The organism is Janthinobacterium sp. GW821-FHT03C08 (genome assembly GCF_059420905.1).
On record NZ_JBWKUP010000001.1, the window covers coordinates 114,508 to 342,403 of the forward strand.

Here is a 227,896-nt window from a genome sequence, read left to right on the forward strand (position 1 = left end):
GGCATGGTGGCGACCACCCTCGTCAACCTGTCGGACAGCTACCTGAAGGAAGGCGATTACGCGCGCACCCTGCGCTACGCGAACGAAGCCATCACGACGGCGCGCCTGGTCAACAACGAGCAGGTAGAGGCGACGGCGCGCCTGAACATCGGCCAGGCCCTGATCGGCCAAGGTCGCCTGCAGGAAGGCAAGCAAAGCGTGGCCACGGGCCTGGCCTACTATGAACGCACGGCCAACCAGCCGGACATGCAGGCCGTGCTGCTGGAATACGGCATGGCCCTGGAAAAGGCGGGCGACATGCGCGGCGCCGTGACGGCATACCACCGCGAACGGGGCATTTCCAACCAGCTGTTCGAGCAGCAGCGGCAAAAAGCCGTGTACGAATTGCAAGAAAAATATGAGGCAGAAAAGAAACAGCGCCAGATCGAGCTGCTCAGCCGCGAGAACCAGCTCAAAAGCACGGAAATCGACAACCGCCGCCTGCAGCAGCGCGTCTGGTGGCTGCTGGCCCTGGTGCTGGCCATGGGTTCCGCCATCGTCGGCTTGCTGTACCGCAAGGTGCGCCACGCCAACGTGCAGCTGAAGGTGAAGAACCAGGAACTCAAGCGCCAGAGCTCGCGCGATCCGCTGACGGCCCTGTACAACCGCCGCCATTTCCAGGAATTCATGCGCAGCCAGGCGGGCAAGCCCCAGCAAGCCTATGCGGGCAGCGACGTCGTCAGCGCCCTGTTCCTGCTCGACGTCGACCATTTCAAGCACATCAACGACCGCCACGGCCATGCGGCAGGCGACCTGGTGCTCACCACCATCGCCGAAACGCTGCACGACGTGCTGCGCGAAACGGACATGATCGTGCGCTGGGGCGGCGAGGAATTCCTCGCCTTCCTGCCCGCCGTGGCACGCGACGGCCTCGACGATATCGCACGGCGCATCCTGGACGGCGTGGGCGCGCAAGTCATCGAGTACCAGGGACAGGCCATACGCGTGCACGTGTCCGTGGGGTTCGCACCGTACCCGCTGGCACCGCTGGGCCAGCCGCTCAGCTGGGAGCGCAGCGTCAACCTGATCGACATGGCGCTGTACCTGGCCAAGTCGCACGGACGCAACCGGGCCTATGGCTTGCGCGGCTTCCAGCACGTGGAACGCACGACGCTCGAAGCGGTGGAACAGGACCTGGAACGGGCGTGGCGCGACGGCTACGTCGACTTGAGCGTGGTATTGGGGGAAACGGATGGCACGGGTGGCGCGGGAACGGTGGCGCAGGGCCGCCAGGCGGGGAACAGCGGTGGCTATGGAGCGGCGGCCGTCACCTGACGGCGGCCGTCCGGGACAGGCCGGCGGGGCCGGCCAGTCACCTTGTTACTTGTGTGCGGCGTCCTGGATCTTTTCGCCCGCTTTTTCCACTTTCTTGCCCACGGCATCCGCCGCTTCGGTCATTTTCTTGTCTGCATCGGCAGCGACCTGGTCCATCTTGGCGCCCGTCTCGGCAGCGGCGCTGCTCACGGCGGCATCGGCTTTTTCAGCAGCGGCCTTGATGTCGGCCTGCGCCTTGGCGGCGGCGGCATCGATTTGCTGGCCCGCTTGCTCAGCCGGGCCGGCAGCAACGTCCTGCTTCTTCTGGCAGGCGGCCAGGGCCACGACGATCATCCCGGCGGCGCACACGGTCATCCAATTTTTGCTTACTTTCATGATTATTCCCTTTCATTGTTATCAAAAGACACAGATCAGTTCGCAATATACACCTGGATAAAATTTTCGAGCGTTCGCTAACGCACATAAAATCGGGCTTTTGTAGCGTATTTGTAAGCAATGGTATCTTGATATCTTTTTAGCCAGTCTTGCCCTGCGCCTTGCCCAGCGCGGCGCCTGGCGCCTGGTAGCCATCCGTCAGGGTGCGCAGGAAAACAATCACGTCGGCGATTTCCCGCTCGTTCAGCGCCGGCGCCTGGCCCGGCTGGCGGTCGAAAGGCGCTTCCACGTTCACGTTCGCTTCCAGCCCCGGCGGCAGGTCGTCGTACTTGCGCACCTTGCCGTTCTTGTCCTTCGGATACCATTTTTGTGGTGCCGTCTCGCGCTGCACGTAAAAACGCAGCACCTGCTCCAGGCTGGTGAAGCTGCCATTATGGAAAAACACCTTGCGCAGCGCCACGTTGCGCAGGGACGGCGTCTTGAAGCTGCCGCAATACTCCTGGTGCGCCGTCAGATCGGTGCGGTCCGGGCCGCACAGTCCCATGTCGAAGTACGCGGGGTCCGCATTGGCCGGCAGCTTGCCATTGCGCGGCACGCCGATATTGATCAAGCCGTAGTCCGTAAACTGCGGGAAGGCGCCGCCGGGCGTGATCCGGCTGATATGGCAGGAGGCGCAATTGCCCTTGTTTTCATCGTTGAACAGGGCCAGGCCGCGCGCTTCCTGCGGGCTCAAGCTGGCCTGCTTGCGCAGGAAGGCGTCGTACTTGCTCGTGTAGGGATAGAAGTCGGCGGGGCTTTCCTGGAACACCTCCAGCGACATCAGCGCCCAGCGCAGCGCCTGGACCGGCTGCTCGAAAATATCCGCGCCATACGTCTGGCGGAACTGCGCCGCCAGGGGACCGGCGCGCAATTTGGCGACGACGGCGGCCGCGTCGCGGTTGCCCATCTCGCGCGGCGACAGCAGGGGCGCCAGCGCCTGTTCATGGCCCGACTGCGCGCGGCCATCCCAGTTGCGACCGCCCGTGGGTCCCGCGTCGACGCTGTCGTCGCCGTCATCGTCGTGATAGTGCTCGGTGAAGGCGGGCGCGTTCTGGAGGTAGCGCAGCGAGGGCGCCGCGCGCGTGCCCGCATCCTTCAATTCGGGGCCGCCCAGCTGCACCGCCAGGCCGTTCGGCGGACCGTAGGCGTGATCGGGACTGTGGCAGCTGGCGCACGCCAGCTTGCCCGAGACGGACAGGCTGGGCGCAAAGAACATGGCCCGTCCCATGGCCGTCATCTGCGCCACGGAAGGCTGGCGTTGCAGGGTGGGCGCATACGCGCCGGACAGATAGGCGGGCGCGGAGGCTGGCCCGGCCTCCTGCCGCGGCGCGGGCTGGCAGGCGGCCAGCAGGCCGGCGTACGCCGCCAGCAGCAGGGAAGGCATCGGTTTCATCATGGGCAAGGGGCGCGGCGAGGGAACATGGTCGGGCAGCGTAGCAGCGGCATGTGACCGCTGCATGACAAAACCCTGCGAAAAATCATGTATCAACACCGTACATTACGTCATGTAACAGGGGCTGACATGTCACGCAGCGGACATATTCGGTGCCTAGCATGCGACGTTTTCCACCCAGAAGGCATGAACATGAACTTGCACGCCAAAATCGCATTGCGTCCCGCCTTGCGTCCCCTCCCCTTGCTGCTGTCGCTGGGCCTGGCCGCCTGCGGCAGCGACTACGCCGTCACGCCGCACATCAACGGGCAGGTGATCGGCAGCTACTATGAAAACGCCCAGGTCTGCGTGGAAAGCAGCAGCGCCAAGCTGACCTGCGACAGCGCCTTCGCCACCGTGCGCACGGCCGCCGACGGCAGCTACAGCCTGGAAGGCCAGGGTCCCGTACTGGTGACGGTGGGCACGGACGCCATCCGCCATGAAGCCATCGGCGACGCCGGCACCAAGGTCACGCAAAAACTGCTGCTGCGCGCCCCCGCCGGGCATGGCGCGTTCGTCAGCGCCCTGTCGACGGAACTGGTGCAGGTCATGGAGAGCAATGGCGGCGACTTTGCCGCCGCCAGCAGCAAGCTGGCGGCGCGCCTGGGCGTGTCCGAAGCGGGCCTGGCATCGGACTTCAACAAGGCCAGCGGCGACGAGCTGGCGAAACTGAAGGCGGAAAACGCCAGCGTGACGGCGCTGATCGCCAGCGCCAGCGCCCAGGCGGCGCCGGCCGACGCCCTGGCCGCCCTGAATGGCAGCCTGGCGCTGAACAACATCCAGACCATCGTCGTCATCTACGCGGAAAACCGCGGTTTCGACAACCTGTACGGCCTGTTCCCCGGCGCCAACGGCGTGCCGGGCGTGAACCCCACCTCGACCTCCTCCTACGTGGCGCAGAAGGACATCGACGGCAGCACCCTGCCCGTGCTGCCGCCCACTTGGGGCGGCATGACGGCGGCCGGCCAGAGCACCGTCATCACGCAGGCGCAGTCGGCCAACCTGCCGAACAAGCCGTTCCAGATCGACGACGCCAGCAGCCCCCTGTACCTGCCGCAATCGGTCATCACGCGCGACCTGGTGCACCGCTTCTACAACAACCAGATGCAGATCAACGGCGGCGCCAACGACAAGTTCGCGGCGTATTCCGACGCGGGCGGCCTGACCATGGGCTATTACGACGGCAGCAAGATGCAGCTGTGGGACATCGCCAAGCAGTACGCGCTGGCCGACAACCTGTTCATCGGCGCCTTCGGCGGCTCCTTCCTCACGCACCAGTACCTGATCTGCGCCTGCGCGCCCACGTATCCGAACGCCGACACCTCGGTGGCGAAAGGCTCCATCGCCAAGATCGACGTCGATGCCAAGGGCAACTTCGTGCGCCTGACGCCGTCCGCCACGGCGCCAGCCACGGTGCTGAACGGCGCGCCAGCCTACGCCAACGATGGCGCGCTGACGCCGGCCGACAGCACGGGCATGTTCTACGCCGTGAACACCATGCAGCCGCCGTTCCAGCCGAGCAGCAACGCCCCGGCCTCGGGCGACAGCAGCAAGCTGTATGCGGACACGGGCAAGGCCACCACACTGCCGCCGCAGACGCAGACGAATATCGGCGACTTGCTGTCAGGCAAGAACATCGACTGGGCCTGGTATGCGGGAGCCTGGAAAGACACGACGGCCCTGGCCACGGCCAGCGCGCGCGGCAGCAGCTTCCCCAGCCCGCCGAACTTCCAGTTCCACCACCAGCCGTTCAATTACTTTGCCAACATGGACCCGGTGAAGGCGCCCGCCTACCGCGCCGCCCACCTGCGCGACTTCGACAGCCAGTTCCTGGCCGACGCCAGCGCCGGCAAGCTGCCGCCCGTGGCCTTCTACAAGCCGCAGGGTAACCTGAACCAGCATGCCGGCTACGCCAGCGTGGCCGATGGCGACGCGCATATCGCCAGCGTCATCGCCCAGCTGAAAAAGAGTCCGCAGTGGAAGAACATGCTGGTCATCGTCACCTACGATGAAAACGGCGGCTTCTACGACCACGCCGCGCCGCCGAAGGGCGACCGCTGGGGTCCGGGCACGCGCGTGCCGGCCATCCTCGTCTCGCCGTACGTGAAAAAGGGCCTGGTTGATCATACGCAATACGATTCGGCCTCGATCCTGCGCGCCATCACGCACCGCTTCGCGCTGCCCGTGCTGGACGGCTTGAGCACGCGCGACAAGGCGCTGGTGGCCAACGGCGGCAAGCCGATGGGCGACTTCAGCGCCGCGCTGGCCCTGGTACCGCAAGAGTAAGCGCCGCTTCCGACGGCGTCACGACGCCCGCCCGGCCTGGCCGCGGCGGGCGTTTTTCATCCTGGCGCTATTGCCCCGATGGCGCGTCCAGCAGCGAGCGTTCGAGCAGTTGCGACAAGGCCGCGCGCAGCGCCTGCGTGCGCGCCGCCAGTTCCGGGCGCTTGTAGCGCTCGGCGGCGATCAGGCTGTTTTCCAGGCACACGCGGTCGCCTTTCGCCAGGCAGGCGTCGGCCGCGTCGAGCTGGGCGCTGGCTTGCGCCACTTTCACCGTGGCATCGAGTTCCAGGCTGTCCGCATCGTCGCCCCAGCGCTTCACATGGGCGGCCAGGCGCGTGGCGGCCACGTCCGGCTTGCCCGCATCGAGCGCCTGCCGGACGGCGGCCTGCGCCGTCGTCCACGCCTGTTCGCGCCGCTGTTTCTTCTCGCACGTGGTGGCGGCGGTCGTGATGCTCGCTTGCAAGCGTTTCAGCTGCGCCGCCGGCGCCTTGGCGCTTTTCAGCACGGCCAGCGCGCTGCGCGCCCCGTCCAGGTCGCACTGGGCCGCCAGGGCCGTGGCCGCCGCCACCTGCTCGGCCACGCTGGCCGGCTTGTCGGCCGGCTTGTTGACAAACCAGATGCCCGCCAGCGCCACGGCTGCCGCGATCCACGTGCGCAGGCGCACGGGCGGGCGCGGCGGCGGCACCGAACCCCTGGCCGCCGGTTTCGCGGGCGGCGCCTTGGCTGGCGCGGACGCCGGGGCGGCCGGCGGCACGGCAGGCGCCGAGGCGGGAGGAGGCACGGCAGCCGGTGCGGCCTGCGGCGCGGGCGCGGGAACATGGACGGGCAGCGGCGGCGGCACGGGGTCCGGCATCACCGGGGCCGGCGCCGCCACCTTCGTCAAAACAGGCACCGCCCCCGCCTGGCGCGTGCCGCAAAACGGACAATGCACCACGCGCAGCGGCAAGACCCGGCCGCAAGCGGCACGGATGCAAACTTCATTCACTTTTTCAGACACGTTCCAACCTTTTCCTGGATTTACCCTGCTGCGTTCTGCCGCAATATTACCCCACGCAAGCACCGCCACGGCGCGCCCGCACAGTCATCCGTGGACTTGATACCGATCAAGAGGCCGGCGCCGCCACGGCCTAAGCTACAAGCACAGGCCACCACAAGGAGATCGCCATGCCAGCCCACCTGATCATCGAAGACGGCAATCCCTGGTGGTGGGACAGTGCCGATATCTGGGTCGTGCCGGGCAATGATCCGAATGGCGCGCCCGGTGCGCCCATCGCCGGCACCAGCAATTACCTGTGGGGCCGCGTGCACAACACGGGCAACAGTGCGTCGAACGGCGTGCGCGTGGATTTCTACTGGGCCGATCCTTCCGGCCAGATCGCCGTCGGCGCCGCCACGCAGATCGGCTCCGCGTTTGCCGACCTGCCGCCGGGCGCCACGCAGGAAGTGCTGTGCCTGGTGCCGTGGATCCCCGTCATCGTCAATGGCGGCCACGAATGCCTGCTGGCTGTGGCGCACGGCGCCGGCGACATCAACCCGCTGCCCGATCCCCTGCCGAACGGCTTCCTGTTCCAGCCCACGCAGCACGACCAGATCGCCCAGCGCAATGTCACCGTGGTGCTGGCCGCGCGGCGCGCGCAGCTGCTGGCCATCCGGGTGGCAGCCCTGCCGCGCCAGGCCAGGAAGGTGGCGCTGCACCTCGAGTATGGCGGCGAAGTGCCGGCACGCCTGTTGGACACCCTGGGCCTGGGCAAGCTGCGTCCGGCCAAGGCGGGACTGGTGAAGGCGGGCCTGGCGCTGACGCCCCATTGCAACGGCGAGGCGCCGGACGCGCAGACACTGGAACTGGAGGTGCCGCGCGGCCAGGCCGTGCCCGCCTACCTGAACCTGCGCCCCGCGGTGCTGCCCGAAGGCGAATACGCGCTGCTGCGCGTGCTGGAAAGGCAGGACGGCAAGGTCACGGGCGGCATCACTTACCTGGTCGTTGAGCAGGACGGACAGCACCATGCCGGTCAGGACAGTCAAGAGGAGCAAGCATCATGAGCGACACGCCCATGCAGGTGCTGACGCGGCCATTCGCGATCGAGCCCGTCACCAATATCATGCTGCCGGACGGCATCTTCGACAATGCCATCTACGGCTTGCGCATCGCCGCCCACGTCACGAACATGTCCAGCAGCCCGCTGACGAACGTCACGGTGTACCTGGAAAGCGTGGGCGACCCGGGCATCGCACCCGTGGCGCGCACCTTCTTCTTCGCCAGCGTGCCGGCCGGCGCGGCCATGCTGGTCATGTGGGATGCCGACTTCCAGCACGCCACGCCCGGCAAGCGCCTGGTCAGCTTCGTCGCCAAGGCTGACGGCTACACGCCGCGCCGCTCGATCCAGCAGATCTTCGTCTCGCAGACGCGCTTTGACAGCACGACCAATACCTATACCTGCACGGTCGAGGAAGGCACGCTGGAACTGTCCAAGCCGCAGGGCCACCTGCCCGGCAAGCGCTGGGGCAGCACGGGCGGCGACGGAAAGGAATGCCGCTGCCCGCCCGATTTCGGCCCCGTCGTGCCCACCGGCATGACCCTCGTCTGGACGCCGAACCCGGCCTATGCGGGGCCGCATGGCGAGCTGCCGTTTTCCGACCCCTGGTGGAAGATACTGGCCATCATCATCGCCATCATCGCCGCGCTGGTAGCCATCATTGCCGCCGCGCTCGGTGCCGGCAAGGCCAGCTTCAGCGTGGGCGGTACCTTCGAGGAAACGGACCCCAGCGTGCACTGCTGCACGCCCAAGGGCGCCGCCTCGGGCAAGCCGGAATTCACGGTGGCGGGGGTGGCATCGGCCATCGCCTCGGGCGCCATCGTTGCCGCCTGCTCCGATATCGCCGATCCCTTCTGGCGTGGCCAGGAAGCCACACCGCCGGCCGACGGCGAGCTGACCCTGGCCGAACGCGTCGTGGCAAAGTGGGTCTTGCCCGAAGCGCCGAATGCGGGCCTGCCCTACACGGCCGACATCAGCTGGCAGTACGAACGTTTCACCACGGGCGCCAGCTACCAGCACGCCGTGAGCGAAACGCAGGTCAACGTGCACGTAGCCGGCCCCGTCGAAACGGACAGCCCGCCCGTGGTGCAGGCGTTCGACCCCCTGTGGCTGCGCGCCAGTTTCAAGCGCGACAATGGCGATGTCTTCCGCGGCACGGAGCTGTATGCCTTCGTGCTGTTCCAGGCGCCGCAGGGCCTGTTCTTCGTGGAACCGCTGACGGACGATGGCCTCGGCTTCGATCCCGGCGCCAACGACGGCGTGTACGCTGCCAGCCTGGACTTGAAACTGGCGTACCGGACCCTGCTGCAATTCGACCAGGACGTCTACGGCACCTGGCGCGTGTTTGTCTTCGCGCAGGACGTCAACCTGACCAAGCCGGGCACGCCGCCGGAGATCGCCGCCCAGCACATCGGCGGCATGTTCGTCGCCAGCGCCATCGAGATCACCTTCGACGATACCCTGCCCTGCCCGCTCAAGGCGCAGGCGAACATCATCGTCGTGTAAGGCAAGGGAGCAGACCCAGGCGCGGGCAGAGCAGCGGGCGCCGAGGTGCAGCCCGCCTGAACGGCAACTGTCCGACAGCCGGCACACTGCTGGTGCCGGCCAGGTGAGCGGATTGCCGTGCCTTCGCACAGCGCGAGCGGCCGGGAACATGCCAGGGGCAGGCGCTGCCGCGACGACAGGAGGGCAAGGTAACAACGGGGCAGGCAACGACGCCCCTGGCGCTCTGCCGGCCGCTTTAAACTTTGACGCTTTCGGGTTTCGCGATGACCGTGCGCGGGATGATGTCCGTTTCCGGGCACGTCGCCATGGCATCCGAATACGCGAGCCAGCGCTGCAGGCTTTCCATGCGGCGGATGGTGATGCCCTTGCCATTGATGTAGCCGATCTGCTCGAAATTGGCGGGGCTGGTGGTCAGTTTCGACACCGTGGGCGCATTGTCGACGAGGCGGTCGTAGGCCTTGCGCGCCTTGTGCTCCCACTTGGCCAGCACGGGGTCGTCGAAACGGTTGCTTTCAAAATACACGGTGATGGTGCGGTCGTGGTTGGCAAAGCCGACGATGGCCGCACCTTTGCGTATGGTCAACAGGACATCTTCCTTGACGCCCGTCACGGGCACGAACACGGCGGCACGCCCATCCGTATCGGGCCGCTCCATGGGAATATCTTGTCCAATTATGCTCATCGCATCACGCTCTTTGTCATTGCCTGTTGGCTTGTCATATGTATGCCATCCATCGCTGAAACCGCGCCAGGCGTGCGCGGGTCCGGCCATGGCAGCAGGCCGCTTCCCGGCCCGCTGCCATGCTGGCAATCAAATAATACATTGCTGTAGGGCACTACACAAGAAGATCAGGGCAGTGGCGCCATGCGCGCCTCCGCCGGACGGGGAATGGCGACGCAAGCGGCGATCGCCTTATAATGCCCCGCTTATCGACTCCATCCGCATGACGACCCCGCCACCATGACGCTACCCGAAAATGACACCAGCCGGCTCGACGCCATCAGCGCCGCCGCCACCGAAGTGGCCGCGCAAAACGTGGCCGACCTGCTGGCCATGGCCATCTGCCACCGCCCCGACGAACCGGCCCTGGTCGTCTGCGACAAGCGCAGCTGGCTCAATGTCGTGCTGACGGACGCCTATCGCCAGGCCTTGCCGGACGCCGCCTTCATCGACTTCGACGACGTCACGCCCGACGCCGTGCTGGCCGCGTTTGCCGAACTGCCGGCCGGCAGCCTCGTCGTGCTGATCCAGTCGACCAGCTTCCGCCTGGAAGCGTTCCGCATCCGCATCGAGCTGTTCAAGCGGGGCCTGAAAGTGATCGAGCACGTGCACCTGTCGCGCATGCCCGGCGTGCAGGGGCTGCACTACATCGCCTCGCTGGCCTACGACCCGGCCTACTACCGCGGCGTGGGCCATGCGCTGAAGGCGCGCATCGACGGCGCCCGCCACGGCATGGTCGACAGCGGCGGCGAACGGCTGGTCTTCGCCTCGCCGTTCGAATCGGCCAAGCTCAATATCGGCGACTACCGCGGCATGAACAATATCGGCGGCCAGTTCCCGCTGGGCGAAGTGTTTACGGAAGCGCAGGACCTGGAAGCGGTGAACGGGCGCGTGCGCATCTTCGTCTTTGGCGACACGCACTTCATGGTCAACCGCCCCGATACGCCGATCACGCTGATCATCGAAAAAGGCCGCGTCACGGGCACGGAGCACGCCACGCCGGAATTCCTGGCCATGCTCGAGATCATCCGCGCGCACGAAGGCGAAGTGTGGGTGCGCGAACTGGGCTTCGGCATGAACCGCGCCTTTTCGCGCCAGCAGCTGGTCAACGACATCGGCACGTATGAACGCATGTGCGGCATCCACCTGTCGCTGGGCGCCAAGCATGGCGTGTATACAAAACCGCAGTTCAAGCGCAAGGATGCGCGCTACCACGTGGATATCTTCGCCGTCACCGAAGCCGTCTACCTGGACGACGAGCGCGTGTACGCCGATGGCGCGTGGACAGTAGAACCCGTCGCGCTCAGCTAAAAAAGCCGGCCGCCGCCAGCTCGCGGTCCCACGGCGGCACGGGCTGGTATTCCGCCACCAGGAAATCGATCAGCGCGCGCACCTTGGGCGACATCTGGCGGCTGGCCGGATACAGGGCGCTCAAGTGATTCAGCGGCAGCTCCCAGTTAAATAGCACGGGCAGCAGGCTGCCATCGAGCAGATTGCGCCAGGCGAGAAACGTGGTGCTGTAGACGATGCCCAGCCCCCGCTGCGCCGCCTGCTGCAGCACCAGCCCGTTATTCGCCGTGAAGCCAGCCTGCACGCGCACGCTCACCTGCTCGCGATCTTCCCCTTCTCCGCGCTGGAAATGCCAGTTCGTGCCATCGGTCAGGTGGCTGAAATGCAGGCACTGGTGGTTCAACAAGTCTTGCGGCGTCTGCGGCATGCCCCATTGCGCCAGGTAGGCGGGACTGGCGCACAGCACGGCGCGGCATGGCGCCAGCGGACGCATGGCCAGCGCGCTGCTGTCCGGGATGCCGCCCACGCGGATGGTCAAGTCAAAGCCGTGGCGTATCGGGTCGAGCAGGGCGTCGTCGACAAACAGCTCGGCCCGCACCTGCGGGTGCTGCAAACTGAAACGGGCGACGGCGTCCGCCAGCCACGCGCTGCCAAAGCTGGACGGCGCCTGGATGCGCAGCGGCCCGGCCAGTTCTGCCCCCGCTCCCGCCTGCGCCACGTGCGCCACCATGCGCGCTGCCTCCTGCGCCTGGCTGACGGTGGCCATGCACGGCGCCAGGTAGGCGCGGCCTGCGTCCGTCAAGCTCACTTCGCGCGTGGAACGGTGCAGCAGGCGCGCAGCGAGGCGCTCCTCCAGCTGCATGATGGTCTTGCTGACCATGGCCCGCGTCAGGCCCAGGCGCTGCCCGGCCGCCGTAAAGCTGCGCAGGCGCGCCACCTCGACAAAGATTTCCATCGCTTTCAATTGATCCATGTCAAAGATTGTCTGCGTTTTGGAGACAATCTGTCAACCGCCTGTCGATTGTTTGCGTCCATCGTCCCACCTACAATGGCGCCTTCTACCTACTTACGGAGCCGCCGCCATGCTGACAATTTCTCAACAAGAACAATATCAACGCGACGGCTACCTCATCCTGCCCGATTTCAAGGGCGCGGACGAGATCGCCGCCCTGCGCGCGCGCGCCGAGCAGATTGTCAACGAATTCGATCCCAGCCAGAGCCAATCGATCTTCACCACGCGCGACCAGGCGAAGAACACCAACGATTACTTCCTCGCCTCCGACAACACCATCCGCTGCTTCTTCGAGGAAGAGGCCTTCGGCCCGGACGGCCAGCTGAAACAGGCCAAGTCCCTGTCGATCAACAAGATCGGCCACGCCATGCATGACCTGGACCCCGTCTTCCGTGCCTTTTCCGCCGACCCGAAGCTGGCCGAGGTGGCGCGCGACCTGGGCCTGGCGCAGGCGCAGGTATGGCAGTCGATGTACATCTTCAAGCAGCCCGGCATCGGCGGCGAAGTGCGCTGGCACCAGGACGCCACGTATTTCGAAACGACGCCCGTCAGCGTGACCACCTTCTGGTTCGCGCTGGAAGACGCGACCTTGGACAACGGCTGCCTGTGGGCGGAACCGGGCGGCCACCGCGGCCCCCTGCGCGAACGCTTCATCCGCAACGGCGACCAGGTGCGCGTGGAAAAAATCGACGCCATGCCCTGGCCCGATGACAGCACGGCCGTGCCGCTGGAAGTCAAGGCGGGCGCCCTCGTCTGCTTCCACGGCTTGCTGCCCCACTACAGCGCGCCGAACCGCTCGCCCGTCTCGCGCCACGCCTACACCCTGCACGCCACGGACGGCCAGACCGCATACGCGGCCCACAACTGGATCCAGCGCGACGCGTCGTTCCCCGTGCGGGGCTTCGTCTGATGCGCATCGAAGTCTACGCCGCCCACTGGGGCAATAACGACCTGGCGCCCGAAGTCTTCATCGACAGGGTAGCGGCGGCCGGCTTCGACGGCATCGAAATGTCGCTGCCGCTGGACGCCGCCCTGCGCGAAGAATGGACGGACCGCATCGCCAGGGCGGGACTGCAGCTGATCGCCGCGCAGTGGGAAACCGTCTTCCACAGCGATTTCGCGCTGCACCGCGCCGCCCTGGCCGAACTGCTGGAAAACGCCTGCCTGGCGCGCCCCGTGCTGGTCAACACGCACACGGGCAAGGATTTCTATACGCCGGCGCAAAACGCGCAACTGCTCGACCTGGCCGCCGCCATCTCGGAAAAGCACGGCGTGCCCATCGTGCATGAAATCCACCGCAGCCGCTTTTCCGGCCACCCGATGCTGCTGCTGCCCTATCTGGCGCAGTATCCCGCGCTGCCATTGACGGCCGACCTGTCGCACTGGTGCTGCGCCTGCGAATCCTTGCTGGAAGACCAGCCGCAGACCCTGGCGCAAGTGCTGCCGCTGGTGCGCCACGTGCATGCCCGCGTGGGCCATGCGCAAGGCCCGCAGGTGGCCGACTTCCGCGCGCCGGAAGCAAAGGCAGCGCTCGACGCCCACCTGGCCTGGTGGGACGCCATCGTCGCCCTGCGCCGCGCGGCCGGCGCCGAACGCATGACGTTCACGCCCGAATTCGGCCCCGCGCCGTACACGCAAACCCTGCCCTGGACGCAGCAGCCCGTGAGCGACGCCTGGGAACAGAACGTCGCCATGCTGCAGCTGCTGCGCGCCCGCTACGCCGCATAAGGCCCGCCGGCCCGGCAGCGGATGGCCCGACCGCGCCGGGAGCGGCAGGCATGCGGGCTTCCCGCTTGCACCTCGTTTGCAATTGAGTAGCGCACTATATATACTGTGCCCATGGATACCACCACCGCCCCCAACCCGCTGCACCAGGTGCCGCGCCTGGACAGCCAGCTGTGCTTTGCGCTGTACTCGACCTCGCTCGCCATGAACAAGCTGTACCGCAAGCTCCTGCGCAAGCTGGGCCTGACCTATTCGCAATACCTGGTGATGATGGTGCTGTGGGAACGCGACGGCCTGACCGTGTCGGAAGTGGGCGAGCGCCTGTTCCTCGATTCGGCCACCCTGACGCCCCTGCTCAAGCGCATGGAGCAGTCGGGCCTGCTGACGCGCGCGCGCGCCGCCAGCGACGAGCGCCAGGTCATCATTTCCCTCACGGAGCAGGGCGACCAGCTGCGCCACGAGGCGGCCCTGTTGCCGGAAGCCATACTGACGGCCAGCCACTGCAGCGTGGAACAAGTTGTGGACATGAAACAACAGCTGAACCAGTTACGCGACAGCCTGATGAAAAGTGAGTAAATACACGGCTTTTCCGAGCAAAATCAGGTGAAATATCCACCTGACAGCGCCAGGCAAAAGCTGGCGCGAAATCCGCCTTTCTTTATTACAAATCGATACAAGGCTGGCCCCACCCTGCGTATAGAATAGTTGCCACTATTTCCTTACAACAATATCTGGGTGACCATGCGCATTTCCTTCGGTTCCGTAGCCTCGCTGGCTCTTTGCTTTACCGTCTCGGCCTTCGCCGCCGAACCCTTCGACGACAAGTTCCGCCAGCTCGAAGAGATACTGCCCACCCCGAATACTTACCGCACCGCTTCCGGCGCCCCGGGCCACGCCTACTGGCAGCAGCGCGCCGACTACGCCATCCGCGCCACCCTGGACGAAGCCAAACGCGCAATCACCGGTAGCGGCACCGTCACCTACCATAACCAGTCGCCCGACACCCTCGGCTACCTGTGGGTGCAGCTGGACCAGAACATCTACCAGCCCGATTCCGACGCGCGCCGCATGGCCACGGCGCCATCGCGCCAGGCCTGGGCCAGGACGGCGGGCGACGACACGATGAAGTTCGAAGGCTTGCGCGGCATGCTGGCGCGCGGCGACTTCCAGGGCGGCCTCCATATCCGCGCCTTGAAGGGCGCCGACGGCCAGCCTTTGAAATACGTCATCAACCGCACCATGATGCGCATCGACCTGCCGCAGCCATTGAAACCGGGCCAGGACTTCGTCTTCCAGATCGACTGGGATTACCGCATCAACGAGCAGAAGGTGCTGGGCGGGCGCGCCGGCTATGAAGTCTTCGACGACAAGAACGCGCTGTTTGAGGTGGCGCAGTGGTTCCCCCGCATGGCGGCCTACTACGACGCGGCCGGCTGGCAGCACAAGCAGTTCCTCGGCTCGGGCGAATTCACGCTGGAATTTGGCGACTACGACGTGCAGCTGACCGTCCCCGCCGACCATGTCGTCGCCGCCACGGGGGAGCTGCAAAATCCGCAGGACGTGCTGTCCGCCGCGCAGCGCCAGCGCCTGGAGCAGGCCCGCACCAGCGACAAGCCCGTCGTCATCGTCACGCAGAAGGAAGCGGAAGCGGCCGAAAAATCCGTCAGCCGGGCGCAAAAGACCTGGCACTTCAAGGCGTCCAACGTGCGCGACTTCGCCTGGGCCTCGAGCCGCAAGTTCATCTGGGATGCGCAGGGCTACAGCAAGGGCGGCAGCAAGCTGATGGCCATGTCCTACTATCCGAAGGAAGGCAATCCGCTGTGGGAAAAATACAGCACGCAAGCCATCGTGCACACCATCGAACAGTACAACAAATACAGCATAGCCTACCCGTATCCGACGGCCATTTCCGTCAACGGCCCCGTGGGCGGCATGGAGTATCCGATGATCTCCTTCAACGGCCCGCGCCCCGTGAAGGACAAGAAAACGGGCGAATTGACTTACTCCAAGCGCACCAAGTATGGCCTGATCGGCGTCATCATCCATGAGGTGGGCCATAACTACTACCCGATGATCATCAACTCGGACGAACGCCAGTGGACGTGGATGGACGAAGGCCTGAACACCTTCGTGCAATACCTGGCGCAGCAGGCATGGGAAGAAAACTACCCGGCCTCGCGCGGCGAACCGCGCGAAATCGTCGACTACATGCGTAGCCGCGACCAGGTGCCCATCATGACCAATTCCGAATCCCTGCTACAGTTCGGTAACAACGCCTACGCCAAGCCGGCGGCGGGCCTGAACATCCTGCGCGAGACCATCCTCGGACGCGAACTGTTCGACTACGCCTTCAAGGAATATGCGCAGCGCTGGAAATTCAAGCGCCCCACGCCCGCCGACTTTTTCCGCACCATGGAAGACGCCTCCGGCACGGACCTAGACTGGTTCTGGCGGGGCTGGTTCTACACCACCGACCCGGTCGACATCAGCATCGACGGCATCACGGAATATGGCGTGAGCTCGAAGAATCCGGACACGGAAAAGGCGTGGAAGAAAGCGCAGAAGGACGCCCAGCCGGAATCCGTCACGAGCCGTGCCAACAAGGGCATGCCGCGCCGCGTCGATGCGCATCCGGAACTGAAGGATTTCTACAACCAGCACGACGACTTCACGGTGACCAACAAGGACCGCAACGCCTACGCCGAAGCGCTGGCCGGGCTGGAACCGTGGGAAAAGGACTTGCTGAAACAGGGCAAGCACCTGTACCTGGTCGACCTGTCGAACCTGGGCGGCATGGTCATGCCGTTGATCCTCGAGATCGAACTGAAAAGCGGCAAGAAGTACGTGGAGCGCGTGCCGGCCGAAGTATGGCGCTATTCGCCGAAGAAGATCACCAAGGTCGTCATCACGGACGAGCCGATGGTGGGCCTGGTGCAGGACCCGTACTGGGAAACGGCCGATATCGACACCAGCAACAACGCCTGGCCGCGCAAGATCACGCCATCGCGCCTGGAGCTGTTCAAGAGCGAAAAATCGCCGAAGGATAACCTGATGCGCGATTTTAATACGCCGTTGAAAGGCAAGAACGGCGGCGCGGACAAGGGCGACGAGGCGTGATGCGCTGGCGCCTCCTCGCGGCCAGCCTGCTGGCCTGCGCCAGCATGGCGGCAGGCGCGCATAACTTCCACATGGGTATTGCCGACGTCAGCTACAACGCGGCCAGCGGCAGCACGGAAGTCGTGCACACCTACACGGACCACGACGTCGAGGCGCTGCTGACGCAGCTGTACCAGCGCCAGTTCGACCTGGGCCAGGAAGACAGCGAGGCGGCGCTGCGCCGCTACGTGGACAAGCAGTTTTATATCGTCGGCGCCGACGGCAGGCGCCTGCGCCTGAACTGGGTCGGCATGAAGGTCAACGCGGACAACGTGGTGATCTTCCAGGAAATCGAGCGCACGCGCCTGGCGCCCGCCACGCGCATCCACAACCAGCTGCTGATCGACTTCCTGCCCAGCCAGAGAAATACCCTCAACGTGCAGGACGGCGGCGCCATCCAGACCCTGTTCTTCGACAGCCAGCACGCCGAACTGCCGATCCGCTAAACACCGGCAGGCAGCCCGCCGCGGGCCGCGCCACGCCATCTCCACAGAACCATGACGCCACGCCATCTCCCCCTCCTCCTTGCCGCCCTGTTTTCCCCCGCCGCCCACGCCGACGACATCTTCCAGCGCGTGCTGGTCGACGGTTCGCGCCTGAACCAGCTGGGCGTGGCCGATTCGGCCAACGCGGGCAGCGTCACGCAAAAGCAGCTCGACGCGCGTACCAGCTACCGGCCCGGCGAACTGCTCGAAGCCGTGCCGGGGCTGATCGCCAGCCAGCATAGCGGCGAGGGCAAGGCCAACCAGTTCTACCTGCGCGGCTTCAACCTCGACCACGGCACGGACTTGCGCACCACCGTCGATGAAATGCCCGTGAACCAGCGCAGCCATGGCCATGGGCAGGGCTGGACGGACCTGAACTTCCTGATCCCCGAACTGGCCATGCGCCTCGATTACAAAAAGGGGCCGTATTCGGCGGCGCAAGGCGATTTTTCCTCGGCGGGCGCGGCCTCCGTCGTCTACGCGAACCGCTTGACGCAAGGCATCGCCAGCGTGGGCATCGGGCAAAACGGCTTTCGCCGCGCCCTGCTGGCCGACTCGCCCGAAGTGGGCGACGGCAGCCTGCTGTACGCCCTCGAAGCGCAGCACAACGACGGCCCGTTCACGCAGCCGGACCGCTACCACAAGCTCAATGGCGTGCTGCGCTACAGCGAAGGCTATGCCAACAACGGCTACAACGTCACGGCCATGGCGTACGACGCCAGCTGGAACGCCACCGACCAGATTCCGCTGCGCGCCGTGCACGATGGTAGCTTGGGCCGCTTCGACGCCATCGATGCCAGCGACGGCGGCAAGGCGCAGCGCTACAGCCTGTCCGGTGCCTGGCGCCAGACGACGGACGACCTATCGTCCAGGGTCAGCGCGTACGTGATCGCCAACCGCCTGGCCCTGTTCTCGAATTTTACGTATGCGATGGAGGACCCCGGCAACGGCGACCAGTTCGCCCAGCCCGACCGGCGCGTGACGGCCGGCCTGGACGCCAGCCATACCTGGCACCGCCACACGGAGCGGGGCAGCAGCGACACCACCATCGGCCTGCAGTTGCAGAACGACAACATCCACAATGGCCTGTACAACACGCGCCAGCGGCAGGTCCTGTCGACCACGCGGCAAGACCATATCGTCGAAAGCAGTATCGGCGTGTATGGCGAAAACAGCACGCGCTGGTCACGCTGGCTGCGCACCGTGGCCGGCCTGCGCGCGGACGCCTACCGCTTTGACGTGCGCAGCGACCGCGCCGCCAATTCCGGCACGGCCAGCGACCATTTGCTCAGTCCCAGCCTGAGCGTGATCGCCGGCCCGTGGCGCGACACGGAAGCGTATGTCAACCTTGGCAATGGTTTTCACAGCAACGACGCGCGCGGCACGACGATCACGGTCGACCCGAAGACGGGCGAAGCGGCCGACAAGGTCACGCCCCTGGTGCGTTCGCGCGGCCTGGAACTGGGCTTGCGCAGCGCCGCCATCGCCGGCCTGCAAACGTCGCTGTCGCTGTACCGCCTGGACTTCGATTCCGAGCTGCTGTTCATCGGCGACGCCGGCGCCACCGAGGCGGGCCGCCCCAGCCGCCGCTACGGCATCGAGTTCTCCAGCTACTACAAGGCGGCCAGCTGGCTGTCGCTGGACCTGGACCTGGCGTATGCGCGGGCACGCTCGCGCGGCAGCGACCCGGCGGGCAACTACATCCCCGGCGCCGTCGAAGGCGTGGCCCAGCTGGCCCTGACGGTGACGCCGCCGGGATCGTGGTCGGGTTCCCTGCGCCTGCGCTACTTCGGTCCGCGCCCCCTGGTGGAAGACAACAGCGTGCGTTCCGCGGCCAGCGTTGGCCTGAACGGGCGCCTCGCCTACCAGGTCGACAAGACCTTGCGCGTGGCGCTGGAAGGCTACAACCTGGCCAACCGGCGCGACTCGGCCATCGATTACTACTATGCCTCGCGCCTGCCCGGCGAGGCGCAACCCGTCGACGATATCCACTTCCATCCGGTGGAGTCGCGCTCGCTGCGCCTGACCCTGGTAAAGAATTTTTAACTCAACAAGAATAATTCCTATCGGACGTAGCACAAGAGTTGCCGCGAAGTCGTAGAATGCCAGGCTGGATAAACTGATACCGGCCGCGTTGCGGCCCGCACCGCCATGAGCACTTCCGCACCGATCTTTACCGACCCGTCCCACGTCAAGGAAGCCTTGCGCGATGACGGCTATGCCGTCCTGCGTCCGCAGGACGTGGCCGCGCTGGCCGGCTGCCCGCTCGCCGCGCTGCGCGCGCTGGAAGGCAGCTGGGACACGCTTGCGCTGGACAACTACCTGAAGGATGGCGGCCGCTATCGCCGCCGGCGCCACTCGTGCTTCGTGCAGGATGGCGAGCGCCTGACGCAGACGGCGCACCGTCCCCACTGGCAGCCGGTCGAATACAACGCCCTGCACGGCGGCATGCACCGCCTGTTCGAGCCGATCGAGCCAGCCATCTTGGCGCAGGCGGCCTGGCAGCAGCTGATCCGCGCGCTGGGCGACGCCTGCTCCCAGGTCAAGGGGCAGCAGCCGTGGTTCATCGAGGCGCACCAGTTCCGCATCGACACCACGGACGGCATCGGCCGCCCCACGCCGGAAGGCGCGCACCGCGACGGCGTCGATTTCGTCGCCGTGCTGCTGATCGGGCGCGAGCAGATCAAGGGCGGCGAGACGCGCATCTTCGAAGCCGATGGCCCCAACGGCAAGCGTTTTACGCTCACCGAGCCATGGTCGCTGCTGCTGCTCGACGATGCGGCCGTGATCCATGAATCGACGCCGATCCAGCCTGTGGGCGAACATGGGCACCGCGACACGCTCGTGCTGACCTACCGGGCGGGGCAATTCCAGGGCGAAAATTGACAAGCGGCCACATCATTCCCTTGGGGCCAAAATAGTTACTTGGAAGTTACTTTTACAGACCTAAATCCGATATAGTCACATGATGTCGATATTGCGCGCCCACTGCGTCCAGCATCATATACCCTGAATTCTAGGAGAGGTCTGTGGACTCCAACAACCAAATCAAGCCGGATGAAATCGAGATCCTGATCGTCGAGGATAGTCCGACCCAGGCGGAACGCTTGCGCCGCCTGATCCAGTCCCTGCACTACAATGCGCGCGTGGCGGCCAACGGCCAGCTGGCCCTGGCCGCCATCCGCGAACGCAAGCCGCACCTGGTGCTGTCCGATATCGTCATGCCGGAAATGAATGGCTACGACCTGTGCCGCGCCATCAAGTCCGATCCGACCCTGCGCGACATTCCCGTGATCCTCGTCACCTCGCTCAACGACCCGAAGGACATCATCCGCGGCATCGAGTGCGGCGCCGACAATTTCATCCGCAAGCCGTACGCGGAAGACTACCTGCTCAACCGCATCAGCCACATGCTGATGAACCAGAAGCTGCGCAAGAACCAGAATGTCGAAATCGGCATCGCGCTGTACCTCGGCGACCAGAAGCACTTCATCAATGCGGAACGCCAGCAAATCCTCGACCTGCTGATCTCCACCTATGAACAGGCGGTGCAGGTCAACGGCGAACTGCAGGCGCGCGAACGCCAGGTGATCGAGCTGAACATGCGCCTGGCGCACCATGCGGCCGAACTGGAGACGATCAACCGCGAAATCGCCCTGAAAAACCTGGAACTGGCCGAAGCGAGCCGCATGAAATCGGCCTTCATCGCCAACATGTCGCACGAGCTGCGCACGCCGCTCAACGCCATCATTGGATTCACCGGCGCGCTGCTGATGAAACTGCCCGGTCCCCTGACGTCGGACCAGGACAAGCAGCTCAACACCATCCGTGCCAGCGCGCGCCACCTGCTCTCGCTGATCAACGACATCCTCGACGTGGCCAAGATCGAGGCGGGCAAGCTGACCCTGTCGATCGAACCCGTGCACTGCCAGGAACTGATGGCCGAAGTAGCCGACACCCTGCGTCCGCTGGCCCAGCAAAAGGGCCTGGCGCTGGAAATGGCGCTGGGAGAAGCGGACCAGCCGCCCGCCATCATCGACACGGACCGCCGCGCGCTGACGCAAATCCTCATCAACCTGCTCAACAACGCCATCAAGTTCACGGAACAGGGCACGGTGCGCATCAGCCTGGCCCAGCGCGAGGAAGATGGCGTGCAGGTGACGGAAATGAGCATCGCCGACAGCGGCGCCGGCATCAAGGAAGAGGACCAGGCCAAGCTGTTCCAGGCCTTCTCGCAACTCGATTCCACCTCCACGCGCCACGTGGAAGGGGCGGGACTGGGCCTGTACCTGTGCCAGAACCTGGCCAACGCCATCGGCGGCGCCCTGTTCTTCAACAGCGACTATGGCTCCGGCAGCACGTTTACCCTGGCCTTGCGCAGCAAGTCCTGAGGCCGAGCGCGCGCAACATGATTTTTTGACATCCTGGACGGATCGACACCGTAGTTCTACTGTATTGCACTGCACCATTTTTAGCGCTATAGTGGAACTGTCTCCTCCAATTCGTTCTCCGAACATTGGATTCAGCCCGCGCCGCAAGGTACGCGGGCTTTTTTTTGTCTGGTGGACATCGAACCCAAGCTGCTGCGCGGTGCGCCTTGCGGCCGGCGATGCTGATCGGCGTGCTGTGCATCTACTGCGTGCTGGTACTGCTGTTCAAGGACTTCATGCAGCCGATGACCATCCTGGCGGCCCTGCCGCTGTCGATCGGCGGCGCCTTCGTGGCCCTGCTGATCACTGGCAGCGCGCTGTCGATGCCGTCGATGATCGGCCTGATCATGCTGATGGGGATCGTCACGAAGAACTCGATCCTGCTGGTCGACTATGCGATCCTGGCGCGCCAGGCGGGCATGAACCGCTTCGACGCGCTGGTCGACGCCTGCCACAAGCGCAGCCGGCCGATCCTGATGACGACCATCGCCATGGGCGCCGGCATGATGCCGTTAGCGCTGGGCTGGGGCGCCGATCCCAGCTTCCGCTCGCCGATGGCCATCACCGTCATCGGCGGCCTGATCACCTCGACTTTACTCAGCCTGCTGGTGGTGCCGGCCGTCTTCACCTACATCGACGACCTGGAGCACCTGCTCAAGCGCGGCATGGCGAAACTGCGCCGACACAAGGCGCCGGCGCGGCGCGATGACGCGGTGGTGCTGGAAAAGTAAGCGCCACGGCAAACTGCAAAATCGCCCCCCGCGGGCAAGGAAGCGAAGGACCGGCCGGCAGGCCGCGCTCCCTCGCTTCCATCTATCTGGCATACTGCGCCCATTCTCCATGAACGCAATCTGCCCTGCCTATGAATTACCGCAACCCGCTCGCCCTGATACTGGCCTGTACCCTGCTCGGCGCCTGTTCGGACAAAACCGCTTCCGCCCCCGTGGCCGACACGGCAGCCGACGTGGCGGCCAGCGCCCCTGCGGCCGCTGACGACAGCGCCTCGGCAGACGCCGCCCCGCCGCCGTCCGCCACCGCGCCGAAGACGGAAGAGATGAACACGCCACAGGCGCGCGAACGCGAAGCGGGCATGATGCGCGCCGTCTTCGGCAAGGACTACCGCGGCGACAGCGACGATGCGCTGGCCGACCTGTCCGATCCGGACAATCACATCGACAAGCTCAGTTATGTCGTCAGCGCCGTCAGCCACAAGCTGCTGCCCGACGGCCGCGCCATCCTCGTGGCGAATGCGGAAACGGCCAATACGGAAGGCACGGCCGAATCGGCGCATGCTTCGTCGGGACTGCTGAATGTCTTTTTCCTGGCGCCCAAGGGCCAGCCGGGCGACGGCCAGTGGAAGGTTGAAAAACGGCTGGAAAACATCGCCGCCCTGGGTTCGTCGGGCCAGCTCGGAGAAATCCACTGGGTCACGCTGGGCGCGAACAAGCCGGGCCTGGCGATCCGCCACGGCTACACGGGCCAGGGTTACACGATCACGCAACTGGCGCTGTTCGAGGTCGGGGACGGCAAGGTCACTGCGCTCGACGGCGGCATCGACCTGTACTCGGACAATATGGGCGCCTGCACGCCGGAGATGGATGAATGCTGGATGGTTGAAGGAAACTGGCGCTTCGCCCGCGCGCGCGATGGCGGCGCCTACGACGACCTGCTGATCGATTTCAAGGGAGCGTCCGAAAAGATCAAGCTCGGTGCCACCGTCAAGCCGGACCAGGACCCGCCGCGCGTCGCCACGCCCTTGAACGGCCACGCACGCTATGCCTTCGATGGCAAGGGCTATAAGCTGGTCGAAGGAAAGAATCCCGTGCCGGGTATTTAATGGGGCCAGACCCTGGGGTCAGCCCCGCCGGGGCTGCCCCCACGCAAGCGAGCTACTTGCGCGCCGCCTCCAGGCGCGCCAGCAGCGGCGCATACATAGCCCGCGTATGGCTGCTCCAGCGGGCCATGGCGCTGTCGATATCCGCGCACAGGCGCTCGGCCAGCACCTTGTCGCCCTGCTGCAGCGCCCAGATCGCGTACTCGGCGCGACACTCGAAACTGCCATGGCGCGTCAGCGCATCGTCGAATTCCGCCTTGGCCTCCGCCTGGCGCCCGCTTTGCGCCAGCGCGCGCGCCGTCAGCAAGGAGACCATCTCGGGACGGAAATGGATGTCGCAGCGGCGGATGAATGCCAGGTGCGTCAGCGCTTCGGCGCCTCGTTCGCATTCCAGGTAGGCGCGCGCCGCACCGAGGCGGATTTCCAGGTCCGATGAAAACGCGCCCTGCAGACACGCTTCATACGTCGCCGCCGCCTCCTGCGGATTGCCCGCTTCCAGCTGCGCGCTGGCCAGGCGCATCTGGTTCTGCGCCGTCGGCGTGTATTCGAAGGCTGCTTTCGCCTCGCGCAGTTCGCGGTTCGGGTCCAGCACCTGCACGGCTACCGATGCCACCTTGCGCGCCCCTTGCGGCAGGCGCGAGTTGGGCAGGTAGATGGCGAAGAAATACACCACGCTGCCCAGCAGCGGGAACATGAATAAAATGAGCAGCCAGTACAGCTGCTGCCCGTTGCGCACCACGTGAACCGCAAAGAAAACTGCGATCAATATGTGGATGCCTATGCCAAAAATCGTCATGCCGCGACCTCGTTCGTTCGTGATGGGAGCAGCTGGCACCATGCCGCCGCTTTCCCAGGTGAGGATATTACACTGGCCGACGCTACGGCGCGCTGGCTTGCCAGCCGCCACCCATGGCGCGGTACAGGTCAACGGAGGAGACGAGGATGCGCGTCTTCAGCTGCAGCAGGCCCACGTCGGCGCTATACAGGGTGCGCTGTGCATCGAGTTCCTCCAGGTAGGAGGCATAGCCGTTGCGGTAGCGGTTATGCGCGATGCGCAGTGTTTCGGCCGCGGTGGCGCGGCGCGCGTCGTTTTCCACGGCTTGCTGCTGCAGGCGGTAGATGGCACCCAGGCTGTTTTCCGTTTCAGCGAAGGCATTGCGCACCACGTTTTCATATGCGTACGCGAGCTGGTCGCGCTGCGCGCCCGCTGCATCCGTCTGCGCCTGCACCCGGCCGCCATCGAACAGGGGGCCTGCCGCCAGTGCCGTCAACTGCCACAGGGCAGTGGGCGCATGCAGGAAATCCGTCAGGGTCGTGGCCTGGCCGCCGCCTGCCGCCGTCAGCTTGAACGAAGGCAGCAACTGGTCGCGCGTGGCCGCCAGGCTGGCATTGGCCGCCGCCAGGTTGCGTTCCGCGCGCGCGATGTCGGGCCGGCGGCGCAGCAGCTCCGACGGCAGTCCCGCCGGCACGGCCGGCGCGCTCAGCTGCGCCAGCGGTATGCCGCGCGCGATGGGCCCGGGATTGCCGCCCACAAGCACGGCCAGCGCGTTTTCCTGTTCGAAGATCTGCCGCTGCAACTGCGGCACCTGTTCGGCCGCCGCATGGTATTCCGACTGCGCCTGCAGCCATTCCAGGCGCGAGCTGTAACCCACCTCGAACTGCTTGCGCGCCAGCTCGCGCGACTGTTCGCGCAGCTGCAGGGTCGATTGTGTCAGCTCCAGCTGCGCATCGAGTCCGCGCAGATTCAGGTAGGCCGTGGCCACGCTGGCGGCAATCGACAGGGCCGCCGCATCGAGGCTGGCCTGCTCGGCGCGGTAGCTCTCGCCCGCCGCGTCGCTGAGTTTCGCCAGCCGGCCCCACACGTCGATTTCATAACTGGCCTGCAGCTCGGCCTGGAAGACATTCGTCACGTAGGGCACGCCGTTGTAGGCCAGGGTGCGCGTGCGCGTGGGCGAGCCGTCGAAAGACAGGTTCGGCGCGCGGTTGGCATCGGCCTGCGCCAGGCGTGCGCGGTACTCCTGCACGCGCGCGCGCGCCACGCGCAAGTCGCCATTGCGCGCCAGCGCCTCGCCCACCAGGTCGCTCAGCACCGGGTCGCCGAAAGCCTGCCACCACAGCTGCTCGACATGCGTGCCGCTGGAAGCGGCATCCGGCGCAGGCGCGCGCCAGCCGGACGGCAGCTGCAGGGTCGACGCCGGCTGCGGCGGGGCCTTGGCGGCGCAGCCTGCCAGCGCCAGCGCAGCGGCCATCAGCAAGTGGCGGCGTCTCATGGCTTGGCCTTCGCGGGCGTCTTCTTCGGCAGGGGCGGCGGCGGTGCGGGATTTTCCGCCGAATCATTCAGCACGGCGGAGGTATCGACGCTGACCACCACCGACATGCCCGGCACCAGGCGGCGCGCATTCGCCTGGCCCGGATCGATGCGGATGCGCACGGGGATGCGCTGGGCAATCTTGAGATAGTTGCCCGTCGCATTATCGGCCGGCAGCACGGAAAACTCGGAACCCGTGGCCGGCGAGATGCGCTCGACCTGGCCCGTCAGCACGGCGCCATCGAGGGCGTCGACGTGGAAGGTGGCGCTCTGCCCTTCCTGCACGCCATTCATCTGCGTTTCCTTGAAATTGGCGATCACCCACATCTGGCGCGGCACCAGCGCCATCAGCTGCGCGCCCGAATTCACGTAGGCGCCCTGGCGCACCGTCACCTGGCCCAATTGGCCATCGGACGGCGCCACGACGCGCGTGTTATCGAGGTCGATCTTCGCCGCCTTGACAGCCGCCTGCGCGTTCGCCACGGCCGCTTCCAGCGCCTGCTTGTTGACCACCACGGAATGCGCGCTTTGCTGGGCGATGTCGAGGTTGGCCCGCGCCTGCGCCAGCGCGGCGGCCATCTGCGCCTGCGCGGCGCGCGACTGGTCGTGCTCGCGCTGCGACAGGGAACCGTCAGCCACCAGCTGCTCCACCCGGTTCAAGTCGGCGCTGGCCTTGCGCGCCTGCGCTTCCGCATTCGCCAGCGCCGCCTGGCTGACGGCGATGCTGGCCTCGGCGCTGGCCTTCTGCTGCGCCCAGTTCGACAGCGCCGCCTGCTGCGCCGCCAGCTGGGCCTGCGCCTGCTCGTAGCGCTGCTGGTAAATGCGGTCGTCGATGCGCACCAGCAGCTGCCCTTCCTTGACGTCCATGAAATCCTGCACCGTCACTTCCACCACGTAGCCGGACAGCTGCGTGCCGATGATCGTCACCTGGCCCCGCACGGTGGCGTTTTCCGTCGTCACGATAGGGCTGGTAAACGGCGGCAGGCGCCACGCGTACAGCACGATCAGCACGCCCACCAGGGCCACGGCGGCAAAGGCCAGCGCGGACAGCCACTGGTGGCGGCGGTCCGGCTGCGGCGGCGTGGATGCCGGCGCAGGTGCCGGCGCGGATGGTGCTGCGGGGGCTGGCGTGGCGGCGGGAGGCGTGGTGTTATTGTCTGTCATTGCTCGGTTCCGAATTGGTAATGGGGACGATGGACATGGCCGTCTGGGCGTCGCGCACGGGGCCGACCAGGCGCCGCGCGCCGGTGGTGATGCGGGTCCAGAACTGGCTGACCAGCATCCACAGCAAGGTGGCGAGGGCGACGCCGGCGATCATCAGAAAAACATCGTTGTAGGCGAGGACATTGGCTTCGCGCGTGGCGATGGCACCCAGACGGGCCACGCCCTGGGCGCTGCGCTGCGCCGGGTCGGCCAGCACGCCGCCGTAGGCCGCCGCGCCCGACTGCGCGCGCGCGGCCACCTGCGGGTCGAGCATGGTGAGGTGCTCGACCAGGTAGCTGGAATGGTATTTTTCGCGCGCCGTCTGGATGGTGCCGACGATGGCCGAACCGAGCAGGCCACCCAGGTTCTGCGTCATGGTAAACATCACGGAAAAGCTCACCAGGTTGCGCGGTTCGGCAATCACGGCACCCATGCCGGCCACCATGGTGGGGCCGAGAAAATACGTGCCGCCGAAGGCCAGCAGGAACTGGCTGACGTACATGTTGACGGGGCGCGTCTGGCTGGTGGCGTGCGCGTCGATCAGGGCGCCGGCCGCGATCAGCAGCAGCGCGAACATCAGCGAGCGGTTCAGGGTCGCCGGGTTGATCGTCAGGGCGCTGACCACCAGGCCCGCCACGCTGCCCAACAGCACCACGATGAACAGGTTCTGCATCTGGTCCGTATTCAGGCCCAGCGCCTGCAAAAAGCCCACGGCGCCCGTCGATTCGGACAGCACGACGCGAAACAGCAGCACCGACAAAAACAGCTTGGCGATCTTGCCCGTGGTGAGCCAGCGCGTGTTGAGCAGCGGGCGCGCGCGGTTATGCTCGATCGCCAGCGCGGCGGCGATCAGCGCGATGGACGCGGCCAGGCAAACGCCCACCCATTCGGAATCCATCCACCACGCCGTGCGTCCCTGCGCCAGCACGGCGCACAGCAGGGCCATGCCGGGGGCGAACAGGATGAAGGTGAGGAAGTCGAGCGGCTCGAAGGTCTGCATGCGGTCGCCGGGCGGCAGTTTCAAGGCCAGCACGCAGCCCAGCGCCAGCAGGGCCAGCCCCAGTTCGAACAGGTACAGGCCGTGCCACTCGCCGATCTGCAGCAGTTCGGATGTGAAAATGCGCGCCAGGGGCAAGGCCAGCTGGGCAAAGCCCAGGCCCAGCACCACGCCCTTCAGGCGGTGCCTGGCGGGGAAGGCTTGCAAGGTGTAATACAGTCCCAGCACGCCCAGCGCGCCGCCCACCATGCCATGCGCGGCCCGCACGGCAATCGCCGACGACAGGCTGTTGGCATACAGGTGGGCAAACGTGACGAGCGCATACAGCACCAGGAACGCTTCCGTGAACAGGCGCAGGCCGAACTGCTGGCGGAATTTCACTAGCAGCAAATTCATGGACACGATGGTCATCACATAGGCGGCCGGCAGCCACTGCATCTGATAGGCATACGCGCCCAGCGAACCTTGCAGGTTCAGCAAGTTGGCCGTCACCAGGCCGTTGCCCAATCCCCCCGTCAGCGCGACGATCAGGCCGACGATGAAATACGCGACGCGCCTGGGCGTCGGGTGTTCAGGCATCGATGGCGACCCGGGCAAGGTCGGGCGTTCGCCCGGCCCCCAGGTCCGTGGTGTGTACTTGTCCATGCGGCAATCGCGATCTGGTTTGCTGAAACCGTTCTCTGCTGCTTTGCTGCTGTTAAGCAAACAGTTGCAAATGAACAGTTCTCATGCGCAGCATATCACCGCAGGAGGTTTTCAATGTTTACATTGTTGCGAGGCGTCGTCCAGCCGTTCACGTTCCCGGTTTCGCGGTACCGCTGCGCTCGCGCCTGCGCGAAAAGTAGCAGTCGGCCAGGTAGCGGATGACACAGGCGAACAGCGTCATTTGCAGGCTGGCCACGGCGAAGGCGCGCGGCGTTGCGCTGAAGCTGGCAAACAGCAGGGCCAGGGCGCCAAAGACAAAGCCGAATTGCACCGTGCGGCGGGCAGGCGTCGCCAGCGCAGGCTGCCCGGAAAAATACCAGTCCAGGCTCGCATACAGGGCGGCGGCAATGGCCAGCATGCATGCCAGCGGCATGACCACGGGCGGGAGCAAGCCCGAGGCGGACAACAGCGCGGCGCCCGCCGCCAGCAGGGCCAGCCAGGCGGCGGCGCGATGGCGCACGGAAGCGGCGCCAGAGAAGGCCGCCACCGGCACCGGGCTGTCTTGCGGCGCCGGTTCACGCAGCGACAATGCACGCACGTCGATGCCGAACACGGCGGCGAGCGCCATGCGCGTCTCATTGGATGCGCTGCCGTCGGCCTCGACCCGCTGTATCGTGCGCAGGCTCACGTCGGCGCTGGCCGCCAATTGCTCCTGCGACCAGGCGCGCTCCGTGCGCAGCCGCCGGACGGTGCTTGCATCAATTTTCATGTCGTCATCCATGGTAAGGCTCCAAGAGAAAAGAAAGGAAGCCAAGGATGCCGAGTTTACAACAAAAATACGACGACATGATGCCGCCAGCGGGGCGACAGCCGGCCGCCACCGCGCCAGGACAGCACGCCAGCACGCTGCATCACACCCTGGGCGGGTCCGTCTCGCGCGCAAACGCCCGGTGCGCCGCCAGCGCCTTCTTGAAGGCAGCCACGGCTTTCACGACCTCGCCGGACGGCACGACAAAGATGGCAGGGTCAGGTTTGCCGTCCGGCAAGGTCGTCGGCACGCCAGCCTGGTCCAGCAAGCCCTTGCCCGCGCCGACGGCCAGTATCGGCTTGCAGTGGCGGTACTGCAGGCGCAGGAAGTCGAGCGCATTGGCATCGCTGCCCAGCTGCTGCACGGCGCCCTGCCCGTCGGGAATCACGACGGCATCGAACAGCACGGACGGCCCGGTTTCCAGCGATATCTCCACGGCCAGCGGCGCGCCGCCGCTCGTGTCGACCTTGCCCAGGTGGCTGCCCACCAGGCGCGGCACGGCGCCGTCGGCCAGCAGGGACGCATAGATATTTCGCGCCTGCGCGCCATCGCTGCCCGGCCCCACGAGGATGGCCACGCGCAGGGTGTGGATGCCCGTCTTGCCGGGTCGGAAAAACAGCGACAGTTCCGGCGACGGCGGATAGCTGGGCATGGGCAGCATGGAAGCGAGCGGCATGGCCGGCGGCAAGGCCAGGCCCAGGCCATCGGCCAGGCGCTGCGCCAGGGTTTCATCGACGTTGCGCAGCATGGCGACGACACGCTGGCGGATGGCCACCGTCTGCACCTTGCTCAGCTCAAAGCGGAAGGCATGCACGATATGGTCTTGCTCGACGGGCGTCTGGCTGATCCAGAACAGCCGCCCCTGCGCATAGTGCTCGGCGAACTTCTCGGGCTTGCCGCGCACCTTGTCGCCCTCGACGGGGGCGGGAAAGCTGTTGAAACCCTTCGCCCCGGCCTGGAACGGGCAGCCGCCCGCCAGCGAGTTGGGTTCATACGCCACCCTTCCGCGGTTGATGGCCTGGCGGTGGATGCCGTCGCGCTGGTTGTTGTGCAGCGGCGCCAGCGGCGCGTTGATGGGGATTTCGTGGAAGTTGGCGCCGCCCAGGCGCGTGATCTGCGTGTCCACATACGAGTGGATGCGGCCTTGCAGCAGGGGATCGTTGGAAAAATCGATGCCGGGCACGATGTGCGCCGTACAGAAGGCCACCTGCTCCGTCTCGGCAAAGAAATTGTCCGGGTTACGGTTCAAGACCATTTTCCCGACGGGGATCAGGGGCACGAGTTCCTCGGGAATCAGCTTGGTGGGGTCGAGCACGTCGAAGGGGAAGGCCTCCGCCTGTTCTTCCGTGAAGACCTGGAAGGCCAGCTCGTATTCGGGATACTCGCCGCACTCGATGGCTTCCCACAGGTCGCGCCGGTGGAAATCGGAATCGGCGCCGCTGAGCTTGACGGCTTCGTCCCACACGAGGGAATGCGTGCCGGCCATGGGCGACCAGTGGAACTTGCAGAAGACGGACTGCCCCTTGGCATTCACAAGGCGGAAGGTATGCACGCCAAAGCCCTGCATCATGCGGAAACTGCGCGGGATGGCGCGGTCGGACATGACCCACATCAGCATGTGCGTGATTTCCGGCGACAGCGAGGCGAAGTCCCAGAAGGTGTCGTGCGCGCTGGCCGCCTGCGGAATGCCGTTGTTCGGCTCGGGCTTGACGGCGTGGATCAGGTCGGGGAATTTCATCGCGTCCTGGATGAAGAAGACGGGAATATTATTGCCGACCAGGTCCCAGTTGCCTTCGTCCGTATAAAACTTCACGGCAAAGCCGCGCACGTCGCGCGCCGTGTCGGTCGAACCGCGCTCGCCGGCCACCGTGGAAAAGCGCACGAAGACGGGCGTGCGCTTGCCCGCCTTGGCGAACGGCGCGGCGCGCGTCAGCTTGCTTTGCTCCTTGTAGCATTCGAAGTAGCCGTGCGCGGCGGAACCGCGCGCATGCACGACGCGCTCGGGGATGCGCTCGTGGTCGAAATGCGTGAGCTTCTCACGCAAGATAAAATCTTCCATCAGGGTGGGGCCGCGCAAACCCGCCTTCAGCGAATTCTGGTTGTCGCCCACGGGCACGCCCTGGTTCGTCGTCAGCACGCAGCCGCCGTCGTCCACGCGGACATGGTCCAGCGAGTTATTCAGCGCATTCTCGCCCAGCGCGGGCTGGCCATCGCCCACCTTCGGCGAAGGCGTCGCCTCGCCCGTCGTGCTGGCCGTGGCCAGTGCCTCATCCGACGCCACATGCACGCCCTCGGCCGGCGCACGCGCCGCTTCGCCGTACTGGCCGGCGACGTTCGGATTGTCGGGCATGGCGGCCGACAGCGCCTGGCCGGCGGCCGCTTTCTTCAGCAGCGCCTGCGCCGCGGCATGGTTGCTGCCCAGGCTCTGCGGCGGATGCGTCTCGGATGGGCCGGACATGCTGCTCAATACGGAACCCGCACCGTCCGTGGACGGCGTTTTCTTGTTGGTAGCCATTACATCTCCTGTGAGTAGTCTGCCCCGGGAAGTAACGCTACAACTCCCTCATTCAGCGCACGAACAGGGCAATCAAAATAATGATGGGAATAGGTACACCGATCAACCACAACAAAATGGAGCGCATTTTCCACCCTCCCACTGCGTGCTACACCTACCTCGTACGCGTGGGCGCTGCTCCGGCCCGCCGTGATGGCAGACCGGGCCAGCGCCCACGACAAAGACCTTGCGGAGCCGCGTAGAAAGGCTTACTTGCGCGAACCCAGCAGCTTCGACAGGCCATAACCGGCCGCTGCCGCAATCAGCAGCGATACGGCCGGGCGCTCGCGCACATAATCGCGGCCCGTTTCACCGGCACGCTGGCAGGCGGCACCCAGCTGCTTGCCGCGCGCCACCAGGCGTTCGGATGCCTTGGACACGGTATCGCTGACCTGGTCGATGCGTTCACCCACCTGGTCCACGCTGTCGTGGGCGCGCGTGGCGACCTTGTCGACGAGCGGCTGGGCCTGGTCGGCCACCTTGTCGATGGTGCGGTGCAAATCCTGGCGGGTATCCTGGGCCGTGCCGTTCAAGTCGGAGCTGGCTTTTTCAATCGCGTTCATGATGGTTTCCTTTAATGGTGAATAAATCCAACCATGCTCGATGCCGTGACCGAATCATGATTCTCCTCGCTTCCGGGACAGAAGAAGCGGCTAAACGCTGCCGGGCTGAGCCATATCAAACATGGGATCAGCAGCAAGCTGTTGTCACCACCTTAACCGCACCCGCCGTGCGCCACCGTGCGCTGCCACACCTTGAAGGCCAGACTTAAATTCCTGTTGGAAATACCATCCCCGCCAGCCGGGCGGGTCGGGTCCGCAGCAGCAGCGGAGGCGCCGCCAGCGCAGGCGGACCATGACAAAGCGACAGACGAAAAAAAACCACCGTTTGAGCGGTGGTTTTTTTCTACTACGAATACTTGGTGCCGTTGGCCGGAATAAAATTACCATAATAATCAATTACCTATAATCAATTTTGGTAAATTTATGTCAAAAATTATCAAGTCACGATCATTAAAATACCAGATAAAACCGCAAGATACCGACCGTGTAAAAACTTCAGTGGACTAGCAGACCTTGCGTGTTTTATGCACAGTATCGCCAGAACTAACGCAAAAGTGTGCGTGAAAGATAAGACAGAAGACACCAATAAGCCATGACTATAGCTACCTCCATTATTCTGCAGTAGTTCCCAGGCAATTTATCGACGGGATGCCGTATTGTGGATAGAATTGTGCCTTTAGCTACTTATCAAGATTCCATGCAACGTTATTTATTCACCAGCTTGGTATTAGTTTTTTTATATCTAAAGGAAACTGCACCGCTTCAGCGGTTCAAATTTCTCTGGTGGATTCTCTGCCCAGTACTCAGCCTGCTTCCGTGGATTTCATGGAAGCCTGTTGCCTGGGGGAATATGTACGTCCCTTACTGTATTTTTCCAGGCTATCGTAGAAAACAAGATCGCAGCCTAGAACTAATTAACAATGGGAGAGCGGGCGCGGCCACTAGTGGCAGGTTGACCAAAGAAGAAATTGCCAACAGTTACGTAATTCCGGCAGCGACGCACTATGCGGCTAGATTACATATTAGCCCGAACGGCAAGATTGCGATCAAGGTAGTGGCGAAAAAGCACGGACAGCACCTGATGTATTGTGAGAGAGAGTTGCACGTTGCAGAACGGCGTGTAGTGCACAATTTCATGGTCCTGGAGATAAAGGGGGGGGCGTCTCTCGCATTGTCATTAGAACAATCAATTCAACTGTACTCACAATTGGGCATTAAGCGCATCGAGTTAACCGCCGGACTGTCCGTAGGTGGTTCGTTTTGGCCTAAGCTGGGCTTTATTCCGAAAGATAAAGCCGCTCTAGACAGTGCAAAAAAAACAATCTTCCGAAATTTGGAAAAAATTCCTGATACAGTCAAAGTTTCTTTTGAGAAAGAAACTGGAAGACCTTTAAAGAAAGTGGTCAGCGACCTCCTAACATCAGAGGAAGGACAATGCCTCTGGCTTATCCGCGACCTTAAGATCGAAGGCGCTACTACGGACACTCTCCCTTTAGGGGCTACGCTTTTGAAAGGAGCACGCTGGGAGGGGTACTTGTCGCTTGAAGACCCTTCGATGATGAAAAGATTGAGCGGTTACATTGAAAAGAGTAAGAAACCAAAGTAAGATTTTTTGGTAGACTAAGGCATTGCTAACGTTTAGCCCACTCCATAACCTGTTATTGCTGTGTTGACACGACTAAAACGCCTCCTTAAGCGACTTGCAATTGCTGAAGATCCATGGGCTCCTTGGGAGCAAGAAATGGAGGCACACTCGCGCTCTGACCCGAGCTGGGATAAGGATACAAGGTTAGCTGCGGCACAATGGGCTCTACAACAAGGCATACCCCCGTCAACAGTTGAGGCAGTCTACGGAAAGGATGGGACTAGTGCGATTTCCAGTTCTGAAAAAGCATCTTTCGTCCGCGCTCCGAAGGCAGCAGTGATGGTAGGAGAGCGAATAACCGTCATCGGTTCGGGGAATTTTTTCATTCGCGACTCTGTGGCGGGAGAAATTGAATGGCATGTAACAAAAGCTTACTACGTACCGTTCAAGTCCTCTACGGGTACACAGCTGAAAGTTAACTACCCAAAAATGTACTTAGCTGACTCATTGTTTAGATCATTGAGCTACCACCACCCTCTGAAACTGAGACGCTAACGCTATGGATGCATGCACCTTATTGGCCTAGACAAGTCCTTGCGAATCGACGCCAAAAACTTTACAACGACTGGCTCAAAAAAACCGGAAACAGGCAGATTTCGATGATATTTCGCTGCAACAGAATTACCCTAAGTCTATGATTTAATTGAGTAAAACTAGACTTTTCCGCTGGATTGTGATTCCTGTTGTCGTGGGTTCGAGCCCGGTAATCCCCCCACCAAATGATCGCGTTTAAAAGTAGAATTTTCCAAACTCAGATTTTTTGAAAGTTCTGCATGAAGACGTCCCGTTTTACCGATAGCCAGATCATCGCCATCCTCAAGCAAGCCGAGGGCGGCTCGCCCGTCCCTGAGCTGTGCCGCGAGCACGGCATCAGCAACGCCACGTTCTATAAATGGCGCTCGAAGTTCGGCGGCATGGACGCCTCGCTGATGGCCCGCATGAAGGAGCTGGAGGACGAAAACCGGCGCCTGAAGAAGATGTATGCCGAGGAACGCTTGAAAGCCGAGATCGTCGCGGAAGCCCTGACAAAAAAGTGGTAACGCCATCTCAGCGGCGGGAGATGGCGCAATGGGCCGTGGCCCAGCGTTCAGCCACAATTGGACTGGCCTGCCAGGCGTTCGGCATCAGCCAGACCTGCTATCGCTATCGCGCCAAGCTCGATGCCGAGAACGCCCTGGTGGCCGACTGGCTGGTGCGCCTGACCAACAACCAGCGCAACTGGGGCTTCGGCCTGTGCTTCCTGTATTTGCGCAACGTGAAGGGTTTTAAATGGAATCACAAGCGCGTCTACCGGATCTATCGCGAGCTGGAACTGAACCTGCGGATCAAGCCGCGACATCGCCTGGTGCGCGAAAAACCGCTGCCGCTGGCCGTGCCTACACAGATCAATGACACCTGGTCGATGGACTTCATGCACGACCAACTGGCCGATGGCCGTAGCATCCGCTTGTTCAACGTGATCGACGACTACAACCGTGAGGGACTCGGCATCGAGATTGATTTCTCATTGCCGTCTGAACGGGTCATCCGGTCCCTCGACAGGATCATCGAATGGCGTGGTACACCCCAGGTCATTCGCTGCGATAACGGCCCGGAGTACATCAGCGCTGTGACGCTGGCCTGGGCCGCCAAGCGCGGCATACGCATCGACTTCATTCAGCCTGGCCAGCCGCAGCAGAATGCTTATGTCGAGCGCTATAACCGCACGGTGCGCTACGACTGGCTGGCCCATCACCTGTTTGAAACGCTCGATGAGATCCAGAATTTTGCAACCCGCTGGCTGTGGACTTACAATCACGACCGGCCCAACATGGCACTTGGCGGCATCACGCCAAAACAGAAGCTTGCCTTGGCCGCTTAACCTCTACTTTTAGTGCAATCTAAAAATGGGGGGATTACCGGGCCAGTTCGGGCGGCGGCCGCTTTTTCCAGGTCCGCTTGAGAGGTGATCACTGAAATCTCTGTTTGTTGATTTGCAGCGAAATCTGACCCATTTCACCGCATAATTTGCAAACCGAACTGACCCACGTATAAGACACAATCCTACTCATGACATTGAGTGAGGAATTGGAGTGATCGACGTGGCATTACTAGGCATTATTCGACGCTGGCACATTCGCGACCAGGTCCCATTGAGAGAGATCGCCAGGCGTTTGGGCATCCCCAGAAACACCGTCCGACGCTACCTACGCTCGGAAACCATAGAGCCGGCCTACGCCGAGCGGCGTTCCACCCGCGCCATCGACAAATACGCGTTCCAGCTTTCCGCGCTACTCAAGACTGAAGCAGCGCGGACGCGCAAGCAACGGCGCACGCTAAAACAGATTCATGAGGACCTAAAGGAATTGGGGTTCGAAGGGTCTTACGACAGGGTCGCGGCGTTCGCGAGGGCATGGAGGGCGGGTCAATCTGACCAGGTCAATCCTGCTAGCAAACGAACACTATCGATTCAAAAATAGTTCAACCCAGCAGACAGGAAAGGAGGTTAGGCATAACTTAGTCCCCTTGTAACCCCCAAGACATCAATTGAAGAGCGGGTCAGAATTCGATGCAAATCACGGGTCAGAATCAAATGCAAACCAACAACAAGGCCACATCGCGAGGCAATCCGTTTTTCGTCATCCGCAGCCGCGCCACGCGACCATTCACATCTTCCGCCTGCAACGAGCATATTTCTCCAGCACGCATCGCAGTTTCAGTGGCGAACAGGAAAGCTATTGCGATACGCTGCTGCTTGGTCTTCGGGACCACACCGGCCGCCTGGTGATCCCAACCAAGAGCGATACAAATCTTTTTGATCTCCTCAGAGCTAATAAGGCGATCTCGGGGCGGCTTTGCCTTTGGCCGCGCGACGTCGGCCGTAGGACTGGCCTATATCCATTTCCACTCCTTGCGAGCGACGGAGAATACGTGCGACAGCAGGTTCATTTCTCGGGTTACAGAACCGCCCTGGACAGTCTGCAGCCGCTCATCGCGCCAAGCGGCAATATGGGTAGCATCCAAATCGCACATCCTGACGGAGCCAAGCGACATCTCGGCAAAGAACGCCAGGCGAAACGCTTCCCAGCGGTGACCACGCTTCAACTTAGATACCTCAAGCTCGTACTTGCGGAAGGCATCGGCGCAGGTCTTCGTATTGACCACTGCTTTTTTGCCGCCAGCATTGATTCGCTGCTCAGCCTCCAAAGCCAAGGCAACCGCCTTCGTGTCAAATGTCCCGCTGGACCGTGTCCCAGCTACCATTACCCTGTGGCGCCATACCTTGCCGTCTTTTATTGGTGCTGCCATTTTTGCCAAACCATTTGCCAATTTTTGGCAAATGGTAGCAGGATTTAACCGTTTTATACCGGAGTACACCGAAAACGCGGACGTAAAAAAACCCAGCCTCCCCCTATGAAAACGGGTTAATCTGGGTTTTTCCGTACTACCTCTTACGAATACTTGGTGCCGTTGGCCGGAATCGAACTGGCGACCTTCACATTACGAATGTGCTGCTCTACCAACTGAGCTACAACGGCGAAGACCCACATTCTACAAACAATGCACAAAATTTGCTAGTGTCAACTCGATCTTTTTTCATTTTTTTTAGCGACCCGGCTGCGGACCGCCAAAAATCATGGAAAAGTGCGGGGTTTACTCCGCGTGGTAAGCCGTCACGCGGGCCACTTCGTCCTTCGAGCCGAGGAAGACGGGCACGCGCTGGTGCAGTTTGTGCGGGGCGATGTCCATGATGCGCTGCTGGCCGTCGGTGGCGGCGCCGCCGGCTTGCTCCACGATGAAGGCCATCGGGTTCGCTTCGTACATCAGGCGCAGCTTGCCCGGCATGGAGGTGTCGCGCAGGTCGGCCGGATACATGAAGATGCCGCCGCGGTTCAGGATGCGGTGCACGTCGGCCACCATCGAGGCGATCCAGCGCATGTTGAAATTGGTGCCGCGCGGGCCCGTGTCGCCGGCCAGCAGTTCATCAACATAGCGCTTCACGGGCGGATGCCAGTGGCGCGCGTTCGACATGTTGATGGCAAATTCCTTGGTGGTGGCAGGAATCTGCATATTGCTTTGCGTGAGCACCCACGAACCCATCTCGCGGTCCAGGGTAAAGCAGTTCACGCCATTGCCGAAGGTCAGTACCAGCATGGTTTGCGGGCCGTACACGGCGTAGCCGGCCGCCACTTGCTTGCTGCCGGCCTGCATGAAGTCCTGCTCCGTCGGCTGGCCCATGCCCTCCGGCGCCTTCAGCACCGAGAAGATGGTGCCGATCGAGACGTTGACGTCGATGTTCGACGAGCCGTCCAGCGGGTCGAACAGCAGCATGTATTCGCCCTTCGGATAACGGTTCGGGATCGGATGGATCGATTCCATCTCTTCCGACGCCATGGCCGCCAGGTGGCCGCCCCATTCATTCGCTTCGAGCAGGATCTCGTTGGAGATGATGTCGAGCTTTTTCTGGACTTCGCCCTGCACGTTTTCCGTGTCGGCCGTGCCCAGCACCTCGCCCAGCGCGCCCTTGCCGACGGCGTGGCTGATGGTCTTGCAGGCGCGCGCGACGACTTCGATCAGCAGGCGCAGCTCGGCCGGAATGCTGTTGTTCGAGCGCTGCTCTTCAACCAGGTATTGCGTAAGACTGATGCGTTTCATGAATTCCCTTTTGTTTTGGTGATTATTTTTTCTGGCCCGACCCAACAGCACAAAGCTGGGGTCGGGCCCGGCGGGTCTGACCCCGGGATTAGTTGGCCAGCGCCTTGCTGACCACTTCCATCACGTCGTTCGACAGGCTGGCCTGGCCGGCGACCTGTTCCAGCGCGCCGCGCATATGGCCTTGCAGCCCGGGCACGTAACGGCGCCAGCGGTCCATCGAACGGGCCAGGCGCGCAGCCACTTGCGGATTCAGGGCGTCGAGGGCGATGACTTGCTCGGCCCAGAAGGCGTAGCCGCTGCCGTCCGCCGCGTGGAACTGCGATGGATTGCCATTCGTGAAGTTGAAGATCAGGCTGCGCGCGCGGTTCGGATTTTTCAGGGTGAAGGCCGGATGCGTCATCAGCTGGCGCACGGCCTGCACGTCCGTCGATGGCGCCGCGGCCTGCATGGCGAACCACTTGTCGACCACCAGCGCTTCGTTCTCGAAGTCGGCATAGAAGCTGGCCAGCGCCGCCTGCGCGTGTGCCGTGGAACCGGAATGGATCAGCGCGCCCAGGGCGGCCGCGCGGTCCGTCATGTTGCCGGCGCTGTCGAACTGCTGCTGCGCCAGGGCCAGCTCCTGCTCGCCCGGAGCGATCAGCAAGTAGGACAGGGCCAGGTTTTTCAGCGCCCGCTTGCCGGCGGAGAGGGCGTCCGGGCTGTATTCGCCCGGCGTCTGATTGGCGTGGTATTGCGCCAGCAATTCGGGCTTCAGGGCTGCGGCGATGGTGCGACGCATGAACTGGCGCGCCGCGTGGATCGCCTGCGGATCGACTTGCGCCATGCGCTCGGCGATGATGGTTTCCGACGGCAGAATCAAGGCCAGCTCGCGGAAGGCCGCGTCCAGGCTGTCGTCGACCAGCAAGGCGCGCTGCGCTTCGATGAAGGTGTCGTCCAGCCCCAGGGTTGCGCCGGCGGCGACCGCGCCCGTCAGGTTCAGCAAGCGATCCATGGCCAGGCGCTGGCCCGCTTCCCAGCGGTTCACGGGGTCGCTGTCATGGCGAAACAGGTGCAGCAACTGGTCGTCGCTGTAGTCGTATTCCAGCACCACGGGCGCGGAGAAATCGCGCAGCAGCGACGGCACGGGCGCTTGCGTCACGTTCGTGAAGCGGAAGGTCTGCGACGCCTGCGTCAATTCCAGCACGACGCTGGTGGCGCCATTGGAGGCCACGCCATCGACGTGCAGCGGCAGGTCGCGGCCATCGGCGCCCAGCAAGCCGACGGTGACGGGAATGTGGAAAGGCAGTTTCTTCGGCTGGCCCGGCGTGGGGGGACAGCTTTGCGCCAGGGTCAGCTCGAAGGTCTGGCTGGCGGCGTCGTAGTGCGTGGATGCTGTGACGACGGGCGTGCCGGCCTGGCTGTACCAGCGCTCGAACTGGGTAAAGTCGCGGCTATTCGCGTCCGCCATGGCGGCGCGGAAGTCATCGCACTGCACCGCCTGGCCATCGTGGCGCTCGAAGTACAGGTCCATGCCCTTGCGGAAACCGTCGCGGCCCACGAGGGTCTGGTACATGCGCACCACTTCGGCGCCCTTTTCGTAGATCGTGACGGTATAAAAGTTATTGATCTCGACGAAGGAGTCGGGACGCACGGGATGGGCCATCGGCCCTGCGTCCTCGGGGAACTGCGCCTGGCGCAGGGTGCGCACCTGGTCGATGCGCGTGACGGCGCGGCCCGTGTCCGTGCCGATCATGTCGGCCGAAAATTCCTGGTCGCGGAATACCGTCAGGCCTTCCTTCAAGGACAGCTGGAACCAGTCGCGGCACGTCACGCGGTTGCCGGTCCAGTTGTGGAAGTATTCGTGGCCCACCACCGCTTCGATGCCCGCGTAATCGATGTCGGTCGCCACGCGCGGATTGGCCAGCACGTACTTGGTGTTGAAGATGTTCAGGCCCTTGTTTTCCATGGCGCCCATGTTGAAGTCGCCCACGGCGACGATCATGAAGCGGTCCAGGTCCAGCTCCAGGCCGAAGCGCTCCTCGTCCCAGCGGATCGAGTTTTTCAGCGACTGCATGGCGTAGTCGGTCTTGTCGAGGTTGCCGTCCTCCACCCACACCTGCAGCAGCACTTCGCGGCCCGATTTCAGGGTATAGCGCTCCTCCTGGCACACGAGGCGCGCCGCCACCAGGGCGAACAGGTAGGATGGCTTCTTGAACGGGTCTTCCCACTTGGCGTAATGGCGGCCGTCGCCGAGGTCGCCCTCTTCGATCAGGTTGCCGTTCGACAGCAGCACGGGATACTTGTCCTTGTCGGCGCGCAGCATGACCGTGTACTTGGCCATCACGTCCGGGCGATCGGGGAAGAAGGTGATGCGGCGGAAGCCCTCCGCCTCGCACTGCGTGAAGAAGTTATGGTTCGACACATACAGGCCGGAGAGAGAGGTATTGTCCTGCGGCGCCAGCACGGTCTCGATATCGAGCGTCACATCGTCGGGGGCCTTGGGAATCGTCAGCATGCTGGCCGTCAGCTTGTATTGCGATGGTTTCAGCACCTTGCCATTCAGGCGCACCATCACCAGCTCGATATGTTCGCCATGCAGTTCGATGCTGCGGCTGGAGCTGGCGGGATTCTGGCGCAGGCGGATCCGGCTCGCCACCACTGTGCGGGCGGGATCGAGATCGAAACCAAGTTCGACGCTGTCAACCAGGAAACTGGGCGGCGTGTAATCTTTGCGGTAAATCGTCTGAGGGCTGTCTGTGCGCATAGGGATTTGGGTGGGAGCGGAGGCAAAAGCCTATTTTACCAACACCGGCCCCTGATAGTCGCGATTCCCGCGCCAATTGCCGCGATTCGGATCAGGAATGTTGGATTCCCTTACACGCCGACATGCTAGGTAACATTCTGTAATAATGAATGGAAACAAATAGAACTATTCTTATAATACTAAGCGATGAATTGCGTCTACCAACAATGAATTGCAGCTAATCTAAGGAGATCATGCAATGAAACGATATCTCACCATTATGATGGCCGCATTGACCGTGTTGCTGACCGGATGCGCCACCACCATACGCAGCGATGTGACGGCATTCCATGAATGGCCCGCGCAATTGCAGGACAAATCGTATGTTTTTGAAGCCCCGGCACCTGAAACCGACACGCTGGAGTACCGCAACTATCAAAACCTGGTGCGTGCGGAACTGGCCAAACATGGTTTTGGCGAAGCTTCCGGCCCCGCGGCAGCCAATTTGCGCGTGGCGATGAATTTTTCCACGGTCGATTATCCTGAGCGCGTGCTGCAGGCAACCGACCCGTTCTGGTACGGCCCCGGCTACTGGCCCGGCCGCTATGGCTACCGCTACGGCGCATGGCCAGGCTATGGCCGCTTCGGCTATAACCCCTACTGGTACGGCCCCATGGAAGTGGAAGAAAGCGTGCGCCATAAATACGAGCGCGAACTGCGCGTGACGATCAATGACCGCACCGGCAAGAAACTGTACGACGTGACCGTGCAATCGACCAGCAACAAGCGTGCCACGTCGCAAGTGATGCCCGCCATGGTCGCCAGCGCCTTTGCCGACTTCCCCGGCCAGAGCGGCGTGCCCCGGAAAGTCGAAGTCAAAATCGAGTAATGACGTTGCAATATAAAAAAACCGGCTGGTGCAGCGATGTGCCAGCCGGTTTTTTTCATTCAAGAATAATACGCTTCAGCGGCAAAGGTCAGCGCGCCGATCAGCGCTACGGCCAGCAGCAGCACGATCAGCAGGCGGCCGAACTTCGGCGTGCCGTCATGTGGGCCGCTCATGGCACGATGATGGTCGAACCGGTGGTCCTGCGTCCTTCCAGGTCTGCATGGGCCTGGGCGACGTTGGCCAGGCTGTAGCGCTGGTTGATCTCGATTTTGACTTCGCCGCTGCTGACGACGCCGAACAGCGAAGTGGCCATCTCTTCCAGGTTGGCGCGGTTCGAGGCATAGCTGAACAGGGCCGGACGCGTGAGGAACAGCGAACCGCGCGAAGCCAGCTCGCTGAGCGTGAACGCCGGCACGGGGCCGGAAGCGTTGCCGAAGCTGACCATCATGCCCAGCGGCGCCAGGCAGTCGAGCGAACCGATGAAGGTATCCTTGCCGATGGAATCGTAGACGACGGAGACGCCCTTGCCGCCCGTGATCTCGCGCACGCGCTCGACGAAGTTTTCCGTGTTGTAGTTGATGACGTGGGCAGCGCCGTGCGCCTTGGCCAGCGCCGCCTTTTCATCGGAACCGGCCGTGCCGATCAGGTTCACGCCCAGCACTTTCGCCCACTGGCAGGCGATCAGGCCCACGCCGCCTGCGGCCGCGTGGAACAGCACCGTATCGCCCGCCTTCAGGGCCACCGTGCGGTGGAACAGGTATTGCACCGTCAATCCCTGCAGCATCATGGCGGCGGCCGTGTCGAAACCGATGCGCTCGGGCAGCACCAGCAGCAGGGCCGCCGGCAGGTTGCGCTGCTGCGCGTATGCGCCGTTGATGCGCGCCGCGTAGGCCACGCGGTCGCCCACCTTCACTTCCGTGACGCCCTCGCCCACCGCCTCGACGATGCCCGCGCCCTCCACGCCCAGGCCATTGGGCAGCGGCTGCGGGTACAGGCCCGTGCGGAAATACACGTCGATGAAATTGAGGCCAATGGCCTCATGTTTCACGCGCGCTTCGCCGGGGCCGGGCGGCGGCAGTTCCACATCCACATATTCCATCACGTCCGGGCCGCCCACGCGCTGTACGCGGATGGCTTTGGTGGTAATCGTTGCGCTCACAATATGCTCCTTGAAGAAGAATCGGAAAAAACGTCAGGCGGCGGCTTGGGCGCGCGCCTGCAGCTGCGACAGCACCAGGTGCGCCGACGACAGATTCGTCGCGCACGCCACGTTGTGCACGTCGCAGGCGCGCACCAGGGCGTTGATATCCGGCTCGTGCGGCTGCGGCGTCATCGGGTCGCGCAGGAAGATCACGCAATCGATCAAGCCTTCCACCAGCAGGGAGCCGATCTGCAAGTCGCCGCCGAACGGGCCGGAATGCTTGCGCTCGACCGCCAGGCCCAGCTCGTTGATCAGGCGCCCGCCCGTGGTGCCCGTGGCCGACAGTTCGCAGCCCTTGAGAAAGTCCAGGTATTCGCCCGCCAGGGTAATCATGTCATCTTTTTTCTTGTCGTGGGCAATGAGGGCGATGCGTGTTTTCATGGTGGGAACTTTTCAGTGGGTGGGTGGAATTATTTCTTTTTCGACAGCAAGTAAATACCGGCCAAGACCAGGCTGGTGCCGGCCAGTTGCCAGTTGGTGATCGGTTCATCGAGGATCATGGCGCCCAGGAACAGGGTCGATACGGGGCCGATCATGCCCGCCTGCGACGCGACGGGCGCGCCGATGCGCTCGACGGCGATCATCGTCATAAAGACCGGCATCACCGTGCAAAAGATGCCATTGAGCAATGACAAGCCATACACGGGCATGGGCTGGATCAGCAATTCGACGGGGCGCAAAATAAAAAACTGGGCGATGCAGGCAAAGCTGGCCACGCACATCGCGTAGCTGACCAGGCGCATGGAGCCGATGCGCTTCACCAGTTCACCCGAGCCCAGCAGGTACACGGCATAGGAACAGGCCGAGCCCAGCACCAGGGTCGAGCCCAGCGCCACATTGCTGGCACCGCCCTGCAAGTCATGCACGAACACCAGCACGATGCCGCAATACGAGGTGAACAGGGCCAGCCATTGCAGGCGGCTGATGCGCTGCTTGAAATATACCGTGGTAATCAGGAGCACGAAAGTGGGCGTGAGGAACAGGATCAGCCGCTCCAGGCCCACGGAAATGTATTGCAGTCCGAGAAAGTCCAGATAGCTGGACAGGTAGTAGCCGACGAGACCCAGGCCCACCAGACGCCAGCGGTCGCTGTTTGATAACGGCGGCTCCGTGCGCATCTGCCAGTACGCGATGACGGCGAACACGGGCAGCGAAAAGATCATCCGAAAGGCGATCAGGGTGACGGCATCGATCTGGTAGCGGTACAGCAGCTTGGCGACGATGGCCTTGGTGGAAAACAGCACCGCCCCGCCCACGGCGATGGCCAGGCCACCGAGGTAGACGGAACGGGGAATCGAAGGAGGCGTTGCTTGCGGGGAACTGGAGCTCATGCCCAGATTGTAATGGATAAGCACAAGTTTGCCGGGCCGGCCCTTCCAGGCCGGCCGCCAGCCCCGACTCCAGCGACAGGTCAGGAAATACTCACTCCCACCGTACCGGCCGCCACCGTGGCCGTCGTCACGCGTGCGATCACGTTCGCCGGCGCCGCCGTGCCGACCAGCTTGTTCACCTGCTTGAACTGCGCCACCAGCTTGCCCGGCGTCAAAGTGACCACCGTGTAGCCCTGCGCATCCGTGTTCAGATGCTTGATCCACGGATTGTTGCCCAGGCCGGACAATTGCTGCGCCAGGCCCAGCAGGGTCACGCTGAAGTCAGTGCTCGCTTTCAAGCCGGCCTGCACGGCCGTCACCGTCGCATCGAGCTGCGCTTCCGGCACGCCCTTGGCGGCCAGGGCGCCGCGCAGCTGCACGCGCAACTGCTCCAGCAGGCTGTCGACGGTCGGCACGGCCTTGCCCATGGTGTAGTCGAGCAGGTTGATGTCCAGATTGACCGTGCCCAGACCCGTGACGGGGATGGCCAGCGGGTAGCTGACGAGGGTGCCGATGTCGCCCATGGTGCCGGCCGCCGACTTCAGGTAGCTGAAGAAGGAATCCGAGCTGACGCCCGCCGAGACCAGGTCGACCATGACGGGCGTGCCGCCGCCCGCCGCATCGAAATCGTCGTTCACGGTACCGGCGAAGAAGGAGTGGATATCGCCGGTCATCGCCACCACGTTGCCGATGGCATTCGTCTTCAGGTGCGCCATCAGGTTCTTGCGCTCGCTGTTGTAGCCATCCCACTGGTCGCAATTGAGCAGGAAGCGCGTGAAGAACGGCGCCAGCGCCGCCTGCTGGCCGGAAGCGGCGACAAAGCCCGATGCCGCGCCCTTGGCCTGCACGTCGGGCTTGATCCAGCCAAAGGCGATTACCTGCGCGGCGGCCGTGGGTGAGCCGCTGTTGTAGGCGGCCACCGTGATGCCGGCCTGCGCGGCAGAGAGGCCGGCGCCCACGGCCGCCGCACCCTGCGCGCTGGCGTTGGCTGCTGCGCCGGCGATGGCCATGGCGGCGGCCTGCGCCAGGGGCGTCGATGCGCCCGCCGTCGAGGCGGCCACGATGGCGGACGCCAGCGGCACGCTGCCGCCCACCAATGGCAAGGTTGTGGCGATGGCCTTACCCACGTTCGTCATGGCGTTCAGGGCCAGCAAGGTGGCGATGGCATCCGTGCCATTCAGGCCCATGCGCAGCAGCGATACCTCATTGCCCCACAGCTTCCACGTTGACGTGGCCGCCTTCATCTTGCCCTTCCACCAGTCGCGCTGCGTGCTGCCCAGCATGCCGACGGCGGCCAGCGGGTCCGTGCCGGCCTTCGTCGCGGCGGCCATTTTCTGTCCTTCCACGCTGTCGAACAGCGCTTGCGGCACGAGGTAGCGGCTGCCGATGCTGCCCATGGGCTTGCCCGTCGCGGGGTTGATGGTCGATTCGGCAATCGCATGGTCGGCGCGGTACAGGCGCTCGTCCGTCATCACCAGTTGCATCAGTTTGCCGAACTGGAAATCGCGGTAGATCTGGATATTCTGGAAGGTCGTCGCGGCGCTATCGAAGGTGACGTCGGCCGGCATGTATTCGAACCACGCCTGGTTGGCGCTGCGGCGGCGGGCCGGCTGGTGCAGATCGCTGCCGTCGGCCGCCACGATGCCTTCGTAGGTGGACGCATCCTGCCAGGCATCGTCCGTGAATTCGTGGTCGTCCCAGATGGCGATGAAGGCAAAGCGCTCGTGCACGGCCTGCAGGCGCGTATCGGTGCGGTATTTCTTGTACAGGTAGCGGTAATCGGCCACCGTGGTGGCGTATTTCGCGCCGGAGGTGCCGCTCTTGAACGTGCCATCGGGCAGCTTCAGCTGGTCATGGCGGCTCTCCACGGCGCCGCTCTGGAAGGCTTCGCCCACCGTTTCATAGATGTAGTCGCCCAGGTGGACGATGAAGTCGAGCGATTCGTTGGCGGCGATGTGCGACAGCGCGCCCCAGTGGTTGATGCTCCAGTCCTGGCACGTCAGGTAGGCGAACTGCAGCTGGCTCACGTCGGCCGTGGCGGCGGGCGCCGTCTTGAAGCGGCCCACGTTCGAGCGCACGTCGCCGGCAATGAACTGGTAGAAATACACCTGCCCAGGCTGCAGGCCCGTCACCTTGTGGCGCAAGGTATTGTCGAAATCGGCCTTCAGCGGCAGTTTCGCATCGACGACGGGCGTGCCGGCCAGGGCGGTATTGCCGCCCAGCGCGGCCGTATTGTCCGCCGCGCTGACGATGAGGCGCACGGCGACGTCCGACTTGCCGGCCACGGCAGGCGCGACGGCATCAGAGCTGGCGGGCACGACGCGCGTCCACAGCATGACGCTATCCGGGCGCGGATCGCCCGAGGCCACGCTTTGCGGGAATTTCCAGTCGCTGCCCGAGGCCAGCGACACGCCGGGGTCGCTGTAATCGGTACTGCCGCAGGCGGCAAGCCCGGCGGTAGCCACCGAGACGGTGATAAAGCCACCCAATTTCAGAAATTGCCGCCTGTCCATTTGACTTGCCATGATGTCGCGCCCTCAACTATGGTGAAAGCGCGTCACTTTAACAACAGATTATGTCCGCTTGATGACGGGGCCATGCCGCTTGGCAGGGGGCCGATATGCTAAAATGTCGGCCACAATTGAACACCCGTCTAAGGAAGATTCGACATGGCAGGACATAGCAAATGGGCCAACATCAAGCATAAAAAGGCTGCCACGGATGCCAAGCGCGGCAAAATCTGGACTCGCCTGATCAAGGAAATCACGGTCGCGGCCCGTATGGGCGGCGCCGACATCGCGGCCAATCCGCGCCTGCGCCTGGCGGTCGACAAGGCGGCCGACGCCAATATGCCGAAAGACAACGTCCAGCGCGCGATCAACCGCGGCAGCGGCGGCGTCGATGGCGCCAACTACGAAGAAGTGCGCTACGAAGGCTATGGCGTGGGCGGCGCTGCCGTCATCGTCGAATGCATGACGGACAACCGCGTGCGCACGGTGGCCGAGGTACGCAATGCCTTCAACAAGAACGGCGGCAACATGGGCAACGAAGGCTCCGTCGCCTTCATGTTCCAGCACTGCGGCCAGTTGCTGTTCGCGCCCGGCACCGACGAAGACAAGCTGATGGAAGCGGCCCTGGAAGCGGGCGCCGAAGACGTCATCGCCGACGAGGAAGGCGGCTTCGAAGTGCTGACCCCCGTGCACGATTTCGCCGCCATCAAGGAAGCGCTGGAAGCGGCCGGCTTCAAGGCCGAAGTGGCCGAAGTCATCATGAAGCCGGCGACGGAAACCGTGTACACGGGCGACGACGCCATCAAGATGCAAAAGCTGATCGATGCGCTGGAGCTGCTGGACGACGTGCAGGAAGTATTTACGAATGCCCTGATCGAAAACTAGGCACGGGGTAAAAAAGTCCATGGCGGCGTTGCATGGCCTCGCCGTACTAGCCGTACTGTCTTCGGCCATGCGCCTTGCCCTGAACATTTTTACCGCGTGCCAGGCAATATGTTAAACAAGGGCGGCACTGCCGCCCTGCAACCCACACTGAACGAACGGTCCCTATGAAAATTCTGGTAGTCGGCTCTGGCGGCCGCGAACACGCCCTGGCCTGGAAACTGGCCCAGTCCGAACGCATACAGATGGTGTATGTCGCGCCGGGCAATGGCGGCACCGCGCGCGATGCGCGCCTGGTCAATCTCGACATCAGCGACCCGCAATTGCTGGCCGACTTCGTTCAGCAGGAACACATCGGCCTGACCGTCGTCGGCCCGGAAGTGCCGCTGGCAGCGGGCATCGTCAACCTGTTCCGCTCGCGCGGCCTGAAAATCTTCGGCCCCACGAAAGAAGCGGCGCAGCTGGAGTCGTCGAAGGACTTCGCCAAGGCCTTCATGCAGCGCCACGGCATCCCCACGGCCGCCTACCAGACCTTCTCCGACGTCGCCCCCGCGCACGCCTACGTCGATGCCATGGGTGCCCCCATCGTCATCAAGGCCGACGGCCTGGCCGCCGGCAAGGGCGTGGTCGTCGCCATGACCCTGGAAGAAGCGCACCAGGCAGTCGACATGATGCTGGCCGATAACCAGTTCGGCGACGCCGGCGCGCGCATCGTCATCGAGGAATTCCTCGCCGGCGAAGAAGCGAGCTTCATCGTCATGTGCGACGGCAAGAACATCCTGCCGCTGGCCACCAGCCAGGACCACAAGCGCCTGAAGGACCACGACCAGGGCCCGAACACGGGCGGCATGGGCGCGTATTCGCCCGCACCCATCGTCACGCCGGCCATGCATGCGCGCGTCATGCGCGAAATCATCGTACCGACCATCCAGGGCATGGCCAAGGATGGCATCACGTTCACGGGCTTCCTGTACGCAGGCCTGATGATCGACGACAAGGGCACGCCAAAGACGCTGGAATTCAACTGCCGCATGGGCGACCCGGAAACGCAGCCCATCATGGCGCGCCTGAAGACCGACCTGGTCACGGTCATGGAACACGCCGTCAACGGCACGCTCGATGCCGTGGAACTGGAATGGGATCGCCGCACGGCCGTCGGCGTCGTCATGGCCGCCGCCGGCTACCCGGACGATCCCGTCAAGGGCACGCCGATCGGCGACATTCCGGCCGAAACGACTGACTCCGTCACCTTCCACGCCGGCACCCGCATCGAAGGCGAGCGCCTGGTCACCAACGGCGGGCGCGTGCTGTGCGTCGTCGGCCTGGGCGACAGCATCAAGATGGCGCAGAAGCAGGCCTATGAAACCGTGGAAAAAATCCACTTCGACGGCGCGCAATACCGCCGCGACATCGGCTGGCGCGGCCTGAAGCATTAATCTGCAGCATTAATTCAACGCTTTTGACACGTCCGGCCTCCCCGCGCCGGCGGCACTGATGGCATACTGCCGTTTTGCCACCAACGCAGGGAAACCATGGCCTGGAATGAAGGATACGTGTCGGATATCGAGTACACCAACGGCTTTTACAGCGACCTGAGTCCGCATCACCTCAATTTCAGCTGCATCCTCAACGGCGTCGAGCCGGTGCCGCTGGATCAGCCTTACACCTATTTTGAACTGGGCTTCGGCCGTGGCCTGACACTCAATGTGCTGGCCGCCACCAATTCGAATGGGCAGTTCTATGGCAACGATTTCAATCCAGCCCATGTCGCTGGCGCGCGCGCCCTGGCGGCAACGGCCCAGCTGGGCAACCTGACCCTGCTGGAAAACAGCTTTGAAGAACTGGCGCAGGGCTGCGTGGCCGGCCTGCCGCAGTTCGATTTCATCACCCTGCACGGCATCTATACCTGGGTCAGCCCGGAAAACCGCCAGCATATCGTCGATTTCATCGCCCGCTACCTGAAACCGGGCGGCATCGTTTCGCTCAGCTATAACGCCATGCCCGGCTGGAGCGCGGCCTTGCCCCTGCAACGCCTGCTGCTGGAATTTTCCGCCAGCTTCCCCGGCCGCAGCGACTTGCAGATACAGGCCGGAGCAGCCTACGTGCAGCAGTTGCAGAACCTACAGGCCGGCTACATCACTGCCAATCCTGCGCTCGCGCCGCGCCTCAATGCGCTTGCCGACAGCGATCCCCATTACAGCGTGCATGAATACCTGAACCAGGACTGGGAACCGCTGTACCACGCCGACGTGATGCGCGATGTGGCGCGCGCCAAGCTCGATTTCGCCGGCTCGTCCGACCTGCCTTTCGCCTTTCCCGAGCTGTACTTGAACGCGGACCAGCAGGCCACCATCGATCTGCTGCCCGACGCCGCCATGCGCGAGACGATGAAGGACTATTTTCTGAACACCAGCTTCCGCAAGGATGTCCTGGTGCGCGGCGCGCGCCGCATGGGGGCGGTGCGCCAGGCCGAGTGCCTGGCCGGCGTACACCTGGCAATGCTGGTGCCGCGCGCGCAGATGGCCTTCACCTTCCAGACCAAGGCCGGCACAATAACAGGCAACGAGCAGGTCTACGGCGCCGTCTGCGACGCCCTGGCGCTCCGTCCGCATAGCCTGGCGGAGCTGGCAGCACTGGAAAGCCTGCAGGGACAGAGCCTGCAAAGCCTGGCGGAAGTGGCTGCCATGCTGGTCACCGGCAGCCAGGTCGTCATGTATTTCAGGGGCGAGGCGCAGGCCGACAGTGGCGGCATCACGGCGCACCGCCTGAACCAGGCCATCGCCGCGCAACTGCGCTATGGCGACGACTACCGCACCTTGTGCTGCCCACTGACGGGCAGCGGCATCGAAACGGAATTCATCGACCGGCTGCTGTTTTCCCTGCTGACCCAGGACCGCGGACAGCCGGAATTGGCGCACCTGCAGGCGCAGGCCGCCGACGCCATGGCGCGCTGCGGGCGCAGGCTGCTCAAGGACGGTGCCGCATGTGCCGACGATCAGGCGCACCAGCTGCTGCTCGATGGTGCCATTGACGCATTCTTGCGCGACAAGCTCCCCGTGCTGAAACAGCTGCGCATGCTGTGAAGGAGGCCGGCGAGGACTGGCCGCCGGCAGCCCCCGCGGCCAGAGTCAAAACCACAGCGCAAGCGCTGGCCTATCACAAAAACGCGTAACAGGGTACAATCCGTCCTTACTTTTTTATTTCGGCCTCGTCGGCCCACGCGATGTCGTCAACTCCCTCTCCTTCGGCCGTCAAGGCCTATTTGCTCGATTTGCAAAGCCGTATCGTGCAGGCGCTCGAAGCGCAGGACGGCAAGCCGTTCCTCACCGATACCTGGCAGCGTCCCGAAGGCGGCGGCGGCATTTCCCGGCTGATCGAGGAAGGCAACGTATTCGAGCGGGGCGGCGTGAATTTTTCGCACGTCACCGGCGCCGCATTGCCGCCATCGGCAGCGGCCGCGCGCCCTGAACTGGGCGGCAAGGCGTGGGAGGCGATGGGCGTGTCGCTGGTGCTGCATCCGCGTAATCCGTATGCGCCTACGGTGCACATGAATGTGCGCTTTTTCACCACGGTGAATGCCGGTGGCGAACCCGTATGGTGGTTCGGCGGCGGCATGGACCTGACGCCATATTATGGCGACGCGGACGACGTGAAGCACTTCCACCAGGTGTGCCATGACGCGCTGGCGCCGTTTGGCGAAGAGCTGCATCCGAAGTTCAAGCAGTGGTGCGACGATTATTTTTACCTGAAGCACCGGCGCGAAGCGCGCGGAGCCGGCGGCATCTTCTTCGACGACTTCAACGCCCTGGGCTTCGACGACAGTTTTGCCATGATGCGCAGCACCGGCGACGCCTTCATCGACGCCTATGTGCCGATCCTGGCACGCCGCAAGGACACGCCCTACGGCGAACGCGAACGCGATTTCCAGTGCTACCGGCGCGGGCGCTATGTCGAGTTCAACCTGGTATTCGACCGCGGCACCCTGTTCGGCCTGCAGTCGGGCGGACGCACCGAGGCGATCCTGATGTCGATGCCGCCCGTGGTCAAATGGCGCTACGACTGGCACCCGGAAGCGGGCAGCCCCGAAGCGGCGTTGTATACTGACTTCCTCGTGCACCGCGACTGGCTGCAGGCGTGACAGGTAGTACGGCGGGAAGCACAGCGCGCAATGCTCCATGCGTGGCGCTGCTGGGCGGCAGCTACGATCCGGTGCACATGGGGCATGTCGCGCTGGGCACGCTTTTTTCCAGCCTGCTGTGCGCCGACGAACTGCGCGTGATTCCGGCCGGCGCACCATGGCAAAAAGGCAATCTTGGCGCCAGCGGCCCGCAGCGCGCCGACATGGCCAGCCTGGCCTTCGCCGGCCTGCCGCTGCCGGTGGTGATCGACCGCCAGGAAATCGCGCGCAGCGAGCATGGCCAGGCCAGCTACACCATCGATACCTTGCGCCAGGTACGCGCCGAACTGGGGCCGCGCGCGTCCATCGCTTTCCTGATGGGCGCCGACCAGCTGCAGCGGCTCGCCACCTGGCGCGAATGGCAGCAACTATTTGAATACGCGCATATCTGCGTCGCGGCCCGCCCCGGCTTCGCGCTGAATGACACAGCAGTGCCACGAGTGGTCGCCGACGAATTTTCGCGCCGCCTGGGGTCACTGGAAAGCATCCGCAACACGCCGCACGGTCTGACTTATCTGGCACAGGACTTCGCGGTGGATATCTCCGCCACCGAAATACGTGCGGCATTACAACGGGGGGATCGGGCAAACCCGCTTGTTTCCCCGCTAGTGCTAGACTATATTGAACAACATAATTTATACAAAAGCTAAATGGACATCAAAAAACTGCAAACCCTCGTCGTTGACGCCCTTGAAGACGTCAAAGGCCAAGACATCGCTGTCTTCGACACGGTACACCTGACCAGCCTGTTCGACCGCATCGCGATCGTCTCCGGCACCTCGAACCGTCAGACCAAGGCGCTGGCCGCCTCGGTGCGCGACAAGGTGAAGGACGCCGGCGGCGAAATCATCGGCATGGAAGGCGAGGACACCGGTGAGTGGGTGCTGGTCGACCTGGGCGACATGATCGTCCACATCATGCAGGCGCCTATCCGCGCCTACTACCGCCTGGAAGAAATCTGGGGCGACAAGCCGGTCAAGCTGGGTGCCGCCAAGCGCGCGCCGAAAAAAGCCGCCGGCGACGAGCCGAAAAAGGTCAGCGGCCACCTGGCGGCAAGCAAGGCCAACGTGGAAGCGACGCCCGTGATCGAGAAAAAGGCGCCGGCCAAGAAAGCTGCGGCCACCACCGCCGCCAAGAAAGCCCCGGCGAAAAAAGCCACCGCGTCCAAAGCCGTCGGCAAGACCGTGAAAGTCGCGCCAACCAAGACCGAAACGGCCGCCGTCAAAGCCTTGAAAGCCCTGCCGGAGAAAAAAGTACGCGCCCCACGCGCGGCCAAGCCGGCAGCCGATGCGGCACCGGCAAAAACCGTGATCAAGCGTATCAAAAAAGTCGAAGCGTAAGCCTCGATGCAGCTCATCATCGCTGCGGTCGGCCATAAAATGCCGGCCTGGATAGAGACGGGCTTCGCGGAATACGCGAAGCGCATGCCGCCGGAATTGCGCATCGTGCTGAAGGAAATCAAGCCGGTGGAACGTTCCGGCAGCAAGACCGCCGCCACGGCGATGGCGCTGGAACGCGAACGCATCGAAGCCGTCCTGCCCAAGGGCGTGCGCATCATCGCCCTCGACGAACGCGGCAAGGACCTGACCAGCGTCGGCCTGTCGCAGCAGTTGATGGCGTGGCAGCAGGATGGCCGCGACACGGCCTTCCTGATCGGCGGCGCCGACGGCCTCGATCCGCAACTCAAGGCCCGTGCCGAAGGCATGCTGCGCATCTCCAGCATGACCCTGCCGCACGGCGTGGTGCGCGTGATCCTCGCCGAGCAACTGTACCGCGCCTGGTCGATCACGCAAAACCATCCCTATCACCGCGTCTGAACTCCCGCCATGAAACCGGCCGATAACAAGATTTATCTCGCCTCAAAGAGCCCGCGCCGGCGCGAACTGCTGCGCCAGATCGGCATCGATTTCGAATTGCTGCTGCTGCGCAGCGAAGGGCCGCGCGGCGCCGACGTCACCGAGGAAGTCCTCCCTGGCGAGTCGGCGCTCGATTACGTCGCGCGCGTGGCGAATGAAAAAGCCGCCTTCGCCTGGGACCTGGTGCGCCGCCGCCACCTGACCCCGCGGCCCGTGCTGGCGGCCGACACCACCGTCAGCATCGACGGCGTCATCCTCGGCAAGCCGGCCGACCGCGCCGAGGCCGTGGCCATGCTGCAGCAGCTGTCGGGCCGCACGCACCAGGTGCTCACGTCGATCGCCGTGCACTACAAGGATTTCGCCGAACAGCGCACGCAGATCTCGCAGGTGCGCTTCGGCGTGCTCTCGCCCGCCTCCATCGCCGCGTATTGCGCCACGCCGGAACCGTACGACAAGGCCGGCGCCTACGGCATCCAGGGCAGCGCCGCGCTGTTCGTCGAACATATCGAAGGCAGCCATTCCGGCATCATGGGCCTGCCCCTGTACGAAACTGCACAGTTGCTAAGGCTGGCAGGTTTGCCCCTGCCCTGATCCCGGGTATGATGTCATTCGTTGCCTCCACTCCCGCGCCTCCATGAACGAAGACATCCTGATCAATATCACGCCGCAAGAAACGCGCGTCGCCCTCATCCTGCAGGGCGCCGTACAGGAATTGCACATCGAGCGCACGCTCACGCGCGGCCTGGCCGGCAATGTGTATTCCGGCAAAGTGGTGCGGGTGTTGCCGGGCATGCAGTCGGCCTTCATCGACATCGGCCTGGAACGGGCCGCCTTCCTGCACGTGGCCGACATATGGGAAGCGCGCGGCCACGACGGCCAGAACGCCACGCCCGCCCCCATCGAGAAAATCCTGTTTGACGGCCAGGTGCTGACGGTGCAAGTGATCAAGGACCCGATCGGCACCAAGGGCGCGCGCCTGTCGACGCAGATTTCCATCGCCGGGCGCATGCTGGTGTACCTGCCGCAGGACAAGCACATCGGCATCTCGCAGAAAATCGAAAAGGAAGCGGAACGCGAGCAATTGCGCGTGCGCCTGCAAAGCCTGCTGCCGCCCGATGAAAAGGGCGGCTACATCGTGCGCACCATGGCCGAAGACGCATCCGACGCGGACCTGAAGGCCGACGTCGATTACCTGCGCAAGACCTGGAGCACCATCACGCACGGCGCGCGCACGCGTCCCGCCACCAGCCTGCTGCACCAGGACCTGAGCCTGGCCCAGCGCGTGCTGCGCGACTTCGTCGGCGATGAAACGGCCACCATCCAGGTCGACTCGCGCGAAAACTATGTCAAATTGCGCGAATTTGCGGAAATCTACACCCCCAGCGAACTGACGCGCCTGCAGCACTACACGGGCGAGCGCCCCCTGTTCGACCTGTACGGCGTGGAAGAAGAGATCCTGCGCGCCCTGGGCCGCCGCGTGGACCTGAAATCGGGCGGCTACCTGATCGTCGACCAGACGGAAGCGATGACCACCATCGACGTCAACACGGGCGGCTTTGTCGGCGGGCGCAATTTTGCCGACACGATTTTCAAGACCAACCTGGAAGCGGCGCATGCCATCGCGCGCCAGCTGCGCCTGCGCAATTTGGGCGGCATCATCATCCTCGACTTCATCGACATGGACAATGCCGAGCACCGCAACGCCGTGCTGGCCGAGCTGAAACGCACGCTGTCGCGCGACCGCACCAAGGTTTCGGTGAGCAATTTCTCGCCCCTGGGCCTGGTGGAAATGACGCGCAAGCGCACGCGCGAATCGCTGGCGCACATCCTGTGCGAACCGTGCCCCGCCTGCGCCGGCAAGGGCCAGGTCAAGACCTCGCGCACGATCTGCTATGAAATCCTGCGCGAACTGCTGCGCGAAGCCAAGCAGTTCAACCCGCGCGAATTCCGCATCCTCGCCTCGCAGGAAGTCGTGGATTTATTCCTGGAAGAAGAATCGCAGCACCTGGCCATGCTGGGCGACTTCATCGGCAAGAAAATCTCGCTGCAGGTGGAGAACGCCTACCACCAGGAGCAGTACGACGTGATTTTGATGTAGCCATGCCGGGCGATACCGCCTTCTGGCGCGATCCGTTGCTCCCCCACGTGGAGAGCCGGCGCGCCTGCCGCAGCCGCGCGTGTTACAAGCCGCACAGCCATCCCTCGTATTCCATCGGCGCCGTCGACGCGGGCGGCAGCGTTTTTACAGGCAGCCATGGCCGCCAGAGCGCACTCAGTCCCGGCAGCCTGGTGCTGGTGCCGGCCGGCTGCGTACACGCCTGCAATCCCCTGTCCGGCGCGCACTGGAGCTACCAGATGCTGCACCTCGACGCGCATTGGCTGCAAGGCCAGGTGCCGCGGTTGCGCACGGATAACGCCACGGTGCTGCATTCTCCCGCACTGTACGCGCAGTTCTGCAGCATGAATGCGCTGCTGTTCTCGGGCGCCCCCGCGGCGGACAAGCAGGCAGCGCTGCTGGCCTTCCTGCATGCCTGCGCCGGCGCCGGCGAGGCATGCACCCTGCCCTCCGCCGCCGCCCGCATCCCCGCGCAGTTGCAATCGGTGCTGCAGGCGCTGCAGGCGCAGCCGCTGGCGAGCCTGGAACAGCTGTCCCGCCTGGCCGGCATGAGCCGCTTTCAATTGATCAGAACCTTCCGCGCCGCCACCGGCATGACGCCGCATGCGTATCAGCTGAACCTGGGCGTGAACCGCGCGCGCGACGGCTTGCAGGCGGGCAGCGCCCTGGCCGATATCGCCTGCGAGCTGGGCTTTGCCGACCAGAGCCATCTGCAGCGCGTCTTCAAGGCCCATGCGGGCATCACGCCGGGGCGCTATCGCCGCTAGCACGGCTGCAATATTCTTCAATACACGGGGGCGGCGTTCCTCGCATACTCGCGCATCGCCCTTACCGGAGCCGCGCCTCATGCAGGATTTTCTCCTCGTCGCCATCGCCCATTTTCTCGCCCTGCTGTCCCCAGGCCCCGACTTTTTCCTCGTCGCCCGCAGCGCGCTGGCGCAGGGCTGGCGCGGGGCGGTGGGCGCCTGTCTCGGCATCACGCTGGCCAATGGCGTGTTCATCGTGGCGGCGTTCGGCGGCGTGGCCGTGCTGCGCCCGGGCAGCGCCCTGTTTATCGCCGTGCAGCTGGCCGGCTGCGCCTACCTGCTGTACCTGGGCTGGCTGTTTTTACGCCATGCGGGCAAGAGCACGCTGGAAGCGCTACCGGCCACAGGCAAGGCGCATTGGCGCGCCGGCATGGGCATGGGATTTCTCTCGGCGATATTAAATCCGAAGAATGCGCTGTTCTATGTCAGCCTGGCATCGGCCGTCGCCAGCCGGCAGCCGGGCGGCGGCTGGGTGCTGTTCTACGGGGTATGGATGGTATGCGCCGTGCTGGCGTGGGATATGGCGGTGGCGCTGGCGATTGGCAACGCGACGCTGCGGCAGCGCTTTGCGCGCGCCCTGCCGGGGCTGGAACGCCTGTCCGGCATCATGCTGATCTTGCTGGCGGCGGCGCTGCTGGCGAATGTTGCCAGCAGCGCCCGTAAGGCGACCCAATCAGGCAGGCAGCGGGTCCAGGTAGAACACGGCATACACTTTCAAGGGCGACGTCTCGGTCGCTTTTTCCGAGCGCACGACGGAACAATCGTCGGCGGCCAGGCTGCGCCAATTCTGGATGCCGGCCTTGGCAAACATGGCGTGCGCGGGAGCATTGGCGGCCAGGTCCAGCACCAGGCAGGCATTACGCGGACCGGCGCCATAGTTGACGGCGCGGATCTCGATGCCGAAGGTCGTCATCCACGGCTCCCACAGGCCCTTTTCCTTGCCAGCGGCAATACGGTCCAGCATGTCGCCAAACGTCAGGCCTTTCTTGACGGTGCTGCGCAAGGCAGCCAGCGAGGGCGCCAGGCGGGGATCAGGCTGCTTGTTGCCGGCGCGAATCTCGGCGATCGCCTTCAATTCCTTGATGATGGCCGCGTCGCGTTCCGTGTAATCGCGCATGCGCGCATAAAATTCAGCGTCCAGGAAGGGATTGACGGTCAGCTTGGCGACGCCCTCTTCGCGGCGTTTGGGTGTAGGCGTGTTGGTTTTAGTCATGGCGATAGAGGGCAAGAGAAACAATGAGGGGCGCCAGTGTACCACCTTGGCGCGGCCGGGTCCCGGGCGCCGTCAGCTGCGGGGAGGCGCCGTCGATTCGCGCACCACCAGTTCCGGCTTGAGCCGCACATCCAGCACTGCCGTGTCGGGAGAATCGATGGTTTGCAGGATCAGGCGGGCCGCTTCCGTGCCGATGCCATGGTGGCGGATGCGGATGGTGCTCAAGGGCGGACGGATCATGTCCATATACGGCATGTCATTGTGTCCCACGACAGAAATATCTTCAGGGCAACTTAATCCCAGCTCGCGGATGGCATCGTAGCAGCCGATGGCCACCAGGTCGCTGCCGGCCACCACGGCCGTCGTCTGCGGCGACTGGCGCAGCAGTTCCAGCAGGGCCGCCTTGCCGCATTCGCGCGAATAGCCGCTGCTTTCGAAGACGAATGCTTGCGACGGGTCGAGTTCACTGGCCTGGATGGCGGCCAGGAAGCCCAGGCGGCGCACGTGGCCCGTCGACAGGTTTTCCGGCCCCGCGATGTGGGCGATGTGCCGGTGACCCAGCGCCAGCAAGTGTTCGACGGCCAGGCGCATGCCCACCACGTCGTCGCTGACGACGCAGGAAGCGACGCCCGTCTCGTCGCTGCGGTTGACGGTCACGACGGGCACGTTCTGGTCGATGCACATCTTGATGACGGGATCGTCGCGGCGCGCCGTGGCCAGGATCAGGCCGTCCACCTGCTGCCCCAGCAGGCGGTTGATGACAAACAACTGCTCTTCCTCGTCGGCCCCCACGTTGGCGACGATGGCCAGGTAGCCATGCTTGCGCAAGCCTTCCTCGATGCCCAGCAGGATGGGCGGGAAAACGGCGTTGGTAATATCGGGCAAGACCACGCCGATGATGCGCGACTTGCGCGTGACCAGGGTGGAGGCGGCGCGGTTGGGACGGTAGCCGAGCCGGCTGGCCTCGGCCAGCACGCGTGCCGCCACCTCGGCACTGACCATTTGCCGCGTTGCCGGATTCATCACGCGCGAGACGGTGGAAAAATGCACGCCGCTGGCCCGCGCGACGTCGCTTAAGGTGGGGTTCTTGTTTGTCATGGGCTTCCCGGATTGCAATACCGTGATTTTATCGCAAAAAAATCCCTTTTCGTCAAAAACCGAGCAAACGCTTGCATTGAATTTCTCCCACGTTCCAAAGCGGTTTTCATGGAATTGTCACAAATAGAGCCTTGACAGCGTGCAAACGCTTGCATACCATGGCTCGGACTTACCACTCGGGCCTGGTTGCCCCTCCCAGAATTCCTATGTCTACTTCCCACAGCAAGCACGCCGAACCGAACGGCGAAACCTTCAACCTGAAAGAAGCCGCCCTCGCCTATCACGCGCAGCCCCGCGCAGGCAAGATTTCCGTCACGCCCACCAAACCGCTGGGCGACGCCCGCGCCCTGACCCTGGCGTACTCGCCCGGCGTGGCCTTTGCCTGCGAAGCCATCGTGGAAGATCCGCGCACGGCCGGCACCTACACCTCGCGCAGCAACCTGGTGGCCGTGATCACCAATGGCACCGCCGTGCTGGGCCTGGGCGACATCGGCCCGCTGGCCAGCAAACCGGTGATGGAAGGCAAGGCCTGCCTGTTCAAGCAGTTCGCCGACGTCGACGTGTTCGACATCGAACTGGCCGAAAACGACCCCGACCTGTTCATCGACACCGTGGTACGCATGGAGCCGACCTTCGGCGGCATCAACCTGGAAGACATCAAGGCGCCCGACTGCTTCTACATCGAACAGCAATTGCGCAAGCGCATGAACATTCCCGTCTTCCATGACGACCAGCACGGCACGGCCATCATCGTCGCGGCCGGCATCCTGAACGGCCTGGAACTGGTGGGCAAAGACATCGGCAACGTGAAAGTGGCCGTCTCGGGCGCGGGCGCGGCCTCGATCGCCTGCCTGGACCTGCTCGTCTCGCTGGGTCTGAACAAGTCCCTTCTGAAGGTCTGCGACAGCCAGGGCGTGATCTATCCGGGCCGCGACGCCAGCATGGAAGAGAACAAGGCGCGCTACGCGAACGACACGAGCGACCGCGACCTGGCCGACGCCATGGTCGGCGCCGACATCTTCATCGGCGTCTCGAAGGGCGGCGTGGTGAGCGCGCAGATGGTCGAATCGATGGCCGCCAAGCCTTTGATCTTCGCCCTGGCCAATCCGCATCCGGAAATTGCCCCGGAGAAAGTGCACGCCGTGCGCGACGACGCCATCGTCGCCACGGGCCGCTCGGACTACCCGAACCAGATCAACAACGTGCTGTGCTTCCCGTACATCTTCCGCGGCGCGCTCGACGTGGGCGCCACCACCATCAACGAGGAAATGAAGCTGGCCTGCGTGCGCGCCATCGCCGCACTGGCGAAAGAACCATTGCCGGGCCACACCACCAGCGCCCTGACGCCGCTGCAGCTGATTCCGTCGCCATTCGACGAGCGCCTGCGCAGCTGGGTTGCGCCGGCCGTATCGCAAGCGGCGATTGCCACCGGCGTGGCCACGCGCGTGCCGGCCAGCGCCTGAACACGCAGAACGCTTGATTTTCATGCAATGAAACAGCAATAGTTACCATTGCTTACAAAAAAACCATGGCTGAAAACCATGGTTTTTTTTGTTTTGCCCTTGGGAAGGGTCAAGTAGTATCAAAAAACAAACTAATCGCCGGCGTATTTCGCAACGACCTTCGATTACAATGACGCGTACATTATATTGCCACAGTTATCACACTGGTGTTGGCGCGCGTTACCCAAGGATACTCATGCTCGGCCTGACCACTGTTTGCGTTTTTCTTTTCTTCGCCCTGTCATTGGCGGTGACCAGCGGCTATTCGTTGGGTGCCCTGATAATGGTTTTGGCCAGCATGGTACTGATCTGGAAACGCCCCCGACTGAACTTGCAACGTCATGACTATCTGATCATTGCCACCCTGCTCGGATATTTCTGCATCTATACCCTCAACATGCTGTACCACGGCGACCAGACGCGCGAGCTCGACATGCCTTCACGCGCCCTGCTGGCCGTCCCCGTACTGCTGCTGCTGCTGGCCTATCCGCCGCGCCCAGCCGCCTGGTGGGCCGGCATCCCCATCGGTGCCATAGCCGGCGCGGCGCTGGCCGTATGGCAATTCTGCGTTCAGCACATGGAACGTCCGCAGGCAGCCACCAGCAATGCCATTCACTACGGTAACGTCAGCATCTTGCTGGGCATGCTGTCCCTGTGCGGGCTGGGCTGGGCACGCCAGCAACGTCATCGCGGTGCCTGGACGCTGCTGCTGATCGCCGGCAGCGTGGCTGGCCTGATCGGCTCCATCGTCAGCGGCAGCCGCGGCGGCTGGCTGGTCCTGCCCGTCTGCGTCTGTCTCTTCGCCTTTCATTACACCCAAGGGCGCGGCAAGCACTATATTGCCGCCGTGCTGGCGGCCTTTTTGGGGCTTTCTGTCCTCGCCTACGCCTTGCCCGAGTCCCCGGTGCGAGCGCGCGTTGCGTTCGCTGTCGATGATCTGCAGAAATTCCAGCAAAGCGACAACGTTACGACGTCGCTCGGCCAGCGCATTGAAATGTGGCGCACGGCGCTGGAATTGTCGACCGAACACGTTTGGTTCGGCCTGGGCACCAATGGCTATCTGGCGGCAAAACAACTGCTGGCGAACGAAGGCGAGATGGACAAAAACATCCTCAAGCACACCAATGCGCACAACGATTACATCGACGCCCTGGTCAAGCGTGGCCTGACCGGCGTGGCGACGTTGCTGCTGTTGTTTTTCCTGCCACTGAGCCTGTTTGTGAAAGCATTGAATCGCGGCAATGCCGAATCCCGTCCATTTGCCCTCTCCGGCGTGGTGCTATGCACCTGCTATCCGATCTTTGGACTGACGACCAGTTCACTGACCCTGAACATCGGCATCTTCATGCTGGTCTTCCCCATGGTCATGCTGTGGGCACAACTGCGTCATCAAGAACGCCGCAGCTGACACGCCCGGGTCGCGCGACAACGCATTGCCGACTGCGATTGTTTATCAACAATTGAGCGGCCGCACTGTATCATGGTATTGTCACACGGGAAAATACTAAAAAGCGGCAATCACGGACAACAAGGCGATGCGCATGGCGTGCATGCCTGTTGTATTGTCTGGCATTTTCCCGCCGAGTGGCCAGCCACATCGAATGCATACCTGAAACCGTACTGATACATGACGCCTTTGATTCCCCCCGAACTTCTGCAAAAGTCGGACAAGATTCTCTTTATCGCCCACCTGGCACTGGGTGACTTTACTTACTTGCAAAACGGCTTCCGCGCCTTTGCCAGGGCCTACCCGCACATCAAGGTCCACCTGTGGATCGATGAAGTCCGCCGCACCTCCGATGCCACGCAGTGGGAAGGCTTGCGTAACTATTCGCTGTACGACTGGGTCGAGCAATCGGGCCTGTTCGCCAAGGTGTACCGCAAGACCTACAGTCCGGCACTCTACGAAGAGTCACTGCGCGAAGCCAGGGCGGAACACTATCCGGTCGTCGTGTCGCTGGCCCACGTGCGGCCGCAGCAGTATGCGGACCTGGCCCGCGCCATCAGCCCCGACGGGCTGGTGATCGGCACGCGCAAGCCGTTCAGCCCGCTGCGCCCCTGGCATTACCTGGCCTACCGCAAGATCGACGCCGTACTGGCGTCATATGCGGGACAGGATGCGGGCGAGCACCACATCAGCAGCGTCTATGCGGACTGGTTCCACCAATTGACGGGTCTCGACATTCCTGTCGCCGAGCGCTACCCGTTCGTGCACATTCCCGAGCAGGCCTTGCAGCAGGCGCAGGAGCAATTGGCCGCCTGGAACTTTACGCCGCGCCAGGGTCCCCTCGTCCTGTTGAACCCATTCGCCAAGTCGCACAAGCGCGGCTGGCCGCTCGAGCGCATTGCCGAACTGATCGCGCGCATGCAAAAAATGCCGAAGTGGGCAAATGCCTGTTTCCTGATCAATGCCATGCCGCAGGAACTGGCCAAGGTCAATGCCGTGGTGCAGGCCCACAAATTACCGCGCACGCAAGCCTTCAGTGCCGTCGACAACTTTTTCCAGCTGCCGGCCATGTTGGCGCAATGCGACCTGATCATTTCAGTGGAAACATCGATCATGCACCTGGCGAATGCCGTGCATGTGCCCGTGGTGGCGCTGATGCGCAAGAAGAACCCGGAATGGGCCCCCTTCGACAGCGACAACAGCACCGTCATCACGGTGGCGCGGCGCAGCGACTGGGTCAAGGCTATTTCAGTCGAGCAAGTATTGAAGGCGATCGCCTAGCCAGCGCGACACTGCTTACGTGCCGCCCAGCATGCTGATGCGCACCAGGTCGGCCACGTTGTCGACGCCCAGCTTGTCCATCAGCCGGGCCTTGTGCACCTCCACCGTCCGCACGGAAATCCCCAGCGCCGGCGCGATATCCCGGTTGTGCTGGCCCGTCACCACCAGCTGCATCACCTCCCGCTCGCGCGGCGTCAGGGCGCGCAGCAGGGCCTGTCCCTCCACCTGGCGCATCAGCTGGCCGCGGGCATGCGCCTCGCGCGAGAATGCTTCATCGATGGCCGCCAGCAGCTTGTCATGGTCAAACGGCTTTTCCAGGAAATCGCTGGCCTGCGCCTTGAACGCCTGGCGCGCCAGCGCCACGTCGCCGTGGCCCGTGATGATGATGACTGGCAACAGGCAGCCCAGCTCCTGCAGGCGCGCTTGCAGGCTCAAGCCATCCATGCCCGACATGCGGATATCGATCAGCAGGCAGCCGGCCCACTCGCGGCGCCAGCCATGCAGGAAATCCTCGCCACAGGCAAACAGGGCCGTACGATAGCCGCGCACGCCCAGCAGCAAGCCCAGCGCATCGCGCACGGCCGGGTCGTCGTCGACGATAAACACGGTCAGATTACTTGTCACCAGACTCTCCTGTTGCGGCCGCACTGGCGCGCGCCAGGGGCAGGACAAAACGAAAAATGCCATGCTGGCCCACTTCGGCCCACAGCTGGCCGCCATGCGCCTCGACAATGGCACGGCTGAGCACCAGCCCCAGCCCCAGGCCACTGGCCTTGGAAGACACGAAGGGCTCGAACAGGCGCGCCGCCAGGCTATTCGAGATGCCGGGGCCGCTGTCTTCCACGGACAGCCGCAGCCGCCCCCCTTCCAGCTGCTCGGCCGACACCGTGATGCGCCGCTGGCCGCGCGGCTGGCCCAGCACTGCATCCTGGGCATTGGCCAGCAGGTTACGCAACACCAATTCGATCTGCAGGCGGTCGGCGTTGACGGCCAGGGGCGATGGCGGCGCCAGCACCAGTTCGATGCCATGTTCATGGAACAGCGGCGTAAACTGGCGCGCCATGCCGTCGATCAAGACGCCCGCCTCCACCGCCTCGAGCTGCATCGCGCCCGTGCGGAAGAAATCGCGCAGGCGGCGCACCACTTCGGCGGCACGCCCCGATTCGACGATCATATGGCCGATGGCGCTTTGCAGCAAGGCCCCGCTCTCGCCCCGCTCCAGCAGGTATTCGCACGCCTTGCCATAGGTCGACAGGGCCGTCAGCGGCTGGTTCAGCTCATGCGCCAGGGCGGCGGCCATCTCGCCGGCCGCCGCCAGGCGCATCGTATGCTTGAGTTCATCGGCCACCTGGCGCATTTCATCGACGACGATGCCGATAAAAAAGCCTACCAGCGCCAGCACGGCATCGAGCAGCTGCAACTCATAAAACTGGATATTCACCGCATGCGACCATTTCACCAGGGTAATGATGCACAGCTGCAGCACAAATACGGCCACCACGGCGCCATACAAGCCCTGGCGCGACGCGGCCCAGATCACAGGGAGAAACAGGAAGTAGAAATGCTTGTACTCGGAGCGCACGATGGAACCGAACACGCTCCACAGCACGAAGCTGGCCAGGGCCAGATACGCCAGGGTTTCCCAGCGCCAGACGGCCGAGCGCAAGCGCTCGCGCCCCCGCTCGCTAACCAGCACCCAGATCAGCGGCATCGACACGACGATGCCGACCGTGTCGCCTATGCCAAAACGCAACGCTGCCGTGGCCCATTCGCCGGCCGGGATGCGTCCTGTCAGCGACAGCAGCGAAATATAGCCCAGCGCATTGAACATCGTGCCCAGCAGCACGATGGCGACCCAGCTGCTCAGGCGGCGCCGGTTGTCGAAGATGTCGCTGCTGGTGAATCCGCGGCGCAGGGCCGCGCCGATGCCGCCATAGCCCAGCACCAGCCACGCCGAACACAGCAGGGTCAGCGGCAGACCCGCCGGCATGCCGCGCACGAACACTTCGCCGGCCAGCAGGGCAATAAACCAGGGCAAGGCGGCCTTGCGGCCGTGAATCAGCCAGAAGACCAGGCCCAGCGAAGGGTCGGGATTCCACGGGGTGATGTTCAGCCCGTACATCGGATCGATGTACGTGGCCCAGTCGAACAGGAGGTACAGGCCGACGAAGGCGGGATACTGCAGGTAGGAAGAGAGGGATGGTCGCATGTACGGTGTTTTCTGACTGTTCCGCATTATGCATCGCAGGCGCGCGCCACGCCATGACGTATTGCGCTATATGCACACATGATGCTCTTCATGCAACACTCACACCCCTCTGCCGGGGCTAGCCGCCCGGTGCCAGCGGCAGCCGCACTTCCACCAGCAAGCCCACGCCGCCGTTGCCTCGATGCAACTTAATCGAGCCGCCATGCTGGCGTACCACCGAGGCGACGATGGACAGGCCCAGGCCGCTGCCTGGCTGTCCCTGCTGCGGGGCGCGGAAGAAACGGTCGAAGACGCGCTCGTACAGAGCCGGCGCGATCCCCGGCCCCTGATCCGCCACGTGCAGCACCGCCTGGCCCCGTTCCGCATGCAGCGACACCGTCACGCTGCTGCCGCGCGGGCTGTACTTGATGGCGTTTTCCACCAGGTTGTCGATCAGCGAGACGAGGCTCTCGCGCTGGCCCGGCACGCACAGGGACACGCTGGCCTGCAATTCCAGTTCGATATCGCCGCCCTGCGCCAGGCCGGACAGGGCGGCCAGCCGGTCCTGCAGCAAGACGTCCAGTACCTGCGGCTGGCGCTCGCCCGCCTCCGCCTGCACCTCGTTGCGCGTCAGTTGCAGCAACTGCCCCACCAGGCGCGCGGCGCGATTGCCACTGTTCAAGATTCCATCCAGCAACTCCTGCTGGCGCGGATCGTGCGTCTGGCCCTGCAAGGCTTCGACATTTACGCGCATGGCCGCCAGCGGCGTGCGCAATTCATGCGTGGCATCGGCGATGAAGCTGCGTTCGCGCGCCGCGCTGGCATCGACGCGCTGCAGCAGCGCATTGATGTTGTCGACCAGCGCCGCCAGCTCGCCGTGCGGCGGCTTGAACGCCAGCGGGCGCAGGTCCTGCGGTCCCCGCGACGCCACTTCCTGCGCCACCTTGCGCCACGGCCGCATGGCCAGGCGGATCGACAGCCAGGCGGGCAACAGCAGGAATGGCAGGCTGATCAGCAGTGGCAGCAGGTAATAGCCGCGTGAGTTGATCGTAATAAAGAATTGCCAGGCCCCGCCCACTTCCAGCACCGTCACGCGCGTGCTTCCTTCGGCCAGGCTGCGGCTGCGCCAGGCCTGGCCCTTGATATAGATCACTTCCATCTGCTCGGGACCGGCGCTGCGGATGCCGCTGGGCGCATCGGGCGACTTGTAGACCAGCTTGCCCTCGCGCCAGACCAGGATGCGCGGCGCCAGTTCCGGCACCTGTCCCGTTTCGAATTCCTCGCGCAGGGCTTCATCGATGGCGCGCAGGCTTTGCTCCTGGCGCTGCGGCTGCTCAGCCAGGTTGTCCGTCACGCTGATAATGGCGTGCAGGACGCCGCGGCTCACGGTGCTCGCTTCGCCCGTGCCCTCGAACAGCACATACGCCACGGCCAGGCTCCACAATATGCTCAGCATCAGCATCTGCGCCATCATCAGGCGGCGCACCAGCGTGGGCCGGCGCAGCATGGCCCAGAAACGCCCCATCATGCGCCAGGTCCCGGCTGGGCTGACGCCTCGCCCTGCTGGTCGATCACGTAGCCGACGCCGCGCACGGTGCGGATATAGCCTTCGCCTATCTTGCGGCGCAAATTACCCATGTGCACGTCCAAGGTATTGCTGGCATTGGCCAGGCCGCCAGGCAGGATATGCTCTTCCAGCACGCGACGCGTGATGACCCGGTTGGCGCGCATCAGCAGGGTTTTCAGCAAGGCATATTCGCTGGCCGTCAGTTCCACGGGACGGCCGTGCACGCTGACCCGGCGCGTGGGCACCTGCAGCAGCAGGCCGCGCAGCTCGATGGTGTCGCCATCGAAGCCGTAGCTGCGGCGCGCCAGGGCACGCACGCGCGAGAGCAGCTCGGCCAGCACGAACGGCTTCACCAGATAGTCATCGGCGCCGCCATCGAGGCCCCGCAGGCGCTGTTCCAGCGTATCGCGGGCGCTGAGGATGAGCACGGGCAGGCGCGCCGCGCGCAAGCGGGCCAGCAAGTCGAGGCCGTCGCCATCGGGCAGGCCCAGGTCCAGCAGCACCAGTTCACAACTGTCGTGCTCGATGCTGCGCGCCGCATCTTCCAGGCTGCGTACCCAGACCACCTGCATGCCCTGGTCGCGCAGGGCGATGCGCACGCCATTGCCCAGGTCCATATCGTCTTCTATCAGCAGTATTTTCATGCACACTATTAAACCACCGCAAGCTGAAGAATGGGTAAAGACGGCTTCTTCATGCAATCTTAATAAAAGGCTCATTTTTCCTTCATGGCACAGGCCGATACTGTCGGCAGTCAATCGAGCCACTCCGGACTCGGTTCTCCACCTGACGGAAAAGCCATGCACACACCCACAACCCTGCTGACCTCGCTGGCCCTCGCCTGCGGCCTGACTCTCAACCCGCTGGCCGCCGCAGCCGCCGACCCCGCCTCGGGCAATGTCTTCACCATCGGCGGCGGCGTCGCCGCCATTTCCAGCTATTCCGGCTCCGACAAGCTGTCCGCCTCGCCGCTGATCATTGCCGACTATGCCATGGCCAACGGCCTGTTCATCAGCACCTCGCGCGGCATCGGCTACGGCGGCCAGGCCGGCCCCTTCAGCTACAGCGCGGCCCTGGGCTACCGCGGCAACCGCGAAGACCACAAGCGCAAGGGCATCAATGGCTGGGGCGGCAGCGATTTCCTGAAGGGCATGGGCGAAGTCAAGGGCAATGCCAGCGCCCTGCTGAGCGCCGGCTATGCCCCACTGCCCGGCCTGTCGCTGAGCGTCACCAGCGACATTCCCCTGTCGAACCGCGAAAATGGCGCGAACGTGCATTTCGGCGCCAGCGGCCAGATCTACGGCCGGGCTGATGCGCGGGGCATGCAGCAGGACAGCGTGTCCATCGGCGGCCAACTGGGCTGGGGCGAGCGCAAATACGTGCAGACCATGTATGGCGTGACGGCGCAGCAGGCGGCAAATACCTCGTTCAAGCAATACACGCCGAAGGGCGGCTTCTACGAAGCCCAGGCCACCGTGAGCTGGGAACACCGCATCGACGCCAGCTGGGCCGTCAACACCCTCGTCGGCGTCGAACGCCGCATGGGCGACGCGGCCAAGAGCCCCATCGTGCAGCGCAAGACGGCCCCGATCGGTGCGGTGTACGTCACTTACCGCTATTAAAGACAGGCCGGCATAAGGGAAACCCGTACGCTGTTTCGCGAATTTACACGGACAAGCGGCGTAGATAAGATGGCACGGTTTTCCCTCCCATGACCAGCACGCCCATGCATGCATCGCGCCCTGCCCCGCAACGCCACCGCGCCCCAGACAGCGCCGCGGTCGCCTGCAGCCAGGATACCTTGCTGCTATTGCTGCCCGTCAAGCACGCCAGCGACATCATCTACGGTGCCCGCTACGCCAAACGCTTGCAGGAATGGGGCATCAAGGTGGGCGTTCGCCTGCTGCACGTGACGCCCGCACCGCTCCAGCCCGCGGACGGCGTGCCGCAGCAGAGCGCTGGCGACGGCGATACGCTGGACCCGGCAACGCAGCAGATGATGCACGAGGCAGGTCTGTACCTGAGCCGTTCGCATATTGCCTTCAGCACCCACATTTTCGCTGGCGAACTGCTCTTCACGATACTCGACACGGCTGAATTGCTGGGTTGCCATGAAATCGTCCTGCCTGCCCTCAAGCACAGCCCGTGGCAGCGCCGCTTTTCCGGCACCCTGGCGCGCAAGCTGGCGCGCGCCACGCGCTGCGCCACCGTGTTGCTGGCCGACACGGACGGCATGAGCGGGCCGCCTCCAGCCTGAGCCATTACCGCCTGCATCCGATGCCGGCCCTCCCCTCATCCTCACTCACCTTGGAAAGTGCCTGATGACACAAGCAATTACCCTGCATGCTGGCCTCACCAACATGTCCCCCGGCTTCTCCCGCGTGCGTGAGCTGCTCAAGCTGCAGCTGCGGGCCCGCCTGCAGCAGCGGCAGACGCGCATCTGGCTGCAACTGCTCAATTCCCATCCCGTTTTTGCGGATCTGCTGCAAGCGTATCCCCGCCTGATGCACAAAATCTACCGCCATTACCTGAGCAAAAACCTGTCTTGCCAACAGCGCGTCACCTTGCTGGTCGAACACTATCATTTCATCCTGCAGCAAGGCTGGGGCAAGCTGATGGCCCAGGCGGCCCATGCGCCAGTACGGCTGGGGACGGTAGCGGGAAAATCGGGCGCGCCCTACCATCTGCAGCTGTGCTCGCTGCAACCGATGGACCGCGAAGGCGAGATGGTCCTGCAACTGGCGCACGGCAATGACGTGATCTATTCCGTGGCCTTCACCTTCTTCGGTTCCCGCGCCCGCGCCAGCATGGGCGTGGGCATCGGCTGCCTCCAGGGTCCGCGGGGCGCGGAAGGCTTGCGCCGCGTGCGCGACGCCACGCGCGACCTGCATGGCATGCGTCCCAAGGCCCTGATGGTGCGCCTCGTGCGCCAGCTGGGGCATGAGCATGGCTGCCGCAACATGATTCTGGTAGGCAACGCCAACCGTACCGTGCACCATTCCGCCAAGAAAGGCCGTTTGTTCGCCGATTACAATACCCTTTGGCAAGAACTGGGTGCGCAGGCACGCCCGGATGGCGATTTTGATTTGCCATGCGAAAACCTGCCCTTGCCCGCCATGGAAGACATTCCCTCGAAAAAACGCTCGGAAGCGCGCAAGCGCCATGAATTGACGCTGGCAATGATCAGCAGCCTGCGTAGCGGCCTCGACGCCCATCGCAACCCGGCCCAGGTCGCCATGGCCAACGCCACGCCAGCCGCCAACGATCTGCGCCAGTCGCCCGATCTCGAGGACGACTACGCTTCCGCCATCGCCTGACGTCCCCCGGCAAGCACACGACGCCCCGCCCCCGCGTCATCGCCAGCCACCACTTCCGCACCGCCCCGTTTCCCCCTGCAGCACACGCCTGAAACCCGCCCGTCCCACAATCCTGTTACGCTAGCGCTATCGGACAGCACGTCCCGTGCGCCGGTTCCCCCAACGCTTACTAGGAGGCATACATGCGTGTAGATATCTACCGCCGGGCCGAGCACGACGGCATTTTTTCCTACCTCGCCGTGCCGGAAGGAAAGCTCATTCCGGAAGAAGTGACCAATACCGACTGGCAACTCGAAGTGCGCGCCAGTGAAGTGGCCGACGATGCCGAAATCTTGCCCGACTACCATATCGAACAGCCGCACCAGCAGATCGCCGCCAAGGGCTATGCGATCACGGGCCTGAAAGACATGTAAACGAAAAAAGCCAAACCAGCATGTCTGCGGTTTGGCTTTGATCCATGCGCGGGCGAAGCCGGTCAGTATTCGACCGCCACCTCCTGCGCGCCCAGCACCTGCTCGAGTGCCGTCTGCAATTCATCCGATGGCGCCACCCTCCACGCGTCGCCAAACTGCAGCACGCAGCTGACGCCCTGCGGACTGACCTTGGCGGCGATCGGCAAGCCATCCTCGGCCCGGTGCGGCATGATGACATCGCTGATGCGTTTCATGTCCAGCGTCGTGGGCAGGGTCAGGCCCAGCTGGCGGCCATACTGCACCCGCGCGGCGATGATGTCGAATGCGCTCTCGGCCGTGATGCGCAGGCCGCCGGAAAAGCGGTCTTCCGACACCTTGCCCACGACGGCGAGGAATTCATCTTCCTTGAAGATTTTCTTGTTGGCCTCGAACAATTCGCCATACACCGTCACTTCCACCGTGCCGCTCTTGTCGTCCAGGGTGACGATGAGGATCTTGCCGCGCTGCGTCATCTGCGTGCGCAAGCCCGTGATGACGCCGGCCATCATGCGCGGCTCGCGCGATGGCGACAGTTCCGACAGTTTCGTGCGGGCAAAACGGCGCGCCTCGGGCGCATACGAATCGAACAAATGGCCGGACAGGTAGAAGCCCAGGGCGATCTTTTCTTCCGTCAAACGCTGCTTGTCCGTCCACACGGGCACCTTGACGTACTCGGGCGGCGCCACCATGTCGCTGTCGTCGCCGCCAAACAGGCTTACCTGGTTGGCCGCCTTGGCCGCCTGGTCGGCGCACTCCATGGCGAAGGCCACGGACGCGAGCAGGATGGCGCGGTCGACCTTCAGGCAGTCGAAGGCGCCGCTGCGGATCAGGGATTCGATGGTGCGGCGGTTGATTTGCTTTTTATCAACACGCTTGCAGAAATCGAACAGGCTCGTGAACGGCCCGCCCGCCTCGCGCGCGGCGATGATGGCTTCGATGGCATTCTGGCCGGACCCCTTCACGGCGCCCAGGCCATAGCGGATCTGCGTGACTTTCTTACCGCTGACGGATGGCGGCGCACCGCTCGGCGTGAAGCGGTAGTCCGATTCGTTGATATCCGGCGGCAACAAGGTCAGCTTGCAGATTTCCAGCGAGTCTTCCACCAGGATCTTGATCTTGTCCGTGTCGTCCATGGCCAGCGACAAGTTGGCGGCCATGAAGGCGGCCGTGTGGTGCGCTTTCAAATAGGCCGTGTGATACGACAGCAAGGCGTAGGCGGCGGCGTGCGATTTGTTGAAACCGTAGCCGGCGAACTTTTCCATCAAGTCGAAGATCTCGTCGGCCTTTTCCGCCGTCAAGCCGTCCTTTGCGGCACCGGCGCGGAAGATCTCGCGGTGCTCCGCCATCTCTTCGGCCTTCTTTTTACCCATGGCGCGGCGCAGCATGTCGGCGCCGCCCAGCGAGTAGCCGCCGACGATCTGCGCCATCTGCATCACCTGCTCCTGGTACACCATGATGCCGTAGGTTTCGGACAGAATCGATTCCGTGCGCGGATCGGGATAATCGAAACGTTCGCCGTGCTTGCGCTTGCAGAAATCGGGAATCAGGTCCATCGGACCCGGACGGTACAGCGCCACGAGCGCGATAATGTCTTCGAAGCGGTCGGGACGCGCGTCTTTCAGCATGCCCTGCATGCCGCGCGACTCCAGCTGGAACACGGCCACGGTCTTGGCCTTGGTCAGCAGGTCGTAGGACGGCTTGTCGTTCAGCGGCAAGGTCGCCAGGTCGAAGTTCGCTTGCGCAGGATCAAGCTGCTTGATGTAGCGCACGGCGCGGTCGAGAATCGTCAGCGTCGTCAAGCCCAGGAAGTCGAACTTCACGAGGCCGACGGCTTCCACGTCATCCTTGTCGTACTGCGACACGACGCCCGAGTCGCCGCCCTGCGTGTACAGCGGGCAGAAATCCGTCAGCTTGCCCGGGGCGATCAGCACGCCCCCCGCGTGCATGCCGATATTGCGCGTGATGCCTTCGACCTGCTGCGCCAGGTCCAGCAGCTGCTTGACCTCTTCCTCGTTTTCCAGGCGTTCCTTGAGCAGCGGCTCTTCTTCGATGGCGTCGGCGATCGACACGGGCTTGCCCGGCTTGAACGGGATCAGCTTGGAAATGCCGTCGCAGAAGTTGTAGCCGAAGTCCATCACGCGGCCCACGTCGCGGATGGCGCCCTTGGCCGCCATGGTACCGAAGGTGGCGATCTGCGAGACGGCCTCCTTGCCGTACAAATCCTTGACGTGCTGGATGACTCTGTCGCGCCCTTCCTGGCAAAAGTCGATATCGAAGTCGGGCATCGAGACGCGTTCGGGATTCAGGAAGCGTTCGAACAGCAGGTTGTATTGCAATGGATCAAGATCCGTAATCAGCAGCGAATACGCCACCAGCGAACCGGCGCCGGAACCGCGGCCCGGGCCGACGGGCACGCCGTTTTCCTTGGCCCACTGGATAAATTCGGCCACGATGAGGAAGTAGCCGGGGAATTTCATGTTGCAAATCGTGTCCGTCTCGAACTTCAGGCGCGACTCGTAGCGCGGGCGCTCCTTTTCGCGGCGCTCGGCATCGGGATACAGCTGTAGTAATCGTTTTTCCAGGCCCGCCTGCGATTCGGCGACGAGGAACTGGTCGATCGTCATGCCGTCCGGCGTGGGGAAGTTCGGCAGTTGCGGCTTGCCCAGGGTCAAGGTCAAGTTGCAGCGCTTGGCGATTTCCACGGAATTGGCCAGCGCGGCCGGCAGGTCGGCGAACAGTTCGGCCATGTCGGCCTGCGACAGGAAGCGCTGGCTGTCATTGAAGCGCTTCACCCGCTTGGCATTGGCCAGCATTTCGCCCTCGGCGATACAGGTGCGGGCTTCGTGGGCAATGAATTCTTCTGGAGAAATAAATTGCACGGGGTGCGTCGCCACCACGGGCAAGCCAAGCTTGGCCGCCAGGGCCACCGCGTGGCGCACCTGCGCTTCCTGGTTGGCCTGGCCGCCGCGCTGGATTTCGATATAGAAATGGCCAGGGAAAATCTCGGCCCAGCGCTGTGCGTTGCGCTCGGCCAGGGCCAGGTTGCCATTTTCGATGGCGATGCCGACATCGCCGAAGTGCGCGCCGGAGAGCACAATCAAGCCATTCGCCGCGCTTTCGCCCGGGTACAGGTCATAGGTATTCGTCGCCAGCGCCTGCAGCCACTCGATGCGCAGTTCGGCGCGGCCCTTGTACTGGTTGGTCAGCCAGGCCGTCGACAGCAGTTCGCACAGCTGCAGGTAGCCCATGCGGTTCTTTGCCAGCAGCAGCAGGCGCGACGGTTTTTCGCGGTTGTCGTCATTCGTGATCCACACGTCGACGCCGACGATGGGCTTGATGCCCTTGCCGCGCGCTTCCTTGTAGAACTTGACCATGCCAAACAGGTTGGACAGGTCGGTGACGGCCAGCGCCACCTGCTTGTCCTTGGCCGCCGCCTTCACCACGTCGTCGATGCGCACCAGGCCGTCGACGATCGAGTACTCCGAGTGCACGCGCAGGTGGACAAATCCCGGCCCTTGCGGGGCCTGCTGCATCGCTTGCGGTGAACCTGCCGGAGCGCCGGCCTCTTGCATTACCATTTCCATCCTGTGTACCGTTTCGTGCAAAATTCAATGGGGTCTATTCTACCGCGTCGCGGCCCCGGACCGGCGACGCGGCCCCCAGTTGCAGGCAAGAAATTCCTGCCGCGCACAGCCCGCCGGCACGGCAAAACGTGGCTTGGCGGGTATCCCGCCTGGCCCGCCGGGCTTATAATATCGGCTGTTCAGTCTAAGCCGATCGCCATCATGCAAGCCAACACCCAAGCAGCACCAGCCGTTTCCGCCGCCGCCAGCCCGCTGGCCGCCACGCCCGCCACCACGTTTGTCAATATTGCAGCGTATAAATTCATTACGCTGGACGACACGGAAGCCATGCGCCCCTTGTATCAGGAGCAATGCCTGGCGCTGGGCCTGAAGGGCACGATTTTGCTGACGCCGGAGGGCATCAACATGTTCCTGTCGGGCACGCGCGAGCATATCGACAGCTTCCTCGCGTGGGTGCGCAGCGACGCGCGCCTGGCCGACCTGGAATGGAAGGAAAGCTTGTCGAACGAGCAATCGCACAAGCGCATGCTGGTGAAACTGAAAAAGGAAATCATCACCATGCGCATGCCGCTGATCAAGCCGGAACTGGGCCGCGCCCCGTCCGTCGACGCGCACACGCTCAAGCGCTGGCTCGATGCCGGCGTCGACGACGCGGGCAAACCCGTGATCATGATGGAAACGCGCAACGCGTTTGAAGTGGACGTGGGGACGTTCAACAACACGCTCGATTACCGTATCGACAAGTTTACGGAATTCCCGGCCGTGGCCGCCGCCCATAAGGACGAACTGGAAGGCAAGACCGTCGTCACCTTCTGCACGGGCGGCATCCGCTGCGAAAAGGCCGCCATCCACATGAAGGAAATCGGCTATGACAGCGTCTACCAGCTCGACGGCGGCATCCTGAAGTATTTCGAGGAAGTGGGCGGCGAGCACTACACGGGCGACTGCTTCGTCTTCGACTACCGCACGGCCCTGAACCCGAAGCTGGAACCGACGGAAACCGTGCAGTGCTTCGTCTGCCGCGCCGTCGTCACGCCGCGCCAGCAACTGGCGCCGGAATATGTGTATGAGGTGTCCTGCCCGCACTGTTTTAAGAAAAATCAAGAATAAACAACATACATACCGTGCGACGGGCCATACCTGTCGCATTAGTTAGCAAATCGAATCTTATTCGCTTATACTGCCAAACCAACCCACAATAACGAGTGCTTAATTTTTCATTTTGAAATAATTAATCGCCAGCAGATTATTATATTCAGGATATAAAAGAGAATGCTACCGCAAGTTATCACCGCAGAAAAAGGTCTGGAAAAGCGCCTTGTTTTTCTGGATTACCTTCGTATTTTCTCTTTCATCAGTGTTTTAATCGGGCATAAATTCTACAGCCAGCTCAGCCAATGGGTCGATAGCCCGACGCTGCATGCCACTCCAAAACTCCTGATGCAACTTGTCCTGCCTGCATTCTGGAATGGCGGAACCGGCGTGGCCGTTTTCTTCATCATCTCGGGGTATATCATAAGTAATGTGTTAATCACGGAATCCACCAGCACATTCCTGTTCAAGAGAATTTTCCGGATCTACCCCCTGTACATCGCGGCACTGCTTTGCCAGCTGGCCGTAGACCATTTTTTATTCCATCAACCCTTTCCAGGGATGCGCGTAGTTCTCGCGCAAATGACATTGCTAGGTGACTTTCTACAAGCGCCCTATGCTCTGTCCGGTGTCGAATGGACCTTGCGGATTGAAATTGCCTTCTATCTCTTCATGGCTGCGCTGAAATCCATTGGCATCCTGAACCAGTACCGCCGGCTGCTGCCATGGGCCATGCTCGCCGCCACTTGGGGGGTGGGCATGATGGAACCGATTCCATCTTTCAATGGTGTATTCCTCGGCTACTTTACAATTTATGCACCGATTTTATTCATTGGCGTGTACGTCACTCTTTTTGAACGAAAAGAGATCAATGTCTTCTGGTTCATCCTGTTTATTGGCACCATCCTGTATCAGTATTTTGAGATGATCGCCTTGTATTGGCCCACTTGGCTCGGTTCGCACTTCATTGGAATCGCCTTCGCCATCTTTACCGCAGCCTGGATAGGCCGTAAACAATTCCAAGCAACACCACTCGTCCTTTTGCTATCGAATTTGACTTTTTCAGTTTATCTATTTCATAACTGGGCATGGAATCCGATCAAAATTCTTTTTGAAAAGCTATCACTCAGCATCCTTCCAGCAGACATCCAGGCTCTCTTTGGACTGTTTATCATCTGCTATATCATGCATAAAACAGTAGAGCGCAAAGGAATTCAGCTTGGAAACAAGCTACTCAAGAACTGGAAAAACCGAATGTCCGTGACACTTCCGGATAGCGCAAAGGAGATGGTGTAACGCATCAACTAGCTTCCCGGCGCAGACACCCCATGAGCCTTTGTTGCGCTCATGGAGGAGCTGGATTAATCAGAGTATGTCCACCGAATCGAAACGCGCAGACCAGGAATTTTCGCTGCGAAACTGCGCAATCTGTGCAGCATTATCCTTATGCATCAGCGCCAAACCAACGATATTGGCCAGATTAGCCAGCCCATCCGCCAAAAATACTCCTGTCGCGTTTTCCCGCGTGGCCATCTCCCCGAATGGCGTCGACAGGACCGGTAAACCAAGCGCCCGGTATTCATAATACTTGATAGGATCGACGGATTCGGTCAGGAGCGTACGCTTGAAAGGAATCAGGCCTATGGAAAATTGTTGCATATGATTGATTGCCTGTTGGTGCGAACAAGCGGGCAACAATTCAATATTCCTGGGTAATCCGCTGGGGATCGCACCAAACACTGGGCCAATCAAACGAACCAGCATTTGCGGATTGGCTAGCGCCAGTGCAGTGACCATTTCCCAATCGAACCATTGGGCGATAGTGCCAACATAACCTAGTACGTATGGCGTGGATGGCACGCGCTGCGCATCGATAGCGGGTAAAACCTCGATAGCGCACGCATTCAAGGCCACCAACACCCGCTCGCCACATTCGCTGAAGCGGTGCGCCAGCAGGGTTGACGATACCGTTATCTGCTTGGCCAGCCGAGCAACCGTGCGTTCACTGGAACCCATTGCCCATCTCGAAAAGCCCCGATAAAAGGCTGGAAAATCGTCCATGGCATCGAACAGGGATGGCAATTGCGGATGGCGCCGCAAGATATCCGCCGCCATCTTGGATGGTTTTCCAATCGCCAGTAAACACCCCGGACGCTGGATAAAACCGTCAATTTCTCGCTGCACCTGCTTCCACAACAATCGATTGATAAGGACTGATCCGGGAAAAGGCTCAATCGGCAGCGCCCTTGGCTGCAATACTGTCAGCCATTCAGGCACCGGCATCATCACCGGCGGGGGCGCGATACCGATAGCGGCCTTGATCCGACGAAAATCGTCTGACGTAGGCAAGCGTGTCGGGTAAGGGTCAACCCAAAGCACCTGGCCCCCCGTTCTGGCGTGAAACCATTCAACAAATTTATGCGGGCGCTGCGCGAAGCTACTCCAGGGTAACGGTGACAGGTAAATCAAACATGTCATGTGAAGTGCTCACGCAGCACGGTCACGATGCGCTCCGCGCCATGCCCATCACCATATGGTGAAATGCCGCGCGCCATGGTCCTGTACGCGAGCTCATCATCAAGCAACAATTGTGTTTCTGCCACGATCCGCTCGTAATTGGGGCCGACCAGTTTCACGACACCTTGCTCCACCGCCTCTGGACGCTCCGTTTCATCGCGCAGGACGAGTACCGGCTTGCCCAGAGCTGGAGCTTCCTCCTGCACGCCACCGGAGTCGCTGATGATCAAATAAGAGCGTTTCATGGCCGCGACAAATGGCGCATAGTCGAGCGGCTCGCACAAATGAATGTTCGCGCATTGGCCCAATACTTCATAAGCCACGTCCTTGACGTTCGGGTTCGGGTGCACGGGGTACAGAAAATTCACCTCCGGATTACGTTCGGCCAGCGTTTGAATGGCCCGGCAAATATCGCGGAAAGGAGCCCCAAAATTCTCGCGGCGATGCGACGTAATCAATACCAGGCGCTTCGCCGGATCCAGGTCGATGCCCAGTTCCAGTTCGCGCTCGGCCGTCATCAGCAGGGCATCGATGACCGTATTGCCGGTGACGATAATGTCGCGGTCGTGCGCGCCTTCGCGCAACAGGTTCTGGCGCGACCCATCGGTAGGTGCAAAATGCCAGCGCGCCAGACGCCCGGCGATAACCCGATTCGCCTCCTCCGGAAATGGGTTTTGCATATCCCAGGTGCGCAAGCCAGCTTCGACGTGGCCGAAAGGAATGCGATGGTAGAAGCAGGCCAGGGCTGCCGTCATGACTGTGGTGGTATCACCTTGCGCCAGCAAGACATCAGGCTTTTCTGCCAGCAATACTTCATCGAGTTCCAGCAGCAGCCGCGCCGTCAGGGTCGTGAGCGCCTGGTTCGGGCGCATGATGTTCAAATCGATATCGGGTGTGATACCGAAAAAGGCCAGCACCTGATCGAGCAAATGCCGATGCTGGGCAGTTGCCAACACGCGCACGTCCGCCCATGGCTGCTGCTTGAGCGCCAAAATCACCGGCGCCATCTTGATGGCTTCGGGGCGTGTGCCGACGGCACAAATAATTTTAATTTTTGACATACTATTCCTATCTATAACGCAATTCCATGGCCTGTGGCTGCATCAACTTGCATGTTGGCGGCCGCGCAAAATCCATCGGCTTAAAAAAAATGTCAACGGAATCATCAATACCAGTACCAACAATGGCGCCAACGCCGGCGGAATGCCCAGTCGTTCAATGAATATACCTAAAAGCAGGGCAGAACTGCCATATTGCACGGCATACACGAGTGGATAGGTCATTAATCCCTTCCAGCTCAATGGCGTCCTGAATACGATCCTTGCATTAAACCAATATGAAAAGACGATACCGGAGGCATAGGCAATCGCGTAGGCAACCTGATAAAAAAATACTTTTTGCAATAAAAAATACAGGCCATAGGTCAGGCCTGTATTCAGCAAGCCTCCGGCCAGGAAGCGCAGCCAATACTGCATCTTGCTGGAGATAACAATCATCCCTCACCCGGTTTCGTGCGTTTCACCTCGGTAATGAAGTCCGCGTAATTTCGGATGTAGTCGCCAGCATCATAATAATCGGATGCAAAGACCAGCAGGATCGCATCCGCCGAATAGCGATACTGGATACCCCAGGTCATCGGCGGCAGATACAGGCCGACATTCGGTTTATCCAGCAGCACCTCCTCCCGCTTGTCACCGTCGTCCGCCACTACCCGGATGCTGCCTTTGACGGCAATCAGAAACTGATGGCAGTTGCGGTGGGCATGTTCGCCGCGCGTCTCCGCCGTCGGCACGTCATAGACCATGAAATAACGGCGTGGCAAGAAGGGGATTTCGCGCTCGAACTCGCCAACTGACAAACTGCCCCGCATGTCCGGTACGGCGCGGAACGTGTGCAGGGTAACGCCACGGATCTGCGTCTGCAGCATATTCGGCTGCATGCCGGTCGTTGGCACTTTTTCCGTGCCGGCGAAATCCGAAGCATCCGCATAGCCGACAATCTTGGCGGGATTGCCGACCACGATCGCATGCGGTGGCACCGAACGCGTGACCACGGCACCCGCACCGACCATGGCGTTTTCACCGATCGTCAATCCTGGCAAAATGGTGGCGTTGGCCCCGATGGACGCGCGCGCGGCGACTGTCGTGCGTAAGAATTTTTCAGGAAACTGCTTGCTGCGCGGGAAACGATCATTGGTAAACGTTACATTCGGTCCGATAAACACATCATCGTGGACTTCCAGACCATCCCACAGCTGTACGCCGCATTTGATGGTGACACGGTCACCCACCTTGACATCATTTTCGATAAAGACTTGGTCACAAATATTGCAATCCTTACCCAGAACGGCCCCGGGCAACACATGCGCAAACGCCCAGACGCGGGTTCCGGCGCCAATATTCGTGCTTTCGCACAAAGCATTCTGGTGTACAAAATAGTCCATTTAGTTTTCTTCCTTCGACTGGAACCGTTCAACCCGCATTGGAATAGCCAGCGGTCGTCCCTTGGTGTTTTCATACGTACGCCAGGCATAGGAACCGACGATACCTAACCCGAACAGGTTAACCGCACCCAGGAAAACGATGGCGGTCATTGTCATCGCATAACCCGGCACCATGATCCACCCCGCCAGGCGGGCCAGGCCGACGACAATACCAAACAATGCGGCCAGCAACGCCGTCATGCCACCGACACGTATCAGCAAGCGGATTGGCAAGTCCGTGAAGGCAAAGACGCTGTCCATCATGTAGTTGACCTTCTTTTTCAAGGTCCACGCAGACTTGCCGTGCTGACGTTCCTGGCGCATATAAGTAATATGCTTGCGCCGGAAGCCCAGCCAAAATAGCTGCGCGATCAACGATGTGTGCTGTTCATCCAATGTCAGCAAAGTATCGCGGAAGGCCTTGTTACAGCCGAACACATCAACACCGCCCTCAGGCACCTCGGCCACGACATAGCGGCGGTACAAGCTCCAGAAGATCTGCGATGGCAGCCGCGTCATCAGCGGATCCATGCGTCCTTCGCGCGAGCCCACGACCACGTCCGCCTCATCGGCTCGCAATAACTTATCCATTTGCAAAACCAGTTCTGGCGGTTCCTGCAAATCCGCTGCCATGACGGCAAAACGTTCTCCCTTGGCCAACTGCAAGCCAGCACGAATGGCGGCAAATGAGCCAAAATTTCGCGAAAGCAATATCAACTGCGACTGGAAACCCCAGCCTGGTAAGGCATCGCGCAACAATTCATAACTGCGGTCAGGACTGCCGTCAATAACGAATACCGCTTCGAAATCCCCTTCCGTAGCCTGGCGTAAGCCATCGACTGCCTGCAGCAAGGATGGAATCGAACCCTCATTCTTATATACGGGAATGACTAGTGAAAGCATGCGCCCCCCTTTTTAGCGCTGGAAGTAGGCACTGACGGCAGCAATCACATGGTCGACTTGCTCATCAGTCATGCCCGGGAAGCAAGGCAGGCTGACCACGGTCTCGCTGGCGGCTTCCGTCACCGGCAAGGTGCCAGCTAAGCGGGCGCCAGGATATGCTGGCTGATGATGGTCGGGGATTGGATAGTGCGCGTCCGTGGCAACACCTTCCGCCTTGAGAAACTCGCGGAAGGCATCCCGCTCGCGCACGCGCATGACATACAGGTGCGCCACATAATCATCGCCGACGGCAGGCAGCGACAGCAGCGGGAATGCCGCGAAGGCCACGTTGTAGCGGCCGGCGATGCTGCGGCGCTGGGAATTCCAGCTATCGAGATGCGGCAGCTTTTCATTCAGGATCGCAGCTTGCATTTCATCGAGACGGCTGTTGCGCCCCCCCGCCATGGCGACCTGGTACTTGGACGACCATCCATATTGACGCAAGGTGCGCAGGCGCGCATTCAATGCGGCATCCTTGCACACGATAGCACCGCCATCCCCCAACGCGCCCAGATTCTTGGTAGGATAAAAACTGAAGCAAGCCGCCTCACCCCAGGCACCAGCCATACGGCCGTTGCGGCGGGCGCCATGCGACTGGGCACAGTCTTCGATCAGGGGCACACCCGCCGCGCGGCACAAGGCTTGCAGGGTATCCATATCCGCCAGCTGGCCATACAAGTGCGTCACGATCACGCATTTCGGTTTTTCTGCCAGGGCGAGCGCCAGCGCATCGGCAGACATGGTCATGCTCGTCTCATCGGCATCGACATACAACGGAACGGCACCAATGGCATGAATCGCCGTGCTGCTGTAGAAGCCCGCATTCGCCACCGCAACAACCACATCTCCACGCTCGACGCCTAGGCCGCGCAAGGCAATCTCAAGTGCATCCGTACCATTCGCGACAGAAATGCAATGCTCAACGCCCACATAGGCGGCAAAGGCCGCTTCAAAATTGCTGACTTCCTGGCCAAGTACATACCAGTGACGTATCAATACCCGCTTGATCGCGGCTTCAAAATCAAGCGTGGCGTTGGCCGCAACGTCGGAAAATAAGTTAATCATTCAAAACTCCTATCAAGTGCTTATCATTGTACGCATCGGTGCCAGCCCCACCTTGGCTGAAAAGCCGTCTTTCAGTTTCATGGCACGCTTTTCTACAAGATGCCAGGACAGAAAACCACAGATCAGTGCGGCGGTACATGCGTAAATACAGTTTTGCATCCCTGTCAGATGCGGAAAATAATGGGCGATCAACTGTTGGCAAGGCCAGCCGTACAAGTACACGCCATAAGAAAGATCTCCCCACCGGTCCAGCCAGGCAAATTGCGCGTAGAAACTGGCAGTACAGAAGAATGTCGTCAACAACAATACATAAGCATAGGGAAAACGGTCCGTTCCCAAGGTAATGCCAGCCAAAAACAGGGCGGTCAGCAAATAGAATGGACTCACCGGCACCGTATCACGATTGATATACAAAAAAGCGCCGATGCAGAACAGAAGGCAGACGTGGCGGCTAGTCGAATTATTGAAAATACCCGGCGTCAGTTCCGGCGCCGACCACAAGGCCACGATGCCGACAAAGAAGACGACATTGAAGACGGCGCGGCGCTGCAAGATCCCTAGTAAATAAATGATCAGCAAGACGACATACAGCCATACCTCGATCAACACGGACCAGATCGAGCCATTGATGGCGTGGTCGGCATTGCCTTCGAAAACGCCAGGGAGAAAGAAGGCACCTCGGAAGGTGCCTGCCAGGCCCAGGAAGTAAGACCATACTTCGCGGTGTTTCAAATAGTCGCCAAGCGGCAGGGTCGTCAGCACGGCACCCATGACGAACGTCGTCAGTATCAGGTTCACCCACAGCGCCGGATAAATACGCAGCACGCGCGCAATCACATACCGGCGTACCCCACCTTTCAGGATGCTGGCAGTAACCAGAAAGCCACTGATCAAAAAGAACAGGTCCACGGCGACGCCGCCACTGAACGCGTAGTTGGTGGTGCGCGTGACCCAGTCCGCTGGCGTGCCAGGTACGATCGATGGCGTATGACCATAGATGACGGTCAGCGCCGCCAACAGGCGAATGAAGGTCAGATTGTTATGCTTGCCGACAAAAAGACTACCCAGTGTTGGTGTCATTTCACCTGCTCCAGGTCTATCGTCAGGCAGGGTACCGGCATTTTGTCACGGTTATCGACTACCACCGTATGCCCCGCCGAGGATTCCGCACCTGACTGCATGCCAGCTTGCAAGGTTGACGCGGGATCGACAAGCAGATACCAGGTGGCGTGCAGATCCATGACATAGGTGAGATAGGAGCCGCCATGCATGTACCACGGGGAAAAGGCATTCGCACCAAGGATGCAAACCTTCCCCTCCTGATTGATGGCGTCTCTTTGGCCCTGCAACAGTTGCAATACGCGCCGGTTCGACGAGCCGACCTCGTCATACCAAGTCGCAATACTGCTGCGCTTGGCATAGTCGACCGCGGACAGGAGCACTACCAGCAGCAGAAAAATCAGCGTACCGGCCGGAACGCGTCGGCCGGCCCCGGCGGAAGACACAGGCAAGGTCAATTCATACGATGCGGCGTAGACGCTGGCCAGCAGCAAGGGCAGCCAGATCAGCTCATAATAGGCGTTGACGTGATTTGGCAAGACCGAATAGGGCAGCATTACGCTGAGCATTGCAACGAGCAGAAAGGCCGTTGCGGGCATCCTCTTGTCCCGCACCGCGATCCACAGGGCGGCCACTGCCGCGCAAACGAATACCAGGGCGATCAGGATGCCGTGCGTATGCATGGCAGGGTGCCCGGCGCCCAGCAAATAGCGCCACATTGTCCGCGCGATACCCCACGGCGTGGCGTCGATAAAATACGGCGAGCTGCTGCCGCTCATGCCCAGGAAACTCGATGCGCCCATGAATTTGGCGCCAGCGATCAGCACGGCGCAAATACCCAGTGCCAGGCCGGTCCAGGCGACGATGCGGACACGCCCGGCGGGGGATCGAATAACAGCGTACACGGCCGAGACGCCATACAGGACAACGAAGTCCTCCTTGGCCAACACGGACAACACCAGCAGCATCAGCGAAAGCGGCAAATAGCCACGACGGGGGGCGCTAATCTCGCGCAACACAGCCCAGGCCGCGGCAACGCCAAAACATCCGGACAACAGATGCGTGCTCATGCCGGTATAACGTGCGTACTCGACAATGACTGGACTGGCAAAGCAGGCGACCGCGAACAAGACCAGCACGAGCCAGTTATGGGCTGGACGTACAACTTCGCACAACAGCTTCCAGTTCAAGAAAACAAACACTACCGCCAGCAGGCGTATGCTCCAGATCAGCCATTCCGGTCCCATCTGGGCCAGGGCCTGGATCAGCAGCGTCGAAAACGGACGTATCCATACCCACGCCCAGGCATTGCCGCCAGAGCCATAATTGGAATAGTCGTCATGGTGCACCGGCACGGAGGACGGCAGTTGATGCGTCGTCGCCCAGTAGGTGGACAGATAAAAAATTACGCCCAGCACCAGCAAAGCAAGCAGCGCGCCGCCGGGGCCAGCCAAGAATCTGCCACCCGGGACCGGTGCCTGGGCAGTTCTCTTCAATTCAGTCTTCATCAAGCCTCGTCCCGTTCATATTTATGCGGAACCCAAGGTCCCCATTTGGCTTCGTAGGTCGCCTTATTGTCTTCAAACAGTTTCTGGCGGTCAGCACTCTTCACCTGGTTGAACGACGCGGACAAGTGGTGGTGAATAAAGACATCTTCGGCACATACCACGCGCAAGCCAAGCTGCTCGACGCGGCGGCAGTAATCATCATCCTCGAAGAAGCCGCGGCCAAACGCTTCGTCCAGATCTCCCACCCGTTCATACACGTTGCGCGAGAACATCACGCAGAAAAACGCAGCCGTCTGCAACGGGAAGGTCTGGCCGATATGCGCACGGGTATAACGCCCGGCCTCGACCAGCATTTTTTCCATCCCGTCATACTCAATATGAATCTTGGCCTGGTTACCAATATTGTTCGTGACGGGGCCGATCAATCCGATGGACGGATCGCGCTGCAAGTGCTTGAACAAGGTACGCACCCAGCCTGGCGTGACGTAGGTATCATTATTCAACAACACCAGATATTCGCCACCGGCAATCGCCAGGCCCTGGTTATTGGCAGCAGCAAAGCCGCGATTATCACTGTTCAAAATCAGCTTGCGGTTCGCGGCACCAGCAGCCCACTCCGTCAAGAAATCGGGAGAGCCGTCAGACGAAGCATTGTCCACGACAATAATTTCTATTGCCGCATACTGGGTTTGTTCTTCCAGGCTGGCCAGACAGGCACGTGTAAACGCGATATTGTTATAGGTAACCACGACCACGCTGACGAAAGGATCGCGGATGCCGGATTCCGCATGGCTGATCAGCGCCTGGGCGCGGTGCGTCCAGGTCTGTTCCCGCGCAAAATCCTGGCGTTGGGTAATGGCTTGCGCATCTTCGCCCTCCAGGAAGACCGCGTCGATGGCGGACAGAAAGCCTTCGGTATCCTGCGCCACGCGTACCAGATCATCGAATTGCTGCATCTCCGGCAAGTCCACGGAAACCACCGGCTTCCCGGCGCTGAGGTATTCATATACCTTGACCGGATTGGTGGCCAGCGTCAGCGGAATCACCTTGAACGGCAGCAGGCAGACATCGAAGGAATGCAAGTACTTGGGCAACTGGGCATAAGCAACCTCGCCCGTCATGACCACGTTCGGCAAGTGCGCAAAGCGCGCCTTCGCCTGGACGGTATCGTCGCCGATCAGCAGGATGCAGCAGTCGGCAAAGCGCGCGGCAATTGCTTCGACCAGATCCAGGTCGAACCATTCGGCAATAGCGCCGTAATAGCCGATGATGCGCCGGCCCTGCGGCTCCACGTACAGCGTATCCGGTTTGCGCGCAAAGTGCGAAAACTCGCCCGCATTGCGCACCAGGGCGCGGTGCGGGGTATGCGTGGAGACGATCTGGTCCAGCCACGCCGAAGTGGTGATGGTCAAGTCCGCATTACGCATCAGGGCTCGCTCCAGCTGCAACACGGCATCAGCCGTGTTGCCAAATCCTTCGTGATGATCCATGCAGTCATACACCACGCGGCTGTTGGGCAATACGGCAGCGATGTCGTACCAGAAAGGGTGCTCCACCAGCGAGACCATGCTGCGCGAGTTAGCCCACTCGAGCACAGCCCCAAGGCCATTGCGCAGTTGCAATACGGTATCGTGTCCGGGCGCCGACGTGTAAATCACCGGCGCGCCTTCGGCGTGCAGGCAGATCTGGAACAGGCGCCCCTCGCTATCGAGCTGTTCCTGCTGAAAGCCAGGCCGGGCATCGTCAATCAAATTTACCGAAACATAAAAGACGCGGCGTCCAGAAAGGGCCAGAGCCTGTGCCAGCTGCTGCGGACGCTGATGGCGGAAGTGCCAGTCGATAACACCCCAGACGATATAATCGGGCGCATCGCCGGTTTGCGCAACGGGACGCACGTCCGGATATGCGAAAGGCACCGTCGCCAGCACCTGCTTGCGAACCGCGACATACGATTTCCCGACGGTTTTCCTGTATGCATTGACCATGCTACGCTTGGCCGCGTCCGGCAACGGCAAACGGTGATAAACCTTGCGCAAGCCACGCAGCATTTTTTGGCGGTCTTCGCTCAGCAAACCGTAGCGCCACATGCGCGCGCTGAACCGTAACGGTGCTGTCAGCCGCCACGAGCGCGTGCTGCGCATGCTGTCGAGTACTTTTTGCGCTGCCTCCTGGGCCGCCTGCTGGGTAACGACGGACTGGCTCAGGTTCTCAATTGCCGTATTTGCCAGCGATGTTTTTTGCTGCAATTGCAGGTTTTCGGCAGCGAGCATGGCCACCTCCTGCTGCAATGCGTTTATGGTGTCATGCGCGGCAGTCAGGCTTCCCTTGAGCATATCGCGATCAAAAACAGATTCCATCATCCGTTGGCGAATCCGGGCAATTTCTGCCCCTTCCTCGCTCAAGCGCTGCGCCAGTTTCCCGGCCACAGCCTGGTGTTCCTCGGCACTGATCCTCTGCAGATGTTGCGTCTGTGCCAAATGATCATCTTGTTCGATACGGCAGTCCAGCAAGCGTAGCTTGAGGTGATCCAGCCAGGCCGGAGCCGCGTACATGAGGATAACCTGCTCGCCCGCCCACAAGGAATCAGGAAGGGTGCGGCAATCGACGACACGCGACCAAGCCAAGCGGAAACCATTCTGCAGCACCAATGGCACATTCTCCGGCAGGAAGGAATAAAAATGCTCCTCAATACGCTGCATTTCACGATAGGGCAGAGCCAGCACGACGGCCTTCCCTGCCCGTTGCGCCAAGATCTGCAAAATCTCGTACGGCGCGTGAAAATGCTCCAGGGTGTTGGAGGAAAATACGATGTCAAATTGCCGCGCCGTCCCCTGCTCGCCCTCCAGCCAGTTTTCATTCAAAAATTGCAGGGTGGGATAACGCTCGCTGGCCTGCTCAATCGCCACCGGGGAAAAGTCAACGCCCGTCAACTGGCGCGCGTCGATATGACTGGCCAGGCAGTCCGTACCATCCCCCTGCGCGCAGCCCCAATCGACCACGCTCAAGCTTTGCTGCCGGATTTGATCAAACAGCCAGCGCGGCAGGTTTTCAATGGCGAGGCGCGCAAAGAAACGGGACTGGCGCGGGCCGTCAAATGTTTCCCAATCGGTCGAAAAACGACCGTCCCAATAATTATCGGTATTAATTTTAGTAGCGTCGGTCATTTACTTGAGCAAAATAGAGTGCTGAATGGGAGGCTGAAACTGGCCAAAAAGGCGAGCATCGGACAGGGATGAAAAGTAATGGGCACCTTCCACGTATTCATAATAATGAATATCGCTATGCTGACGATTTTCAAGCGCCGCCACCAAGAGATATTTCCCTGTCAATAAGTAATTATTAAGTTGAAACGATACGCTAAATTGTTCCGCACCGGGAAGAACTTTCTCTTCAAAATCATGCGTTGTAGAAACAATTAGATCACTCCCTTGCAAATCCTTGATGGAAAAAGCAACGCTGAGATGCTCGCGTGGAATATCCGCAGGGATACACAATTCGATACGGACTTCGATGGCACTATTCCAGTAGTGCACGTTCTTGCGCACGCCGTCGGAATCGAGCACGGCGGCCGAAACGATGCTGCCCTTATGCGATCCCCAATGCGTGACTGGGCGCGAATCGAGCAGGATTTCTGGCATATCGCGTGCGCCAGTGGCCAGAGTCAAGGCATGCTCGCCTTGCCGTTCCGCGTTGCTATCAGGGCTGGACAATTGCTCGGACTCTATCTCCGCATGCAACAGTTCCTCTTCCGTCTGTTCATCCTGGAACATGTATTCCATATAGCGTCCCGTGACCGGGAACACGTCACCCTGTTCGACCAGGCGTCCCTTGTCCAGCCACACCACACGTTCACACAGCGTGCGTATCGATCCGACATCATGGCTTACGAAGAGGATCGTCGTGCCCTGCTCCTTGATTTCCTTGATGCGGCGCATGCATTTCGCGACAAAGCGGGCGTCGCCCACGGACAAGGCTTCATCCACGATCAGGATGTCCGGATCGACGTGGATGGCAATCGAAAAGGCCAGGCGCGCATACATGCCGCTAGAATACGTCTTGACGGGCTGATCGAGAAAATCGCCTAACTCCGAAAACTCCAGCACTTCCGCCATGCGCGCCTGCATGTCCTGCGCGGAAAAACCCAGGATGGCGGCATTGAGCATGACGTTTTCCCGCCCGGTAAACTCGACGTTAAAGCCTGCGCCCAGTTCCAGCAAAGCGGCAACGCGCCCCTGCGTGCTGATCGTTCCCGTACTCGGCGCCACCGTGCCGCATATCATTTGCAGCAGGGTGGATTTACCACTGCCATTCCGGCCGATAATGCCCACCGTTTCGCCACGGCGAACGGAAAACGACACATCGTGCAATGCCCAGAATTCGCGGAAATACTGCTTGCTTCCACGCCGCAGCATTTGCAACAAGCGGTCACGGGGGCGGTCATAAATGTGGTAGCACTTGCTGAGGCCCTCTACCTGAATCGAAATATCAGAGGACATCGGCGAAACCCTTTCGTGTCTTTTGGAACCAGGCAAACCCAAGCCACGACAACAGCAATGTCGCCGCACCATATAGCGCCAACATGCCCAGGTCGGGCAACTTCCCCCAGAATAAGACGTCACGCGTCATTTCCACCGCTGGCGTGAGCGGGTTGAAGAGCAGGAGATGGCGATAATTTTCAGGCAAAGAGCTTACCGGGTAAAAAATAGGCGTCAAGAACATCAGGACGGTGGTGACCATGCCAATAAACTGAGCCACGTCGCGCAGGTACACGCTCAGCGACGCCAGTACCCAGCTCAGTCCCATGATGAGCAAAAGCACGGGCAAGATGATCACTGGCATCAGCAACACGGTAGCGTGTGGCACGCCAAACAGCACCGCATACGCAATCAGCCATACGACCAGGCTAATCATGAAGTGAAACAAGGCGGAGCCTGCACTAACCCAAGGCAATATCTCCAAAGGAAATACGACTTTCTTGACATAGTTAACATTCGCCGTTACCAGGCCCGGGGCACGGTTAATACATTCAGAAAACAGATTGAAAATGATTAAACCGGCAAACAGCACTAGGGCAAACTCCGTTTTTGAGTCGCTACCCGCATTCCAACGCGCCTTGAAGACTACGCTGAAAACAAAGGTATAGATGACCAGCATGAAGACGGGGTTAAAAAACGACCATAAGATCCCCAGTACGGAACCGCGATAGCGGCCGATGACTTCGCGCTGTATCAATACAAAGATCAGGCTATGGTTACGCCACAGGCTGGCAACCATTTCCTTGGGGGAGGTGGAAAAATGCCGCATTAGTGGACACTCCTTGGCAGCCAGAATGCCTGGCGCATGGACACCGCGCAATCGGCGACGCCGAAACTGTGCCGCGTCACGTCTTGCTCCCGTCTCTCAACAGATGCAGCAAGTATTGGCCATAGCCATTTTTGCTCAATGGTTGCGCCAAGGCCTGCAACTGCATGGCATTGATAAAACCTTTGCGATATGCAATTTCTTCAGGACAAGCGACCTTCAAGCCCTGGCGATTCTCGATGGTCGCGATAAAATTACCTGCTTCAATTAAACTTTCATGCGTGCCGGTATCGAGCCAAGCATATCCCCGTCCCAGCATTTCCACATTCAGCTGCTTGCGCTCCAGATAAATACGATTCACGTCCGTGATTTCCAGTTCGCCCCGAGCCGATGGCGTCAGGCTGGCGGCAATGTCGACCACCTGATTATCGTAGAAATACAGGCCGGTAACTGCATAGTTGCTTTTCGGCACATGAGGTTTTTCTTCCAGGCTCGTGGCGCGGCCACTGACATCAAAATCAACGACACCATAGCGCTCGGGATCGTGCACGTGATAGGCAAAAACCGTCGCGCCGCTCGCCTGAGCTGCAGCTTGCTCGAGCTGCTTCTGCAGGTCATGTCCGTAAAAAATGTTATCGCCGAGAACCAGCGCACACGAGGCGTCGCCGATAAAGTCCTTGCCGATAATAAAAGCCTGTGCCAGCCCATCAGGGCTTACCTGCACCGCGTAGGTGAGATTCAAGCCCCAGGCGCTGCCATCGCCAAGCAATTGCTCAAAGCGCGGGGTATCTTGTGGCGTTGAAATAATCAGAATGTCGCGTATGCCCGCTAGCATCAAAGTGCTGAGCGGATAGTAAATCATTGGCTTGTCATACACTGGCAGCAACTGCTTGGATACCGCCATCGTGACGGGATAGAGGCGCGTACCGGAACCGCCCGCGAGAATGATACCTTTTCTTTTATGCATGATTACTTTTCCAAAACTTCGGTCAGCATGCGAGCCACGCCTACCTGCCAGTCTGGCAATTCCAATCCAAATGCCTGCTGCAACTTATGCAAGGCCATGCGCGAGTTCTTGGGGCGCGGGGCAATCACGGTAAAAGCCGTGCTATCGACCGCATCGATCGCTTCCGGGGCCACCGTCAAGTTCATCCCGGCCTGACGGGCAGACTCGATGATGAAACGGGCATAGCCATGCCACGACGTCTGCCCTGCCGCAGCCAAGTGATAGATGCCGCTCAGCTCGGGCGAGACGAGTGTGGCACGGATGGCATGGGCCGTCACATCGGCCAGCAGTTCGGCGCCAGTCGGTGCGCCGATCTGGTCGTTGACCACGGACAGGCGCTCCCTTTCTGCGGCGAGGCGCAGCATGGTCTTGGCAAAATTATTGCCGCGTGCTGCATATATCCAGCTGGTGCGGAAGATCAGGTGCCGACAGCCAGCCGCGACTATGGCCTGCTCGCCTTCCAGCTTGGACCGGCCATATACACTCAGCGGCCCGGTGGGATCGCTCTCGCTCCAGGGCTGCTCGCCGCTGCCGTCAAACACGTAGTCGGTCGAATAGTGCACGAGCAGGGCGCCGCTACGGGCCGCTTCGCGCGCCAGCACGCCGGGCGCCAGCGCATTGACGGTACGACACAACGGCTCCTCGCTCTCGGCGCGGTCGACAGCCGTATACGCAGCCGCATTGACGATAACATCCGGAGCAACGCTGCGCACGGTGGCGGCGATGCCGTCCAGGTCACGCAAGTCGCCGCAGAAATCCACGCTGTCGCTGGCCGGCGCTACCACTACGCCCAATGGCGCCAGGCTGCGCTGCAGTTCCCAGCCGACTTGTCCGTTCTTGCCTAGCAACAGAATTTTCATGCGGCCCTCCCTGCATAGTTTGTTGCCAACCAATCCCGGTATGTCCCCGACTGAACGTGCTCGACCCAGTCCGCATGCTCCAGATACCATTGCACGGTCTTGCGAATGCCGCTGTCAAACGTTTCCGCCGGTTTCCAGCCTAGTTCGCGGGCGATCTTGCTGGCATCGATGGCATAGCGGCGGTCGTGGCCAGGGCGATCCGTCACATAGGTGATCTGACCGGCATAGCCGGCCCCATCGGCACGCGGACGCAGCTCATCAAGGAGGCGACAGATGGTCTGCACGATCTCGAGGTTCGGCTTTTCGTTCCAGCCGCCCACGTTATACACCTCGCCGAGTTGCCCCGCTTCGAGCACGCGGCGAATGGCGCTGCAATGATCCTTGACGTACAACCAGTCGCGGATCTGCTGACCGTCGCCATACACGGGCAAGGCTTTGCCCGCCAGTGCATTGACAATCATCAGCGGGATCAGCTTTTCGGGAAAGTGATAGGGACCATAATTATTCGAACAGTTTGTCGTCAGGACGGGCAAGCCATAGGTGTGATGATAGGAGCGTACCAGATGATCGCTGGCAGCCTTGCTGGCCGAGTAAGGACTGTTCGGCTCGTAGCGGTGCTGCTCCGTGAATGCCGCTGCGCCTGGAGCGAGCGAGCCATACACTTCATCGGTCGAAACGTGCACGAAACGAAACGCCGCCTTGTCGGACGCGTCCAGCCCACTCCAATAGGCGCGCACGCTTTCCAACAAGGTGAAAGTTCCGACCACATTCGTCTCGACAAACGCCCCCGGGGCATGGATGGAGCGGTCCACGTGGCTTTCTGCGGCGAAATTAATTACTGCCCGCGGCTGATACTTGGCGAGTAATTCTGCGACCAGCACGCTATCGCCAATATCGCCATGAATAAAATGATGATGGGGATTATGCTGCACCGCGGATAAATTTTCCCGATTTCCGGCATAAGTCAGTTTATCCAGGTTAATCAGCAATTCATCGGACTGTGCCAGCCAGTCAAGGACGAAATTACTGCCGATAAAGCCTGCACCACCGGTAACAATCACACTCATATTTATATTTATATTTATATTTTATTAAAAATTGCTGCAACAAAAAGGGCGAAATTACCTGCCGTACTTTGGCGACGAACGCCGCAACGCGCCAGCAGCCAAAGCCGGGGCAACAGCCAGGTTTGCCTCGCCTTGGAAAAGTCATCCAGGATACGTTTATTTTCTGGTGTCAAGCTGCCATACAGGCGCTGGAGCGATTCGATATTGCGGTCATTCCAGCTGCGAAACCAACCATTCCATAGCCGCGTACCGCGCGACCAGCGCGCCTGCCAGCTGATATTGGTCCCAACCAGATTACCGTCATGCTGGCGATATCTGACGCCAGGCACAGCATCATAAAAAATCTGGCCTCCACAACCGCTGACTACCATATAGGCCCAGCAATCGTGCGACACAATGTTCACATCCTTGCCTGCCTTGCGCAGCAGCGCCCTGGCGGCGTCATTGAATACCATCGTGTTGCCGCCACCGATGCTTTGTATCAGGGAGTTGGCAAAATTTGGCGCCCGCGTGAACAATGGTGACAAGCCTATCGGCTGATTGCCTATATCGACCAACAAGGCGCGGGAACAGTACAGGGCGGGCGTCTCCGGTGGAACGGTGCGCAACCATTCCACCGCACGCTGCAGTTTATCCGATTCCCAGACATCATCCTGGTCGGAGTAGGCGTAATAGTCGGCGACGATATCGGCATCGCAACTGAGCGACAAGAAATTCGCCGCAAAACCTTGCGCTGGTCCCGCGTGCATGGACAAGCGCTGCTTGCCCCATTTCTGCTGGTAGGCTTCGAGAATGGCATGCGTATCATCGAGCGAACCATCATCGGAAGCCCATACTTCCCAGTTGGGGTAGGTTTGCGCGGAAAAGGAATCAAGCTGATCGACCAGGAAGTGTTGCCCGTGATACGTGCATAGCAAAATTGCAATTTTTTGCGCACACGCAGACTCGCCATCGCTGCTATGCGTAGATTGCGCACCTCCCCCTGCCCGAAGCACCGGCACTCCTTCGGACTGCAGCTCCTTGAGAAAAGCCCCGGACTCGCCAGCCATCATTCTATTCAATTGATTCACTCGTACTCGTCTCCACCTTTGATCAGTCCCGACATTTTCGACGTGCGGAGCACTTTAAGTCCGGAAGTATCGCAGATGTCAGAGCTTTTTAATAAGCTGGTAACATTATGTAACAACAAGATCGTCATCTTATTTTAACATTAATGGCATTTTGCTCATGGCCGCGCACGATACGGCACATCAAGACAACAAGCATTGAAATTAACAAAAACAATTGCAACAGAGAATTGATTAATACAAATGCTCAGACTTGTTATTTATCAATGTAGACATGAAGACTAGGTCAGGCGCGCCCGTCTTATGGTGTGGAGATAGAACTCAGCCCGCCTGAAAAATCTGGCCAGGAATTATTTACAATCAAGAACTACGCCTGTCATGCACCCTCACCCCATTGCACGCAAGCACATCCGGTGTCCTCCCATCAGCTTGTCACGGGAGGGGGCAGTCCGCCCCCCCCATGACGCCTACTGCCAGGAAGATAGGAGGCGCGTCAGGCACACTACTTCGACAAGCCGCCGAGCAAAGCCGCCAATTTCTGCTTGGGCTTGCTCGCTGGCGGATTCACGGCCGCCACGGGTGCAGCCTTCGTCGGTTCATACGGCTTCAGGAACCACGGATCAACCTTGTCGCGGCGGGCGCCGGGACCGAAGGCGGGACGGGCGCCGCGCTCGGGGGAACGGCTGTCGCGGCTGTCGCCGGCATGGCGGCTGTCGGCTGCGCGCGCCGGACGCGCTTCGCCGCCTTCGCTGCGGCGTGGCGGACGGCGCTCGCTGTCACTGCCGCGCGCAGGGGCCGGCGCGAAGCCCGTCAGTTCGCCGCGCTTGATGCTTTGCTTGATGAGTTTTTCGATATCGGCCAGCAGGCGCTCGTCCTTGTCCGAATAGATCGAGATGGCATCGCCCGAGGCACCGGCGCGGCCCGTGCGGCCGATACGGTGCACATAGTCTTCCGCGTTGTACGGCAGGTCGAAGTTGATGACGCAAGGCAAGTCCGAAATATCCAGGCCCCGCGCGGCCACATCCGTGGCGACCAGCACGTCGATCTCGCCCTTCTTGAATGCTTCCAGCGCCGCCATGCGTTCCTGCTGGCTCTTGTCGCCATGAATCGCCGTGGCGCTCATGCCTTCCTGCTCCAGCACGCGGGCCAGGCGCGAGGCGCCGATCTTGGTATTCGAAAACACGATGACCTGCTTCAGGTCGCGCTGGCGCAGCAAATGGGCGACCAGGGCGTGTTTCTGGTCTTCCGGCACCTTGTAGACCACTTGCGTGACCTTGTCGGCCGTCTGGTTGCTGCGCGCCACTTCGATCGTCAGCGGATCGTTGAGGAAAGTGCCGGCCAGCTTCTTGATTTCTGGCGAGAACGTAGCCGAGAACATCAGGTTCTGGCGCTGTTTCGGCAGCAAGTTGATAATACGTAGCAAGTCCGGCAAGAAACCCATGTCCAGCATGCGGTCGGCTTCATCCATGACCAGCATCTGCACCTGGCTCAGGCTGATGTTCTTTTGCTCGATATGGTCGAGCAAACGGCCCGGCGTGGCGATGACGATTTCCACGCCGCCACGCAGGATCACCGTTTGCGGCTTCATGTCCATGCCGCCAAAGACGACGGTCGAACGCAGCGGCGTGTGCTTGGCATAGGCCTTGACGTTTTCGGCCACCTGCACGGCCAGTTCGCGCGTCGGCGTGAGGATCAGCGCGCGCACCGGGTGGCGCGCGGGCGACATGCTGCTGCTGGCATGCGCCAACAGCAGCTGGATGATCGGCAGCGAGAAGCCGGCCGTCTTGCCCGTGCCCGTCTGGGCCGCGCCCATCACGTCGCGGCCCTGCAGCACCACGGGAATGGCCTGCTCCTGGATGGGCGTCGGATGGGTATAACCCTGCTCGGTCAAGGCGCGCAGAATCTCGGGGGCCAGGCCAAAATCGGCAAAACGCACGGCGGGAGCTTCGATGGGGGCGGGAGGTGCAACAGGCGCCGCTGCGGCGGCAGGCGCCGCGTCAGTGGCGATCGCCGGGCTAGGCGTAGGAGTCGATTCAGTTTCAGACATAAATTTTCTGGTGTGCCTCCGCACTGCGGAAGCCATGCTTTCTCAATAAACAACATTTCGGGGCGCAGACAGCTTCGTTTTGCAAGCCATAGATCATTGCTCTTGCGGCACCTCCGTGCTCCGGGACATGCTGTGCGGCGAGTGCGGAAGCGGTGAGGAGGTGTGCTGCGATGGCGGCGGAGATCGCGCCGGCGGAACATCGCGCGCAGAAGATACAATATCAGTGCTGTAAACGATACCCTAATTCACCGCAACTGTACACGGAAACCGTGATTTTTGAGCAAAAAGCGTTCCAGCTGCGGCCTGCCGGAATGCCGTATCATGCTGGCTCTGACGCCCCTCGTTGCCGCCTTCCCCACCATGTCCACCATTGCCCGCCTCCACGATCCCCAGCCCCAGCCGCCCGTCAAGCCAGGCAATGACGAATGCTGCCACAGCGGCTGTACTTTTTGCGTACTGGAAATGTACCAGGAAGACCTGGCGACCTATGAAGACGCCTTGCGGGCATGGCAGCAGCGCCAGGAGGCCACCACCGCCACGCCTGCCGCCAAACGGCAGGGGAAACCCCGCAAGCGTCCTTAAAAGCTCTCCCACTCATCGGCTGGCGCCGTGCTGCGCGCAGCGCTGGCCAGCTTGCGCGGGACCGCCAAAGGCGCCGCCACGGCCGGCTTGGGGGCTGCCTGACGGGGCGCCCGCACGGTGATACTGGCCGTGTCGAGCTTGAAGATGCTGACCACCTCGCTCAGGCTGGCCGCCTGTTCCTGCATCGATTCGGCCGCCGCGGCCGCCTCTTCCACCAGGGCCGCATTTTGCTGCGTCACCTGGTCCATCTGGGCGATCGCCTGGTTGACCTGCTCGATGCCGGCGCTCTGCTCATTGCTGGCGGCCGTGATCTCGCTCATGATGTCCGTCACGCGCGTGATGCTGGCAACGATGTCATCCATCGTGCGGCCCGCCTGGTCCACCAGCTTAGAACCCGCTTCGACCTTCTCGACCGAGTCGCCGATGAGCACCTTGATATCCTTGGCCGCCGCCGCCGAGCGCTGCGCCAGGTTGCGCACTTCCGTCGCCACGACGGCAAAACCGCGGCCCTGCTCGCCCGCGCGCGCCGCTTCCACGGCCGCGTTCAGCGCCAGGATATTCGTCTGGAAAGCGATGCCGTCGATGACGGCGATGATGTCGACGATCTTGCGCGACGATGCATTGATCGATGCCATCGTGCCCACCACTTCGCCCACCACCTTGCCGCCCTCGACGGCGATGCTCGACGAGGTCAGCGCCATCGTGTTGGCCTGGCGCGCATTGTCCGCGTTCTGCTTCACGGTCGACGTCAGCTCTTCCATCGACGACGCCGTCTCTTCCAGCGAGCTGGCCTGCTGTTCCGTGCGCGAGGACAGGTCCTGGTTGCCGGCGGCGATCTGGCTCGACGCCGTGGCGATCGTGTCCGTGCCGCTGCGTACCTGGCCCACCAGATTCTGCAGGCTGGCATTCATATCCTTGAGAGCCTGCATCAATTGTCCAGTTTCATCTTGCGATTGCACAACAATATGCGCCGTCAGGTCGCCGGCCGCCACCTGGCGCGCCACGCCAACGGCCTCGACCAGTGGCCGTGCCACGCTGCGCGCCACCCATAGCGCCAGCAGCATGCCGACGGCGACGATACCCACCAGCAAGCCGATCAGGCTGGCGCGCGAGGCGGCATAGGTGGCGTCGGCGCTGGCGCTCGAGCGCGCGCCGCCGTCCGTATTAATGGCCACCAGTTTATCCAGCGCCACCATCATGTCCGTCATGACCTTGGCTGACGGCCCAACGGCCAGCGCCCGCGCCTCTTCCTTTTTCATCTCGCGCGACAGGCTCAGCATCGTCGCGTGCAGGCGCATGAATTCATCGTTGAGCGCCAGGAAACGCTCGAAGACTTCCTTTTCTCCCGGTTCGGAAATCAGGGTGCGGTATTTGTCGCCGTCCGTCTTCAGCTTGGCCTGCGTTTCCGTCATGCGCGTTTCATTGAGCGCCATGTCGGAATCCTGCGCGGCCAGCATGTGCGCCAGTTCCCAGCGGCGGAAATCGCTGACGTCGCTGCGCATGGACATTGCCGCCAGCACGCTGGGCATCCAGTTGGCGGACAGATCAGTCGAGGCGTCATTGATGCGCGCCATGGAAAAAATGGCCGACACGCCCAGCGCCGCCGTCAGCAGCAGCACGGCGCCAAACGACAAGATCAGCTTGGTGGCAATTTTCAGATCAAAAAACCATTTCATGCGTTGCTTCCTTCATTAATCAAGCGGAGCGAGACAGGTGCGCGCACTGACCAGGGCCGGCGCGGCCAATGGAGCGAAGAATGCCAGGCATCGCAGGCCGGGCCGCAGCGAGCAGGAAAGACGGGGCAGGACGGCACCCCGTGCAGCAAACCCGTTCGCGGCGGCAGCGCATACTGAAATGCAAGTCAAATTTCTGCAACGCAACATTTTATCATCGCGACTCCTGGCCGCAGATTGGTTTGATCACCGCACCCGGCTAAAGTTCGCTGTATGCCTGCTACGTGTCGCATTTTTGCCAAATCGCTGTTATTTCCGTATGGAAAAAGTAAAACCCCGGCGTAGGAGCCGGATGACACGAGGCAATGTTCCCAGCCTACATAAGCGCGTCGGCTCATCTGATGCCAACCGGCGCGGCATCGTCCTATAGTGGATGCAACACGTAACACAACGCTAGCAAGCCAGAAGCGCAGCGCCATCCAACAAAATCAGAAGACGAGGCCACATCATGTACAAAGCTTATAGCAACCTGACTCCAGCAACGCATACCCACGCCGCCGTCCAGCACGACTGGCAGGCAGCCCCCGTCAAGACACCGGCCGCGCCCATGATCAGCATCACCGGCGCACAACAGAACGAATTGCTGCGCGCCTTGTCGCGCACCGATCTGGAACGCCTGTTTTGCCAATTGGAACTGGTCGCCCTGCCCGCTGGCAAGCACCTGTTCGATTGCGGCGGCAAGATTGAATACACCTACTTTCCGACCAACGCCATCGTTTCCCTGCTGTACGTCATGGAAGACGGCGCCACCACCGAGATCGCCGTCATCGGCCGCGAAGGCGTGGCCGGCGTGGTGCTGTATGAAGCCGAGCGCGCCACCTGCACCGCCATCGTGCAAAGCGCCGGCTACGGCTACCGCCTGAAAACGGCTTTCCTGCGCGAAGTCTTCCAGGAAGGCGGCGCACTGGCGCAATTGCTGATGCGCTACAACAGCGCCATGTTTGCGCAAATGGCCCAGAACGTGGTGGGCGGCCGCCATTGCAGCATCGAGCAAAAGCTGTGCCGCTGGCTGCTCGACCGCCTCGACCGCTCCCTGTCGAACGAGCTGAAAGTCACGCAAGACACCATGGCCAACATGCTGGGCGTGCGCCGCGAAAGCGTCACCGTCACGGCGCGCAAGCTGCAGGACGAAGGCTTGATCCAGTACCGCCGCGGCACCGTGGAAGTGCTGGACCGCGAAGGCCTGGAAGCGGCCGCTGGCAATTGCTACAAAGCAGCGCGTGCGGGCTTCGAACAGTTCCGCAGCGGCATCAGTGCACATAATTAAGCAGGCAGGCCAGCATTCCTGCAAAGCACGCTGCGGCGTGCTTTTTTCATGCCCGTCCCCACACAAAACGTGCGTCACCGAAATATTCACTGTGCTTCAATAGACATCGCGACATACCTGCTTTGATCCACCTCAAGGAGTATGCAATGAGCGGCACATTACGCGAACAATTGATCGGCACCTGGCACTTGCAGTCCTACAAGGAAACGGCGGTCGGCGACACGCAGGCCTCGTACCCGCTGGGCGAGGATGCCCAAGGCACCATCCTGTATGCCCGCGACGGCTACATGGCCGCGCAGCTGATGCGTCCCGGACGCAAGGCGTTCGCGGGCGGCGACATCTACCAGGCCAGCGCCGACGAATTCCGCGACGCGGCAAGCGCTTACCTCAGCTATTCTGGCCCCTACCATGTCGATGAACAACAGGGCTTGCTCAGCCACTCCGTGGAACTGTCGCTCTTTCCCAACTGGATAGGCCAGGTGCAGCAGCGGATCGCCCGTCTCGACGGCGACACCCTGCACTTGAGCACCTACAAGCCGATGCTGGCGCGCGGACGCGAAGTGATCGCCCACCTGCGCTGGAAACGCGCCACTCCGTCTGTCCAACACGCTTAAACCGCAGCGGGCTGGCACCCGATGCCAGCCGCCACCCTCGCCAGACGAATGACCGGCTGCCGTCCAAGGCCTGCCATCCATCTGTCCGCCGTCCTGTTCATCATGGTTCTGCCTGCCTTAGTCCAACGGCAGCGACCCGGTACAATACTGCCATCAATATGTTTTGGACTGAAAGATTCGATGGACGACATCAATTGCGAAGGACTGCCCCACATCCGCGTGCTGGCAGGCGAAAACAAAGCAGGCCCCGTGTATGAAACGCTGCCCGCGCGCCAGATCGACGAGCACGTCTACGAACTGCTGGCCTCGCCCGGCCTGACCTTGAACCTGGCGCGTGGCGACGTCGTCAGCATTGCCGATCCGCTGGCTCCCGCGGAAGTCCTGAAGCGCGGTGGCAACTTCTGCATCCAGATCTATGCCGATGAACTGGAACAATCCGCGATCGACCAGCTCGAACGCGCAGTGCAGGAGCAGCTGGGCGGCACGCTCGACGGCCAGTACAAGGGCAACCTGGCCTTCAGCGTCCCCGCACATAACGGCTTCTACAACGTCAACGGCCCTTTCGATGCCTTCCGCGAAGCAACGGGCGTGGAATGGTATTTCGCCAATATCTACGCCAACCTCGACGATGACGATGACGAAACCCTGCTCAAATGGTGGGAAGGGATGTAGGCGGCAGCCGGCAGCTCATGCCGCGGCGGTGACTTGGCATATTTCAGGGGAAACGGGACAACACGTTCTCGCCGCCCTCCGCAATGCACTCGACCACCAGCGCATGGCCGGTCGACAGGTCCAGGATGCCGGGAATGCCCAGGAAACGGGCCAGATCGCGCCAAGCGAGGTCATGGCCCGCGTTTACGCCCATTCCCGCACCGGATAGTGCGTATCGGCAATCAGGCCTTGTTGACGTTGACGCAGAGCCGGCTCGCGGGCAGGAATGGCGTGGAAGGAATGAGTCTGGCAGCAATGGCAAGGGATCGCCGGCACGGGGAGGACCAACCGAACTCGGCGCTACGTGCTACGATGCAAGATAGATTTCCACGCCATCAACGACCTGCCATGAAATACAAATTATTCCTGTTTGACCTGGACGATACCCTGCTCGATTTCCGGGCCTCCGAAAAACGCTCGTTCCTGCACACCATGCACACCCTGGGCTTGCGCGACGGCATCGATGCGCTGTTTACGCGCTACCAGGAAATCAACGTCGACCTGTGGAAACGTTTCGAACTGGGCACGGTGACCAAGGATTTCCTCAAGGTGGAACGCTTCCGCAAGTCCTTCCAGGAAAACGCCATCGACCTGGATCCGGAACTGGCGAGCCGCCTCTACCTGGAATCGCTGCCGGACACGGTCGTGCTGATCGATGGCGCCAGGGAAGTGTGCGAAGCGCTCTCGCGTATCGGCGAAGTGGGCATCATCACCAACGGCGTCGATGCCATCCAGAACCGCCGCATCAACGCCTCCGGCCTGGGCGACTACATCTCCTTCGTTGCCACGTCCGAAGCCTGCGGCCATGCCAAGCCGGACGTGCGCTTCTTCGAATACGCCGCCAAGATGGCCCGCGTCTTCAGCAAGGACAGCACCATCATCATCGGCGACAGGCTGGATGCCGACATCCTCGGCGCCAACCGCTACGGCATCGACAGCTGCTGGTTCAATCCGGATGGCATGCCAAATACCTCGGCCGCCATGCCCGCCTGTGAGGTAGCCAGCCTGCATGACATCGTGCCGGCGCTGGACGCGATACCAGTGAACCTGAAGCAGGCTTGATCCGGCGCAAACACATCATCTGACATACGCTTGCAGCGGCGCGAAATCACGCCGCTGTTCGCGTACCATCAAGGTTTGTCCATTTTGCCGCATGTCCATGCCTTCCTATCCTGTCCTGCTCGCCATCGCGGCATTGCTCCTGTTCTTTGCCATACTGGCCGTGCGCGGGAACGCGAAGTCCCGTGCGCCGCTGCGGCTGCAAAGAAAACCCGTCATGACGGCGCGCGAGCAGCAGATGTACCGCCTCCTGCAAACGGCCCTGCCGGAATGCACGGTGCTGGCGCAAGTGGCGTTTTCCGCACTGGTGACGGCAAAGGGATGGGCGAACAGGAACCGCTTCGACCGCAAGGTGGCCGACTTCGTCCTGTGCAGCCAGCAACTGAACGTCATCGCCGTCATCGAACTCGACGACCGCAGCCACGCCGGCCGCGAACGCCAGGATGGGGAGCGCGACGCCATGCTCAGGCTGGCCGGCTATGTGACCTTACGCTATGCCAACTTCCCCACCCGGGAGGCGCTGCGCGCCGACATCGAGCAACTGCTAACGCAAAAAGCCGGAGTGAAGGCAAATGCCCTGCCCGCCTGACTTCACGTCAAGGAATCAATCGCGCGTCAGCACTTCCAGCAATGTAATCTCGAAGATCAAATTGGAACCTGGCGGTATCAATCCCACCTGCCGTTCTCCATACGCCAGCTCTGCCGGCACCCACAACTTGCGCGTGCCCCCCACTTGCATGCCATGCAAACCCAGGATCCAGCCTTGGATGACCTTGTTATTGCTCAAGACACAGCGGAAAGGCTCGCCCCGCTTATGCGACGAATCAAACTCCGTGCCATCTTCCAGCCAGCCCCGATAGTGGGCCGTGATCAGCGCGCCGCGCGCGGCCGCCTTGCCATCACCCACCACGATATCGTCCATCTTCACTTCCGCCGTCATCTCGAAATACCCTTCATCAAATCACGATGCCGCGATTGTACGACAGCACGAAAAAAGCCCCGGCAGATTACCCGCCGGGGCTTCATTTGATGCTGCTCAATTCTGGTGGGCCTCCCGTGAGTCGAACACGGCACCAACGGATTATGAGTCCTTACTGACATGCAACTATGTTCAACTTTGTCTTACTTTACATAGACTTAGCAACCATCGTATAACTTTACAATACCGTTACACAACAATGCGGTTGAACCTTTGTTGACCTTATTTTGCCAAAATCCAAAACGTCCCCTGGAGATCAACATACTTCTCCAGGCCGTTTTATCATGGTTAATGATCTACACCCAATAAGATCAATATTTCATCGGTAACATACTCATGCAAATAAGCTAATGATGCATCCTCAAAAGTGATCTTCTCTTGATCTGCTCTCATCGTTATCGTATCAGGAAGAATAGGAAGATGCGCCCCAAAAACCAACTCATTCAGTCCAGCGTCGATTAACCAGCCAGCAACCGGACCATACTCCCACATGCCATTAGCATCACAAAACATGCCAATAGCGATGGCGGCTCCCCCTCCCAAAGAAACTTTGGAATCGAGCGGAATAGTATTGACGAAATGCTTGGCAAACTGACGGGGAATCCCTAAAAAACTTCCTTTTGAGGTAAACGGCACCAATAACAATATCCGCATAGGTGCCGAAATGAGCGAAGGATCGACCGCTTTTGCTATCGTAATGGGAAATGCAACACCGTCCGGATAGCTGCCGATCCATTCGCGCAACTGCTCAGATCGCAATTCATAATGTTTCCCTATGGAAAAATTATCTTTATAAGCGATGGTATCAGGTGCTTCCGGGATATGGGCCAGTGTCTGAACAATATCATCAAAGAGCATTTTCTGTTGCTTGCGCTGTTCTGCAAGAACCGGTTGTTTAGCAGGAGAGTCTATGGCATCTTGGAATGCAACCAAAGCTGCTCGAATAACTAGAGATGTCGACAAAACTTGTCCTTATAATATTTAATAGGTGCGTGATGGAATATTTACCACAAGAACGATAGGCAAAAAAGATGCCCCACGGCAAGTGTGCACATCATAGTTCGCGTCGTCAACGCAATTCTCAAACTTCATTTGAGTATGACCAGTAAGCGGTGCCATATCTAAGGTCACAAATACCAAATACACTGAGCCACTGACATCAGCTGGACGACATCGTCGCTGGCCGGGACGACCGGCCAAAACGCTCCTACATGTCACCATGAGGCAAAAAGGGTTCCGCTTCGCTCCAGCCCTCTCGGGCCTCAAATCGCCCTTTTTTCGGTACGCTAGCACCAGAGCTGGCAAGCAATACATCCTACATACACTATCTAAATTACCCGTCGACCGGCGCCATGTCCAGCCAAGCGCGATCTTCGTGGCTGTAGCAGTAGCGCGACAATTATCCTGCATTAGCTTCGGCAAGACTTCGAAGTGGCCTTTCCCCGTCTTCACGGAGACTGTGACTTTCTGAAATTAATACGACGATTTTGGAAATAGCTGCGACAGGATTTTCCGAGGAATGAGGCTGTGCCTGTGTTACGCCGAAAAATAGTGCTTGCGGGGCTGTAATCGAACGATTACAATAAGCGTATGTTCAAAATAAAGTCACTTCCAGAATTCACTATCTGGCTTGACGGCCTCAAGGACTCTTCGGTTCGCGGGTTAGTTGTCGCTCGTATCAAGCGTCTGGAATTGGGGTTGATGGGCGATGTCGAGCCTGTAGGAGAAGGCGTTTCTGAGCTTCGCATCCACGTCGGCGCAGGTTGGCGCATCTACTTCACCAAGCGCGGCGAGCAGATCGTGGTGCTCTTGGTCGGTGGGTCGAAAAAGACTCAAAGTCGAGACATCAAAAAGGCCAAAAAGTTGGCTGCAACACTGAAATAACCGGAGAGAATGATGACCAAATCTATAGACGTAAATACGCTCCCTGACTTCGACGCCGCTCAATATCTCAACGGTGAAGAGGCCATAGCAGCATATCTGACCGATGTTCTTGAAGCCAACGATGCAGGCCTACTCGCTGCGGCGCTGGGTGACATCGCACGCGCACGCGGCATGGCTGGTATTGCAGAGGCGGCCGGGATCACTCGCGAGGCACTGTATAAAGCGCTCCGCCCTGGTAGTGCGCCTCGCTTTGACACTGTAAGTCGTGTCTGTACCGCGCTTGGCGTCCGCTTGGTCGTGCAGCCGGTTACGGCATAACTCAGCAAGGAAAACATGCCATGGTGGAGCACGCTGCAGGCTATCTCCAGAACTCAAGCTGTACAGCAAGCCACCAAGAGGTAACATCGAAGCACAGGAGGCGTCAGGTTAAGCGTTCAAGCCACCGCATTTGTACAGGCGTAATGATGAAGGTCGTACCGTTCTTGTCTTGCTTGAAGGCAAATCCGTAACGAAAACCTGTTTCGTCTGGAATCCAGAACACAACAGGCGCTTGACGAAAATCACCTCTCCACCCTTTAGCTGATGCCGCCTCACGAGCCGCCTTCCAATCAGAAAGGAACTCCTCCAGGGAAATCCCATCCTCATAGTATGCATCAACGTCATCACGACCCAATTGCAGAGCAGCATGCTCACTACCAATTTTTCGTGCCACAGCCTCAACGCTTTGAAGATGCTCCCAGTTCCAATCAATCGGACTTACCGCGTATACGATCCAGCTCATTTACTTTACCTTTAAAATTTTCACAAACACATTGCTAGCATAGTGAGATAAAAGATCCAGTCGTGACCTCTATACAGGTCACGGCAGGCCATCGAAAGGTCACACGTAGCTGCCGATTTTCAAACAATTTCACTTATTTGCACAGTATTTAGTTAAATTTCAAACAATTTCTCTGAATGTCAGTTTATTTCAAAATACTTCATGGCTAAATTATCGATCTACTGACGCTGCCAGGATTAACATCAACTCCGTAGAATCGGACTGATCCCCGTGTCCAAACGGAAATCCGAACAGGGTAGCCTTGGTATGTGTAGTCTTGGATGAGTTAAGGCCACCTAGTACAACGACCTCTCCATCGTCAAGCAACTGGACAGTTTGAACCTCACGCTTGCTGAGAGTAGGACTCCCGTTGACACCGTTGGTCGTAGCAACAAACGAAGACACCTGCGCTTTAATGACGGCCTCAACACGTGATCCGACCGGGCCACGCACGACGCGAGGAACGACATCGAGGATAACACCTGATGGACGATAAACGACCGCTTGAGAAGTGTTGCCCTTGTTATCTAGCTGAATGTCACCCAGGGTCGGAACATCCTCACCGGTAGTGATGCTGAATCGCTCACCCGAATAAACAGTGCCGGAAGGGGCAGCGATCTGCTTGAATCGACTGTCACGCTTGATGGCATCAATAACCGCCGAAAAATTCGCACCCTTGAGCGAGATGGCAGCTGCCGAAGATGGCGTCCCAAGAGTGACACCAAGTTGCGAACCGAGGACGTTGGCAAGGACGGACATACCAAAACCGTCTCGGCCGGTGCTAGTCACTTCCACAAAGGTGGCATTGATCTTAACGCGACCGGCGACGGTATCGATTTTCTCAAGAAGCGAATGTAGCTTGTCCATATCCTCAGTATCAAGCTTGAAGACGACCACAGGACCGGAAACGTGGCAGGCACCTGGTGAAAACATAGCGCCAACAAACGCACAGATGAACTCCCCAGTACGCGCTACCGGCGTGTAGACCTCGTAATCTTTTCTAACAAGAAGAGCAGTGGATACTGGTTGCAGGCCACCAAACGCTACCGGAAGCGGAGAATTAAGGCCCACTGGCATAACGGGTGCCGAGATACCTTGCAGCGCCTGCGGGGCCGCTAGCGACTTAGGAGCGAGGTAGACAACACCGCCGGTCTCACGCTGCTCCACTCCAAGCTGATCGAGAAAACCGACGAGGAAGGGCAACAATTCAGATTCCTCGACAGAAATACGAACCGACACCTTCTTGCCCTGAGCCATCAGCTCTGGCGTCTGAACGTAATTCTTGTGAAGTACCTCGCCATAGGTTGCGTCGAGAAATTTATTAAGGTCCACCTTGGAGAAGTTAAAAGCGATGGGCTTGGCGGTGACCGACAAAGCGGTCATAGTGAATATAGCGGCCACGATGAAATTTTTCACGTCAGTCCTTTTTGTAAATCCATTTTGAGCCGACCTTGACACGAATGCCTCCATCGTCCCTCGCGAAGTCGGTAGTACGCATCACCCTGCCATCGCTGAGGTACGCGACAACAACGTTATCGATAAACATGACGCCATCGATCGAAATCGAGTTGTCAACGTCACCTGCTTTGAACTGGTTCAACGTGGCAGAGCCATGCTTGATAAGATCATTTTGACTGCCCTTATAGAGCCACCAACTAGCCGACCAGCTGAACAAAGCGCCAAGGACAAGAGCAGACCCGACGTAAGTGGCTGCAATGGCTTTCGCTATTTGGAATTTGTTCATTGAATGTCCCACGAGAGAGTAAGGGGCCAAATACGAGAATCGTCCAGGCGACGTAGCGGCATCGAATTTCTGTTCAGTGTCGTATGCCTTGTACAGCCCAGTGCCACGGAAGAACCAGCGATCAACGACGGGATCGCGCTGGCTAAGGCCGTACCGAACAATACCGACATGAACTTTAGGCGGTCGAATATTGAAACCGGCAAGCTTGCCAAGAAGCCCAACAACAGGGATAGCAAGCCGATCCATCCGCTTGCAGGTGACAAGATGTTCCCCGAAGGCGTCGCGTATCTGCTTGTCGAGCATGCCCTCAGTTTGGACGATGATGTACACGTGCCAGCGAAGCTTGCGAGCATGCTTGAGCCAGTCGATCATCCCCTGCCGGGACTTGTCAGCCCACTCACGGGCATTGAAACTGCCCGATCCCTCATCGAGCACGATCATGCCGAATTTATCCTCATCAGCAAATGATTCCGAGCCACGCCCAAGCGCATCGAGATCAGCAAGCGAGGGTAAATCAGGAAGACGTGTGAGCGAAATTCGGCGACAGTCTACCGGCAGCATTTTCTCAACAAAGATATCAAGGTTCGTGGCGACCCGACGACCATTCAGCAGCGCTTCCTTGATCTTCGAAACGCATACCAAGCTCTTACCGCTTCCGAGCTTACCTGTAACAATATAGAAGGCCATAGTGGTTAGCGTCCTGCGGATTCCCAGAAAAGTCCCACATAGAAAGTGGAGCGGTCATACACCCACCGAGTTATCTCCGCGCTGAAAATGACGGATATGCAAACGGAAACATGCACGGGCCAGAGCACAGCAATGGCGAATGAGATTGAATAGTCACTGATCGCATATTGAACGGTTGTTATGAGGGCAAAGATGGCAGTGAAAAAAGCTGCTGCCAATCCACCGAGAAAAGTAATAAGCGCTATGACAAGCGAAAGCCGCTTGCCAAGATACTTAACGAAGAACTCGAAAAGACTGCCAAGAAGACCAATAAAGAAACTGCCAAAAAACTGCATAATTACCCCTTAGCGACGAGCTGGCCGCGTGACGATTTTGAACAAATGCAAGGCTGTGAAACAGTAAGCGAGGAACGATATTGCCTGCTGCATCATAGGTATGTACTTACACCACTCAATGACGAAAGCCATGCCGAGAACGTTGTACGACAGAGAGCTACATGCAACAGGCTGGATAGGGATAACCCAGTTCCAGCTAAACGGCGTGGGCATGTGCGACTGGATCGCACCGAGAACGCCATCATGTGCAGCCTGAACGTTTGCAATTGAAGTATCGGTGTTAGCCGTCTTTCCATCGAGGCCAGAATCGTCAATTCCGCACTTGACCTGCGATGTCCCACCACATGAGCCGCCAGAAGATGTGCCGGTGCCGGTGCCGGTGCCAGTGCCGGTGCCAGTGCCAGTCCCACTACCGCCTCCAATATCACCAGGAATGCCACCTGTGCCACTAGTGGTAGTCTGGCCAGGATAGCCACCAATGCCGGGGTTATAAGAACCAGTCTGGACGCACTTCCAGGCCCCATCCGGCTGTGTCTGACAAATATTGAATCCGCCATTAGCCGTGGGCTTGGCACTCATCTTCTCGCCAGTAGCCGATGATGGAGAATTGAGACCACCATTGGAAGTGAGGGATTCTTTAAGGCCATCACAGTTTGGGTTGGCAGCGTCGAAATCAAAGGTCTGCGTTCCAGCGCTATAAAGCACTTCGCATGTTGTCGTAGAGGGTTTCTTGACATCAGCTGGCGCCGTCAAATTGCAAGCTCCGGAGGATAGTGTGTACCCAGCCGGGCAGGTGTAAGGAACGGTCTCCGACTTGGAATATAACGTATATGACTTGCCCTGCTGAGCCCCCGATGTGAAGGTCCAGGTCATGTAAACCGTGTAAGGTGTGCCCGGTGCGGCCTTACTGGAAGGAGTGAGATATGTGATTTTTTGCACCGTAGCCCCGCTGGGCGTACCATAGGTAGCGACGGGATTATCCATGCTCTGGTACATCATTGCATCTGCGTTCCATCCACCCGATGCAGGCGAATAGAGCGAATTCTGTGCAATGGCATTTTTGGGCGTCACATCACGAGATCCGCCTGACGGATCATTGAAGACTTTAGCATCAGGATTCTTGCGAGTGGCATCAGGGTTGAGCTTAACTACAATGGGTTTCTTGCCAAAGGCATTGTCTACGGCGGTGGGGTCGATGGCAGGCGTTGTAGCCTTGCACGCATTGAGCGACGTGAAGCCATTGCACTCGTACCAGAGCCAACCGCTGATCACGCCAAGTTGTGCCATGACGAGATCGGTAATAAGCATATTGGTGCCACTGATGAGCCAAGCAGCAGCGAAAGCCGGAAGAATCGCATGCGCCAATGGAGCGACGAAAACGAAACAAAGGACTAGGGCTGCTAGCCTTTTTTTGCTGAACAGTGGCACGCGCATGATGAGATACCTTAGATTTTAGCAGTGAAGCGCTTGAACAGCTTGATTACCACGGTCAGACCGAGGACGACGCCGACCACCGGAAACACGGCGTCGAACATGCTCTTGCCATCAGCGGAAATCGATGCAACCGTAGTCGCAACCGAAGCAGGTATTTCAGCCATTGCAGAGCCAGCCGCGGCAATCAACACAACAAAACCAGCGATCAATTTGTTTTTCATTTGAAAATCATCCATATTTAAATTTGCTCAAGAAACCTGCGAAAATAGTTGACAATAAAGCCGCAACTAAAACCACCGGCATAGACGGCGAGCAATAAACCGCCCAATTCAATTGCATCCTGCACGGTCATTTGAGACTCAACCCGGCCTGAAAGCCAAGTGCCCAGATAACTATGCATGACACGACCAACGCGATATCCTGCATCGGGTAATCAGAAAGCATGGTGCCTCCGTATCACATATGGAATAGAAAGCGCTTACGCAGTTTTGCGGCCTGCGGAACCTTCTGCCTTGTCTGAAGGCTGAATGAAACGGACGTTGTGAACTACCGTAATTTTTTTCTCTTTGTCACCAGTACCTTGCATCACTTCTTCAATTTCCACCTCTACTTCGACCGGCCCGGTTGACAAGAGATTGATATGGCTGATGCGGTCATAGTTCGAAGAATCTCCCCATTTAACCGCTTCGTAGCCAAGGCCGAACGTACCACCAGGGTTTTTATGTGGTGCCATGAGCCATAGGTGAGTTGCATCGTAGGCTTGACCACTTTCTTTAATCACGCCTTTGGAAGCGTATGCATTCATCAGATAAGTACGCTTCGTAAAGCGGCTATTTGCGAGGAAAAGAGACATAATTTAACTCCGTGGAAAATAGGATTTATCCTGAACATCAGGAAGAGAATTTATAAAAGAAAGAACGTCATCAAAGGTACCGACACTCGCAATCTGTAGAAGAACAACCCGAGCATCGAATGATTGCCCCAGCACTTTGAGCCACTGCTCAAAATTAAGTGAACCAAGCAGCACTGCAGGCTCTTGCTGCTGCTCAGCGATTTCCTCATCTGACAAATCAGAAATCTGAAAACGGCCTTTTAGACCCGGAGACCAAACAAGCTGGCGATTGCTATGGATACGCCCCTCGCCCATGCGGGACACAGCAGTGGCATACTCGACCCATGCCTCCCCTGCACTCTTGTCTCCTGCGCCGTACTGCCCAAGTAAACCAAAAGGTGTTTGTGAGTCGCCTCTGCCCGACTTCAAGGCCCCGCCGGCAAGTTCATACTCCAGCCCCCATTTGCCGATGTACTCACCTGCAGCGTTCCCCCCGCGTACATCTAGTGCGAGACGAGGAAGTTCCCAGCCATACTCTTTGCGGGCGGCTGCCGCCCAACGTGACCAAAGTGCATCACCGACCTCGGTCCAGGACAGCGGTTGGTCGCAAAAAAGTAGACTATGAACATGGGGGTGCCACCCATTCAGCCCCTTAGTAAATTCCAAAGCTCGGATTTGTCCGACAACAGAAAATTTTTCACGGAAAACCTTTGCTGATTTTCCTGAATTAAGACGATCAAAGAGGCGCTGCAATCGCTCAAGTACGTCAATACAGCGATCACTTGCAGCATGCGGTATGGTGCAAGTTAAAAGCCCGCATACTCCACCGCTCTCATTCATGCGATTCGTTGCAATGACCAATTCGGCTCGCCGTCTTACAGCGATCTTCCTTGCACATACCGGGCAATGCCAAACACTTCCGCACTGGACTATTCCGCCATAGTGAGCGCGTCGATGTGCCAATGCGCGATAGATAGCAACGCCCTTCTTCTGGTCAAGAACAGCAACGCCGCACCTCACCACGCGGTAGGCCGGAACCTCCATCCCAGCCCCTTTAATCCAACGAAAACGCGAAAGAAGTTTGCGCGCTGCGGATCGGAGAAGGTAGCTTGTAGCAACCGCCTCAAAATGATCGACTTCATAGGAGCCTGGGCCTATTTGCTTTCGAACCTCTCCAGACTGAAGGTCTACTTCAATGCCAAATCCATCTGGCAATCTGAGCGACGAGGTATCTTTCTCGTCGATCATTGAGCAGTTTTTTCGTCAAAGGTGACGGCGTTTTCGCCATATATACCAAGAGGCGCTGCTGCACGTTGGCTAAGGCCACCAGCCGCAGAGCGGCCGGCGTCCTCAGCCAACGTCTGCGTGCGTGGCGCAGCAGCGCGCAAATGAAGGAAAACGGTGCTCCATTGAGAGTCGCCACGTAGCAATTCACGATCCGGATGAGACCACCACATCAATCTGTCGATCGCCAAATGGGCTCCAAGCCGTGCCATCACATCCGACAAAACAAATGGCTCAGCGGCAACAACCGGATGAGAAGCAAACAGATCAAGCGTGTATACATCGGCGCGCAGCTTCATTCGCCGACTTCCACAGGATCAACCGGCTCTACGTCACGAGGCGTATAGCGTGCCGAAGCAGTTCGGCGCGCCACACGGTCAACTGCTTCAAGTTCTTCAAGAAAGCCAGGGAGGTTCTCCGCCATCCACGCAAGTCGCTCAGCTAAAGTCTTCGGACCTCTCACAGAGAAAATTCCTTCTCAACACAGCTGCGTTGAAGCGCAGCTACATTTACTAACGAATATTTCCCAATAGAAATTGTTGGCAAATAACCACGATTTATAAAGCCAACAACAACGCCAATCGGCAAGCCCACCATCTCTGCGAACCGCTCTCTGCTCACCAACGGCGACGCATTGTTAGATAACGAATGGGTGACAACAGCTTTGGATGCATCCACAATAACAATCCTCTATAAAGCAGTTTGACTTGCGATCTCATTTGTCCTAATTTTAGACAAATGCGTTTTTTTTGATATTAGACACTTATTGGATAACTATGTCAACCACAATCGAAGATAGAGTTATAATTTTACTAAGAGATAAAGCCAGCGCTGCAGAGCTCAATGCCAAACCGATCGTTCTGCCAGAAGGAGTGAAGTCATGGATAGGCTACGATCCCGGCAGAAAGTTTGGCGGGCATGGGTTTTGGGAGAGATTGGGGGAATACACTGGCATCACATCAAAACGTTGGCGCACTGTCTATGGACGCAAGCAACGAGTAACGTCTGACATGCTTGAAGCACTTGCGCGGATTTTTCCTGAGCATGCATTTTGGCTTGCCACTGGCATCACGGACGCAATAAACGGACATGTTGCGCCGATTAATGCACAAACTTTTCCGGAACGTCCATTCCGTACAAGCTCGTACAGCGGAGATTTTTTTAGAGCACAAATTGCACTATTCAAAGCCCTTTTCGATGCCAGTCAAGTCAATACTGAGGATGAAAAGGAACGGATGTATGCTGCTGAACGTACACGGCCGCTTGCACACTGGTGGGACAGTGCTCTCTCAGATACTGCATACAAACTTGCAGCCTCACAAGAATATTCAGACCTGCAGGAACTCTGGAATGCTCGAGAGATCGAACATTCGGAAGTGCTACAAAAAATTCGCTCTGCCCCCTCTGAAGCTGCGTTCAATGGTTCTCAGCCTACAGAGTCCAATGAGGAGCAAAAACAGCGTATCCCTGGGATAGACCCGAGAACAAAGCACCAGAGTTCGTGGGAGCTTTTTTATCGACCAAAAGATGAAACGAAATGACGATAAAACAAGTTAAGACAGGCTGGCAGGTCAATGTTCAACCTGGCGGACGGGCAGGAAAAAGGGTCAAGAAAACATTCCCAAGCAAGGCAGAAGCAATCGCCTGGGAGCGACACATACAGGCAAAGGTGCAAGAAGCCCCAGAGTGGGCGCCACCAAAAAAAGATGCACGACGACTTTCTGATCTCATCGACGTATGGCACCAGCACCACGGGACCGGTCTAAAGGATGGAGCAGGACGGAAGCGCATATTGCTCGCAATGTGTGAAGCGATGGGGAATCCCCGAGCCGATCAATTTACGCCCGATCAATTTGCTGAATATCGGATGAAGCGCATGGACGCCGGCATTACCGCTAACACCATGAACCGTGAGCAAGCTTACCTAAGGGCTGTATTCAACGAAACGATCAGACTAGGCCATTGGAAGAAAGAGAACCCGCTGACCAAACTACGTGCCTTCAAAATTCAGGAAAAAGAACTGTCGTACTTGGAGCAGGGGCAAATAGTCACGCTACTAACGCAACTTGATAAATCTAGAAATGCACATGTCTCACTTGTGGCTAAGGTATGCCTAGCGACTGGCGCACGCTGGGGAGAAGCAGAAAGCTTACGCTTAACCCAAGTTCGAAATGGCCTGATTCAGTTCGTGCAAACAAAGTCGAGCAAAGCACGGGCAGTTCCAATTACAGATGAACTCGAAAAATCATTAAAGACCCATCACGGGATCGCCGGAGATGGCGAGCGATTTTTCACCACTGCCTATTCTGCATTTCGAGAAGCGCTGACTCAGGCTAAGCTTAAGCTCTCTGTGGGCCAACTCACGCATATTTTGCGGCACACGTTTGCGAGTCACTTCATGATGAATGGTGGCAACATCCTAGCTCTACAGAAGGTCCTGGGGCATCACAGTTTGACAATGACAATGCGATACGCCCACCTGTCACCTGAGCACCTGCAGGAGACACGGCACCTCAATCCACTAGCAAGGCTCAATCACGGTTGAACTTCCGTTGAACCTTTACCGAAACAGAATAAAAAAAGGGGCTACGCAATCGCGCAACCCCTTGTTTTTAATAGTAATTTTGGTGGGCCTCCCGTGAGTCGAACACGGCACCAACGGATTATGAGTCCGCTGCTCTAACCAAGCATGAGCTAGAGGCCCGGGGACTGTAGCGTGGCGGCGCTATTGATGCCCGCCTCGCGCGGCCGTTTTGGAAACGGACACGCGAGGATAGGGGTATCAGGGGCGCACGTCAAGCCCTATTGGCTTCTAGTTGCCTTCCAAGAAGCTTTTCAGCTTGTCGGAGCGCGATGGGTGGCGCAGCTTGCGCAGCGCCTTCGCTTCGATCTGGCGGATGCGCTCGCGCGTCACGTCGAATTGCTTGCCCACTTCTTCCAGGGTGTGGTCGGTGGACATCTCGATGCCGAAACGCATGCGCAGCACTTTCGCTTCGCGTGGCGTCAAGGAGTCCAGCACGTCCTTGACCACGCCGCGCATGGAAGCGTGCAAGGCCGCGTCGGCCGGCGCCAGGGTGTTGTTGTCCTCGATGAAGTCGCCCAGGTGGGAATCGTCATCGTCGCCGATCGGCGTTTCCATCGAGATCGGTTCCTTGGCGATTTTCATGATCTTGCGGATCTTGTCCTCGGGCATCTCCATCTTGATCGCCAGAGTCGCCGGATCGGGTTCCGCGCCCGTTTCCTGCAGGATCTGGCGGGAAATCCGGTTCATCTTGTTGATCGTCTCGATCATGTGCACGGGAATGCGGATCGTGCGCGCCTGGTCGGCGATCGAGCGCGTGATAGCCTGACGGATCCACCACGTCGCATACGTGGAGAACTTGTAGCCGCGGCGGTACTCGAACTTGTCGACGGCCTTCATCAGGCCAATATTGCCTTCCTGGATCAGGTCGAGGAATTGCAGGCCGCGGTTCGTGTATTTCTTGGCGATCGAAATGACCAGGCGCAAGTTAGCCTCCGTCATTTCGCGCTTGGCCTTGCGCGCCTTCATTTCACCGGCCGCCATCTGGCGGTTGATGTTGCGCAAGTCCGGCAGCGGCAGCACGACCCTCGCCTGCAAGTCGATCAGGCGCTGCTGCAGTTCCTTGACGGTCGGAATGTTGCGGCCCAGGATGGCGCTGTAGGCGTGTCCTGCGTTGACTTCGCCATCGACCCAATCGAGGTTGGTTTCATTGCCCGGGAAGACCTTGATGAAGTGGGCGCGCGGCATGCCGCAGCGGTTCACGGCCACGTCGAGGATCTGCTTCTCGATATGGCGCACTTCGTCGACCTGGCCGCGCAGGGTGTCGCACAGCTTTTCCACCACCTTGGCCGTGAAGCGGATGCCCAGCAATTCTTGCGAAATGGCTTCCTGCGCCTTGGCGTAGGGTTTCGAGTTGTAGCCTTCCTTCTCGAAGGCGCGGCGCATCTTGTCGAACTGCTGCGAAATGACGGCGAATTTTTCCAGCGCCGTGCGTTTCAGGGTTTCCAGCTGCTCCGCGGAGAAGCCGGCGGCGCCAGACGCGCTCGCCTCTTCCTCTTCTTCCTCTTCCTCTTCTTCCGCTTCCGCCTCTTCCTCTTCTTCTTCCACGGGGGCGGCCACGACAGGGGCGGCGACCGGTTCGTTCTCATCGACGAGGCCGTCGACGATTTCGTCGATCTTGATCTCTTCGTTGGCGATGCGGTCGGCGGCGGCGATGATTTCGGCGATCGTCACGGGACAGGCGGAAATGGCCTGGATCATGTCTTTCAAGCCATCTTCGATGCGCTTGGCAATCTCGATCTCGCCTTCGCGCGTCAGCAGCTCGACCGAGCCCATCTCGCGCATATACATGCGCACGGGGTCGGTGGTGCGGCCAAAGTCGGAGTCGACGGTCGACAATGCGGCCTCGGCCGCCGCTTCCGCCTCGTCGTCGCTGGTGACGACGGCAACGTTATCGGACAGCAACAGCGTTTCCGCATCGGGCGCGTGCTCGTAGACGGCGATGCCCATGTCATTGAAGGTACCGATGATGCCTTCGATGGCTTCCGGATCGACTATGTTTTCGGGCAAGTGATCGTTGATTTCCGCATACGTCAGGAAACCGCGTTCCTTGCCGAACTTGATCAGGGTCTTGAGTTTCTGGCGCCGGCGCTCGAGTTCTTCCTCGCTCGCTTCCGTGTCGGACGAGAAGGCATCCTTCAGCAGCGCGCGCTCCTTCGCCTTGCGGTCCTTGGCCTTGGCCTTGTCGACGGCCTTCAGTTCGGCCCGCTCGACGGCATTCAGCGCGGCGACTTCATCATTTTCTGGCTGGAATTCTTTTGGCTTGCGGCCGCGGCGGCCTGGCACTTTTACCGAAGGCAAGACATAACCGGACGTATCGATGGCCGCCAGGGTGGCGGCGTCGGTCGTCTGGCTGACCACAGGCGGCGCGCTGGTCACGCGCGCTTCGGGCCGGTCGAGCGCCTTTTCGGCTTTCGTGGTAACTTTAGTGGGCTTTGCAGCCGCTTTGGATTCGGGTTTCTTGATTGGCACAGGCGCTTTCGATTACACAACGACTTGCTTTACGGTGGATTAGGATAAAGTTTGCTGCCAGTTCCCGGTCTACCTGCGGGAACCACCATCTTCGAACCTGCCGACAACCCAGGTTCGACACTGTTACGTTACTTACACCTCATCGGCCACGATCCGCGGGAACCGCAACACTTCCTGTCCACCGACTGTCGCCAGCCGTGCCGGCAGAAAATGCTGCATCCGACCGCGTTGGGAGCGAGAGCCTGGCGCGGCTTGCCAGCGTCTGCAAGCCTTGCTTGCCACGCTGAAAACGCCAGTTGGCCCTGGCTGCCGACGCGCTCTTCCGCGCCGATCAAGAGCCTAACTTACTGAAAACAAATACTATTTACGAAACAGAACTAGCTTGCCAAAGCACACAATACTTAGCATTTAATTATAGCACGCGAAAAATGTTTTTCCAGTGCGTGCCATACCCTCAGGACAAGATTAGCGATTCACCAACTCGGCATCTCGCTGGCGTTCCAGCTCCCCTTGCTCCTGCATGATTTCGCGGTAGCGTACACCAATTTTCTCCGATGGCAAACCCGACGCAAACAATTGCTGCAATTCCGCCTTCAAGGCATTCAATTTGATCTCGCGGATGGTGCTCACCAGCCACGACAATTCGCTGTCGTAATCGGATTCCGTGCCGGCCGCGATTTCGCCGATGATCTCGTCATATTCGCTGCCCAGTTCCTTCAATTGCTGCGCCAGCGCGGCAAAACTACCATGCTCGCCCAGCGCCTGGCCCACGGCCACCAACTGCCCCAGGCTGTGCGCCGCGTCCGGCCCCAGGTGCTGGAAGGCGGTCAGGGCCGCCTCGTCGATGCGCAGGGTCAACGGCGGATGCGCCACCAGCATGCGCATGATCTTCAATTCCAGACCCACGGGCACGGGACGGCCCGACTTCGGCGGCGCGCGATGCGCCACGGCAACGGGTTTCGCCAGCTCGAACAGGGCTTCGATCTCGGCCGGCGTGGACTGCGTCAGCTGCGCCAGGCCCCGCACGATCTGCAGGCGCAAGGATGACGGCGCCATCAGCTGCAGCAGGGGCTTGGCGTCGAACTGCACGCGGGCGCGCCCTTCCGGTTCCGACAGATCATGCTCGCCCGACACTTCTTTCAGCAGGAACTGCGACAGCGGCATGGCTTCATGCACTTGCTGCTCAAAACCCTCGGCGCCGAATGCGCGGATATAGCTGTCCGGATCGTGTTCCGACGGCAGGAACAGGAACTTGATGGTCTTGTTGTCCGAGACGTGGGCCAGGCTCGCTTCCAGCGCGCGGCGGGCGGCGCGGCGGCCGGCCTTGTCGCCGTCGAAGCTGAAAATCACGTTATCGCTCTGGCGCAGCAGTTTTTGCACGTGGGTGGGCGTGCACGCCGTGCCCAGCGTAGCCACCGCTTGCGGGAAACCCATCTGCGCCAGCGCCACCACGTCCATATAGCCTTCCGTCACCAGCACGTAGCCGGCGTCGCGGATGGCCTGACGCGCCTCGAACAGCCCATATAGTTCGAATCCCTTGGAAAACAAGGGCGTTTCCGGCGAATTCAGGTATTTCGGTTCGCCATGGTCGAGCACGCGGCCGCCAAAGGCGATGACCTGGCCCTTTGTATTGCGAATCGGAAACATGATGCGCTCGCGGAAACGGTCGTAGCGCTTGCGGTTATTGCCTTCCTCATCGACCTTGTCGATCACGAGACCGGCCTCGGCCAGGGCCACCACGTCGTAGTCGGGAAAGACGGAACGCAGGTTGTCCCAGCCACCGGGCGCAAAACCCATGCCGAAGCGAGCGGCCACTTCGCCCGTCAAGCCCCGGTTCTTGAGGTAGGCGATGGCTTCCGGCGCGTGGCGCAGCTGGCCCCGGTAGTAATCGCAGGCCTGCGTCATGGCGTCGGACAGGGCCAGGCTCTGCGCCTGGATCTGCGCGCGCTGGGCCGGCGGGATCCTGTCGTCCGCTTCCGGCACGACCATGCCCACGTTCTGCGCCAGGTCCTTGACGGCGTCGACAAAGCCCATGCCCGAGTACTCGATCAGGAAGCCGATCGAGGTGCCATGCGCGCCGCAGCCGAAGCAGTGATAGAACTGCTTGGTGGGGCTGACGGTAAAGCTGGGCGACTTTTCACTGTGGAACGGGCACAGGCCCATGAAATTGGCGCCGCCTTTTTTCAGCTGCACATAGCGGCCCACGACATCGACGATATCGACGCGGTTGAGCAAATCGGAAATGAAGGATTGAGGTATCACTGGCTAGGGCGGGTCTTGTTATAGGTCAGACTATACTACCGCACGTGGCCTGATGTTGAGCCAGGTCAACGTGTGGGCGAGGGAGCGGCTGCCGGCGTGGGCCGGCAGCCAGGGTACTGATATGGGGCTTAGGCAGCCGGCGTCAAGGACTTCTTGATCAGGGCCGACACCACGGCCATGTCGGCGCGTCCCGCCAGCTTCGGCTTGACGATGGCCATGACCTTGCCCATGTCCTGCGGACCGGTGGCGCCAGAAGCGGCCACGGCGGCAGCCACTTCGGCCGCCACTTCCTCATCCGACAGTCCGGCAGGCATGTAGCCGATCAGGTGCACCAGCTCGGCTTTTTCGATGTCGGCCAGGTCGGCGCGGCCACCCGCCTCGAACTGGGTGATCGAATCCTTGCGCTGCTTGATCATCTTTTCCACGATGGCCGTCACATGGGCATCCGTCAATTCGATGCGCTCATCGACTTCCTTGCGCTTGATTTCCGCCAGCAACAGGCGAACCGTGCCCAGCTTGCCCGCATCCTTGGCGCGCATGGCGTTTTTCATGTCTTCGGTAATTTGTTCTTTCAAGCTCATGGCAATCCTCGTTGGTCAGTGTAGTTCGATGCTTGTGCGCAACCAGATAAGCAGGCCACAAAAGCGAAAACCCGCTGCGGCGAACCGGAGCGGGTATGCGACTCATCTGAAGTATAACCCCAGGCGAATCAAAACAAAACCCGTGGCGAAGAATGCGCCGTACTACCCGGGTTGGTTCTGATTGAACAGTCTTAGAATAATTTTTTCGGCAGTTGTTGGCTGCGGATGCGTTTGTAATGACGCTTGACAGCAGCTGCCAGCTTGCGCTTGCGCTCAGCCGTTGGCTTTTCGTAGAATTCGCGAGCGCGCAATTCGGTCAGCAGACCAGTTTTTTCGATGGTGCGTTTGAAGCGACGCATTGCGACTTCGAACGGCTCGTTTTCTTTAAGGCGAATAGTGGTCATGTAAAATTCAAACCGTTGAGGTGGTGTATAGGAAGAGATAGATAGTAGCAGCTTTTATTCGGAAAGGGAAGCCCCTCCCCACTTGCGTGCGGCATGCAGCCTGAGATTGCCGCCCGGCTGTGGCGTAAACCACGCATCCGGACGGCGGCGGCACTCAGGCGGCCGGCTTGCGGCGGCGCGCCATGAAGCCCAGCAGGCCCAGGCCAGCGAGCAGCATGGCATAGGTGCCCGGTTCCGGCACGGCGCTGACGTTCATGCTAACACCATCCAGGAAGGCCGACGTGTCGCGCGCGTTGCCCGGATTGATGCCGGCAAAGCTCAAGGTATGGTTGCCGGCGCCGATGTTGAGCGCGTTCACATTGAAGCTGGTCCAGCCCGTGCTGGTCACAGCATACTGCCCCAGCTGCGTGCCGTCCAGGCTGACCGTCACGGCCTGGCCCTGGTCATAGCCGGGACGCAGCGCCAGGTGGAAGGCGAAGCTGTAATCGGCGGCGCCCGAACTGACGAAGCTTTGCGAGATCGCGGCCGTGTTTTGCAGGAAAGCAAATGCATTGCCCTCCTGCGCCACGCCATTCCAGGCCGTGTAGCTGGCCGACACGCCGGCGCCGCCCGTGAAGCTCCAGCCCGGCGCCACGTTGCCATACACGTAGCCGCCACCGACGGTATTGTTTTCAAAACCGCCATTGCTCAGCACGGGGGTGCTGGCAAAGGCGCTGGTGCTGAGCAAGGCAACTGCGGCGGCGGCGATCAGGCGTTTCATGGTGACTCCAGGGTAATGTTCATTTAATTGCCATCTGACATGCAAAATGTCCAAATATCAATTTACATGACAAGTATTCAATACAGTTTCAATGAAGTCAAGAACATTATTACCGGTAGTCACGCGTTGAGGCCATCGAGCAACTAACTATTACTGCAGAGCAATTCCTGCCGCCACGCCGGAAGCCCAGGCCCACTGGAAGTTGTAGCCGCCCAGCCAGCCCGTCACGTCCACCGATTCGCCGATGAAATACAGGCCCGGCACCTGATTGGCCATCATGGTCTGCTGCGACAGCTCGCGCGTGTCGATGCCGCCGCGCGTCACTTCCGCCTTGCGGTAGCCTTCCGAGCCGTTCGGCACGATGGACCAGGCATTGATGGCCTGGCCCAGCCTGCGCAGTTGCGCGTCGGGCATGTCGGCGATGCGCGCGTCCGGCGCCAGGCCGTTGACGGCCAGCAGGCAGTCGGCCAGGCGCTGCGGCAGCCATTGGGCGACGATATTGCCCAGTTGCTTCTTCAAGGTGCCCTTGCCTTCGATCAAGGTCTGCGCCACGTCCACTTCCGGCAGCAGGTTGAGGACGATGGGCGTGCCCGGCAGCCAGTAGCTGGAAATCTGCAAAATGGCCGGACCGGACAGGCCGCGGTGCGTGAACAGCAAATCTTCGCGGAAACGCGCGCCCGTCGCCTTGCGACCCTTCAGGCTGCCCGTCTCCACGTCCACTTCCAGGGCGATGCCGGACAGTTCCGCGAACGGCGCCCAGCTGGCCGGGTCGAACGTCAGCGGCACCAGGGCCGGACGCGGTTCGACCATCGCCAGGTCGAATTGTTTGGCGATGCGGTAGGCAAAGTCGGTGGCGCCGATCTTCGGGATCGACAGGCCGCCCGTGGCGATGACGATGCTGGCCGTCTCGATGTCGCCGCTGTCCGTCTGCAGCACGAAGCCGCCATCGTCCTGCTGCGCAACATTGTCGATCTTACATGGCATGCGCCAGTGCACGCCGCCAGCGGCGCACTCGTCCTTGAGCATGTCGATGATCTGCTCGGCCGACTCATTGCAGAACAGCTGGCCCTTGTGCTTCTCGTGGTAGCCGATGCGGTATTTTTTCACCAGTGCGAGGAAATCCTGCGGCGTGTAGCGCGACAGCGCGCTCTTGCAGAAGTGCGGATTTTCCGAGAGGAAATTTTGCGGGGCGGCGTTAATATTAGTGAAATTGCAACGACCGCCACCCGAGATGCGGATCTTTTCGGCCAGCTTGGCCGCGTGATCGATCAATACCACGCGCTTGCCCTGCTGGGCGGCCACGGCCGCACACATCATGCCGGCCGCGCCCGCGCCGATCACTGCCACATCAAATTGTTTTGCCATAAGAATTCCGGTCACCGCTGATTACAAAGACGCCATTGTAAACTGCGGCGACGCGGCTAGCGCGGCCGTGCTGCAATCTCCCGCGATGCCATCAGGCATTGCGCCACCTGCGCGGCGATCGACGGCGGCACGGGCACCTCGCCGCGCAGCACGGCAGCAATCCAGGCCGCCGTGGTGGCCGCATCGCGCTCGGCAGGCAAGTGCGGCGGCTCTTCCGCCAGCGCCTGCTTTTCCACCAGCAGCGTGCGTTCCGCTGCATGAAACCAGTCGATCTGCTGCGCCTTGTTGGCGTTGGCCACCGTTTCCCCTTCCGTGCCGCGCATCAGGAAGGCGTCGCCGCGCGCGGGCGACGATGCCATCAGGAAATATTCACCGAGCATTTCCAGGTATTCCTGGTGCGTGTACGACACGAGGCGCAGGGCCGGGCCGGCGAACGGCTGCATGATTTTCACCAGGGTATGCGTGGAATTGCGCACGCCCAGCACGCGGCGCAGGGACAGCATCCAGGCCAGGCGCGGTGCCAGCGCGTCGATGGGCAGGAAGGCGGCTTCGCCGCGCGCCATGGCGGCCTCGGCCTGCGCATGGTCCGGCGAGGCCGGCACGCCCAGCGCGGCCAGCACTTCGGCCGTCGTGATACGGCCCGGGTCGCTGGTCACGCCATGCACGAGCACGGGCGCGCCGGCGCGCGCCAGCAGCAGCGCCAGCAGGGCCGTCAGGTTGGCCATCTTGCGCGCGCCGTTGTAGCTGGGAATGATGATGGGAGCAAACTCACCGGCCGGTGCGGCCAGCGGGACGAACGACGCTTCGGCCGCGTCGAGGAAGCCGGCGATTTCCTCGACGGACTCGCCTTTGATGCGCATCGACAACAAAATGCCGCCCAGTTCCAGGTCCGACACGCGGCCCTCGAGCATGGCGCGGTACAGGGCATGGGCATCGGTGCGCGTCATGCTGCGGGCACCGTTCTTGCCGCGTCCTATTTCCTTGATGAAACGTGCGGCAGGAAAGGCCTCACCGGCCACGTCGGTATGGGGTATGGAAACAGTAGTCATGGCGCCAGCTTACACGGATTTTTCCCTGTGCAGACAGGCCGGCAGCGGCGAAATGCCACAATGCAACGGTCTGCACGCAAAATATTCCCCGCAAAAAGTGCCTGCGCACTGAATCCGGCCAGTCCGCCCCTGCGTATATCAGTACACAGGAGGACTCATCATGAACCACGCGATCAAACAGGAAACCGCCTTCGTCGGCATCGAAACGGGCAAGCTGCTGCTCAAGGCCGTGCTGGTCTCGGGCGGCGAGGTGCTGTGCAAGGTGCTGGAAAACGACCTGGCCGGCTACCGCTGGCTGCGCAGCTGGCTGCAAAGGAACGACGTGCCCGTCATGGGCTTGCGCGTCTGCCTGCGCCTGGATGCGCCTTTCAGCGTAGCGCCCGCCCGGGCGCTGGCCGGGATGGGCATGCTGGTGTGCGATGCCGAGCCAGGCGCGCTGGAAGCCTATGCGCGCGGCTGCGGCCTGCCCGATGGCGCGGCACGCGGCGCCGTGGTGCTGGCCCATTATTGCGCGGCGGCCCGCCCCGCGCCCTGGACACCGCCTTCGCCCGCCTACGATGAGCTGCGCCTGTGGCTGCGCCGCCTGCATGCCGTGCAGCAGCTGCGCAAGCAGGAAATGGCGCGCCTGGAAAGCCATTTCCATGCGGGACAAATTGCGCTGCATCAATTACTACGCCAGCAGATCGCCTGCCTGGACGTGCAGATACGCCAGCACGAACAGGCGATCCTTGCGCACGTGCGGCGCCATCCCGGCCTGCCCAGGCCGCCTGAACTGGCGCGCAGCCACCAGGGTATCGCGCGCTACACGTTTGCCGCCGGCATCGCCGGCGGCCGTTGACGTAACGCTGGCGCAGCAGGCCTGCCGCCGGGCAGACCTGTCTCAAAAACAACTCGGCAGTACCCGTTTTTCCCCGCCTCCCGCCGCCAGGCCGCATTTCCGCTACACTATTGCCTCTTAAAGAACGCAATAGCGAAAGCCTAGCCAGAATCATGAATACGCCAGACATCGAAAATATCAACGTCACCTCCTTCGCGCCGATGCCCACGCCGGCCGAACTGCATGCCAAGCTGCCCCTGTCCGAGAGCGCCTTCGACACCGTCAGCCGCGGCCGCGAAGCGCTGCGCAACATCATCGACCGCAAGGACCAGCGCCTGTTCGTCGTCGTCGGTCCCTGCTCCATCCACGACCCCGTCGCCGGCCTCGATTACGCGCGCCGCCTGAAAGCGCTGCAAGAGGAAGTCAAGGACACGATGCTGCTGGTGATGCGCGTGTATTTCGAAAAACCGCGTACCACCACGGGCTGGAAAGGCTATATCAACGACCCGTACATGGACGATTCCTTCAAGGTCAACGAAGGCATGGAAAAGGCGCGCCAGTTCCTGCTCGACGTGTGCGAACTGGGCCTGCCCACCGCCACCGAAGCGCTGGACCCCATCTCGCCGCAATACCTGGGCGACCTGATCGCCTGGACCGCCATCGGCGCGCGCACCACGGAATCGCAGACGCACCGCGAAATGTCGTCCGGCCTGTCGACGCCCGTCGGCTTCAAGAACGGCACCGATGGCGACATCAGCATCGCCGTCAACGCCATCCTGTCGTCGGCGCACCCGCACTCCTTCCTCGGCATTAACGCCGAAGGCAACGTCGCCATCGTGCGCACGCGCGGCAACGCCTACGGCCACGTGGTGCTGCGCGGCGGCGACGGCCGTCCGAACTATGATTCCGTCTCCATCGCCATCGCCGAACAGGCGCTGGCCAAGGCCAAGCTGCCGGCCAACCTGGTGGTCGACTGCTCGCACGCCAACAGCTACAAGAAGCCGGAACTGCAGCCGCTGGTGATGGGCGACGTGGTCAACCAGATCCGCCAGGGCAACCGCTCGCTGGTGGGCGTGATGATCGAATCGAACATCGTCGGCGGCAACCAGAAGATCCCGCAAGACCTGTCGCAGCTGACCTACGGCTGCTCCGTCACGGACGGCTGCATCGACTGGGACACGACGGCCACCATGCTGCGCGACGCGCATGCGCACCTTCTCAATCGCCCTGCATAATACGCCTGCAACCCATCAAAGAACGGCGCGCTACGCGCCGTTCTTTTACGCCCGTTCCTTCATTACGCCATCTGCACATGCGGCAGCACGGCAAACGTTCCCGCCAGCGCCTGTTCGGCCTTGCTGGCAGGGATATTGAGTTCATTCATGTCCAGGTAGATGCGCCCGTCCATGACGCGCACGGCATACTGGCGCGCCATGCCCTGCACGGGCGCCACCAGGCGGCCCGAATCGAGCTCGATGATCCAGCTGTGCTTCGGTCCCATCAGGTTTTTCTCCATCAGCACCCCGTGCGACAGCGGACCACCCAGGCAGGGCACCGTGTCGAGCAGGGCGTAGACGCTGTCATCGCACGCGCGAAACAGCGCCACGCCCGGCAAGTCCTGCCAGGCCAGGCCCCGCTGCACCATGCGCGCGCCCGCCAGCGGCATGTCCTTCAGGCGGCAAATCATTTTCCATTGTTCCGGCATTGCGAACTCCTTTCAGAAAGGCACACGCCTGTCTAAAGCAAGAGCGGTGCCAGTGCCAGCGCAGGCGAAGAAAGGGCTGGACAGGAGGCAAAACGCCGCCGCGCCGCACTGCGCAAGTGCACACTGCCGCCGAAATGGTGCGCCCGCCGCACGATGGACTGGCCGGCTTTCCTTTACAATGGCGGATTACTCCTCCCTATTCAGTACCTTCATGATTGTTCTTGGCGTCGAATCCTCCTGTGACGAAACCGGCCTGGCCTTGTACGACACGCAACGCGGCCTGCTGTCGCACGCCCTCTATTCGCAAGTCGCCATGCACGAGCAATATGGCGGCGTGGTGCCGGAACTGGCATCGCGCGACCATATCCGCCGCGCCATCCCGCTGCTGGAAGAAACCCTGGCGAAGGCCGGCGTGACCCTGCCCGAGATCGATGCCATCGCCTACACGCAGGGTCCCGGCCTGGCCGGCGCGCTGCTGGTCGGGTCGTCCGTCGCCTGCAGCCTGGGCCTGGCCATCAACAAGCCGGTGCTGGGCATCCACCACCTGGAAGGCCATCTGCTGTCGCCCTTGCTGGCGTCCGAACCGCCGGAATTCCCCTTCATCGCGCTGCTGGTCTCGGGCGGCCACACGCAGCTGATGCGCGTCGATGGCGTGGGCCAGTACACCATGCTGGGCGAAACCCTGGACGACGCGGCCGGCGAAGCGTTCGACAAGTCGGCCAAGCTGCTGGGCCTTGGCTACCCGGGCGGCCCGGCCATTTCGCGCCTGGCCGAATTCGGCGATCCGCTGGCATACAAGCTGCCGCGCCCCATGATGCACTCGAAGGATTTCAATTTCAGTTTCTCCGGTTTGAAGACGGCAGTGCTGACGGTGGTCAAAAACCACGAAGAAAAGGTCATCGCGAATATCTGCGAACAGGACAAGGCGAACATCGCGCGCGGCTTCGTCGACGCCATCGTCGAAGTGCTGACGGCCAAATGCGTCTCGGCCCTCAAGCACACGGGCCTGAAACGCCTGGTGATCGCCGGCGGCGTGGGCGCCAACGCGCAGCTGCGCGCCTCGCTCAACGCGGCCGCCGCCAAGAAGCGCTTCAAGGTGTACTACCCGGAGCTGGAATTCTGTACCGATAACGGCGCCATGATCGCCTTTGCCGGCGCCATGCGCCTGCAGATCAACCCCGACGCGGCAAAATACGATTATTCGTTCAACGTGCGCCCGCGCTGGCCGCTGGACGAAATCCGCGAAGTCTGATCACGCCAGCAGGAAATTGCGCGCGCCCGCCAGGGCCGCGCCTTCTTCCACCGTCTCATCCTTCAGCCCCACCCCCGACAGCTGCCGCGCAAACGCCTGCGACAGCAGGTAATGCAGCCGGTACGCGGCCGGCGCATACGCCAGCCCCTCGGGGCGCACGTTCGAGATGCAGTTGCGGCTGTCGTCCCGCAGCCCCACTTTCGGCGCCCACGTCAGGTACAAGCCCAGGCTGTCCGGCGCACTGAGGCCCGGCCGCTCGCCGATCAGCACCAGCACGGCCCGCGCTTTTATCAACTCCCCCACTTCGTCGCCGACGGCCACCCTGCCCTGCATCACGATGTGCAGCGGCGACACCGTCCACGCCTCCAGCGCCAGCCGTTCGCGCAAGGCGGCCAGGAACGGCGCCGCGTGGCGCTGCACGGCCAGCGCCGACAGGCCATCGGCCGCCACCAGGGCCAGGTCAACGCCGGCGCTCCCCGTGCCGCCATCAAGCAGGCGCGCGCGCGACGCCGCATCGAGCCGGCGCCCCAGGTCCGGGCGCTGCAGGTATTCGCTGCGCGTGGCCGCCGCGCTGTGCAGCGGCACGCTGGCCTGCCCCTGCTGCGCCAGGGCACTGGCCAGCGCCGCGCCATCGAGCGGCAGGTGCACGGCGTCGCGCGCCTGCGCGTGGGCCAGCTGGAACGCCAGGTGCGCGCCGGTGGGCAGGCTTACGCCGCTGCGCCCCAGCGCGATGCGCGCCGCCGTATGCCGGCGCAAGGCTTGCCAGGAGCTGCCGCTATCGATGTCCTTTTTTGCCATCTCCCCTCCCGGTATGTACCCGTCCTTGCTACACTGCGTCGTTTCCAGTTTATCACCGTCACCCTCCACGCCAGGAATGCCATGATTGTTGCCAGCGACGCCGCGCAGTGGGACCAGCTGTACGATGCACCCCTGCTCGACCGCCTCGGCCCCGCGCAGGAGGAAGTCATCGCCCATGTGGCGCAAGTCAATGCGGCCACCGGCGTCGCCGCGCAGCCCGCCTCCACGCGAGTGGACGCGGCCTTCCATGCCGACGTGCGCGCGGCCATGGCCGCCATGCCGGCGTCCGTGCAGGCGCTGCTGGAAGGCGTGCTGCTGGGCGTGCGCTATGCGCGGCGGCTGGGGTCCTCGGCCATCAGCGATATCGTCGTCAGCGGCGAGGGCGTGATCCTCGGCGTGGTGGTGGCGCTCGACGTGGAGGCGTTCGAGGCGCGCACGGCCAATGCCTGGGCCACCTGGAAGGAAAACACGCCATTCGTGCCGCAGGCGGGCTATCGCCTGGAGGCGCGCATCGCCGTGCCCGGGGACGACAACCGCCAGCGCGCGCTGCAATACCTGCTGCTGCATGAATTCGGCCACGTGCTGGCGGCGGGCCGGGGCCTGCTGCCCGAATGGTGGAACGGCGCGCAAGCCATGCGCGGCGCGGACGACTACCGCTACCTGCCGCTGGCCTGGCACATCACGCCAGAAAGACTCGTCGTGCCGCTGCCGGCAAACGACTTTCCCCTGCGCGCGGACATCGCGTATTACCAGGCGCCGCGCCTGGCCGCCAGCCAGATGCGCGACGCCTACGCGCAGCTGCAGGGCGCGAACTTCGCCACCCTGTACGCGGCCACCAGCATGCACGAGGACTTTGCCGAGTCGTTCGCCAGCTACGTGCATGCCGTCATGCTGCGCCAGCCCCAGTGCATCCGCATTTTCCACGACAGCACCGTGCTGCTGCAGTTCGACGGCTACTGGGAGGCCGGGCGCAGCGCGGCCAAGCGACAACTGCTGGAATCGCTGCTCGGCAGCTGATCAGCTGCCCGCCGCCGCCCGTGCCAGCATGGCGCGAAATGCCGCAAACACCTTCTGCATGGCGGGCCGCTTGTACGGATACAGTGCCTCGGCGTCCATGGCGTGCACGATCATGGCGTTGTCGGCCTCGAACACCAGCAGCTCGCCATCGCGCGTCTCGGCGCAATCGATGCCCAGGTAGGGCATGCCCATGCGCGCGTCGATGGCGCGCAGGGCGGCCGCATGACGCCGCGCGAACCCTTCGTCGAAATGCGCCATGCAGTGCGCCTCCTCGGCGCGCTTGGCCGCGCTTTCATCCATGCCTGCGTTCAGGTAATGGATCATCCAGTGCGAGGACACGGCGTAGTGGCAGATGTAGGGCACGCCATCGACCAGCACGATGCGGTATTTGCGGAACTGGCCGTCTTCGCCGCGGTAGTCGACGAAGCGGGCGATATAAAAGCGCTGCGCGTCGACGGCCTGCAGGTAGGCGTGCAAGTCGCCCGCCTGTTCCATCTTGTCCAGGTCGTGGCCCGCGTGCGAACCGAGCGGCCGCACGATCAGGGGAAAGGCGTCGCCAGGCAGCACGGCGTCGAGCGGCAACTCGCCCGCGGCCAGCGCCGCCAGCTGCGCGCGGCTGACGCGCGCCGTGCGCGGCATGGCCACGCCAGGCACGTCGCGCAGCTTTTCGCACAGGCCGTCGCGCGAGGTATGCGCGATATGCTGCGGCAGATTGACGACGGGGCGCGGCCAGTCGGCGACGAATTGCGCCAGCAGCGCCAGCAAGGGCTGGTTGGCGTCCGATTCGGCCACGCCTACCAGCAGCACGTCGTGGTCCGGCACCTCTTCCGGCAAGGGGCCATCCGCCGTCACATACAGCAGGTCGAGCGCCACGTCGGACTGCTCGACGAGGAATTCGACAGGCGTGTTCGACATCAGGTCGCCCGGCCCCAACAGCACCAGCACTCGGATGCCGGGACCCGCTTGCGGCGCCTGCGCGGGCAGCGCATACAGCTGCTGCAGCTCAATCGCCTGCGCCTGCACGGCCAGCGCCATGTCGCGCTCGCCCTTCAGTTGCAGCACGGTGGAAAAGTCCAGGTAGGCGTGCGCGTCGTCGGGATGCGCCTGCGCGCGCGCCAGCAGCGCCTCGCCCAGCGGTGCCAGGTCTTCCTGCAGAAAGGCGCGGCGCATCAGGGGCGCCACGCCGATCAGCGGCGCATACGGCGTGGCGGCGTGGTGCAGCAACTCGTTCATGGTGACTCCCTTTCACGACAGGCGCGCGGCGCCGAAGCGCAGCACGCCCGCCAGCAGCGCGTCGATATCCTCGGCGCGCGTGCGGTGATTGACGATGGCGGCACGGATGGCCAGCCGCCCGGCGATGGTGGTGGTCGATGGGGCGGCGATGCCCGACTCGTGCAGGTCGGCGACGATCTCGCCGTTGAAGGCGTCGCTGTCGCCATCGGCTGTGCCACGGTGGCGGAAGCAGACGATGTTTAGGGTCACGGGCGCCAGCAGTTCCAGCTGCGGCGTGGCCGCGATCCGTTCGGCCAGGTAGCGCGCCAGCGCGCAGGTATGGGCGATGGCCGCGCCCATGCGCTCGGCGCCGTGCACCTTGAAGGTAAACCAGGTTTTCAGGGCGCGGAAGCCGCGCGACAGGTCCGGGCCGAAATCGCAGGGCCAGGGCGAGCCGCCCGCCAGGCCCCGCGCTTCGCGCCGCAGATACGCCGCCGGCGCGGCAAACGCCGCCATGTGGCGCGCGCCGTCGCGCACCAGCAGGAAGCCAGCGTCATACGGCACCTGCCCCCACTTGTGAAAATCGAACGCCAGCGAATCGGCCCGCTCGATGCCGGCCAGCAGGGGGGCGATCTCGGGCGAGAGCATGCCCAGCGCGCCATACGCGCCGTCGACGTGGAACCACAGCTGCTCCTGCGCGGCCAGTGCCGCCAGCGCCGGCAAATCGTCGATGGCGCCCGTGTCCACGGTGCCGGCCGTGCCGGCGACGAAAAACGGCCGCAGGCCCGCCGCGCGGTCGGCGGCGACCGCCTGCGCCAGCGCGGCCACGTCGATTTGCTGGTGGTGATTCACGGCGATGCGGCGCAGGGCGGCCGTGCCCAGGCCCGACAAATCCATGGCCTGCGCGATGCAGCCATGCGCGGCGACCGAGGTGTACGCCACCAGCGGCGCGCCCTGCAAGCCATCCTGGCGGGCCGCTGCGCCCAGCACCTGCGTGCGCGCCACCAGCACGCCCATCAGGTTGGCCATCGAGGTGCCTGTGACGAAGACGCCGCTGGCCGTGTCGGGAAAGCCGAACAGTTCCGCCATCCAGCGGGCGATCTGGCGCTCCACTTCCACGGGCATCTGGTTGCGCCCGCCCACGTTTGCATTCAGGCCCGCTGCCAGCATCTCGGCCAGCATGCCCACTGGCGTGCCGCCGCCATGCACCCAGCCCATGAAGCCGGGATGCACGTTGCCGACGGCGTAGGGCAGCACGTCGCGCATGAAGCTGGCGTGGGCCGCGCCCAAATCGCCCGCTGCGCGCGGCAGCGGCTGCGCAAATTGCGCGCGGGCGCTGTCCGGCGCCGCCTGCCACACGGGCCGCTGGCGGATGTGCTGCGCATAGTCGAGCATGTCGTCGAGCATCTGGTGGCTTTGCGCGCGAAACGCGTCCCAGTCGTGCGGATCGAGGGAATCGGGGTCGGGTGGCAGCATGGTCGCGTCGGATGGGGAGATCGCCGATTATCGCACCGGCGCGCCCGCGCGGGGCGTCAATTTGCGCCGTTTTACGGCGGCAGCCGCCCAAGCGCCGCCTGGAAGGCCGGCGCCAGCGCGCCGTTCAGGCGGCCCTGCGCGTCGGTGATGTGCATGCGCGCCAGCCATGCCTCGAATTCGGGCGCCGCGCGCAGGCCCAGCACGCGGCGCGCATACAGGGCGTCATGGAAGGAAGTGCTCTGGTAACCGAGCATGATGTCGTCCGCGCCCGGCACGCCCATGATGAAATTGCAGCCGGCCACGCCCAGCATGGTCAGCAAGGCATCCATGTCGTCCTGGTCCGCTTCCGCGTGGTTGGTATAGCACACGTCGCAGCCCATGGGCAGGCCCAGCAGCTTGGCGCAGAAATGGTCTTCCAGCCCCGCGCGCATGATCTGCTTGCCGTCGTACAGGTATTCGGGGCCGATGAAGCCGACGACGGAATTGACGAGCAGCGGCTGGTAGGCGCGCGCCACGGCATACGCGCGCGCCTCGCACGTCTGCTGGTCCATGCCGTGGTGGGCGCCGGCCGACAGGGCGCTGCCCTGCCCCGTCTCGAAATACATGACGTTCCGGCCCACCGTGCCGCGCCCCAGCGACAGGGCCGCAGCCTGTCCCTCGGCCAGCAGGGACAAATCGATGCCGAAGCTGCGGTTGGCCGCCTCGGTGCCTGCCACCGACTGGAACACCAGGTCGACGGGCGCGCCGCGGCGGATCGCCTCGATTGTGTTGGTGATGTGCGTGAGTACGCAGGACTGGGTGGGAATCCGGTATTGAGCGATGACGGCGTCGAGCAGGTGCAGCAGCGACACCACTTGCGCCACATTGTCGGTGGCGGGATTGATGCCGATCACGGCGTCGCCGCTGCCCAGCATCAGGCCATCGAGCATCGACGCGGCGATGCCCATGGCGTCATCCGTCGGGTGGTTCGGCTGCAAGCGCGTGGACAGGTGCCCTTCGAGGCCCAGGGTATTGCGGAAGGCCGTGACGACACGGCACTTGCGCGCCACCAGCACCAGGTCCTGCAGGCGCATCAGCTTGGAGACGGCGGCCGCCATTTCCGGCGTGATGCCGGCGGCCACGCGCGACAGCGTCGCCGTGTCCGTCGCGTCGTCCAGCAGCCAGTCGCGAAAGTCGCCCACGCACAGGTGGGAAATCGGCGCAAAGGCGGCGCGCCCGTGGCTGTCGATGATCAGGCGCGTGACTTCGTCGTCTTCATACGGCACCAGCGCCTCGTTGAGGAACAGCGACAGCGGCACCTCAGCCAGCGCCAGCTGCGCCGCCACCCGCTCCTGCGCACTGGCGGCCGCCACCCCGGCCAGCACGTCGCCCGAACGGGGCGGCGTGGCCTTGGCCAGCAAGTCCTTCAGGCTGGCGAACGCATAGGTATGGCTGGCTATCGTATGGCTGAAGCGGGGCATAGATTGTGCTCCAAGGCATCCCAATGGCCCATTCTACGCCAGGCTAGAGGCTGCGCAGCGCCCCTTCCAGCTGCGGATAGCGGAAGACAAAGCCGTCGGCCTGCAATCGGCGCGGCGCGACCCGCTGGCCTTCCACCAGCAAGTCGGCCTGCTCGCCCAGCAAGGCGCGCATGACGAAGGCGGGCGTGGGCACGATGCTGGGCCGGTGCAGCACTTTGCCCGCGACCTGGGCGAACTGGTGCTGCTGAATGGCTTCCGGTGCGCAGAAGTTATATGCGCCACTCACCGCGCCCTGTTCGCTGCGGCGCGCCACATGGGCGATGGCGCGGATGACGTCGCGCACGTGCACCCACGAAATCCACTGCTTGCCGCTGCCCAGCGGGCCGCCCGCGCCGAAGCGGACCGGCAGCAGCATCTGCGGCAGCGAACCCTGGTGGCCAAAGACGAGGCCGAAGCGCATGCAGCCCACCTGCACGCCATATTGTTCCGCCTGGCGCGCCGCCGCTTCCCACTCCTGGCACAGCTGCGACATGAAGATGGCTTGCGGCGCGCTCTCCTCCGTCAATTCCGCCGTGTCGCCCTGCGGCTGTACGCCGTAATAGCCGATGGCCGACGCCGACAGCAGGACTCTTGGCTTGTGCTGCGCGCGGCCGATCCACGCCACCAGCTCCTGCGTCAGCGCCACGCGGCTGCGGCGCAACGCCGCCTTGCGCGCGTCCGTCCAGCGCTTGCCGACGATGCGCGCTCCGGCCAGGTTGACCACCATGTCGATACGCTGCGCCTCCGACAATTCGCCGAACGAGCGGATGCAGCGCACCTGGCCATCGAAGGTCCACGCGGCCTGCTTGGGCTGGCGCGTCAGCACCGTCACCGCATGGCCGTCGGCCAGCAGAGCGGAGACCAGTTGCTGGCCGATGAAACCCGTGGCGCCCGTCACCAGCACGGACTGCGGCGTGGCGGCAAAGTGCAGGCGCTCCTCCTGCTCCGCCGTTTCCTGCACTTTGCGCCGGCCCAGCTGCCACACGGCATACGCGTCGCGCAGGCCAGACAGGCCCACGCCCGCGCCGCACAGGGCGAGGAAGACGCTGAGCCAGCCATATGGCTGCCATACGAGGGCCGTCGGCAGGCTGGCCCACTCGCTGCTGTTCAGGGCCAGCAGGGTGATGAAGGCGCCCGCATTGATCGCCAGCACCGTGTGCGTGACCCGCTCCGTGGCGGGCAAGAGGCGGGTTTGATCTTCCACAACAAAATCCCACAGGGTGAGCACGATTTCCACGCCAAACACGATGACCAGCACCCAGGCCCAGGCGCCATGCCATTCCCAGGCCGCCAGGCCCACGAACAGCAGGCTGTAGATCAGCGCGCGGGTGGCGTGGATGCTCAATTCCAGGCGCGCCGACGCCTTTTGCGGCAGCGCTTCCGTGATTTCATGGTGGTAGATGGTGTCGAAGGCGCCCAGGCAGCCTTGCGCCGCCATCAGTTGCAGGGCCAACAGATGCGTATTCATGGTGTCTCCTTCATTTCCGGCGCGGCGGATTCGCGGAACACGCCGACCTGGGTGAATGTGGTGCCAAACAGGGCGTGGCGGATCTCGATGCGGATGTTGAATTGCTGCGGCGTGTCGTTGCGGTGGCACAGATAGGTCTTGCCGGGCGTGAGCACGCTGGGCAGCGGCAGGCGCCAGCCGAAGATGTCCCAAAAATAGCCGTCGCTGGTGAAATGCAGGTTGCCATCCTCGACTGCTAGCTTCAGCTTCATGCCCAGTCCCATGCCCACGTATTCGAGCACTTCGCCCTTCGCGCTTTCGGCCATGTAGGAGGTGAAGCGGATCGGTGCACGGCCATGCAGGCGGTAGGTGCGCTGCTTGAAGATGAAGGGGCAGCCGGGGCGCGAATAGACTTCGATATCCACGGGAAAATCCGCGTCGTCGTACGGGATCAGGGCGCCATCGATGAAGGGACGCGTCAGCCAGCCGAGCACCTTGCCCAGGCGCGAGCTGGAAAGTTCGGTGAGTTCGCCCCGGTAGTACAGGGGCTGGCCCGGCGCGGGATTTTTCTCAAAGCGGCGGCGGATGTCCGGGTGCAGGGTCTGCCACTGCGCGCCCATCACCTTCTTGAACAGCTCTCCTTCGGACGGCCCGTTCATGACTTGCCCGGCTTTTTCGGTTTTGCCGGCTTGTCGTCCGGGCTGAGGAACTTGGCCACCTTGCCGCCCATGGCCAGCATGCGCTGCAGGGTGGCCGGCGGCAGGTTTTTATAGTCGCTGTAGGTACTGCTGAGCATTTCCAGGAAAGCCAGCACTTCGCCCATGCGCGCCAGCGTTTCTGGCGGTATCGCCGCATCCTGTTCGCCCTCGATCGCGCACTCGCGCAGCACCGTCAGGGTGGGATCGATCTCGCGCCGCTTGCGCTCTTCCATGATGACGCGGAAGATTTCCCACACATCCTGCAGGGCGAGGAAATGGTCGCGCCGGTCCCCCATCACGTGCGTGATGCGGACCAGGCCCCAGCTTTGCAGTTCCTTCAGGCTGTTGCTGACGTTGGAGCGGGCCACGTTCAGGCTGGCCGCGATGTCTTCCGCCGTCAGCGGTTCATTCGCCAGGAACAGCAACGCGTGGATCTGCGCCACCGTGCGGTTGACGCCCCAGCGGGTGCCCATTTCGCCCCAGTGCAGAATATATTTCTGCGTGGTCGGACTCAATTCCATGATTTTCTCTTATTTCTGTCGCTACAGAAATGTAAGACAGAAGAGAAATCCAGTCAAGCGCGATTCCTCAGGACTGGGCGGGCGGCTGGCCCATGGCGCGCAGGAAGGCTTGCTGCGAGGCGTGCAGCTGGCCATAACCGAGTTCGCGGTACACAAGGCCGTGGCGGGGCGCCAGTTCGGCGATGATGCGCGCCAGCGCCGGGTAATGGCGGTGGTTCCAGGTGGGGAACAAATGGTGCGTCAGGTGCAGATTCAAGCCGCCGAGCCAGTAACCGAGCCAGCGCAAGGCATGCGGCTGCGGCGTCCAGTCGCAGGCCGTGTAAAACGTGTGCTGGTACCAGTCGTGCGGCAAGGTGCCGTCCTGCCCCGGCTGGAAGAACTCCACTTCGGCCCAGTGCGTGCCGAGGATCAGCGCCACCAGCGCGCACGAGGCGAGCATCTGGCCCAGGAAATACGCGCCCAGCACCACGCCCCAGGCGATGCCGTGCTGCTGCAGCACCCACATGGGCAGCGCCAGCACCAGCGCCACGTGGCCCAGCTTCCAGCCCAGGAAGGACAGCCAGCCGCGCCAGCCCTGCAGGCGGCTGTGCGCCGCCACCGGGGTCTTGCCGAAGCGGTCGAGCCAGTCGCCATACCAGTTCAGGTAGGGCAGCGACAGGGCCGCCACCACGGGCCAGTACAGGTACTGATAGCGGTATTGCGGCGACCAGCGCTGGTATGGCGTCTGGCGCAAAAAGGGATTCGGCTCCGTGTCCAGGTCATAGCCTTCCACGTTCGCATACGTGTGATGGAAATGCACGTGGCGGATAGTCCAGAAATCCGTGTCCACGCCCACGGGCAAGCCCACCAGGCGGATCAGGATGCGGTTCAGGCGTCCCTGGCGGAAGACGGCGCTATGGGCCGCGTCGTGCAGGGTATTCATGGCCAGCGCCATGGCCGCGACCAGGCAGGCGACATAGGCAGCGACAAACGGCCAGGTGCTGGCGGCGTGCAGCGCCAGCGCATACAGCCCCGCCGTCAGCGCGGCGAGGATGACGGTTTTTACATGCAGGCGCCAGTCGCCAAAGCGGTGTTTTCCTTCGACCGCCAGGTAGGCGTCGGCGCGCGCGCGCAGTTCGCGGCGGAAGGCGGAGTCGCGGGCGGGCTGGAAGCGCAGCGGAGGAAGCGAAGGTACAGGCGACATCACGCGCGCGTCCCCACCGTAGCCGGCCACCACAGGCGGCGCGCGCCATCGAGGCCATGCGCCAGCAGCGCGGCCAAAAACACCATGCCCCACGCGTCGCGCGCGTCATACCAGCCGAGGAAGACGGCCGGCATGGCCAGGGCGATGGCGACCCAGGCGATGGCGCCCCAGCGGCGCGCATCCGACAGGCCGCCCAGCGCCAGCGTGCCGCCAAAGATCAGCGCGAACAGGATGGCTTGCTGCGCGCCGGCCAGCGCCGCTTCGTGGTTGACGTAATAGATCACCAGGCCAAACAAAATCACGCCGCCGATGCCGATGAACAGCTCGGGCACCTCGAAAGTGCCGCGTGACTGCCAGTGGGGAAAGCGCGCGCGCAGCCACTTGAACAGTTTTCCGTTGCTGGCCAGGAGCGGGTTGTGCGTGGGTGTCATGCCCTTCACGCCATAGCGCATTTCCACGCCTTCGAGTTCGGGCTGGAAGCTGCCGAAAAGTTTGTCCCAGATCAACAGGGTGCCGCCGAAATTGCGGTTGATATAGCGTTTATCGGTGCCGTGATGGACGCGGTGGTGCGAGGGCGTGACCATGAAATGATCGAGGATGCCGGACTTGTTCACCAGCGCATTGTGGTTGTAGAACTGCACCGTGTAATGCAGGGACGAGACGACGAGGAAGATTTCCAGCGGCACGCCCAGCACGGCCAGGATGGCGATGAAGGGGAAATTCGTCAGCGACGAATACCAGGAATTGCGCACGCCCAGCGACAGGTTGAAATGCTCGCCCTGGTGGTGCACCACGTGCACGGCCCACAACAGGGGGATCTTGTGGTGCAGGCGGTGCATCCAGTAAAAGCACAGGTCCCAGGCGACAAAGGCGAACGCCCACTGGGCCGCCACGGGCCACTGGTCGACGATGTGCAAGTTCACATGCCGCAGCAGCAGGGCAAACGCCGCCACTTCCACACCGCGGAACACCCACATCAGGATATGGCCGGAATTGAGGTTGAAGATGACGTCTTTCCATGGCACGGGGGTCTTGCGCACCCATTTGAGGATCAGCAGTTCGGCCAGCACGAAGGCCAGCATGATCAAAAACGACAGGGCAAAGGGATTCATCATGATGCGGTTTCAGTGGGAATGACACGGCGCGCCGACCAGAATACGCGCATTTTGGCCAGCATGCCGCCAGCGACGCCAACAAACAGGCCCGCGGCCAGGTCGATGCTCACGTGCCGGCGCAGGGCGATGATGGCGTAGCAGATGGCCGCGCCCAGCAGCACGGCCAGCGCGGAGCGCAGCAGGTGGCGCTTGTCGCACAAGGCCCACACGCACAGCAGGGTCAGGGCGCCATGCAGGGACGGCAGGCAGTTTTGCGCGGAGTCCGCCGCCTGCAGCAGGCGCAGCGCCTGCGTGCTCCAGGCGCCGCCCTCGCCCACGGGCGGATACGCGAGCGTGGTCGGATACAGCAGGAAGACCACGCCGCAAGCCAGCGCGGAGAGCGCCATGGCGCGCGCCAGCCAGCGCACGCGCGCCGCATCGGCCGCCAGGTAGGCGTAGGGAATCAAGATGAAGAACGACAGGTACAGCCAGATGGCGGCGTCCGTGTAGGGAATGGCGCGGTCGAGCACCGTTTCCGGCAGGAGTACGCCCTGCCCTTGCAGCAGGTCGCTGGAAAAATATAAGAGGCCGACGCTGCCCCAGCCGGCCAGCAAATGCATCAGGCGGCCGCGTACGGTCATGGCGGTAGGGTTCATGCAGTGGCAAGGCGCCGGATGCGGCGCCGTTTCATGGTAGGGTCAAAGGGCGGCAGTTCGCCGCCCACCATCCAGTCCAGGCCATCGATGGCCACGCCCAGTCCCTGCAGCACCGTTGCCAGGTGGTCGCGCAGGGCGGCCAGGCCAGCGTCGTCCAGGGCCGCGTGCAGTTGCAAGGCGCTGTCTCCGGACTGCACCAGGCGGTAGTCGGCGTCCGGCGGCAAGGCTTGCGCGAAGGCCCGCGTCAGCACGTCGGCAAACACGGCGACAGGGGCGCCGCCGCGTGCAGAGGGAAGCAGCAGCATGTCGTCGCAGCGCCCTTCGATGCCGTCGATGGCGCGCGTGGCGCGGCCGCACGGACATGGCGTGGTGCGCGCGATCAGGATGTCGTCGAGGCGGTAGCGCACGATGGGCTGCGTCATGCGGGTAAAGTCCGTAATGACGGGCACAAAACGACGTTCTTCAGCGTCGAGCCACTGTGGCTCGATGTGCACGTATTCCTCGTTCAGGTGCAGCACGCCATGCTCGCAGCTGCTGGCAAGGAAACCTTCAGTCGCCTGGTAGATTTCGTGCACGGCGCCAAACGCCTGGACGGTCAGGGCGCGGTCCTGCGCTTCCAGCACTTCGGCCACGGAGATGACTTTTTTCGGCGCCAGCGCCAGGCTGCCATCGATGACGCGCAAGGCCAGCTGGCGCAGCACCTGGGCCGGAGCAACGATGACGGTGGGTTGATATTGCGCAAGCTGCGCGCACAGGCTGTCGAACGGTGCGAACAGGTCGTAGAAGGCAAACGTGAGCCATGGCGAGCGCACGGCCGTGTACAGATTGCTGTTCGCGCGCAGGAACAGCGCCACCTTTTCGCCGGAAAACAGGCCGTCGGGCAGCGCCTTGGCCAGCATCACGCCCGCCCATTGGGCCTTTTCGCGGGGGCTGACGGTAAACACGGCGCGCCGCGACGAGGTACCAGACGACAGGCCCACGGTGATGTCCCCGACGGCGGGCGTGAAGTCGCGGCTCTGTTCGGCCGCCATGGCCGCGTCCATCGCCTGCGCCAGCGTCACCCCCTCGGTGTTCATGACATCAAAATGCTCGAGCATCAGCGCCTTGTTCATCGTCGGCCACTGCGCCAGGGGCAGCTTGCGGTACGGCGCAAAATACGTGCTGCGCACGCACAGCACCTCGACGAAACGGGCCAGCTGCCCCTGCTGGTGGGCGTCGAGCTGCGCGCGGCTTGTGAAACGCAGGCGGCGCGTGCGCCAGTACGACAGCAACAGCCAGACGATACGCTTCACGGGCGGCCCGCCACCGGCAAGTAATCGTTGGTATCTTCATGCGTGATGCGGATCTGCGCATTGCCCGACTGGTGCAGCTGGTGCAGCCGGTTCAGGGTGGCATAGTATGGCGCGCGCTTGTGCTGGATGAGGAAGGACAGTTCCGACGGTCCGCGCAACTGCTGGAAGCTTTCCGGCACCCAGGCAGCGTCCGACGCCAGCAGGGTCCAGCCGCCGTCCTGCAGCACGAAGGCGCCCAGATGGCCGATGGCGTGGCCGGGCAAGTCGACGATGTAGATTTCGCCCGTGCCGCTGACGTCGCGCCCGTGCGTAAACGGCAGCAGGGCCGCCGGCAAGGCCGTCTCGGGCACGCTTTCGACAAACGCCAGGCGGTCCGCAATATCGTTTGGCAGCAGCTCGGGCACGAAGGCCTGGCGCACGGCGGCCACGCCGGACAGTCCCCGCACGGCGTCCCAGCCCGTTTTCGAGGCCATCAGCCGCGCGCCGGGAAAGTCGCGCAGGCCGGCGATATGGTCGGCGTGGAAGTGCGACAGCAGCAGGGTGTGGATATCGCCCGGCGCCACGCCATGCACGCGCAACTGGCCCTGCAGGGATTCGCTGTCGTCGAAGGAAATCGGCGTCACCCACGCATACAGGCGGTACACGCCTTTCGACGTGGCGGCGCGGAAGTGTTCGGCGTAACCCGTGTCCCACAGGTACAGGCCCGCGCGCGTTTCGATCAGGTAGGCGCGCGAGGGGAAGCAGCGGCTGGCCAGCCCGCTGCCTTTCAGGACCATGCACGATGGGTGGGTGCAGTGGCCAACGCGAAATGCGGTGATGCTAGCCATTGCGCTCCTTGCCCACCTTGTGCGCCGCCGCTTCCTGGCGCATCCACTGCGCCGTGCGGGCGATGCCGTCCTGCAGGCTGACGATGGGACGGTAGCCGAGCACCTTGCGCGCCTTGGCGCTGTCGAGCGTCATGTCGAAACTGAGCGCGCCGATGCTGTAGGGCGTCAATGCCGGTTCGCGGCGCGTGAAGCGCGAAGCGAACTGCATCAGGCGCGCCGCCAGCACCAGCACGCGGTACGGCACGCTGACGATCTCGAAGGGCTGCTGCAGGTGCTCGCAGAACAAGGTGCGCAAAATGTCGCACAGGCGCGCCGGTTCGCCATTCGTGATGTTGAAGGCGGCGCCTGAGGCGATGCTCTTGTGCACGGTGGCCAGCCACATCGCATGTACGACGTTGTCGACATAGGTGATGTCGATGGTGGCCGCGCCGCCATTGGGCAGCGGCAGCTTGCCGCCGCGCTGCTGCAGCACGCGGGCCAGGCGCGGGATCAGCACCTGGTCGTGCGGGCCGAAGATGGCGCGCGGGCGCAGGATCACGCACGTCATGCCGCGGTGGCGGTCGACGCACTCCTGCACCAGTTTTTCCGCCGTCGCCTTGCTGCGCGCATAGGCGTTGACAAAGGCGTCGGGGCGGAAAGTTTCCGGCACCTCGTAGCGGTTGCGGTAATCAAAATAGATGGCCGGCGTGGAAATGTGCACGAAGCGCGTCACGTGCAGGCTGGCGGCCGCGCGCAGCAGCTGGCCCGTGGCCGTGACGTTGGCGGCGATGAAGTCGCGTTCCGCGCCCCAGGGCGACGACAGCGCGGCGCAGTGCCAGACGGTGTCCATGCCGCGCACCAGTTCATCGACCTGGCGCGGCGTGGCCTGCGCCAGGTCGAGCGCGACGAATTGCGCGCCCATGCGTTCCAGTTCGCGGCCCACGGCCACGTTGCGGCCGGTGGCGCGCACTTCCACGCCCTGCGCCAGCAGGGTGCGCACGGCATTGCGCCCCAGCCCGCCCGTCGCTCCCGTGACCAGTATCCGCCTCATCGCACCACCTTCACAGATCGAGAATCATGCCGCCGATGGTCAGGCCGGCGGCCGTGCCCATCATCAGCAGACGCTGGCCTGCCACGGCCCGCCCCGCCGTCACCGCCTCGTGCAGGGCCGTGGGCAGGGACGCGGCGACCTGGTTGCCATGCGTCTCAAAGATCTTGATGATTTTAGCATCGGGGACGTCAAGGATGCGCGCCGCATGCGCGAGCCCCAGCGGGCTGGCCTGGTGCGGCACGACTACGTCGACTTTTTCCAGTCCGGCGCCCGACTCCTGCATGAGTTCTGCGAGGAAATCCGGCATCACCTTGACGGCCAGGCGGAAGACGGCCTTGCCATCCATGTGGAACAGGTAGTCGCCCGGCTCGCAGCCGTTGCGCGGATTGCGCTCGGTGCCGCCGCCGCGGATTTCGCAGTAGCGCCGCCCTTCCGGATACGTGCCCATCTTGTAAGCGCGGATGCCGGCGCTGCCGTCGCCCCGCTCGACGATGACGGCGGCGGCGCCGTCGCCGAAGATCATCGACGCTTCCGGCTCGCTCCAGTCGACGCCGCGCGAGGCGAGGTCGGACGAAACGATGGCGATGCGGCGGTAGGCGCCGCCGGCCAGCATGGAGGCGGCCACGCGGAAGGCGGCCATGAAGCTGAGGCAGCTGGCGTTGACGTCGAAGCTTTGCGTGCCTGGCGGCAAGCCGGCGTGTTCGGCGACAAAACACGCCGTGTTCGGCAAGGCTTGCTCGGGCACGCCGCAGGCGCAGATCAGCAAGTCGATGTCGGACGGACGCAGGCTGGCATTTTTCAGCGCGTCGCGCAGGGCGGCGGCGCCCAGCTGGCTTTGCGATTCATCGGGCGCGGCGACAAAGCGCGACAGCACGCCGCTCTTGCGCAGGGTATAGCCGGGCGGGTGGCCCAGCTTCACGTCCAGGCTGGCGGAGGTGACGCTGTGGACGGGCACGGCTTTGCCCGTCGCGATCAGGCGAACTGGAATCATGTCGGCCTTAACAAAATAAAGTGAATACGGTTAATGTGGTCAGTCGAGTACCAATGGCGGCAAGGTGACGCCGCAGTTCTTGCAGAAATTGGCATCGTCGTCGAGGCCTTCCTTCAGGCAAGTGGGACAGGTACGCGTCGTGACCAGCTTGGAACTGCGCTGTACCGTCATTTCGGCGCTGATAATGCCGGTAGGCACTGCCAGGATGCCCCAGCCGAGCAGCATCATCAGGGAAGCGATGGTGCGCCCGATGTCGGTGCGCGGCGTGATATCGCCGAAGCCCACCGTGGTCATCGTGCTGATGGCCCAGTATATCGACGTGGGGATGCTGCTGTACCCATTTTCCGGCCCTTCCACGACATACATCACAGTACCCAACAGAAAGACCACCATCATGACAAAGGACAAGAAAATGAGGATCTTGCGCCGGCTGGCCAGCAAGGCCCGCCCCAGCACCGTGTATTCGTGCACGTAGGACGTGAGCTTGAGGATACGGAACATGCGCAGCAGGCGCAAAATGCGCACATCGATCAGCACATGGGCGCCCGGCAGCAGCAAGCCGATGTAGGTCGGCACGATGGCCAGCAAGTCGATAATGCCGAAGAAACTCTTGGCGTAGCGCACCGGATGTTGCAGGCACGACAGGCGCGCCAGATATTCGATGGTAAATAAAATGGTGAAAAACCACTCCAGCGCCGTCAGCCAGGCGCCGTAGCGGGCCGCCACGGAGGCAACACTGCTGAGCACGACCACCGTCACGCTCATCAGGATGGCGCCGATCAGCACCAGGTCGAAGGCGCGGCCCGTGCGCGTTTCCGCCTCGAAAATGACGGTGTAGACCTGCTCGCGCCAGCCACGCTCGGGCTTGCCATACTTCTGTTGCGTTTCCTGTGCGGCAAGCTGCTGCGGCGTCAGGGGGGCCGCCCCGCTCTTCGTCGCGGCTTTCATGGGGATAGTGTGCTCATATACTATTATTGTATAGATAATTGACAAAGCGCGGCCACACGCACGATTGCACCCAGGTTGGCGCGACGGTATGCGTTAGGACAGTTTCTTCGCCAGCAGCACGGCATTGCGCCGGTCGCGCTCGGCCTGCACGATGTCCGCCGCGCGCGCTTCCGACAGGCCCGCCGTGTGCAGCACGGTGGCCGTCAGTTGCAGCGCCGCTTCCAGCGCCTCGGGCACGACGAGGGTGGCGCCCGCCTGGATCAGCGCCACCGCATGCGCTTCGTCGCGGGCGCGCGCATACACGGGCAGCTGCGGATACTCGCGGCGGATGGATTTGACGGCATGCAGCACGGAGGCCGCATGGTCCATCGTCAGCACCACGGCGGCGGCCCGGTCCGCATTGACCTTTTGCAACAATTCCGCGCGCGACGCATCGCCGAAATACACGGGGAAACCGCGCGGATGCAGGGTCGTCACCAGGCGCGCATCGTTTTCAATCGCCACATAGGCGATATCCTGCTCCGTCAGCACCTTGGCCAGCAACTGCCCCACGCGGCCGAAACCGGCGATGATGACGGTGCTGCCCTGCGGCGGCGGCGCGCCGTGCGCCAGGTCGGCCAGCTGATGGTGGTGGCGCTTTTCCCACCAGTTGCCAAAGCCGCGCGCCGCCTTGGCCAGCGCCGGCGTGGCAAACAGGCTCAGGCCCACCACCAGCATGACGAACTGCGCCACCTGCGGGCCGATCAGTTTGGTACCGAGCGCATAGGCGACGACGATGAAGGCAAATTCACCGCCCTGCCCCAGCAGCACGCCCGTTTCCACGGCGCGCCCCCAGTGAAAGCCGCCGAGACGGAAAATCACGCCGATGACGAGGGCTTTCAGGAAAAACAGGCTCAGCACGGCCAGGGGAATCAAGACGGGCGACTTGAGGATTTCGCGCACGTCGATCTGCATGCCCACCGACATGAAGAACAGGCCCATCAGCAAGCCCTTGAAGGGCTCGATCGTCACTTCCACCTCATGGCGGAATTCCGTTTCCGCCAGCAGCAAGCCCGCCAGCAAGGCGCCCAGCGCCATCGACAGGCCCGCCAGGTACGTCAATCCCGCGATGCCCAGGGTGCTGAGCAGGGTCAGGGCCATGAAGACGTCGGGCTGGCGTTTCTTGACGAAAAACTGGAACAGGGGACGGATGACCCGGCGTCCCAGCAGATAGATCAGCAGGATGGCACCGGCCGATTTCACGGCCGCAAAGCTGAGCAGATAGGCCAGGTCGTCGCTGCGCCCGCTGGCGAACACGTCGATCAGGATGAACAGCGGCACCACCATCAGGTCCTGGAACATCAGGATGGAAAAACCCGCCTGGCCGGCCGGTGTCTGCAGGGAGCGCTGGTCGGTCAGCAGCTGCATCACGACGGCCGTGGACGACAGCGACAGCACCAGGCCCAGGACGATGGACGCTTCCAGCGACAGGCCGAAGTAATACGCGACGCCGCCGATCAGGCAGGCACTGACGGCCACCTGCCCCACGCCCGCGCCGAATACCCAGCGGCGCAGCGCCCACAGCCGTTCCGTGGACAGTTCCAGGCCGATCATGAACATCAAAAACATCACGCCCAGCTCCGCCAGGCCGCTGACCTGTTCCGCGCGCACGAAGGAAAAATACGTCAGCCACGTGAAGTCGCCCGCCCACAGGCCGAAGCCGAACGGGCCGAACAGGCAGCCGACGGCGAGGAAGCCGAGCACCTGGTTGACCTTCAGGCGTTGCAATAGCGGAATGAAAATCCCGGCCAGGGCGAGAAACAGCAGGGTTTCCCGCAGATACGGTAAGGCGTGTTGCTCTTCCAAAATAATTCAATCCATGTCAGTGACGGCAAGCATGCCGAATTGGCAATTGTCGCATGCCGGGCCGGGCAGGCAAACGCCCGCACCCGATATTTTTTGCCGTAAGGCAATAAATCCGCTACGGGCGTTCGTCCCGGGGCAGGCCCAGCATGTCGGCGCGGGGACGGTCCCAGCCCGGCACGTAGGCGGGACACGGTCGCGCGCGGAACTGTTCCAGTTCGACGGTCGTGAAATTGGGCAACATGTCCGGATTGAAACGCACGTCCGTCAGCTTGTTGGCGTTGAGGCGGGGCATGCGTGCAAAGCGGAACCAGGCGTCGGCATAGCAATTGTCTTCCTGCAAGGCGCGCAGGGCGGCCAAGCTGCCCGTCGCCTGGGCCGACACGGCGATGCCGGGTGCCAGCTGCTGGCCTTGCCTACCCGTCTCGGCCAGGCCCGCCGGGCAGGCGGCGGGCGCCAGCGATCCGGGCAGCAGGCTCAGGGTGCCGCGCCGCAGGGTGTACGCGTCCGCCTTGGCGTCCGTCTTGCTGTCGAGCGAGACATAGATCCAGCACAGGGGATGGCTGGGAAACGCCGTCATCGCCACGTCCCACACGCGCGTGCCGGGGTCCAGGCGCTGCACGGCCGCCTCGATGCGCGTGCGGCCCAGGGCGGACGCCACGCCCTGCGTGCCGATGAAGGTGGCGGCCAGCGCGAACGCCAGCAGCAAGGGGCCGGCCCCCCGCTCGCCGGCCCGTCCTTGCAGCACGGCCAGGACCACGCCCAGCCCCAGCAGCACGGCCAGGGACGCGGGCGCCAGGTAGGTTTGATAGGTAAAGAAGCACAGGGCCGCCGCCAGTCCCGCCAGCAGCACGCTTTTAACGATGCCGTAGCGCAAGGACATGATCACGGGCACGCCCAGCAGCACCCAGAACATCGGTTCGACGATAAAGACCATGTCGCCATACAGCCAGCGGCTGTTGAAGGGATAGAACGGGTGCAAGCCATAGGAATTGAGAAAATCCATGCCCATGTGCAGGCAGAATCCCAGCAGCAGGCAAGCCGCCAGGCCCAACCGGGCGGGCACGCTGTCCTTCAGCAGGCGGCGCGCGCCGGGCCACAGCAGCCACAGCAGCGCCAGCAAGAGCAGCGCCTGCGGCAAGGCCAGCAGCAGGGTGTGCGTGTGGCCGCGGTGGTGCAGCATGTAGCCGAACGGGCGCGGCAGCAGCCTGGTCAGCACCAGGTCCAGGTCGGGCGCATTGCTGGCAAACCAGGCCGTAAACAGGAACAGGGCGCGCCGGGTGCGCTGGGCGGGGGGCTGCGACTCGGGCGGCAGGCTGCGGTGTACCAGTTCGCCGACCCCGAGGCCGATGACCGAATGCGTAATATTATCCATCGGGCAATTTTACAGGATGGCCACCCTGGCGCGCTCTTGCACTACGACTTGCGCTACGACATCTACAGCTTTTCCAGCTCCGGACCACGCATGCCCACCAGCAAGGCCCGGCCATCGGGCAGGACGCGGAATTCGCCGTAACGGGCCTTTTCCCAGCGCGCCGCCTCGCCTTCCTTGAAGAACCAGGCATCGCTGACCAGCACCCAGTTGCCATCCTTCGGCGTCAGCTCGAGCAGGAATTCGCCGGGCGCCAGCGCCTCTTTGGTGTACGGGCGCAGCAGTTCGGCCACACCGCGCGCATCGCGCCTGGCCACGACGAGGGGCCTGCCCGGCGCCCTGTCCACACTGGCCAGGGTGCTCAGGACACCCAGGTTGACGAAATTGAGGCGCATGTAATCGCCCTGCATCAGCGAACGGGGATCGACGGGCGCCAGTTCCACGAACACAGGCTCGCCCTTGGCAATCAATTGCTCCTTCTGCCAGATGCCGCCATTGGCGACAAGCAACACCAGCAGCAAGCCGCCCAGCACGCCCAGGCGCAAGAAGCGGCGTTCGACCGCCACGCCCGCCGGTTTGCTTTCCACCAGGTGCAGCACGGCGCCGCGCGTGGCCAGCCACGACAGCGCGCACAGCAGCGCGCCGGCCACAGCCAGCAGCGCCGCCTTGCTGGCCAGCGGCCAGGCCAGCTGGTAATAAAAGCTGCCGATGACCCACGCCGCCGCCAGCGCGGCCGCCACGGCCACGCGCGTGCGCCCGCTCGTCAGGCAATACGCGAGGATCAGCAGCACGGGACCCAGCGCCGGCATGCACCAGGCCAGCACGACCAGCACCAGCGCCACGCCGATGGCGGGCAGCTGGCGCAGCGCCGGCCAGCGCCAGCCCGTCCAGACGGCAGCCGCCACGGCCAGCACGAGCGACACCCCGTTCAAGGCCTGCGCATACCAGGCCGCTCCCTGGTGCCGGCTCACTTCGCGCGTCACCTCGCCGACAAGGCCGCCTCCCACGCTGGCACCCAGCATGAAGGTCATGCCGGACCAGAAGACCAGGCCCAGCAGCACGGCCAGTATCCAGCCCGTCGACAGCGATTCCAGAAAGGCGGCGACGGGCGCGCCGCGGCCGTCGTTGAAGGCCTGTTTCTGCAGCCAGTGCGCGCCCAGCCACAGGGCCAGGGCCAGCATCCAGGCCAGGTACAGCTGCGTGGGGTCGTTCTCGAAAATCCAGTCGCGCCCGCTATTGACGATGCCCAGCGCCAGCAAGCCGCAAGCGACCACGCCCAGCAGCACGCGCAGCCAGTCGCGCGGCAAGGCGGCGGCCACCAGCAGGCACGCCACACACAGCAGCAAGGACGCCGTCTGCGCCGGGCAATCGCGGAACAGCGCATAGCCGAGCAAGCCGCCGCCCACCAGCAGGCAGGGCACGGCCAGCTGCTCGACAAACAGCGCTACACCGCGCGCGCGGATCAGCAGCACGGCTGCCACCAGCACGATGGCGGCCACGACATACGCGCCGGGGCCATGGCGCACGATGCTTTCCAGGCCCACACCCAGCGCCACCACCAGGGGGATGGCGGCCAGCCAGGCGCCGAAAGCCGTCATCAGCACCAGCGGCCAAGGCCGCACATCCTGCTCGGGCCGGCTGGCACCTGACGGTAACAGGCCGGTGCGCGTGGCGTCGGCGATCAGGGTATCGAGCGCATCGTTGCGCTGGGTATTCATGCCGCTCATGCCGCCTCCTGGCGCGTGCGCCACAAAATGCCTTGCACGGTCAGCGCCAGCAGCACGGCGGCGACCAATCCCAGCATGATCAGCTTGCCCACCTCACTGCCGCCGCCACCGTTGAACAGCAAATACATCAAGCCCCCCACCAGCAGGGTATTCAGGCCCAGCGCCACGGCGCTCAGGCCGAACACGTCAAAGAACTGACTCGTGGCCAGCACCGTAGCGGCGACAGCCAGCAAGCCCAGCCCCGCCCAGTACGGCGACCCGACCTCGCTGCCGAACAGGGCGCTGACAGCCGTGCCCGTGATGAGGATGGTGGCCAGGACCAGGCCCAGGCGCAAGGCCCAGCTGCCCGCTCCCGTCCAGCGCGCCAGCAGGGGCGACACGAAGGCGCACGCAAGCAGCACGGCCAGCCAGCCGCTGACGAAAATGGGCAGGTCGCCCGAATCGATGCGCCAGCTGTGGCGCGCATGCGCCTGCATCCACAGGGTGGCGGCCGTCGAAAAGATCAGCATCCACGGCGCCCACAGCACGTCGCTGCGCGCCACCAGGCACAGCGGCAGCGCCAGCACCGCCCACAGGGCGAACAGCTGCCACGGATCGGCGCCCGTCTGGTACGTCTGGCCGAAATACGCGAACAGGCCGCCGATGGCCAGCAAAGCCACCAGCAGCAGGGGCACGCGGGCCTTGGGGACGGCGAACGCCCCGATGCAGGCGGCGGCCAGCACGCCTTGCAGCAGGGCAAAGCGGCCCATGCGGCCCAGGTCTTCCCAGTTGGCGGCGACCCAGAAGATCAGCCCCATGCCCAGCAGCGCGGCGCCCAGCACGGCCACGCCGCGCGGCAGCCAGTAGGCCAGGCGCGCCGGTTCGCGCTGGAAGCCGGCCACTTCCTGCAACTGCCGGGTTTGTTGGGCATCGAGCGCATGGGCCGAGGCGAGCTGGTACACGGCGAGGCGTAGATCCATCGTCTGCTTTCGTGGTGATCCGATGATAGGGGCGTAAAAAGTCAGCGCGCGACGCTGACGCCGCGCCAGAAGGCAACGTGGCCAGCAATTTGCTTGGCCGCATCCTTGGGCTGGGGGTAGTACCAGGCCGCGTTGGCATTGACGGCGCCATCGACGACGAGGTCGTAGTAGCTGGCCGTGCCCTTCCAGGGGCACACCGTGGTGTGGCTGCTGGGACGCAGGTATGCCTGCTGCACGGCAGACAGGGGGAAATACACATTGTTTTCGACGAGCACTACCTGTTCGTCGGTGGCTTGCGCGATGACGGCGCCATTCCAGCTGGCTGTTGGCATTTGACTATCCTCCCTCTGCGCGAGTGTAGCCGAAAATGCCCGTCATGGCGCGCGCCGTTGGCGCCCGGATCAGGCGCCGCTGATGATCTGGCGCAAGGCTCGCTCAAACACTTCGGGCGGCTGGCCGCCGGAAATGAGGTGGCGCTCGTTGATGATGACGGCCGGCACGGAATTGATGCCGTTCTGCTGGTAGAAGCGCTCCTGCGCGCGTACCTCGTCCGCATAGGCATCGGACGCCAATACGTCGGCCGCTTTCGCCGTATCGAGGCCCACGTCGCCCGCCACTTGCAGCAGCACGGCGTGCGAGGACGGGTCCTTGCCCTGCGTGAAGTAGGCGTCGAACAGCGCCATCTTGAGCGCCTTCTGGCGCCCTTGCAGGCCGGCCCAGTGCAGCAGCCGGTGCGCGTCAAACGTGTTGTAGATGCGGCCGCGCTTGTCCATGGCAAAGGTAAAGCCCAGCTGTTCGCCGCGCGCGCGGATGGCCTCGCGCGATTGCGCCATCTGTTCCGGGGTGGAACCGTATTTGCGGGCGATGTGCTCGCCGACGTCCTCGCCCTCGGGCGCCATGTTGGCGTTCAGTTCGAAGGGCTGGAAGTGGATGTCGGCCTGGACGGTATCGTGCAGCTTGTCCAGCGCCTGTTCCAGCGACTTGAGGCCGATCACGCACCAGGGACAGGAAACGTCGGAAACGAAATCGATACGGACGGGAACGGGTGTGGCGGAGGAGGTGGAAACAGTCATGGTGGGTAGCCTTTGCGCGAGTCGGTGGCGGCCGCACCGCGCGGCGCCGCAAGCACAGCATATGCGTGCGGGCCGCGGGAAATCAAGCGCTTACTTTTTCTTGACGGCGACCTTGGCCCCATCCTTCTTGCCGCCGATCTTGCTTTCTTTGCCAGCAAGCAAGTTGGCGATGTTCTGGCTGTGGCGATACGCCAGCAGCACGCTCATGACGATGACGGCCAGCAAGATCGGATCGACGCCGAACAGCAAGGCGTAGTAAAACGGCGCGAACAGGGCCGCCACCAGGGCTGCCAGCGAGGAGTAGCGGAAGGCATAGGCGATGATCAGCCAGGTGGCCAAGGTTGCCAGGCCCAGCCAGGGATTGATGCCCAGCAACACACCGAGGGCCGTGGCCACGCCCTTGCCGCCGACAAAGCGGAAGAACACGGGCCACAGGTGGCCGAGGAAGACGGCGATGGCCACCAGGGCCACGGCCGTGTCCCCCACGCCCAGCGCGCTGGCAAAATGGTCAGCCAGGAACACGGCCAGCCAGCCCTTGGCGCCATCGCCCAGCAGGGTCATGATGGCCGCGCCTTTATTGCCGCTGCGCAGCACGTTGGTGGCGCCCGGATTCTTCGAGCCATAGGTGCGCGGATCGGCGATGCCGTAGACCTTGCTCATCACCACAGCAAACGATATCGAGCCGAGCAAGTAAGCGGCCACTGTCATTGCCACGGTTGTGATTACTGGATTCATTTCTTCCCTTTGTTATGTTTATTACACCAGCATCAAGGCTGGCGCAGCAGAATATACACCATGGCCCCTGCCCGGCGACAGCCTGCGGCCGATTTCCCTAGTCCTGCAGGGCGCAATGGACCGGCTTGGCCTTGAGCAAATCGAGCAGCACCTGCGGCGCCAGCGAGACGAGGAAACCGCGCCGTCCGCCATTGATGTAAATGCGCGGCAAGTCCAGGATGGACGCTTCCACGTAGACGGGCATGGCCTTCTTGGTGCCGAACGGCGACGTGCCGCCGATCATGTAGCCGGAATGGCGCTGCGCCACCTCGGGCTTGCATGGCTCGACGGACTTGCAGCCGATGGAGCGCGCCAGGTTCTTGGTCGACACCTTGCAATCGCCATGCATCAGCACGATCATCGGGCGCGCCGCCTCGTCCTGCATCACCAGGGTCTTGACCACCTCGTGCTCGGGCACCCCCAGTTCGCGCGCCGAGACACTGGTGCCGCCGTGTTCTTCATACGGATACGGGTGTTCTTCAAAGGAAACTTGATGCTTGCGCAGCAACTGCGTCGCCTGCGTTTCGGAAATATGCTCTTTTTTAGCCATGCGTGATACGCTGATCGTTCAGTGAGGAGTGCTAATTATGCAGCAAGAAATCCGCTTTGCCACATTCAATGTCTGCAACCTGGCCCCCGCCGGGGCGAAATTGTATGACAACCTGGAACCGCTGAGCCCCGCGCAATACGAGGCCAAGGCGGAGTGGACAGCGCGGCAGATCGACCTGCTCGACGCGGACGTGATCGGTTTCCAGGAAATTTTCTCGCAGGCGGCCCTGCGCGACGTGCTGTCGCGCACGCGCCGCTACCGTGAAGCCGTGCAGGCCGGCTATGATGCGTCGGACGCGGCCGGGCGCATGCTGCCCACGGTGGCGCTGGTCTCGCGTTTGCCCCTGGCCGGCCCCGGCGTGGCCTTCGCCAATTTCCCTGCCGGCGTGCTGCTGCCCGCCGACGGCCATGCCGACGACGGAAACGCCAGCCGCTTCGCCCGCGCTCCCCTGCATGTGCAAGTCGTCTTGCCCGGCGGACAGTTGACGGACGTGGTGGTGCTGCACCTGAAATCGCGCCGCCCCGACTACCGCCATGGCGACGGCAGCGATGCGCTCGCGTACGCCCTGGCCAACCTGCGTTCGCTGCAGCGGCGCGGCGCGGAAGCCGTGGCCCTGCGCGTGCTGGTGAGCGAACTGGGCCTCAGTGGCCGTCCGCGCATCGTGCTGGGCGACTTCAACGACATTGCCAACGCCGTCACGACGGCCATCGTCATGGGCGCCGGCGCGCCGTGCGAAGCGCAGGGCGACGCGCCCGACATGCGCGCGCGCCTGTACGACGCCAACGCCATCCAGTTACGCCAGGATGCGGCGCGCCACGCGGGCTACACGAATATCCATGACAGCACCTACATGACCATCGACCACATCCTCGTCTCGGAACATTTCCACCCCGCCTCGCCGCGCGCCATCGGCGCCGTGCTCGACGTGAACTACCTGAACGACCACCTGCTGCTGGGACTGCCCCACGCGTCCGACCATGGCCAGGTCCTGATGCGCGTCAAGCTGCTGGGAAACATTGATTAATTCAACAACTTCCCCAGAACACTGCCCGCCACTTGCACGCTGGCAAAGCACCCCTGGTACTGCTGGCAGCCCTGCGCCTGCAGGTAGGCCAGCTGCTGCGCCGTTTCCACCCCTTCCGCGATCACCGTCAGCTGCAGCTCGCGCGCCATGGCGATGATGGTGGCGGCCACGGCCGTGTCGGACGCGCCATCCTGCGCGCCCGGCAGGAAGGAGGGATCGATTTTCAGCTTGTCCACCGGATAATGGCGCAGATTGGCGAGGCGCGAATAGCCCGTGCCGAAGTCGTCGATGGCCAGGCGCACGCCCAGCGCGCGCAGCTGCGCCAGCACGTCGGCCAGGCGCGCGCCCCCCTTCATCAGCAGCGCTTCCGTCACTTCCAGTTCCAGCCTGGCGGCGGGCAAGCCCGACAGCTGCAACGCTTCTTGCACGCTATGCAACAAATTATTGTGCAGGCATTGCGCTGCAGACAAGTTCACGGCCACCCACCAGGCCTGGCCCGCGTCGTGCCAGGCGCGCGCGCGCCGGCAAGCCTGCTGCAGCACCCAGTTGCCGATCGACACCATCAAGCCGCACTCCTCGGCCACGCCGAGGAAGCGTTCGGGCGGCAGCAGGCCCAGCTGCGGATGGCGCCAGCGCAGCAAGGCTTCCGCGCCGACGATGCCGCCGCTGGCCACGTCGAGGGCGGGCTGGAACTCCAGCACGAATTCATCGCGGCCCAGGGCGGCGCGCAAGCCCTGTTCCAGGCTGGCCCGTTCGACGATCTGCGCATGCATGTCCGCATTGAAAAACTGGAAATTGTTGCGCCCGCCTTCTTTCGCGTGGTACATGGCGACATCGGCGTTGTGCAGCAGCGCATCGATGGTGTCGCCATCGCTGGGAAAGATGGCCACGCCGATCGAGGCCGCCACCTGCAGCTCGTAGTCGCCCAGCTGGTAGGGCTGCGTGACGGCCTGCAGCAGGCTGGCCGCCACGTGCGCCGCCTGGTCGATGCCGCCCACCTCGGCCAGGATGATGACGAATTCGTCGCCGCCGTGGCGGCTGACCGTGTCGACGCCGCGCACGCAGCGCACCAGGCGTCGCGCCACTTCCTTGAGCAGCAAATCGCCCACGTGATGGCCCATGCTGTCATTGATATGCTTGAAATGGTCGAGATCCAGGTACAGGATGGCCAGCATGCTCAGCCTGCGCCGCGCCGCCGCCAGCGCCTGCGACAGCCGGTCCAGCAGCAGCACCCGGTTCGGCAGGTCGGTGAGGAAATCGTGCTCGGCCAGGTGGCGCGTGTGTTCCTCGCTCTTCTTGCGCTCGCTGATGTCGCTGAGGATGGCCATGTAATTGCTCAGTTGGCCCTGGCTATCGCGGATGGCCGTCAGCGACAGCCAGGCCGGATAGCGCCCGCCCGCCTTGCGCTGGCCGACGATATCGCCCTGCCAATAGCCGTTGGCGTCGACCTCCTGCCACACGTGCTCGACAAACGCCGGCGCGTCCTGCTCCGCGCCGTGCGGGACGAAGGGCTTGCCCAGCATGTCGTCCGGGCTGTAGCCGCTGATTTCGCTGTAGGCGGGATTCATGCTGACGACGCGCTGCTGCGGGTCCATCACGACGATGGCGACGCTGGCATGTTCGATGACCTGCGCCGACAGGTACAAGGCCCGCTCGGCCAGTTTGCGGGAGGAAATATCGCGGATCACGGCATAGAACAGATGACTATGGTCGAGAGTGACGGAAGTGAGCAGCACTTCGCCCCAGAACAGTTCTCCCAGGCAGGTCTGATAGCACCAGTCATAGCGGCAATTGCCGTCGGCATGCGCCTGCGCGGCCAGTTGCGCGCCGCGCAATGATGACAATTCGCCATCGGGCTGGCGCAGGGGCGAGAAATCGCTGAGACGGCGTCCCAGCAGCCGGGGCCGCTCTTCGCATTGAAACAGGGCAATGGCGGCCGGATTAGCCTCGGCGATGTATTCGTCGCGCAGCAGCATGATGGCGTCGGCGGACTTGTCGTACAACTGGCGGAAATTGTCACCCATCAACAGCAGCGCGCCCTGCGCCGCGCCATCCTGGCCGCTGGCCGTGATGTCGATATCGAGGCAGACCACTTGCCGCACGCGCCCGGACGCGATGACGGGAAACACGGTGGAATGGATGCAGCGCGGCGCGATCCCGTCGGCATCCAGGCGCCACAGCCGCGCCGTGCGGGCCTTGCCGCTTTCCCAGACGGCGGCCAGTTCCGCGTGGCCATCGCCGGACCCGTCCGGGCCCTGCGGCACGGCGGCGGCCAGGCCGGCCCACGCCCGACCCACGGCCAGCTCGGCCGGTATCCCATACAGGCGGGCCGCGCCCGCGCTCCAGTAGCGCACGATGCCATCGCGGTCGATGCCGCGCACGGCCAGGCCGGGCGCCTGTTCGACGGCGGCAACGATGATGGACAGCAGGTCGAGCGCCCTGCCCGCCGGGCCCGCTCCTGCATCGGCGGCGGCAAGCAAACGGCCCGGCGACGGGGCGGCTGCGGCAATCCGGTCAGACATCAGCTCTCCCGTGGCGCGGCCGCACCGCGACCGGCAAGCATCTGGCCAGCCGGTGGCGCAACCATCCCTGCCATTCTTGCGCGCCGGCGAATCGGCTTATTGAGGATGCTCAAGCATCGTGGCATGCCGGCGCGTGCCGGCGGCCGGCGATCCGTGGCTCCGGTCGGCGATTTTTGCATTCCAGCCCCGTTTTTGTGCACTCTGTCGCACGGCGATGGCGGCCGGGCTTGAATCTTCCTAAAGTGGCAACATGCGTATCGCCGTGAACGACCGCAGCGGCAGGCGTGCCGTCTGCGGCCGCCACGGCGGTGCGCTACCCGAATTCTCCCGGCCCGCCACAGGCCGGGCCGCAACGAGCCCTGGCGCCGAGCCCTCGCGCCGCCTCCATCGAAGAGCCCTATGAAAAACGAGACATTGCCACCGGCCTCCCCCCTTGCAGCCAAGCCCAGCCGCCGCTGGCGCACGCCCCTCCTCATCCTTGTCGTGCTGGGCCTGGCCGGCGGCGGCTGGACCGTCATGCAGTCGAAGCAGCAGGCGGCCAAGGCGGCCGCGCAGCAGGCCAGCAAGAAGAAGGACAAGGAAAAGACGCCCGTGCATGAGCTGGCGCAAGGCGACGTGGCGGCCATCGATGCGCGCGCGCTGGCCATCAGCCTGCCCCTGTCCGGTTCGCTCGCGCCCCTGACCCAGGCCACCATCAAGGCCAAGGTCTCGGGTGTCATCCACGAGACGACCTTGCAGGAAGGCCAGAGCGTTTCCGCTGGGCAAATCCTCGTGCGCCTGGACGCGGCCGACCAGCGCGCCCGCCTGACGCAGCAGCAAGCCCTGCTCGACGAGGCGCAGGCGCGCCTGTCGATGGCGGCCAAGAACGAGGCCAACAGCCAGGCCCTGCTCAAGCAAAAATACATCTCGCAGACGGCCTACGACACGACGCAGAACTCGGTCGACCTGGCCCGCGCCGGCGTCAAGTCCAACGCGGCGCTGCTCGACCTGGCCCGCATCGCGCTGGCCGACACGGTGATCCGCGCGCCCATGGGCGGCATCGTCAGCAAGCGCCACGTGCAGGCCGGCGAAAAGGTCGCGCCCGACATGCCCGTCTACACCATCGTCAACCTGGCCCAGCTGACCCTGGAAGCGCCCGTGCCCAGCGCGGAAATTCCCCGCATCAAGCTGGGCCAGGACGTGCATTTCAAGGTCGACGGCTTCGGCGCGCGCGACTTCGCCGGCAAGGTCACGCGCATCAATCCCACCACCGAGAGCGGCTCGCGCGCCATGCTGGTCTACATCGCCGTCGACAATGCCGACGGCGCGCTGCGCGGCGGCATGTTCGCCAAGGGCAGCATCGTCACGGAGCGTTCGGCCGTGGCGCCGCTGGTGCCCCTGACGGCCGTGCGCAATGAAAAACAGGGCCCCGTCGTGTATGCGCTGGTGAACAACAAGGTCGTCGAGCAGCCCGTCACCCTGGGACTGCGCAACGAGGATGAAGGCTATGCCGAGGTCAAGTCCGGCCTGGTGCCGGGCGCGAAAGTCATCGTCGCCAGGCTCGATGGCGTCAAGCCGGGCCACGGCGTGACCTTCGCCGCGCCCGCCGCGGCCCCCGCCGCGCAGGCGGCCGTGCTGGCACGGAAAGACTAAGCCATGTGGATGACCAAAGTCAGCATACAGAATCCCGTCTTCGCCACCATGGTCATGGTCGCGCTGGTGGTGCTGGGCATCTTCTCCTACCGGGGCCTGGGCGTGGAGAGCATGCCCAGCGTGCAGTTCCCGTTCGCCGCCATTGAAGTGAGCTACCCGGGCGCCTCGCCCGAAGCGGTGGAAAACGACATCACGCGCCCCATCGAGGACGCCGTCAACACCGTCAGCGGCATCAAGACCATCCGCGCCAACTCGTGGGAAGGACGCGCCGGCGTCTACCTGGAATTCGAGCTGTCGACGAACATGGACAAGGCCATGCAGGACTTGCGCGACAAGGTGGCCCTGGTGCGCCCGCGCTTCCCGAAAGAGGCCAAGGACCCGTTCATCGCGCGCGCCGAGGGCGACAACGAGCGCCCCATCGCCACCATCGTGCTGACCTCGACGGGGCATGACCTGCGCTCGCTGTCGACCATGACGGAGCAAATCATCAGCAAGCGCTTCCAGGGCGTGGCCGGCGTGGGCCAGGTCAAGCTGCGCGGCCTGCGCGCGCGCCAGATCCTCATCAGCATGAAGCCGATCGAACTCAATGCCCAGGGCATCGGCGTCGATGAAGTCATCCGCGCCATCCAGGCGACGAATACCAACCTGCCGGCCGGCTCCATCAGCCATGGCGCGGCCGAACAGCTGGTGCGCGTGGAAGGCAAGATCAAGGATGCGCGCGAATTCGGCAAGATCATCGTCGCGCGCCGCGCCGTCGGCCCCGTCTACCTGGACCAGGTGGCCACCGTCGTCGACGGCGAGCAGGAAGAGCTGTCGATCTCGCGCATGAACGGCCAGCAGGCCGTGACCATGGAAATCACCAAGGTGCAGGATGCCAACGTGGTCGAAGTGGGCACCGGCATCCTGAAGGTGGCGGCCGACCTGCAAAAGACGCTGCCGCCCGATATCACCCTGCGTGTGCTGGACGACGAATCGGAGCGCGTGCAAAGCCAGCTCAATAACGTCAAGCGCACCATCATCGAAGGCGCCGTGCTGACCATGGTGATCGTCTTCCTGTTCCTGCACTCGTGGCGCTCGACCATCATCACGGGCCTGACCCTGCCGATCTCCGTGCTGGCCAGCTTCATCGCCATGAAGGCCTTCGGCTTCACCCTGAACTTCCTGACGCTGATGGCGCTGTCCCTGTGCATCGGCCTGCTGATCGACGATGCCATCGTGGTGCGCGAAAACATCGTGCGCCACCTGGGCATGGGCAAGAACCACTACAAGGCGGCCAACGACGGCACCAATGAAATCGGCCTGGCCGTGATGGCCACCACGTTTGCCATCGTCGCCGTGTTCGTGCCCGTGGCCTTCATGGATGGCATCATCGGCCGCTTCTTCCTGCAGTTCGGCATCACCGTGGCCGTCGCCGTCCTCGTCTCCCTGTTCGTCAGCTTCACGCTCGACCCCATGCTGTCGTCCGTCTGGCGCGACCCCGTCAAGGACCGCTTCAAGTACGTGCCGTGGCTGGGCCGCTTCATGGCCTGGATCGAGACGGGCATCGACCGCCTGCACGTCTGGTATGGCAAGGTGCTGGCCGTGGCCTTGCGCTGGCGCAAGACCACCCTGGCCACGGCCGTGGCCCTGTTCGCGGGCAGCCTGATGCTCGTGCCCATGATCGGCGGCGAGATGTTCCCCGAGACGGACCAGGGCTGGGTCAACCTGCGCTTCAAGACGCCCGTCGGCTCCAGCCTCGAGTACACGGATTCCAAGGTGCGCCAGATCGAAACGGCCCTGAAGGAATTCCCCGAGATCGACAGCCTGGTGGCCAACGTGGGCACGCAGGATGGCCGCAATGCGGCCGACGTGAACCTGAAGCTGACGGACATCAAGACGCACAAGCGCCGCTCGCAGCAGGAACTGGAAAAGCTGATCCGCGAACGCCTGGCGCCGATCGCCGGCATCACCCTGTCGGTGGGCAACCGCCCCATCTTCATCGCCATCCTCGGCACGGATGAAGGCAAGCTCGATGAAGTGGCGCACCGCCTGATGGACAAGATGCGCACCATCAAGGGCCTGGCCGACATGGAATACAGCCAGGAAGGCGCCAACCCGTCCACCACGGTCAAGATCAACAACGAACTGGCCAGCGACCTGGGCCTGTCGGTGCAGCAGATCGGCAATGCCCTGCGTCCGTTCGTGGCGGGCGACACGGTCAGCCACTGGCTGGCGTCCGACGGGCAGAACTACGACGTCAACGTGCAGCTGCCCAAGTCGGGCCGGCAGAAGGTGGCCGACCTGGCCGACCTGTCGCTGGCGTCGAGCAAGCTCGATGCCAACGGCAAGCCCATCATGATCCCGCTGCGCCAGGTGGTCGACTTCGTGCCGTCCTCCAGCCCGCAGGTGCTCAAGCGCCAGGCCTTGCAGCGCCGGGTCGCCATCTATGCGGGCACCCAGGGCCGCCCTGCCGGCGACGTCGACGCCGACGTGCAGAAGGCCATCCAGTCCATCGACCCGCCGCCGGGCGTGCGCTTCGACGTGGCCGGCAATGCGCAGCAGATGGCCGAGACCATGGGCGGCGCCATGATGGCGCTGGGGATCGCCGTGATCTTCATCTATCTGGTGCTCGCCTCGCAGTTCGGCAGCTTCCTACAGCCGATCGCCATCATGGTGTCCTTGCCGCTGTCCCTGATCGGCGTGCTGCTGGCCCTGCTGATAACGGGCAGCACCCTGAACATCTTCTCCGTGATCGGCTTCATCATGCTCATGGGCCTCGTCACCAAGAACGCGATTCTGCTGGTCGACTTCACCAACCAGCGCCAGCGCGAAGGCCTGGGGCAGTTCGAGGCGCTGATGGAAGCGGGCCAGGTGCGCCTGCGCCCCATCCTGATGACCACCCTGGCGATGGTCTTCGGCATGCTGCCCATGGCCATCGGCCTGGGCGACGGCGGCGAATCGCAAGCGCCGATGGGCCGCGCCGTCATCGGCGGCGTGATCACCTCGACCCTGCTCACGCTGGTGGTGGTGCCCGTCGCCTACACCTACCTCGACAGCCTGGGCAAGCGCGCCGCGCGCTTCTTCCGGGGTGCCGAGCATGCGCATGCCGACGCCGCCGGCGATGGCGAAGCGCACGCCCACTGATCTCCCACCGCTCGCCTTCACCGTCCCCGCATTGGCGGGGACGACGCGGCGGCTTCCTGAAGAGAGCTTCAGTTGACCAAAGCCGCTGCGCTGGCTAGACTGTCCCCGTTATCAATTGTATGGAGTGACTCGTGGGTGCTTGTTCCAGTGACAGTAGTCGATTGACCATCGGCGATCGGCCTTAGGCAAGACGCGCGCATTCCGCCCGCCCTGCCTCCGGCAAGGTGCGGTTCTTACGGCAGCGAGTCAGCTCGCCGCCCCTCCCCTCCTCATCGTTCCACCGTTATCGTCTGCTGCCCCCCAATCCGGGCGGATTTTCTTCGCCTTGTGCACTCGCCTGTTCCTCCCCAGCCGGGAGAAACTGATGGTGGTATTTGACTTTGCGCTGCGCGTTGCCGCGGCATTGACCCTGGGCGCCATGATCGGCGCCGAACGCCAGCTGCGCCAGCGCATGGCGGGCCTGCGCACGAATGCGCTGGTGTCCGTCGGCGCCTCGCTGTTCGTGATGGTCTCCGTGCTCGAAGGCGACCCGGATGGCCACCTGCGCATCGCCGCGCAGGTGGTGTCGGGCATCGGCTTCCTCGGTGCCGGCGTGATCATGCGCGAAGGCATGACGGTGCGCGGCCTGAACACGGCCGCCACCCTGTGGTGCTCGGCCGCCATCGGCGTGCTGTGCGGCCTCGGTTTTGCGCTGGAAGCGGCCATCGGCACGGCCTTCGTGCTGGTGGCCAACCTGGTGCTGCGCCAGCTGGCGCAGCGCATCAACACGCATGGCAGCGAAGCGGGCATCGAGACGGAAAGCATCTACCGCGTCACGGCCGTGTGCGAGGCGGAGCAGGAAGTCCAGGTGCGCAAGCTGATGCTGCGCTTGATCAGCGGCATGCCGGCCCTGATGCTGCAATCCCTGCACAGCGAGGATGCGGCGCAGGCCGGACGCATCGAAGTGCGCGCCGACCTGCTCACGCCCGTTTCCAGCCTGGGACTGCTGGAGCAGATCGTCAGCCAGGTGAGCCTGGAAGGCAGCGTCTCGGCCGTGCGCTGGGCGCTGGTGAACAACGCGGAATTTGTCGCCGAGCGGGGTGTGTGATGAAAAAATGGCTGCTGTGGTTTTCCAAACGTGGTCCGGCGCTCGCCACCTATCGCCTGACCGTCACCTGTCCTGCGGCGCAGGCCGACCATGTCGTGCGCCTGCTGCTGGCCGAACTGAAAGGCGCGGGACTGGCACCGTCGCAGATCGTGCGCAGCTGGGACGAAGGCCGGCACAGCGTGCGGCTGATCGCCACGGTGCTGTGCCAGCTGGTGCAGCGCGCCGTGCTGGTGCGCTTCGTCAACCGCGCAGGCGCCTGGCCGCAGGTGCGGCAGGTACGCTGGGAGGGCGTCGCGCCTTCACCCTCACTCTGAGGCGGGCAGGCGCATGGTGAACAGGGCGCCGCCTTCCGGGCGGTTGCATGCCTCGATGCACCCGCCATAAGCGTGCACGATGGCTTGCGACAGGGCCAGACCCAGGCCGAAGCCGGGCGCCTCGCCCGCGCGCGCCTGGGCGCCCCGGTAAAAACGTTCGAACAGGTGCGGCAAGTCTTCCACGCCGATGCCCGGCCCCGCGTCGGCCACGCCCACCAGTGCGTCGTCGCCGTCGCGCGCCACGTGCACGGTGATGCTGCTTCCGGGGGGCGAAAACTTCACGGCGTTATCGAGCAGGTTGGCCAGCACCAGGTCGGCGGGTCCTGCCGCCACGCGCGCATGCACGGGCGCGCCAGCGTCAAACTCGATGCGGATGCCGCGCTGGGCCGCCGCCTTTTCCAGGCGCTGCGCCGCCGCGCGCACCAGGGGCTGCAGAGCGACCGTTTCCACGGCATTGCGCTCCTGGCCCACGTCCAGGCGCGTGAGCATCAGCAATTCCTCCACCAGGGTCGTCAGCCGCTGCACTTCGTCGAGGCAGGAGGCCAGCGCGTCGACATACTCGGCCGCCTCGCGCGGGCGGCGCAGGGTGATTTCGATTTCCGTGCGCAGGCGCGACAGGGGCGAGCGCAGCTCGTGCGAGGCGTCGGCCGTGAAGCGCCGCTGCGCGTCGTAGCCGTGCTCCAGGCGGTCCAGCATGGCGTTCAGGGTATCGACCAGGCGGCCGATTTCATCGGGCGTTCCCGGATGCGGCAGGCGCTGGTGCAGGCTGGCCTCGCCGATGGAGTGCGCCTGTCGCACCACGTCGTCGATGGCGCCCAGCACGCGGCGCGTGAGCATTTCGCCGGCCAGCCCCACGGCTGCCAGCAAGGCCAGCGCCATGGCGCCAAACAGCACGGTGGCGGCAGCCAGTACATGGTTGGCGTCGTCGAGCGAACCGGCCACCTGCACCGCCAGGCGCGATCCGGCCGACGGCACGGGAATGGAAACCATACGCAGCGGCTCCTCGCCGAACTTGGGCAGGGTCTCGAAGACGGTGTCGCCGGCCGCCAGGCGCGCCAGCAGGGCCGGCGGCGCCGGCAGCTGCGCCGCTTCCAGGTTGCGGCTGCGCGCCAGCACGCGGCCCTCGCCGTCGATGATCTGCACCAGGCGGTCGAGGCGCATCAACGACGGCGGCGCCATGCCCGGCGCCACCTCGTGCACCTGGACGGGCTGGCGCGGCGCGGCCGGCAGCATGGCCATTTCCGTCTCGCCCAGCGCCAGCAGGGCCGCATCGAGCTGGCCATGCACGGCGCGCGACAGGCCCCAGTAGCCGGCCAGCGCCGTGCAGGCGACGATGGCGAGGATGACGGCCAGGTGCACCAGCAGCAGGCGCTTGCGGAAGCTAGCCACCGTTGCTTTCCGCCAGGCGGAAACCGCGTCCGCGCACCGTATGGATCAATTGCGGCAGCCCCGGTGCATCGACCTTGCCCCGCAGGTTGCGCACGTGGACATCGATCAGGTTGTCGATGCCGATCAGGTCCGCCTGCCAGATCTGCTCGGCCAGGCGCGCGCGGCTCACCACCTCGCCCGCCTGGCGCAGCAGGATCAACAAAATCGCGTACTCCTTGGGCGTGAGCACCAGCGCCGCGCCGCCCCGTGTCGCCTGGTGGCTGACGGGATCGAGCGTCAGGTCGGCCAGCGACAGCACCAGCGGGCGGCTGATGTCGGAACGGCGCAACAGGGCGCGGATGCGCGCCAGCAGCTCCTCGAATTCGAATGGCTTGGTCAGGTAATCGTCGGCGCCCGTGTTCAGGCCCGCCACCCGGTCGGCCGTGGCATCGCGCGCCGTGAGCATCAGCACGGGCGTCTGGATGGCGCGTGCGCGCAGGTCGCGGCAAAAGTCGATGCCCTGCTTGCCCGGCAACATCCAATCCAGCACGATCAAGTCGTAATCGACGGCGTAGCTCTCGTCCTCGCCCTCTTCCGCGCTGTGCGCCACGTCGACGACAAAGCCTTCTTCCTGCAAGCCACGGGCCAGCAGGCGCGCCGCCTTGCGGTCGTCTTCCACCAAGAGGATTCTCATGCCTGCCTTTCCGGTCGTCCCGCATTTTCCATGCCCCCATTTTAACGCGCCCCGCCCTGCGCGCACCGAACCTGAAGAATGATTCAGGCGTTCTTGGGCGCTTCTTCAGGAGCACATTGCTATGCTTTCCCGGCGCTGTAGTGACGCCGCCCGCACTACCAGCGCCCCACCTCGCTGCCCCCACAAGGGCACGGCATCCACGCATGCCCCATTACCACCAACAAGAAGGAAACACGGGATGAACACGACCAACCACCGCGCCCTGGGCGCCTGCTGCGCGCTCGCCGTCGCCTTCGGCAGCTCGGCCCTGGCCGGCTGCGCCAGGCCGACGGCGCCAGCCGCGCCCACGGCCCAATCGACGCACCTGGACGACGGCAGCATCGAAGTCGCAAAGAATTCGCCCCTGCTCCAGCACCTGCAGGTGGCGCCCGCGCTGGAGCAGGACATCGCCACGCAGACGGACGCGCCGGGCAGCATCGAAGCCATGCCGGAAAAGCTGGTGAAAATCACGCCGCCACTGGCCGGCCGCATCACGCGGCTGCAACGGTCCTTGGGCGACAGCGTCAAGGCGGGCGACCCGCTGTTCACCCTCGATTCTGCCGAACTCAGTGCCGCCTACGCGGACGACAGCAAGGCCCGCTCCGCGCTGCTGCAGGCGCGCCAGGAGCTGGAGCGCCAGAAGACGCTGTTCGAGGCGGAGATCGCCGCGCGCAAGGATTACGAGGCGGCGCAGGCAGCCTACGACCAGGCCGGCAGCGACGCGCACGCCAGCGCCGACAAGCTGGCCCAGTACGGTGCCAGCGGGCGCGGATCGCGCAGGGACTACGTCCTGCGCTCGCCCATCGCCGGCACCGTGATCGCCATGGAAGGCGCCCAGGGCGGCTACTGGAACGATATCAACGCGCCCGTCATGACGGTGGCCGACCTGTCCACCGTCTGGCTGTCGGCCAACGTGGCCGAGAAGGACCTGGCGCAAGTGGCCGTGGGCCAGACATCGCGCATCACGCTCGATGCCTGGCCTGGCAGGACCTTCGACGGCAAGGTCGCCTACGTGGGCGCCGTGCTCGATCCCGAAACGCGCACGGTGAAGGTGCGCGTGGCCATCGACAACCGAGCCGGCACCTTCAAGCCCGGCATGTTCGCCCACGCGGGTTTTGCCGGCGCCAGCCGCCGCGCCATCGTCGTGCCGGCGGCGGCCGTGCTGCAAAGCGGGCTGTCGACGCGCGTGATGGTCGAACGGGGCCCGCAGCGTTTCGAGCCGCGCACGGTGCAGCTAGGCGCCAGCCATGGCGACCAGGTGGAAATCGTCTCGGGCCTGAAGGCGGGCGAGCGCATCGTCGTCAAGGAAGGAGTGCTGCTCAATGATTGACCGTTTCATCGCCACCTGCTGCCAGCGGCGCGGCATCGTCTGGCTGGTGCTGCTGTTCGTCACCGCCTACGGCATCTACAGCTGGAAGCAGCTGCCCATCGAGGCATATCCCGACATCGCCGACGTCACCTCGCAGATCGTCACGCAGGTGCCGGGCCTGGGCGCCGAGGAAATCGAGCAGCAGATCACCATCCCGCTCGAGCGCGCCCTGCTCGGTACGCCCGGCATGCACGTGCTGCGCACGCGCAGCCTGTTCGCGCTGTCGCTGATCACGGTGGTGTTCGAGGATGGCAGCGACGGCTACTTCACGCGCGAGCGGCTGCAGGAACGCCTGGCCGGCGTCAACCTGCCGTACGAGGCCAAGCCGGGACTCGATCCCTACACCTCGCCCACGGGCGAAATCTACCGCTACACGCTGGAATCGACAAGCCGCAGCCTGCGCGAACTGTCCGAACTGCAGTTCTGGACCGTGATTCCGCGCCTGCAGCAGGTGCGCGGCGTGGCGGACGTGAGCAATTTCGGCGGCTTGACGACGCAGTTCATGCTGGAACTCGACCCCGCAAAACTCGACAGCTACGGCTTCTCGCTGGCGCAGGTCAAGGAAGCCATCAACGCCAACAACATCAGCGGAGGCGGCAGCGTCATCGACCGCGGCCAGCAATCGTACGTGGTGCGCGGCGTGGGCCTGCTGCACTCGCTCGACGACATGGGCAACGTCGTCGTCAGCAGCAAGAACGGCGTGCCCGTGCTGGTGAAGGACCTGGGCAGGCTCGCCTACGGCAACGTGGAGCGGCGCGGCATCCTCGGCAAGGACAACAACCCCGACACCATCGAAGGCATCACCCTGCTGCTGAAGGACTTCAACCCGTCCCAGGCGCTGGCCGGCATCCATGCGGCCGTGGACGACCTGAATGCCAATGTACTGCCGAAAGATGTGAAAGTAGTGCCCTACCTGGACCGCAGTTCGCTGATCGACGCCACCCTGCACACGGTGGGATTTACCCTGGGCGAAGGCATGCTGCTCGTCGCCCTGGTGCTGCTGCTGTTTTTGGGCAGCCCGCGCGCGGCCGCCATCGTCGCGCTGACGATCCCGCTGGCCCTGCTGATCGCCTTCATCTTCATGCACCACTTTAAAATTCCCGCCAACCTGCTGTCCCTGGGCGCCATCGACTTCGGCATCCTCGTCGACGGGTCCGTGGTGGTGCTGGAAAACATACTGCGCCGCCGCGAACGGGAGCAGGAGCGCCCGCTCACCCTGCAGGACGCCATCGAGGCCACCCTGCAGGTAGCGCGCCCCATCATGTTCGGCATGGCCGTCATCATCGCCGCCTACCTGCCCCTGTTCGCCTTCCAGCGCATCGAATACAAGCTGTTCTCGCCGATGGCGTATGCGGTCGGCGCGGCGCTGGTCGGCGCGCTGGTGGTGGCGCTGGTGCTGATCCCGGGCCTGGCCTGGCTGGCCTTCCGCAAGCCGCGCCGCATGCCGCACAACCGCGTGCTGGACAAGCTGGCCGCCGCATATGGCCGCTTCCTCGAACGCATGGTGGGCAGGCAGCGCTGGGTGGCGATGGTGTGCGCCGGATCCCTGGCGGCGCTGGCCATCCTGGGCGGCAGCATCGGCCGCGACTTCCTGCCCTACCTCGACGAGGGATCCTTGTGGTTGCAGGTGCAGATGCCGCCCGGGATCACCCTGGACAAGGCGTCCGAGATGGCCAGCGAGCTGCGCCGCGCAGCGCTGGAATTTCCCGAAGTGTCGACCATCGTCACGCAGACGGGGCGCAACGACGACGGCACCGATTACTGGACGCCGTCGCACATCGAGGCCAGCGTGGGCCTGCATCCCTACAAAAGCTGGAAATCGGGCATGAGCAAGCAGCAGCTGATCGCCAAGATGAACGAGCGCTTCGCCCGCATGCCAGGCTACACGGTGGCCTTCATGCAGCCGATGATCGACGGCGTGCAGGATAAATTGTCGGGCGCGCACAGCGACCTGACGGTGAAAATCTTCGGCAACGACCTCGATGAAGTGCGCCGCATCGCCGGCAAGGTGGCCAGCGTCCTGAAAACTGTCCCTGGCGCCTCCGACGTGGCGGTGGACGTGGAGCCGCCGCTGCCCAACCTGAAGGTGGAACTGGACAGGGCAAAGGCGGCCCGCTACGGCATCAACGCGGCCGACGTGGCCGACCTGATTTCCACCGGCATCGGCGGCGCGCCCGTCGGCCAGGTCTACATGGGCGAGAAAAGCTATGACATCGCCGTGCGCTTTCCTCCCGCCGTGCGTTCCAGCCCGGACGCCGTCGCCAACCTGATGCTCACGGCCGCGAATGGCGCCAAGGTACCGCTGGCGCAGGTGGCCAGCATCAGCACCACCTCGGGCGAAAGCGTGATCGTGCGCGAAATGGGACGGCGCCACATCATCGTGCGCCTGAATGCCCGCGGGCGCGACCTGGCCGGCTTCCTGGCCGAGGCGCGCCCGCTGGTGGCGCAGGCCGTGGCCGACGAACACCAGCGCATCGGCGTCGAGTGGGGCGGCCAGTTCGAAAACCTGCAGCGCGCGCAAAGCCGATTGGCCCTGATCCTGCCGATGACCCTGGGGGCCATGTTCCTGCTGCTGTTTGGCCAGTTCCGCAACCTGCGCCAGCCCGCGCTGGTCCTGCTGGCAGTGCCGCTGGCCATGCTGGGCGGCCTGGCCGCGCTGCACCTGCGCGGCATGACCCTGAACGTCTCGAGCGCGGTGGGCTTCATCGCCCTGTTCGGCGTGGCCGTGCTGAATGCCGTGCTGATGCTGGCGCAGATCAACCGCCTGCGGGCGGAAGAAGGCCGGAGCCTGCGCGATGCCGTGCTCGAAGGCGCGCGCGACCGCATGCGTCCCGTGCTGATGACGGCCACCGTGGCCGCCCTGGGCCTGACGCCCGCCATGCTGGCCACGGGCCTGGGCAGCGACGTGCAGCGCCCGCTAGCCACCGTGGTGGTGGGCGGCCTGGTGACGGCCACGGCGCTCACCCTGCTGCTGCTGCCTGCCCTGTACTACCTGATCGAGGCGCGCCAGGCCGCGCGCCACGGCACCACTGAAGGAGAACCCCATGACACGCTTTAACCGCTTACTCGCGGGCCTGCTGCTCTCGCCCGCGCTGCTCCTACCCTGCGCTGCCGCGCCCCTGACGTTTGACGCCTACCTGTCTGCCGTGGAAGCCAACAGCCTGGAACTGCAGGCGCAACAGCAAAGCATCACGTCGGCCAGGGCCGGCATCGGCATCGCCGGCCTGCGCCCCGACCCGGAATTCACCCTGGGCGCCGCGCGCGAGACGGTGCGCAGCGTCGAACACCGCCCCGTTACCTGGACGCCGGCCCTCAGCATGGCCATCGAGACGGGCGGCAAGCGCGCCGCGCGCTTTAAAGCCGCGCAGAGCAATGTCGTGCTGGCCGAGGAAACGGTGGCCGGCTTCAGGAACGAGCTGTATGGCACGGCCGCGGCGGCATACACGGAGGCGTGCCGCACGCGCGACGTCGTGGCACGCAAGGAGCAGACCTTGGCCGCCCTGTCGAAAGTGGTGGAAGCGAACGGCGTGCGGCGCAAGGCGGGCGACGTGGACGGCATCGAACTGCTGCAGTCGCGCGTGGAACGCGACCAGTTCCAGGCCGAACTGGCGCAGGCGCGCAGCGAGGCGGACAGCGCCATGCTGAACCTGTCGCCGCCGCTGGGACGCCAGCTCGACACCCTGTTCCCCGGGGCGCAGCTGGCCTGCGACATCAACGCCTTCGCCGGCGACGATGCCGGCACACTGCTGCCGCAAGCGCTGCGCGAACGCAGCGACGTGCGCATCGCGCGCGCCGCCCTCGACAACCTGCGCGATGGCGCGGCCCTGGTGCGCGCCAACCGCTCCGTCGATCCCACCGTGACGGTGGGCCTGTCCGCCGCGCGCGGCTACGCGGATGGCGTCGATGGCAGCGGCAATCCCGTCGACGGCGCGCCCCGTTCGCGCGCGCTGTCCGTCTCGCTGGCCATTCCCATCCCGCTGTCGCGCCGCGACCACGGCGACGTGGTGCAGGCAGAAGCGGGCGTGACGCAGGCGATGCTGGCCCTGCGCCAGGCGGAATTGAAGGCGGAGACGGAAGTGCGCACGGCGCAGCGGCAATGGCGCTCGGCGCAGGAGCGGCTGGCGCGCTACCGCGACGGCGTGCTGCAGGACGCACAGAAGGTCGTCGACGGCATGCGCCTGTCCTACGTCAAAGGCAATGCCTCGCTGCTGGAATGGCTGGCGGCGCAGCATTCGGCCGACGATGCATGGCAGGCGTATCTGCAGGCGCGCGCCGATGCCGCCATCGCCAGCACGCAGTTGCAACTGGCCATCGGCCAGCGGCCGCGCTTATAACGCTGATAACAAAGGGAGGCGACAACGAGGGGGACACCGGCGCGGCGAAGAAGCCGCACCGGTCGTCAAGGGCGGGGGATTACTGTGGCTGGGCAGGCGCGTCGGTGCCGTCGGCCGCATCGGCGTCGGTGTCGTCCGCTTCCGGCGCGTCGCCTTCAGTCCCCTCTTCGCCGTCGGCCGGCTTCGGATTGTTTTTCGCTTCCAGCTTGCGCCTGGCTTTTTCCTCGGCTTTCTTCTTCTTTTCCAGCTCTTTTTGCCGTTTTTCGTATTGGAAATTTGTCTTGGCCATTTACTACCTCTTTAGTTTTTTATTGTTACAGATAACCGCATAAGGCACATTATGACGCAGTTGGGCGAAACGCAAAGTTTTTAGCCTCGGGGATGATGCTGCGCATGCAGCAGTTTCAGCCGCTCGCGAGCCACATGCGTGTAAATCTGCGTGGTGGAAATATCGGAATGCCCCAGTAACAATTGCACAACTCGCAAGTCCGCCCCATGGTTCAGCAAATGCGTGGCAAACGCGTGGCGCAGGGTATGCGGCGACAGGGGCGCCGTGATGCCCGCCTGCTGCGCGTGCTTCTTGATGATGACCCAGAACATTTGCCGCGTCATGGCGCCGCCGCGCCGCGTGACGAACAGCGCATCGTCCATCTGCCCGTCGAGGATGATGCCGCGCGCCTCCTTCAGGTAGCGCTCGATCCACAGCCGTGCCTGCTCGCCGAAGGGCACCAGGCGCGTCTTGCTGCCCTTGCCCGTGATGCGCAGCACGCCATCGTTCAGGCTCAGCTCCACCGATTGCAAGTCCACCAGTTCCGACACGCGCAAGCCGCTCGCATACATGAGCTCGAGCATGGTGCGTTCGCGCAGGCCCAGCGGCGTGCTCACGTCGGGCGCCGCCAGCAGCGCTTCCACCTGCGCTTCGCTCAAGGTATGCACGAAGCGCGCAGGCTGCTTGGCCGAGACCATTTTCAAACACGGGTCGGCCGCGATATGCTTGTGCCGCAAGGCCAGCTGGTAAAAGCGCTTGAGCACGGACAGGCGCCGGTTCGACGAGGTCGCCTTGCTCTCGTCGTGGCGGGCGGCGAAATACGCATCGATGTCGGCCGTGGACACCTCGTACAGGCCTTCGCGCCCGGGCCGGTTCACTTCCAACCAGCGGGCGAACAAACGCATGTCGCGCCGGTAGGCGTCCAGCGAGTTCTTCGACAGGCCGTCTTCCAGCCACAGGCTGTCGCAGAATTCATCGATCAGGGTGGCGTTGTCGGGCGCCAGCAGGCTGTTCATCATCGTGCCGGCCACTCCATGCCCGCGACGCCTTCATGCGCCAGCAGCCAGCGCTTCACGCCCAGGTGAAAGCCCGTGGCGTCGTCGTGGTGGGCAAAGCCGCCCAGGCCGCCCGCGGCCGTCACGCGGTGGCAGGGGATCACCAGCGGAAACCAGTTGGCGCCGCAGGCCTGGCCGACGGCGCGCGGCGCCGAGCCGATGCAGCGCGCCACGTCGCCATAGGTGCGCACCTTGCCACGCGGAATCTGCGCGATGGCCGCCCATACTTTCTGCTGGAAGGCGCTGCCCAGGGTGGCCAGCGGCAGGTCAAAGACATAGTCCGGGTCAAGGAAGTAGCGCGCCAGTTGCTGGCACGCCCGCCCGGCGACGGCATCCTGCGCGTCTTTTTCCGCAAAATGCGGCGGCAGGTAGACCAGTTCGCGCACCAGACCACTTTCCGTGCGCACGCCCATGGCGCCGAACGGTGCGGCGACGATGGCCGAAAACAGCTCACTGCCCTGTTGTTTTTTCATCAGCTAATCAAAGTTCAAGTGTGGCAAATATACAACCGGATGCACCAAAACAGTCATACCACTACGATTATGCACCGTTCCGGCCTGCCTGCGCAGGCAAGCGCAGGACGAAAAAAAAGCGCACCTATCGGTGCGCTTCAAATATTGCTTCACGTTCCCGGTCGTTTGGGTCCGCCGGTGCCGGCTTGTGGCCGCAGACAGCTATGACTCAACAACTTCTGTGAAACGTGTGTCTCCTCAATATATCCCCGGTATCAATACCGTTTTTATAGACCACTCCCCCACCAACCTTGTTACCAATTCTGTATGTCAGCCTTGCTACCGGAGCGTATATGCTTATACGTGTTTCCCCGTAAGGCCGCCCATCATAGCGCATTTATTCGGCAGGATCGACTTTTTTTGCACCATGACGGGGACAGTTATTTTAGTTGTAAATTAAATTTGGCAGCCACAGCGAGATTTGTGGTACGTAGGTGATCAGCGCCAGGAAGCCCAGCATCGTCAGCAGCCACGGCATCACGGCCACGGTCAGTTCGGAAATGCCCATCTTCGTGATGCCGGACGCCACGTACAGGTTCAAGCCCACGGGCGGATGGCACATGCCCACTTCCATGTTGACCACGATCAAGATACCGAAGTGCACGGGGTCGATGCCCAGCTTCATGGCGACGGGGAACAAAATCGGCGCCATGATCAGCACGATGGACGACGGTTCCATCACGTTCCCCGCCAACAGCAGCAGCACGTTGACCACCAGCAGGAAACTGATCACGCCCAAGCCCTTGCCCGTGATCCATTCGGCCATCGCTTGCGGAATGTTTTCACTCGTCATCAGGAACGAGAACAGCACGGCATTCGTGATGATGTACAGCAGCATCGCCGACATGGCGGCCGAATCGAGCAAGACCTTGCCCACCTGCTTGATCTTCAAGTCCTTGTAGACGAAGACGGCGATGATGAAGGCGTACACGGCAGCCATGGCAGCCGCTTCCGTGGGCGTGAACGCGCCCGAATAGATGCCGCCCATGACGATGACGATCAAGAGCAGGCCCCAGGCGCTCTTCTTGAACGTCACGAAGCGCTCCTTCCAGCTGGCCTTCTGCATGCGCGGATAGTTGTTCTTGCGCGCCAAGAACCACGTGGTCAGGCCCAGCAGCATGGCCAGCATCATGCCGGGAATCACGCCCGCCATGAACAGCTTGCCCACCGACGTGTTCGTGCTGACGGAATACATCACCATCACGATCGACGGCGGGATCAAAATGCCCAGCGCGCCCGAGGTGGTGATGACGCCGGCGCCGAAACCGCGCGGATAGCCCTGCTTGACCATGGCCGGCAGGATGATGGAGCCGATCGCCACCACGGTGGCGGGGCTGGAGCCGGAGACGGCGGCGAACAGCGCGCACGCCATCACGCCGGCCAGCGCCAGGCCGCCGTGCCAGTGGCCCACCATGGAGCTGGCGAAGTTGATCATGCGCCGCGCCACCCCGCCATGCGTGAGGAAGTTGCCAGCCAAAATGAAGAACGGGATGGCCATGATCTCGAATTTCTCGATGCCCGTGAAAATCTTCAGGGCCACCGATTCGATGGGCACGCTGGTCATGGTGAACAGGAAGGTGAGCACCGTCAGGCCCAGCGAAATGGAAATCGGCATGCCGGTCAGCATCAGCGCCAGCAGCAGCACAAAAATAATCAGCGCGTTCATGCCTTGGCTCCTTTTTCATCCGCCGTCAATTCGTCTTCCAGCCCCTCGACGTGCGAGTGGTCGTGTTTCGGCAAGGCGCCCGTCTTGATGAAATGCACCATCACCTGCAGGAAACGGAAGCACATCAGGTAGGAACCCAGCGGCACGGCCAGGTAGACCAGCCACATGGGGATTTCCATGTCGGCCGACGTCTGGTCCGTGTGGCCGATGGACCACACGAAGCTGGCGCCCAGGGTCCCCACGATGCCCGTAAACAGGGCGCCGGCGGCCAGGCCGAAGACGATGAAGCGGTCGCGCCAGCGGGGGTTCATGCGGTTGATCAGGACGTCGACGCCCACGTGGATGCCCGTACGCACGCCATACGCGGCGCCGAACTTGGCCATCCAGACGAACATGTAGATGCACAGTTCCTGGGCCCAGCTGGTATTGATTTGAATCAGGAAGTCCTGCAGGCCCGGTATCGGCAAGCCGGCCAGGTAGCGGTGCACGACCGCGATGAAGATGATGAAGGTGGCCGCGCCCATCAGGGACGCGATCAGCCACTCTTCCAGATGATCCAGAAATTTCATGGTGGACTTTCAAAGAATGCGGAGACACGGACTCCCGCCCAGGACGCGCAGGAGTCATTCAAGCAAGTGGCAGTGGAAAGCCTGCCCGGCGCGCCAGGCGGCGCGCTACAGCCTGCGCCTTACTTCGCGCTTTCCTTGTTGATGGCCGAGATCAGGTCCTTGCCGATGCGCCCTTCCATGGCCTTCTGCACGGGCGCCAGCGCCTTGCGCCATTCCGCCTGTTCCTGCACCGTCAGGGTATAGATCTGCGTCTTGCCCGCTTTCTTGATGGCGTCGAGGGCCTGGTCGTTGTCGCGCTGGGCGATGGCTTTTTCAAACGTGGTCGCCTCGCGCATGGCTTTTTCCAGCTGCGCGCGGATCTCGGGCGGCAAGCCGTCCCAGAACTTCTTGTTGACGATGACGGCATAGCCCAGGTAACCGTGGTTGGACACGGTCACGTGCTTTTGCACTTCATGCATCTTTTGCGTGTACATATTCGACGGCGGATTTTCCGTGCCGTCGACCACGCCCGTCTGCAGCGCCTGATACACTTCCGAGAAGGCCAGCACCTGCGGGTTGGCGCCCAGCGCGCGCATCTGCGCGTCGAGCACCTTCGAGGACTGGATGCGCATCTTCAGGCCCTTGAAGTCGGCCGGCGTGTGCAGCGGCTTATTGGCCGACATCACCTTGAAGCCATTGTCCCAGTAGGCCAGGCCCGTGATACCCTTGGGTTCCAGTTTTTTCAGCAGGCTCTTGCCGATTTCGCCTTCGGTGACGTTGTACAGCGCCGTCTTGGTAGGGAAGATGTAGGGCAGGTCGAACGCTTCGAATTCCTTCACGCCCAGCGGGCCGAACTTGGCCAGCGATGGCGCCAGCATCTGCACGGCACCCAGCTGCAGGGCTTCGAGTTCTTCCTTGTCCTTGTACAGCTGGCTGTTCGGGTAGAGTTCGACCTTGACCTTGCCATTCGTGGCTTTCTCGGCCAGCTGCTTGAAGCGCTCCGCCGCCTGGCCTTTGGGCGTGTCGGTGGCCACGACGTGGCTGAATTTGATGACGATGGGGGCTTGCGCGTAGGCGTGAACGCCGGCGGTGGCGCCGATGGCAGCGCACAGCGCGACGAACAGGGTTTTCATTGGCGGCAGTTGCATTCTTGTCTCCTGAGTGGTTTTTAAAAAACTTTATTATTTGTCTATTTAGATATTGTGCCAAAGAAACTGCCTCGGCTATTGTGGTTAACCACAATAGCCCGCTCCCGATAAGCCGCTACCCTGCCAGCCATGCCGACTTCCCCCACTCTTGCGCGCCGCTTCAAGCTCTCCAGCCCGATGCGCTGGCTGCTGCCCGTCATCCTGCTGCTGCTGTTCCTCGCCATCCTGTTCTGGCTGCCATGGCAGGCGCGACAGATGGAAAGCAACGAGCGCCAGGAGCAGCTGATCGCCGATACCCTGTGGGTGGAGCAGACGATCCGCTTCCAGCTGGCGCGCAACGAGGAAAGCCTGTTCAACCTGGGCGTGGACATTGCCAGCGGCTCCCTGTCGGCGGAAAAAGTGCACGAACGGCTGCAGCAGATGCTGCGCAACGGCCGCGAGCTGCAGCGCGTACTGTGGCTGGACACGGGCGGCAGGGTACTGGCCACCAGCGACAACAGCCTGCCGCACGAACTGTCGTTTTCGCCCGCCTCGCTGACGGCCGCCGACAATGCGCGCCGCCTGCACCGGGGCCAGTACGCCCAGCCTTCGCAGCAGAGCGGCTTTCCCGATGCGCCGCCCGGCGCCATGCTGATGGATTACCACCAGCCCGTGTTCGAGGGCCAGCGCTACGTGGGCAGCCTGGTGGCCACCTACCAGATCAGCAGCCTGCTCGATGAAATGGTGCCCTGGTGGTTCGCCCAGGATAACCAGATTTCGCTGATCGACCGCGACGACAAGGTGCTGGCGCGGCGCGCCGCCGCCGGTCCCGGCCACGGCGTGTACACGCACAAGCGCGCGCTCGACGTGCCCGGCGCCACCATCACCCTGTTTACCGACAGCGTGAAAAGCCAGCCCAAGCTGCTGCCCAATCTGCTCGTCGGCTCCGTCATCGCCCTGTCGCTGGGTTTATTATGGAGCCTGCTGGCCCTGTGGCGCCACATCTCGCGCCGCCTGACGGCCGAAAGCGCGCTGCGCCAGCAGATGCTGTTCCGCACGGCGATGGAAAACTCGCTGGTGACGGGCATGCGCGCGCGCGACCTGGAGGGGCGCGTCACGTATGTGAACCCCGCGTTTTGCCAGATCGTCGGCTATCCGCCCGAGGAAATCCTCGGGCGTTTGCCGCCCATGCCTTACTGGGTGCCCGAGGCGCTGGAGGAATACCAGCAGCGCTTCGTCAAGGCCCTGGCGGGCAACCCCACGCCGCAGTTCGAAACCTATTTCCAGCGTCCCGACGGCACGCGCGTGCCCGTGCTGATCTTCGAAGCACCGCTGGTGGACAAGAATGGCCAGCAGACGGGCTGGATGGGCTCCGTGCTCGACATCTCGGACCGCAAGCGCGTCGAGGAGCTCAACCGCCAGCAGCAGGAAAAGCTGCAAACCAGTTCGCGCCTGGCCACCATGGGCGAACTGGCGTCGATGCTGGCGCATGAATTGAACCAGCCGCTGGCGGCCATTTCCAGCTACACGACGGGCGCGCTGAACCTGATCCGCCGCGCCATCGACAGCGGCGCCCCCGTCGACCCGGCCACCCTGAAACCGGCGCTGGAGCATGCGGGCGCGCAGGCGCAGCGGGCCGGCCAGATCATCCGCAGCGTCCACGATTTCGTGCGCAAGAGCGAGCCGCAGCGCCAGGATATCGCCATCCGCACGCTGATCGATGGCATCCGCGCGCTGATCGACCTGCAGGCGCGCAAATACTATGTCACCATCCAGGAAGAAATCCCGGCCGACCTGCCGCTGCTGCGCGCCGATCCCGTGATGATCGAGCAGGTGCTGCTGAACCTGACCCGCAACGCCATCGAGGCGATGCAGGACGCGGCGCCGGGACGGCGTATCATGCGCCTGCGGGCCAGCCACGACGCGCGGCAGGAGATGGTGACGGTGGACGTGATCGACCATGGCCATGGCATTCCCGCAGACGTGGCCGAGCGGCTGTTTTCGCCGTTTTTCTCGACCAAATCCGAAGGCATGGGCATGGGACTGAACATCTGCCGCACCGCCATCGAATTTCACGGCGGCGCGCTGACCTTCGGCGCCAACCCCGCCGGTGGCACCATTTTTACTTTCAGCGTGCCGGCCGCGCCGCGCGCGCCGCACTGACAAACAACGACAATCCGGAGACACCATGCTGCATATCATCGACGACGAAGAAGTCGTACGCGACTCCCTGTCCTGGCTGGCCGCCTCGCGCAGCATCGAGGCGCGCAGCTATGCCAGCGCCCAGCAGTTCCTCGATAGCCTGGACGGCACCTTCGACGCGGCCGGCGACTGCGTGCTGCTCGACGTGCGCATGCCCGACATGAACGGCATCGCCCTGTTCGACCAACTGGTCAAGCGCGACCTGACGGCGCGCCTGCCCGTGATTTTCCTCACCGGCCACGGCGACGTGCCGATGGCCGTCGACAGCCTGAAACGGGGCGCCTTCGATTTCTTTGAAAAGCCGTTCAACGACAACGACCTGATGGACCGCGTGCAGCAGGGCCTGGCCAACTCGCGCCAGGCCGGCGAACTGGCCGCCGTGCACGCGCGCCTGGCCACCCTGTCGACGCGCGAGCGCGAAGTGCTGGACCTGATCCTGGCGGGAAAAATGAACAAGGTGGTGGCCGACAAGCTGGGCATCAGCATGCGCACCGTGGAAGTCCACCGCGCGCATATCTTCGACAAGATGCAAGTCAAGACGGCGGTGGAACTGGCGGGGTTGTTGAAGTAAGTCCCAAACCAAAATTCCTGAACTCTGGGGTCAGCCCCCTCATACGTCGACGCAGATATGGCGTCGACGCGGCTGAGGGGCTGACCCCGGCTTGGGGTTTCAGGTACCTAATCAGTCATCATGATGCTCATGGTGCTCGGCCGCCCCATGTTTCCAGTAGCTGGCCACGTGCAGGTGCTGCTTCGGCACGCCGGCGTCGATGAAATGCGCACGCAAGCCCTGTACCTGCGCATGCTCGCATGCCACCCACACGTAGCCGTCGCCATCCTGCGGCAAGGCCACCTTCGCCAGCTCCTCCAGCAGCAAGGCGCCGCTGCGGCCATTGCGCGCCACCCAGCGCAGCTCCAGCTGCGCCGCGCACTCGAGCGCGATCTGTTCGCCGTCCTCGACGATCTCGATCACGGCGATGGCGCGCGCCGTGGCCGGCAGCTGTTCCAGGCGGCGGGCGATGGCCGGCAAGGCTGTCTGGTCGCCCACCAGCACGTACCAGTCGAAGTCGAGCGGCACCAGCATGGAGCCGCGGGGGCCACCCACGCCCAGGGTCTGCCCGGGAGTCGCTTGCGCCGCCCAGCTGGCGGCGGGGCCGTCGCCATGCAGCACGAAGTCGATTTCCAGCTCGCGCCGCTCGGCGTCATAGCGGCGCGGCGTGTAGTTGCGGGCGATGGGACGCGCCCCTTCGTCATACTGGATCGGATTGACGCCGTTGCCCAGCACGGGAAACACGGGAATCGCCTGCCCCGGCGCGGGGAAGAACAGCTTCACGTGATCGTCGTGCGCGGGCGAGACGAAGCCGTCGAGGTCATCGCCGGCCAGGGTGATGCGGCGCATGTGCGGCGTCAGCTGCTCGGTGCGCACGACGGTCAGGACGCGCAATTTCAGGTCGTGGCGCACGCGTTCGGCGGTACGCAGCCGTTGGGGTGCTGCCAGTGGTGCATTCGTCATGGACTGGTTCCTTGTCAAAGTGGGCTCATTGGCCGTCGATGATGGCATTGGCCGCCTGCTCCAGCACGGCCGCCACGCGCTCGGCTTCCGCCTCGCTCCAGTTGGTCTTGTTCAGCAACAGGGCATGTTTCAGGGTGTGCATGCCCTGGCGCACGCGCTCGGGCAAGGCATGTTTCGCCTGGATGCGGGCAAACATGTCGAGGCGGGCCAGGATGCCGTCGACCTGCGCACGATTCTCCTCGATGTATGCGCGGCCCAGGTCCGTGATCGTGTACAGCTTCTTGCCGCTGCTGCTTTCGGACGAGGTGACGTGGTCCTGCTCTTCCAGCAGGGTCAATGTCGGGTAGATGGCGCCCGGGCTGGGGGCGTAGGCGCCGCCGCAACGCTCTTCGATGGCCTTGATGATTTCATAACCATGGCGAGGGCTGATCTCGATCAGCGCCAGCACGATCAGGGGCAGGTCGCCGCGGCCGAAGACGCGCTCGGCCCGTTCGCCGCGCCCGCCCCGGCCACCGGGGCCGCCATGGCCCATGCCGTCGCCGCGCTCGTCAAAGCCGCGCGGGCCGCGGCCGTGCAGGGCGTATTCGCCGCGGTGCTCATGACGGTGTTCGTGGCGCTGCTCGCCGTGATGGTGGTGCTGCTGGCCGCAATGGCCGTGATGCGGGTGATGGCCATGTTGGCCGTGTTCTGCGTGGTGTGAGTTTCTCATGTTTTCTCTTTAAAGATATATCGTTAGTAGGTATCGCCATTTTATAACGATATATCGATAAGTCAAGGAGAAATTTGCTATGCTCGTCGCTTCATCTTCCACCCGTATATGCCATGCCTGACAAAACCGTTGCTGAAAAAATGTATGTGAAGAACGCCACGGCCCTGGCCGTGCTCAATGACGACGGCGAACACGGTGAATTGCTGGCGCAGTTGCCGGCGGAGCGGTGCGTCAGTGAAGGAGAGCGCGCCGACTGGATACTGCTGTTCGCGCGCAGCCGCGCGGAACTGGAGCGCTATCTGCCCGCGGCGCAGGCGCGCCTGGCGCCCGGCGGCGCACTCTGGGTGGCGTACCGCAAGGGCGGCGTGAAGGCGGGCAGCGACATCCACCGCGACGATATTCGCGACTTTGCACAATCCGTGGGACTCGACAGCGTGGCGATGGTCGCCATCGACGCCGGCTGGTCGGCACTGCGCCTGAAGCAGGTTTAAACGCAGGTCAAGCGATGCCGTGCAAGGCCAGCGCCCATTCGACGTGTTCGCGCACGATGGCCGACGGATGCTCGCGGCGCGACAGCAGGGCCGCGACGATGTCGGCCTGGCCACGGGCCTTGGCGGCCGCGTTGCCCATGCCGACGGCCAGGTTGCGCAGCCAGCGTTCGTGGCCGATGCGGCGGATGGCGCTGCCTTCCATGCGGCGGTTGAATTCCTCTTCCGTCCAAGCGAACAATTCCACCATGCCGGCGCCGCCCAGGCCGTGGCGCTCGTCGAAGTCGGGCACGACGGCGCGCTGGGCGAACTTGTTCCATGGGCAGACGGTCTGGCAATCGTCGCAGCCGTACACCTTGTTGCCGATCAGGGGGCGCATCTCGACGGGAATGGCGCCTTTCAGCTCAATCGTCAGGTAGGAGATGCAGCGCCGCGCGTCGAGCTGGTACGGCCCCAGGATGGCTTGCGTCGGGCACACCGTGATGCACGCCGAGCACTGGCCGCAACGCGGCGTTTCAGGCGGGTCGACGGGCAGCGGCACGTCGACGAGGATCTCGCCGAGGAAAAAGAAGGAGCCGCCCTGGCGGTTGATCAGCAAGGTATGCTTGCCGCGCCAGCCCAAGCCGCCCTTTTGCGCCAGCTCGACTTCCATCACGGGCGCCGAATCGCTGAAGACGCGGTAGCCGAAGTCGCCGATCTCGCCCTTGATGCGATCGGCCAGTTGCTGCAGGCGCGAGCGCATCACCTTGTGATAATCGCGTCCCCGCGCATACACGGAGATCACGGCCGCAGACGGATCGGCGTCGCGCGCCGCCTCGTGCGCGCGCCAGTCGGGCCCCAGCGCCGGCGGCAGGTAATTCATGCGCGCGCTGATGGTGCGCACCGTGCCCGGCACCAGTTCGGCCGGGCGCGCGCGCTTCATGCCGTGGCTGGCCATGTAATCCATTTCGCCGTGATACCCTGCATCGAGCCAGGCCTGCAAGGGTGCTTCCATGTGCGACAGGTCCACGTCGGCGATGCGCACCTCGGCAAAACCCAGCTCGCGCCCCCATTCCTTGATGGTGCGCGCCAGGACGGCGAGATCGGTGACGGTGGCGGACATAGGGGACTTTACGGAAAACGGCAGGCGCGCGGGCGGTTACAATGACAGCAGCCTCCATTTTATGCGATACGGAAGATAATGACCGAACACTTCAAAGCCCACCTCCACGACGAAGCCGGCACCGCCGCGCTGGGCGCCGCGCTGGCGCGCGCGCTGGCGCCGGGCCTGGCGATCTACCTGCACGGCGACCTGGGCGCCGGCAAGACGGCCCTCACGCGCGCCCTGCTGCACGCGGCCGGCCATGCGGGCCACGTCAAAAGCCCCACCTATACCTTGTCCGAACCGTACACGGTGCAGCTCGACGGCCAGAGCGTCAACGTCATCCACTTCGACCTGTACCGCATGGGCAGCGCCGAGGAATTCCTCGACGCGGGCTTTCGCGAAGACTTCGATGGCCGCAATATCTGCATCGTCGAATGGCCGGAGAAAGCCGAACCGGTGCTGCCGCCGGCCGACCTGAATGTTTATTTGAGCGTTGCGGGTACAGGACGTGATGTAGAATTGCAAGCGTCTTCTGAATTGGGTCTGTCATGCCTTCACCGTCTCAAATTCGCCCCGAACCTTTGATTTCCTCGCCCATCACCCGGCGCACGGTGCTCAAGGCCGGCGGCACCCTGCTGTTGTCCGTGTTTGCGCCCATGTCGGCGATGGCGGCGCAAATTCTCGCCGTGCGCGTCTGGCCGGCCGAGGACTACACGCGCGTCACGCTGGAAAACGACAGCATCCTGAAGGCCACCCACTTCATCGTCAAGGACCCGGAACGCCTGGTGGTCGACATCGAAGGCCTGGAACTCAATCCCACCCTGAAGGGCCTGGTGGCGAAGATCCAGTCGAACGACCCGTACATCAAGCAGGTGCGCGTGGGCCAGAACCGGCCCAACGTGGTGCGCCTGGTGTTCGACCTGAAGGAGGAAGTCACGCCGCAGCTGTTTACCCTGCCGCCGGCCGGCTCCTACAACCACCGCCTGATCTTCGACCTGTATCCCGTGCACGAGCCGGACCTGATCGCGCAGATGATCGAAAAGGGCGACTGGTCCAGCGACCCGGCCAAGCCGCCCATGGCCGGCACGCATACGCCGCCGCCCGCGCTGCCCCTGCCTGAGAGCGGCAAGCCGCCCGTGGCCGCCGTGACGCCGCCGGCGGCGCCCATGGTGCCGCCCATGCCCGAACTGCGTCCGGAGCAGCGCCCCGAAGCGCGTCCGCTGCCGGGCCAGAAAGTCGTGCGCATGATTACCATCGCGCTCGATCCCGGCCACGGCGGCGAAGACCCGGGTGCCATGGGCAGCCGGGGCAGCCGCGAAAAAGACGTGGTGCTGGCCATCGCCAAGCGCCTGAAAACCAAGCTGGAACTGCAGCCGAACATGCGCGTCATGCTCACGCGCGACGCCGACTTCTTCGTCCCGCTGGGCATGCGCGTGGAAAAGGCGCGCAAGGTGCAGGCCGACCTGTTCGTCTCCATCCACGCCGACGCCTTCATCCAGCCGACGGCGCGTGGCTCGTCCGTCTTCGTACTGTCGGAAAAAGGCGCCACCTCGACGGCCGCGCGCTGGCTGGCCAACAAGGAAAACCAGGCCGACCTGATCGGCGGCGTGAACGTGAAAAACCACGACAAGCAGCTGGCCAGCGTGCTGCTCGACCTGTCGACGACGGCGCAGATCAATGACAGCATGAAGCTGGGCAAGGCCGTGCTGCGCGAAATCGGCGGCATCAACCGCCTGCACAAGGGTTCCGTCGAGCAGGCCGGCTTCGCCGTGCTCAAGGCGCCCGACATTCCCTCCATCCTGATCGAGACGGCCTTCATCTCGAACCCGGAAGAAGAGGCCAAGCTGACCGACAACGGCTACCAGGACCAGATGGCCGACGCCATCGTCACGGGCATCAAGAATTATTTTGCGAAGAATCCGCCGCTGGCGAAAAGCCGTTTGACCTGACATGGACACCTGCATGAGCAACACCACCTTTGGCCAGCTGCCGGCCGTGACCATCCGTGCCGCCGACGGCGCGCAGGCCACCGTCACCCTGTACGGCGGTCACCTGGTGTCGTGGCAGACCAGCGACGGCCAGGAACGCCTGTTCTGCAGCCGCGAATCAAGCCTCGACGGCAGCCGCGCCATCCGCGGCGGCGTGCCCGTGATCTTCCCCCAGTTCGGCGCGCGCGGCACGGGCATGCGCCACGGCTTTGCCCGCTTGGCGACGTGGCAGCTGTCGGCCAGCGGACACGAAGATGGTGCCGCCTATGCCCAATTCACGCTGACGCAGGCCGACCTGCCTGAGGCGATCGCCGCCGCCTGGCCGTTCGCCTTTTCCCTGCGCCTGCGCGTGGCCGTGAAGGGCGCCGCGCTGGACCTGAGCCTGTCCGTGCACAACACGGGCGAGCAGGCCTTCCCGTTCTCGGCGGCCCTGCACAGCTACTTTGCGATCGATCAATTGCGCGAGGCGCGCATCGCCGGCCTGCAGCGCGTGCGCTATTCGGACGAGACGCCGCAAGATGCCCTGCAGGCGGAAGAATTCCTGCAATTTGACGACAAGCTCGACCGCATCTACTACCAGCTGCCGGGCGCCCTGACCTTGCACGCTGGCCCCGCCACCCTGCGCCTGGAGCAGCAGGGCTTTACGGACGCCGTCGTGTGGAACCCCGGCGCGCAGGACGCGGCCGCCCTGCCCGACCTGGCCGACGACGAGCAGCCGCGCTTCATCTGCATCGAGCCGGCGCTGATCCAGCCCGACCTGCTGGCCGCCGGCGCCGGGTGGAACGGGCGCCAGCGTCTCGAATTCGTTTAGTTGGATTCCTTGATGATGCGGCCATTCGCCGGCTGAACCGGCCGCGCATTCAACGGGTACAGACGGCTGAACAGCGCCATCTGCGCCGGCGACGCCTGCACCGGCTGCTTCATCACCATCCACAGCACGCCTTCGCTGCAAGGCGGCTCCGTCATCGATCCCATGTAGGTGTAGTAGTCGCGCCGCGCCGGCAGCATCTCGGCCGGGTCGAGCAGGATCGATGGCTGCATGGTCTCGAATTTTTCCAGCGGCAGGTTGTTCCACACGGTCTGGATGGTCGCTTGCGGCGCGCCCCGCTCCAGCAGCAGGGCCAGCACGGCCAGCCGGCCTTCCGCGTCGCGGTGCACCAGGTGCACCACCATCTCGAACGCCTTGCCATTGATGCGCTCTTCCGACGGGCGGTGGAAATGGAACTGCTGCAGCTCGAACATGCGGTTCTGTACCGTGATGTAGTTGCCGCCACTGACGCCCACCTGCACCGTGTGGCCATTATCGACCACGTTGAACGACGACGGATGGTAGTCAAAGCTGATCTGCTCGAGCTCCACCTTCATGCCGTCGCGGATGTCGATCGGCGACTGGCGGTTGCCATTGCCGCACTTGGCCCAATCGACGTTGATCTTGCTCCAGTTGGCCGGGCCGCTGTCCCCCTCGTACGACCAGTGCGTGCCGCGCGGCACGGGCGGTGGCGGCGGAGGCGCCGCCTTCACCACGGCGGCGCGCTTGGCGCGGGCGGCGGCGCGGGCCGCCTGGGTGGCACGCATCTCCGCCAGGCGCGCCGCGATGCGTTCGGACAGGTCGACTTCGGCCGCGTCTTCCTTCTCGCGCGCCGTGGGCGCGACAGTCACGGGCGCCTTGCCCTTGACGGACTCGGTCAGGGTTTTCATGGCGGCCGCGCGCGCCGACGCCGACATGGGCGCGCCCGCCGGTACGGAGGCGGCTGCGGCGGCCGACGCCGGGGCATCTTTGGCGCTGGCCAGGGCCGTCATGGCGGCAAGGCTGCAAGCTAACAGGGCGCTCAAATGTCGCATGGAAATCCAGAAAGTAAGAATACCCTCTGGTTTACGGCTGGAAAGCAATAAAACTTGAATCAGTACGGGAGGAAAACAGCAACAGGGAAGGGGAAAACGGGATCCCGGGCCAGCTGCGGACAGTGCCGCAGCGTGTCAGCCCGGGATCAATGCGGCCTCAAGCCGACTTGCCGGCCATGCGCTTGTAGAGTTTCCACATGCCGCCCAGCACCACTGGCACGACGGCGGCGCCGACACCGATCAGCACGATCAAGGTCAGGTGGTCGCGGATCCACGGAATATTGCCGAAGAAGTAGCCCGCCGTCACCAGGCCCACCACCCACAACAGGGCGCCCGTCACGTTGTACATCTGGAAGCGCGTATGCGTCATGTCGGAAATGCCGGCAACGAAGGGGGCAAAGGTGCGCACCACCGGCACGAAACGGGCCAGGATGATGGTCTTGCCGCCGTGCTTTTCAAAGAATTCGTGCGTGCGGCGCATGGCATCCTTGTTGATCCAGCGGTAATCGTGGGTAAACACCCTTTGCCCGATGGCCTCGCCTATCCAGTAATTGAGCGTATTGCCCGTGACGGCGGCCGTCACCAGCAGGGCAATCAGCAAGCCCAGGTGCATTTGTCCCGTCGCGCAAAACGCGCCGGCGATAAACAATAAAGTATCTCCAGGAAAGAAAAACAGGACCACGAGGCCTGTTTCGCAAAAAATAATGGCAAACAGCACCGCATACACGAGGGTGCCGTACTGCTCGATCAAGAGACCCAGCGTCTTGTCGACATGCACGATCATGTCGAGGAATTGCACAAAATCCATATATTTTTCCCTAAAGGTAGCGGCGGAATCATACACCACCGGACCAGCGCAACGGCAGTCCCCGGCGCGATATTTCGAGATTAATTCGGCAGCGCCCGTGGCGGTGTGGCATTTTAAGGAAAGGTTAAGGAAAAGCCGCGTCCCGTCCCTTGAGTAAAATTAATATAGGCAATGTTTTTCCAGCGAAACATTGCCTTTCCGGTATACACTTTCTGACCGGCGCAACCCGCGCCGCCCTGGAGAAACCATGTATCTGCACCCACTGAGCGGCCTGACCCTGGCCACCACTCTGGGCCTTGCCCAGCTGCCTGCCATCGCGGCGCCCGTCCAGATCAAGGCGCCCGCCGAACTGCCCGCCCGGGCCACCATCGCCGACGCGGTCAAGGCATCGAAGCCGTCGGACTGGCGCCCGCTGGACCCGGACAATACCCTGTACCTGGAGATTCCCGCCGGCCGGGTGGTGCTGGAACTGGCACCCGACTTCGCACCAAAACATGTGGCCAACATCAAGGCCCTGGTGGCGGAGCAGTATTACGACGGCCTGGCCATCACGCGCGCGCAGGACAACTGGGTGGTGCAGTGGGGCAATCCGGCCGAGAAAAATCCAAAACCCATCCAGCATGCGCAGCGCACCCTGCCCGGCGAATTCACCGTACCGCTGACAGGCATCAGGAACTTCACCCGCCTGCCGGACGGCGATGGCTATGCGCCGCAAGTGGGCCATTCGAACGGTTTTCCCTCCGCGCGCGACCCGAAAAGCGGCACCGCCTGGCTGACGCATTGCTACGCCACGCTGGGCGTGGGGCGTGACAATGCCAGCGACAGCGGCGGCGGCACGGAACTGTATGTCGTCATCGGCCAGTCGCCGCGCCACCTGGACCGCGACATCACCGTCGTCGGCAGGGTCGTTGCCGGCATGCCATTGCTGTCGACCCTGCCGCGCGGCACGGCGCCCATGGGCTTCTATGACAGCCCGGAAAAGAACGTGCCGATCAAGGCCATCCGCCTGGCCGCCAGCGTGCCTTTGGCACAGCGTGCCAACCTGGAAGTGATGCGCACCGACAGCGCCGCCTACCAGGCCGTGCTGGAAGCCCAGCGCCACCGGGGCGGCCCGTGGAGCAAGGTCACGGCTGGCCACATCGACGTGTGCAATACGCCGATCCCGGTGCGGGAGGTGGCGAAGTAGCCGGTGCCCGACAATTCGCAACCCGTTATAATCAGGGCATGAACGCTCCCATCACGCCCCACCGCCCAATCCAGGCCCTGCCTGACCAGTTGATTTCGCAAATCGCCGCCGGCGAGGTGGTCGAGCGGCCATCGGCCGTCGTCAAGGAGTTGCTGGAAAATGCGCTGGACTCGGGCGCCACGCAGATCACCGTGCGCCTGGAAGAAGGGGGCGTGAAACGCATCGCCATCACCGACAACGGGCGCGGCATTGATAAAGACCAGCTGCCGCTGGCCCTGGCGCGCCACGCCACGTCGAAGATTGCCTCGCTGCACGACCTGGAAAACGTGGGCACCCTGGGCTTCCGCGGCGAAGCGCTGGCATCCATCGCTTCCGTGGCCGCCGTCACGCTGACCTCGCGCACGATGGATGCGGCCCATGCATGGGAAATCGTCGGCTCGCACAACGGCAGCGTCTCGCCCTCGTCGGGTGCGCACGGCACCACGGTGGACGTGCAGGACCTGTATTTCAATACGCCCGCGCGGCGCAAGTTCTTAAAATCCGAGCAGACGGAATATGGCCACTGCGCCGAAGTCGTGCGCCGCATCGCCCTGGCGCGGCCGGACGTGTCGTTTTCGCTGTCCCACAACGGCCGCACCATCGACCAGTGGAATATCAGCGAACTGGCCAGGCGCAGCGCCCACATCCTGGGCAACGACTTCGCCGAAGCGCGCCTGGCGCTGGACGAATCGGCCGGCACCCTGCGCCTGCACGGCTTTGCTGGCCTGCCGACGGCCTCCAAGGCGCGCGCCGATGGCCAGTTCTTTTACGTCAACGGCCGCTTCGTGCGCGATAAATTGCTGGTGCACGCCGTACGCATGGCCTACCAGGATGTGCTGCATGGCGACCGTTTTCCTTCCTACGTGCTGGCGCTCGACCTCGACCCGGCGCTGGTGGACGTCAACGTGCACCCGTCGAAGATCGAGGTGCGCTTCCGCGACAGCCGTTCCGTGCACCAGTTTGTCTTCCATGCAGTGCAGCGCGCGCTGGCGCAGACGTCGGCCACGGCCTTCGGCAGCGGGCCGGCGCCCCTGCCGGCCGCTTCCACCCTGGGCGGCGGCGATACCGGCGCGGCGAGCGGCGGCCCCGGCATCTGGCGCCGCGAGCAGACGCAGACCTCGTTCGGCGCGCAATTCACGAACACCTTCGCCCCGGCCACGCCGGGCGCACAGCGCCCCTTCTTTGCCGACGCGCCGGGAGTGGCGCAGGATACGGCCGCGTATGGCGCCCTGTTCGGCGGCGCTACCGCTTCCTCGCCGATCACGCAGGTGGAGCCCTACATCGCCTCGCCCGAAGCCATGGCGCGCGAAGAATATCCGCTGGGCTTTGCCCTGGCCCAGCTGCACGGCATCTACATCCTGGCGCAAAACACCAAGGGCCTGGTGCTGGTCGACATGCACGCCGCGCACGAGCGCATCCTGTACGAACAGCTGAAAAACGCGCTGCAGGCACAGGTCTCGGGCCAGGACATGCAGGTGCAATCCCTGCTGATTCCCGTGACCTTCTATGCGGACGCCATCGAAGTGTCGACGGCGAATGAAAACCAGGACACATTAAAGGCGCTGGGCTTCGACATCGCCACCCTGTCGCCCACCACCCTGGCCGTGCGCAGCGTGCCGACCCTGCTGAAGAACGCCGATGCGCAGACCCTGGCGCGCGACGTGCTGCGCGACGTGCGCGAATACGGCGGCTCGCGCGTGCTCATCGAGCGCCAGAACGAATTGCTGGGCACCCTCGCCTGCCACACGGCCGTGCGCGCCAACCGGATCTTGTCGGTGCAGGAAATGAACGCCCTGCTGCGCCAGATGGAAAGCACGGAGCGCGCCGACCAGTGCAACCACGGCCGGCCCACGTGGGTGCAGGTCGAGATCAATGCGCTAGACAAACTGTTCCTGCGCGGCCAGTAAAAGAGCCTGAAAAACGTCCATGGCGGCGTTGCACTGCCTCGCCGTACTAGCCGTACTGTCTTCGGCAATGCGCCTTGCCCTGAACGTTTTGCCTGTCTCTTTTGCACCACATCATACAAAACCAACATGCAAAACACCCCACACCTCCCCCTGGCCGTCGCCATCATGGGCCCCACGGCCAGCGGCAAGACGGCCAGCGCGCTGGCCATCGCGCAAGCCATCCCGTCCGAGATCATTTCCGTCGATTCCGCCCTCGTCTACCGTGGCATGGATATCGGCACGGCCAAGCCGTCGAAAGAGGAACTGGCGGCCGTGCCGCATCATCTGATCGACATCATCGATCCGCTCGATGCCTATTCCGTGGCGCAGTTCCGCAACGATACCCTGCGCCTGGTGGCGGAGATCTCGGCACGCGGCAAGCTGCCGCTGCTCGTCGGCGGTACCATGCTGTACTTCAAGGGGCTGGCCGATGGCCTCGACGACTTGCCCGGCGCCGATCCCGTGCTGCGCGCCCGGCTGGAAGAAGACGCGGCCACCATCGGCTGGCCCGCCATGCATGCGCGCCTGGCCGAGCAAGACCCCATCACGGCGGCGCGCCTGGCGCCACAGGATGCGCAGCGCATCGGCCGCGCGCTGGAAATCATCGCCCTGTCCGGCCAGCCCATGTCGGCCCTGCTGGACCGGCGCGAAAAGACCGTGCTGCCATTTCAATTGCAATCGTTCGCGCTGGAGCCGTCCGACCGCGCCGTGCTGCACGCGCGCATCGCCACGCGCTTCGACCTCATGCTGAAAAACGACGCCCTGCTCGACGAAGTGGAGCAGCTGCGCCGGCGCGGCGACCTGCATCCGGGCTTGCCCTCCATGCGCTGCGTGGGCTACCGCCAGGCCTGGGAATACCTCGATGGGCGCATCGACCGCGCCACCTTGCGCGAGACGGGCATCATCGCCACGCGCCAGCTGGCCAAACGACAGCTGACCTGGTTGCGCTCCATGCCGGAACGCATCGTCATCGATTGCCTGGGTGCCGATCCGGCCAGCGCCATGCTGGCGCAGATCCAGCCGTTGCTGAAATAATCATGAACGCTGCGGCACGCAAAAAATCCGCACATTTTTTTGCGCCGGCATTGACAAGGAAATGGGAAGACTGGATAATGCTCGGCTGTTGGGTGATATAGCTCAGTTGGTTAGAGCACAGCATTCATAATGCTGGGGTCGGTGGTTCAAGTCCACCTATCACCACCAAAGAACATCGATCGGGGTTTTTCCTGGTCAAAGCGAGCATCCGGTCTGTCTGGTGATATAGCTCAGTTGGTTAGAGCACAGCATTCATAATGCTGGGGTCGGTGGTTCAAGTCCACCTATCACCACCAAAAGAATTTGCAGCATTGATGAACCCGCCCTGCCCCGTGCAGCGGCGGGTTTTTTCATTTCCGGTCGCGCCATATTGCGGCCTGGATGCAACACCTGCACAATCCCCTGCATGCGGGGATTGTGGCAAATGGCGGCTGGCGCTTACAATGAGAATAATTCTCATTTATATTGTTCGTCGCCATGTCCACCATCCAGCCCAGCCTGCAGCAGCAAGTGCAGTCGCTCTACAGCGATCACCACGGCTGGCTGGTGGGCTGGCTGCGTAAAAAACTCAGCTGTCCCCATGGCGCGGCCGATGTGGCGCAAGACACGTTTGTGCGCATCATCGCCTCGCGCGACGCCCTGTTCGGCATGCGCGAACCGCGCGCCTATCTGTCGACGACGGCCAAGCGCCTGCTGCTCGATCGCGCGCGCCGGCAAATGCTGGAACGCGCCTACCTGGCGGAACTGGCCCTGCTGGCCGACAGCCTGCCCGGCGCGCCATCGCCGGATGAAGTCCTGATGGCCGTGCAGGCGCTCGAACAGATTGCCGGCGCGCTGGCCTGCCTGTCCGCCAGGGCGCGCGACGCCTTTTTGCTGCATTACCTGGAAGAGCTGCCCCAGGCCGCCGTCGCCGCGCAACTGAACGTCTCCACGCGCATGGTGCAGAAATACCTGGTGCAAGCCTTGCTGGCGTGCCGCCACGCCTGTCCCGGCATGGCAGCATGATGCGCACGCGCACGGATATCGCCGCCGAACAGGCCGCGCACTGGATCGTGCAGCTGAGCGCGGACGACCCGGCCGAGCGCGAGCGGGCGCGGGCCGGCTACGCCGCGTGGAAGGCGGCCGACCCGCTGTATGCGACGACGGCGGCCGACATGGAAATCCTGCTGGAGCAGTTGAGCGCCGTGCGCGCGCCGGCCGGCGGCGACCACCGTCCCGCGCGCGCCGCGCTGGCCGCCATCGCCCCCAGACGCCAGCGCCTGCGCCAGCTGGCCGCCGCCAGCGCCGTGGCCGTGCTGGTCATCGGCAGCGCCATGCTGGCCAGCGAACGCCCAGCCTACCTGCTGGCCGACCTGCTCAGTCCCACGGGGCAATGGCGCACGCATACCCTGGCCGACGGCAGCCGCCTGACCCTGGGCAGCGGCAGCGCCGTCAACGTGCATTTCAGCGCGGGCGAGCGGCATGTGGAACTGGTGCGTGGCGATATCCTCGTCGACGTGGCCAGGGATGCGCAGCGCCCCTTCTACATCGACAGCGGCCAGGCGACGATCCGCGCGCTGGGCACGCGCTTCACGGTGCGCAGGGACGACGACCTAACGATATTGAGCATGCTGGAGTCAAAAGTATCGGCGCAGGTGCCGCAGCATCCCGCCAGCATCGTGCAGGCGGGCCATCGCGCGCGCATCACGCGCGATGGCGTGGGGCCACTGACCGCCATCGATGCGGCCAGCGTGCAGGAAGCGTGGCGCGCGCACCAGTTGGTGGTTGATGACCAGCCGCTGGCCGAGGTGCTCGACGAACTGGCGCGCCACCGCCCCGGCCAACTGCATTACGACCGCGCGCAGATCGCCGGCATCCGCGTGGCCGCCGTGCTGCCGCTGGACGACACGGACAAGGCCCTGCAGCTACTGATCGACAATTTCCCCCAGCTGCGCATCCGCATGTTGACGCGCTACCTGGTGATGGTCGACGCGCCAAGCACTGGCACCGCAAAAAAATAATTTGCCACGCAGGTTCGTGTTGGCGCATCTCGTGCGTCAAGGCAGCTGAGATCATTCAAAAAAGGCTGTCACCATGTACGTTCCCGCTTCGTCCCCGACTCCCCTGCGCACGCGTTTGAGCCCGCTGGCCCTGGCCGCCCTGCTGCTGGCCAGCGCCGGCATGCACGCCCAGGCGTTCGCCCAGACGGCACCCGCCGCCGCCAGCTACAGCATTCCCGCCGGCCCGCTGGCCGGCGCCCTGAACCGCTATGCCCAGCAGGCAGGCGTGTCCATCGTCATCGATGCGGCCAAGGTCCAGGGCTTGACGACTGCCGGCCTGCAGGGCAACTACGCCATCGACGACGGCTTCGCCGCGCTGCTGCGCGGCAGCGGCTACGTCATCGGCAAGACGGCCACCGGCTATGTGCTGGTGGCCGCGCCGGCAGCCGCGCCCACGGCCGCCGCCACATCGGCATCGGCGGCCGAGCGCACCATGCCCTCGATTACCGTCGTCGGCCAGGCCGAGCAAGGCGCCACCACGGAAGGCAGCGGCACCTACACGGCCCGCAAGCTCACCATCGGCAAGGGCGAGCAGGCGATGAAGGACATCCCGCAGTCGGTGAGCGTGCTGACGCGCCAGCGCCTGGACGACCAGGGCATCACGGACTTGCGCGAAGCCGTCAATAACGTCACCGGCGTGGTCGGCGTGCATGGCGTGGGGCCGGGCGTGGTCATCACGGCGCGCGGCTTCCAGATCGACCAGTGGCAGTACGATGGCGTGCCCATCGACCGCAACACCTACGCGTTGGGTAACTGGGGCCAGGAAAACATGGTCATCTACGACCGCCTGGAAGTGCTGCGCGGCGCCTCCGGCATGCTGGTCGGCACGGGCAGCCCAGGTGGCTCCGTCAACCTGGTGCGCAAGCGCCCGCTGGCCACGCGCGCCATCACGTTGACTGGCCGCGCCGGTTCCTGGGACCACTACGGCGCCCAGGTCGACATCAGCAGCCCCCTGAACGCGGAAGGCACCCTGCGCGGGCGCGCCATCGTCGATGAAGACGACAGCCATTCCTTCATCGACCAGGTGTGGAGCAAGAACCGCACCCTGTACGCGGCGCTCGACTACGACCTGGCGCCCGCCACCACCATCGGCCTGGCGGCCAGCCACGTCAAGGCCCATGGCCGCCCCACCTTCATCGGCCTGCCCCGCTACGCGGACGGCAGCGAACTGCCACTGCCGCGCTCCACCTTTACGGGCGCCGACTGGAACCGCAGCCAGGTGGAACAGAGCACCGCCTACCTGGACCTGGAACACCACTTCAATACGCAATGGAGCCTGAAGGTCTCGGCCCTGGGCACGAATGAAAGCACCAGCTCCACGCACCAGCGCACGGCCTTCGCCATCAATCCCGATGGCAGCGGCGCGCGCTATGGCGACTTCTCCACCGATTTCGACAACCGCAAGCGCGGCATCGACGCCTTCGTGCGCGGAAAATTCGACGCCCTGGGCATCGCGCAGGAGGTCGTCGCCGGCGCCAGCTATGTCAGCTTCACCTCTAACGACCGCTATGCCCGCGCATGGGAAACGGGTGCCGATATCTTCCATATCAAGCACAATCGTCCGTGGCAGGACTTCGATACCATCGCCGCGCGCCCGGCGGGCGTGACCAGCTACAGCACCTACGACATGCGCCAGAAAGGCCTGTACGCCACCTGGAACGGCCAGCTGACAAGCAATCTGAAAGCCCTGCTGGGCGGGCGCTTCAGCTGGTACGACTTCCTGTATGCCACGCCGGACGGCTACCGCGACGCCACCCGCACCACGGCCAAGTTCACGCCATCGGTGGGCCTGATCCATGCATTGACGCCGCAATGGTCGGCCTACGCCAGCTATGCTGACGTGTTCCAGCCGCAGACGAACCACGATGTGACCGGCCGCACCCTCAAGCCGATCACGGGCAGCAGCTACGAGGGCGGCATCAAGGGCGAACTGCTGGATGGCACGGTCAACACCTCGCTGGCCGTGTTCCGCTATGACCACAAGGACCGCGCCGTCACCGATTACGCTGCCGGTTTCGCCTGCGACGGCTGGTACTGCTCGCGCGCCTCGGGCAAGGTGCGCAGCCAGGGCCTGGAAGCGGAAGTATCGGGCGAAGTGGCGCGCGGCCTGCAGCTGTCGGCCGGCTATGCCTACACGACGACGAGCTACCTCGACGACCCGGACAACAAGGGCGAGGTCTTCTCCACGTGGACGCCGAAGCACATGCTGCGTCTTTGGTCCAGCTATACCCTGCCCGGCGCGTGGGACAAGTTCAGCGTGGGCGCCGGCGCCAGCCTGCAAAGCCATACGCTCGACACGGAGCGCACCTTCAAGGTGGCCGGCTTCTCGATCTGGAATGCGCGCCTGGGCTGGCAAGCCACGCCGCAAGTGGCCGTGTCGGTCAACGTCAACAACCTGCTCGACAAGCGCTACATCATCCCGTCCTACAACACCACCGGGTCGAACAACTACTATGGCGACCCGCGCAACGTGCAGTTCACCGTGAAGTACACGCCGAAGTGGTAGGCTGACGCGCTGCGCTGACGGCATGGGCGGGCACGGCATTCAGCCGCGCCCGCCTTTTTTGTATTCGGTGCTAGGCTTGCATCCGAGAAATCCACCGAGAAAAACCATGCCCCCATCGCTCCCCCTGCCCGCCTTGCTGCTGGCCCTGGCCTGCTGCACCGGCCCCGCCCTGGCCGCCGACGGCTACTACCAGACCAAGACGCCATATGCGCCGCAGCAGGACCCGGCCACGTATGCCGCGCCGCCGGACGGTTTCCAGCCCATCTACACCCAGCTGGTGGCGCGCCACGGCTCGCGCGGCCTCACCGGCATGAAGAACGACGCGGCCCTGTATGCGATGTGGCAGCAGGCCGCCGCGCAGGAGGCGCTTACGCCCCTGGGCCGCGAACTGGGGCCCGACATCCTGGCGCTGATGAAGGCGAATGCCCTGCTTGGCTATGGCGTGGCGGGCATTGAGACGCCCGGCTACGGCAATCTGTCGCAGACGGGCATCGAGGAACACCGGCAACTGGCCGTGCGCCTGCTGGCGCGCCTACCCGCCCTGTTCGCGCAGGTGGGCCGGGAGGCGGCGACGGCGCCGCGCCAGCTCGTCACCATCAACTCGGGCGTGGACCGCGCGCGGGACAGCGCGCGCTTCTTCACGCAATCGCTGCTGGAGCACGCGCCCGCGCTGGCACCCTTGCTCTATCTGCCACCGGCGCCGGCGCCTTATCCGCAAGGACGCAAGCCCGGGGTACAGCCAATATTGCAGCCCGATGGCGTCAACCGCTTCCTGCTGTACGCGCACAAGCTGGCGCCGCAGACGGACCTGGTCAGTGATCCGGCCAACCCGTACTTCGCCACCTACGGCGCCAGCCAGGCTTACCAGCGTTACGAAAAAACCAAGCAGCTGCACGCCCTGCTGGATGCCCCGGCCCGGCAGCCGGAAGCGGCCGCGCATGCGCGCCACGTGCTCGAACGGCTGTTCACACCCGCCTTCCTCGACCAGTTCGGGCGCGGAGCCAGCAGCTATGCGGACACGGGTAGCTACACCTTCACCAGCGCGGACGGCAAGCTGACACGCACCATGACGGGCAGCGGCAAGACCGCCATCCGCAACCTGCATGCGGCGGCCACCAAACTGTATGAGCTGTATGCCATCGCCGCCGGCCTGCGCCATGAAGTGCCGGCCGATTTCGGCCGCTACATGCCCGCCGAGGACGCGCGCTACTACGCATCCGTCGCCGACCACGAGGATTTCTACCAGAAGGGTCCGGCCACCACGGACAGCAAGGGCGTCACCTGGCGCTTCGCGCTGGCCTTGCGCGCGGACTTTTTCAATGAAGTCGACGCGCTGGCCAGGGGAGATTTGCGCCACGCGGCCAAGCTGCGCTTCACGCACGCCGAAATGCTCATCCCCCTCGCCTCGGCCATGGGCTTGCCGCAGGCGCTGGTCCCCTTGCCCGCGGCGACGCCCTACAGCTACGCCGACAATCCCTGGCGCGGCCAGAACGTCTCGCCGCTGGCGGCCAACATGCAGTGGGATGTGTACCGCAACGGCGAAGGCCGGCTCATCGTGCGCCTGCTGTACAACGAAAAGGAAACGCCGTTCCAGGCGGCCTGCGATGGCGCCCGCATCGCGCCCGGCAGCGTGTTCTACGACTACGCGGCACTGAAAGCCTGCTACGGCCACGTGGCGCTACCGTAGTCAAAAAAAACCGCCAGCAGGGGCTGGCGGCTTTCGGGAGCCACAGGCTCGCAGAGGTATTACTGCCAGGCTTCCTTGCCCGTGCGCGGCTTGCCCACCATCAGCAAGGCGGCCAGGGTCAGCACGGCCGCCAGCGACAGGTAATAGCCCACGTACTGCAAGCCATAATTCGTCGCCAGCCAGGTGGCGACGTACGGCGCCAGCGAGGCGCCCAGGATGCCGGCCAGGTTGAACGTCAGCGAGGCGCCCGTGTAGCGCACCTCGGGCGGGAACAGCTCGGACAGCATGGTGCCCAGCGGTCCGTAGGTCATGCCCATCAGGCCCAGGCCGACGGCCATGAAGATCGTCACTTCCCACGTCACGCCGGAGCCGAACATGGGCGCCAGCACGAGGCCGAAGATGGCGATGGCGACGGACACCCAGATCATGGTCGAACGGCGGCCGCGGCGATCGGCCAGCACGGCCGAAAACGGGATCGTCAGGGCGAAGAACAGCACGGCGAACAGCTGGACGATGAGGAATTCCTTGCGCGTGAAGCCCAGCTTGGTCGTGCCCCAGCTCAGCGCGAACACCGTCATCAGGTAGAACAGCACGAAGGTAGCCAGGGCGATGATGGTGCCCAGGAACAGCATGCGGCCATGCTGGCGGAACACCGTGGCCACCGGCAGTTTCACGACTTCGTTCTTGTCGATGACTTTCTGGAAGTCCGGCGTTTCCGTGATCTTCAGGCGCACGTACAGGCCGACGATGACCAGCAGCGCGCTGGCGAGGAAGGGGATGCGCCAGCCATAGCTGAAGAACTGCGCATCGGTCAGGGTTTCGCTGAGCAGCAGGAAGATGCCGCCCGACAGGAAGAAGCCGATCGGCGCGCCCAGCTGCGGGAACATGCCGTACCAGGCGCGCTTGCCCGGTGGCGCGTTCTCGGTGGCCAGCAGCACCGCGCCGCCCCACTCGCCGCCCAGGCCCAGGCCCTGGCCGAAACGGCACAGCGCCAGCAGCAGCGGCGCCAGGGTACCGATGGCGGCATAGGTCGGCAGCAAGCCGATGATGACCGTGGAAATGCCCATGGTCAGCAGGGCCGCCACCAGGGTCGCCTTGCGGCCGATGCGGTCGCCGAAGTGGCCGAACACGGCCGAGCCGATGGGACGGGCAAAGAAGGCGATGGCGAACGTGGCCAGCGATTGCAGCACGGCGGCCGACGGGTCGCCGGCGGGGAAGAACAGTTTCGGGAACACCAGCACGGCGGCGGTGGCGTAGATATAAAAGTCAAAGAACTCGATGGTGGTGCCGATCAGGCTGGCGAACAGCACCGTGCCGGGGGAATTTTTCTTGGGGGGGGTGCTCATTTACTGCGCTCCTTGGGGAGGGTGTCTAAAGGCCATTCTCTGGATGTTTTTTCAGGCAGCAGCACAGCACGTTGTCTCCGTGTCGTTCGCATATCATAGCCTTGCGCGCGGGCATTTGCCGCGCATTTGCTATTAATTTTGCAAACAAAAAACAACGGTTTTTGTTGCCGTAGCGAACTGCCGGCAACGCGCGCTAACGCGCCGTGATCAGTGCTGATTTAGAGAAACAACGGTCGTGCGCCATCCGGTTACCCGGGGCACGGCAGGAAAGGCGTCAGGGGATGGGCGACGTGTATCAGGCCCGGCGTATCGCCAGGCATTCCGTACCAGACCCGCGCGTCGGCATCGCGGCATCGGTCATTTGTGGTGAATCCTTGCCTGCGGCCCCTCCGGGTGGAGCGGGCCGGCGATGATCGCGCCTGCATCACGAAGGATGCGGTTGATCTTGCTGTAAGCGGCTCATGATACGCGCAGTGCTGCGGTGCGGCAAGAAGTTGTGGACAACTGCCGGGGTCGCCGAGACCCTCAGGGGCCGCCCCCAGTATTTGACGTTGGGTTAATTTGCCATTGGGTTAATCAGATTGAACGCCTGCGCAATCTCACGGGTGTCGAGCGGGCGCACGAGGCGCGCCACTTCCTGGCCGTCCTTGAGGAAAATCAAGGTTGGCCACAGTTTCACGCGGAACGAGCGTCCCAGCGCGCGGCCGGGACCGTCTTCCACGCGGATATGCGGCACCCCGGGGTGCTGCGCGAAAGCGGCGGCCAGCGGCGCCTGGGTGGCGCGGCAATGGCCGCACCAGCCCGTGCCGAATTCCAGCAGGGCCGGGCCCGTCAAGGCATCGATCTCGGCGCGCGTGGCTTGCGCCACGGCATAGGTGTCGTTCATCATGAGCATCTCCTTGATTCAACATTAAAAAAGCCCGCAAGGCGATTCTGCGCCATGCGGGCTGGACGTGCCGTGCGCCAGAGCGCTTTTATACGACTTTCACGCGCACCGTCTCCAGGCCATCGATGGCCCCCACCAGTTCGTCGCCGCGCTGCACGGCCGCCACGCCGGCCGGCGTGCCCGTGTAGATCAGGTCGCCCGGCTGCAAGGTGAAATATTTCGACAAGTCGGCGATGGTTTCGGCCACGTTCCAGATCAGCATATCGATGGTGCTGCGTTGACGCAGATCACCGTTCACGTGCAGGGTGATGGCGGCATGGCCGACGTCGCCCGCCTGCGCGGCAGGCGTGATGGGGCCGATCGGCGCCGAATACTCGAATGCCTTGCCCGTCTCCCAGGGGCGGCCCAGCTTTTTCGCTTCGCCCTGCAGGTCGCGGCGCGTCATGTCCAGGCCCACGGCATAGCCCCACACGTGGCTCAACGCGTCATCGACGCCGATGTCGCTGCCGCCCTTGCCGATGGCCACCACCAGTTCCATCTCATGCTGGAAATCCTGCGTCTGGGCCGGATAGGGCAGCTCGCCCGTCGTGCCGGCTGGCACGGGCAGCACGGCGTCAGCCGGTTTCATGAAGAAAAACGGCGCCTCGCGGCCCGTGTGGCCCATTTCCTTGGCGTGGTCGACATAGTTGCGGCCTACGCAATAGATGCGGTGGACGGGGAAAGTATCAACGCTGCCGGTGACGGAAACGCTGGGCTGGATGGCTGCGGGAATGACATACGACATGAAAACTCCTGATCGGCACGATAAAAAGGCGGCGATGAAATAGGGGACACCGCAGTGTCCCCCATTTTACGACAACGTTACTTCAGCAGTCCGGAGCGGCCCGGGTCCGGCATGCGGATGGCAACGATGAAGGAAATCAGGCACATGATGGTGACATACCAATAGAAATAGTCTTCCACGTGCCAGGCCTTGAACTGCAGCGCCACGTATTCGGCCGAACCGCCGAAGACGGCGTTGGCCACCGCGTACGACAGGCCCACGCCCAGCGCACGCACTTCGACGGGGAACATTTCCGCCTTGATCAGGCCGCTGATCGAGGTATAGAAGCTGATTACGGCCAGGGCGATGATGATCAGGCCAAACGCCGCGTACGGGCTGCTCACGTCCTTCAGCGCATGCATGATGGGCAACACGCACAGGGTGGCCAGGCCGCCGAAGAACAGCATCGAGGTGCGGCGGCCGATGCGGTCGGACAGGGCTCCGAACACGGGCTGCAGCACCATGTAGACCAGCAGGGCGCAGGTCATGACGGCGCTGGCCGTCTTGGTGTCCATGCCGGCCGTGTTGACCAGGTATTTCTGCATGTAGGTGGTAAAGGTGTAGAACACGAGCGAGCCGCCGGCCGTAAAGCCCAGCACGGTGATGAAGGCGCGCTTGTGCTTGAGCAAGCCACGCAGGCTGCCCGCATCCTTGTCCTTGCGCTCGCTGGCCGTGGTCGTTTCCGTCAGCGATTTACGCAGGTTCAGCGACACCAGGGCCGCCAGCGCGCCGCAGACGAAGGGAATACGCCAGCCCCAGGCACGCAATTCTTCCACCGTCAGCAACTGCTGCAGGACCACCAGCACCAGCAGCGCCAGCAGCTGGCCGCCGATCAGGGTCACGTACTGGAAGGAGGCAAAGAAGCCGCGCTTGCCCGATTCCGACACTTCGCTCATGTAGGTGGCGCTGGTGCCGTATTCGCCGCCCACGGACAGGCCCTGGAACAGGCGCGCCACGAGCAGCAGGAACGGGGCGAAGGCGCCGATGGTGTCATACGTCGGCATGACGGCGATCATCAGCGAGCCGCCGCACATCATCAGCACGGAAATCATCATCGACTGGCGGCGGCCGTATTTGTCGGCGATGCGGCCGAACAGCCAGCCCCCCACGGGACGCATGAGGAAGCCGGCGGCAAAGATGCCCGCCGTCTGCAGCAGCTGGGTAGTCGGGTTACCGGAAGGGAAGAAGGCGTGCGAGAAATACAGCGCGCAGAACGAGTAAATGTAGAAGTCGAACCATTCGACCAGGTTACCGGAGGAAGCGCCAATGATGGCCTTGATGCGCTGCTGGGAAGTCAGCTGCGCAACGTCATGCGGAGTATCGTGGGATGTCATATCAGTCTTCTTGTTCGGGTGAAAAAGCCAACGCCAGCCAGGTTGCCCGGGCCAGGTTTGCATCATACGCCCTTGATCAAGGTCAAAAAGCCGGCCGGCATACGGGTTAATACGTATGGCCGGCAAATTTCTTCGCCTGCGGGCATGCAGGATCAGACGCGCTCGAGCACCAGTGCAATGCCCTGCCCCACGCCGATGCACATGGTACACAAGGCATAGCGCCCGCCCGTGCGATGCAGCTGGTTGACGGCCGTCATGGCCAGGCGCGCGCCGGAAGCGCCCAGCGGATGGCCCAGGGCGATGGCGCCGCCGTTCGGGTTGACACGCGCATCGTCGTCGCGCAGGCCCAGCTGGCGCAGCACGGCCAGTCCCTGTGCGGCAAATGCTTCGTTCAGCTCGATGACGTCGAAGTCGGCCATCGTCAAGCCCGTCATGGCCAGCACTTTCAGGGTGGCGGGCGCGGGGCCGATGCCCATGATGCGGGGCGCCACGCCGGCCGTGGCCATGGCGACGACGCGGGCGCGCGGCGTCAGGCCAAAACGGGCCGCGTTGGCCTCGTCGGCCAGCAGCAGGGCGGCCGCGCCATCGTTGACGCCGGACGCGTTGCCGGCCGTAATCGTGCCGTCCGCGCGCACGACGGGTTTAAGTTTCGTCAATGTTTCCAGGGTGGTGGCACGCGGGTGCTCGTCACGGGCAACGACGAAGGACTCGCCCTTCTTTTGCGCGATGGTGACGGGACAGATTTCACTGTCGAACACACCCGCCTGCTGCGCCGCCAGGGCTTTTACCTGGCTGGCCAGGGCAAACGCATCCTGGTCAGCGCGGCTGATGCCAAAGTCGGACGCCACGTTTTCCGCCGTTTCCGGCATCGAATCGACGCCGTACTGCGCCTTCATCAACGGATTGATGAAGCGCCAGCCGATGGTCGTGTCTTCCATTTTCATGCCGCGCGAAAAGGCGCTGTCCGCCTTGCCCATGACGAACGGGGCGCGGCTCATGCTTTCCACGCCGCCGGCGATCATCAGGCCCGCTTCGCCGCTGCGAATGAAGCGCGCGGCGCTGCCGACAGCATCCAGGCCCGAGCCGCACAGGCGATTCAGGGTGGCGCCCGGCACGCTGTCGGGCAATCCCGCCAGCAGGGCGGCCATGCGCGCCACGTTGCGGTTGTCCTCGCCCGCCTGGTTGGCGCAGCCGTACAGCACGTCCGTGACGGCAGCCCAGTCCACGTTCGGGTTGCGCGCCATCAAGGCGCGGATGGGCACGGCGCCCAGGTCGTCGGCGCGCACGCCGGACAGGCTGCCGCCGTAACGGCCAAACGGGGTGCGCTGCGCGTCGCAAATGTAAGCGTGGGTCATGTTCTTCCCTCCAAGAAAGTGTATTGATTGTGAGTTAGCGCGCGTCCGTCAGCGGCACGGCCGTCAAGGCCTGCAACTGTTCAAAACTCAGGCCATCGACCAGCTCGACGACGGCGGCGCCAGCGGGTCCCAGGTCGATGACGGCCAGGTCGCTGTAGATGCGGCTGACGCACCCGATGCCCGTCAGTGGATACGTGCAGGCCTGCACCAGCTTGCTCTCGCCGCCCTTGGTCAGCAATTCCATCATGACCCAGGTTTTTTTCGCGCCGATGGCCAGGTCCATGGCGCCGCCCACGGCGGGGATGGCGTCGGGCGCGCCCGTATGCCAGTTGGCCAGGTCGCCAGTGGCGGACACTTGAAACGCGCCCAGCACGCAGATGTCCAGATGGCCGCCGCGCATCATGGCAAAGCTGTCGGCATGGTGGAAATAACTGCCGCCCGCCAGCAGGGTGACGGGCTGCTTGCCCGCGTTGATCAAGTCGTAGTCTTCCTCGCCCGGCGCGGGCGCGGGGCCCATGCCGATCACGCCGTTTTCGCTGTGCAGAATGATCTCCGCGCCGGCCGGCAAGTGGTTCGCCACCAGGGTTGGCAAGCCGATGCCCAAATTAACGACACTGCCTTCGTGGATGTCTGCCGCCACGCGGGCCGCCATCTGGTCTCGATTCCATTTATTCATTTGCTACTCCTCAAGCGGCTTTGAAGCCGGCGGGGCCGGTGGCCGTGCGCGGCACTTGCACGATGCGCTGCACGAACAGGCCCGGCGTGATGACGTGTTCCGGATCGATGCTGCCCAACTCGGCAACTTCATGCACGGAAGCAATGCTGACCTTGGCGGCCATGGCCATGATGGGGCCGAAGTTGCGCGCCGTCTTGCGGTAAGTCAGGTTGCCCCAGCGGTCGCCCTGCTCCGCCTTGATCAGCGCGAAATCGGCGTGGATGGGCGACTCGAACACATACATGCGGCCGTCGATCTCGCGCGTTTCCTTGCCCTTGGCCAAGTCCGTACCATAGCCCGTGGGCGTGAAAAAGCCGCCGATGCCGGCGCCGGCGGCGCGGATGCGCTCGGCCAGGTTGCCTTGCGGCACCAGTTCCAGCTCCAGCTTGCCCGCGCGGTACAGGGCGTCGAAGACGTGGGAATCGGCCTGGCGGGGGAAGGAGCAGATGATCTTGCGCACCTGCCCGTTTTTCAGCAGGGCGGCCAGGCCCGTGTCGCCATTGCCCGCATTGTTGTTGACGATGACGAGGTCGCGCGCGCCCTGGGCGATCAGGCCGTCGATCAGCTCGGCCGGCTGGCCCGCGCCGCCGAAGCCGCCAATCATAACGGTGGCGCCATCGTGGATATCGGCCAGCGCCTCTAGGACGCTGGTACGCAGTTTGTCGATCATTGCTGTCTCCTTCCAATCACACCATCGGTTATTTGTTCGCTTAACGAACAAATATTCGTATTTAGAACTTATTCGTGAGAATATGCCTGTTCGGGGCGCTTGTCAATTTGCCGTTTTCACCAGCGCCATGGCTATAATTGCCACCTTGATCAATTGGAATTCCCATGAGCGCACGCCGCAGCACCGACCTTTCCACCGAAGACACCCTGGATGCCGACGCCGCGCCGCGTCCCGGCGACAGCTATGTGCAATCGTTCGCCCGGGGCCTGGCCGTCTTGCGCAGCTTTGGCGCGGAGGCGCCGCAGCAGACCCTGAGCGAAGTGGCGGAACGGGCGCAGCTGACGCGCGCGGGCGCGCGGCGCATCCTGCACACCTTGCTGCATCTCGGTTATGTGGAAGCGGATGGACGGCTGTTCCGTTTGACGCCCAAGGTGCTCGACCTCGGTTACGCCTATCTGTCATCCTTGCCCGTGTGGACGCAGGCACAGCCGCTGCTGGAAGAATTGATGCAGACCTTGCGCCAGTCGTGCTCGGCCACCGTGCTCGACGGCGACGACATCGTCTACGTCGTGCGCCTGTCCGCGCACCGCACCATGTCGATCAACCTGGGCATCGGCAGCCGCCTGCCCGCCTATTGCACTTCGATGGGACGGGTATTGCTGTCGGGCCTGGCGCCCGAGGCGCTGCGCGAACGGCTGTCGAAGATGGCGCTGCTGAAGATCACGCCGGCAACCAAGGTCGATATCGACGTCCTGATGGAAGAGATTGCGCAAGTGCGGCGCCAGGGCTGGTGCCTGGTGCAGGAAGAGCTGGAACAGGGCTTGATCGCCCTGGCCGCGCCCGTGTTCGACCGGGCCGGCAAGGTGGTGGCGGCGATCAATGTCAGCGGCCAGACGGCGGGGCCGTCCGTGGCCCACCTGCTGGAACACAGCCTGCCGAAACTGCTCGATACGGCCAGCCGGGTCAGCGCCCTCGTGCGGGTGCAGCAGTAGGAATGATTTCTTGAAGCTTATTTCTTAAACTTCGCGCACGGGTCCGGGCGCGCCTGGGCCGGCATGGTTTGCGTCAGATCAAACTCGCCCGGATAGGCGGCAGCGCCCTGCTCCAGATAGCCGATGCTGCGCACCGTGAGTTGCGGATCGGCCAGCTTCAGCCAGCGGGGCACGCCGAGATCCTTGCGCACGTGCTCATTGCCGGCGATCAGCACGACGTCGCGCGGCGCCTGGTCGCGGATCAGCTTGGCCATCCAGATATCGCGCGCCACCTGGGCGTTGACGACACCGCCAACCATCATGTCGGGCAGCATGTTGCAGCGGGCCGCCTGGACTTCCTTCTTTTGCCCTTCCACGATGTCGGCCGGCACGGGCGCGGCCAGGTAAGTGGCGACCATGGCGGGCGGCATGGACCAGCGGATGCCGTCACGCACGATGCGCGACGCGTCGGCCGGCGACAGGCCGGCGGCCACCAGGGGCAGCTGGTAGCTGATGGCCAGGTCCAGCACGGGGCGGTACACGCTCCAGTCCCAGCGCGGCTGTTCCATCACGCGGATGATGCAGTCGGGGTCGGCGCAATCGCGCGCGGCGCGCGTCAGCAAGGCCTGGTTCTCGCGGTCGAACTGGTCCATGACGATCACGGGACGCCAGCCGGCGGCCAGGCGGCGCTGCAGCTCCGCCACGCGCAGGCGGTGGCCTTGCGCATTGTCATGCACTTCGCCCAGCAGCAGCACTTGCGGATTGGGCAAGGTGTCGGCCACGGGCACGGGCGCCGGCGGCGCATCCTTCTTCAGCAAGCTGCCGCAGGCGGCCAGCGCCAGCACGCTGCACAGCAGGGCGGCACGCGCGCCGGCGCGGAAAATCACGGTCTTCATGTCAACGGGTATCCAGAGTGGCAATGCGCCAGATTGTACCGTCTCAGGCCGCCGCCGGCGCCTGGCGGCGCTCCAGCACTTCAAAGACGGCCATGCCAGCCAGCATGGCAAGCACAAAAATCCACGCCTTCGGCTGGCCGGCCAGCAGGGACACGAGGGCGGGGCCGGGACAGAAACCGGCGATGCCCCAGCCTGCGCCAAAGGCCAGGCTGCCCAGCAGCAAGCGCCGGTCGATCCGGCGCGACGCGGGCAATTGCATCGGTTCGCCCAGCAGCGCGGTCGTGCGCCGGCGCGCCAGCCAGAAGGCGGGCATGGCCACGCCGATGGCGCCGCCCATCACCAGCGCCAGCGACGGGTCCCAGGCGCCGGCCAGGTCGAGGAAACCGAGCACCTTGGCCGGGTTGGCCATGCCGGAGACGAGCAGGCCCAGTCCAAAGACGAAGCCGCTCAACAGGGAAAGGATCAGTTTGCTCATAGGTGGCGCAGCAGGTAGACGGTAAGGAAGCCGGCCGCCATGAAGGCGCACGTGGCCGCCAGCGAACGGGGAGACAGGCGCGACAGGCCACACACGCCGTGGCCGCTCGTGCAGCCGGCGCCATAGCGCACGCCCACGCCCACCAGCAGGCCCGCCACGATCAGGGCCGGCGTGCCCGCGTCGATCCGCACGGCCGGCAGGGATTGCCACAGCTGGTACAGCAGGGGTGTGGCGACGAGGCCGGCAAGAAAGGCGATGCGCCAGCCCAGATCGCCACGGCGCGGACGCAGCAGGCCGCCGAGAATGCCGCTGATGCCGGCGATGCGGCCATTGAACAGGATCAACAGCGCAGCGGCCAGGCCGATCAGCATGCCGCCCGCCAGCGCCGTCCACGGTGTAAAGTGCTGCCAGTCTATGCGCATGGCAGTGTTCAGTCCGCTTCGTCGTTGAACGGGGCGCGCGGCGTGCAGAATTGCGCGTACAGCACTTGCAGCACGGCCAGCACGGGCGGGCTGGCGACACGGTAATAAATCTGCTTGCCATCGCGGCGCGTGGCCACCAGCATTTCTTCGCGCAGCACGCCCAGCTGTTGCGACAGGGTCGGCTGGCCGATGCCCACTTTTTGCTCCAGGTCACTGACGCAATGTTCGCCCTGCGATAGCTGGCACAGCAGCATCAAACGGTCGGCATTGCCCATGGCCTTGAGCAGCGAACTGGCTTTATAAGCCGCGCCGCGCATGGCGTCGAGGTTGTAATCGGTCTGTTGCGTTTCCATCGTGCCCTCCCACAGGCGGTAGCATTAAACATCGGCGATAAACAATATACTAATCAATATATTGTTTTCCTGCTGGCGATTCGAACAAAAAAACAACAGTGTTTTTTGACCGATAGCGTGCTCATGCAAAGTGCGCGGCAGCGATTATGTTCACACTATCAAAATGACAAATATTCGTAATAAAGTGAAAATATACGTATCAAAATTGTCATGAACTGTGCTGTAATAAGACGTTGTCCGAAAAACCGTGATACGCCCCCGTACAGGCGCATTGTCCGTCCACGCGCAAGCCGGTTTCGGCTGCGCTGCACGGTGAACACAGGGAGATCAAGATGGAAATACTGCAGCCGCTCTGCGTCGCCGTACTGGCGCTGTCGGCCAGTGCATGGAGCGCAGCGGCAGTCAGCGACGCCACGGCCGGCAAGCTGCAAGACGCCGGCGAACGCATCACGATCGATGAAAGCATCAGCTTGAATAATAATCCCGGCTGGGAAACGCCAGACTTGCCGTATGCGCGCCTGCTGGCCAGCAGCGCGACCACGTCTGCGGCGCCGCACTGGAGCAGCGGCCCGCGCCATGGCGCGCTGGCTCCGGCCAAGCCCCTCGCGGCAGCGCCCGCGCAACAAGCCAGCGCACCGGCACCCGTGCCCGAAGCGAGCATGGTGTCGATGCTCCTGGTGGGCATGGGTTTGCTGGCCTTGAGCGTCCATGGTGAAAAACAGGAAAAATTCGATAACTGAACCGATTCCAGCGTCGGCAAGCCGCTGCTGAAGGAACATTCCGCCTCGCGCGGAATGTTTTTTTCAGGCCCCGCGCCTACTTGTCCAGCAGGCGGCAGACCCGTTCAATATTGCCCACTGGCATACCCGATTTCAGCGCCCGCGCGATGCAGCCCGCCTTGTCGGGCCCGGAGGCCGAGATGAGGAAGAACGCGGTCAGTACCGCGCTGATGGCGACGAGCACGATCAGGACGCCTTTGACAATATCCCAGTTCATTGCGTCTCTGCAATATCGTACGTGAAATCATAGTAATGCTTGCCCGCTTCGATGCGGATGGCCAGTCTGCCAGACAGCCCTTGCAACTGGCCCGTGCCCGTGTCGGGCACCACCGTGACCGACAGCGTGGGCGCGCCGCGCGCCATGCTGCCGCTGTGCTGCAGGTAAAAGCTGCCCTGCAGGCCGTCCAGGCTGCCTTCGACCCGTTCCAGCGCCACATAGCCGGCCGAGCCGGCCACGCCGGCGCGCACGCTGAGCATCTCGCCCTGCCCGCTGGCCTCGAGCGGGCCGTGATAGCGCTTGTCGAGCGACAAACGCCCCAGTCCCGACTGCGCCGCCGTGGCCGACAAGGCTTCCGCGGCCAGCGTGACGTCGAATTCTCCCGTAATGTGCGGCATCATGTCTCCTGGATGGATGCGGGGGCGGCAACGTCCGCCCCATCGAGCAACAGTTTTAATTTATGCATGGTGGCCCAGTTGCGCGACGTCACGCCATCGCCCAGCATGGCACCCAGCGCCGCCAGCACCTTGCTCGCCAGCACCCCATCGGGACACCAGGCATACGCGGCCCACTGGCCCAGGGCCAGCGCTTCCGGCTGCCACGGCTGCTGCAGCAAGGGTGCCAGGCGCTGGACGTCGGCAGGGTTGTTCAGCACCAGCGCCAGCAGACGGGCCGCGTCGGCCACGGGGACGAGGGTATTTTGCGCTATCAGTTCGGAAAACTGCCTGGCCGACAGCACCGTCACCCTGGCCGCCACGCCCAGCTTGAGCACCAGCGCTTCCTCGATGCGGGCGGCCGCCTCGGCCGGGGCCACCCTGTCCGCGTCATACACCACGTTGCCACTGTTGAGTACGGTGCGGACATTCGCAAAGCCCAGGTCGCCCAGCAGCTTGCGCAGGTCGGCCATGGCCACCCGCTTGGCGCGGCCCACATTGATGCCGCGCAAGAATGCCACTTGCTGGCTGTTTTGTAAAGTTGCCATGTTTTCCTCCTTGCCTATGCCTGGCCGGCCGGCACGCTGGCGGCGCCCTCCGGCAACGGCGTCACCTTGGGCAGGCGCAGCAGGAACACGGCGCCCTGCCCCAGCGTGCTGCTGACCGTGATGGTGCCGCCAAACTGCTTGGCAATCAAGTTGAACACGATATTGAGGCCCAGTCCCGTGCCGCCCTGGCCCCGGCGCGTGGTGACGAAGGGGTCGAAGACGCGGTCGAGCATGTCCGGCGCGATGCCGCGGCCATTGTCGCGCACCTGCATGGCGATCCAGTCGCCCTCGCGGCGCACGCCGATATGGATGTTGCCGGCCGTGTCCGCATCGAAGGCGTGCTCGACGCAATTGAGCACCAGGTTGGTCAGCACCTGGGCCAGCGCGCCGGGATAGCTGTCGAGCATGATGTCGGGCGGACAATCGATATCGATGGCGATGCGCGTCTTCTTCAAGGTCGGCTGCAGGCTCGAGATCACTTCGCCGATATAGTCGCGCAATTCGAACAGCCGGCGCGCCTCGCTGACCTGGTCGACGGCAATCTGCTTGAAGCTGTGGATCAGGTGCGCGGCGCGGTAGGCATTGTTCATGATCAGGCGCGCGCTCTCGCCGGCCGTTTCCAGGTAGCGCACGATATCGGTCTTCTTCACGCCGCCGCCCGCCACCGCGGCGCTGATGCTGTCCGTGGCTTCCTTCAGCACGGAGGCGCTGGTCAGCGCGATGCCAACCGGGGTGTTGATTTCATGCGCCACGCCCGCCACCAGGCTGCCCAGCGAGGCGAGCCGTTCCGACTGCAGCAAGGACTCTTGCGCGCGGCGCAAGTCATCCATCGCCTGCGCCGTTTCCTGCTGCGAGCGGCGCGCCACGTCTTCCGCCTCGCGGATGCCTTCGATGATGGACTTGAGCTTGCGCTGCACGGCGTTGAAGCCGCGGATCACGTCGCCCAGTTCATCGCGCCGGTTTTCCGGCAATTCCTCCACCTGGTCGCTGCCGCGCGTGGCCAGGTCGAACAAGCCATCGCGCAACTGTTTCAGGGGATCAAACACGATGCGCAGGCTCAGCGCCAGCGCACCCACGAGAATGATATCCAAAAGCAACACTTCCACCACCTTGCGCCGCACTTCGCTGCGCAGGGCCGCATCGATCTGCTCGCGGCTGAAATTGACGATGACCTTGCCCACGATCACAGGCTTGCTGCCGGTCGCGGCCGCCACGGCATCGCGGAAAACGAGCGGCGCCTCGACGGGCGTGCCGCCGATGGCCACGTCCGACGCCAAGGGCACCAGGGTGCCGGACGCGTCGCGCACCTCGCCCGCGAACAGGCCCACGGACGCATCATAGACGCGGATGCCGACCAGTTCCGGCGGCAGCATTTCCGCCGCGACAATGCTGTCGACCTTGGATTTGTCCAGGTCCCACAGGGCCGAAGGCAAGCTGGTCTGCAAGCGCGTCAGCACGCCGCTGCGCAGGCGCGCGCTGCCCGATTCCAGTTCCTGGCTCAATGTATATTGGGTATAGCTGCCGGAAATGCCCAGCACCAGGGTGACGATGACGACGAAAAGCAAGGTCAGCCGGACTTGGATACTCACCATCAATCAACGCTCCCCCATGCCAGGCCTGCCGCCGGCCCGCGGCGCGGGCGCACAGACGTCAGCAAGACCACCGCCGGAATCAAATGTACGGTATGACATGCTTATTGGCAAGATTTACAGCAGCCCTGCTGCCGGCAGGGACATTGATACAGGTTGAGACATTGCGTCATGGCAATGGTAATATCCCGCAATCATCAAAGGAGTCGTCATGGCGGTCAGGCATCAACATCTCCCCCTGGAACAGGTTCGTCCCGGCATGGTCTTGTCGGATGTCCTGCTCGATGCGCATGGTCAAGTGCTGCTGCCGCAAGGCGCGGTGCTGACGGAAAACATGCTGTCCCTGATGCCCCGTCACGGCATCGACATGCTGCCGATCGAGGCGCCGCCGCCGTCGCCGGAAGAGGTGGCCGCGCAGCAAGCCGCCTACCGCGAACGGCTCGCCTACCTGTTCCGCAAGCATGATCCGGACGACCCCGAAGAGGCGGCCACGACCTTGCTGCGCAGCTATGTCACGGCCTACCGCCTGGGCACGGGAGAGGCGGCATGAGCGCCCTGCTGACCCTCGACGACATCGTCACCCACCTCGACGACTTGCCCTCGCTGCCGGCCGTCGTGATGGAACTGCTCGACAGCATCGACCAGGAAGACGTGGATATTTCCGTGCTGGCGAAAAAGGTTTCCTATGACCAGGCCCTGACGGCGAAAACCTTGCGCCTGGCGAACTCCTCGCAATACGGCCTGCAGGTGAAGGCCACCACCATCCAGCAGGCGATCACCTACCTGGGCTTCCAGACCACGCGCAGCCTGATCACGTCGGCCGCCATCACGGGCGCCTTTCCGGAAGGACGCTGCCCCGGCTTCGACGACAAGGCCTTCTGGCGCCATTCCGTGGCGACGGCGGGCTGCGCCAAGGTGCTGGCGCGGCAGATCCGCTTCAACCAGGATTACGCCTTCACGGCTGGCTTGCTGCACAACATCGGCCGCCTGGTGCTGGTCAGCAGTTTCCCCGCGCACTACGCGCAAGTCATCGCGCACCAGGCGGCGCAGGATTGCACCCTGCTCGAGGCCGAGCAGGCCGTGCTGGGCGTGGACCACGTGCAGGCAGGCGTGGCGCTGGCCGAGCACTGGAATTTTTCCGACACCATGCGCCTGGCGCTGGGCAACTATCTGCAGCCGGAAGCGCCGGGAGCCGGTTTCCTCGCTTCATTGATCCATGTGGCCAATGCCATCGTCTGCGCGCTCGACCTGGCGCAGGCGGGCGACGACATGGTGCCGCGCGTCTCGCCCGTGGCGTGGGACGCGATGGGCCTGGGCGAGGAAACCTACCTGCAGCTGTTCCGGGAAACAGAATTGCGCTACGAGGAAATCACCACGGCCCTGCTAAGCTGACCCGGCAGCCGGGGCCACCAACGCAAACGGCTCTCGCTGCGAAGCGAAAGCCGTTATGGGTACTGCCATATTTCCTTCCTGCCCGATCGACGCCAGCCTGTTGCCGCCAGCAGCTACGCAAGCGGCACAGTCAGCGCGGGACCACCACATCAGTGCGCGTAATTCGATTCTTGCGCATCGCCGCGGTCTTCCGCTTTTGGACGGCCCTGGGCGTCGGACAAACGATACTTGGTGCGGCGGTCGCCCATCAAGTCGCGCAGGTCGCGGATGCTCATGCCCGTCACTTCGTGCATGCGGATCAGCAGGGAGGCGCCGACCGGCAAGCGGTGGTGGCGGATCTTGCTGATGACGGGCGGCGCCACTTCGAGCAGGCGCGACAGGGCTGCATCGTTCTTCAGCTGCATCTTGCTCAGCAGAATATCCAGCAGGTGGTTAGGGTTGTAACTCTCTTGCGATGCTAATGCATGATGTGCCATGATTTTTCCTCGTCTAGTGAATGTTGAAAGAATGCCGATACGAACTTAAGGCTGGCTTAGAGTGTTTAAAGTATTTCAAAAACCGTCAGCCCCCTCCCCTCCTATCGCGCCGCCCGCACAGGACCCGTACAGCCACGTTGAAGCAATGCGCCCAGCTTGCCGCTCGGATCAACAGCACTGCAATCCGCTGAACTGAATTGCATATAAGGCAATATACTAGTCCAAACAAGCGGCATCCGCGCCTCGCGCAACCTTCCTGATTGTTAAATATCAATCAAGGTGCTGGTTGGCTTAACAACGATGCCTTTTCAACACATTAGGATGCCTGGGGCCGCACACAAGGCTTTGCAGCAACTTGTTACAAATCAATGGTGTTGCACGGCAATAAATACCTTTAGGAAACATCGCCGCCGGCGGGACGGGGCAGCGCAAGGGCTGCCGCAACATGGCCCGCCCAGGCGATTTACGTTAAACTATGGCCTGAACTTGCAGCGCGCCGGCCACCGGGCAAGCGGATGCGCGCACCGGCCATCGGGGCGTTTCGGCAGCATGGGGCCGCCCGGGCAATGCCTGCGCCGTTGGCCCCTGCCCTGCGGCCTGACCGGCCGCCCGATGCGCGGCCCGATTTACCGCTCACTACCAATAAAGCGCCCGACTCCATGCAGAAAAAAGTATTCATTAAAACCTTCGGCTGCCAGATGAACGAGTACGACTCGGACAAGATGGCCGACGTGCTGGGCGCGTCCGACGGCCTGGTGCGCACCGACACGCCGGAAGACGCCGACGTGATCCTGCTCAATACCTGCTCCGTGCGTGAAAAGGCGCAGGAAAAAGTGTTTTCCGACCTGGGCCGCCTGCGCGAGCTGAAACAGGCCAAGCCGCACCTCTTGATCGGCGTGGGCGGCTGCGTGGCCTCGCAGGAAGGCGACGCCATCGTCAAGCGCGCGCCGTATGTCGACATGGTGTTCGGCCCGCAAACCCTGCACCGCCTGCCGCAGATGATCGAGCTGCGCCGTGCCAGCGGCAATGCGCAGGTGGACATCAGCTTCCCGGAAATCGAGAAATTCGACCACCTGCCGCCGGCCAAGGTGGACGGCGCCTCGGCCTTCGTCTCCATCATGGAAGGCTGCAGCAAATACTGCAGCTACTGCGTCGTACCCTACACGCGCGGCGAGGAAGTGTCGCGCCGCTTCGAGGACGTGCTGACGGAAGTGGCGGGCCTGGCCGCCCAGGGCGTCAAGGAAATCACCCTGCTGGGGCAAAACGTGAACGCCTACCGGGGCGCGATGGAAGGCGGCGACATTGCCGACTTCGCCCTGCTGCTCGAATACGTGGCCGATATCCCCGGCATCGAACGCATGCGCTTCGTCACCAGCCACCCGAAGGAATTCACGCAGCGCCTGATCGACGCCTACGCGAAGATCCCGCAACTGGTCGACCACCTGTACCTGCCGGCCCAGCACGGCTCGGACAAGGTGCTGGGCGCCATGAAGCGCGGCTACACGGGCCTGGAATACAAATCCATCATCCGCCGCATCCGCGCCGTGCGCCCGAACATGGCGATATCCTCGGACTTCATCGTCGGCTTCCCCGGCGAGACGCAGGCCGACTTCGACGCCATGATGAAGCTGATTCTTGATGTTGGCTTCGACAACAGCTACAGCTTCATCTTCAGCAAGCGCCCCGGCACGCCGGCGGCCAGCCTGGAAGACGACACGCCGCATGAAGTCAAGCTGGCCCGGCTGCAGCAGCTGCAGGCGGCCATCGACGCCAATACGCGCAAGTACAGCCTGGCCATGGTGGGCACGGTGCAAACCATCCTCGTCGAAGGCCGCTCGAAGAAGGACACCGACGATAGCGAGCTGCAAGGCCGCACGGAAAACAACCGCGTGGTCAATTTCGACGCCGGCCCCGACGGTTTGCAATTGATCGGCCAACTGGTCGACGTGCGCATCACCGAAAGCCATTCCTACACCCTGCGCGGCGAACTCGTCGCCAGCGCCCCCGCATTGAAAAGAGCCAGTTGAAAACCAAAGCCCCGATACAGCCGCATTACTTCATCCCCGAACCGCTCGACAACACGCGCCTGGCGCACCTGTGCGGGCCGCTCGATGAAAACCTGCGCCAGATTTCCGCCGCCCTCGACGTGACGATCTTCCGCCGCGGCGAGAAATTCATCGTCGGCGGCAGCAATGCCGCACGCGCCGTGGAAATCCTCGAGCAGTTCTACGCCATCGCCAACAAGGTCGTGCCGCTGGAAGAAGTGCAGCTGGCCCTGGTGGAGCAGCGCGCGGGCCTGTCCGCCGCCTCGGAACACCACGCCAACGCGCCCGCCAGCACCTTCGTCGAGCCGGACATCGCCAGCCCCGTGCTGAAGACCCGGCGCTCCGACCTGCGCGGACGCACGCCGCACCAGATCGCCTACCTGCGCGACATCCTCGAACACGACATCAGCTTCGGCGTGGGCCCGGCCGGCACGGGCAAAACTTATTTGGCCGTCGCCTGCGCCGTCGACGCGCTCGAACGCGACGCCGTCAAGCGCATCATTTTGACGCGCCCCGCCGTCGAAGCGGGCGAGCGCCTGGGCTTCTTGCCGGGCGACCTGGCGCAAAAGGTCGATCCGTATCTGCGTCCCCTCTACGATGCGCTGTATGATTTGCTGGGTTTTGACCGCACGCAAAAACTGTTTGAAAAACAGGTGATCGAGATCGCCCCGCTGGCCTATATGCGCGGGCGCACCCTGAACCACGCCTTCGTCATCCTCGACGAAGCGCAGAACACCACCGTCGAACAGATGAAGATGTTCCTGACGCGCATCGGCTTCGGCAGCAAGGCCGTGGTGACGGGCGACGTCACGCAGGTGGACCTGCACAAGAGCCAGACGAGCGGTCTGATCGACGCCGTGCAAGTCCTGAAAGACGTGCGCGGCATCGGCTTTACGCAATTTAACAGCACCGACGTGGTGCGCCATCCGCTTGTCGCCCGCATCGTCGACGCCTATGAAACGGCGCAGGCGGCCCATGCCGACGCCGCCCAGTTACTCCCCCTGATCAAACCAGCAGCCGCCAAAAATGTCCGAAAAAAATAAACTCTCCCTGTCCGTGCAATACCCGGATGCCCGTCTGGCAACCCTGATCACGCGCCCGAAAGTGCGCCGCTGGGTCAAGGCGGCCCTGTTCGCCCCCGCCGAATTCACCATCCGCTTCGTCGATGCCGAGGAAGGCCGCAGCCTGAACCGCGACTACCGCGAAAAGGACTACGCCACCAACGTGCTGACGTTTGCCTACAACGAAGGCGAAGAACTCGGCGACGACGAGCCGACGCGCGCCGACATCATCCTGTGCACGGACGTGCTGGAAAAGGAAGCGGCCGAGCAGAAGAAAAGCGTGGAAGAGCACACGGCCCATCTGATCGTCCACGGCGTGCTGCATGCGCAGGGCTACGACCACATGGATGACGAGGAAGCGGCCGAGATGGAGGGCCTGGAAACGGAGATCCTCGCGAAACTCGGCATTACCGACCCGTACAAGGAGTAAGCACATGGGCACCTGGGCGCTAAATGCCTTCGGCAACGACTACGCCATGGATTGGGCGCAGGACTTGCACGAATATAAAACCCTGGAACTGGTCGAGACCACGCTCGACAACGTCATCGACAGCCAGGAAGCGGAGCTGGAAGCGCCGTTCGCCGCCGAGGCGCTGGCCGCGCTGGAAGTCATCGCCCGCCTCTTGGGCAAGCCGGGCGAGGATGACCCGGCCACGTTGGACGTGGACGAATGGGTGGCCGCATGCAGGAAGAAAGTCACGCCGCCGCTGCTGGAGAAGGCGCGCCTGGCCTTCGAGCGCATCACGGCGGAATCCTCGGAACTGCGCCAGCTGTGGCAGGACAGCGAGCATTACGCCGACTGGCAGGCGGATGTGGCGGACCTGCGCGCCCGCGTGCTGGGCCCGGAAGCCTGAAACGTCGGGCAACGGGGCACTTCAGCGTATTAAATTTGCATCAAAAGCGGGGAAATCCGGTATCGCCCCACTTTTGGTGTATCCTATATCCCTTCGCAACAACGGCTCACGCCTCCTATGCCCGAGCACCCTAGTGGCGTCAGAACTGACGTCAAGCCCCACCGGTCACTGTTTGAACGCCTGACCGCACTCATTTCCCCCGAGCCAGAGAACCGAGCAGAATTGCTCGAAGTTCTACACGATGCGCATGAACGCAAGCTGATCGACGCCGACGCCCTGTCGATGATCGAAGGCGTGTTCCAGGTGTCGGACCTCTGTGCGCGCGACATCATGATTCCCCGTTCGCAGATGGATGTCATCGACATCAGCAAGCCGATCGAGGAATGGATGCCGGAAGTCCTGTCCACCGCCCACTCGCGCTTCCCCGCGATCGAAGGTGAACGCGACAAGGTCATCGGCATCCTGCTGGCGAAAGACTTGCTGCGCTATTACGCTGAAGAAACTTTCGACGTCCGCGACATGCTGCGCCCCGCCATCTTCATCCCCGAATCGAAACGCCTGAATGTGCTGCTGCGCGATTTCCGCGCCAACCACAATCACATGGCCATCGTCGTCGATGAATACAGCGGCGTCGCCGGCCTGATCACCATCGAAGACGTGCTGGAACAGATCGTCGGCGACATCGAGGACGAATACGACTTCGACGAAGCCGAGGACAATATCCTCTCGCTCAAGGAAGGCCAGTTCGGCCCCCGCTGGAGGGTCAAGGCGCTGACCGAGATCGAACAGTTCAACGAAGAAGTGGGCAGCCACCTGGTGGACGACGACGTCGACACCATCGGCGGCCTCGTGTCGAAGTACCTGGGCCGCATGGCGCACAAGGGCGACATCTTCGACCTGGGCAATCTGCGCTTCGAGGTGCTGCGCGCCGATGCGCGCCAGGTGCACGTGCTGCTCGTCGAGCGCCTGCCCAACGTGCCGGAACTGGAACTCTGACATGCGCGTGCTGTAGATGCGTTTCAGACGCGCTGACCCCAACGCCCCCGCCAAACCGCCCCGCAGCACGTGGGCGCGCATGCTGACTGCCGCCATCGCCGGCGCCGTCGCGGTGCTGGCGTTCGCCCCTTTCGGCTACTGGCCCCTGCAAATCCTCAGCCTGGGCGTGCTGTTCTACCAAGTGCTGCGTTCGTCCAGCGTCAAGGGCGGCGCCCTGATCGGCTGGGCCTATGGCTTCGGCTGGTGCGCGGCCGGCACGCACTGGCTGTACATCTCCATGCACCGCTACGGCGACATGGCCGCGCCGATCGCCGCCATCGCCGTGGCCCTGCTGGCCCTCTTGATGGCCATCTACGTGGCCCTGGCCATGGGTGCGGCCGCCTGGCTGCGCCAGCGCTGGGTACTGTCCCTGCCCGCCATGACCCTGCTGGTGCTGCCTGCGACGTGGACCCTGTTCGAATGGACGCGCGGCTGGCTGTTTACGGGCTTTCCGTGGCTGGCCACCGGCTACGCGCACAATGCCAGCCCGCTGGCCGGCTTCGCCCCCATCGTCGGATCGTATGGCCTGGGCTGGCTGGCGGCGCTGTCGGCCGGCGCCCTGCTCTTGCTGGCGCACCGCACGCGCTGGACGGCGCTGGGCGGCGTCATCGCCCTGTATGCGGCCGGCATCGGCTTGCAGTACGTGGCCTGGACCCATCCGGTTGGGCGCCCGATCACTGTGCGCCTGCTGCAGGGCAATGTGCCGCAGCAGCAGAAATTCGACCCCGGCTTCGTCCTGGGCGCCCTGCAGATGTACCAGAGCGCCATCACCAGCGCCCCGGCCGACCTGATCGCCACGCCGGAAACGGCCGTCACCGTGCTTCCGCACCAGCTGCCGCCAGGCTATCTGGACAGCCTGGCGACGTATGCGCAGCAGACGGGCAGCACCATCCTCGTCGGCATGCCCGTGCTCGACGAGCAGCAGCGCTTCTACAATGCGGCGCTGGGCATCACGCCCAACAGCGCGGCAGGCCCGTACTACCAGTACCGCAAGCACCACCTGGTACCGTTCGGCGAATTCGTGCCGCCCGGCCTGCACTGGTTCGTCGCCATGATGGCCATCCCGCTGGGCGACATGGGCCGTGGCGCCGAGGTGCAGGCGCCGCTCCAGGTGCGCGACCAGCTGGTGCTGCCGAATATCTGCTACGAAGACCTGTTTGGCGAGGAAATCGCCGGCCAGCTGGCCAGCGCCCACCGCAATGGCAAGCAGTCGGCCTCGGTGCTGCTGAATATCTCGAACCTGGCCTGGTTTGGCGACTCGATCGCCATCCCGCAGCATCTGCAGATTTCGCAGATGCGCAGCCTGGAAACGGGCCGCCCCATGCTGCGCTCGACGAATACGGGCGCCACCGCCGTCATCGACGGCAAGGGCGTGGTGCAAAGCCTGCTGCCGCCGGAACAGCAAGCCACCCTGGCGGCCAAGGTGCAAGGCATGGGCGGCATGACGCCATACATTATTTACGGCAACAAACTGGTGCTGGCCCTGGCCGCGCTGGCCCTGCTGACGGCCTTCCTGCTGTCGCGCGCCGCCCGCCGTGGCGCCGCCGCGCAGCAATAAGCGGCCGATATTGCCCGAAGAGTCACAGTGGGCCCGTAAAAACCGCTAAAATTAGCAAAACCCCGGCCCGGACGCGCTTGTTGGCAGCGTGCGGGCTTCAAGCAAACCTTAACAAAGCGCAGCCTGTCCGCGCGGCGAACTCATACGATGCTCACATTTCAACAAATTATCCTGACCTTGCAAACCTATTGGGACAAGCAAGGTTGCGCCCTGCTCCAGCCTTACGACATGGAAGTCGGCGCCGGCACCTTCCATACCGGCACCTTCCTGCGCGCGATCGGCCCGGAGCCTTGGCGCGCCGCGTATGTGCAGCCGTCGCGTCGCCCGAAAGACGGCCGCTATGGCGAAAACCCGAACCGCATGCAGCACTACTACCAGTACCAGGTGGTGCTCAAGCCCGCGCCGGAAAACATCCTCGACCTGTATCTGGGTTCGCTGGCCGCGCTGGGCCTGGACTTGAAGCAGAATGACGTGCGCTTCGTCGAAGACGACTGGGAAAGCCCGACCCTGGGCGCCTGGGGCCTGGGCTGGGAAGTCTGGCTGAACGGCATGGAAGTGACCCAGTTTACCTACTTCCAGCAAGTGGGCGGCCTCGATTGCAAGCCCGTGCTGGGCGAGATCACCTACGGCATCGAACGCCTGGCCATGTACCTGCAGGGCGTGGAAAACGTGTACGACCTGGTGTGGACCGAGTGGGAAGAGAATGGAGTCACAAAAAAACTGACCTACGGCGACGTCTTCCACCAGAACGAAGTGGAGCAATCGACCTACAACTTCGAGCACGCGAACACGGACCTGCTGTTCGAACAGTTCGGCAACTACGAAGCGGAAGCGAAGCGCCTGATCGAGCTGCAACTGACCCTGCCTGCCTACGAAAAGATCATGAAGGCCTCGCACAGCTTCAACATGCTCGATGCGCGCGGCGCCATCTCGGTGACGGAACGCGCCGCCTACATCGGCCGCGTGCGCACCCTGTCGCGCCTGGTGGCGCAAGCGTATTACGACTCGCGCGAGCGCCTCGGTTTCCCGATGCTGCCCGCCGCCGACCAATCCGCCGCCTAATTCGAGCCTCCATACCGCCGTACCAGACAAGAACACCATGAACCAAACACTGCTCATCGAACTGCTGACCGAAGAACTGCCGCCGAAAGCGCTGGCCAAACTGGGCGCCGCCTTCACCGCCGGCATCGTCAACGGCCTGAAATCGCGCGACTTCCTGGAAGCCGACAGCGTCGCCACCAGCTACGCCTCGCCGCGCCGCCTGGCCGTCTCCATCACCAATGTGCGGGAAGTCTCGCCCGACAAATCGATCCGCGAAAAAGTCCTGCCCGTCTCCGTGGCGCTGGACGCCAACGGCAACGGCACGCCGCCGCTGGCCAAGAAACTGGCCGCGCTGGGCTTCCCCGAGCTGACGGTGGCCGACCTGGAACGCGCCGCCGACGGCAAGGCGGAAAGCTTCTTCTACACCTACACGGCGCCGGGCAGCCAGCTTGCCACGGGCGCGCAAGCGGCCCTGGCCGAATCGGCCGCCAAGCTGCCAATTCCAAAGCTGATGAGCTATCAGCGCCCGGACGGCACCACCGTGCAATTCGTGCGCCCGGCGCACAGCCTGATCGCCCTGCACGGCATCAACATCCTGCCATTGACCCTGCTGGGCTTGACGGCCGGCCGCACCACCCTGGGCCACCGCTTCCTCACCGACGGCACGCCGATCACCATCGCGCACGCGGAAAACTATGCGCCCTCGCTGATCCTCAACGCCAGCGTCATCGCCAGCAACGAGGAACGCAAGGAGCGCATCCGCGCCCAGCTGCTGGACAAGGCCGGCGCCGACCAGGTGCTGATGCCCGAAGCGCTGCTCGATGAAGTCACCGCCCTGGTCGAATGGCCGGTCGTGTATGAGTGCCACTTCGAGGAAGAATTCCTGGCCGTGCCGCAGGAATGCCTGATCCTCACCATGCAGACGAACCAGAAATACTTCGCCTTGACGGACAGCGAAGGCAAGCTGCGCTCGCGCTTCCTGATCGTCTCGAACATCGAGACGGACACGCCCGAGCACATCATCGGCGGCAACGAGCGCGTCGTGCGCCCGCGCCTGTCCGACGCCAAGTTCTTCTTCGAACAAGACAAGAAGAAGACCCTGGCATCGCGCCTGCCGCTGCTGGCCAACGTGGTCTACCACAACAAGCTGGGCACGCAAGCTGCACGCACAGAGCGCGTCAAGTCGCTGGCCGGCGCCATCGCCGCCAAGCTGCAATATGACGTCGCCCTGGCCGAACGGGGCGCCCTGCTGGCCAAGGCCGATCTGCTGACCGACATGGTGGGCGAATTCCCCGAACTGCAAGGCATCATGGGCACGTATTACGCGCGCCATGACGGCGAGCCGGAAGAAGTGGCGCTGGCCGCCTCCGAGCACTACCAGCCGCGCTTTGCCGGCGACAGCCTGCCGTCCACCGCCACCGGCACCGCCGTGGCCCTGGCCGACAAGCTCGAAACCCTGGTCGGCATCTGGGCAATCGGCCTGGCGCCGACGGGCGACAAGGACCCGTTCGCGCTGCGCCGCCACGCCCTGGGCGTGCTGCGCATGCTGCTGGAAAAACGCCTGCCCCTGTCGATCCAGGGCTTGCTGGCGGACGCCGCCGCGCAGTTCGCGTCGGTGTCCGGCTTCAAGGACCCGGTCGCGGATGTGACCACCTTCATGCTCGACCGCCTGCGCGGCATCCTGCGCGAGCGCGGTTTCTCGCCGAATGAAATCGAAGCCGTCGTGGCGCAAAATCCCGACCGCCTGGACGACATCGTGCAGCGCCTGGAAGCCGTGCAGGCGTTTGCCGCCCTGCCGGAAAGCGCCTCGCTGGCAGCGGCCAACAAGCGCATCACGAACATCCTGAAAAAGAACGAGGAAGCCGTGAGCCAGGTCGCTGCCGGCGGCGTCAACGTGGCGCTGCTGCAGGACGAGGCGGAGAAAAAACTGGCCGCCGCCGTCTCACGCGTGCAGCCGGAAGTCGACGCGGCCTTTGCCAAGGGCGATTTCACCAGCACCCTGCAAACCCTGGCGCAGCTGCGCGACGACGTCGACGGCTTCTTCAACGACGTGATGGTGATGGCCGAGGATGTCGCCCTGCGCAACAACCGCCTGGCACTGCTGTCGTCCCTGCACGGCATGATGAACCGCGTGGCCGACATTTCCAAGCTGGCGGCATAATGGGCATTCCGGCGCTGAAACTGATTATTCTCGACCGCGACGGCGTCATTAATCATGACTCGCCGGACTTCATCAAGTCGCCGGCCGAATGGCTGCCGATCCCCGGCTCGCTCGAAGCGATCGCCCGCCTGAACCAGGCCGGCTATCGCGTCGTCATCGCCTCGAACCAGTCGGGCATCGCGCGCGAGTATTTCGACATGACGGTCTTGAACGCGATCCACCAGAAGATGCACACCCTGGCGCAGCAGGTAGGCGCCGACATCGATGCCATCTTCTTTTGCCCGCACGCGGGCGCGGACAATTGCGACTGCCGCAAGCCGAAACCGGGCATGTTCCACGAAATTTCGCAGCGCTACAACACCAGCCTGAAGGGCGTGCCCACGGTCGGCGATTCGCTGCGCGACCTGCAGGCAGGCTTCATCAGCGGCTGCGTGCCCTACCTGGTCCTGACGGGCAAGGGCGAAAAGACCAATGAGACGGGTGGCCTGCCGCCCGGCACCCAGGTCTTCCCCGACCTGGCCGCCGTGGTCAGCCACCTGCTCAAGGCGCCCGCGGCAGCGGCGCCCACCGTGGCATTCAGTATCTAATTTTCGGAGAACCGCATTGCGTAATATTTCCCTGTTCCTGCGATCCCTGCTGTTCATGATCATCATGGTCGTGGCCACCATCGTCTGGGCCTGCGTGTGCTTTTTTGCCGCGCCATTGAGCTACAACAAGCGCTATTGGGTCACTTCGCGCTGGAACGTGTTTATCCTGTGGTGTGCCAAGGTCATTTGCGGCATCCGCTATGAAGTCAAGGGCGCCGAGAACTTCCCCGATGCGCCGGCCATCGTGCTGTCGAAGCACCAGTCGGCATGGGAAACCATCTTCCTGCTGCCCAGCCTGCCCCGTCCGCTGGTGTACGTGTTCAAGAAGGAGATCCTGTACATTCCGTTCTTCGGCTGGGCCATGGCGCTGCTGCGCATGATCCCCATCGACCGCAAGCAGGGCAAGCATGCGTTCAAGAGCGTGGTGGCGCATGGCAAGCGCCGCCTGGCCGACGGCCAATGGATTATCATGTTCCCTGAAGGCACGCGCATTCCGGTCGGCCAGGCGGGCAAGTACAAGAGCGGCGGCACGCGCCTGGCCATCGCCACGGGCGCCGTGGTGGTGCCGATTGCGCATAATTCAGGCGAATGCTGGCCCAAGCAGTCATTCCTCAAACGCCCGGGACTGATCACCGTCTCGATCGGCAAACCGATTTCGCCGGAAGGGCAAACCCCGGACAGCATGATGCAACAGGTGGAAAATTGGATAGAATCAGAAATGCGCGTCATTTCGCCTCACGCCTACAACGCTGGCTAGACGGCATCAGCGCGGTCATCCAGGAGCCGACCCTGCGCCAGCAGATGAAGACCATCAAGGTCGGCGACCAGCAACTGGATTTGTTCGCGCATGACGTCTCGACCAGCACTCCCCCGGCGGTGCGCCCCACGGCACCGCCAGCGCCGCCCGTGGAGGCGAAGCCTGTAATACCTTTGGCGCCACCGCCGGCGCCCGTCATTCCTCCCGCACGTCCCGTTCTTCCCTCCCCGCCACGCACGGCCGATGGCCCGCCCCTGCGCCAGCTGCAGCTGGGCAGCCATCTCGTCGAATTCGCCCTGCGCCGCTCCACGCGCCGTTCCATCGGCTTCATGATCGACGATAACGGCTTGCGCGTCACGGCGCCCAAGCGCGTTACCCTGGCCGAAATCGACAACGCCATCCGCGCCAAGCAAGGCTGGATCGTCTCGAAGCTGCTGGAACGCGGCGAGCGCAAGGTGCAGCGCCAGCAGCGCCCACCCGTGGCGTGGGTCGAAGGCGCCGTGCTGCCGTATCTTGGCGGCGAGATTACCCTGCGGCTGCACCAGGCACCGCGCCACCGCGCCAGCTTCCAGCGCGAGACGAATGAATTGCACGTGTGGGTCACGCCGGCGGGTACGGAACAGCAGTTGAAGGAAAAAGTGAAAGCCTGGTTCCAGCACGAGGCGCGCCAGCTGTTCGAGGCGCGGCTGGATCTGTACGCGGACAGGCTGGGCGTGCGCTACGACTCCCTGTCGCTGTCGTCGGCCGGTACGCGCTGGGGCAGCTGCACCATCGAGCGCAAGATCCGCCTGAACTGGCGCCTGATCCACTTTTCGCTGCCGCTGATCGACTACGTGGTGGCGCACGAACTGTCGCACCTGCTGGAAATGAACCACAGCCCCCGTTTCTGGGCCACCGTGGAATCGATCTATCCCGATTACGATGGCGCCAAGCAGGCGCTGCGAAAACGCTCGCAGGAATTGCCTGTCTTGTTCAATTAAGCTGACAGCAAAGGGTGAATGGCCGTAATCGTGCGCGGCGTCGCACCCCGGTGCTGGTTGGCGAACGCAAGCGCCTGCGCTCCCATGAAAGACAAGCGCGCCGGGTCCTGCAGCAAGGCTGACGCCTGCGCCATCAGCGTGTCGGCGTCCGCCACCAGCGCGGCGCCGCCGGCGGCAATCGCCTGCTCGGTCACCAGCGCAAAGTTGAAGGTGTGGGGACCGATCAGCACGGGCTTGCCCAGTGCGGCCGGCTCGATCAGGTTCTGTCCACCCAGTGGCAGCAGGCTGCCGCCGACGAAGGCGCAATCGCAGGCCGCGTAATATGCAAACATCTCGCCCATCGAGTCGCCCAGCAGCACCTCGGTGCCCGCCGCCACGGCATCGTCCTGCGCCAGGCCGGACCTGCGCTGCACGGCCAGGCCGCGCGACAAGATCAGTTTTTCCACCTCGTCGAAGCGCTGCGGATGGCGCGGCACGATCAGCAGCAGCGCATCAGCGGGCAAGCTGGCGCGGGTATAGGCATCGAGGATCAGCTGCTCTTCCCCTTCGCGCGTGCTCGCGCATAGCAGCACGGGACGCTGGCCGATGGCCGCGCGCAGCGCCGCCCCCGTCGCCAGGGCCGCCTCGGGCACGACGACGTCGAACTTGATGCTGCCCGTGACGACCACGTCCCGCACGCCCAGCTGGCGCACGCGCTCGGCGTCGTCCTGCGTCTGCGCCGCCACCAGGGTGATGCCGCGCGCCGCATCGGCAATGAGCTTGCCCAGGCGCTGCGCCTTGCCCAGCGAACGCTGCGACAGGCGCGCATTGGCCAGCACCACGGGCACTTTGTAGCGATTGCATTGGTGGATCAAATTCGGCCATACCTCCGTCTCCATCAGGATGCAGATGCGCGGGGCGAAATGGCGGATGAAACTGGCCGGCATGGCGCCCGTGTCGTAGGGCAGATAGCTTTGCACCAGGCGCGCGCCGTGCCTGGCGAACAGGGACTTGCCCGTGGCGCGTCCCGTGGGCGTCATGTGCGTGAGGACGATGCGGCAGTCAGGCCATTGCGCCAGCAGCGCATCGATCAGCGGCTCGGCCGCGCGCGTCTCGCCGACGGAAACGGCGTGCAGCCAGATCGTGGGGGGAGCAGGATGGGCCTGGCGCCCGTAATAGCCCAGGCGTTCGCCCCAATGCTGGCGGTAGCCGGGTTCCTGGCGTCCGCGCAGCCACAGCCGCGCCAGCACCAGGGGCAAGGCCAGCCACCAGGCGAGGGTATAAAAAAGTCGCATGATTATTTATATTGAAGTCAGGCTGGAGGATACTCTGCCAGCAGGCGACGTGCCGCAGCCAGCACTTCCGGCACGCCCGGCGGCGCCCCTTTGTCGCCCAGGTTGATGATTTTCGGCGACCAGTTGCCTTCCGTTTTCCACAGCGGCGAATCGGCATAGATTTCCACCGTCGGCCGCAGGAAAGCGGCGGCGATATGCGTCAGGCCCGTATCGACGCCGACCACCAGTGCCGCATGGCGCGCCAGCAGGGTAGCGTCGCTCATCGACAGCTTCGGCAGCAGGCGCGCGTTCGGCAAGCCGGCCGCCAATTGTTCGGCTTCCGCCTTTTCCTTGGGTGAGCCCCAGGGCAGCAGGATGGGCATGGGCGCCAGTGCCTGGCCCAGCGCGATCCAGTGCTGCGGCGCCCATTTCTTGGCATCGCGCGCGGTGCCGTGGAAATACACGCAATAGGGCACGTCGCCCATCCAGTCAGGACGCGGTTCGCTGCGCGACACTTCCGGCAAGCCGAAATCGGCCGGCGTGTCGACCGCGTAGCCCAGTGCCGCGGCGGCCACCAGGCGGCCGCGCGCTACCGCATGCGTGCGCGGGTCGAGGGGAATGCTTTTGGTGTGGAACAGGCGCGAAATGCCTTCGTAGCCGGAGCCTTCGCTGCCATTGGCCAGGCCGACCTTCTGCCCTCCCGGCGCCAGGCGCGCGGCGCCCATGATGATGCCCGTCTTGAGCAGGCCCTGGGTGTCGAACACGTAATCGTAGCGCGTCTGGCGCAGGCTGTGGAAGAAGGCGGCGATTTCCGCGCGCGTCTCCTTCTTGCCCAGGCTCTTGCGCCAGCGCCGCAGCGCAAACGGGAAGATGATATTCACGCGCGGGTTCAGACGCACCAGGCTGGTATAGCCTTCCTCGACCACCCAGTCGATGGTCGCATCCGGGTAATGGCGCGCGATGTCCGCCACCATGGGCAGGTTATGCAGCACGTCGCCCAGCGACGATACCCGCACCAGCAGGATTTTCAAGGGCGCCTGTGCGCCTGGTTGAACGGCCATGCTGTCAGAACGGCAAAATAGCGTCTGGCTTGGCAGCCAGGATCACGCTCTTGAACTGCCCCTGGATGCGCGCCAGGGCTTCCGGCGTTTCAGCCTCGAAGCGCATGACGATCACCGGCGTGGTATTCGACGAGCGTGCCAGGCCAAAGCCGTCCGCATACTCCACGCGCAGGCCGTCGATAGTGATGATCTGTTCATTGCCCGGGAAAACGGCATCGCGGCGCAGCATGTCCATCAGCGCGACGTTCTCTCCTTCCTTCAGCTCCAGCTGCAGTTCCGGCGTGCTGTCGGACTGCGGCAGTGAATTCAACAGGGCAGAAGGATCGGCTGCACGCGTAAGGATTTCCAGCAGGCGCGCGGCCGCATACAGGCCGTCGTCGAAACCGTACCAGCGGTCCTTGAAGAAGATATGGCCGCTCATTTCGCCGCCCAACGGCGCTCCTGTCTCGCGCAGCTTGGCCTTCACCAGCGAGTGGCCCGTCTTGTACATCAGCGGCACGCCGCCATGCTTGCTGATCCACGGCGCCAGGTGGCGCGTGCATTTCACGTCATACAGGATCTGCGCGCCCGGATGGCGGGTCAGCACGTCGGCGGCAAACAGCATCATCTGGCGGTCAGGGTAGATGATCTGGCCATCCTTGGTGACCACGCCCAGGCGGTCGCCGTCGCCGTCGAAGGCGATGCC

208 protein-coding genes, 4 tRNA genes and 2 pseudogenes (2 of these 214 running past the window's edge) are annotated in these 227,896 nt (G+C 63.0%); 92 read left to right on the forward strand and 122 right to left on the reverse strand.

Going from position 1 to position 227,896, the window contains the following annotated elements; translation table 11 throughout:
- Positions 1-1,314: the 3' portion of a tetratricopeptide repeat-containing diguanylate cyclase gene (locus tag AC07VL_RS00520; protein WP_494804442.1), read on the forward strand. 531 nt of this gene lie to the left of the window's left edge; only the last 1,314 of its 1,845 coding nucleotides appear in the window; its start codon lies off the left edge, out of view; its stop codon occupies positions 1,312-1,314.
- A gap of 45 nt (positions 1,315-1,359) precedes the next feature.
- Here the strand turns inward: AC07VL_RS00520 and AC07VL_RS00525 are convergent, their stop codons facing one another.
- Positions 1,360-1,689 carry a hypothetical protein gene (locus AC07VL_RS00525; protein WP_494804132.1) on the reverse strand — a complete coding sequence of 110 codons (330 nt, stop codon included), beginning with the start codon at positions 1,687-1,689 and terminating at the stop codon, positions 1,360-1,362.
- Positions 1,690-1,828: 139 nt separating this feature from the next.
- Positions 1,829-3,121, reverse strand: coding sequence for a cytochrome-c peroxidase (locus AC07VL_RS00530; RefSeq protein ID WP_494804443.1), 1,293 nt, complete (start codon positions 3,119-3,121; stop codon positions 1,829-1,831).
- Between the two features lie 192 nt (positions 3,122-3,313).
- Between AC07VL_RS00530 and acpA the strand changes: the two genes are divergently transcribed.
- A complete protein-coding gene (acpA, locus tag AC07VL_RS00535; RefSeq protein ID WP_494804133.1) occupies positions 3,314-5,446 on the forward strand; it encodes an acid phosphatase in 2,133 nt (710 codons plus the stop codon).
- A 67-nt stretch (positions 5,447-5,513) separates the two neighbouring features.
- Here acpA and AC07VL_RS00540 read toward each other — a convergent pair whose 3' ends face one another.
- Positions 5,514-6,335, reverse strand: a complete 822-nt coding sequence (locus AC07VL_RS00540; RefSeq protein WP_494804134.1) for a hypothetical protein — start codon at positions 6,333-6,335, stop codon at positions 5,514-5,516.
- Between the two features lie 272 nt (positions 6,336-6,607).
- On the opposite strand from AC07VL_RS00540, the gene AC07VL_RS00545 reads away from it, so the two are divergent.
- Together AC07VL_RS00545 and AC07VL_RS00550 are read left to right on the forward strand one after the other, a co-directional pair.
- Positions 6,608-7,483, forward strand: coding sequence for a hypothetical protein (locus AC07VL_RS00545; protein ID WP_494804135.1), 876 nt, complete (start codon positions 6,608-6,610; stop codon positions 7,481-7,483).
- A complete protein-coding gene (locus tag AC07VL_RS00550) occupies positions 7,480-8,982 on the forward strand; it encodes a choice-of-anchor X domain-containing protein (protein ID WP_494804136.1) in 1,503 nt (500 codons plus the stop codon). Before AC07VL_RS00545 ends, AC07VL_RS00550 begins: the two co-directional genes overlap by 4 nt.
- A gap of 235 nt (positions 8,983-9,217) precedes the next feature.
- On the opposite strand, the gene AC07VL_RS00555 is transcribed toward AC07VL_RS00550, so the two are convergent.
- Positions 9,218-9,637, reverse strand: coding sequence for a hypothetical protein (locus AC07VL_RS00555; protein ID WP_494804137.1), 420 nt, complete (start codon positions 9,635-9,637; stop codon positions 9,218-9,220).
- A 306-nt stretch (positions 9,638-9,943) separates the two neighbouring features.
- Between AC07VL_RS00555 and AC07VL_RS00560 the strand changes: the two genes are divergently transcribed.
- A complete protein-coding gene (locus AC07VL_RS00560) occupies positions 9,944-11,014 on the forward strand; it encodes a M29 family metallopeptidase (RefSeq protein WP_494804138.1) in 1,071 nt (356 codons plus the stop codon).
- On the opposite strand, the gene AC07VL_RS00565 is transcribed toward AC07VL_RS00560, so the two are convergent.
- A complete protein-coding gene (locus AC07VL_RS00565) occupies positions 11,007-11,966 on the reverse strand; it encodes a LysR family transcriptional regulator (protein ID WP_494804139.1) in 960 nt (319 codons plus the stop codon). The genes AC07VL_RS00560 and AC07VL_RS00565 overlap by 8 nt on opposite strands.
- A gap of 109 nt (positions 11,967-12,075) precedes the next feature.
- Between AC07VL_RS00565 and AC07VL_RS00570 the strand changes: the two genes are divergently transcribed.
- The 10 genes from AC07VL_RS00570 to AC07VL_RS00615 all read left to right on the forward strand — a co-directional run bounded on the left by AC07VL_RS00570 (position 12,076) and on the right by AC07VL_RS00615 (position 23,638).
- Positions 12,076-12,915: a phytanoyl-CoA dioxygenase family protein gene (locus AC07VL_RS00570; protein WP_494804140.1), complete on the forward strand. Its 840-nt coding sequence runs from the start codon at positions 12,076-12,078 to the stop codon at positions 12,913-12,915.
- A complete protein-coding gene (locus tag AC07VL_RS00575; RefSeq protein ID WP_494804141.1) occupies positions 12,915-13,733 on the forward strand; it encodes a sugar phosphate isomerase/epimerase family protein in 819 nt (272 codons plus the stop codon). The genes AC07VL_RS00570 and AC07VL_RS00575 overlap by 1 nt, the downstream gene beginning before the upstream one ends.
- A 111-nt stretch (positions 13,734-13,844) precedes the next feature.
- Positions 13,845-14,306, forward strand: a complete 462-nt coding sequence (locus AC07VL_RS00580) for a MarR family winged helix-turn-helix transcriptional regulator (protein ID WP_290601570.1) — start codon at positions 13,845-13,847, stop codon at positions 14,304-14,306.
- A 165-nt stretch (positions 14,307-14,471) separates the two neighbouring features.
- Positions 14,472-16,847 (forward strand): M1 family metallopeptidase, encoded by a 2,376-nt coding sequence (locus AC07VL_RS00585; RefSeq protein WP_494804444.1) that lies wholly within the window; start codon positions 14,472-14,474, stop codon positions 16,845-16,847.
- A complete protein-coding gene (locus AC07VL_RS00590) occupies positions 16,847-17,332 on the forward strand; it encodes a DUF6702 family protein (protein ID WP_494804142.1) in 486 nt (161 codons plus the stop codon). Before AC07VL_RS00585 ends, AC07VL_RS00590 begins: the two co-directional genes overlap by 1 nt.
- A gap of 51 nt (positions 17,333-17,383) precedes the next feature.
- Positions 17,384-19,417 carry a TonB-dependent receptor gene (locus AC07VL_RS00595; protein WP_494804143.1) on the forward strand — a complete coding sequence of 678 codons (2,034 nt, stop codon included), beginning with the start codon at positions 17,384-17,386 and terminating at the stop codon, positions 19,415-19,417.
- A gap of 105 nt (positions 19,418-19,522) precedes the next feature.
- Positions 19,523-20,257: a 2OG-Fe dioxygenase family protein gene (locus tag AC07VL_RS00600; RefSeq protein WP_494804144.1), complete on the forward strand. Its 735-nt coding sequence runs from the start codon at positions 19,523-19,525 to the stop codon at positions 20,255-20,257.
- 143 nt (positions 20,258-20,400) lie between these two features.
- The gene (locus tag AC07VL_RS00605; RefSeq protein WP_494804145.1) at positions 20,401-21,762 is read left to right on the forward strand and encodes a hybrid sensor histidine kinase/response regulator; all 1,362 of its coding nucleotides are present in this window, start codon (positions 20,401-20,403) and stop codon (positions 21,760-21,762) included.
- 125 nt (positions 21,763-21,887) lie between these two features.
- Positions 21,888-22,532 carry an efflux RND transporter permease subunit gene (locus tag AC07VL_RS00610; protein WP_494804146.1) on the forward strand — a complete coding sequence of 215 codons (645 nt, stop codon included), beginning with the start codon at positions 21,888-21,890 and terminating at the stop codon, positions 22,530-22,532.
- Positions 22,533-22,663: 131 nt separating this feature from the next.
- Positions 22,664-23,638, forward strand: coding sequence for a hypothetical protein (locus AC07VL_RS00615; protein ID WP_494804147.1), 975 nt, complete (start codon positions 22,664-22,666; stop codon positions 23,636-23,638).
- Positions 23,639-23,690: 52 nt separating this feature from the next.
- On the opposite strand, the gene AC07VL_RS00620 is transcribed toward AC07VL_RS00615, so the two are convergent.
- The 7 genes from AC07VL_RS00620 to AC07VL_RS00650 all read right to left on the reverse strand — a co-directional run bounded on the left by AC07VL_RS00620 (position 23,691) and on the right by AC07VL_RS00650 (position 32,713).
- Positions 23,691-24,431 (reverse strand): hypothetical protein, encoded by a 741-nt coding sequence (locus AC07VL_RS00620; RefSeq protein ID WP_494804148.1) that lies wholly within the window; start codon positions 24,429-24,431, stop codon positions 23,691-23,693.
- An 82-nt stretch (positions 24,432-24,513) separates the two neighbouring features.
- Positions 24,514-25,905, reverse strand: a complete 1,392-nt coding sequence (locus AC07VL_RS00625; protein ID WP_494804149.1) for an efflux transporter outer membrane subunit — start codon at positions 25,903-25,905, stop codon at positions 24,514-24,516.
- A complete protein-coding gene (locus tag AC07VL_RS00630) occupies positions 25,902-27,107 on the reverse strand; it encodes an HlyD family secretion protein (protein ID WP_494804150.1) in 1,206 nt (401 codons plus the stop codon). Before AC07VL_RS00630 ends, AC07VL_RS00625 begins: the two co-directional genes overlap by 4 nt.
- On the reverse strand, positions 27,094-28,788 hold the full coding sequence (locus tag AC07VL_RS00635; RefSeq protein WP_494804151.1) for an MFS transporter: 1,695 nt from the start codon (positions 28,786-28,788) through the stop codon (positions 27,094-27,096). The genes AC07VL_RS00630 and AC07VL_RS00635 overlap by 14 nt, the downstream gene beginning before the upstream one ends.
- A 148-nt stretch (positions 28,789-28,936) precedes the next feature.
- A complete protein-coding gene (locus AC07VL_RS00640) occupies positions 28,937-29,557 on the reverse strand; it encodes a helix-turn-helix transcriptional regulator (RefSeq protein ID WP_494804152.1) in 621 nt (206 codons plus the stop codon).
- 142 nt (positions 29,558-29,699) lie between these two features.
- The gene (locus AC07VL_RS00645) at positions 29,700-32,111 is read right to left on the reverse strand and encodes a catalase (RefSeq protein WP_494804153.1); all 2,412 of its coding nucleotides are present in this window, start codon (positions 32,109-32,111) and stop codon (positions 29,700-29,702) included.
- A gap of 248 nt (positions 32,112-32,359) precedes the next feature.
- A complete protein-coding gene (locus AC07VL_RS00650) occupies positions 32,360-32,713 on the reverse strand; it encodes an ElaB/YgaM/YqjD family protein (RefSeq protein ID WP_494804154.1) in 354 nt (117 codons plus the stop codon).
- A gap of 670 nt (positions 32,714-33,383) precedes the next feature.
- Between AC07VL_RS00650 and AC07VL_RS00655 the strand changes: the two genes are divergently transcribed.
- The 3 genes and pseudogenes from AC07VL_RS00655 to AC07VL_RS00665 all read left to right on the forward strand — a co-directional run.
- Complete coding sequence (locus AC07VL_RS00655) at positions 33,384-34,319, forward strand: hypothetical protein (protein WP_494804155.1); 936 nt, start codon at positions 33,384-33,386, stop codon at positions 34,317-34,319.
- 812 nt (positions 34,320-35,131) lie between these two features.
- Positions 35,132-36,219, forward strand: a protein-coding gene (locus AC07VL_RS00660; RefSeq protein ID WP_494804156.1) for an IS3 family transposase whose coding sequence is annotated in 2 segments (ribosomal slippage) — positions 35,132-35,384 and positions 35,384-36,219 — 1,089 coding nt in all. Because the reading frame shifts where the segments join, the coding sequence is not laid out codon by codon here.
- Between the two features lie 211 nt (positions 36,220-36,430).
- Positions 36,431-36,760, forward strand: a pseudogene (locus AC07VL_RS00665) (helix-turn-helix domain-containing protein); the annotation flags it as partial.
- 166 nt (positions 36,761-36,926) lie between these two features.
- Here the strand turns inward: AC07VL_RS00665 and AC07VL_RS00670 are convergent.
- From AC07VL_RS00670 to pepN, 5 genes are all read right to left on the reverse strand, one after another.
- A complete protein-coding gene (locus AC07VL_RS00670; RefSeq protein ID WP_494804157.1) occupies positions 36,927-37,109 on the reverse strand; it encodes a tyrosine-type recombinase/integrase in 183 nt (60 codons plus the stop codon).
- Between the two features lie 120 nt (positions 37,110-37,229).
- Positions 37,230-37,646: a hypothetical protein gene (locus AC07VL_RS00675; protein ID WP_494804158.1), complete on the reverse strand. Its 417-nt coding sequence runs from the start codon at positions 37,644-37,646 to the stop codon at positions 37,230-37,232.
- A gap of 154 nt (positions 37,647-37,800) precedes the next feature.
- Positions 37,801-37,876 (reverse strand) — tRNA-Thr (locus AC07VL_RS00680).
- 115 nt (positions 37,877-37,991) lie between these two features.
- On the reverse strand, positions 37,992-38,993 hold the full coding sequence (locus AC07VL_RS00685) for a class 1 fructose-bisphosphatase (protein WP_494804159.1): 1,002 nt from the start codon (positions 38,991-38,993) through the stop codon (positions 37,992-37,994).
- An 88-nt stretch (positions 38,994-39,081) separates the two neighbouring features.
- Positions 39,082-41,736, reverse strand: coding sequence for an aminopeptidase N (gene pepN / locus AC07VL_RS00690; protein WP_494804160.1), 2,655 nt, complete (start codon positions 41,734-41,736; stop codon positions 39,082-39,084).
- 238 nt (positions 41,737-41,974) lie between these two features.
- On the opposite strand from pepN, the gene AC07VL_RS00695 reads away from it, so the two are divergent.
- On the forward strand, positions 41,975-42,604 hold the full coding sequence (locus AC07VL_RS00695; RefSeq protein ID WP_494804161.1) for a DUF4136 domain-containing protein: 630 nt from the start codon (positions 41,975-41,977) through the stop codon (positions 42,602-42,604).
- Between the two features lie 169 nt (positions 42,605-42,773).
- Here the strand turns inward: AC07VL_RS00695 and AC07VL_RS00700 are convergent, their stop codons facing one another.
- The 4 genes from AC07VL_RS00700 to AC07VL_RS00715 all read right to left on the reverse strand — a co-directional run bounded on the left by AC07VL_RS00700 (position 42,774) and on the right by AC07VL_RS00715 (position 47,700).
- Positions 42,774-43,703, reverse strand: coding sequence for a quinone oxidoreductase family protein (locus AC07VL_RS00700; RefSeq protein ID WP_494804445.1), 930 nt, complete (start codon positions 43,701-43,703; stop codon positions 42,774-42,776).
- Positions 43,704-43,796: 93 nt separating this feature from the next.
- Complete coding sequence (locus AC07VL_RS00705; protein ID WP_152284435.1) at positions 43,797-44,186, reverse strand: methylglyoxal synthase; 390 nt, start codon at positions 44,184-44,186, stop codon at positions 43,797-43,799.
- Positions 44,187-44,215: 29 nt separating this feature from the next.
- On the reverse strand, positions 44,216-45,136 hold the full coding sequence (locus AC07VL_RS00710; RefSeq protein WP_494804162.1) for a DMT family transporter: 921 nt from the start codon (positions 45,134-45,136) through the stop codon (positions 44,216-44,218).
- An 80-nt stretch (positions 45,137-45,216) separates the two neighbouring features.
- On the reverse strand, positions 45,217-47,700 hold the full coding sequence (locus AC07VL_RS00715; RefSeq protein WP_494804163.1) for an alkaline phosphatase D family protein: 2,484 nt from the start codon (positions 47,698-47,700) through the stop codon (positions 45,217-45,219).
- 144 nt (positions 47,701-47,844) lie between these two features.
- On the opposite strand from AC07VL_RS00715, the gene AC07VL_RS00720 reads away from it, so the two are divergent.
- The 11 genes from AC07VL_RS00720 (at position 47,845) to AC07VL_RS00770 (ending at position 58,762) form a co-directional block, all read left to right on the forward strand.
- A complete protein-coding gene (locus tag AC07VL_RS00720; protein ID WP_494804164.1) occupies positions 47,845-48,570 on the forward strand; it encodes a YebC/PmpR family DNA-binding transcriptional regulator in 726 nt (241 codons plus the stop codon).
- Positions 48,571-48,734: 164 nt separating this feature from the next.
- Positions 48,735-50,003 (forward strand): phosphoribosylamine--glycine ligase, encoded by a 1,269-nt coding sequence (gene purD, locus AC07VL_RS00725; protein ID WP_494804165.1) that lies wholly within the window; start codon positions 48,735-48,737, stop codon positions 50,001-50,003.
- A gap of 96 nt (positions 50,004-50,099) precedes the next feature.
- Complete coding sequence (locus AC07VL_RS00730; RefSeq protein WP_494804166.1) at positions 50,100-51,650, forward strand: class I SAM-dependent methyltransferase; 1,551 nt, start codon at positions 50,100-50,102, stop codon at positions 51,648-51,650.
- A gap of 140 nt (positions 51,651-51,790) precedes the next feature.
- Positions 51,791-52,705, forward strand: a complete 915-nt coding sequence (gene hemF, locus AC07VL_RS00735; protein WP_494804167.1) for an oxygen-dependent coproporphyrinogen oxidase — start codon at positions 51,791-51,793, stop codon at positions 52,703-52,705.
- Between the two features lie 41 nt (positions 52,706-52,746).
- On the forward strand, positions 52,747-53,394 hold the full coding sequence (nadD, locus tag AC07VL_RS00740; RefSeq protein WP_494804168.1) for a nicotinate (nicotinamide) nucleotide adenylyltransferase: 648 nt from the start codon (positions 52,747-52,749) through the stop codon (positions 53,392-53,394).
- On the forward strand, positions 53,395-54,084 hold the full coding sequence (gene rsfS / locus AC07VL_RS00745) for a ribosome silencing factor (RefSeq protein ID WP_494804169.1): 690 nt from the start codon (positions 53,395-53,397) through the stop codon (positions 54,082-54,084).
- A gap of 6 nt (positions 54,085-54,090) precedes the next feature.
- Positions 54,091-54,561, forward strand: coding sequence for a 23S rRNA (pseudouridine(1915)-N(3))-methyltransferase RlmH (gene rlmH / locus AC07VL_RS00750; RefSeq protein ID WP_034747108.1), 471 nt, complete (start codon positions 54,091-54,093; stop codon positions 54,559-54,561).
- Positions 54,562-54,570: 9 nt separating this feature from the next.
- Positions 54,571-55,191 carry a Maf family protein gene (locus AC07VL_RS00755; RefSeq protein ID WP_494804170.1) on the forward strand — a complete coding sequence of 207 codons (621 nt, stop codon included), beginning with the start codon at positions 54,571-54,573 and terminating at the stop codon, positions 55,189-55,191.
- 43 nt (positions 55,192-55,234) lie between these two features.
- Entirely contained in the window at positions 55,235-56,698 is a 1,464-nt protein-coding gene (gene rng, locus AC07VL_RS00760) for a ribonuclease G (protein ID WP_034747098.1), read from the forward strand.
- A 2-nt stretch (positions 56,699-56,700) separates the two neighbouring features.
- Positions 56,701-57,483, forward strand: coding sequence for an AraC family transcriptional regulator (locus AC07VL_RS00765; RefSeq protein ID WP_494804171.1), 783 nt, complete (start codon positions 56,701-56,703; stop codon positions 57,481-57,483).
- A gap of 79 nt (positions 57,484-57,562) precedes the next feature.
- A complete protein-coding gene (locus AC07VL_RS00770; protein WP_494804172.1) occupies positions 57,563-58,762 on the forward strand; it encodes a LysE family translocator in 1,200 nt (399 codons plus the stop codon).
- Between the two features lie 45 nt (positions 58,763-58,807).
- Here AC07VL_RS00770 and AC07VL_RS00775 read toward each other — a convergent pair whose 3' ends face one another.
- Positions 58,808-59,833 carry a LacI family DNA-binding transcriptional regulator gene (locus AC07VL_RS00775; RefSeq protein WP_494804173.1) on the reverse strand — a complete coding sequence of 342 codons (1,026 nt, stop codon included), beginning with the start codon at positions 59,831-59,833 and terminating at the stop codon, positions 58,808-58,810.
- Between the two features lie 206 nt (positions 59,834-60,039).
- On the opposite strand from AC07VL_RS00775, the pseudogene AC07VL_RS00780 reads away from it, so the two are divergent.
- The 3 genes and pseudogenes from AC07VL_RS00780 to AC07VL_RS00790 form a co-directional block, all read left to right on the forward strand.
- Positions 60,040-61,278 (forward strand): annotated as a pseudogene (locus AC07VL_RS00780) (malic enzyme-like NAD(P)-binding protein); the annotation flags it as partial.
- A 253-nt stretch (positions 61,279-61,531) separates the two neighbouring features.
- The gene (locus AC07VL_RS00785) at positions 61,532-62,743 is read left to right on the forward strand and encodes an O-antigen ligase family protein (RefSeq protein WP_494804174.1); all 1,212 of its coding nucleotides are present in this window, start codon (positions 61,532-61,534) and stop codon (positions 62,741-62,743) included.
- Between the two features lie 219 nt (positions 62,744-62,962).
- On the forward strand, positions 62,963-64,063 hold the full coding sequence (locus tag AC07VL_RS00790; RefSeq protein ID WP_494804175.1) for a glycosyltransferase family 9 protein: 1,101 nt from the start codon (positions 62,963-62,965) through the stop codon (positions 64,061-64,063).
- A 15-nt stretch (positions 64,064-64,078) separates the two neighbouring features.
- Here AC07VL_RS00790 and AC07VL_RS00795 read toward each other — a convergent pair whose 3' ends face one another.
- The 4 genes from AC07VL_RS00795 to AC07VL_RS00810 all read right to left on the reverse strand — a co-directional run bounded on the left by AC07VL_RS00795 (position 64,079) and on the right by AC07VL_RS00810 (position 68,462).
- A complete protein-coding gene (locus AC07VL_RS00795) occupies positions 64,079-64,687 on the reverse strand; it encodes a response regulator transcription factor (RefSeq protein ID WP_290601636.1) in 609 nt (202 codons plus the stop codon).
- The gene (locus AC07VL_RS00800) at positions 64,677-66,272 is read right to left on the reverse strand and encodes an ATP-binding protein (RefSeq protein ID WP_494804176.1); all 1,596 of its coding nucleotides are present in this window, start codon (positions 66,270-66,272) and stop codon (positions 64,677-64,679) included. The genes AC07VL_RS00795 and AC07VL_RS00800 overlap by 11 nt, the downstream gene beginning before the upstream one ends.
- A gap of 118 nt (positions 66,273-66,390) precedes the next feature.
- On the reverse strand, positions 66,391-67,779 hold the full coding sequence (locus AC07VL_RS00805; RefSeq protein WP_494804177.1) for a sensor histidine kinase: 1,389 nt from the start codon (positions 67,777-67,779) through the stop codon (positions 66,391-66,393).
- On the reverse strand, positions 67,776-68,462 hold the full coding sequence (locus AC07VL_RS00810; protein ID WP_290601640.1) for a response regulator: 687 nt from the start codon (positions 68,460-68,462) through the stop codon (positions 67,776-67,778). The genes AC07VL_RS00805 and AC07VL_RS00810 overlap by 4 nt, the downstream gene beginning before the upstream one ends.
- Before the next feature lie 156 nt (positions 68,463-68,618).
- On the opposite strand from AC07VL_RS00810, the gene AC07VL_RS00815 reads away from it, so the two are divergent.
- The 4 genes from AC07VL_RS00815 to AC07VL_RS00830 all read left to right on the forward strand — a co-directional run bounded on the left by AC07VL_RS00815 (position 68,619) and on the right by AC07VL_RS00830 (position 71,548).
- Positions 68,619-69,440, forward strand: coding sequence for a MipA/OmpV family protein (locus tag AC07VL_RS00815; RefSeq protein WP_494804178.1), 822 nt, complete (start codon positions 68,619-68,621; stop codon positions 69,438-69,440).
- Between the two features lie 89 nt (positions 69,441-69,529).
- A complete protein-coding gene (locus AC07VL_RS00820; protein ID WP_494804179.1) occupies positions 69,530-70,075 on the forward strand; it encodes a universal stress protein in 546 nt (181 codons plus the stop codon).
- Between the two features lie 64 nt (positions 70,076-70,139).
- A complete protein-coding gene (locus tag AC07VL_RS00825) occupies positions 70,140-71,135 on the forward strand; it encodes a VirK/YbjX family protein (protein WP_494804180.1) in 996 nt (331 codons plus the stop codon).
- A gap of 182 nt (positions 71,136-71,317) precedes the next feature.
- Positions 71,318-71,548, forward strand: coding sequence for a DUF6139 family protein (locus AC07VL_RS00830; RefSeq protein WP_131685369.1), 231 nt, complete (start codon positions 71,318-71,320; stop codon positions 71,546-71,548).
- 62 nt (positions 71,549-71,610) lie between these two features.
- Here AC07VL_RS00830 and dnaE read toward each other — a convergent pair whose 3' ends face one another.
- The gene (dnaE, locus tag AC07VL_RS00835) at positions 71,611-75,159 is read right to left on the reverse strand and encodes a DNA polymerase III subunit alpha (protein ID WP_494804181.1); all 3,549 of its coding nucleotides are present in this window, start codon (positions 75,157-75,159) and stop codon (positions 71,611-71,613) included.
- 213 nt (positions 75,160-75,372) lie between these two features.
- Here dnaE and AC07VL_RS00840 point away from each other — a divergent pair, with 213 nt between their 5' ends.
- Positions 75,373-76,281, forward strand: a complete 909-nt coding sequence (locus tag AC07VL_RS00840; protein WP_494804182.1) for a sulfurtransferase — start codon at positions 75,373-75,375, stop codon at positions 76,279-76,281.
- Between the two features lie 162 nt (positions 76,282-76,443).
- On the forward strand, positions 76,444-77,559 hold the full coding sequence (locus AC07VL_RS00845; protein ID WP_494804183.1) for an acyltransferase family protein: 1,116 nt from the start codon (positions 76,444-76,446) through the stop codon (positions 77,557-77,559).
- A gap of 69 nt (positions 77,560-77,628) precedes the next feature.
- Here the strand turns inward: AC07VL_RS00845 and AC07VL_RS00850 are convergent, their stop codons facing one another.
- The 16 genes from AC07VL_RS00850 to AC07VL_RS00925 form a co-directional block, all read right to left on the reverse strand.
- Positions 77,629-78,741 carry a glycosyltransferase family protein gene (locus AC07VL_RS00850; RefSeq protein ID WP_494804184.1) on the reverse strand — a complete coding sequence of 371 codons (1,113 nt, stop codon included), beginning with the start codon at positions 78,739-78,741 and terminating at the stop codon, positions 77,629-77,631.
- A complete protein-coding gene (gene wecB, locus AC07VL_RS00855) occupies positions 78,738-79,841 on the reverse strand; it encodes a non-hydrolyzing UDP-N-acetylglucosamine 2-epimerase (RefSeq protein ID WP_494804185.1) in 1,104 nt (367 codons plus the stop codon). The genes AC07VL_RS00850 and wecB overlap by 4 nt, the downstream gene beginning before the upstream one ends.
- 42 nt (positions 79,842-79,883) lie before the next feature.
- Positions 79,884-80,276 (reverse strand): GtrA family protein, encoded by a 393-nt coding sequence (locus AC07VL_RS00860; protein WP_494804186.1) that lies wholly within the window; start codon positions 80,274-80,276, stop codon positions 79,884-79,886.
- Positions 80,273-81,223: a WxcM-like domain-containing protein gene (locus AC07VL_RS00865; RefSeq protein WP_494804187.1), complete on the reverse strand. Its 951-nt coding sequence runs from the start codon at positions 81,221-81,223 to the stop codon at positions 80,273-80,275. The genes AC07VL_RS00860 and AC07VL_RS00865 overlap by 4 nt, the downstream gene beginning before the upstream one ends.
- Complete coding sequence (locus AC07VL_RS00870; protein WP_494804188.1) at positions 81,224-82,165, reverse strand: glycosyltransferase family 2 protein; 942 nt, start codon at positions 82,163-82,165, stop codon at positions 81,224-81,226.
- A gap of 12 nt (positions 82,166-82,177) precedes the next feature.
- On the reverse strand, positions 82,178-83,269 hold the full coding sequence (locus AC07VL_RS00875) for a DegT/DnrJ/EryC1/StrS family aminotransferase (RefSeq protein WP_494804189.1): 1,092 nt from the start codon (positions 83,267-83,269) through the stop codon (positions 82,178-82,180).
- Between the two features lie 12 nt (positions 83,270-83,281).
- Complete coding sequence (locus tag AC07VL_RS00880) at positions 83,282-84,349, reverse strand: acyltransferase family protein (protein WP_494804190.1); 1,068 nt, start codon at positions 84,347-84,349, stop codon at positions 83,282-83,284.
- Positions 84,346-85,836, reverse strand: a complete 1,491-nt coding sequence (locus tag AC07VL_RS00885) for a hypothetical protein (RefSeq protein ID WP_494804191.1) — start codon at positions 85,834-85,836, stop codon at positions 84,346-84,348. The genes AC07VL_RS00880 and AC07VL_RS00885 overlap by 4 nt, the downstream gene beginning before the upstream one ends.
- The gene (locus AC07VL_RS00890; protein ID WP_494804192.1) at positions 85,836-89,000 is read right to left on the reverse strand and encodes a glycosyltransferase; all 3,165 of its coding nucleotides are present in this window, start codon (positions 88,998-89,000) and stop codon (positions 85,836-85,838) included. The genes AC07VL_RS00885 and AC07VL_RS00890 overlap by 1 nt, the downstream gene beginning before the upstream one ends.
- Positions 89,001-90,332 carry an ABC transporter ATP-binding protein gene (locus AC07VL_RS00895; protein ID WP_494804193.1) on the reverse strand — a complete coding sequence of 444 codons (1,332 nt, stop codon included), beginning with the start codon at positions 90,330-90,332 and terminating at the stop codon, positions 89,001-89,003. It abuts the gene before it with no gap.
- Positions 90,322-91,140: an ABC transporter permease gene (locus AC07VL_RS00900; RefSeq protein WP_494804194.1), complete on the reverse strand. Its 819-nt coding sequence runs from the start codon at positions 91,138-91,140 to the stop codon at positions 90,322-90,324. The genes AC07VL_RS00895 and AC07VL_RS00900 overlap by 11 nt, the downstream gene beginning before the upstream one ends.
- A gap of 76 nt (positions 91,141-91,216) precedes the next feature.
- Positions 91,217-92,104 (reverse strand): glucose-1-phosphate thymidylyltransferase RfbA, encoded by an 888-nt coding sequence (gene rfbA, locus AC07VL_RS00905; RefSeq protein ID WP_494804195.1) that lies wholly within the window; start codon positions 92,102-92,104, stop codon positions 91,217-91,219.
- Between the two features lie 2 nt (positions 92,105-92,106).
- Positions 92,107-93,003, reverse strand: coding sequence for a dTDP-4-dehydrorhamnose reductase (gene rfbD, locus AC07VL_RS00910; RefSeq protein ID WP_494804196.1), 897 nt, complete (start codon positions 93,001-93,003; stop codon positions 92,107-92,109).
- Positions 93,000-94,070 (reverse strand): dTDP-glucose 4,6-dehydratase, encoded by a 1,071-nt coding sequence (rfbB, locus tag AC07VL_RS00915; protein ID WP_494804197.1) that lies wholly within the window; start codon positions 94,068-94,070, stop codon positions 93,000-93,002. Before rfbB ends, rfbD begins: the two co-directional genes overlap by 4 nt.
- 14 nt (positions 94,071-94,084) lie before the next feature.
- Positions 94,085-95,140 (reverse strand): glycosyltransferase family 2 protein, encoded by a 1,056-nt coding sequence (locus tag AC07VL_RS00920; protein ID WP_494804198.1) that lies wholly within the window; start codon positions 95,138-95,140, stop codon positions 94,085-94,087.
- 499 nt (positions 95,141-95,639) lie between these two features.
- Positions 95,640-97,184 carry a DEAD/DEAH box helicase gene (locus AC07VL_RS00925; RefSeq protein WP_494804199.1) on the reverse strand — a complete coding sequence of 515 codons (1,545 nt, stop codon included), beginning with the start codon at positions 97,182-97,184 and terminating at the stop codon, positions 95,640-95,642.
- A gap of 321 nt (positions 97,185-97,505) precedes the next feature.
- Between AC07VL_RS00925 and AC07VL_RS00930 the strand changes: the two genes are divergently transcribed.
- Complete coding sequence (locus tag AC07VL_RS00930) at positions 97,506-97,766, forward strand: oxidoreductase-like domain-containing protein (protein WP_494804200.1); 261 nt, start codon at positions 97,506-97,508, stop codon at positions 97,764-97,766.
- Here the strand turns inward: AC07VL_RS00930 and AC07VL_RS00935 are convergent.
- Positions 97,763-99,442: a methyl-accepting chemotaxis protein gene (locus AC07VL_RS00935; protein WP_494804201.1), complete on the reverse strand. Its 1,680-nt coding sequence runs from the start codon at positions 99,440-99,442 to the stop codon at positions 97,763-97,765. The two genes, AC07VL_RS00930 and AC07VL_RS00935, sit on opposite strands and share 4 nt — an antisense overlap.
- A 505-nt stretch (positions 99,443-99,947) precedes the next feature.
- Here AC07VL_RS00935 and AC07VL_RS00940 point away from each other — a divergent pair.
- The 3 genes from AC07VL_RS00940 (at position 99,948) to AC07VL_RS00950 (ending at position 102,052) form a co-directional block, all read left to right on the forward strand.
- Entirely contained in the window at positions 99,948-100,766 is an 819-nt protein-coding gene (locus AC07VL_RS00940; RefSeq protein ID WP_494804202.1) for a Crp/Fnr family transcriptional regulator, read from the forward strand.
- A gap of 146 nt (positions 100,767-100,912) precedes the next feature.
- On the forward strand, positions 100,913-101,380 hold the full coding sequence (locus AC07VL_RS00945) for a lipocalin-like domain-containing protein (protein ID WP_494804203.1): 468 nt from the start codon (positions 100,913-100,915) through the stop codon (positions 101,378-101,380).
- A gap of 180 nt (positions 101,381-101,560) precedes the next feature.
- Entirely contained in the window at positions 101,561-102,052 is a 492-nt protein-coding gene (locus AC07VL_RS00950) for a DUF4265 domain-containing protein (RefSeq protein WP_494804204.1), read from the forward strand.
- A 43-nt stretch (positions 102,053-102,095) separates the two neighbouring features.
- Here AC07VL_RS00950 and AC07VL_RS00955 read toward each other — a convergent pair whose 3' ends face one another.
- Entirely contained in the window at positions 102,096-102,245 is a 150-nt protein-coding gene (locus tag AC07VL_RS00955) for a pyridoxine 5'-phosphate synthase (RefSeq protein ID WP_494804205.1), read from the reverse strand.
- A 194-nt stretch (positions 102,246-102,439) separates the two neighbouring features.
- Here AC07VL_RS00955 and AC07VL_RS00960 point away from each other — a divergent pair, with 194 nt between their 5' ends.
- The gene (locus tag AC07VL_RS00960) at positions 102,440-103,153 is read left to right on the forward strand and encodes a YjjG family noncanonical pyrimidine nucleotidase (RefSeq protein WP_494804206.1); all 714 of its coding nucleotides are present in this window, start codon (positions 102,440-102,442) and stop codon (positions 103,151-103,153) included.
- Positions 103,154-103,250: 97 nt separating this feature from the next.
- Positions 103,251-103,739 (forward strand): DUF2726 domain-containing protein, encoded by a 489-nt coding sequence (locus AC07VL_RS00965; RefSeq protein ID WP_494804207.1) that lies wholly within the window; start codon positions 103,251-103,253, stop codon positions 103,737-103,739.
- Between the two features lie 15 nt (positions 103,740-103,754).
- Here the strand turns inward: AC07VL_RS00965 and AC07VL_RS00970 are convergent, their stop codons facing one another.
- Together AC07VL_RS00970 and AC07VL_RS00975 are read right to left on the reverse strand one after the other, a co-directional pair.
- Positions 103,755-104,090, reverse strand: a complete 336-nt coding sequence (locus AC07VL_RS00970; protein WP_494804208.1) for an FKBP-type peptidyl-prolyl cis-trans isomerase — start codon at positions 104,088-104,090, stop codon at positions 103,755-103,757.
- Between the two features lie 327 nt (positions 104,091-104,417).
- Positions 104,418-105,092 carry a hypothetical protein gene (locus AC07VL_RS00975; protein ID WP_494804209.1) on the reverse strand — a complete coding sequence of 225 codons (675 nt, stop codon included), beginning with the start codon at positions 105,090-105,092 and terminating at the stop codon, positions 104,418-104,420.
- Positions 105,093-105,719: 627 nt separating this feature from the next.
- On the opposite strand from AC07VL_RS00975, the gene AC07VL_RS00980 reads away from it, so the two are divergent.
- Both AC07VL_RS00980 and AC07VL_RS00985 read left to right on the forward strand, forming a co-directional pair.
- Positions 105,720-106,013 carry a type II toxin-antitoxin system RelE/ParE family toxin gene (locus AC07VL_RS00980; protein WP_494804210.1) on the forward strand — a complete coding sequence of 98 codons (294 nt, stop codon included), beginning with the start codon at positions 105,720-105,722 and terminating at the stop codon, positions 106,011-106,013.
- 12 nt (positions 106,014-106,025) lie between these two features.
- Positions 106,026-106,331 carry an addiction module antidote protein gene (locus AC07VL_RS00985; RefSeq protein ID WP_494804446.1) on the forward strand — a complete coding sequence of 102 codons (306 nt, stop codon included), beginning with the start codon at positions 106,026-106,028 and terminating at the stop codon, positions 106,329-106,331.
- Positions 106,332-106,434: 103 nt separating this feature from the next.
- Here AC07VL_RS00985 and AC07VL_RS00990 read toward each other — a convergent pair whose 3' ends face one another.
- The 10 genes from AC07VL_RS00990 to AC07VL_RS01035 form a co-directional block, all read right to left on the reverse strand.
- The gene (locus AC07VL_RS00990; RefSeq protein ID WP_494804211.1) at positions 106,435-106,794 is read right to left on the reverse strand and encodes a hypothetical protein; all 360 of its coding nucleotides are present in this window, start codon (positions 106,792-106,794) and stop codon (positions 106,435-106,437) included.
- A gap of 210 nt (positions 106,795-107,004) precedes the next feature.
- Positions 107,005-108,249: a type II secretion system protein GspD gene (locus AC07VL_RS00995; protein WP_494804212.1), complete on the reverse strand. Its 1,245-nt coding sequence runs from the start codon at positions 108,247-108,249 to the stop codon at positions 107,005-107,007.
- 1 nt (position 108,250) lies between these two features.
- On the reverse strand, positions 108,251-109,264 hold the full coding sequence (locus AC07VL_RS01000) for a zonular occludens toxin domain-containing protein (RefSeq protein WP_494804213.1): 1,014 nt from the start codon (positions 109,262-109,264) through the stop codon (positions 108,251-108,253).
- Between the two features lie 5 nt (positions 109,265-109,269).
- The gene (locus AC07VL_RS01005; RefSeq protein WP_494804214.1) at positions 109,270-109,599 is read right to left on the reverse strand and encodes a DUF5455 family protein; all 330 of its coding nucleotides are present in this window, start codon (positions 109,597-109,599) and stop codon (positions 109,270-109,272) included.
- Positions 109,600-109,608: 9 nt separating this feature from the next.
- Positions 109,609-111,033, reverse strand: a complete 1,425-nt coding sequence (locus AC07VL_RS01010) for a hypothetical protein (RefSeq protein ID WP_494804215.1) — start codon at positions 111,031-111,033, stop codon at positions 109,609-109,611.
- 11 nt (positions 111,034-111,044) lie between these two features.
- Complete coding sequence (locus tag AC07VL_RS01015) at positions 111,045-111,269, reverse strand: major coat protein (RefSeq protein WP_494804216.1); 225 nt, start codon at positions 111,267-111,269, stop codon at positions 111,045-111,047.
- Positions 111,270-111,511: 242 nt separating this feature from the next.
- Positions 111,512-111,886: a hypothetical protein gene (locus tag AC07VL_RS01020; RefSeq protein ID WP_494804217.1), complete on the reverse strand. Its 375-nt coding sequence runs from the start codon at positions 111,884-111,886 to the stop codon at positions 111,512-111,514.
- Between the two features lie 3 nt (positions 111,887-111,889).
- On the reverse strand, positions 111,890-113,113 hold the full coding sequence (locus AC07VL_RS01025) for a protein rep (protein ID WP_494804218.1): 1,224 nt from the start codon (positions 113,111-113,113) through the stop codon (positions 111,890-111,892).
- Complete coding sequence (locus AC07VL_RS01030) at positions 113,110-113,448, reverse strand: hypothetical protein (RefSeq protein ID WP_494804219.1); 339 nt, start codon at positions 113,446-113,448, stop codon at positions 113,110-113,112. Before AC07VL_RS01030 ends, AC07VL_RS01025 begins: the two co-directional genes overlap by 4 nt.
- Positions 113,449-113,608: 160 nt before the next feature.
- A complete protein-coding gene (locus AC07VL_RS01035; RefSeq protein WP_494804220.1) occupies positions 113,609-113,827 on the reverse strand; it encodes a hypothetical protein in 219 nt (72 codons plus the stop codon).
- 98 nt (positions 113,828-113,925) lie between these two features.
- Between AC07VL_RS01035 and AC07VL_RS01040 the strand changes: the two genes are divergently transcribed.
- Entirely contained in the window at positions 113,926-114,690 is a 765-nt protein-coding gene (locus AC07VL_RS01040) for a hypothetical protein (RefSeq protein WP_494804221.1), read from the forward strand.
- Positions 114,687-115,694, forward strand: coding sequence for a phage integrase (locus AC07VL_RS01045; protein WP_494804222.1), 1,008 nt, complete (start codon positions 114,687-114,689; stop codon positions 115,692-115,694). Before AC07VL_RS01040 ends, AC07VL_RS01045 begins: the two co-directional genes overlap by 4 nt.
- Before the next feature lie 80 nt (positions 115,695-115,774).
- Here the strand turns inward: AC07VL_RS01045 and AC07VL_RS01050 are convergent.
- From AC07VL_RS01050 to ybiB, 8 genes are all read right to left on the reverse strand, one after another.
- Positions 115,775-115,853, reverse strand: a tRNA-Ile gene (locus AC07VL_RS01050).
- 108 nt (positions 115,854-115,961) lie between these two features.
- A complete protein-coding gene (gene rpoD, locus AC07VL_RS01055) occupies positions 115,962-118,202 on the reverse strand; it encodes an RNA polymerase sigma factor RpoD (RefSeq protein WP_494804223.1) in 2,241 nt (746 codons plus the stop codon).
- Positions 118,203-118,667: 465 nt separating this feature from the next.
- A complete protein-coding gene (gene dnaG, locus AC07VL_RS01060) occupies positions 118,668-120,464 on the reverse strand; it encodes a DNA primase (RefSeq protein ID WP_494804224.1) in 1,797 nt (598 codons plus the stop codon).
- Positions 120,465-120,592: 128 nt separating this feature from the next.
- Positions 120,593-121,045: a GatB/YqeY domain-containing protein gene (locus AC07VL_RS01065; RefSeq protein ID WP_290603512.1), complete on the reverse strand. Its 453-nt coding sequence runs from the start codon at positions 121,043-121,045 to the stop codon at positions 120,593-120,595.
- A 191-nt stretch (positions 121,046-121,236) separates the two neighbouring features.
- Positions 121,237-121,449: a 30S ribosomal protein S21 gene (rpsU, locus tag AC07VL_RS01070; RefSeq protein WP_008451879.1), complete on the reverse strand. Its 213-nt coding sequence runs from the start codon at positions 121,447-121,449 to the stop codon at positions 121,237-121,239.
- Positions 121,450-121,603: 154 nt separating this feature from the next.
- On the reverse strand, positions 121,604-122,209 hold the full coding sequence (locus AC07VL_RS01075; protein ID WP_494804225.1) for an FxDxF family PEP-CTERM protein: 606 nt from the start codon (positions 122,207-122,209) through the stop codon (positions 121,604-121,606).
- A gap of 150 nt (positions 122,210-122,359) precedes the next feature.
- Positions 122,360-123,574 (reverse strand): BaiN/RdsA family NAD(P)/FAD-dependent oxidoreductase, encoded by a 1,215-nt coding sequence (locus tag AC07VL_RS01080; protein ID WP_494804226.1) that lies wholly within the window; start codon positions 123,572-123,574, stop codon positions 122,360-122,362.
- Positions 123,575-123,630: 56 nt separating this feature from the next.
- Positions 123,631-124,623: a DNA-binding protein YbiB gene (ybiB, locus tag AC07VL_RS01085; RefSeq protein WP_494804227.1), complete on the reverse strand. Its 993-nt coding sequence runs from the start codon at positions 124,621-124,623 to the stop codon at positions 123,631-123,633.
- 160 nt (positions 124,624-124,783) lie between these two features.
- Here ybiB and AC07VL_RS01090 point away from each other — a divergent pair, with 160 nt between their 5' ends.
- Both AC07VL_RS01090 and AC07VL_RS01095 read left to right on the forward strand, forming a co-directional pair.
- Positions 124,784-125,461, forward strand: coding sequence for a hypothetical protein (locus tag AC07VL_RS01090; protein WP_494804228.1), 678 nt, complete (start codon positions 124,784-124,786; stop codon positions 125,459-125,461).
- A gap of 152 nt (positions 125,462-125,613) precedes the next feature.
- Positions 125,614-126,675 (forward strand): 3-deoxy-7-phosphoheptulonate synthase, encoded by a 1,062-nt coding sequence (locus tag AC07VL_RS01095; protein WP_070223112.1) that lies wholly within the window; start codon positions 125,614-125,616, stop codon positions 126,673-126,675.
- 62 nt (positions 126,676-126,737) lie between these two features.
- Here AC07VL_RS01095 and AC07VL_RS01100 read toward each other — a convergent pair whose 3' ends face one another.
- Entirely contained in the window at positions 126,738-127,145 is a 408-nt protein-coding gene (locus AC07VL_RS01100; RefSeq protein WP_494804229.1) for a nitrite reductase (NAD(P)H) small subunit, read from the reverse strand.
- A 211-nt stretch (positions 127,146-127,356) separates the two neighbouring features.
- On the opposite strand from AC07VL_RS01100, the gene tsaD reads away from it, so the two are divergent.
- Positions 127,357-128,397 carry a tRNA (adenosine(37)-N6)-threonylcarbamoyltransferase complex transferase subunit TsaD gene (gene tsaD / locus AC07VL_RS01105; RefSeq protein ID WP_494804230.1) on the forward strand — a complete coding sequence of 347 codons (1,041 nt, stop codon included), beginning with the start codon at positions 127,357-127,359 and terminating at the stop codon, positions 128,395-128,397.
- Here tsaD and eutC read toward each other — a convergent pair whose 3' ends face one another.
- Positions 128,398-129,195, reverse strand: a complete 798-nt coding sequence (gene eutC / locus AC07VL_RS01110) for an ethanolamine ammonia-lyase subunit EutC (RefSeq protein WP_494804231.1) — start codon at positions 129,193-129,195, stop codon at positions 128,398-128,400.
- Between the two features lie 81 nt (positions 129,196-129,276).
- Between eutC and AC07VL_RS01115 the strand changes: the two genes are divergently transcribed.
- Positions 129,277-130,212, forward strand: coding sequence for a hypothetical protein (locus AC07VL_RS01115; protein WP_494804232.1), 936 nt, complete (start codon positions 129,277-129,279; stop codon positions 130,210-130,212).
- Here AC07VL_RS01115 and AC07VL_RS01120 read toward each other — a convergent pair whose 3' ends face one another.
- The 22 genes from AC07VL_RS01120 to ybaK all read right to left on the reverse strand — a co-directional run bounded on the left by AC07VL_RS01120 (position 130,213) and on the right by ybaK (position 153,383).
- Positions 130,213-131,445 (reverse strand): ATP-grasp domain-containing protein, encoded by a 1,233-nt coding sequence (locus tag AC07VL_RS01120; protein WP_494804233.1) that lies wholly within the window; start codon positions 131,443-131,445, stop codon positions 130,213-130,215.
- A gap of 12 nt (positions 131,446-131,457) precedes the next feature.
- Complete coding sequence (locus AC07VL_RS01125) at positions 131,458-132,900, reverse strand: pyridoxal phosphate-dependent decarboxylase family protein (protein WP_494804234.1); 1,443 nt, start codon at positions 132,898-132,900, stop codon at positions 131,458-131,460.
- 71 nt (positions 132,901-132,971) lie between these two features.
- Positions 132,972-134,360 carry an ethanolamine ammonia-lyase subunit EutB gene (locus tag AC07VL_RS01130; protein ID WP_494804235.1) on the reverse strand — a complete coding sequence of 463 codons (1,389 nt, stop codon included), beginning with the start codon at positions 134,358-134,360 and terminating at the stop codon, positions 132,972-132,974.
- 43 nt (positions 134,361-134,403) lie between these two features.
- Positions 134,404-135,867 (reverse strand): TIGR01777 family oxidoreductase, encoded by a 1,464-nt coding sequence (locus AC07VL_RS01135; protein ID WP_494804236.1) that lies wholly within the window; start codon positions 135,865-135,867, stop codon positions 134,404-134,406.
- Positions 135,864-136,505: a DUF4166 domain-containing protein gene (locus AC07VL_RS01140; RefSeq protein WP_494804237.1), complete on the reverse strand. Its 642-nt coding sequence runs from the start codon at positions 136,503-136,505 to the stop codon at positions 135,864-135,866. Before AC07VL_RS01140 ends, AC07VL_RS01135 begins: the two co-directional genes overlap by 4 nt.
- A complete protein-coding gene (locus tag AC07VL_RS01145; RefSeq protein ID WP_494804238.1) occupies positions 136,502-137,065 on the reverse strand; it encodes a GbsR/MarR family transcriptional regulator in 564 nt (187 codons plus the stop codon). The genes AC07VL_RS01140 and AC07VL_RS01145 overlap by 4 nt, the downstream gene beginning before the upstream one ends.
- A gap of 67 nt (positions 137,066-137,132) precedes the next feature.
- Positions 137,133-138,248, reverse strand: a complete 1,116-nt coding sequence (locus tag AC07VL_RS01150; RefSeq protein WP_494804239.1) for a fatty acid desaturase family protein — start codon at positions 138,246-138,248, stop codon at positions 137,133-137,135.
- Positions 138,248-139,363, reverse strand: a complete 1,116-nt coding sequence (locus AC07VL_RS01155) for a sterol desaturase family protein (RefSeq protein WP_494804240.1) — start codon at positions 139,361-139,363, stop codon at positions 138,248-138,250. The genes AC07VL_RS01150 and AC07VL_RS01155 overlap by 1 nt, the downstream gene beginning before the upstream one ends.
- Positions 139,360-139,998: a phosphatase PAP2 family protein gene (locus AC07VL_RS01160; RefSeq protein ID WP_494804241.1), complete on the reverse strand. Its 639-nt coding sequence runs from the start codon at positions 139,996-139,998 to the stop codon at positions 139,360-139,362. The genes AC07VL_RS01155 and AC07VL_RS01160 overlap by 4 nt, the downstream gene beginning before the upstream one ends.
- Positions 139,995-141,290 carry a F390 synthetase-related protein gene (locus tag AC07VL_RS01165; RefSeq protein WP_494804242.1) on the reverse strand — a complete coding sequence of 432 codons (1,296 nt, stop codon included), beginning with the start codon at positions 141,288-141,290 and terminating at the stop codon, positions 139,995-139,997. Before AC07VL_RS01165 ends, AC07VL_RS01160 begins: the two co-directional genes overlap by 4 nt.
- A complete protein-coding gene (locus tag AC07VL_RS01170) occupies positions 141,287-142,117 on the reverse strand; it encodes an MBL fold metallo-hydrolase (RefSeq protein ID WP_494804243.1) in 831 nt (276 codons plus the stop codon). The genes AC07VL_RS01165 and AC07VL_RS01170 overlap by 4 nt, the downstream gene beginning before the upstream one ends.
- Positions 142,110-143,147, reverse strand: coding sequence for an NAD-dependent epimerase/dehydratase family protein (locus tag AC07VL_RS01175; RefSeq protein WP_494804244.1), 1,038 nt, complete (start codon positions 143,145-143,147; stop codon positions 142,110-142,112). The genes AC07VL_RS01170 and AC07VL_RS01175 overlap by 8 nt, the downstream gene beginning before the upstream one ends.
- A 10-nt stretch (positions 143,148-143,157) precedes the next feature.
- Positions 143,158-144,138, reverse strand: a complete 981-nt coding sequence (locus tag AC07VL_RS01180) for a 3-oxoacyl-[acyl-carrier-protein] synthase III C-terminal domain-containing protein (RefSeq protein ID WP_494804245.1) — start codon at positions 144,136-144,138, stop codon at positions 143,158-143,160.
- Between the two features lie 39 nt (positions 144,139-144,177).
- Entirely contained in the window at positions 144,178-145,086 is a 909-nt protein-coding gene (locus AC07VL_RS01185) for an ion transporter (protein WP_494804246.1), read from the reverse strand.
- A 93-nt stretch (positions 145,087-145,179) separates the two neighbouring features.
- Positions 145,180-146,931 (reverse strand): cation:proton antiporter domain-containing protein, encoded by a 1,752-nt coding sequence (locus AC07VL_RS01190; protein ID WP_494804247.1) that lies wholly within the window; start codon positions 146,929-146,931, stop codon positions 145,180-145,182.
- Between the two features lie 115 nt (positions 146,932-147,046).
- Complete coding sequence (locus AC07VL_RS01195) at positions 147,047-148,303, reverse strand: metal-dependent hydrolase (protein ID WP_494804248.1); 1,257 nt, start codon at positions 148,301-148,303, stop codon at positions 147,047-147,049.
- Between the two features lie 62 nt (positions 148,304-148,365).
- On the reverse strand, positions 148,366-150,027 hold the full coding sequence (locus AC07VL_RS01200) for a GDYXXLXY domain-containing protein (protein WP_494804249.1): 1,662 nt from the start codon (positions 150,025-150,027) through the stop codon (positions 148,366-148,368).
- Positions 150,024-150,986 (reverse strand): DUF2157 domain-containing protein, encoded by a 963-nt coding sequence (locus tag AC07VL_RS01205; RefSeq protein ID WP_494804250.1) that lies wholly within the window; start codon positions 150,984-150,986, stop codon positions 150,024-150,026. Before AC07VL_RS01205 ends, AC07VL_RS01200 begins: the two co-directional genes overlap by 4 nt.
- A 41-nt stretch (positions 150,987-151,027) precedes the next feature.
- A complete protein-coding gene (locus AC07VL_RS01210) occupies positions 151,028-151,318 on the reverse strand; it encodes a DUF427 domain-containing protein (protein WP_494804251.1) in 291 nt (96 codons plus the stop codon).
- Positions 151,319-151,387: 69 nt separating this feature from the next.
- A complete protein-coding gene (locus AC07VL_RS01215; protein ID WP_494804252.1) occupies positions 151,388-152,059 on the reverse strand; it encodes a DsbA family oxidoreductase in 672 nt (223 codons plus the stop codon).
- Between the two features lie 90 nt (positions 152,060-152,149).
- Complete coding sequence (gene plsY, locus AC07VL_RS01220) at positions 152,150-152,794, reverse strand: glycerol-3-phosphate 1-O-acyltransferase PlsY (protein WP_494804253.1); 645 nt, start codon at positions 152,792-152,794, stop codon at positions 152,150-152,152.
- Between the two features lie 97 nt (positions 152,795-152,891).
- On the reverse strand, positions 152,892-153,383 hold the full coding sequence (gene ybaK / locus AC07VL_RS01225) for a Cys-tRNA(Pro) deacylase (protein ID WP_494804254.1): 492 nt from the start codon (positions 153,381-153,383) through the stop codon (positions 152,892-152,894).
- Positions 153,384-153,420: 37 nt separating this feature from the next.
- Between ybaK and AC07VL_RS01230 the strand changes: the two genes are divergently transcribed.
- Entirely contained in the window at positions 153,421-154,407 is a 987-nt protein-coding gene (locus tag AC07VL_RS01230; RefSeq protein WP_494804255.1) for an endonuclease/exonuclease/phosphatase family protein, read from the forward strand.
- Here the strand turns inward: AC07VL_RS01230 and AC07VL_RS01235 are convergent.
- The gene (locus AC07VL_RS01235) at positions 154,404-156,929 is read right to left on the reverse strand and encodes a sensor domain-containing protein (RefSeq protein ID WP_494804256.1); all 2,526 of its coding nucleotides are present in this window, start codon (positions 156,927-156,929) and stop codon (positions 154,404-154,406) included. The genes AC07VL_RS01230 and AC07VL_RS01235 overlap by 4 nt on opposite strands.
- 399 nt (positions 156,930-157,328) lie before the next feature.
- On the opposite strand from AC07VL_RS01235, the gene AC07VL_RS01240 reads away from it, so the two are divergent.
- The 4 genes from AC07VL_RS01240 (at position 157,329) to AC07VL_RS01255 (ending at position 163,085) form a co-directional block, all read left to right on the forward strand.
- Positions 157,329-158,561, forward strand: coding sequence for an efflux RND transporter periplasmic adaptor subunit (locus AC07VL_RS01240; RefSeq protein WP_494804257.1), 1,233 nt, complete (start codon positions 157,329-157,331; stop codon positions 158,559-158,561).
- A 3-nt stretch (positions 158,562-158,564) separates the two neighbouring features.
- Positions 158,565-161,684: an efflux RND transporter permease subunit gene (locus AC07VL_RS01245; RefSeq protein ID WP_494804258.1), complete on the forward strand. Its 3,120-nt coding sequence runs from the start codon at positions 158,565-158,567 to the stop codon at positions 161,682-161,684.
- Between the two features lie 367 nt (positions 161,685-162,051).
- Positions 162,052-162,771 (forward strand): MgtC/SapB family protein, encoded by a 720-nt coding sequence (locus AC07VL_RS01250; RefSeq protein WP_494804447.1) that lies wholly within the window; start codon positions 162,052-162,054, stop codon positions 162,769-162,771.
- Positions 162,771-163,085 (forward strand): hypothetical protein, encoded by a 315-nt coding sequence (locus AC07VL_RS01255; RefSeq protein WP_290603548.1) that lies wholly within the window; start codon positions 162,771-162,773, stop codon positions 163,083-163,085. Before AC07VL_RS01250 ends, AC07VL_RS01255 begins: the two co-directional genes overlap by 1 nt.
- Here the strand turns inward: AC07VL_RS01255 and AC07VL_RS01260 are convergent.
- Positions 163,077-164,474, reverse strand: a complete 1,398-nt coding sequence (locus AC07VL_RS01260) for a sensor histidine kinase (protein WP_494804259.1) — start codon at positions 164,472-164,474, stop codon at positions 163,077-163,079. The two genes, AC07VL_RS01255 and AC07VL_RS01260, sit on opposite strands and share 9 nt — an antisense overlap.
- Positions 164,467-165,147 (reverse strand): response regulator transcription factor, encoded by a 681-nt coding sequence (locus AC07VL_RS01265; protein ID WP_494804260.1) that lies wholly within the window; start codon positions 165,145-165,147, stop codon positions 164,467-164,469. The genes AC07VL_RS01260 and AC07VL_RS01265 overlap by 8 nt, the downstream gene beginning before the upstream one ends.
- 238 nt (positions 165,148-165,385) lie before the next feature.
- Between AC07VL_RS01265 and AC07VL_RS01270 the strand changes: the two genes are divergently transcribed.
- From AC07VL_RS01270 to AC07VL_RS01280, 3 genes are read left to right on the forward strand one after another with little or no spacing between them, the layout of a single operon-like run.
- Positions 165,386-166,516, forward strand: coding sequence for an efflux RND transporter periplasmic adaptor subunit (locus AC07VL_RS01270; RefSeq protein ID WP_494804261.1), 1,131 nt, complete (start codon positions 165,386-165,388; stop codon positions 166,514-166,516).
- Complete coding sequence (locus AC07VL_RS01275; protein WP_494804262.1) at positions 166,509-169,613, forward strand: efflux RND transporter permease subunit; 3,105 nt, start codon at positions 166,509-166,511, stop codon at positions 169,611-169,613. The genes AC07VL_RS01270 and AC07VL_RS01275 overlap by 8 nt, the downstream gene beginning before the upstream one ends.
- On the forward strand, positions 169,600-170,889 hold the full coding sequence (locus tag AC07VL_RS01280; protein ID WP_494804263.1) for a TolC family protein: 1,290 nt from the start codon (positions 169,600-169,602) through the stop codon (positions 170,887-170,889). The genes AC07VL_RS01275 and AC07VL_RS01280 overlap by 14 nt, the downstream gene beginning before the upstream one ends.
- A 79-nt stretch (positions 170,890-170,968) precedes the next feature.
- Here the strand turns inward: AC07VL_RS01280 and AC07VL_RS01285 are convergent, their stop codons facing one another.
- From AC07VL_RS01285 to AC07VL_RS01310, 6 genes are all read right to left on the reverse strand, one after another.
- On the reverse strand, positions 170,969-171,178 hold the full coding sequence (locus AC07VL_RS01285) for a hypothetical protein (protein WP_494804264.1): 210 nt from the start codon (positions 171,176-171,178) through the stop codon (positions 170,969-170,971).
- Positions 171,179-171,258: 80 nt separating this feature from the next.
- Entirely contained in the window at positions 171,259-172,176 is a 918-nt protein-coding gene (gene xerD, locus AC07VL_RS01290) for a site-specific tyrosine recombinase XerD (protein WP_494804265.1), read from the reverse strand.
- Positions 172,173-172,685 carry a methylated-DNA--[protein]-cysteine S-methyltransferase gene (locus tag AC07VL_RS01295; protein WP_494804266.1) on the reverse strand — a complete coding sequence of 171 codons (513 nt, stop codon included), beginning with the start codon at positions 172,683-172,685 and terminating at the stop codon, positions 172,173-172,175. The genes xerD and AC07VL_RS01295 overlap by 4 nt, the downstream gene beginning before the upstream one ends.
- A gap of 424 nt (positions 172,686-173,109) precedes the next feature.
- The gene (locus tag AC07VL_RS01300) at positions 173,110-174,390 is read right to left on the reverse strand and encodes a TRAP transporter large permease (RefSeq protein ID WP_494804267.1); all 1,281 of its coding nucleotides are present in this window, start codon (positions 174,388-174,390) and stop codon (positions 173,110-173,112) included.
- Positions 174,387-174,959, reverse strand: a complete 573-nt coding sequence (locus tag AC07VL_RS01305; RefSeq protein ID WP_494804268.1) for a TRAP transporter small permease — start codon at positions 174,957-174,959, stop codon at positions 174,387-174,389. Before AC07VL_RS01305 ends, AC07VL_RS01300 begins: the two co-directional genes overlap by 4 nt.
- A 119-nt stretch (positions 174,960-175,078) precedes the next feature.
- Entirely contained in the window at positions 175,079-176,071 is a 993-nt protein-coding gene (locus tag AC07VL_RS01310) for a TRAP transporter substrate-binding protein (protein ID WP_092796199.1), read from the reverse strand.
- 144 nt (positions 176,072-176,215) lie between these two features.
- On the opposite strand from AC07VL_RS01310, the gene AC07VL_RS01315 reads away from it, so the two are divergent.
- Together AC07VL_RS01315 and AC07VL_RS01320 are read left to right on the forward strand one after the other, a co-directional pair.
- Positions 176,216-178,228 carry a PAS domain S-box protein gene (locus tag AC07VL_RS01315; protein WP_494804269.1) on the forward strand — a complete coding sequence of 671 codons (2,013 nt, stop codon included), beginning with the start codon at positions 176,216-176,218 and terminating at the stop codon, positions 178,226-178,228.
- A 25-nt stretch (positions 178,229-178,253) separates the two neighbouring features.
- On the forward strand, positions 178,254-178,838 hold the full coding sequence (locus AC07VL_RS01320; RefSeq protein ID WP_290600865.1) for a response regulator transcription factor: 585 nt from the start codon (positions 178,254-178,256) through the stop codon (positions 178,836-178,838).
- Between the two features lie 111 nt (positions 178,839-178,949).
- On the opposite strand, the gene AC07VL_RS01325 is transcribed toward AC07VL_RS01320, so the two are convergent.
- Both AC07VL_RS01325 and AC07VL_RS01330 read right to left on the reverse strand, forming a co-directional pair.
- Positions 178,950-179,780 carry a siderophore-interacting protein gene (locus tag AC07VL_RS01325; protein WP_494804270.1) on the reverse strand — a complete coding sequence of 277 codons (831 nt, stop codon included), beginning with the start codon at positions 179,778-179,780 and terminating at the stop codon, positions 178,950-178,952.
- Positions 179,781-179,805: 25 nt separating this feature from the next.
- Positions 179,806-180,312, reverse strand: coding sequence for a PadR family transcriptional regulator (locus tag AC07VL_RS01330; RefSeq protein WP_494804271.1), 507 nt, complete (start codon positions 180,310-180,312; stop codon positions 179,806-179,808).
- On the opposite strand from AC07VL_RS01330, the gene AC07VL_RS01335 reads away from it, so the two are divergent.
- Both AC07VL_RS01335 and AC07VL_RS01340 read left to right on the forward strand, forming a co-directional pair.
- Positions 180,304-180,480 carry a hypothetical protein gene (locus AC07VL_RS01335; RefSeq protein ID WP_494804272.1) on the forward strand — a complete coding sequence of 59 codons (177 nt, stop codon included), beginning with the start codon at positions 180,304-180,306 and terminating at the stop codon, positions 180,478-180,480. The genes AC07VL_RS01330 and AC07VL_RS01335 overlap by 9 nt on opposite strands.
- A gap of 122 nt (positions 180,481-180,602) precedes the next feature.
- Positions 180,603-180,980 carry a DUF3052 family protein gene (locus AC07VL_RS01340; RefSeq protein ID WP_494804273.1) on the forward strand — a complete coding sequence of 126 codons (378 nt, stop codon included), beginning with the start codon at positions 180,603-180,605 and terminating at the stop codon, positions 180,978-180,980.
- A 7-nt stretch (positions 180,981-180,987) separates the two neighbouring features.
- On the opposite strand, the gene queG is transcribed toward AC07VL_RS01340, so the two are convergent.
- Positions 180,988-182,079: a tRNA epoxyqueuosine(34) reductase QueG gene (gene queG, locus AC07VL_RS01345; RefSeq protein ID WP_494804274.1), complete on the reverse strand. Its 1,092-nt coding sequence runs from the start codon at positions 182,077-182,079 to the stop codon at positions 180,988-180,990.
- A 78-nt stretch (positions 182,080-182,157) separates the two neighbouring features.
- Here queG and tsaE point away from each other — a divergent pair, with 78 nt between their 5' ends.
- From tsaE to AC07VL_RS01360, 3 genes are read left to right on the forward strand one after another with little or no spacing between them, the layout of a single operon-like run.
- A complete protein-coding gene (tsaE, locus tag AC07VL_RS01350; RefSeq protein WP_230539960.1) occupies positions 182,158-182,646 on the forward strand; it encodes a tRNA (adenosine(37)-N6)-threonylcarbamoyltransferase complex ATPase subunit type 1 TsaE in 489 nt (162 codons plus the stop codon).
- Positions 182,610-184,010 carry an N-acetylmuramoyl-L-alanine amidase gene (locus AC07VL_RS01355; protein WP_494804275.1) on the forward strand — a complete coding sequence of 467 codons (1,401 nt, stop codon included), beginning with the start codon at positions 182,610-182,612 and terminating at the stop codon, positions 184,008-184,010. Before tsaE ends, AC07VL_RS01355 begins: the two co-directional genes overlap by 37 nt.
- Before the next feature lie 13 nt (positions 184,011-184,023).
- Positions 184,024-184,860: a D-hexose-6-phosphate mutarotase gene (locus AC07VL_RS01360; protein ID WP_494804276.1), complete on the forward strand. Its 837-nt coding sequence runs from the start codon at positions 184,024-184,026 to the stop codon at positions 184,858-184,860.
- On the opposite strand, the gene AC07VL_RS01365 is transcribed toward AC07VL_RS01360, so the two are convergent.
- Positions 184,857-185,891, reverse strand: coding sequence for a carbonic anhydrase (locus AC07VL_RS01365; protein WP_494804277.1), 1,035 nt, complete (start codon positions 185,889-185,891; stop codon positions 184,857-184,859). The two genes, AC07VL_RS01360 and AC07VL_RS01365, sit on opposite strands and share 4 nt — an antisense overlap.
- 157 nt (positions 185,892-186,048) lie before the next feature.
- Entirely contained in the window at positions 186,049-186,699 is a 651-nt protein-coding gene (locus AC07VL_RS01370; RefSeq protein WP_494804278.1) for a VTT domain-containing protein, read from the reverse strand.
- A gap of 247 nt (positions 186,700-186,946) precedes the next feature.
- Between AC07VL_RS01370 and AC07VL_RS01375 the strand changes: the two genes are divergently transcribed.
- From AC07VL_RS01375 to AC07VL_RS01415, 9 genes are all read left to right on the forward strand, one after another.
- Complete coding sequence (locus tag AC07VL_RS01375) at positions 186,947-187,885, forward strand: peptidylprolyl isomerase (protein WP_494804279.1); 939 nt, start codon at positions 186,947-186,949, stop codon at positions 187,883-187,885.
- 38 nt (positions 187,886-187,923) lie between these two features.
- Positions 187,924-189,831 carry a DNA mismatch repair endonuclease MutL gene (mutL, locus tag AC07VL_RS01380; protein WP_494804280.1) on the forward strand — a complete coding sequence of 636 codons (1,908 nt, stop codon included), beginning with the start codon at positions 187,924-187,926 and terminating at the stop codon, positions 189,829-189,831.
- Between the two features lie 126 nt (positions 189,832-189,957).
- Positions 189,958-190,905, forward strand: coding sequence for a tRNA (adenosine(37)-N6)-dimethylallyltransferase MiaA (gene miaA, locus AC07VL_RS01385; protein ID WP_494804281.1), 948 nt, complete (start codon positions 189,958-189,960; stop codon positions 190,903-190,905).
- 91 nt (positions 190,906-190,996) lie between these two features.
- A tRNA-Met gene (locus tag AC07VL_RS01390) sits at positions 190,997-191,073 on the forward strand.
- A 51-nt stretch (positions 191,074-191,124) separates the two neighbouring features.
- A tRNA-Met gene (locus tag AC07VL_RS01395) sits at positions 191,125-191,201 on the forward strand.
- Between the two features lie 181 nt (positions 191,202-191,382).
- Complete coding sequence (locus AC07VL_RS01400; protein ID WP_494804282.1) at positions 191,383-191,910, forward strand: sigma-70 family RNA polymerase sigma factor; 528 nt, start codon at positions 191,383-191,385, stop codon at positions 191,908-191,910.
- On the forward strand, positions 191,907-192,905 hold the full coding sequence (locus AC07VL_RS01405; protein ID WP_494804283.1) for a FecR family protein: 999 nt from the start codon (positions 191,907-191,909) through the stop codon (positions 192,903-192,905). Before AC07VL_RS01400 ends, AC07VL_RS01405 begins: the two co-directional genes overlap by 4 nt.
- Positions 192,906-192,978: 73 nt before the next feature.
- On the forward strand, positions 192,979-195,450 hold the full coding sequence (locus AC07VL_RS01410; RefSeq protein ID WP_494804284.1) for a TonB-dependent siderophore receptor: 2,472 nt from the start codon (positions 192,979-192,981) through the stop codon (positions 195,448-195,450).
- 106 nt (positions 195,451-195,556) lie between these two features.
- A complete protein-coding gene (locus tag AC07VL_RS01415) occupies positions 195,557-197,137 on the forward strand; it encodes a histidine-type phosphatase (protein WP_494804285.1) in 1,581 nt (526 codons plus the stop codon).
- A 59-nt stretch (positions 197,138-197,196) separates the two neighbouring features.
- Here AC07VL_RS01415 and AC07VL_RS01420 read toward each other — a convergent pair whose 3' ends face one another.
- The 7 genes from AC07VL_RS01420 to AC07VL_RS01450 all read right to left on the reverse strand — a co-directional run bounded on the left by AC07VL_RS01420 (position 197,197) and on the right by AC07VL_RS01450 (position 204,266).
- The gene (locus AC07VL_RS01420) at positions 197,197-198,483 is read right to left on the reverse strand and encodes an MFS transporter (protein WP_494804286.1); all 1,287 of its coding nucleotides are present in this window, start codon (positions 198,481-198,483) and stop codon (positions 197,197-197,199) included.
- 556 nt (positions 198,484-199,039) lie between these two features.
- Positions 199,040-199,369, reverse strand: coding sequence for a thioredoxin family protein (locus AC07VL_RS01425; RefSeq protein WP_494804448.1), 330 nt, complete (start codon positions 199,367-199,369; stop codon positions 199,040-199,042).
- Between the two features lie 88 nt (positions 199,370-199,457).
- Positions 199,458-200,153 carry a fumarylacetoacetate hydrolase family protein gene (locus AC07VL_RS01430; RefSeq protein WP_494804287.1) on the reverse strand — a complete coding sequence of 232 codons (696 nt, stop codon included), beginning with the start codon at positions 200,151-200,153 and terminating at the stop codon, positions 199,458-199,460.
- A 77-nt stretch (positions 200,154-200,230) separates the two neighbouring features.
- Positions 200,231-201,526 (reverse strand): MFS family transporter, encoded by a 1,296-nt coding sequence (locus AC07VL_RS01435; protein ID WP_290600894.1) that lies wholly within the window; start codon positions 201,524-201,526, stop codon positions 200,231-200,233.
- A gap of 152 nt (positions 201,527-201,678) precedes the next feature.
- A complete protein-coding gene (gene pcaF / locus AC07VL_RS01440; protein ID WP_494804288.1) occupies positions 201,679-202,881 on the reverse strand; it encodes a 3-oxoadipyl-CoA thiolase in 1,203 nt (400 codons plus the stop codon).
- Between the two features lie 34 nt (positions 202,882-202,915).
- Positions 202,916-203,557 (reverse strand): 3-oxoacid CoA-transferase subunit B, encoded by a 642-nt coding sequence (locus AC07VL_RS01445; RefSeq protein ID WP_494804289.1) that lies wholly within the window; start codon positions 203,555-203,557, stop codon positions 202,916-202,918.
- A gap of 10 nt (positions 203,558-203,567) precedes the next feature.
- Positions 203,568-204,266, reverse strand: a complete 699-nt coding sequence (locus tag AC07VL_RS01450) for a 3-oxoacid CoA-transferase subunit A (RefSeq protein ID WP_290600899.1) — start codon at positions 204,264-204,266, stop codon at positions 203,568-203,570.
- Positions 204,267-204,430: 164 nt separating this feature from the next.
- On the opposite strand from AC07VL_RS01450, the gene AC07VL_RS01455 reads away from it, so the two are divergent.
- Positions 204,431-205,258: an IclR family transcriptional regulator domain-containing protein gene (locus AC07VL_RS01455; protein ID WP_494804290.1), complete on the forward strand. Its 828-nt coding sequence runs from the start codon at positions 204,431-204,433 to the stop codon at positions 205,256-205,258.
- A gap of 17 nt (positions 205,259-205,275) precedes the next feature.
- Here AC07VL_RS01455 and AC07VL_RS01460 read toward each other — a convergent pair whose 3' ends face one another.
- The 4 genes from AC07VL_RS01460 to AC07VL_RS01475 are packed head-to-tail and all read right to left on the reverse strand — an operon-like array spanning position 205,276 to position 207,383.
- Positions 205,276-206,133, reverse strand: coding sequence for a ChaN family lipoprotein (locus AC07VL_RS01460; protein ID WP_494804291.1), 858 nt, complete (start codon positions 206,131-206,133; stop codon positions 205,276-205,278).
- A 43-nt stretch (positions 206,134-206,176) separates the two neighbouring features.
- Positions 206,177-206,608: a DUF6691 family protein gene (locus AC07VL_RS01465; protein WP_494804292.1), complete on the reverse strand. Its 432-nt coding sequence runs from the start codon at positions 206,606-206,608 to the stop codon at positions 206,177-206,179.
- The gene (locus tag AC07VL_RS01470) at positions 206,605-207,030 is read right to left on the reverse strand and encodes a YeeE/YedE family protein (protein WP_494804293.1); all 426 of its coding nucleotides are present in this window, start codon (positions 207,028-207,030) and stop codon (positions 206,605-206,607) included. Before AC07VL_RS01470 ends, AC07VL_RS01465 begins: the two co-directional genes overlap by 4 nt.
- A gap of 8 nt (positions 207,031-207,038) precedes the next feature.
- Positions 207,039-207,383, reverse strand: a complete 345-nt coding sequence (locus AC07VL_RS01475) for an ArsR/SmtB family transcription factor (RefSeq protein ID WP_494804294.1) — start codon at positions 207,381-207,383, stop codon at positions 207,039-207,041.
- Positions 207,384-207,715: 332 nt separating this feature from the next.
- Here AC07VL_RS01475 and AC07VL_RS01480 point away from each other — a divergent pair, with 332 nt between their 5' ends.
- A complete protein-coding gene (locus tag AC07VL_RS01480) occupies positions 207,716-208,123 on the forward strand; it encodes a hypothetical protein (RefSeq protein WP_494804295.1) in 408 nt (135 codons plus the stop codon).
- Between the two features lie 76 nt (positions 208,124-208,199).
- On the opposite strand, the gene AC07VL_RS01485 is transcribed toward AC07VL_RS01480, so the two are convergent.
- The 4 genes from AC07VL_RS01485 to AC07VL_RS01500 are packed head-to-tail and all read right to left on the reverse strand — an operon-like array spanning position 208,200 to position 210,953.
- Positions 208,200-208,379, reverse strand: a complete 180-nt coding sequence (locus AC07VL_RS01485; RefSeq protein WP_290600911.1) for a hypothetical protein — start codon at positions 208,377-208,379, stop codon at positions 208,200-208,202.
- Entirely contained in the window at positions 208,376-208,780 is a 405-nt protein-coding gene (locus AC07VL_RS01490; protein ID WP_494804296.1) for a DUF3224 domain-containing protein, read from the reverse strand. The genes AC07VL_RS01485 and AC07VL_RS01490 overlap by 4 nt, the downstream gene beginning before the upstream one ends.
- Positions 208,777-209,361, reverse strand: a complete 585-nt coding sequence (locus AC07VL_RS01495) for a DUF1697 domain-containing protein (RefSeq protein WP_494804297.1) — start codon at positions 209,359-209,361, stop codon at positions 208,777-208,779. Before AC07VL_RS01495 ends, AC07VL_RS01490 begins: the two co-directional genes overlap by 4 nt.
- Before the next feature lie 14 nt (positions 209,362-209,375).
- Entirely contained in the window at positions 209,376-210,953 is a 1,578-nt protein-coding gene (locus tag AC07VL_RS01500; RefSeq protein WP_494804449.1) for a sensor histidine kinase, read from the reverse strand.
- A gap of 208 nt (positions 210,954-211,161) precedes the next feature.
- On the opposite strand from AC07VL_RS01500, the gene AC07VL_RS01505 reads away from it, so the two are divergent.
- Together AC07VL_RS01505 and AC07VL_RS01510 are read left to right on the forward strand one after the other, a co-directional pair.
- Entirely contained in the window at positions 211,162-211,500 is a 339-nt protein-coding gene (locus AC07VL_RS01505; protein ID WP_494804298.1) for a hypothetical protein, read from the forward strand.
- On the forward strand, positions 211,497-212,342 hold the full coding sequence (locus AC07VL_RS01510; RefSeq protein WP_494804299.1) for an HDOD domain-containing protein: 846 nt from the start codon (positions 211,497-211,499) through the stop codon (positions 212,340-212,342). Before AC07VL_RS01505 ends, AC07VL_RS01510 begins: the two co-directional genes overlap by 4 nt.
- A gap of 149 nt (positions 212,343-212,491) precedes the next feature.
- Here the strand turns inward: AC07VL_RS01510 and AC07VL_RS01515 are convergent, their stop codons facing one another.
- Positions 212,492-212,818 carry a hypothetical protein gene (locus AC07VL_RS01515; RefSeq protein WP_034746769.1) on the reverse strand — a complete coding sequence of 109 codons (327 nt, stop codon included), beginning with the start codon at positions 212,816-212,818 and terminating at the stop codon, positions 212,492-212,494.
- 659 nt (positions 212,819-213,477) lie between these two features.
- On the opposite strand from AC07VL_RS01515, the gene miaB reads away from it, so the two are divergent.
- The 11 genes from miaB (at position 213,478) to AC07VL_RS01570 (ending at position 224,897) form a co-directional block, all read left to right on the forward strand.
- A complete protein-coding gene (miaB, locus tag AC07VL_RS01520; protein WP_494804300.1) occupies positions 213,478-214,845 on the forward strand; it encodes a tRNA (N6-isopentenyl adenosine(37)-C2)-methylthiotransferase MiaB in 1,368 nt (455 codons plus the stop codon).
- Positions 214,842-215,906, forward strand: coding sequence for a PhoH family protein (locus AC07VL_RS01525; RefSeq protein ID WP_494804301.1), 1,065 nt, complete (start codon positions 214,842-214,844; stop codon positions 215,904-215,906). The genes miaB and AC07VL_RS01525 overlap by 4 nt, the downstream gene beginning before the upstream one ends.
- Positions 215,890-216,354, forward strand: a complete 465-nt coding sequence (ybeY, locus tag AC07VL_RS01530; RefSeq protein WP_494804302.1) for an rRNA maturation RNase YbeY — start codon at positions 215,890-215,892, stop codon at positions 216,352-216,354. Before AC07VL_RS01525 ends, ybeY begins: the two co-directional genes overlap by 17 nt.
- Before the next feature lie 4 nt (positions 216,355-216,358).
- Entirely contained in the window at positions 216,359-216,778 is a 420-nt protein-coding gene (locus AC07VL_RS01535) for a DUF4259 domain-containing protein (protein ID WP_494804303.1), read from the forward strand.
- Between the two features lie 117 nt (positions 216,779-216,895).
- On the forward strand, positions 216,896-217,774 hold the full coding sequence (locus AC07VL_RS01540) for a CorC family transporter (protein WP_034746750.1): 879 nt from the start codon (positions 216,896-216,898) through the stop codon (positions 217,772-217,774).
- A gap of 79 nt (positions 217,775-217,853) precedes the next feature.
- Entirely contained in the window at positions 217,854-219,371 is a 1,518-nt protein-coding gene (gene lnt, locus AC07VL_RS01545; RefSeq protein ID WP_494804304.1) for an apolipoprotein N-acyltransferase, read from the forward strand.
- Between the two features lie 147 nt (positions 219,372-219,518).
- Positions 219,519-220,433, forward strand: a complete 915-nt coding sequence (glyQ, locus tag AC07VL_RS01550; RefSeq protein WP_494804305.1) for a glycine--tRNA ligase subunit alpha — start codon at positions 219,519-219,521, stop codon at positions 220,431-220,433.
- 37 nt (positions 220,434-220,470) lie between these two features.
- Positions 220,471-222,573, forward strand: a complete 2,103-nt coding sequence (glyS, locus tag AC07VL_RS01555; RefSeq protein WP_494804306.1) for a glycine--tRNA ligase subunit beta — start codon at positions 220,471-220,473, stop codon at positions 222,571-222,573.
- Positions 222,573-223,160: a D-glycero-beta-D-manno-heptose 1,7-bisphosphate 7-phosphatase gene (gene gmhB / locus AC07VL_RS01560; RefSeq protein ID WP_494804307.1), complete on the forward strand. Its 588-nt coding sequence runs from the start codon at positions 222,573-222,575 to the stop codon at positions 223,158-223,160. The genes glyS and gmhB overlap by 1 nt, the downstream gene beginning before the upstream one ends.
- 16 nt (positions 223,161-223,176) lie before the next feature.
- Positions 223,177-223,917, forward strand: a complete 741-nt coding sequence (locus AC07VL_RS01565) for a lysophospholipid acyltransferase family protein (protein WP_493044758.1) — start codon at positions 223,177-223,179, stop codon at positions 223,915-223,917.
- A gap of 44 nt (positions 223,918-223,961) precedes the next feature.
- Positions 223,962-224,897: a M48 family metallopeptidase gene (locus AC07VL_RS01570; protein ID WP_494804450.1), complete on the forward strand. Its 936-nt coding sequence runs from the start codon at positions 223,962-223,964 to the stop codon at positions 224,895-224,897.
- Here AC07VL_RS01570 and waaA read toward each other — a convergent pair.
- The 3 genes in view from waaA to AC07VL_RS01585 are tightly spaced (at most 17 nt apart) and all read right to left on the reverse strand, a layout consistent with a single transcriptional unit that may run on beyond the window.
- The gene (gene waaA / locus AC07VL_RS01575; protein ID WP_494804308.1) at positions 224,894-226,171 is read right to left on the reverse strand and encodes a lipid IV(A) 3-deoxy-D-manno-octulosonic acid transferase; all 1,278 of its coding nucleotides are present in this window, start codon (positions 226,169-226,171) and stop codon (positions 224,894-224,896) included. The two genes, AC07VL_RS01570 and waaA, sit on opposite strands and share 4 nt — an antisense overlap.
- A gap of 17 nt (positions 226,172-226,188) precedes the next feature.
- Entirely contained in the window at positions 226,189-227,211 is a 1,023-nt protein-coding gene (gene waaC, locus AC07VL_RS01580) for a lipopolysaccharide heptosyltransferase I (RefSeq protein WP_494804309.1), read from the reverse strand.
- A gap of 4 nt (positions 227,212-227,215) precedes the next feature.
- On the reverse strand, positions 227,216-227,896 hold the end of the coding sequence (locus tag AC07VL_RS01585) for a phosphomannomutase/phosphoglucomutase (protein WP_494804310.1). The gene runs 714 nt beyond the window's last position; 681 of the gene's 1,395 nt are visible here — the last part of the coding sequence; the start codon falls outside the window, past its right edge — the gene reads right to left on this strand; the stop codon is at positions 227,216-227,218.

What these genes read in the sequence shown, in the direction of transcription:
- AC07VL_RS00525 (WP_494804132.1), bottom strand. Translation starts at nt 1,689, where the DNA reads ATGAAAGTAAGCAAAAATTGGATGACCGTGTGCGCCGCCGGGATGATC.
- AC07VL_RS00530 (WP_494804443.1), bottom strand. Translation starts at nt 3,121, where the DNA reads ATGAAACCGATGCCTTCCCTGCTGCTGGCGGCGTACGCCGGCCTGCTG.
- acpA (WP_494804133.1), top strand. Translation starts at nt 3,314, where the DNA reads ATGAACTTGCACGCCAAAATCGCATTGCGTCCCGCCTTGCGTCCCCTC.
- AC07VL_RS00545 (WP_494804135.1), top strand. Translation starts at nt 6,608, where the DNA reads ATGCCAGCCCACCTGATCATCGAAGACGGCAATCCCTGGTGGTGGGAC.
- AC07VL_RS00550 (WP_494804136.1), top strand. Translation starts at nt 7,480, where the DNA reads ATGAGCGACACGCCCATGCAGGTGCTGACGCGGCCATTCGCGATCGAG.
- AC07VL_RS00555 (WP_494804137.1), bottom strand. Translation starts at nt 9,637, where the DNA reads ATGGAGCGGCCCGATACGGATGGGCGTGCCGCCGTGTTCGTGCCCGTG.
- AC07VL_RS00560 (WP_494804138.1), top strand. Translation starts at nt 9,944, where the DNA reads ATGACGCTACCCGAAAATGACACCAGCCGGCTCGACGCCATCAGCGCC.
- AC07VL_RS00565 (WP_494804139.1), bottom strand. Translation starts at nt 11,966, where the DNA reads ATGGATCAATTGAAAGCGATGGAAATCTTTGTCGAGGTGGCGCGCCTG.
- AC07VL_RS00570 (WP_494804140.1), top strand. Translation starts at nt 12,076, where the DNA reads ATGCTGACAATTTCTCAACAAGAACAATATCAACGCGACGGCTACCTC.
- AC07VL_RS00575 (WP_494804141.1), top strand. Translation starts at nt 12,915, where the DNA reads ATGCGCATCGAAGTCTACGCCGCCCACTGGGGCAATAACGACCTGGCG.
- AC07VL_RS00580 (WP_290601570.1), top strand. Translation starts at nt 13,845, where the DNA reads ATGGATACCACCACCGCCCCCAACCCGCTGCACCAGGTGCCGCGCCTG.
- AC07VL_RS00585 (WP_494804444.1), top strand. Translation starts at nt 14,472, where the DNA reads ATGCGCATTTCCTTCGGTTCCGTAGCCTCGCTGGCTCTTTGCTTTACC.
- AC07VL_RS00590 (WP_494804142.1), top strand. Translation starts at nt 16,847, where the DNA reads ATGCGCTGGCGCCTCCTCGCGGCCAGCCTGCTGGCCTGCGCCAGCATG.
- AC07VL_RS00595 (WP_494804143.1), top strand. Translation starts at nt 17,384, where the DNA reads ATGACGCCACGCCATCTCCCCCTCCTCCTTGCCGCCCTGTTTTCCCCC.
- AC07VL_RS00600 (WP_494804144.1), top strand. Translation starts at nt 19,523, where the DNA reads ATGAGCACTTCCGCACCGATCTTTACCGACCCGTCCCACGTCAAGGAA.
- AC07VL_RS00615 (WP_494804147.1), top strand. Translation starts at nt 22,664, where the DNA reads ATGAATTACCGCAACCCGCTCGCCCTGATACTGGCCTGTACCCTGCTC.
- AC07VL_RS00620 (WP_494804148.1), bottom strand. Translation starts at nt 24,431, where the DNA reads ATGACGATTTTTGGCATAGGCATCCACATATTGATCGCAGTTTTCTTT.
- AC07VL_RS00625 (WP_494804149.1), bottom strand. Translation starts at nt 25,905, where the DNA reads ATGAGACGCCGCCACTTGCTGATGGCCGCTGCGCTGGCGCTGGCAGGC.
- AC07VL_RS00630 (WP_494804150.1), bottom strand. Translation starts at nt 27,107, where the DNA reads ATGACAGACAATAACACCACGCCTCCCGCCGCCACGCCAGCCCCCGCA.
- AC07VL_RS00635 (WP_494804151.1), bottom strand. Translation starts at nt 28,788, where the DNA reads ATGGACAAGTACACACCACGGACCTGGGGGCCGGGCGAACGCCCGACC.
- AC07VL_RS00640 (WP_494804152.1), bottom strand. Translation starts at nt 29,557, where the DNA reads ATGAAAATTGATGCAAGCACCGTCCGGCGGCTGCGCACGGAGCGCGCC.
- AC07VL_RS00645 (WP_494804153.1), bottom strand. Translation starts at nt 32,111, where the DNA reads ATGGCTACCAACAAGAAAACGCCGTCCACGGACGGTGCGGGTTCCGTA.
- AC07VL_RS00650 (WP_494804154.1), bottom strand. Translation starts at nt 32,713, where the DNA reads ATGAACGCGATTGAAAAAGCCAGCTCCGACTTGAACGGCACGGCCCAG.
- AC07VL_RS00675 (WP_494804158.1), bottom strand. Translation starts at nt 37,646, where the DNA reads ATGGCAGCACCAATAAAAGACGGCAAGGTATGGCGCCACAGGGTAATG.
- AC07VL_RS00685 (WP_494804159.1), bottom strand. Translation starts at nt 38,993, where the DNA reads ATGAAACGCATCAGTCTTACGCAATACCTGGTTGAAGAGCAGCGCTCG.
- pepN (WP_494804160.1), bottom strand. Translation starts at nt 41,736, where the DNA reads ATGCGCACAGACAGCCCTCAGACGATTTACCGCAAAGATTACACGCCG.
- AC07VL_RS00695 (WP_494804161.1), top strand. Translation starts at nt 41,975, where the DNA reads ATGAAACGATATCTCACCATTATGATGGCCGCATTGACCGTGTTGCTG.
- AC07VL_RS00700 (WP_494804445.1), bottom strand. Translation starts at nt 43,703, where the DNA reads ATGGAATATGTGGATGTGGAACTGCCGCCGCCCGGCCCCGGCGAAGCG.
- AC07VL_RS00705 (WP_152284435.1), bottom strand. Translation starts at nt 44,186, where the DNA reads ATGAAAACACGCATCGCCCTCATTGCCCACGACAAGAAAAAAGATGAC.
- AC07VL_RS00710 (WP_494804162.1), bottom strand. Translation starts at nt 45,136, where the DNA reads ATGAGCTCCAGTTCCCCGCAAGCAACGCCTCCTTCGATTCCCCGTTCC.
- AC07VL_RS00715 (WP_494804163.1), bottom strand. Translation starts at nt 47,700, where the DNA reads ATGGCAAGTCAAATGGACAGGCGGCAATTTCTGAAATTGGGTGGCTTT.
- AC07VL_RS00720 (WP_494804164.1), top strand. Translation starts at nt 47,845, where the DNA reads ATGGCAGGACATAGCAAATGGGCCAACATCAAGCATAAAAAGGCTGCC.
- purD (WP_494804165.1), top strand. Translation starts at nt 48,735, where the DNA reads ATGAAAATTCTGGTAGTCGGCTCTGGCGGCCGCGAACACGCCCTGGCC.
- AC07VL_RS00730 (WP_494804166.1), top strand. Translation starts at nt 50,100, where the DNA reads ATGGCCTGGAATGAAGGATACGTGTCGGATATCGAGTACACCAACGGC.
- hemF (WP_494804167.1), top strand. Translation starts at nt 51,791, where the DNA reads ATGTCGTCAACTCCCTCTCCTTCGGCCGTCAAGGCCTATTTGCTCGAT.
- rsfS (WP_494804169.1), top strand. Translation starts at nt 53,395, where the DNA reads ATGGACATCAAAAAACTGCAAACCCTCGTCGTTGACGCCCTTGAAGAC.
- rlmH (WP_034747108.1), top strand. Translation starts at nt 54,091, where the DNA reads ATGCAGCTCATCATCGCTGCGGTCGGCCATAAAATGCCGGCCTGGATA.
- AC07VL_RS00755 (WP_494804170.1), top strand. Translation starts at nt 54,571, where the DNA reads ATGAAACCGGCCGATAACAAGATTTATCTCGCCTCAAAGAGCCCGCGC.
- rng (WP_034747098.1), top strand. Translation starts at nt 55,235, where the DNA reads ATGAACGAAGACATCCTGATCAATATCACGCCGCAAGAAACGCGCGTC.
- AC07VL_RS00765 (WP_494804171.1), top strand. Translation starts at nt 56,701, where the DNA reads ATGCCGGGCGATACCGCCTTCTGGCGCGATCCGTTGCTCCCCCACGTG.
- AC07VL_RS00770 (WP_494804172.1), top strand. Translation starts at nt 57,563, where the DNA reads ATGCAGGATTTTCTCCTCGTCGCCATCGCCCATTTTCTCGCCCTGCTG.
- AC07VL_RS00775 (WP_494804173.1), bottom strand. Translation starts at nt 59,833, where the DNA reads ATGACAAACAAGAACCCCACCTTAAGCGACGTCGCGCGGGCCAGCGGC.
- AC07VL_RS00785 (WP_494804174.1), top strand. Translation starts at nt 61,532, where the DNA reads ATGCTCGGCCTGACCACTGTTTGCGTTTTTCTTTTCTTCGCCCTGTCA.
- AC07VL_RS00790 (WP_494804175.1), top strand. Translation starts at nt 62,963, where the DNA reads ATGACGCCTTTGATTCCCCCCGAACTTCTGCAAAAGTCGGACAAGATT.
- AC07VL_RS00800 (WP_494804176.1), bottom strand. Translation starts at nt 66,272, where the DNA reads ATGCGACCATCCCTCTCTTCCTACCTGCAGTATCCCGCCTTCGTCGGC.
- AC07VL_RS00805 (WP_494804177.1), bottom strand. Translation starts at nt 67,779, where the DNA reads ATGATGGGGCGTTTCTGGGCCATGCTGCGCCGGCCCACGCTGGTGCGC.
- AC07VL_RS00810 (WP_290601640.1), bottom strand. Translation starts at nt 68,462, where the DNA reads ATGAAAATACTGCTGATAGAAGACGATATGGACCTGGGCAATGGCGTG.
- AC07VL_RS00815 (WP_494804178.1), top strand. Translation starts at nt 68,619, where the DNA reads ATGCACACACCCACAACCCTGCTGACCTCGCTGGCCCTCGCCTGCGGC.
- AC07VL_RS00820 (WP_494804179.1), top strand. Translation starts at nt 69,530, where the DNA reads ATGACCAGCACGCCCATGCATGCATCGCGCCCTGCCCCGCAACGCCAC.
- AC07VL_RS00825 (WP_494804180.1), top strand. Translation starts at nt 70,140, where the DNA reads ATGACACAAGCAATTACCCTGCATGCTGGCCTCACCAACATGTCCCCC.
- AC07VL_RS00830 (WP_131685369.1), top strand. Translation starts at nt 71,318, where the DNA reads ATGCGTGTAGATATCTACCGCCGGGCCGAGCACGACGGCATTTTTTCC.
- dnaE (WP_494804181.1), bottom strand. Translation starts at nt 75,159, where the DNA reads ATGCAAGAGGCCGGCGCTCCGGCAGGTTCACCGCAAGCGATGCAGCAG.
- AC07VL_RS00840 (WP_494804182.1), top strand. Translation starts at nt 75,373, where the DNA reads ATGCAAGCCAACACCCAAGCAGCACCAGCCGTTTCCGCCGCCGCCAGC.
- AC07VL_RS00845 (WP_494804183.1), top strand. Translation starts at nt 76,444, where the DNA reads ATGCTACCGCAAGTTATCACCGCAGAAAAAGGTCTGGAAAAGCGCCTT.
- AC07VL_RS00850 (WP_494804184.1), bottom strand. Translation starts at nt 78,741, where the DNA reads ATGACATGTTTGATTTACCTGTCACCGTTACCCTGGAGTAGCTTCGCG.
- wecB (WP_494804185.1), bottom strand. Translation starts at nt 79,841, where the DNA reads ATGTCAAAAATTAAAATTATTTGTGCCGTCGGCACACGCCCCGAAGCC.
- AC07VL_RS00860 (WP_494804186.1), bottom strand. Translation starts at nt 80,276, where the DNA reads ATGATTGTTATCTCCAGCAAGATGCAGTATTGGCTGCGCTTCCTGGCC.
- AC07VL_RS00865 (WP_494804187.1), bottom strand. Translation starts at nt 81,223, where the DNA reads ATGGACTATTTTGTACACCAGAATGCTTTGTGCGAAAGCACGAATATT.
- AC07VL_RS00870 (WP_494804188.1), bottom strand. Translation starts at nt 82,165, where the DNA reads ATGCTTTCACTAGTCATTCCCGTATATAAGAATGAGGGTTCGATTCCA.
- AC07VL_RS00875 (WP_494804189.1), bottom strand. Translation starts at nt 83,269, where the DNA reads ATGATTAACTTATTTTCCGACGTTGCGGCCAACGCCACGCTTGATTTT.
- AC07VL_RS00880 (WP_494804190.1), bottom strand. Translation starts at nt 84,349, where the DNA reads ATGACACCAACACTGGGTAGTCTTTTTGTCGGCAAGCATAACAATCTG.
- AC07VL_RS00885 (WP_494804191.1), bottom strand. Translation starts at nt 85,836, where the DNA reads ATGAAGACTGAATTGAAGAGAACTGCCCAGGCACCGGTCCCGGGTGGC.
- AC07VL_RS00890 (WP_494804192.1), bottom strand. Translation starts at nt 89,000, where the DNA reads ATGACCGACGCTACTAAAATTAATACCGATAATTATTGGGACGGTCGT.
- AC07VL_RS00895 (WP_494804193.1), bottom strand. Translation starts at nt 90,332, where the DNA reads ATGTCCTCTGATATTTCGATTCAGGTAGAGGGCCTCAGCAAGTGCTAC.
- AC07VL_RS00900 (WP_494804194.1), bottom strand. Translation starts at nt 91,140, where the DNA reads ATGCGGCATTTTTCCACCTCCCCCAAGGAAATGGTTGCCAGCCTGTGG.
- rfbA (WP_494804195.1), bottom strand. Translation starts at nt 92,104, where the DNA reads ATGCATAAAAGAAAAGGTATCATTCTCGCGGGCGGTTCCGGTACGCGC.
- rfbD (WP_494804196.1), bottom strand. Translation starts at nt 93,003, where the DNA reads ATGAAAATTCTGTTGCTAGGCAAGAACGGACAAGTCGGCTGGGAACTG.
- rfbB (WP_494804197.1), bottom strand. Translation starts at nt 94,070, where the DNA reads ATGAGTGTGATTGTTACCGGTGGTGCAGGCTTTATCGGCAGTAATTTC.
- AC07VL_RS00925 (WP_494804199.1), bottom strand. Translation starts at nt 97,184, where the DNA reads ATGTCTGAAACTGAATCGACTCCTACGCCTAGCCCGGCGATCGCCACT.
- AC07VL_RS00930 (WP_494804200.1), top strand. Translation starts at nt 97,506, where the DNA reads ATGCTGGCTCTGACGCCCCTCGTTGCCGCCTTCCCCACCATGTCCACC.
- AC07VL_RS00935 (WP_494804201.1), bottom strand. Translation starts at nt 99,442, where the DNA reads ATGAAATGGTTTTTTGATCTGAAAATTGCCACCAAGCTGATCTTGTCG.
- AC07VL_RS00940 (WP_494804202.1), top strand. Translation starts at nt 99,948, where the DNA reads ATGTACAAAGCTTATAGCAACCTGACTCCAGCAACGCATACCCACGCC.
- AC07VL_RS00945 (WP_494804203.1), top strand. Translation starts at nt 100,913, where the DNA reads ATGAGCGGCACATTACGCGAACAATTGATCGGCACCTGGCACTTGCAG.
- AC07VL_RS00950 (WP_494804204.1), top strand. Translation starts at nt 101,561, where the DNA reads ATGGACGACATCAATTGCGAAGGACTGCCCCACATCCGCGTGCTGGCA.
- AC07VL_RS00955 (WP_494804205.1), bottom strand. Translation starts at nt 102,245, where the DNA reads ATGGGCGTAAACGCGGGCCATGACCTCGCTTGGCGCGATCTGGCCCGT.
- AC07VL_RS00960 (WP_494804206.1), top strand. Translation starts at nt 102,440, where the DNA reads ATGAAATACAAATTATTCCTGTTTGACCTGGACGATACCCTGCTCGAT.
- AC07VL_RS00965 (WP_494804207.1), top strand. Translation starts at nt 103,251, where the DNA reads ATGCCTTCCTATCCTGTCCTGCTCGCCATCGCGGCATTGCTCCTGTTC.
- AC07VL_RS00970 (WP_494804208.1), bottom strand. Translation starts at nt 104,090, where the DNA reads ATGACGGCGGAAGTGAAGATGGACGATATCGTGGTGGGTGATGGCAAG.
- AC07VL_RS00980 (WP_494804210.1), top strand. Translation starts at nt 105,720, where the DNA reads ATGTTCAAAATAAAGTCACTTCCAGAATTCACTATCTGGCTTGACGGC.
- AC07VL_RS00985 (WP_494804446.1), top strand. Translation starts at nt 106,026, where the DNA reads ATGACCAAATCTATAGACGTAAATACGCTCCCTGACTTCGACGCCGCT.
- AC07VL_RS00990 (WP_494804211.1), bottom strand. Translation starts at nt 106,794, where the DNA reads ATGAGCTGGATCGTATACGCGGTAAGTCCGATTGATTGGAACTGGGAG.
- AC07VL_RS01000 (WP_494804213.1), bottom strand. Translation starts at nt 109,264, where the DNA reads ATGGCCTTCTATATTGTTACAGGTAAGCTCGGAAGCGGTAAGAGCTTG.
- AC07VL_RS01005 (WP_494804214.1), bottom strand. Translation starts at nt 109,599, where the DNA reads ATGCAGTTTTTTGGCAGTTTCTTTATTGGTCTTCTTGGCAGTCTTTTC.
- AC07VL_RS01010 (WP_494804215.1), bottom strand. Translation starts at nt 111,033, where the DNA reads ATGCGCGTGCCACTGTTCAGCAAAAAAAGGCTAGCAGCCCTAGTCCTT.
- AC07VL_RS01015 (WP_494804216.1), bottom strand. Translation starts at nt 111,269, where the DNA reads ATGGATGATTTTCAAATGAAAAACAAATTGATCGCTGGTTTTGTTGTG.
- AC07VL_RS01020 (WP_494804217.1), bottom strand. Translation starts at nt 111,886, where the DNA reads ATGTCTCTTTTCCTCGCAAATAGCCGCTTTACGAAGCGTACTTATCTG.
- AC07VL_RS01025 (WP_494804218.1), bottom strand. Translation starts at nt 113,113, where the DNA reads ATGATCGACGAGAAAGATACCTCGTCGCTCAGATTGCCAGATGGATTT.
- AC07VL_RS01030 (WP_494804219.1), bottom strand. Translation starts at nt 113,448, where the DNA reads ATGAAGCTGCGCGCCGATGTATACACGCTTGATCTGTTTGCTTCTCAT.
- AC07VL_RS01040 (WP_494804221.1), top strand. Translation starts at nt 113,926, where the DNA reads ATGTCAACCACAATCGAAGATAGAGTTATAATTTTACTAAGAGATAAA.
- AC07VL_RS01045 (WP_494804222.1), top strand. Translation starts at nt 114,687, where the DNA reads ATGACGATAAAACAAGTTAAGACAGGCTGGCAGGTCAATGTTCAACCT.
- AC07VL_RS01065 (WP_290603512.1), bottom strand. Translation starts at nt 121,045, where the DNA reads ATGAGCTTGAAAGAACAAATTACCGAAGACATGAAAAACGCCATGCGC.
- rpsU (WP_008451879.1), bottom strand. Translation starts at nt 121,449, where the DNA reads ATGACCACTATTCGCCTTAAAGAAAACGAGCCGTTCGAAGTCGCAATG.
- AC07VL_RS01075 (WP_494804225.1), bottom strand. Translation starts at nt 122,209, where the DNA reads ATGAAACGCCTGATCGCCGCCGCCGCAGTTGCCTTGCTCAGCACCAGC.
- AC07VL_RS01080 (WP_494804226.1), bottom strand. Translation starts at nt 123,574, where the DNA reads ATGGCAAAACAATTTGATGTGGCAGTGATCGGCGCGGGCGCGGCCGGC.
- ybiB (WP_494804227.1), bottom strand. Translation starts at nt 124,623, where the DNA reads ATGACTACTGTTTCCATACCCCATACCGACGTGGCCGGTGAGGCCTTT.
- AC07VL_RS01090 (WP_494804228.1), top strand. Translation starts at nt 124,784, where the DNA reads ATGAACCACGCGATCAAACAGGAAACCGCCTTCGTCGGCATCGAAACG.
- AC07VL_RS01095 (WP_070223112.1), top strand. Translation starts at nt 125,614, where the DNA reads ATGAATACGCCAGACATCGAAAATATCAACGTCACCTCCTTCGCGCCG.
- AC07VL_RS01100 (WP_494804229.1), bottom strand. Translation starts at nt 127,145, where the DNA reads ATGCCGGAACAATGGAAAATGATTTGCCGCCTGAAGGACATGCCGCTG.
- tsaD (WP_494804230.1), top strand. Translation starts at nt 127,357, where the DNA reads ATGATTGTTCTTGGCGTCGAATCCTCCTGTGACGAAACCGGCCTGGCC.
- eutC (WP_494804231.1), bottom strand. Translation starts at nt 129,195, where the DNA reads ATGGCAAAAAAGGACATCGATAGCGGCAGCTCCTGGCAAGCCTTGCGC.
- AC07VL_RS01115 (WP_494804232.1), top strand. Translation starts at nt 129,277, where the DNA reads ATGATTGTTGCCAGCGACGCCGCGCAGTGGGACCAGCTGTACGATGCA.
- AC07VL_RS01120 (WP_494804233.1), bottom strand. Translation starts at nt 131,445, where the DNA reads ATGAACGAGTTGCTGCACCACGCCGCCACGCCGTATGCGCCGCTGATC.
- AC07VL_RS01125 (WP_494804234.1), bottom strand. Translation starts at nt 132,900, where the DNA reads ATGCTGCCACCCGACCCCGATTCCCTCGATCCGCACGACTGGGACGCG.
- AC07VL_RS01130 (WP_494804235.1), bottom strand. Translation starts at nt 134,360, where the DNA reads ATGCCCCGCTTCAGCCATACGATAGCCAGCCATACCTATGCGTTCGCC.
- AC07VL_RS01135 (WP_494804236.1), bottom strand. Translation starts at nt 135,867, where the DNA reads ATGAATACGCATCTGTTGGCCCTGCAACTGATGGCGGCGCAAGGCTGC.
- AC07VL_RS01140 (WP_494804237.1), bottom strand. Translation starts at nt 136,505, where the DNA reads ATGAACGGGCCGTCCGAAGGAGAGCTGTTCAAGAAGGTGATGGGCGCG.
- AC07VL_RS01145 (WP_494804238.1), bottom strand. Translation starts at nt 137,065, where the DNA reads ATGGAATTGAGTCCGACCACGCAGAAATATATTCTGCACTGGGGCGAA.
- AC07VL_RS01150 (WP_494804239.1), bottom strand. Translation starts at nt 138,248, where the DNA reads ATGTCGCCTGTACCTTCGCTTCCTCCGCTGCGCTTCCAGCCCGCCCGC.
- AC07VL_RS01155 (WP_494804240.1), bottom strand. Translation starts at nt 139,363, where the DNA reads ATGATGAATCCCTTTGCCCTGTCGTTTTTGATCATGCTGGCCTTCGTG.
- AC07VL_RS01160 (WP_494804241.1), bottom strand. Translation starts at nt 139,998, where the DNA reads ATGAACCCTACCGCCATGACCGTACGCGGCCGCCTGATGCATTTGCTG.
- AC07VL_RS01170 (WP_494804243.1), bottom strand. Translation starts at nt 142,117, where the DNA reads ATGGCTAGCATCACCGCATTTCGCGTTGGCCACTGCACCCACCCATCG.
- AC07VL_RS01175 (WP_494804244.1), bottom strand. Translation starts at nt 143,147, where the DNA reads ATGAGGCGGATACTGGTCACGGGAGCGACGGGCGGGCTGGGGCGCAAT.
- AC07VL_RS01180 (WP_494804245.1), bottom strand. Translation starts at nt 144,138, where the DNA reads ATGATTCCAGTTCGCCTGATCGCGACGGGCAAAGCCGTGCCCGTCCAC.
- AC07VL_RS01185 (WP_494804246.1), bottom strand. Translation starts at nt 145,086, where the DNA reads ATGAAAGCCGCGACGAAGAGCGGGGCGGCCCCCCTGACGCCGCAGCAG.
- AC07VL_RS01195 (WP_494804248.1), bottom strand. Translation starts at nt 148,303, where the DNA reads ATGGATAATATTACGCATTCGGTCATCGGCCTCGGGGTCGGCGAACTG.
- AC07VL_RS01200 (WP_494804249.1), bottom strand. Translation starts at nt 150,027, where the DNA reads ATGAGCGGCATGAATACCCAGCGCAACGATGCGCTCGATACCCTGATC.
- AC07VL_RS01205 (WP_494804250.1), bottom strand. Translation starts at nt 150,986, where the DNA reads ATGGATCTACGCCTCGCCGTGTACCAGCTCGCCTCGGCCCATGCGCTC.
- AC07VL_RS01210 (WP_494804251.1), bottom strand. Translation starts at nt 151,318, where the DNA reads ATGCCAACAGCCAGCTGGAATGGCGCCGTCATCGCGCAAGCCACCGAC.
- AC07VL_RS01215 (WP_494804252.1), bottom strand. Translation starts at nt 152,059, where the DNA reads ATGACTGTTTCCACCTCCTCCGCCACACCCGTTCCCGTCCGTATCGAT.
- plsY (WP_494804253.1), bottom strand. Translation starts at nt 152,794, where the DNA reads ATGAATCCAGTAATCACAACCGTGGCAATGACAGTGGCCGCTTACTTG.
- ybaK (WP_494804254.1), bottom strand. Translation starts at nt 153,383, where the DNA reads ATGGCTAAAAAAGAGCATATTTCCGAAACGCAGGCGACGCAGTTGCTG.
- AC07VL_RS01230 (WP_494804255.1), top strand. Translation starts at nt 153,421, where the DNA reads ATGCAGCAAGAAATCCGCTTTGCCACATTCAATGTCTGCAACCTGGCC.
- AC07VL_RS01235 (WP_494804256.1), bottom strand. Translation starts at nt 156,929, where the DNA reads ATGTCTGACCGGATTGCCGCAGCCGCCCCGTCGCCGGGCCGTTTGCTT.
- AC07VL_RS01240 (WP_494804257.1), top strand. Translation starts at nt 157,329, where the DNA reads ATGAAAAACGAGACATTGCCACCGGCCTCCCCCCTTGCAGCCAAGCCC.
- AC07VL_RS01245 (WP_494804258.1), top strand. Translation starts at nt 158,565, where the DNA reads ATGTGGATGACCAAAGTCAGCATACAGAATCCCGTCTTCGCCACCATG.
- AC07VL_RS01255 (WP_290603548.1), top strand. Translation starts at nt 162,771, where the DNA reads ATGAAAAAATGGCTGCTGTGGTTTTCCAAACGTGGTCCGGCGCTCGCC.
- AC07VL_RS01265 (WP_494804260.1), bottom strand. Translation starts at nt 165,147, where the DNA reads ATGAGAATCCTCTTGGTGGAAGACGACCGCAAGGCGGCGCGCCTGCTG.
- AC07VL_RS01270 (WP_494804261.1), top strand. Translation starts at nt 165,386, where the DNA reads ATGAACACGACCAACCACCGCGCCCTGGGCGCCTGCTGCGCGCTCGCC.
- AC07VL_RS01275 (WP_494804262.1), top strand. Translation starts at nt 166,509, where the DNA reads ATGATTGACCGTTTCATCGCCACCTGCTGCCAGCGGCGCGGCATCGTC.
- AC07VL_RS01280 (WP_494804263.1), top strand. Translation starts at nt 169,600, where the DNA reads ATGACACGCTTTAACCGCTTACTCGCGGGCCTGCTGCTCTCGCCCGCG.
- AC07VL_RS01285 (WP_494804264.1), bottom strand. Translation starts at nt 171,178, where the DNA reads ATGGCCAAGACAAATTTCCAATACGAAAAACGGCAAAAAGAGCTGGAA.
- xerD (WP_494804265.1), bottom strand. Translation starts at nt 172,176, where the DNA reads ATGATGAACAGCCTGCTGGCGCCCGACAACGCCACCCTGATCGATGAA.
- AC07VL_RS01295 (WP_494804266.1), bottom strand. Translation starts at nt 172,685, where the DNA reads ATGAAAAAACAACAGGGCAGTGAGCTGTTTTCGGCCATCGTCGCCGCA.
- AC07VL_RS01300 (WP_494804267.1), bottom strand. Translation starts at nt 174,390, where the DNA reads ATGAACGCGCTGATTATTTTTGTGCTGCTGCTGGCGCTGATGCTGACC.
- AC07VL_RS01305 (WP_494804268.1), bottom strand. Translation starts at nt 174,959, where the DNA reads ATGAAATTTCTGGATCATCTGGAAGAGTGGCTGATCGCGTCCCTGATG.
- AC07VL_RS01310 (WP_092796199.1), bottom strand. Translation starts at nt 176,071, where the DNA reads ATGAAAACCCTGTTCGTCGCGCTGTGCGCTGCCATCGGCGCCACCGCC.
- AC07VL_RS01315 (WP_494804269.1), top strand. Translation starts at nt 176,216, where the DNA reads ATGCCGACTTCCCCCACTCTTGCGCGCCGCTTCAAGCTCTCCAGCCCG.
- AC07VL_RS01320 (WP_290600865.1), top strand. Translation starts at nt 178,254, where the DNA reads ATGCTGCATATCATCGACGACGAAGAAGTCGTACGCGACTCCCTGTCC.
- AC07VL_RS01325 (WP_494804270.1), bottom strand. Translation starts at nt 179,780, where the DNA reads ATGACGAATGCACCACTGGCAGCACCCCAACGGCTGCGTACCGCCGAA.
- AC07VL_RS01335 (WP_494804272.1), top strand. Translation starts at nt 180,304, where the DNA reads ATGGCCCATGCCGTCGCCGCGCTCGTCAAAGCCGCGCGGGCCGCGGCC.
- AC07VL_RS01330 (WP_494804271.1), bottom strand. Translation starts at nt 180,312, where the DNA reads ATGGGCCATGGCGGCCCCGGTGGCCGGGGCGGGCGCGGCGAACGGGCC.
- AC07VL_RS01340 (WP_494804273.1), top strand. Translation starts at nt 180,603, where the DNA reads ATGCCTGACAAAACCGTTGCTGAAAAAATGTATGTGAAGAACGCCACG.
- queG (WP_494804274.1), bottom strand. Translation starts at nt 182,079, where the DNA reads ATGTCCGCCACCGTCACCGATCTCGCCGTCCTGGCGCGCACCATCAAG.
- tsaE (WP_230539960.1), top strand. Translation starts at nt 182,158, where the DNA reads ATGACCGAACACTTCAAAGCCCACCTCCACGACGAAGCCGGCACCGCC.
- AC07VL_RS01355 (WP_494804275.1), top strand. Translation starts at nt 182,610, where the DNA reads ATGCCTTCACCGTCTCAAATTCGCCCCGAACCTTTGATTTCCTCGCCC.
- AC07VL_RS01360 (WP_494804276.1), top strand. Translation starts at nt 184,024, where the DNA reads ATGAGCAACACCACCTTTGGCCAGCTGCCGGCCGTGACCATCCGTGCC.
- AC07VL_RS01365 (WP_494804277.1), bottom strand. Translation starts at nt 185,891, where the DNA reads ATGCGACATTTGAGCGCCCTGTTAGCTTGCAGCCTTGCCGCCATGACG.
- AC07VL_RS01370 (WP_494804278.1), bottom strand. Translation starts at nt 186,699, where the DNA reads ATGGATTTTGTGCAATTCCTCGACATGATCGTGCATGTCGACAAGACG.
- AC07VL_RS01375 (WP_494804279.1), top strand. Translation starts at nt 186,947, where the DNA reads ATGTATCTGCACCCACTGAGCGGCCTGACCCTGGCCACCACTCTGGGC.
- mutL (WP_494804280.1), top strand. Translation starts at nt 187,924, where the DNA reads ATGAACGCTCCCATCACGCCCCACCGCCCAATCCAGGCCCTGCCTGAC.
- miaA (WP_494804281.1), top strand. Translation starts at nt 189,958, where the DNA reads ATGCAAAACACCCCACACCTCCCCCTGGCCGTCGCCATCATGGGCCCC.
- AC07VL_RS01400 (WP_494804282.1), top strand. Translation starts at nt 191,383, where the DNA reads ATGTCCACCATCCAGCCCAGCCTGCAGCAGCAAGTGCAGTCGCTCTAC.
- AC07VL_RS01405 (WP_494804283.1), top strand. Translation starts at nt 191,907, where the DNA reads ATGATGCGCACGCGCACGGATATCGCCGCCGAACAGGCCGCGCACTGG.
- AC07VL_RS01410 (WP_494804284.1), top strand. Translation starts at nt 192,979, where the DNA reads ATGTACGTTCCCGCTTCGTCCCCGACTCCCCTGCGCACGCGTTTGAGC.
- AC07VL_RS01415 (WP_494804285.1), top strand. Translation starts at nt 195,557, where the DNA reads ATGCCCCCATCGCTCCCCCTGCCCGCCTTGCTGCTGGCCCTGGCCTGC.
- AC07VL_RS01420 (WP_494804286.1), bottom strand. Translation starts at nt 198,483, where the DNA reads ATGAGCACCCCCCCCAAGAAAAATTCCCCCGGCACGGTGCTGTTCGCC.
- AC07VL_RS01425 (WP_494804448.1), bottom strand. Translation starts at nt 199,369, where the DNA reads ATGAACGACACCTATGCCGTGGCGCAAGCCACGCGCGCCGAGATCGAT.
- AC07VL_RS01430 (WP_494804287.1), bottom strand. Translation starts at nt 200,153, where the DNA reads ATGTCGTATGTCATTCCCGCAGCCATCCAGCCCAGCGTTTCCGTCACC.
- AC07VL_RS01435 (WP_290600894.1), bottom strand. Translation starts at nt 201,526, where the DNA reads ATGACATCCCACGATACTCCGCATGACGTTGCGCAGCTGACTTCCCAG.
- pcaF (WP_494804288.1), bottom strand. Translation starts at nt 202,881, where the DNA reads ATGACCCACGCTTACATTTGCGACGCGCAGCGCACCCCGTTTGGCCGT.
- AC07VL_RS01445 (WP_494804289.1), bottom strand. Translation starts at nt 203,557, where the DNA reads ATGAATAAATGGAATCGAGACCAGATGGCGGCCCGCGTGGCGGCAGAC.
- AC07VL_RS01450 (WP_290600899.1), bottom strand. Translation starts at nt 204,266, where the DNA reads ATGATCGACAAACTGCGTACCAGCGTCCTAGAGGCGCTGGCCGATATC.
- AC07VL_RS01455 (WP_494804290.1), top strand. Translation starts at nt 204,431, where the DNA reads ATGAGCGCACGCCGCAGCACCGACCTTTCCACCGAAGACACCCTGGAT.
- AC07VL_RS01460 (WP_494804291.1), bottom strand. Translation starts at nt 206,133, where the DNA reads ATGAAGACCGTGATTTTCCGCGCCGGCGCGCGTGCCGCCCTGCTGTGC.
- AC07VL_RS01465 (WP_494804292.1), bottom strand. Translation starts at nt 206,608, where the DNA reads ATGAGCAAACTGATCCTTTCCCTGTTGAGCGGCTTCGTCTTTGGACTG.
- AC07VL_RS01470 (WP_494804293.1), bottom strand. Translation starts at nt 207,030, where the DNA reads ATGCGCATAGACTGGCAGCACTTTACACCGTGGACGGCGCTGGCGGGC.
- AC07VL_RS01475 (WP_494804294.1), bottom strand. Translation starts at nt 207,383, where the DNA reads ATGGAAACGCAACAGACCGATTACAACCTCGACGCCATGCGCGGCGCG.
- AC07VL_RS01480 (WP_494804295.1), top strand. Translation starts at nt 207,716, where the DNA reads ATGGAAATACTGCAGCCGCTCTGCGTCGCCGTACTGGCGCTGTCGGCC.
- AC07VL_RS01485 (WP_290600911.1), bottom strand. Translation starts at nt 208,379, where the DNA reads ATGAACTGGGATATTGTCAAAGGCGTCCTGATCGTGCTCGTCGCCATC.
- AC07VL_RS01490 (WP_494804296.1), bottom strand. Translation starts at nt 208,780, where the DNA reads ATGATGCCGCACATTACGGGAGAATTCGACGTCACGCTGGCCGCGGAA.
- AC07VL_RS01495 (WP_494804297.1), bottom strand. Translation starts at nt 209,361, where the DNA reads ATGGCAACTTTACAAAACAGCCAGCAAGTGGCATTCTTGCGCGGCATC.
- AC07VL_RS01500 (WP_494804449.1), bottom strand. Translation starts at nt 210,953, where the DNA reads ATGGTGAGTATCCAAGTCCGGCTGACCTTGCTTTTCGTCGTCATCGTC.
- AC07VL_RS01505 (WP_494804298.1), top strand. Translation starts at nt 211,162, where the DNA reads ATGGCGGTCAGGCATCAACATCTCCCCCTGGAACAGGTTCGTCCCGGC.
- AC07VL_RS01510 (WP_494804299.1), top strand. Translation starts at nt 211,497, where the DNA reads ATGAGCGCCCTGCTGACCCTCGACGACATCGTCACCCACCTCGACGAC.
- AC07VL_RS01515 (WP_034746769.1), bottom strand. Translation starts at nt 212,818, where the DNA reads ATGGCACATCATGCATTAGCATCGCAAGAGAGTTACAACCCTAACCAC.
- miaB (WP_494804300.1), top strand. Translation starts at nt 213,478, where the DNA reads ATGCAGAAAAAAGTATTCATTAAAACCTTCGGCTGCCAGATGAACGAG.
- ybeY (WP_494804302.1), top strand. Translation starts at nt 215,890, where the DNA reads ATGTCCGAAAAAAATAAACTCTCCCTGTCCGTGCAATACCCGGATGCC.
- AC07VL_RS01535 (WP_494804303.1), top strand. Translation starts at nt 216,359, where the DNA reads ATGGGCACCTGGGCGCTAAATGCCTTCGGCAACGACTACGCCATGGAT.
- AC07VL_RS01540 (WP_034746750.1), top strand. Translation starts at nt 216,896, where the DNA reads ATGCCCGAGCACCCTAGTGGCGTCAGAACTGACGTCAAGCCCCACCGG.
- lnt (WP_494804304.1), top strand. Translation starts at nt 217,854, where the DNA reads ATGCTGACTGCCGCCATCGCCGGCGCCGTCGCGGTGCTGGCGTTCGCC.
- glyQ (WP_494804305.1), top strand. Translation starts at nt 219,519, where the DNA reads ATGCTCACATTTCAACAAATTATCCTGACCTTGCAAACCTATTGGGAC.
- glyS (WP_494804306.1), top strand. Translation starts at nt 220,471, where the DNA reads ATGAACCAAACACTGCTCATCGAACTGCTGACCGAAGAACTGCCGCCG.
- gmhB (WP_494804307.1), top strand. Translation starts at nt 222,573, where the DNA reads ATGGGCATTCCGGCGCTGAAACTGATTATTCTCGACCGCGACGGCGTC.
- AC07VL_RS01570 (WP_494804450.1), top strand. Translation starts at nt 223,962, where the DNA reads ATGAAGACCATCAAGGTCGGCGACCAGCAACTGGATTTGTTCGCGCAT.
- waaA (WP_494804308.1), bottom strand. Translation starts at nt 226,171, where the DNA reads ATGCGACTTTTTTATACCCTCGCCTGGTGGCTGGCCTTGCCCCTGGTG.
- waaC (WP_494804309.1), bottom strand. Translation starts at nt 227,211, where the DNA reads ATGGCCGTTCAACCAGGCGCACAGGCGCCCTTGAAAATCCTGCTGGTG.